Source organism: Microbulbifer regidiadema (SeqCode), assembly GCF_052467605.1.
In genome coordinates this window covers 342,864-573,549 of sequence record NZ_CP174316.1, presented here as the reverse complement: position 1 = coordinate 573,549, position 230,686 = coordinate 342,864, and the positions used below count along the sequence as shown (strand labels likewise).

Below are 230,686 nucleotides of genomic sequence, written 5' to 3'. Positions count from 1 at the left end.
GAACAATTCCTACCGCTGCGCCTGCAAAATGGCCTCTATATTCAGCGACTGGCCCCCATGTTGCGCATCGCCGTTCCCTACGGCCTGCTCAACAGCGTCCAGTTACGCCGTCTCGCGCGCGTTAGCCGCGACTACGATAAAGGTTACGCCCACTTCACTACGCGCCAGAACCTCCAGTTCAACTGGCCGCAGCTGGAAGATGTACCCGCCATTCTCGATGAATTGGCGGAAGTGGAGATGCACGCTGTACAGACCAGCGGCAACTGTATCCGAAACACCACCTCGGACCCCTACGCCGGCATCGCCCTCGACGAGATTGCCGACCCGCGCCCCTACTGCGAGCTGATTCGCCAGTGGTCTACCTTCCACCCGGAATTCGCCTTCCTGCCGCGCAAATTCAAAATTGCCGTCAGTGGCTCGGTACAGGATCGCGCAGCAATTCGCGTACACGATATCGGCGTACAAATCGTTAAGCGCGGTGAAGAGATCGGTTTTCAGGTATTAGTGGGCGGTGGCCAGGGCCGTACGCCGGTCATTGCCGAGACCATTCGCGACTTCCTGCCGGAAGAAGACCTGCTCTCCTACCTTGAGGCGATTGTTCGCGTCTACAACCAGCTGGGCCGCCGCGACAACAAGTACAAGGCGCGCATTAAAATTTTGGTGAAAGCTCTCGGCCCGGAAGAGTTTGGCCGCCGCGTGGAAGAAGAGTGGCAGCACATCAAAGATGGCGCTGAGAAACTGACCCAGGAAGCACTCAACTGGGCCAAGTCCTTCTTCACCGCCCCGGAATACCGCGAGTTTGACGGAGCGGCTAGCGAAGCTTCCCTGCAACAACAAGCCGACAGCGAAAAGGCCTTTGCCCGCTGGCTTGAGCGCAACACCTACCCCCATCGGGTACCCGGTTATCGCGCGATCAAGCTGTCCACCAAACCCACTGGTGTACCGCCAGGTGATGTCACTGATGCCCAACTGGAGGCCATCGCCAATCTCGCCGACACCTTTAGCTTTGGTGAAGCCCGTGTAACTCACGACCAAAACGTGGTGCTCGCCGACGTCGAACAGGACAAACTGTTCGAACTCTGGCAACAGGCCCGCAAGCACGGCTTCGCCACTCCCAATATCGGCACCCTCACCGATATGATCTGCTGCCCCGGCGGCGACTACTGCTCCCTGGCCAATGCCAAATCTATTCCCGTAGCGGAAGCCATCCAGCGCCGCTTCGACGATATGGACTACCTCTACGACCTGGGCGACCTCAACCTGAATATTTCCGGCTGTATGAATGCCTGTGGCCACCACCATGTGGGGCATATCGGTATTCTCGGGGTCGACAAAAAAGGCGAAGAGTTCTACCAGATCCAGCTCGGTGGCAGTGCATCTAACGACGCCAGCCTGGCCAAAGTATTGGGCCCCAGCTTCTCCCGCGCCGAAGTGCCGGAAGTAATCGGCAAAATCCTCGACCTCTATGTCGAGCAACGCCAAACGGAAGAGCCCTTTATCGACACCTACAATCGCATCGGCCTTCAGCCCTTCAAGGAGAGAGTTTATGCCAAAGCCAGCTAAACTGGGCCCGCAGCCGGGCAACCCCGCAGAACTGATTATCGATGGCGAAGTAAAGACCAATGAGTGGCAGCTGCTGCCCCAACTGGAAGCGGGAGAAGAGCTGGACCTCAGCACCCTGCCCTCCGGCAAAATTATCCTGCCGCTACGCCAGTGGCAGGCGCATCGCGATGCGCTGGCATCCCGCAGTGGCGAAATCGGTGTGTGGCTGGACAGCGAAGAAGGCGCAGAGCTGATTGCCGAAGAGGCCCCCAAGTTGCCAGTAATCGCTGTGCACTTCCCCGCGTTTGCCGATGGCCGAGGCTTTACCGCCGGCCGCATGCTGCGCGAGCGCTACAGCTTTACCGGTGAGCTGCGTGCAGTAGGCGGATTTATGCGCGACCAGCTGACCTATCTACAGCGCTGCGGCTTTAACGCCTACGCGTTTGAAGGCGAGCAGCCTTTGGCAAGCCTGAAAGACTCGATGAGCGATTTTGGTGACAGCTACCAAGCAGGGGTGGACCAACCGCTACCCATGTTCCGTCGACGCTTCTAAAGCTCAATTTAGACCTCTGAATACTCAGGGGTCTAAATTTCTACTTCCATCACGACTCCAACCCCAATCCATCGAGCGCAAACTCCAAAGAGGGTTCCACCTCCTTGAGTTCTCGCCCAGATCGCAATACCGATGCCGTGCCATGCAACAAGGTAATCAGGTACATAGCGCACTCCTCGGCACGCCGATCCAGCCCTAAAGCCTGGGACTCTTTATCAAAATGAAACAAATCAACCAGTTGCTTTACCGCCTCTGCGTCAGCAGCTTTTAAAGCGTCAATGGCATCAGAAGGCAAAGCGTCACCGGCAGTTTCCGATAGTCCAAACGCCAGGTAACAGCCCCTCGGGGTCCCCTCCCCGGCCTGCCCTTGAACGGTAGCCAGCAAATAACCATGCAATCGCTGCCGCAACGGCACTCCCTCTTCCGTCAGGAAGCGCATACGGTCTTTGGCATATCTATCCAGGTATTGCCCCAACGAAAGAACAAACAGTTTCTCCTTATTGCCAAAGGAAGAGTACAGACTTGGCTTATTAATCCCCATAGCCTTGGTCAGGTCCGCCATTGAGGCGCCCACATAGCCTTTTTTCCAAAAGACTTTCGTTGCTGATTCCAGCGCATGCGCCTTGTCAAACTCCGGCTTGCGTCCCGCCATTGGCAATCTCCCAAAAATTGTTTTGACAATATTGTACCGATCGGTAAGACTTAGCTCAAACCATACCGATCGGTACAATATTGACCCAACCCTTCACAGGAGAATGGAATTGAGCATTTCAATCGAAGGAAAAACCGCTCTTGTAACTGGAGCGAATCGCGGAATTGGCAAGGCAATTGTCGAGCGCTTTCTCGACGGTGGCGCAAAAAAAGTCTATCTGGCCGTGCGCAACCCAGAGGCAACGTCCGAACTGACAGAAAAATATGGCGACAAAGTGATCACATTGGAACTCGATGTGACAAAAGTCCAAAGTGTAGGAGCGGCGGCAAAGGCAATTCAGGAATTGGATATTCTGGTGAACAATGCCGGGGTACTTGCGCCCGCAGACCCGCTTAGCGACCATGTAGAGGACTCACTTAAGCAGGAACTGGAAGTGAATACCTTTGGGCTTGTCCGTGTAGCCAAGGCATTCGCCCCCCATTTGGAAAAGAGCAAAGGCGCCCTGGTACAAATGAATTCGGTCGCATCCTTGCGCACCTTCCCACACATTAGCACCTATTCCGCATCCAAAGCTGCCAGCTACGCAATTACCCAAGCACTTCGAGAAACCCTTCAGGAGCGAGGCGTACAAGTTTTGAGTGTTCACCCCGGCCCCATCAAAACAGATATGGCCAAACAGGCTGGGCTGGAGGACGGGGAATCCCCCAGCGCAGTGGCTGAGGAAATTGTTGCCGCGCTAGGAAACGGGGATTTCCACCTCTTCCCAGATGCCATGTCGCAGACTTTTGAAGCCGCTTACCAGAGCTTTTCTGATTCGGTGATCACCGCAGACCTTAGCGAATAACGTGGTCGAAGGTTGCCTGAGCAAGAAGTAACACAAGTATCGGAAGAACCCAATCTAGGGTTCTTTCAGTAAGCTGGAGAATTCCTCTGAAGCCATAACGGGGACAAACTCGGTAATCGTAAATGTCGACGCCCCATGTTTTGTGAAAGGGTCTTCTTCCAGGACCTTTCTCAGAACCTCCTCGGAGGGGTGGCGTGAAATAATTATCGCGCCAGTTCTAGGTTCTTTCGCTCCCCCAAAAAGCAGGTCTCCCGACTTATAGTGTCCTTCCAGGTAGCTCACATGCTCCGCCATTAACTCTGGGGTCAGCTTTTCTAGATCCGGGAAGTTCAAGTTCACTAAAAACATAACATCTCTCCCCTCCTTAGGGGCCATATATCAGCTGTTTACACCACTTTAAGCTTGCAGAAATAGCCTCCACCAATCTAATAGATAGCTACTCTTCCCACCTTGGCGGTAGAGGATAATCCCCAAGCAGTAGTTTAAATGGAAATCATCGGAGATTGGTGATCGGGCATCATTTAATTTAATGGTGCCATCACGTACCTTTCTTCAGGCAATAGTGCTAAATAGACGATACTTCAGATTGATCAAGTTACATGTGGCCTGGAGAGCTTCATCTGTCCTCCAGGCTATGGTATCCCCTTCAAAACGGTTGGGGATTAATGCGATGGCACTCCCTCTTTGAGCTTACTCTTAAGACTGTTAATGCGAACTCATCTTTAGAAGGTGTAAAAACTGTTCAGAGGCCATAACAGGCTCAAATTCGATTAGCGAATAAACTGCCACTCCACTTTTTATAAAGGGGTCCTCATCAAGTACTCTCCGCAAGGCTTCTTCACTGTTGTGACGAGAAACAATAACCCCACCAGTCCTGGGATTTTTCCTTCCCCCAAAGAGTAAACTTCCAGACTTGTACTCCTCTTCCAGATAAAGCCTATGCTCCGCAGTCAACTCTGGGGTTAGCTTTTCCATATCCTTAAAATGCATATCCACTAGAAACACAGCCATTCCCTCTTCTCTAAAAACACCATAAGATTGCTACTGATTTCGTAGCAACTGTAACGCTACTAATTTAGAAGCGCAAGAACCATGACAACTCCCCTACCCAAAAAAAATGTCAGAGGCTCGACTAGCGGTATAGCCATCATGGCTGTATTCGATCTGCTCGGGCGAAAATGGAATATGAGAATACTGTGGGAACTGAGGAACGCACCCCGGAGCTTCAGGGAACTCCAAGCCCAGTGTGATGCCATGTCCCCATCGGTACTAAATACAAGAATCAAACAGTTGAGCGAAGCTAAATTGATCAATAAGTGTACGAATGGATATCAACTGACAGATCTAGGGGTTTCGCTAATGGGGACCCTTGATCCGCTGAGAGAGTGGGCCAGCCTCTGGGAGGAATCCCTCAGCACCAGGGAAACCCGGTGCCGGCAAAGAGCCAAGGCAGATTAGCTCAGGTCACTCTTGGTAAGTCAGACCCAAGCCTGCCACCAAAGGCCTAATGACCATAATCTGGCTGCCGGACACAGCCAGATTATCGCGAACAGCGCTACTACTGCGACAAAACGGACTGAACAGCTGTAGCAACCTCATCATCGCTGGCATCCTGCGCCAATGAGAACGAATAATATTGATCGCCACGCAGACCGAACCTGCGATCAATCTCTGCCAAACAATGCACCTGATTGCCATCAACAATAAAGGAAAGCTCAATCTCTTTAGAGCTCAGCAGACCACTATTCTTAAACTCAATCTCCTGATAGCAGCCGGACTGGGAGGCGAAATTACCGCCGCGCAGATGCCCCTTCTCCACATCCGCTTTGACCATTGTAAAGCCGCTATCCTCAATCATGGAAAGGACCCTCTCCACAACCGGCAAAGGTCTTATCTGCAAGGGGTCCCGATCTTTGGGGTCTAGTGCAAAATCAATATCCAGCGAGGTTTCCAGCCACACATAGCACTTATTCTTACGCGTATTTAACACCGTTACCGGTGTCTCTTGGTGTAATGCCAGCTCGAAAGGCACCTCCTGGTTCTCACCAGCACCGATAGTAAAGGGCTCTTGCACCTGCAACTCGCCCAGCACAAAACGCTCATAGCTTACTCCCTCATCGGTTTCCACCTTCATTTCTGTGCACAACTTCAAGCAAATAGCATCAATCTGCTGGTCAATATCACCACCAGAGATATGGATAGCCCCTTTGATAACATCGCCCTGAACCAGCTCAGGATTTTGCACAACAGTGTCAACTTTAGCCGCACCAATACCTATCGATGCTTTTAATTTTTGGAACATAGACATAATCAAAAAACTACTTCAGCAAATAATATGGACCTTAATAACATAGAACCCAACTTACTTCACCGCCTTAGTCGACAGAAGCAACCCCCGGAGCCTCCGATCACAGCCCTCAGCACAGCGTACGCAGTCTGCGCCAGCCAATAGCACCCCAAAGAACTGAAACAAGCCTTACCGGCTTGTTAGCACGCTTATATCACCGGTTAATATAGAGGTAATTGCCATTAATCTCGTGGCCGGGCGAGTACATACTCTCCACCCAAGATTTCTGCGACTTTCCGCTATACGACCACACCCACTCTTCCCGCTGCCATTCTGACACATCAGTATCGTGACATTTAATGTAGCCCGATTTTTTGATTTTGTTATCAACCCTCATTTCTGGACCAAAGTTAGCGCAATGGAAATAACCCCATCCCCACCACCTATCAGGCATGATAACTTTTCCCTGCTCTATCGGAACCATATATGAATAGATTGAGCCATCCCAGTCTTTGATGATTAATACGCTTTCATCCCATGCACTAGCTCGATCAAAGCCCTCAAAAATAAAGTCTCCAGCCTCTAACCTTGAAATGTCGTGCTGCGATCGCCCCGCCTTCGCTTTTGCAGATGGTTTCATTGAATAAATGAAAGGTGAAGATGCCAGGCCTATCCCCCCAAATAACATTAATATCGTACAAGTTAAAATAATCTTCTTTTTCATCACCCATACTCCCTAGCATTCCAAATATCTCAACGACTATCAACTGTAGCTAAAAAAACTAACACGCAACAAGCCTGGTGCAGTCCAAAATTTTACAACTGGATAGAGATCGCATTTAAGCGGCCCATTAAATACTTTGCCTGAGTGCATCGATCGCCTCTTTATTACCAAGTAAACATGCAAGCTCTAACGGTGTGTCACCAGCATCATCTTGAACAATCGCAGCTCCCAACCTGCGCAGCAGAAGAATAGCATCCGCTTTATTTTGCTCTGCCGCACAGTGTAAAGGCGTAAATCCAGACTCTCCAACTGCATCTATATTAGCGCCGGCATTGACTAAAATTGATATAGCCTCACAATCACCCCAATTGGCAACAACATGCAAAGGCATATCTCCATATCCATTTGTGTAGGTTGCAGAATCAATATTGTGTCCGATAAAATCCGCTATACTCTCTACTTCTCTGAAGATCGTCTCAACATTTCTCATGGCACTAAATCGAGGTGGCGAAGTATCTCATTATCCCCCTACAGTGTAGGGCACACAAACTGCACACTACAACGATTCACCTCCTCATATATCATCACATTACCAATAATGGCAATCACAAGGTTACAAACTAGCCCTTCGGCAACGTCCTGTAAAGGCCGTTCTTTCGATATTGTGGGTCGACCTTTGTTATAGGCTCCAATCATTCAACCTCATAAAAATAAGTCTTTATGCCAAATGCTCTTTATAATAGGCTGAATTCTTTGGAAAACCTTAGGGAATTTCTTTTCGCTTAATGCACACTCATCAATACAAGCTACACCATTGTCCACATTGGTACTTTGAGCTAATAAGGGCTTCCATTTTTTGTTTTTATTACTTCCGACAGAGCCTTCCTCGTCCCATATTCTTTTTGCAGTCTGGTCTGAAACAGGGTCGCACGCTGAAATAGCTGTCATCCTGTTAACTTCTCCTGTTGCTATGTAAAACCCAATAAGGTTTGACACTAAATCTTCCTGACTATAACCGCTGTCAGTAATCCCCAACCAACCAGCAACCTTCTGAAGATTTTCAAACTTCATCGTCACTTCCATTAAAATACTAAGAGCCACCCGCTTTTTCTGCTCAACATTTAGCCCCTTTTTTACTAGATATCGACCTTCGCTGCCAGGCTTTCCTGGAATCCCCCCGTGATCTTGTCGGTAGTAGACTTGAAATCCAGCAGAACCATCAGAAAACTTGTCACTACAATTTCCATTATCCGTAGAACGGATGCCTCTTCGGGTTTGGACATGACAGTGAGATAAATTTGCACCCTCATTTTTAATGGTACGCCATAAATTTGCAGCACCAATTTCTTGTCTGGAGTTATTAGGATTTAAATGCCCCAAATCTAGCCAGCCAGCATTACAAGTATACATAAGTCCATAGTTCTTCATCCAGTTGCCCTGTATTCTTCCATCCAGTATATCTTCTCGCTTGCTCACTAATACTCTCCTATGATGTAAACCGTTACCTCGGTTCCTGCTTTTATTTTCTTAAAATTTATTTCATACCGCTCACTATACTCTCCATCTTTAAAGCAGATCACATTTTTTTCTGCCGGACCGGTACAGTTAAAATTGAGTTTTTTCACCTGTGAAATAAGACTGGGAAAATCTAAAGAACTTGTGTAGTAGACTTTTACCATACCCGGCTTTTCACCATCAGCTATTCTCAGGTCATACAGTGGCATTCCCTGTTCACCCCAAGTTGGGTAGTTTTTTACAATTTTTGGGATTTTTAACTGGTAAACAAATGAACCTCGCTCAACTCCGGATGGTTCCCAGAAGATATATTTGATAAATGCATAGCAGCACGCCATGAAGATTAATGCTCCTGAAATAGTAAACACCTTCGATCTGGGGATTCTCACCAGTTCTACTCCTATATGAATTGAGGAAATATACGCCCTTCTTGTCCTGTTCTAGTGGTAGTGTGCCGCCAGCGAACCCTCTGCGCAATCGACCAACCTGATTCTAAAACGGGATACCGAGGTATAACGCTAAGATAACCTGCACTGCAAGCGGTAAAAAAATGACTTGGCATTGAATGTAGGCCGAACCAAAGAGGCCCATTCCTGCAGTGCCTGGTTCATCGCCATGTTGTACATTCCCGTCGGCACTATTTGGCCGAGCCGCCCCCTTTATAAAGGAAATTCCTTTTTTTGCCTTAGACCACACTCTACCACCCAACTTTATAGATTCATGGCGCTGCCCACACTCTACTACCAGATTTTGGATTTGCAATCCTGCTGGGAGTGATTGATCTTTCATTAAACCCTCTTGGTTACTACATAGATCGTGCTTTTTCTCATTGTACCCAGCATATAATCCATAACTCCGTACAATGTGTTTACCTATCGGAGGTATGATCTGCAAGACACGCCTTAAGAACTCTTCAGGTTTTGATCGTAGTCGCTGGTCACGATGGTCACGATGGTCACGATGGTCAAAATAACGAAATCCGAGCCCCTTATGATCTACATTTAATATTTGCTTTGGCTTCAGCGGGCCACCTTTGATATATCGTGAAAAATATAGAAGCACTCCTTGTCCATGCTCATATCGATCTTGAGTACGAACTGACCATTCTTTGCTATAGCAAACTTTAAAGAGAATGTCAAACTGGCCAATTGACCAACTGGGAGACAGCTTAAGTAACCCAGCACGATACTGCTCTAGTAACAGCGCTTGAAACTTTCCCCTATAAAGACTCTTAACCACTCGCACAGGTAATAAATACTTACCTGTTTCTTTCCACTTCTCCCTTAAAGTCAAACCGCCAGTAGTTATCAAACAGTGTATATGAGGATGTAAAGTTAACTGTCTTCCCCAGGTATGCAGAGCCATAAGCATCCCGGGAGTTACTCCGTGATAGTCTTCACTCGCCATTAATTCAAGCAGAGTTTCTTTGCTCGACAAAAAGAGTATATCTGTAAGCTTCTCTTCGTTGTATTGCCATAATGACAGGTACTCATGAGGTACAGTAAAGACCACATAAAAATGTTCTGTATCAAATAATTTACGACGCTGCTGATCAACCCACTGGAGCTGTTTTCTATCTAAGCATAGGGGGCAACTTCTATACCCACAAGAATGATGCTATTCAGTGACATAATTGTGCTTACAAAGATAATGACTACTTCCCATCGCTTTTGTACGGCATTCTTGTATCGAGGAAATAGTCTTTAATTTTTTTAGCGGCTGCGCAGTTTTAGACAAACAACCACTATACGCAGAAAATATATTTTGTAATACCTCAACACTTCGGACAGTTTTAGCCCAGTAACCCTGCGGCTTACAGCCATACAGCTCAGTTATCGGCAACTCTAGAGCACCTTAGACCTTTGATAAAGTAGCCCTCGGTAAGCTATCCGAAGTGTTGACAAAAAATTGCCAACCTTGTTGGCGTCCATTTTGAAACCGTTGGAAAATGGTATCGAGCATATCTTGCTCATGGCACCCAAGGAATTTCAGCCAAAATGCTGGAGCGAAAGCCTGGGACCGACCGTCTACTCTCAGAAGAGCAAGAGAAAACCATCAAGCAATTGATTGTCAATAAACGCCCGGATCAAATGAAGCTGGCCTATACACTCTGGACGAGACAAGCTGTTCAGCTGCTGATCAAGCAAAAATTTATTAACCCGGCGGAAATATAGATTGGCCCACTACACCGCATAATTGATTTCTATGCTTAAAAAATACCGGTACGATTGCCCTGGCACCTAATAAGAGGACTTTTACCTCTCTAGCCAAATGCCATACCTAACATACACGCTTGATTCAGGTGCACCATAGGCGTCACCTAAACCACCTGTTAAAGCCTTGCTATGGGCTTGCACAATTGAGAAAATAAATTGAAAGAACTTGTCGTATTCCTCCGTGGCTGGATCAATTATTTGGTATAGCGCAAGGCTATCAAAAATGTATCGATCTTGACTGCTGGATATGACGAAGACTGAGAATGAGCTACTGGAAAAACTGGCGTAAAGTGAGAACGAAAGTCCGAAACTTACTACGCATGGGTATGAGTGAATCACTGGCTGTCACTTGTGGATCGTCCGGTAAGAGTTACTGGCAAAATGCAAAACCCGAAGGTATTCACATTGCAATCAACAATGATTTTTTTCAAAAGATAGGCTTAATTTCATTACGTAATCGCTGGGTAGAGATTCATTACGGATAGGGAACCGTCCATTGCGGACCCGCACGATGGGTGGTGTGGGGACCGGCAGTTAGAAACTACCGGCCACCCGATTTATAACCTGTTTACTTCAGGATTTTTTCTAGAGGTAGTCCTACCTCTGCTTCGACTTCCTTATATTCTTCTTTTAAAACCTCTAGGAGCTGGGATAATTGCAATACATACTCTTCATAATCAGTTTTATCCTTTATTGTCTCGCTCTTAAGAAACCCTTCCTGATAAATTATTGCATCTTGAACAGCAGACAATAATAAAGGGGCAAATGTATTTGAAATCTTCATTTATACAGCCTTTTCAAATAGTTCAGCAGCAAATGCAGCTAAAGCAGTTTTAAATTGTCTTAAAGACATATCATAGGCCGGAGCTATTGTATAGTGGATTGCGTCAAACTTTTTATTGTATCCATCACGTACGATAGCTAAACCATCAGGGATTATTGTTCCTGCCGGGATTTTATAATATTCCCAGCCTTTACCAGGAGGCACTCCTTCTTTATCAAAAGTGCTTACACCTCTTGGCCTATTTTCTACAGAAACCCACTTCTCACCATTTGAATGCTTATAGACTTTAATGTCAGCTATCCTAGAGCGGCCATTGGATAAAATTGTAGGCTCCTAAAAAAAATAAAAAATAGCTTGATTTGATTTTTTCTTTAAGGCTCTCCATAAATTAACTGGAACCTTCTCATCAAAATAGCAATCAACTTTTCCTTTTTGAATAAGAATGTCTTTTAATGCTTTTACTGTCATTACACGATCCTTATGACTATGTTGATGTGGGGGTAGTAGTGGTAGGGCAGCCGATTACCCGACTGCCCCCACGCAGATCCGGACGTGCGGAATTACCGCATCCGGCTCCTCAGTTATATTATTTACCGCGCAGCTAAATCCTATCAAAGCTATTCACTCCACCCATCTTCGCCTTTTCACCCAATGACTGAAGTGTATAGACTCAGATTCAACTGAATGTAATGCTTGCACTTTTGTTTTCATACAATATCCAGCCCTACATGTCCGGTGTATGTATCGACTGCAAGCTCAATATAACTGCCAGCCCCTTCGCCCTGTAGACGGCTTTCCCGCCCTCCGACTACTATGAGCTGGTCCGACTCCCAAGACACCATCGTTCGTCTCGCTTATTCAGCTACACTGCCCTACCCATTCCTTTGGGAGTTACCTTGGGTCTCACAAGTTCTCATTACATCTCTGTATGCATGCCACGGCTTAAGAACTCCGCTAGGTCTCCATAATCTTGCCATTCAGGTAGCGAAAAAAATTCACTCCTGAGTCGATTGCTTTGTATGGACTTCGACCACGTTACAAGCCTCGTCACCTAGAATTTGCTTTTCGAAGCGACACCAGCACTTCAGGAGCGCGCACTCCCTATGGCCTACATATTTCTCTGCCTACGCTTCACGTTGATTGTTCGCTCGTGCATCCTGCCTCTCAAATACTCCTAATTTAAAGCTCCGCACAACGCAGACCCGATACTGGTGAGTGGCTAACTCTTACCAGGCTGGGACTTTCACCCAGCAAGATACAACAAGCTTCGCTTGTCGCACTAACGCCGCCCACAGCGGCCGGAGGTCCGTTGCTGGCCCTTGGTACGCCCAGCATGGGCGTGAACTAATGGGGTGAAAGTCCCCTGTAGGAGGATCACCATTTAATGGTCTCCATTAAATGCTAACTACTAGCAAATGGCAACTGCAAGACCGTGAGGTCTTGTGGGGAGGAAGCCGCTAGCAAAGCTACGAGCTGACGAACAGAAACATCATATAAGGCTTAGCCTGGAGGCGAGGTAGCCAAGGATACCGAAGCCATGTGGTCTAACGGGTAGAGTAAATGATGCAGTTGTGTAGTAAAAGTTCACGCTCTTATCTGGGGAGATCTGTTCAACCTGCTGCTGTAAAGCTGTCAGCGTGGCCGCTGACTCATAAGTAGGCCCAGCCCGCTAGCCACCATCGCGGGGGGTAAACAAAATTGGTGGAACACAGCGAGCGGCGCCTCGGCCAGTAATGGCCAAGGTGATTGAACAGAAGTCAGCCGACGGCATAGTAGCCTAATGCCAAGATTAATACCTTGGATACGGTGAAGGCCTGAACCCAAAATCCACGAGTTAAAAGACAGGGCTAGCCTACCGATGTGTTGCCAGCCGGATATAAAATTGACGTAGCGCACTGCCATGACACTCAATTCAAATGAAAATCTGCTTGAAACCATCCTCAGCAAAGAAAATCTTAATGCTGCATGGAAACACGTGCGAAGCAACAAAGGTGCCGCAGGCATTGACGGGATTACTGTCGATAATTTTGTGCAGCACTTCAAGGCAGTTGGCGACGACCTCATCGAGACTATTCGACAGGGTCATTACCAGCCGCTTCCCGTCAGGCGCGTCTACATTCGCAAGCCAGATGGTGGCCAGCGTGGGCTCGGGATACCTACGATCTTTGATCGTGTTATTCAGCAGGCTATCGCCCAAATCATCGGTCCCAGTTTCGATAAAACCTTTTCGGAGTTCAGCTATGGATTCCGCCCAAAGCGATCACAGCATCATGCGGTGAAAAAACTACAGAAGTATATCGAAGGCGGGAAGCGAATAGCCGTAGATGTCGATTTACCTAAGTTCTTCGACCGGGTCAACCATGACTTCCTCATGAGTTTACTTGGCCAAAGAATCAGCGATAAGCGTTTACTCAAGTTCATCGCAAGTTACTTGCGTGCAGGAAGTGTAGAAGATGGATGCTGGAAAGCCTGTCATGAGGGGGTGCCACAAGGGGGCCCTTTATCGCCGCTGCTCTCCAACATTGTACTCGACCTGCTCGATAAAGAGCTGGAAAAACGCCGACATGATTCTGTTCGCTATGCGGATGATTTTGTGATTGTTGTTGCTTCTAAGCGCGCGGGTGAACGGGTTATGGCGAGTATTAAACGCCTTGTTGAGCGCAAGCTTAAGCTCAAAGTTAACGATACTAAAAGCCAAGTAGTTCCTGTCAGCCGCTGTAAGTTTTTGGGATTCTCTTTTCGCGGTGCAAGGCTCGTCTGGCATGATAAGTCCCTGCTCCAATTTAAATACCGCATCCGCCAGATTACAGGGCGATCCCGTGGTATTTCTATGGAAAAGAAACTGAAAGAACTTACCGTGTTCCTCCGTGGTTGGATCAATTATTTTGGTATAGCGCAAGGCTATCAAAAATGTATCGATCTTGACTGCTGGATACGACGAAGATTGAGAATGAGCTACTGGAAAACTGGCGTAAAGTGAGAACGAAAGCCCGAAACTTACTACGCATGGGTGTGAGTGAATCACTGGCTGTCACTTGTGGATCGTCCGGTAAGAGTTACTGGCGAAATGCAAAGACCGAAGGTATTCATATTGCACTCAACAATGAGCTTTTCCAAAAGATGGGCTTGATTTCGTTACGTGACCGCTGGGTAGAGATTCATTACGGATAGGGAACCGCCCATTGCGGACCCGCACGATGGGTGGTGTGGGGGCCGGTAGCTAGAAACTACCGCTACCGGCTACCGGCTACCGGCTACCGGCTACCGGCTACCCGATTTATAAATTTTCGTTACTCCAATTGTCAGCGACATTAGCGTAGATTAACTCTCTAATACTAATAATTAGTGTTGCTATACCCAAGGCCAGCGCAACCATGCCCAGCCTAAATGTGTAATCACACAAAGAGCTTGATATTTCAGCTAATCGAAAGCAATTTGACTCCATGCTTAGCACAGCTTCGTTCTGTGACACGGCGAATATCTCTGTGCAGAAACCCTTAATATCAAAATGAGCGCATGAAGGTACAGCACCAAGCGAGTACCACGCAACAAACCCAGATAATATGCCGAGCAACAGGAAGACCAATTGCCGTTTACTCACTTTCAATTACTGCCTCCATTCATAACGCCGCCTTAAGCGGTGAGTAATTGTTGGCTAAAATATGAAGCGAAGCGGAACCGAGCCAACTGTTACGAATCCGACTTTAAGGCTTTGTTAGCCACTTTATCTTTCAACACTTTGTTTTGAGCAACAATTTCACTAAGAAACAACGAGCTATTTCTTTTTGCGAGAAACAATGCCTTTTCAGATGCATCAACTGCTTTTTTAAACTCATTATTAAGTGAATATGCTGTCGCCAAACTATCCCAAAGAATTTCCGATGCTTCAAAGATCTTTACTCCTCGCTCCAATATCGCTACTCCCCAATTAACTTTACCCTCATAGACTGCTTTTAATCCGTATACATTAAATTGGTGAGCAGACATAGGAAATGTGTAGCCATACTCAGTTGATTTAGCTAAATAAAAATCTTCCAATTTCATTAGTGGCATCACGTCTACCTCTGGCACAGCATTCCACCCATCAAAAATAGATTTAAGTGCTTGGCTGTTACCTATCAAGGGTGTACTGTCATGAGTCTCATTCGGGAAAGTGGAATGAGCCCAAATTACATTATTTGGCGATTCTTTGCTGAGTGATTCTATCATTGCTTTAAATGCACCTTTCATTTCATCATGTGGTTCATTTGCTAAGCTCAAGAACCACTTTATAGGTTTTTTCCTCTTAAACTGTTGATATTTTGAGTACTCACTTATAAGAGTAGCCTCGTCCCACCACAAACTCGGACTTATTGAAATTGCAGCATTAAATTCCGAACCTTCACTTAAAGCTAAGTAACTAGTAAATAAGCCCGATAATGAGTGTCCAGAAATGATTTGATATGGTGCTAAACGATACTGTTTTCGTATCTTATTTAACAGTTCACCTTGTAAAAATTCCTTGTATAACTCAGCTTGCCCAGAACGGTTTCTATACTCTTCAGGCTCTGTGTGAGTATAGAACTTTAGTCGTTTATAAGGAGTGTTTACGCCAACAACAATCATCTCTGGAATGATTGCATAAGTACTTAAGAATCTCGCACTTGCCGCGACATGTTCAAATTGAGTCGAACCATCCAAAACTACCAATACTGGATATTTGAAAGTATCGGAATGTTTGTATGTGTCTGGCAAAGATACTTGAACTGTTATTTCTTCATTAATTGTCTCTGAAAAAAACATAAAGCTATTCGTACTCCCAAAAGAATACGAAGAAATAAATAGAAGCGTTAAATAAATTAGTCTCATACATTCCTCGGTGGCTAACGCCTTTGTAACGGGCAGTCTTGTGGCGAAGCCACGCTTAAAGCTGTCCAGCCCGAAGGGCGATCGTTGACAAACTTGTTATGTGTTTTTAGCACGAGTCCTCCCTAGATTTTTGTGAAGTGCTACTGCTGACAAGATCAACAAAAAAGCCAACGCCATGCCCCATGGAAACCAGAAAGCAACGTACTGGAAGCCATGATCATTAGCATACAAGTCTGGTGATGGGTTTTCAGTTAGGACTTCCATCATTTTTGTAGCGTAAAACTCGCCAAGGAGGTGAATAAAACAAGCCCCCAGCCCGAGATATGCCACTACTACAATAAGCTGTGATCTTCTTCATATCGATCTCAAACTACACATAACGCCGCGCCTGTGTTTTATACACATATTTGAATCCTATTCAAAGCCCATTGAACGAAGCCGCTTCGCGGCAGAATAAACGCCTCACAAGCTAAGCTCTTTTCAGTCCAATTCGGACTGAAGATTAAAGGAGCTTATCATGACACCTAAAGAGCAGCGCCGTTTCAACAGCCTTTATCAGCGCCATCTACGCACCCTAAAACTGCAAGGGCTCAGCCAGAGAACTATTGACGCTTACGCGCGAGCTGTGCGGCGCTTGTCTGGGCATTTTAATGCCTGCCCCGATAAAATCTCAACCGATAAACTCGAACAATATTTTTCTGAGCTGGTGGACTCCCATTCTTGGAGTACCGTTAAGGTTGATCGCAATGGCCTACAGTTCTTCTGGAAGCATATCCTCAAGCGCGAGTGTAGTGGCATAGTAAATTTGGCCACCTGAATTTGAGTGATATTATCACTTTCAATGAAGGTCAGGTGGATAGATGGCTAGCTCAAAAAGAAAATTCAACCCAGAGTTCAAGCTGGAAGCAGCGCGCGGAGAGGGTAGGCAAGACGCCAACTGGCAGCGCCTTAACGCCGGAGCAGCGGCGCATACAGGAGCTGGAGCGGAAACTGCGGTTAGTTGAGGAGGAGAAGGAAATCCTAAAAAAGGCTACAGCTCTCTTGATGTCGGACTCGCTGAAAAATTCTCGATAGTCCAGCGGTTGCAGGAGAGCCACCCTGTTCAACGCCTTTGCCTGGTATTTGATATTCATCGCAGTAGCTATCGGGCTTGGCGTAACAGGCCTACAGAGCCGGCCCCAGAGGAACTGAAGCTCCAGGCACTGGTTAAGGCTGCACATAAGGCTAGTAACGGCTCTGCCGGCGCTCGTTCTATCGCAAAAATAGTGACACAAACTGGAGTTCCACTAAGTCGCTACAGGGCTGGCCGGCGAATAAAATTGCTGGGTTTGGAAAGCTCCCAGCCCCCTTCGCATAGGTACAGGAAGGCGGAACAAGCGCATCTTGATATTCCAAATCGGCTGAATCGGAAGTTTGACGTCGAGAAACCAGATGCAGCTTGGGCTGGTGATATCACATATATTTGGGTGGGGACTTGCTGGGCCTATCTAGCGGTAGTGCTGGATTTGTTTGCACGAAAACCCGTAGGCTGGGCATTATCGCTGTCTCCAGATACGAGCCTGGTAAAGAAGGCGTTAACAATGGCCTATGAGTCTCGAGGTGCGCCGGAAGGAGTAATGTTCCACTCAGACCAGGGTTGTCAGTACACAAGCCAGAGTTTCCAGCAGCTGCTGTGGCGCTACCACATGAAGCAGAGCCTGAGCCGTCGTGGCAACTGCTGGGATAACGCACCAACTGAACGCTTTTTCAGGAGCTTAAAGGGGGAGTAGGTGCCGGAAGTAGGCTATTCAAGTTTGCCTGCGGCAAAACAGTCAATCAACGATTACATTATTGGCTACTACAGCCAAGTGCGGCCACATCAACATAACGACGGCTTGCCGCCAAATGTGGCAGAAGAAAAATTTCGATATACTCAAAAGAGGGTGACCAAAAATACTTGACCACTACAGTCCAACAACTGGATAAGATCGCGGCTACGCGCGTTCTGTCCTTATTCGTTAGGCTTCACGCCTGATACGCCATTTCTTGAGGCCACATACCACTCTTTGCCTGACGTAAAATCATAATGCAAGCCCGCTGGCAAAAAGTATCGTTAGAATCCCATTCCTGCCCTGATAACTGCGTAAATTTTTCCGTTTTCTTATCAAAGCTAATGCGACCGACCTGCCGGCTAGCAAGCTTCATTCTTTCTTTCGTGAACGCTGGCTTAGAGTAATCAGTTTCCCATTTCTCACGATAGTATTCGTAAATCACATGATCGGGATGATCTTCGATTAATGACATTGGGATATTAAATGCCATATATGCTTCCTTATAGCCGTAGTGGTAGGACAGCCGGTTACCCGATTTAGCTTTTTCCTGGCCAATAGAGTAACCAACTGTCTGGAACAATAAGTCTTTTACCACACCTTTTATGCCGATCACCTGACCAAACATTAGGGTCAGTGACTTTAAAGCGAAAATTGCATTTTGGGCATTTTGTCTTACCGTCTTCACTTACCTCAAGTGCTAAAGGTGCATCATCACCTTCATATTTTTTCTCTTTGAAACTGCCTTTTCCTTTGCAAAAGTCACACGGCTCTTTATACCAGCTATCTCCATCCCTGAAATAGATATAACCGTCCAGCTTACACTTGGAGCACATTTTCGTAACAACTGGGCTGAAGCCGTTTTCTTCAGCAGGCTGCTCATCGGAGAATTCAGGACGCCAATTGATTTCTCCAATATAACAATCGTTCATGCAGGTAATCATTGCACCTTTCAAATGCACAGGCGTATTGCACTTTTGGCATAGCTTCAAGCGGTTTCCAAACTTGTCTGTAATTACTTTTTCCGGAATTTCGTCCAAGACTCTCTCCATGAATCTAACGCCCGGCTCAACTGCCAGAAGCTGCTGGCGCCTTTTTTCGGTTCTTTGCAAAAAAATTGACAGTAGCCGGAGGTCAGATTGCAGCCGCTTGTTAAGGCTTGCCTGATATTTTAACCGTGTTGAATCCATTGCAACGCTTTGAAATCTAATTGATACGTTTCAAAAGGAATCCATGTTACACGATAAAATAACATTGGCCTTCCTTCATTTATTGAATAGTAAAGACCAATTTTCTTGTAACTATCAATCTCTAACGTTGTAACTGAAAGGCTATCTGGATATTTATCATTCTGATTGTAGAATTGAACAACTTCATTCTTTGCTCGATCAGCTATGGCTCTCGCATTATTATGTAGGTAAGCATGGTGGGCCAATATAAGAAACACCGATGCGAACCATATAGACATTCTCGTACATCGAAGCTTTATGCTCTTCGGATCTTTATAGATGTAAAATATATTTTGTAAAACTAAAGGAATAATGAAAAAGAAGGCAATTATTAAGACGACTGCTCCGTGCCGAGGCAACCCAATCATTAGGAGGATTGCACACGCGATCATGGTCTCTTTGTAATCTTTGAGTAAATGCACGATATTCATCCTATGCCTTAACGCCCAGCGTTGGCTATCGCTCTGCCACTGATTGTTATGGTTTGCGCACATAGCCGCGTTTGTCCCAGAACCTTATGTGCTGCTCCGCAATACTGTGCCCCATACCGAACTCACTCAAATCTAACGTGTATTCCCCTAATGCAGCCTCATTTACAAAGCAATACGGCAGAGCTGCAACGATTGCACCTTTAGACTTACTGGATGTCGTTGAGTCAGTTAGCAACTCCAAAAGAAATTTGCCGGACTCTCTTTTTCCAAGCATGGCAATTGCAACGATAAGCTGTGGGGAGACAAAACTTCCCCTAGATAGAGCGGCCTTAAACTGGTCGAGACCATTATTTCCATTTCTAGCTAGAGCAAAAGTATACGCAACAAGTTGTGGACGCCAATTTCTATCACTTAGCAGTGCATAGATGTCTCGAACCGGAAAGGCCTCACCAAGCGAGCAGTACAAATCTAGATCCACCCCATCCAAGCAATTTAAACTCTTGAGGTAGTAGGTATTATCACCACTTTTATCGGAAATATATTTAAAAATTTCTTCCATATTTCATGGACCCATAACGCCCTGCGCAGGTGTAGCCAGCGCGGAGCGCTTCTTGTGTTAATGTTTGAGCGCCAGCGAGTAACACAAAAAGTGCGTAGCGTTGGCTGTCGCTCTGCCGCTGTTTGTTAGATGTTCCCCCGCACAAATGCCAGGAACTCGCTATGTACATCGCCATTGGTGCCATGGCCTAGCCCCTTGAAAGTGCGAAAAGTTACGTTAGCTCCATACTTTTTGTAGATTTTTTGAGAATTATTCCAGCGCTCAGGATGAATTGATTTACCTGTAGTTTTGTAGATTACCGACCGCTCTTCTTCAGAATAGGCATCATCATATGCCACGGCATCATTAGTATCATTTTCACCCATGAATAAGAACTGCTTAATATTCAACCACTCATCCAGATCAAAATTTCTGCCAGTTATCTGACTGAAATCATTTATGCCTAAGGGATACTTTAAGCCATGACTATCAAGCGAGGCCGTAGGTAACATCAATGTACCGTTCAACCCTCCAGCAACAACTATTTCAATGATTTCAGGATGTAAAAGAGAAAAACGATTCGCAAATGTACCGGACGCAGAAAAGCCAGCTAGTATGACTCTATCTTCAGGCTCTAACGAGCGTTCACGCAATACATCCTGGGCATTTTCAATCATTGCCTTAAGCTGTAGATCCAGCCTTTCGAATGGGAGAGATTTCGCAAGTATGGAATCTCTATCAAGTGCGTGGGTGTAAATTTGCCATTCCGACTTAGGACGAGGAAAAACCGGCATTAATATTGGGTAGGACAATTTCTTAGACAACCACGGTCCAACAGCATTGCCCACTATTGCATTTTTGGCAGCTTCAAGATGAACATCATAATCATCAGAAACCTTTCCTGTGTTATTGGTTTCGACAATTAAAAAGGTTTTATCCTGCTTGGACACCATTTCTGGTAATTTGAGCAAATAAGGATAATTGAACCCTTTGTCTGGATTTGCAGGAATTTGTAGTAATTCAGCAGAATGACTTACGCCAGCGATAACAGTAAGAAAAATTCCAAATACTATTATTTTCAATTTTATTCCTCTCAGCATGCTCTTACATCTAACGCCTCAAACACCGGCTTGGTGAAGATGGCGGCTTTTTGGGGGCAAAAAAGGTGACAGCTTTACCAAGCCCGAGTGCTTTGACTTATTACGTGTTGACCGCACCAACTCCGATTGTTGAAAAATATAGACCTTCTTCATCGTTAGTATCATTTGACTGCCGCCAAAGCCACAAGCCGAGACCTGGAATCTCAAAGGTATAACCTTCATCTTCTGTTTTTGGCTTGAGACCAATTGCACTCTCTATTTTTAAAAGCACTTCAGAAACCGATAGATCAAGGATATTCTCGCCGGATAACGTGGCTTCGAAGCCGCAACCGCGAGATAGCTCGATACTCTCTACCTTTGGAGTTTCGCCCTCATAGAATATTTGAAAGCCTGCCTCATAAAATGAATCAGTTGGATGCTGACTCATTGGGGTTTTCATAAAGCTATCCGGCTCTAAGCCCATGCTTGCAATAGCAGAAGTACGATCCATACCTAGTTTAACTGGGCCAATTCCTATTTCTGGCTGTACTTCAAACTTTGGATTCATCTAAATTTCTCACTCTAACTCGATGACACGTAACGCCTCAAACACCGGCTTGGTGAAGTTGGCGGCTTTTTTTGCGTAAACAAAAAAGGTGACAGCTTTACCAAGTCCGCGTGCTTTGACTTGTTATGCCTATTCAGGATTTATAATTTTTTAGTAACTCGTATGCTTTAGGACTTATATTCCTAATGTCTCTAGAGCCGTTAGTGATATCTGTAAAATATTTTCCGCAATACTGTCTTTTAATTTCGGCTGTCATCGGCAAAAACATTGCGGCTATGCTTTTATCCTCGGCAACATCCAACTTTGCGAAGACTTCCGGCAATTCCATACGAGCCTTAGCCATCAATCCCTCAGCAACGGATATAACGTCTATATTCCTACCTCTCCAATCGGATTGCGCAGTAAGAATTTTCGTTTCACCCTCTGGAATAAACTCTATGCACCTTTCAACCATTTTATTCAAATGGCTCGACAGCTGGGAAGTAAGTCCAGCTGCTCCCATTGCTGTATCCGGTTCATTTGAGCTTACCGCACTTGAGTTCAGTATCAAGACACCCAAAATTGCAATTCTTAATTTCATAAACTACTCCTACTTAATTCTTATTAGTGGCATAACACTGTATTCAAAAGCAGCTACATTATATCACCTGTCAACATATCTCAGGAACAGGAACTCAAAAAACATATATAAATCAAAAAGTTAACCGACTTTAGCATAAAAATACCCAGGTGGATATATTGCACATGCATCATATCTTGTTATTTTGCTGCTTTTGATCACAGGCATAAATCATTCAAAATCAATAAGTTAGCACTCATATTAGCGTGGATATGTGCAGCTGCTTTTGATCTTCGATATTGACAACACAGAAAAAGAAACTGTCATGGATGGCATTCCCCCTAAGCTGCTGCCTAAACCAGAACATTTTCTGGATATTTTACGTCAGCACACTCGCAAACAGACACTATCGTACCGAATGAAGTAAACTTACATCCATTGGATAAAGGGATTTATTCACTTCCAAAAGGTAAGTCAGGTTTGGGAATAAGAGAGTGGATCCGCTCAGAGTGTGGGGCTGAGCACCACCTCGATATAAACGCGGCTAAAAATATTCTTACGGCGGAGCATCGCCGTCTAGCGGTAGGAATCTCCGCCCTTTAGGGCGAGGAGGATTTGTAGCTCAGAGTGCTGGATATCGATTTCACCGGTCAATACTTAATCGTGCGGGAATCCAAGGGGAAGAAGTGGCGAAGGACGCTACTGCCTAAATCTCTGCTTAAGCCACTCAAAATACAGATAACCCACTCTCTTTCTGTGTATCAAGCAGATCTGGCGGAAGACGATGGACAGGTTTACCTGCCTTTCGCACGCAAGATCCCCGCAGCAATAGGGTACGGAGATACCATATTGGCGAGCAACAAGTAAGGCGGGCAGTTTCAAAAGCGGTCTCGGCTCTCAATATTCGCATGTAGTGGTCAAGTATTTTTCGCCACTCTTTTGCGACTAGCCTTCTGCGTACAGGCATTGATATACGCAATATCCAGGAGCTACTTGGCCATAGCGATATCAGTACTGCCAAGATCTACACCCACGTTATTGGCATACATAAACGCAGTGTTTATAGCTCACTTAACTAATAGATTGTGGTCAACTACACCCGCCTAACCCTCACTAATACCCACCGCAGTGACTCTTTAGTTACTGCCACTTGCCCCATTCTCCAGTTGTTTTTGTATTTTCTCCAAATTAAAAGAACCGGGTACCTGGCTGGGGGGATACTCTTGCATAGTTTGCAAAAACTTAGCGGCGAGCTGCTGCATCGGAACTAGAACAAATGCCCGATCTATAAACCAGTCGCTATAAGTGTTAGAGCTGTGCTGGGCTTTCTCAAAAGGGTCTCGTCTTAAATTGAACAGTAGTGGCACTCTTAATTCGGTAAAGGGTTCTCGCCATACAGCAAAACCTTGCCCTCGATTCTCCAGAAAAATCGCTTTCCAGGGATCGTAGCGCATGGCCACAATTTGGCCGTCATCATTTACATAGATAAACTCCTTTCGCGGCGAGAGTTTTGTTTTTCCGCTGAAGTAATCCAGCATATTGTAGCCATCGACATAATTTCGATACTCACGCCCATTTAGCTCCACACCTTGTTTGAGCTGCTCCTTTATATTCGGATTTCCTCCAATAGCGGCGAGGGTCGGCAACCAGTCTTCGTGGGCAACAATCCCCGTCAGCGTGGTGCCCGCTGGGAATTTGCCCGGCCAGCGTACAAAGGCGGGCACCCGGTAGGCCCCTTCCCAGTTGGAATTTTTTTCACTGCGAAATGGTGTGGTTGCGGCATCTGGCCAGGTATTGAAGTGGGGGCCATTGTCGGTGGAGTAAAACACGATGGTGTTGTCGGTGATACCCAAACGATCAAGCGTATTTAACAACTTCCCCACCAAGATGTCATGCTCAACCATAGCATCCATATATTTATTGCTGTTCGGGCCGGCCAGATTGGTGTGCTCCTCTCGGACATGAGTGCGGAAGTGCATCCGGGTGGCATTCCACCAGACAAAGAAGGGAGTTTTCGCAGCGTGGGCACGCTCGATAAAGTCAATGGCCGCTGCCAGTGTTTCATCATCAATCGTTTCCATGCGCTTCTTGGTGAGGGGGCCGGTATCTTCAATGGGACCGCCGGCCTTGGCTTTAATCACCCCCCTGGGGCCAAACTTCTTGCGGAATTCAGGGTCTTTGGGGTAATCCCGGTTTTCCGGTTCTTCCTCAGCATTTAAGTGGTAGAGGTTGCCGAAAAACTCATCAAAGCCATGGTTGATCGGCAGATGCTCATCCCTATCCCCCTGGTGATTTTTACCAAATTGGCCGGTGACATAGCCCAGGCTTTTCATCACCGTGGCGATGGTGACATCACTCTTCTGCCAACCTTCCTCGGCGCCAGGCAGGCCCACTTTAGTCATACCGGTGCGCACGGGAACATTACCCGCTAAAAATGCCGCGCGGCCGGCGGTACATGACTGCTGACCATAGTAATCCGTAAAGGAGAGGCCCTCTACGGCCAAACGGTCGATGTTAGGTGTGGTGTAGCCCATCATGCCGCGATTGTTGACGCTGATATTCCAGATACCAATGTCATCCCCCCAGATCACCAAAATATTGGGTTTACTCTGGGCGAAGAGACTGCCGGGAGAGAGGGCTATAATCATCAGTCCGACTAAAAGGAACAGGCGCTGAAACGCAAGGGAAAGTGGGGGCATTACACACCTCGATATTGGCAGGCTCAATACAGCGCTTTAAGACTAGTCCCGATAGGCGGGGGCTTGAGGAATTACAGGTCCTTTACTCGATAACTTCTTGAGCTCTGGCGGAAATACCTGCTGCCAGTCCTTCGCCATATCGACCACCAACCAGCCATTTGCCTTTGCCGCTTGCAGTGCTTTGTCCAGCCGCCCTACTGCCGAATCCTTATCGTATGCCCACTCCCTCTTGGCATCCGTATGGTGAATAAGCATGGCCAAACGCGCTCCCTTGGCGCCAGTTGTCCATTCCAACATTTGTAAATCACCATCGGAATTGCCGACGGCAAATACTGGTCGGCGGCCAATAAAGTCATTGATCGCTATGGGCTTTCCCTGTTTATCGGTGAGAAAGGCCAGTTCATCTAATTTCACAATACGGGGATTCCCACCCCCATTCTCATAGCGCGACTTTAGGCGGCTGCCGATAACCTGCTCCGGGGGAATACCATACAACTCCCAGGAAAACACACGGATAAAATCGGTGCCGCCACCAGAAACAATATAAGTTTTAAAGCCTTTTGAGCGTAGGTAGGCCAGCAGCTCCAACATGGGCAGGAACACCATTGCGCGGTAGTGCTGTCCGGTTAGCGGATTCTTCGCGGTTTTGATCCATTGGGCAACAGAACTCTGGAAAGCCTCTGTACTCAACCCCGTATGGGTCGCCGTGAGCATGACCTCCAAACCCTCCCGCCCCTGCCCCAGCAGATCGGATAAGCTGTCCTTTAGAATCGAGGCGAAGGGTTCCTGTGTTTTCCACTCCGGATGTTGCGGCGCCAGCCTTTTAACCTCATCTGCGGCATAGAGCAGCTGGAAGTACGCTGGTTTCTCAGACCAGAGGGTGCCGTCATTATCAAATACCGCTATACGCTCATTGACGGGGATAAAGTCGGCGCTGCCTCTCTGGGTAACCCTGTCGACAAAGGCCACTATCCGAGCTTTAGCACCATGGTCCCGCCAGGATGGCAGGGGAGAGCTGAAGGCTGGCAAACTAATCGCCAGTACCAGTAATAGACAACATCTACCCAACACGATCCGATAAGTCCAATCCCACATTCTGGAAATCCTCGCAAAATGACATTTACGGCAGATGAACTAATATTTTGTCCTAGGGCGCCTCTAAATAACCCCGCAATGCCTCTGCGGGGCTTTCGATAATTATTCAGAGGCCCCCAGGATAAAAACTCAGCGCACAAAATAGGCCGTGATAAATATAGCTGGCATTAGCCGCCTTCAAATCGTTCTTATATGTCTCGCACTGATGGCCTGTAACGAGCAAAAGCCCGTTGATGCCCAGTCACAGGGGAGGCAAAGCGAGACTCCCCCTGTAAAAGCCGCCTATGTCGGCTCAGTACAATGCGCTGCATGCCATAAAGGCCAAGCCGATGCCTGGCAAGGCTCCCACCACCAGTTGGCGATGCAAGTCGCCGATAGCAACAGCGTTCTCGGTGATTTCTCCGGCGTCACATTTGAGCATCGGGGGCAGAAGTCTCTCTTCTATCGAAAGAACGGTAACTATTACGTGCGCACTGACGGGCCCGCCGGGCACCTCCGCGATTACCGGATCACCTATACATTTGGGCTCCACCCTTTACAGCAATACCTAATTGAGCTGGAGGGCGGGCGCCTGCAGGCATTGAGTATCGCCTGGGACAGCCGGGAGAACTCTGCCGGTGGCCAGCGCTGGTTCCACCTCTATGCCGACCAGACCATAGACCATCAACACCCTCTGCACTGGAGCGGGATCAACCAGAATTGGAACTTTATGTGTGCCGACTGCCATTCCAGCAATCTGCAAAAAGCCTATGACCTGAAAACCGATAGCTATCGGACATCCTGGTCAGAGATCAGTGTCGGCTGCGAGTCCTGTCACGGCCCCGGATCGAGGCACCTTCAGTGGGCCGCGACACAAGATAAGAAACTGCACAACAAGGGGCTCAATCTCCTTCTGACTGATCCAGCCCAGCAGGGCTGGGAAATGAATTTACAAACGGGCATTGCCCAGCTTGCACCGTCGGCAAACACCCAGCGGGAAATCCCCACTTGCGCCCAATGCCATTCTCGCCGGAGTACACATTTAGCCGGGGCGCAGGCTGACAGCGAATTGCTGGACCACTTCAATCTCACACTTCTGCAAGCGCCGCTCTACCATGCGGATGGCCAGGCCGATGGAGAGGTATTCGTGTATGGCTCTTTCCTGCAAAGCAAAATGTACGCGGCGGGTGTTACCTGTAGTCACTGCCACAACCCCCACAGCCTACAGATGAGAGCTTCCGGCGATGCAGTTTGTACCCAGTGCCATATGCCGGAGCGATTTGCCCGCACTGACCACCATCTGCACCCACCCCAGAGCCCCGGCGCTCGCTGTATCAATTGCCATATGCCGGAGAAAGATTTTATGCAGGTGGATGGGCGCCGAGATCACAGTTTCCGCATTCCCCGCCCCGATCTTTCCGAAGCGTTGAGCAGCCCCAATAGCTGCAATCACTGCCACCGAGACAAATCGAGCCAGTGGGCGGCAAAGGTACTGGAGGACAAGTACGGCCCCCCTCCCCCTCACTACGGGCAGGTGCTGCACGCCGCTATGCGCGGGGATAGCGAGGCCGGCAAGCAGTTGATGGCGCTTATTCAGGACAGCACGCAGCCAGCCATTGTCCGCGCCAGTGCTGCCCGCCTGTTGCCCCGTTACCTATCGATGGATAGCGCTCAATTGCTACAACAAATTGCCCAGGGCGATGAGCCCTTATTAAATCTAGCCCTGGCGCAATCCCTGGATGAACTACCGGAGCAACTGCGCCTGATGATCGGTGTGCCGCTACTTTTTAGCAAAATGACCGTGACCCGCTCGCTAGCGGCCAATGGCCTGGTCAATACACGCATCGAGACCATGCCTGCGCAGGTGCGGCAGCAGTTCGCAAAAGCCCTTAAGACCTATACCAGCTCAGAATTATTCAACAGTGACCGGCCGGAGTCCCTGGTAAATCTGGGCAACCTCCACTTTCAACGAGGAAATACACAACAGGCGGAAGCCTTTTATCGCCGGGCGATCAGCCAAGTCCCCTATTACACCCCCGCCTATATCAACTTGGCCGACCTGTATCGGGTCGATGGACGTGAAGCCGATGCAGAGTTGCTGCTCAGAGGGGCGCTGACAAAAAGTGAAGATATCGCCACCATCCAGCATGCTCTAGGCCTCGCCCTAGTTCGCCAGAAGCGCCACCGGGAGGCAGTGGGTTTTTTAAAGGCCGCCGCTGACGGTGAACAAGCTCAAGGCCGCTATCTCTATGTGTATGCCATCGCCGTTCACTCGGCAGGCAACAGCGCACTTGCCCTGGATATTCTCGAAGATGGCTATCACCGATTTCCGCAGGACTTGGATATTCTGCGGGCATTAATTGCTATTGGCAGGGAGTCCGGCAACCAGAAAATTGCACAAAAATATGCAGCCCTTTTAGCCAGCAAGCCCTAAAAATCGTAGTAGAGGCTTAATCTAAGGAGCCTTTCCGCAGGTAGCAGGCCAAACTCACAGGATTCACAGCCGCTGAAAAACTGGGCTTGTAATCGTGTACTAAAGTGCTCCGTCCAATTCTGAATCAATTCCAGGTTGTGGTACTGGCTTTTGTCATCAAGATTGTATTGAACACTCTGGCGATATTGGAATTTCTTATCTAGGCGGGTATTGCCCCACATAAAGAATAAATACTCCTGCCGCAACTGCCCGGTCGATAACAGGCTAAGGCTATCGGACAGGAAGGCAATTGCCTCATAGGTCCGCGCGCTGTTCAAACTGTTCTTAGCTTGATCGACCTGCGCCTGAATCCAGCGCCATTCGCCATCATCATAGCCATGCTGGTTATACAGATACTCCGCTGTAATATCCCAGCCCTGATTGAAACTGAGCTGAGTACCCAGCACCAGCTTCAAATAGCCCTCGTCCTCCGCTGGGGTATAGGTGAACTCGCCCGGCTGCGGTAGCTCCCGCTGATGTTCCCATGCCCCTTCCAGCCTGAGTGTGGCACTGTCTCCCGCCAAGGTACTCAGCCCTAGGGCCACATTCGTGGAGCCCCCCTCTAACTGGTGCAGTACCAAACGGCTATCCAAGTCACCTTCACGGTTAACCACCAGTGCGTACTGCCCCCCGCTCTCACTCCCGCCCCCCTCTAAATTGGCCTCAATCTGGGCCATATAAATACCGGCATTCCAGCGCCCATAGCGAACATCAAGGTGAGCCATATCCCAACCCAGTTGCTGGGTAAGTTCATCCGTATCCAGATTGGGACGGTCAAAAGTGGCTTTTAACAGATTGGCGGGGGACCAGTTATAACCGTTGCTCCACTGGGGCTTGATTCGCCCCAGGTTAATACCCAGACGGCGATTAGCGGTGTAAGAAGAAACATAACCCTCTAAGAGGTGAGACTCCGTCTCCTTTGCAGATACGTCGGCCTCATCAAAGCGGTAGTGCTCTATCGCTGCAAACCGGGAGTAGAGCGAGAAATGTGCCCCCAGAGAAAACTGGCTACTGAGGTCCAGTGCAAGCAGGGATTCCCGCTGATCAAAAACAAACAGACCCGGGTCGAAATAGGCATCATCCCGAACTGTATTCTGCTGGTGATACCCAAATAGTGAAGCATCAATATCCCATACAGCTTGAGAGGCGCCCATCTCAGTACCCTCTTCCGCAAAAAGCTCGGCACCGGTCTCGAAAGGGTCTTGGTAGTCCTCAGCGCTGACCACTCTGACAGTAAAAGCGAGGGGAAGAAATAGGAACGAAAAAACTGCTCTGAATCCGATAACCATCACCGACATCCGTTAATTCAACCTGCCCAAGGAGCCTTTTTGGAATATTGCCGGATCTAGGCTTTCGAGACGGTAGTCGTCGAATTTCATCCAGGTATAACTCTCCTCAATAAGCGCATCCACCAAGAGTAATTTGTGCAGTTTCAGTTCGCCTTCAAATTGCTTGAACTCTTTGTAGTGTGCAGTTTTAAGCAGTCGCCCGGAACGGGTATAGAACTCCCCTTTTAAGGGTATATTGCCCTCAGCTTCGGCCATCCATACTTTTACTTTGTCATAAGCAACACCGGAGGCCTTGGCCGACAAACTCAGAACCCAGTAATTGTCCCCGTCAATGGTTTCCTGCCCTTGCAGTTCCGCCGTGTAATCCCGGGAGAAATTTGCCCCTACCACATCGCCGTTACTGGTCTCCCCGATTAAACGCTGGGAGGGCGCAATCCGGATAACCCGACGCGTACCGGGAATATAGAGCCACATATTGGCACTCTCTTTTAGCATTGCCCTGCCCTTTTCCCGAGCCGGTGCTAAAAACTGAATCAGGGATTGATCGTTAAATACTTTGACACTGAGCTTATTGGTGCGGGGTTCCTTGTCCTTCTTATAGCTGATATTGGTAATATCAAAGCTAAAGCCCTGATCCCTGAAGCCGCGAAAGTCATCTAACTTGTTAACCAAAGACTCAGCCGAAACAGATGCATAAGTTGAGTGGCTAAGAAAAAGGCCGGCTAGCGCCAATACCCAGCCATAAAATGGGTTTAATCTATTCATAGGAGTTCCAACCTAAGTTCCATAACGCAAAATCAAGTAAACCTAAGCGCTTTCACCACCGGCAGCCGCGACGCTTTTATGGCAGGGTAAAGGCTGGAGACCAGTGAAATACAAAAGCCCAACAGGAATGTCTTCAGCAGAATAGCCGGTACCACAAATACGCGGATAGGGTAATCCTGAGTGCTACCCGGTGGTCGCGGCATCATCCACTCGGCATAGGTAATTCCCTTGGCTGCCAGGGCACCAATCAGCAATCCCAGCAGACTTCCGATCAAACCGAGAAGAAGTGATTCCAACAAAATCAGGTTTACAACCTGGCGGGGAGTCCCGCCCATAGCCCGAATAGTGCCCAGCTCGCGGGTGCGCTCCATTACGGCCATCAACATAGTATTGGAAATACTCAACGCGACGATAACCAGCACAATGACAGTAATAAAACCAAAAACTCCGTTAAACAGGCCGACTACCTGATGGTAGTAACCGGCCAGTTCTTCCCAGCTTTTTATTTCCAAATCCAGGTTATTCTGGGCAAATACATCGGTCAGAGTCGCAATTGAGCTAGATGTGAGTGCGGTCTCCTCTAATAAAACCACTAACCGGGTAATATCCGAGGTGTAGAGCAGCTCTTGGGCCAGAGGTAAATTCACCCTGAGCAGGCGATCATCCAGTTCCTTAACCCCGGTTGTGATTACCCCCATGACCTGTACATCTACGGCATTGATAGCCCCATCCTGGGTGCTGGCCAACAGGGTCAAGTAATCCCCAACCTGAACATTCAACGCATTGAACAGGCCTTCGCCAAGATGGGCAGCGGAAATATCCTCAGGAAACAGGTCATCCCCCTGAACAATCTGAATTGCGGAGGAAAGCATCACCTCTTTCTCAGCATCGATACCAATACCGGTAATGGCGATCGATTGCTTGCCATCGCTGAGCAGGCCATTGAAATTAAGGCGGGGCGCCACCACCAGTGTATCCGTCTCACTTTCTACCACACGGGAAATTTTCTTCAGATCCCGGTCAGCAATAAGGTATTTTTCCGGTTCCGCCTTGCCAAACTGGTTATAACCCCTGGCATAGATTTGTATATGGCCGAGCTGCGAACGAATCATACTCTCCCGCATCCCCTCGTACATCGACTGAACAAAACCGCCAAAAATAATCAAGCTGGTACAACCGAAAACGATCGCTGCCAAGGTAATCAGACTGCGGCGCCCGTTACGCATAATGTTCAGCAGTGCAACTTTCCACCCCAACCCCATGGCTAAATACTCCCCAGCGCCTGCTTGGCTTTAACGGACCATTCGGTATCCGACTCCGCCGCCACCTTCTCCCAGAGAAGCCTGGCCTTATCGGCTTGTTTATTGCGGTTGTAGGCCTGGGCCAGGTAGAACTCAACGAAACCGAGAAATTCTTTGCCGAACTGGCTGCCAACCTGCTCCCTTACCAGGGCCAAATCTTCGACAGCGTAGCGAGCTCTTTTAAGGAAGGCCGGCATATTGGCACAGTTGATCCCCCGCTGGAGGCGGGCGCCGAGATTGAACGGAGCTTGCTTAACCGCTCGATCCATTATGCGATTGCCCCGCCGGGAGAACAGCGATAGTTTTGCCAGTCGATCCAGATAGAAGCTGGATTTAAATGAAGTTGTCGACCCCAGTGCGGCATTGAGTTCAGGATCATCCGGTAGACTTTCTTGCAGCGACTGCATCAGGGTTTCCAACTCCTCGACCGCCTTCAACTCCGTATCTTCCATCGAAGTCAGACGTGCGAGCTGGGCCAGGTAGGCTTGCTTTTTCTGCTCGCTGCTCATTGCCTCATTAACGGCAGAAAACAGCGCTTCCCTCTCACTATTGGTAAACGGAATCGGCGTTGGGTAAATGTACTCTTCCGCCAGGGCCGCAGCAGAAATTAATAGCAGGACTGAGAAAACCGATAGCACTCTGGCTAACGGGCCCCGGACCAACAGGTTTTTTACCACTGTCTTCATGCAATAGCCTCCTGAATAAGGGCTTGAGCCGTGCCTGTGTCTTCTACCAGGTGGCCATCCCGTACGGTGATTACCCGGGATGCCAAGCTGGTTACATAGTCGTCATGGGTGGCCACGATAAAAGTGACACCCTGCTCCCGGTTGAGCTGCTGCATAAGGCTCATAATGCTCTCCGATGTACGCGAGTCCAGATTGGCTGTGGGTTCGTCAGCGAGTACCAGATCCGGTTTACTGACAATTGCCCGGGCAATCGCCACCCGCTGCATCTGCCCCCCGGAAAGCTGGGTGGGACGCTGATTAACCAGCTTGGCCAGTCCCACTGCCTCCAGCGCTGCCAGCGCTAGTTGCCTGGCGTTGGCGGCACCGCGCAATGTCAGGGGATACATAACGTTCTCTAGTGCTGTCAGCACCGGAATCAGGTTGAAAGACTGAAAGACAATACCAATATGCCGCCCCCGGAACAGGGAGCGCTGATGCTCCCCCAAACTGCCAAGATTGACACCGTCAATATGAACAGACCCGGAATCACACTGATCCAATGCCGATAGCAGATTCAGCAATGTGCTCTTACCGCTACCACTGGGCCCTTTCACTGCGAGAAATTCACCCCGATCAATAGCGAGGTCTATATCTAGCAGTGCATCGACCCAGAGATCACCCAAGCGATAACGCTTGGAAACACGCTTAAGCTCAACCAACATCAATTTTTACCCAAGGTCACGGCCATCTGACTCAACTGCTCACAAGAGGCCTGCATTGTGACGGGACAGGGAGCCATAGCCATGGCTTTTTGGTAATAGCCCATTGCTACGGCCAAATCCTCTCCCTTCTCACCCGCTTTAACCCAATAGGCATTGGCTAAAGACAAGTACACAATTTGTTCTATGGCGGTGGGGAGGCTATCCGGCTCCGAATCTATCAGCTCCATAAACCAAGCTTCATCTTCGAATACCCGCTCAAAATGGCCACTGACTTCCCCCACATAAGAAAAAGTAATCAGGCGTATCAGGCGTACATTGAAATCTGCACCGGCATTGAGACCCGCTTGATCCACCTCGTTCATGGCATGGCGCAAGCGGTAGAGCTTGTAAAGCCCCATGGCGGGATCGAACATCGCACCTGCGCGCTTACCCTCATTGGAGTAGTAGGCCGCACGTATCAGCATATCGTCTGGCTGTTGTTGATGCGCGGCGGCAAGCAAGTGTGCCGCTTTCTCAAGCTCGTTGTGGTAGCTAAATAGCTGTCCAAGCTCCAGCATTAAATCGGGATCAGTTCTATTTTTCGCAATCTCCTCGCGGAGAAATTCTACCTGCTCCCTCTCATCCTCTGAATAGGCAACTTTAGCAAACTCAATGGGAGCAGCACCTGAAAACCAGGCAATAATATTGCCAATAAAAAAACTACTGATAAGAATAGTAAGTACTTTTTTAAACATTGACCGCCCCCAAAGTACGTTAAACTTCTACTGAGTTTTCAAGTAATTGACCATCCATCTCGCTCAAAGTGGTGTGCTCATCGAAAACGAGGTTTTCGGGGCTCATCACTCCGGGGTACAGCTGCTCACAAATCAAGATCACCTCAACAATATTCAGGGAATCAACCCCGAGCTCTGCAATGGGTGTATCTGCATCGACAGCATCAACATTCAGCATAAGAGCTATTTGTTCACAAAGCTCTTGTACCTTGCTCTCTACAACTGCTGTAGACATATTTACTCTCCAGTAAAATTTCCTGTTTTTAGGTGGTTAAATCGCAGCAAGTAGTCCAACGTTAAGGTAAAGACACAGACATGCTGCTCGCTCTCTGAGTATTTCCGCTGCCGTTTTATAGCAGCGGCACTGATCATGGGTGGAATATAGAACCAGACTTTAGCAAGCCATGGGTTCCCATAAAAAAACACCCGCTGAAAAGATTCATAAATATTGCAGATAGGCTTATCGTCAATGGAAAACACAGACGCTGTAACCCCCTCGTCGCCGGCACCATCAACGATTTCTACAACTTTCCCGGCATTCATCGCCAATATATTGAGTAAAAACTGGACAAAGGGCAGATAAAACTCTTGATAGATATACGCTTCTCTATCCAGGCTTGATCCTGAGCCCTGCCATATCTGATCCAGCTCACCTTGAACCCGGGCGGCATACTTTTGCAGGTCGAGACCTTCTACTACCCTACTCTTATGAGCTGTATTGAAAATTTTTGCCCGTTTATCCTGGTAGCCAACGGTTAAAGGCAAGTTCTGCCTACCCACTTTAAGATTCGATTCTTCTATTTCCGCTAAACGATTAGCGATGTGGGCATAAAAGGTGGAGTCAACCGGCGAAAAAAGCTTCGAGGTTACCTTGGGTAAACTATTGAACAGTTTATCCGTAGTTTGCTCTGGCGTTATCAGTGCGGCATTCAACTTGCCGGCTGGATGGCCGCCAGCGGAGAGCCAAACAAGCTCTTTGCCTGACACAATAATATCATCCCCGGGAAAGAGCATTTTCACTTCCTGTAGAAGGCTCTTTCTCTCTATAGAAAAGCCAAAATACTCGATTTCTATCAAGTAATGGCAATCTATTGTATCGGCACCAATATGGGGGAAAAATGCTAAGTCCTGCCCAACAAATAAGCTTTCGCCCTTCAGGCAGTAATAAAGGGGAAACTGAAAACTGTTGCCAACCTGTAAATGAAAGTGACTTTCATCAGTCCTTTTAATCGAGCCCAGTGATATCCCGTCTTCACTCAGCACGCTCTTCCAAGCGGCATCTCCCAAAAATGAGTTCAGTGAAATTTCTGCACCAACGGGTAATCGCTGCACCTTCTTCAAAGGCGCTTTATTGCTGCTTGATTTCATACTACAACCCCCTCCGGCTGCCGCATCAATGTTGCCAACCAGCTGGAAATAGGTTTTGCCGAAGCTGAAATAGCCGACATATGGGTAGCTCTGGGCAATTCAGTGAGCCCCGCTTGAATATTCGGGGACAGATACCAGTTCAATACCGTATACAGAACCTGTGTATCCAGTACTTCATCCTTCTCCCCGACAAAAAAATGACAGGGCACCGTTAAGCTGGCAAAGAGTTCGGAGTAACGATCCACGTTATAGGCACTGAGCAGGTTAAACGTACAATCCAATACTCGTCCCTGATTCCCAGCAGCGGACCCCACCGGTGGAAAACTCAATACCGACAGTTTTCTCAATGGGGGAAACAGCAGTGCCAGCCAATATTTCAGTATCTTGATTTTAGGTAGGTTCTGGTCCCCGGCAGACGCCCTGGGGCGCGTATAGTGACGCCGCCTTGAGTAGCGAATGTAATACTCAAAACCAGACACGGGAATATCATATTTCCTGGTTTCCTCGGACTGAGTCAGTGGCGGCGCAATGGCAAAAAAACCGGCGATATCTTCACTGCTATAGAGATGCAGATACTTAAGTGCAACCAGCGACCCGGCACTATGCCCTCCCAGCACGAAAGCCTTTGCACCCCTCTTTTTCAGCTGCTTTATCAGATCGGCAAGATCATCCTGTAATTGATCGGAGTAATCGAGGTCACCCGGAACACCTTCGCTCTTGCCGTGGCCGCGCCAATCTGGTAAACAGACACTAATGCCACTGCGGTGTACCATCCGCCCAAACATTAGATACCACTGACTACTAAACGTACTCCCGTGTAAACAGATAAGTACCAAATCAGATTCATCCGATGGCAACCAGCGAAATGAGAGCTTTTTGCCATCCCGTGCTTGAAAGAACTCCTGGTTCACACAGCCTCCGAATCCACAAGTGCAGAGTCTATTTCCTCAGTCTGCATAGCTTCCCGCTGGTCTACCACCGATTCCATGATGCTATCCGGCTGACTGCGGGCAAAGGCGAGAAATACAGGAACCATACTGGGGATTGCGATATATTCCTGTGTCTGCATCCAAATTGATTTCGCTTTTTTATTAATCTGCGTGAGCTCTTCTTCGGAGTAACTAGCGGAAAAATCCACGATCTCAAGCATATCCGTATGAAAAGAGGCTTCCGATACAACAACACTCACTGGATGATCTATCTCTTCATTCACTAAGTCTGTCAGTTTGGAAGAGGTTTTCTCAAGCAACCAACTGAGGTCATCCCCATTCATATTTGGCCGTTGCAGTAAATCGGCAAAAGTAATCGCCTGCTGAACAACCATGCGATTTGCCAGTTTGGGGAGGTCGAGTCGCGCCTGCACAACACTCAAGAAAATCTCAGTCCAGAGTTTAACCCGCAAGTCAATGCGCCAACCATCTCGGCCCTGGGTTCCCATCAGGTACACAAAATACTTGTAGTGATCGGCACCCGATTCAAAGAACCCCTCATCATTTCTACGGAAATATCGATTCTGGGCCTTGAGCTCTTTTGCGGTCTCAATCAATAGGCGCTGCAAAATTAACTCTAAGGCCATATATCCACGACGCAGGTAGCTCTTGCGCAGCCAATACTCCTGGTCCAGATAATTCCCGGACATATAATCCCAGGCGCTCTCAAGAAAATAGGCTGCGGTATTGTAAGCCAGCAGTGAGGAGCACAATTCCGCAGAATCAATCACCGGGTACACATTCGCCACGTGGGCATAGAGCCCCTGGTAAAACTCTTTGACGACCTGATTGGCGATAGGTAATTGGTCCGCAAGGCGCTGTTGCGCTTGCTTGCGATCACTATCTGCAATATCGGCAATAATATATTTACAAATATGATCATTGAACAGTGCGATCATATCCCCACCGCCACTAAACAGTGGGTCAAGAAACATGGAGGAAAATCCAGAGGTCGCCCAGCGGTCGGCAAAGATAAACTCATCAGCCCTGTAGGCGAGCTGCCCCCAGGCCTCAAAATCCACAAGTTCAGCGCCATCTAACAGCTCTGAAATTGCTCTGTAGGCCATTAAAAACTCGAGAAAATCCTGTTGTTTTGTTGGCGGCTTATCAAATTTACTATTCTCACCAACAATCCCCACACTGGTATAACCACCACTTAACGGGATAAACCAAACCCAGTAGCCATCCCCAGAAAAATGATTGGTGGAAAGGAAGCGTCCAAACGCCTTCTTGCGCCAACTCTCATCTCCCATGGAGTCAATATCCCGGATGTTCTTGAATCGCCCCCAGGCAGAGAAGTGCTTCGGCACATTCTCTATGCGCGTGAGCTTCTTATGCTTTTTGGCAATGCGGTTTCGGCCACTGCAATCTACCAGCCAGCGGGTATTGACAAGGGTACTGGCACCGCTGTCAATAAGCTCGACAGAGTGAAGCTCATCCCCGGGTAGTATGCTAAGATTTTTCGCTTTTATACCCTGAACAACCTGTATGCCATTGTCCCGATTCATATCGACAAGGTCACACTCCAATCGCGCCCGGTCAATTTGAAAAGCGGGATGGGGCGGAATACTGGTGGTTCCATGCTCACTCATCTCAGTCAATGACAGTGTGTGCTCTGGATTGTCATAGAAAAAGCGAAGACCATTTTTCGGCAGGTGATTTCGATATAGGTAATTCACCAAACCCAGTTGCTTGATAAAGTAATGGCCAGTCATCTCCACTGTCGCTTCGCCGACTTTGGCCTTGAACTCGGTATTCGCCTCAACAACCAGGATGGTTAAATCATCTTTATTGAGCTTAAGCTGGCGGGCCAGTGTCAGACCGGCCCAGCCACCACCAATAATCACAACATCGTAATCGGACTGTAGCTGATCAAGCTTACTCATGAAACAGTCTCCATGTTTGACAACAATGAATTCCAAGCAGAAGCGTCCATTTCACAGAAGGAGTCATTATCCTGAAGAATGTCTAGAACAAGCTTGGTGCGGGGTAACTCGTTGCGAATAAAAAATTGGGCACTGGTGACTTTTGAGCGATAAAATGCTTTATCGGTCTCTTCTAATTCCTGACTCAACTTATCGGATGCAGCGCACGCAGCCTCCAGCAGCAGCCAAGCCAGAGTGATATCACCGAGCATATGCAGCATGCGCGTACTATAGGCCGGGATCTTAAACATCTCTTTGTTTTTTACCCAGCTATGCACCAACTTCAGCGCCGTTTCGAAATGCGTAAAAGAATCCTGTAAGCGCTCGAACTCGGCCTTAAACTGCGGGTAGTCCCCGGCCCGATTGAAGAAACTCTCTATTTCCGCCTGATAAAATTGGAATAACTTGCTGGAATTACCCAACCCCAACTTATCCCTGATCAAGTCCTGACTCTGGATATAGTTAGTTCCCTCCCAGATTGCCAGGACTTTAATGTCTCGCGCGTACTGTTCGATACCCAGATCTTGAAGATACCCCTGTCCACCACAGGTTTGGATGGCGAGCTCACAGATACGCCAAGCCTGATCACTGATATAGGCTTTAACTACCGGAGTTAACAGGTTCATTAAGCCCTGATAGTGGGCAATACGATCCTTTTTGTTGTCCTGCCCCTGGTAGATCTTCACCAAACTTTCTGACAGGGTCAGCTTAGCAATCAGCGCTCGACAGCCCTCCACCTTGGATTTCATTTCAAGCAGCATCCGCTGAACATCCGTGTGTTCAACGATATTGACCCGGCTTGCCGTAGAGCTAAAGCTCTCGTGAAATTTTTTGCCCTGTAGGCGCTTGGTCGCATAGGAAAGCGCATTGTAGTAGGCCGAAGAGGCCATACCCAGGGCGTAGACACCGGTGCTAATACGGGCTTGATTCATCAGGGTGAGGAACTGCAATAAACCTACATTCTCGCGATCCCCCAGTAAGTACGCCCTACACGGACCATTGTCACCAAAGCGTAGGTGAGTGTTTGCACACCCCTTAAAGCCCATTTTTTCCGCTAGGGAAACACATTCAATGTTATTAAACTCACCGAGACTGCCATCTTCTTCAACCCAGTACTTAGGCACTATAAAGCAGGATAAACCGTAGGTGCCCGACCCGCTTTTCTCTCCGCGCCCCATAACGAAGTAAACAGTATTTTCGGTTAGATCGTGCATACCGGCACTGATCAAATATTTTTCACCGGTTAACAGGTAAGTGCCATCCTCCTGGCGAACGGCACTGGTCTCGACAAGAGATACATCACTTCCCGCCTGGGGTTCGGTTAAACAAAGACAAGAGGTCCATTCCGAGGTGGCTAATTTATCCCTAAATAGGGATTTCTGCACATCGCTGCCGTATTTCTCCACCAGAGTGGAGGATGGCAGACAAAACCCACCATATGTCATAAAGCTTGGGTTTGCTCCCATAAACATTTCCAGGAGCATCTGCATTACCAAGGGGGGGATAGTGGTATTTTCCCCGTTTTGAAATGAGGAGATATCTCCCCAGTCACGCTTAAACTGCTGCCACATCTGCGGGAATGCGCTCGGAAGCTTTACTTCTCCGCCCTCTAAACGGCAACCCTCTCGATCTGAAGCCTGATACCCCGGGCCGAGAACTTCATAGGAGAACTTTTTTGCCCTAAGTAAAATTTCATCGAGAACCTCTGGCGAACACCCGCTAAACATTGGATCATTAAACAGGACTTTCGCTTCATGGAACTGCGCTTCAATAAGAAATTTAAACTCTCTTATGTCCGTTTTATAAATATTATTATCCATGCTTTGCTCCTTGATACTTCAACAGTGTGCGCCAACTACTTGCATTTAGTGCCCAATCAAATATCTGATTGTGTCTCCCCCGGTAAATCCGCTTTGGATACCTTAAGGCCTCGCGAATGAGTAGTAGGTGATCCTGCTCGACAGTCTCACCCATATGCTGGGCCGCATTAAAATCGATATAGGCATCTTCCAACACCAGCGTTTCAACATTAATCAACCTGGAAAGAAGCCCTTGAAATTTTGCCGAGGGGACATCTATTTTTAGACAACCGACCCTGCCACCACCTCCCAACGTAAGCAGCCATAGATCAGTCATTTTTTGCTCAACGTAGTAGCGAATCAGTTCGGCTAGAGGTTTAATACTCAGATAGTGCCAGCCATCTTCTTCAATACTGGGTAGCCAGGTAGATCTTTCCGTATCCGCGAAGCCTTTAAGCAAGCCCTTGGCCCATCTAGAGCGAATATCAAAAGAAACCACCTGCGTATCGCAGTTTGAGTTGGTAGCAATGATCTGCTTAATACTCTTTATCAGCTCTGGCCCGCCACTTAACGACGGCGCCTGTGAGAGGATGTCACAACTGGATATTTGGCAGAGGTGAGAGTCACAATACTCGCGACACACCCAGGTAGCAGATACTCCCACAAGAACATTAAGACCATCCTGATCGGGCCCGACACCAATCCCCAGGGAGTCCAGGCACTCTTGCTGCCTCTCTTTCCCCAGCTCAAGATTCAAAATCAAAGCGTCGCGCTCACTACACTTGGAGTAACTCAACACTGCCGCATGAAAGCTGGTACAAGCACTGCCAACAAAGCAGATCTTATGTCCATCGTCTTCAAGGTCTGCTATAAACTCAACAACCCGCTTATCCTGTAGAACATTCGCCTCCCCAGCAGAGACCACATAGATAAGCTCAGGCAAAAGATCAAACTTATCCAGGTGACACCTTAAGGCTTGGAGCAACTGATCGACCGCTCCATCACTTTCAACCCATAGGCTTTTGATAAACATCTCTATGCTGTCCCGTCTATGGTGTTTCTTGTTATATCACCGAAACCGCACTGGATAAGTAGCTTGGAAAGCTCCTCAATGAAAAAATTCTGACAATCACTCCTCATTGCCAGCCTGATTTTTAGCTGGTTGGTTCCCGCTTCAAAGGGGTGACGGACCAAGCTATCTTCGATTGCGATATAGGGCTTTCCCTCGCTAACCAATATTGCTTCTTCTCCGATGAGATCATGAAGCATTAGGACTGTATCCTTTAATAGTGCAGCTGGCATCCGCCCTCCGGCGGGCATCTGCATTCTGACCAGGACTATATCGATATCTAAATCCACAGATTCAAGGTGCTGTAGAATATCCAGTAGTAACTGGTAGTGCTCCGCATGATTAAGCAAAACGGGACTGGTATTAACCGGAAGATTAGATAAAGCGAGAAAGTCTCGCTCATTCCGCAATGGCAGCATTTGTGCTACACAGGGCTTCAATGAATCGGGATACGGATTGCGCTCAAGAGTGGCTGACAGTTCAAGAGTATTCATCACACCGCCTCCATAAGACAAAACTGGCTTTGCTGATCGACTGTAACCTCTACAGTGCAGTAATAACCATTAAGTGCGATTGAACAGGCCAGAAACTTCTCTGGTTCCTGAAATCCCTTTTCCACTCCCTGGCAGATAATGTTTAGCCAGGGGTCACTGCCAAAACAATGCCCCCAGCGATCGTGTAAGTCTGGCAATTTGACATTGGCCGCCAGTAATTTTGTGAAAATTTGCCGAATATTCTCCGGAAAGAAAGGCAAAGATAGGGTCAAGTCATTTCGCCCCATAACCATTTTGCGGATGACTGTGGCAAATTCCGGGGTTGTATTGTAAGTCAGCGTACAGGATGCATTAAGCTCTACATTGCCAGCATCTCTCACTTCGAACAACAATGTGCAGAGACCAAAACCACTATCTCCCCAGTTATCATTCTCTCGCCAAAAACTCAAATCCAGAACATTGGCATCGAGGATACTCACAAGTAAATAGCGAGCTTTAGGGCTTTGCTTTAAATAGTGCCGCAAGCTATAACCCCAAGAGGCGCACTCATAGGTATTAATAAAGCTGGTAATCGGTGCCCTTGCATCATCTCCATAATTGAAGTCCTGCTCACTAACCGCCGCAGAACTCAAAGGGAGTTCAATCATAGTTGAACATAAAAAGTGGCGATCTATTTGTGTATCTTTTACTTCCGGTGCGGCATCCAAAACACTATCGGTCTGCCTGCGGATAACCTTGGCAATATCAGCAAAGGCCGTAGACACATCACCACTGGTTAAAAATGTGATTCCTTCAATAGGAGTAAAAGCCGCAGAGCGCAGATACAAACTCATACCCGCAGCCCCTTAAATTTGCTGTATATCTCAAAGAAACAGCGATATGAACTGCCTTCCATTTTTGTAAATGCCAATAGATCGCGCTGGCGGTTCAGGGATTTGATTTTTCCTGACAAAACCAAATTCAATAAAATCTCATTACTGGTAAATTTTGTTGCCAGAACACGGTTTACACTGTGCATAGAGAAAGTAGTTGCAGCCACTTGCTCGTTACACAAGTGGATAAGGTATTCTATATGGGCCTGATCATCACTGCTCAACTGAGCTTCTTTGCAGTCGTGCAACCACAACACAAAGTGCATCAGTGATTTGACAAAGCGCGGGCGAACCAGTGTTAAAAATCGGTTTACACTGCCCAAGCCCCCTTTGCTTAGCAGCATATCCTTGGTAATTGGCACTTTACCTTTACAATTACCCAACTGTAATGCGCCATTTAAAAACGGCTCTCCCGCAGCACTCTGCCGCAGTTGGCCACAGAGTTCTGGCGGCAACATCACGGTCAGGGGGAAGGGCCTTCCCGGCTGCTTGGTAACCACCATGGCGAAACCTAGCTGCTGTGCCTCGATACCGTGGATCTTGTCGACGTTCAGGAACATCTCACCATCGGCTTCAACCAGCTCAGTTTTCCACCCCATAAGACTTGGACCGCCTGGATCTGTCATCAGGAAGTGGCCAAAGATCCCCTGCTCTACCCACTTATTGACTTGAGCCAGCTGATCTTCTGTGGCAGTTAGACTCAGCATAATTGAGCCAAACAAGCCGATCATATTGTGAAAGTGGTTATCCAAACCTTCATCACGTACAGAGTCAATTATCTGATCGATAACAAAAGTCTGCTCAAATTGTTCCAATGGCTGCTGCACCGAGGCCTCTCTAAGCGGTGCGAGTTCCGCCAGGGAGTCTTCAATAATCATTGAAGCATCGAATAGCCGAGTACAAGAGTTTTCTAGCAGTGATTTTAGCGTGCTGGGCACTGGCGAAATACTGGACAATTGGTTAACAATAAAGCTACCTAGCACCGATTGCATTTCCATGATTTACTCCACCAGATAAGAAGTTGGGGCCGGCAATTTAAGGAAGGGGGCAACGGTATAACTCGCATTGTAGGCACCGCAACCATCAAATAGGGCTAAATCCCCTACTTGAAGATCAATATTATTGACCTCTCCAATCACATCCTCCTTATTACACGAAGTACCCACAAGAAGGACTTTCTGGCCATCCCCACTCTCGTCGAGAGGGATAGCATTGCGCAATATCAGTGGTTGCTGGAATCGTTTAAAGGTACTTTCAGTTTTAGCCAATAGAAAGTTTTGCGCCATTCCGCCATCGCATACGGCATACTTATCACCATCAATGCTCTTTATATAGCGAACTTCAGTTACAAAATAACCCGCCGACCCCATAATTGCCCGGCCACTTTCGTGAACAATGCTGATATGCGCAGGAAATTCAGACATCAAATTTCTGTATTGCTCAAAATCAAAGCCCTGTTCCCGCCAATTGGGGTCAAATCCGCCACCTAAATTAACCAGTGACAGGGGGTATCCCAATTGTTCCTCAAACTCACCAACGACCTGTAAGGCTACTCTGGCAGTATCAAAAGCACCTTTAGTAAAGGAGTACGACCCCCTGAACAAGTGAAAGCCTGAAACCGGGATGTCATGCTTCTTGCAAAACGCCAAAGCTTCTAGGCACCCCTCCCAATCCAAACCGAAATGATCTTTCCTCAGCCCCTTTAATTGGCTATCAAAGTGAGCCAAGATCGTAGGGTTAAGCCGCAAAACAACAGGATTGACCGCACGCCTCGCCTTAACTTCCTCAATAAGCGGCAATTGGCTTAAGTTATCGATAATTAAATGACACTTACTGGCAATAGCCGCACGAATAAAACTTTTATCGGCCGATGGGTTATTGATAAACCGAGGGCTCTCTCCCTTAGGCAGTAGGTTTAATTCACCAATAGAGGCTATTTCAATACCGTCCGCAAAGATATGTCCACAACGGAGAATTAAATCAAGACAGCTATTGGCTTTCAGAGAGTATATCAGCCCCGTACCCAGCGCTTCCTTGAGATCCCTATAATTATCCTGAACAGCCTTAACGGAATAGATATAACACGGTGTAGATAACTGTTTCGATTTTTCACCCAACTGTCGAATCAGCGCATCTGACAGAGCACTCATAACTCCCCCAAGAGTCAAACATAGAGTTTTTTATTTTTAATAGATTAAATGTCTTATATTTCAGACAGCATCTCGTTTAAGCAAACCCAATCCACTAGGGGTGAACTTGTAAAGCTTGCTCAATATGCTTTCTATCGACCTTGCTATTCGCTGTTAGCTGAATACTATCAACGAACTTAATATCTCTCGGCATATAGTCAGCATCTATATTCGCCTTCAGCCAAGTACGAAATTGCTGCTGATTATCAGCTGTATTGTCATGTAGCTGCACTACGCAGGTAGCCACCTCATTTTCCAACTTATCTTTGGTGCCAACGACTGCATTGAGATGCACTAATGGACACAAGTCGATATGGTTTTCCAGCTCCTTTGGAAATAGGCAAAACCCGCCCTGTTTGATCAGGTCTTTTGAGCGCCCTTTAAAATAGAAGAATCCATCTTTATCACGGTTAAACAGGTCTCCCGTCGCCAGCCAGTTATCATCCCGGTATTGACCGGGGACCATTTCTGCGCCGCCTTGAGCTGCTTGATTAAAGTAGCCCTGCATCACTGCCGCACCCCTGACATAGAGCTCGCCCACTTCAGAAGCCTCAGCCTCTCTAAGCTTTGTGGCGTCTGAAGCAGGGACAAAGATACGAGCATCCAAGCCCGGGATCGGTTTTCCAACCGAGCCCATTTTTTCCTCCCAAAGCTCAGGCTCCAAGTACAGAGCTCGCTTGCATTCAGTCAAGCCGTACATGGAAAAAACATTGAGATCTGGGCAATACTCCTTCCAGGAGCGAATCATATACTCAGACAGGTGTCCGCCAGTATTGGTAATACTGCGCAAATCACTCAGGTTCGGCTTAACCAAGTTCACTAATTTCACCAGAGCCGCGCCCATTGCCGGTACAATTGGCAGAACAGATATACGCTGATCTGCAATCGCTTTTAGGGCCTGAATGGGATTAAACGGCTTGTCGTAGAGAATGGTGGTGCAATTAGCATATAGCGCAAATAGAACCTGGTAGAGACCATAGTCAAACGATAGGGGTGATAAACACAAAACTCTGTCTTGTACTTGTAGATCTAGATATTGACAAATTGATGCCAGGGAAACTAAGACATTTTGGTGGGTAAGCATAATTCCTTTCGGCTTACCCGTACTTCCAGAAGTATAAATAATCAGCGCCAGGTCAATCCCCGTAACCACTGGTGCCGTAGATATCTCAAATTGCCTCTGTTCCGCTTGAAAACTCTGTAAAAGTTCAACATTCCCAGCACGCCATAGTGCTTTGGCATTGCAATCGCGAGCGATCATTTCAATGGTGGAGGGTCCCAAATCCCCTTTTACAGGAACGACCACTAACCCCAACTGCCACGCGGCCAACATGATGGCAACCGCTTCTATTTCAGACTGGGTACAAACAACAATTCGATCACCTGCACGGAAACCAATTTCGCCACCACTAAGGGACAGCAAGGCATCCCTACAGTGAGTCGAGGTCAAAACTTCACCACTCAAACTTTCCAGGCGGCCTTGCCAACGATTTGCTACAACTCTTTCGAATAAGTCAGCAAGAGAAAACATTTTTAATCCATTTATTATTCTAAATTTTTCAATCTATCCCGGACAGAACGAAAAAAAACCATTCATATCGGCTACATGGGACGATCATTTTATAAAACGGATGACCCAATAATGACAAGCTTTTTTTGAAAATGCTCACGCCACACTGCCAACCTACTGAAAAAATATTCCACAAAAGCCAACTTCGATAGAAATTTCTCAACCTGTCTAAACATTACAAACATGACAAGCGTTAAATAATTAAAAAGATACACAAGCAGCCAATCAAACCTTCAACAAAAAACAAAAAGAGATCAAACAACAACTATCCCGCTAAAACAGCAACAACTGTCATATTTTCTTGGCGTGAAAATGATTTTATTGCAGCACTAAAAAAGGGAAGCCGCAGCCGCAAAGCCTATTTTTCAGGCCGCTATACCTACAAAAAATAAACACCCCAAATTTATTCACTTACCCCTAAAGCGAGGTTATAGAACGGGACAGAAAGCCTTTTCTCCAGCGAGAGGGTCACTTCCGGTGAGAGCCAGGTAAATATTTAGATTTACTAATGCAATAAATTTGAAAGTTGGGAACAGCTCCTACATAAGTGATCACTGCCCCCCAGACTAGCCAACTGGGCAAAATATCAACAAATCCTGCTTTAGCACACAAACCAGAGACTCCCAAGGCAAAGCAAAGAAACTGAAGTGAGTAGCAACTATGTCAGCTTATTTCCAATATAAAAATTGGCACGATATAACGCTAAGGGAGGAGGCAATACCACACACTTATCTATAACCAGCATCTTTTGTATCGGGGTCGCTATGTTGATTCGCTTGCTTCAATACGTATTTGGGCCGGCAAGCATCCTATTGCTTCTCATTTACACCCAGCCTATTTGCGCCGAGGTAAGTCCAGAAACCCTGAAATCTATCAGTACGCCAAATAAGGTTGAAAGCAGTCTCGGTGTTCTTGAGTTCCGCGATGGCGCCCCCTCCCCCCAAACCGCTGAGAAGCTGTATGACTATTTGGACCAAATGCGCGGAGTAGATAGCTTTCTCAAGGGAATTCAAGGCGCATCGGTACACGCGCTAATGAAAGGGGGCAGAGAACTTGGCGCCAAATCGGCCAATGAGGTTCTTATTTTCGATCGGCGGATCGACTCCGAACCTCTTCTTCTCACCGGCAGCACTTCAACAATTTATACCCTCGCATTTTTAGACTTAAAGCGGGATGGGCCAACCGTACTTCACTCACCGCCGGGGGTTATGGGCGCATTTAATGACGCCTGGTTCCGCTTTGTAGAGGGGATTGGTCCCTCGGGGCCGGATAAAGGACAGGGCGGGAAGTTCTTGGTACTGCCACCGGACTACAAGGGCAATATTCCATTTGGTCACTTCCCCCTCCACCCTCGCTCCTATCGCTTATGGGTGTTTATGCGCTCACCGGCCAACCAGCCGCTACAGGAGGCGGTGCAAAATATCAAGGATAACTTGAGAATCTACCCGCTCTCGCAACAGGGTAATGCTCCAAGAATGGTCTTTATCAGCGCTTCCGGGAAGGCATTCAACACTATCCACCCCAATGACTATAAATTCTATCAACACCTCAACGAGGTTATTCAGTACGAGTGGATTGGTATGCTCAATCCGGAAACGCGAGGCCTCTTCGCCTCTATAGGTATAGAGAAAGGAAAAGCCTTCAGTCCCGACAAAAGAATGACCAAAATTCTGACAGACGCAGTAGCGATCGGTAATGGTATTGCCCGCTCGATTGTCTGGTACCCACGGACAGACAAATCCCTTTCCGATATAAAAATCTACCCGGGCACAGATAGTGCCTGGGTGATGGCCTTTCCCGGTAAGAATATTTTCTTTAATGGCCCGGACGGCAAAACCATCAATAACGACGCAAGAGTCAGCTACTTTTACCCCTACTCCGGGGTCAGTCCCGCCATGGCGGCTATCGAGCCCGGCAAGGGGTCCGATTACGCCATTGCCTTTGTCGATGAGAATAAAGAGCCTTTTGACGGCGCAAAAAAATACAAGCTGCACCTGCCCCCCGAGGTGCCGGTCAATGCCTTTTGGGCCGTCAATATCTATGACAGCCAAACCCGCTCCCTGCTAAAGACCAGCCAGCCCTTCCCCGCAGTAAGCAGTCAATCAAAGGGGATTCAGCAAAATTCAGACGGCTCCTATGACATCTATTTCGGCCCCAAGGCTCCCAAGGGCTTCGAGAAGAATTGGCTGGAGACCCTCCCGCAGAAAGGCTTCTTTGTGATCCTGAGGTTGTATGGCCCCCTCAGCCCCTGGCTGGAAAAAACCTGGCGCCCCGGGGAAGTAAAGCCCACCGAATACTGAGGGAGCCTATCGGGCAGGATGACCGACCTTTACTGTGATCCCGAGCGCGCCCCGGATATAGCGCCGGTTAGACGCCTGCGATAATTTCTAGGGGTATCGGCAAACCAGCGGCGGCAGGCACGCTGGAATGTACTCTGCTCAGAGTACCCCAACAGGCCTGTAATCTGCCCTAAAGCCAAACTGGCATCAGACAAGTATCGAGTCGCGAGCTCCCTCCGCACAGCATCCAGCAACTCCTCAAACCTCAACCCCTCCGCAGCGAGACGACGCTGCAATGTCCTCGGGTGAAGCCTCAGAGACTCAGCCACTACACCCAGTTGTGATCGACCACTAGGCAATATTTCACTGAGCAGCTGCCGGATCTCTATAGCAAGGGCAACAGGCAGTGTCGCGCTCTCCTGCTCCAAGTGGTGAGCGGCCAGTCGCTCAACTACTGGATCGGCCGAAGGTAGTGACATATCCAGCAACCCAGCAGAGAAATCTATCGCGCAGTAACCCGAGCTAAACAGGACCTCACAGCCAAAGTAATTGCAGTAGTCTTCCCCCGCCATTTGCGGGCCATGGGGCAACAATACCTTCTGTGGACAACACTCAGACTCCACCAACATCCGTATCATTGTCAGTGTATTCCCCAAGACTTGCTCCTGAATCTGGCGGTAACGACCAAGCGCCGGGTCCAGCCAATCAAAGGCTATACGCAAAACCTTTCCAGCGCCAAGTGGCTGGAGATGCAAGCTCAGAGATGAACTGTGCAGAGAGAGAAAGCGCCTAACTGAGAGCAGCGCTTGTCGGGGAGTAGCAGCATTGCATGCCACAACCCCTATCCCACCCAGGCGATCTACCCCCTGCTGTAAAGCGAGGCGCAGCCCCAAGTCAGGACAACACAATCGAGCGGCGGAAATTTCCAGCAAGCGCGCAACGTCGACAAATGATAGAAAGCGACTATCTGCTGGGCCGATATCACAAGGCATACCGAATTCAGCCAGGTAAACCTCCCCTCTACCCCCAAGCTGCTCCAAGAGTTCACAGTAGCCAGACAGAATACTGGCCCGCACAAAGCTACTCACAACTTCCTCCCCATCCCTGCGGCGTGGAAAGACAATGATTTGTCGCAATCTAACAATAATTTATTGGCACATCTACCCAGTCTATAGAGCATGAAACCAGGCGAGGGAAAGGCATTGTGAAATCGACTCATTTCGATGTATTGATTATCGGCGCGGGACTATCTGGAGTGGGCATGGCCTGTCATTTAAATCGCGAATGCCCTGGGCGCAGCTTTGCCATTATTGAGCGCCGAGCACAGATGGGGGGCACCTGGGACCTATTTAAATACCCCGGCATTCGATCCGATTCGGATATGTACAGTTTCGGCTATGATTTCCGCCCCTGGTCTGGAGAAAAGATACTCGCAGACGGCCCAGCCATCCAAAAGTATATTGAGACCACTGCGGAGCAATTCGACGTTAAAAAGCGGATTCACTTTGGAGTCAATTTAACTGCGGCGAATTGGTGCAACCGCGAGCGCATATGGATACTGAAAGGCCATAAAACCGTATCCGGCACCCCACTGCGATACAGCTGCAACTTTTTGATTGCCTGCACTGGATACTACGATCACAAAGAGGGCTACTTACCCCAATACCCCGGCGTGGAGCGCTATCGAGGGGAATTGATACATCCTCAGCACTGGCCAGAAAAACTGGACTATTGCGATAAGCGCATTGCTGTGATCGGCAGCGGAGCTACCGCAATCACTCTAGTCCCCTCCCTCGCCACCACTGCCCAACATGTCACCATGTTGCAACGCTCTCCAAGTTATATCATTTCGATTCCATCAATCGACAAGATTTCACGCGCACTATCAAAATTACTCCCAGAGTCCTGGGTTCACAGACTCGGTCGCTGGCGCAATATCAAGCTGCAACGCTGGATATTTAAAGCCGCCAAGCGCTGGCCTAATTTTATTAGAAAATTACTATTGAAAGATGTGAAAAAAAGTCTCCCGGACAATTTTGACCTTAGTCACTTTGAACCCAGTTACAAACCCTGGGATCAACGCCTGTGCGCAGTTCCCGATGGAGACCTATTCTCTTCAATCTGCTCTGGAAAAGTCTCTGTTGTCACCGATGAAATACAAACCTTCACCCAACAAGGTATCCAGCTTAAGTCCGGGCAGCAATTAGATGCGGACATTATCATCAGTGCCACCGGCCTAAAATTACAAGTACTGGGTGGTATCAAGCTCTTTATTGATGGTAACCCCATAGCGGTCAACGAAAAACTCACCTACAAGGCCATACTTATGGAGGGAGTACCGAACATCTCATGGGTGTTCGGCTACACCAATGCCCCCTGGACACTCAAAGCGGACATTAGCGCCCGTTACATTTGCAGGCTGCTCAAACATATGGACACGCACAGCTACCAGGTGTGTACCGCCGTAGATAGTGAGGGCTGTGCCGAACAAGACTCCGTGATGAGCAGCCTCAATTCCGGCTATGTAAAGCGAGCTAATGGAGAGCTTCCCCGACAGGGAACACGCTACCCATGGCGCCTGTTAAATAACTATGAGGAAGACTGCAAGATCCTCCTTGACTCAGCCATTGAAGACGAATTTTTAACCTTTACCCCCAGCAATAAGAGCGATCTGACTTCTGGGGAAGTTGGCAGCGAAGTCACCGCAGCAGAAAGTGGCGTTTAATATTTTCACAAACAGTAAAATATCAAGGATACCGGCCTGCCTGCATTTCACCCGGCAGGCAGGCCGGTAAACTGAATATAAAGCCTTCCTACTTCGCAGCACTATACTGCCAACTTGAGAGCTACCTCAACATCCCACTGAGCAAACCCACCATTCAGGTACGAGAGTACTCTCTTCATATAGGCTAACAAGGACGTTTCTATCCGATGAATAGACTAGAGCGAATGTAGTGGGGTTACTTTCTTTGCGGTACGCTTAAATACGACAGTGTAGTGACACACTAAATTTTGGGGAATTGGGCTATTTCTCTTTATAAGGCTTTGAATAGGATTAAAAATGTGTGTATAACATATCGCCCTACAGCGGACTCCCTACGTATTACTTCCGCATCCATTTATAGCGACATCCGTTGGTTTGGGAAAATTAAGGAGTGGAGTTAGTTTGGAAGACAGGATAATCAGATCATTAGTGGGGCTTGTTTGTGGTGATGCAGCAGGTAATACCTTTGAGTTTACTTCGAATCGAAAACTTGACAAGACTCCAAAAATAGAACCACCCTTCCTACTCCCAGCAGGTCAGCAATTCAATTATAAAGCCCCATTACTTTACACTACATAAGTTGGCAAAAAATAGACAACACTTTAATCAAGCTGATGCCTAGTAGCGCAGCCCATTAGGCTACCATATAAACTTAGGAGATTAAGAAAATGTGCATTTTTACTGGTGAAGTTGAGTCGGTAGAAAACACGAGAATATTCTCTCGACAAGACGGTTCACGACAGCTGATTATTTATGATATGTACCTCTCCGCAAAAGATGAAACTGCGATGGTATTACCTATTCCAGTCTCTAATTTTACAAGTGGCGCCCCCGTAGAGTTTATCGATCTTTCCAGTTATTCGAATATTTTCGATGACATTGAGAGTTTATTTCTCCAATGGCCGGCAGTATACCTTCAGGACTGTTTAAGCGCAGACAGCCCAATAGAGGTACATGAAGTAGGAGCCTATGAAGCCTCTTTCGTACCAACCCCCAATGATTTTAGGCGTTTAGATTCCAGATTCAGCTTAAGTGATACTTTTTTTGAGCAAGCGCCAGAATATTCAAATTATGGGTTTGTAGTTTTCAAACTAAAAGCTGGGAAAGCAAAGGTACACCCCATGGCTTTTTGGTTTAGGAAAGATGATGATGGGCAATTATTTTTCCCAACAAAACATATGCACAAAGGAATTGTAAATAAAAATGATACATACCACCATACACTGTATGCACAAGGGAATTTTGAAAACAATCAAGGCCTGACATCGGTTAATCTTGAGGAGAAAGTGAACAACCTCAACAATATTGAAAAAAGATCACTAGGATTAGTATCCAATAAGGAAAACATTCATAAAAAATCAATATACGGCGAACATGAAAACAAAGATATCTGGATATCAATCAAGTAATGTATAGAAAAAAGTCAATCGGGCCCTGCTAAGCGGAGCCCTCTTCGCCCGCTATTGTAGCCCAGCATTCCTATGAATCATTAGACTACTACAGCTGCCGAGAAAGTTTCAGTGAGTACACCGCTAACTTTATCATAAAGCTCAAGAAATTTCAGACTTCAACCAGTCTAGCTGAGTAAATTTTACACACTCAAAAGGAGGCTGGACTATTTATCTATGCGGGACTTTGAATAGGATTCAAAGGCGTGTATAAAGCACAGAACAAACACTATATGGATAAAATAATTAGATGAACGATAAATTTAATAAGTTACGCAAGAAGCAGATTATAGGGAGTATTATCTTTACTCCTGCTCTCATTGGTATTTTTGCTTCACTTGAAGCAATGGAAGGTGGAGTCGAGACCTTTGGCGGCTTACCTATAGTATTCTGGATGGCCGGATGCTCCTTAGCTGTGGCCCTGTATTTAATTTTTTCTAAATTTAATTGGCGATGCCCAGGGTGTGAAAACTATCTAGGCAAAGGCTTAAGTCCTAAGTTTTGCAAGAGCTGCGGTTTTGAATTGAGCTGATCCACATAACAAACTGCAGCATGACCGCCATCAAAAAATCAGACCGAGCAGTCGACACCATATTTCGGCTACCAATGCACTAAACATCAAGCATAAATTCACTCTAGATCAAAGGTCTTCATATTTTCTCAATGGCGCTTTCTACTCAGACAACACTAAGCTATCACCATGCAAAGCATCTACTTGAGGAGAGATATTTTGAGCTTAGCTGTGTCTACCTTGGTTAAGTTTGACCTTCTAGGCTTGGCGACAATAGAGCGGTCATAAACAAAGTAAATAGCCCCGACAAAGTCAAGACCCCTCTTGAGCTAGAACTTCTAGCAAAACATGACTAAAGACAATAAACTCAATCACAGAAGTAAGATTTTCTCTTAAATCGACCTTATACCACATAAAATAAAAATATTCAGGGAGCTTACAAATGAAAAGGAAAGGTGTAGCGATACTTTTAGGGGTGTTAGCGATTACCCTATTGACATATGTGATAACTCCAACCTCAACGTTATTTAAATTCATGATTAGTGCAGAACGCAGTATCGCCGGACTTGAATTGAAGCAACTTGAAGTGGGAGACCTTCATATTGAGTATCTACATGGCGGAAGTGGGACACCATTAGTTTTACTTCATGGGTTTGGTGCTGATAAAGATAACTGGAATAGAGTCGCCGGGCATTTAAGTAAAAATTTCGAAATTATTGCAATTGACCTGCCAGGTTTTGGAAACAGCACGAGCAATATTGAACTTGATTATGATGTGTTTTCACAAGTAGCCAGAGTTGACAAGATATTAAAAGCACTCAAAATCGAAAAAGTTGACTTAGTGGGTAGTTCAATGGGAGGTTACATTGCGGGAAACTATGCAGCACAATTTCCGGAGAAAGTCGACAATTTGTGGCTAATCAGTCCCTTTGGCGTTGCAGGGACCGAAAGAAGTGAAATGTTTTCTTCCATTATAAACGGCCAGCACCCTGTAGTTTTACCTCGAACAGAGTCAGAATTTCTCCAACTGTTTGATTTCTTGTTTGTTGAGCCGCCTTTTGTACCTAAGCCAATTATACAGCATTTGGCGTCAAAGGCCGAAGCCAGAGTTGCGCTAAACACCAAAATCTTCGGGCAAATACATAGAATGAAAAATGGAGTTCCACAGCCAGACTCACCGCTTGAACAAACATTGAGCGCTTATAAAGGCTCAGTCCTTGTCACATGGGGTAACAAAGACAGAGTTTTGCATGTTTCAGGGGCCAATACCCTTAAGCAAGCTATTTCACATGCGGAAGTTGATCTGATGAATAACATTGGTCATTTACCAATGATAGAAAGCCCTAAAAAAACTGCTGAAGCCTTTCTATCTTTTTCAGCAGCGCCATAGCTCATCCCGCTGCTACACCGCTCCACTGGACACACCTAGCAGCGCAGCATTTATTTTAATGTTAAACTCCTCAAGGTAAATTTAAATGAATTCAATAATGATAATCCATCCGTATAAGGTAGAGGGAATATGGGTATTTGATGACCCCAATGTAGGTCTAGTGCGAGAGCCATTTATAGACGATGCTAATGGCCTGATTGACATCATGACAAAGGAAATCTCCGATGCAGAGAATGGGTTTAATTTGCTATTTTCTGGCGCCAAGTTCCCAGGCTACCAATTAGAGCTCACATGGGATCGAGAGGAATTTGGCGGCAATTGGTATTATTCCAAAGCCCTGGACAAAGAGGCCTGGCTTTGCCCTGCATTATTCAAATACTTTGACGAGACACCCCAAGAGCTATACGGGCAATTTAAGTCAAAATAAACACAGGAGGATGACTACTTAAGGAAAATATAAAATAGCATTTATTTTTGGGAGAACTTCCTGCACCGCGCTTCTCTCACCTGTGCAACCCATACTAAATTTTTAAACACGCAAGGAAGCGTAATGTTTAATAACTCAAGCGCAAACATCTTTACAGACTTCATATTATTTATATTGATCTGTGCTTGCTGACGGACTGCCTGAGCGCTCTAACCTTGAATTAGTTAAGCTCAATATAATTCAAAGATAGACTTGAGGCCCTGTTCACTTTCAACTCATAGAGAAATTTCAGGCGGTGGTTTAATGGCTTATACCGCCAGCCATTCTGACCCTCTTTTCCAATAAATTATTAACTCGAGAAGACAACATGTAAAAAATAAAAGCACCTAACATAAAAACAGTCACTTCAATATCATTTCCTTCAGGTGCTTTAGGCGTTAATTCCAAGTGAAAAATCAAGTACTACAATAGCTCTTGCCCAGCAGATCCTGAGGGGGGCGAAACGACTCACCTAACAGCGATCACTACACTTAACTTCCACATTGGCTTTCAGAGAATCTGCTTATTTCAGTCACACACAAATCCTACTGACTCTATCAGGCGCTCCGTAAAAAATAATAACCTCTTTGAGCCTTGAGGACGGAATTTAAAAGTACGAAAGTACTAAAAGTCACCCATCAGTACTATCGACTTTATTTGTGATCATCTTAACAGTCGATATAGAGCCCGATATGATAGTGATTACTCATCATTGTATAAGCTAAAAGCTCTAGGGAACCTCCAAATAGCCTTAAAGACTCGCTTTTTGGAACTTTCAGGGGCGCTACAAAATTATTCAGAAACGTTCTAGTATAAAGATGCCAACCATTTTTTGTACCCCAGTCTCAATCTACTGGTACCGGCGCTTATAACTCCCCAAAAGTCAAAGACCATTTCGCAAAAGAGTGCCTTATGCATACGGTGACGGTAAGGTGTCGATCAAGAGGTATTTGTGAACGGCTAGACTATATTGCAAGATAGAGATTCAATAATTTCAATATCCAGTGTTTTATTGTGGTCTCAGTATTGTATCCATGGGCATGACACCTTAAACTTTTTCTTTGCTGGGTATCCAAAATAGTTTTAAAGTATATAGAAGCTGCTTTACCCTCCCCCTCTATTTAAGCACCTGTACCAATTTGGGGGGCGTTGATTGCTCGACCTTATTAGGAGCTTCAGTTGAGCAGACCCTCGAAGTATAAACAGGCGTGATAAATAGATACCATTTTTGAAGAAAAATATCAGACGCAATGGAGTAAGACTAATGAACGGGTTACAAAAAATTCTCATAGTATTAACTGTACCGATGGGCTTGCTAAATCTTTTCGGTGGATTTATATCCGGCATTTGGCTTGCCATACTGGGAGAGTGGGCGCTAATTGGGTATGGGGCACTTGTCTTACTCCTTTCAGGAATCGGGTTATACTTAGCATTAATCCCTGGAGATATTTTCGGCGAAATTGGAAAGGGCTCTTTGGGGAAATATAAGAATTTTCCACTCTATATATTAAGCATCTTATCCGTACTATATATTTTCTTTATACTAAGCGCCTGGTGTATTACTGTACTTGCTTTTTGTATGGAGCAGACCAACCATTCCAGTATAATTCCTGCATTGATATGGTCGTATTCCGTATCTACAGGCCCAATAAAAAGGTGGTCTGATAAGAGTGCCGAATCTGGAAATCCTCTTCCAGCAATCATATGTTTTTTTATACAGATTGCATATATATCGTGCATAATTGGGGTAACTGTTTGGGGCGCCGAAATCACACAAATACTTACAACATTCATTTCCGTGATGTTTGTTGGCTTTTTTAGCCTTTATTATATTACATATCGATCAGTTAAATTAGTTGCAAATAAGGCCTAGCAAATACATGGTCGGGACGTCCTCGACGTCCCGCTCAGAGAGCTTCCTCTACAGGACAGGTGCTTACTTATTAAGAGAGGCAAGAAAATATTAAATCATAAATAGTCTATCGAGCACGCAGAGGCACTCGATTTTAGATCTCACCAAGCCGGCCTAGATAGATAGTTTTTTACGGCCGGCCATTTCCAGGTAGTAAGTTAAATTTTACCTACACTCTTGCTAACACTACTCCGTACCTGTATTGACCCAGTGTTTATTAACTAGGCGGACCTATAGCTCCGTATAATATCCAAATGAATATTATTGATATAAGAAAGTCAACCGCTTCCGCTCAGGAAGAAATCAGGGTCTATAGTAGAGTTAGCTCAGCATTTCTGATAAGCTTTTCTGTACTGATAATTATCGGTGCCACTCAAAATCTCATGCTAACAGAAATTGGCAAGCCTGCTTGGCTCTGGCTATCGTAGGTACAATTATTTGGGTTATGGCAACCTTCTTTATCATAACCAATCACTACAGGAGATGTCCTGCTCTGTACACCTTTCACGCAAAATTCGCCCACAGCAAAACACTTCTGAGCACGATGTTAAGCAGAAATCACAAGGCAGTGAAATGATAATAATTTTAAGGGTTTTGCGTGGGATTGTCGGTTTCATAGGTGCCAGCAACGCAGTTAACACACTCCTTTCAATCTTACCATCACCTGAAGGTACAGAAATGGAGGCTAGTTCAGAGGCAATCCTTATAAAACTATTGATATCAGCGGTGTGCTTATCAGTATTTCTATATTCGAGGCATTTTATCAATCAGCGTTATCTGCTACAAAACGATAGTGACAAATTATATATCACGTCCCCGTGGAGCCTGTAGTACTTAACAACACCAAGAACTATCACCAGAAAAACTGACTGGACCTATATTCCGCAGCTTCGCTGCTCCATATCGGACCGTATTGCCGGCATTCTGCATCAAGATGAATATTGAAGAACTTTACGAAAAACTAAAATGAGATGAAGGTGAGCCGGGAGACTTCGGAAAATGCACCGAAACATTGGGCTGTGAAATTTCAGAAGTATTTAACTCTGTGCCATAACTTTTCACAAAGAGGCTCGAAACTGACGAGGTATCATACGTCGATGCTGATGCAGCAATGAATAGTGTATAGCCAGCAATGCTCGACTTTGTTATAGAGAATAATCTAGAAATTATAGAACCCTGCTATTCAGCATATTGCGCATTTGATGAAAGCGAGCACGATCACAAAGATGGTAGTGACCCTGCGGAGAAGCACACAGTGCCAGCCATCAGGGAGCTGCTGAAAAATTGATAAACTGGGTGACCGGTAGTTTCTAGCTACCACCCCATAATGAATTCCTACCCAGCGGTCACGCAACGAAATCAAGTCCGCCCTTTGGGAAAGTTATTTTTAAATGCAGTATGAATACCCTCAACTTTTGCGTTTCGCCAGTAATTTTTACCGGGTGATCCGCAGGTGACAGTCAGTGATTCACTCGCATCCATACGTAGTAAGTTTCGGGCTTTCATACTAACTTTTTCAGTAGCTCAACTTTGATTTGTAATTGACAATGGTGTTAAATAGCAGGGCATGAATAGAGAAAATCTCAATAAACAATATGGCCACCTAAAAGCAAGCCTGAATTACCGTATTGCAAAGCCATTCAGAGACTATGACTATAACCCCTATGACGAGGGTGAAGTCATAAAATTTTATAGTTGCAGTTTCTTGCCGTATGAAAACGGTTTAACTTTGTTCTGTCTTCGCAAAGGCCAGGAAACACAAATAAGGCTTCAGATTCACCCTGAAGAGCAGCAAGAAATCGCTCATAATCTAGAGCACTATTTTGAGGAAACTTAACAAATCGCACAAGCAAGGCAAAGTGCTATACGCTTCGCCCCTATCTATTACAGGCTAGCTCAGATACATTAATAACAAGAGATACTGGGCTTACCGTAACACTCTAGGGATTTCAAGTTTGTAGGCGGCCTCACCGGGTGAATTTTTGCCCCCTTTGATGCCCCCCCCGCATAAACCACAGCCTCAGCGCTATAAAAATCAACATCGTATTTTGGTTGAAATGAAGATTGTAAAAATTGAAGACAAACCTTTTCATGACATTATGTATCGATCTTCGGGAAGAGGTGGAGAGGTTCGTTCATTAACCCTGCCTTTTTATAGGGTGCAAGTTGATGCCTTGCCCAAGGGTTACTCTGCAATTGTGGCCGTTTCGGATTTACAAGGGAGGGAAGCTGACATTAAGAGTAACCGGTTAGTCGGTGAAGCTGTAGCCGAAGAACTTCTGCTATTAATGGAGTTAGGTGAAATCCCAGAAGTTAATTTAGTGTTACTGGCAGGAGACCTGTATGACTATCCTGACAGTAAAAAGTTGGGCGGAACTGGTGATGTTACAGCTGTTTGGAATGCTTTTTCTGAAATAACAGAAAATGTTGTTGGAGTTCACGGGAACCATGATACAGTTCAAGAGGAAATTCTTGCGGCAAATGTGAGAGTTTTAGATGGCGAAATTCAGGCTATCAACGGATTAAATATAGGCGGCGTATCGGGGATAATTGGCCGCAGCGGTAGGAATCAAAGAAAATCAAGCACTGAGTTTAATAAGGCTTTACGTAAAGCGGTAAATAACAAGACAGAGATTACACTCTTACATCAGGGCCCTGATGATCCGCTTAACAGTCAAATTGGTGAGCCACTGGTTCGGGATTATTTAGAATCACAAGGTTCTTCCCTGGTGCTTTTTGGGCACTGTCATTGGGAAATACCGTATATTGATATAGGTAAGCATCAGGTATTAAACGTCGACAATCGTCTTTATGTATTTACGGATAGCTAGACTTTATAACAAGATAAGGCTATCGAGAGCTTAACGTATATTCAGCAAAGAGAGATCTTCAAGCATACCCCGAGCCAATCTCGTTATGACGATGTGGGCAGTAGAAAAAGAAAGAGCTACTAAGCAGACCGATATTTATACCTGTATCAGAGGTACAGCCACTAGATTTACAGGAAGAAAGAAATAAAAAGCCGGCTTACTTCGCCGGCTCAGGTCAATAAAGCTATCTCACATCCAGCAAGTGCCTGGCAATAATCAGGCGTTGGATCTCACTAGTGCCTTCGTAGATTGTGGTAATTCTCACATCCCGACTCATACGCTCAAGCGGATACTCACGGGTATAGCCCACACCACCGTGCATTTGCAGAGCTAAATAGCAGGCTTCATTCGCTTTCTCACTGGCAAATAACTTACCCATTGAGGCGGCGGGGCCAAAGGCCATACCCGCATCTTTCTGCCAGGCGGCTTGCAATAATAGCAGTCGCGCACCTTCCAACTCTGTATATTTATCAGCCAGCTGCCACTGCAACCCCTGGAACTCCGCCAGCTTTTTACCGAATTGCTCCCGCTCATGCAGGTAGGCCCGGGCACAGTCTAAAGCTTCAAGGCCGATACCCAGCGCCAGGGAACCAATGCCGATTCTACCGCCGGCAAGCTCGCCTGCTGCGATACGGAAGCCTCGATTCTCGTCACCCAGCAGGTGGGAGGCAGGAATACGGCAGTTGTCGAAGGAAACCTCATTGGTAACAGAGGCTTTCTGCCCCATTTTTTCTTCGGCCTTACCGATCACCAAACCGGGTGTACCAGCTTCGACCAAGAAGCAGGAAATGCCTTTGCCTTTTGGTGCGGCAGGATCTGTTACCGCCCAAACAACAAAAATACCGGCAAATTCTGCACTACTGATAAACAGCTTACTGCCGTTGAGAACGTATTCATCGCCCTGCTTGTCCGCGCGGGTACGCATGGCGGCGGCATCCGATCCAGAGCCCGGTTCGGTAAGGCAGAAAGAACCCGCCGGGTATTCACCGCTACAGATTTTGGGAAGGTATTTTTGGCGCTGCTCCTCTGAGCCCACGGCCTGAATAACTTCAGCCACCATATTGGTGACTGAGGTGGTTGTCGCCACAGAGGCACAGCCTCGCGCCAACTCGGCAATTGCCAGGGAGAATGCTATGGTGCCGGCGCCAGTGCCGCCATAATTGGGATCGATATTGATGCCCATAAAACCTAGCTCAGCCAACTGCTTGAGCCTCTGTAACAAGAGTTTCCTGTCACCAGTTTTATCGAGTTCGGCAGCAATCGGCTTCAGTTCGCTGTCGGCAAATTGCTTTGCCGCATCCTGAATCATCTGCTGTTCTTCGCTCAGTGAAAAATCCATACAGTACCTATTTATAGTTATTACGGACAAATCACACGGCACCCGCCTTGGTACCGCATCGCTATGCCGAGCATAATAAAAACTGCGCCGACAATGGTTGCCAATTCCACCTTTTCAGCTATGAAATCAGCAATCAATCTCTATGATCGTGGCCCGAGATGAGAATTCAGGCCCGCTAGAAACCAACCCTTGGTATCGCTACAGCTTTCCTGCTCCACACAGAATATTTGACGGGGCTCAATTAGCGCCGCGAACCTTTAACACCGGGCTCGGGGTCAGGTACCGCCACAGCAGTATCAGTCTTCACCTCTTCCATCACCACATAAGTGTGGGTTTCACGGACTCCCGGCACCGATGCCAGCTTTTCACCGAGGAAACGGCGATAACCCAGCATATCCTTGATCCGAATTTTCACCAGATAATCAAAACCTCCGGCAACCATATGGCACTCCTGGACCTCTTCCAGGCCAGCCACATGCTCGTTAAAAGCTTCCAGGGCCTCAGTTGCCGTATTGTTCAGGGTCACTTGGATATAGACCACCAACCCCGCATGAACTTTGAGTGGATCGAGCAACGCCACGTAGTCGCGGATAAACTCTTCTCTTTCTAGCCGCTTAACTCGCTCAAGGCAGGGAGTGGGACTAAGGTTAACTCGGCGCGCCAACTCCACGTTTGGCAGGCGGCCGTGACGCTGCAAAATTCGCAGTATTTGGCGATCAATACGATCTAGATCTTCCAACTGTCGAGACATTACAAAATACCCTACTGGTAATCACGCAATTAGGCGTGATATTTAACCACAACTGGCGACATTATGGCGATTAATTCTAAGGATTTTCGCACATAATCCGGTCTTTTATTCTGACCCTAGATATAGAGCTTGGGAGACGATATGTCGACAAACTTCGCCGGAGACCTCCAGAATGCCCGAGACCGGGCCCGTGAGTATTTGCACGCCGACGAAAACCTCTGCGTGAGCGAACTACTGGCCGCGCCACGCCCCAGCGACGAGATGCGCAAGAAGATCCTGAACACCTCGCGCGAACTGGTTCACCACTCGCGACAGCAGCGCAGCAAGCGCGGAACACTGGACGCTTTCCTCCAGCAGTTCGGCCTTTCTAACAAGGAAGGGGTGGCCCTGATGTGCCTGGCAGAGTCCCTGCTCCGGGTACCGGACGCCGATACTGCCGACAAACTTATCGCCGAGAAAGTGCATTCCGGCAACTGGTCCAGCCATCGTGGCCAGTCCGACTCCCTGTTTGTGAACGCCTCAACCTGGGGGCTGATGCTCACTGGCAGCGTGGTCGAGCTGGACCCAGATATTACTGAGCGCCCCTCTCACTGGATGAAACGCCTGGTGAGCCGTATCGGTGAGCCGATGGTGCGCACTTCCATGATGCAGGCCATGAAAATCATGGGCGGTCAATACGTACTCGGCCGCACCATCAAAGAAGCCCTGAAACGCGGTCCCAAGGAAAACCTCCCCGGCACCCGCTTCTCCTTCGATATGCTGGGCGAAGGTGCTCGCACCATGGCCGATGCCCACCGCTACTTCGATGCCTATATGATGGCGATCGAAGCCATCGGCAAGGACAACACCCAGCGGGATGTGGTTGAAGCCAACGGCATTTCGATCAAGCTATCCGCCCTGCACCCCCGCTACAGTGTGCTACAGCGGGATCGCGTAATGAGCGAGTTGCTGCCCCAGGTGAAGCGCCTGTGTGTCGCCGCCGCCCAATACGACATGGGCTTGAATATCGATGCCGAAGAGGCGGACCGCCTGGATATCTCTCTGGATATCTTCGAGGCGCTCGCCCGCGACCCCGAATTAAAAGACTGGCAGGGACTGGGCTTTGTGCTCCAGGCCTATCAAAAGCGCGCCCCCCATGTCGCCGACTGGCTGATTGCCCTGGGCCGCGATACCGGCCGCAAGCTAATGGTGCGCCTGGTAAAAGGCGCCTACTGGGATAGTGAAATCAAACACTCCCAGCAAATGGGCCTGCCGGACTACCCGGTGTACACGCGCAAATGCCACACCGACCTTTCTTACCAGGTTTGCGCGAAGAAACTGCTGGATGCTGGCGATGCGATCTACCCGCAATTTGCCACCCATAACGCCTACACCGTCGGCCTGATTTTGCAGCTGGCCAACGGCCGCACCGATTTTGAATTCCAGCGCCTGCACGGCATGGGCCACCTGCTATACGCGCAGATCGAAGCAGTTCATGGCAAGCGTGTACCCGTGCGCGTCTACGCACCGGTCGGTGCCCACCGCGACCTGCTGCCCTACCTGGTTCGTCGCCTACTGGAAAACGGGGCTAATAGCTCCTTTGTTAACCGCTTTATGGACGAGGATACGCCGGTTGAAGCCCTGGTTCAGGATACCCTGGAGCAAAGCGAAGCCTGCAATCCCTACCGTCACCCACAAATTCCTGTCCCGGAGAATATTTATATGGGCGCAGAAGCCCTGCCACGGAAAAACTCACACGGCATCGAACTGACCGACCCCCTCTCGGTTAACCCGCTGTTGGAAGAACTTGAGCAGCAGCGCGGAAAGCACTTCCTCGGTGGCCCCATTGTCAACGGCGCCATGGGTGAAGCCGAAGAGCCGGTTTACAACCCCGCAACCGGTGAAAAGATTGGCCACACTGCCAATACCGATAAACACCTAATTGAACAGGCCTATGCCGCTGCCACTGAAGCGCAGATCGATTGGGATCGCCAGGGCGGCAACCATCGCGCAGATATTCTCGATAAAGTCGCAGATCTCTACGAAGAAAAAGCCAATGAGCTGGCGGCAATTATTTGTATTGAAGCGGGCCGCACCCTGAACGACGGTATCAGTGAAGTGCGCGAAGCCATCGACTTCTGCCGCTACTACGCCAATGCCGCGCGCCAGCACTTCAGTGAACCCACCGAACTGCCCGGCCCCACTGGCGAGCAAAACCAGCTGTACCTGAGTGGCCGAGGCACCTTTGTGTGTATCAGCCCCTGGAACTTCCCCCTGGCAATCTTTACTGGCCAGGTGGTTGCCGCGCTCGCCGCCGGTAATGCCGTACTAGCCAAGCCCGCCGAGCAGACCCCGATCATCGCTGCACACGCAGTGCGCCTGATGCTCGACGCCGGCATACCGCCCAAGGTATTGCACCTGATCACCGGTACCGGTGCCGCAGTGGGTCAATTGCTGATCGAAGACCCGCGCCTGGGCGGCGTGGCCTTCACCGGCTCCACCGAAACTGCGCGCCTGATCAACCAACAGCTGGCGGCAAAAGAGGGCCCGATTGTACCGCTGATCGCCGAAACCGGCGGCCAGAACGTCATGATCGTAGACTCCACCGCCCTGCCCGAGCAGGTGGTGGACGATGTCATTCAGTCTGCCTTCCTCAGCGCCGGTCAACGCTGTTCCGCACTGCGCATCTTGTGCGTACAGGATGTCATTGCCGACAACCTGCTCAATATGCTGAAAGGGGCCTGTGAAGAGTTGACCCTCGGTGATCCCGGCAAGCTGGACACCGATATCGGCCCGGTTATCGATGAAAAAGCCCTCGGTATGCTGGAAGCGCACCGCGAGCGCATGGAGAAAGAAGCCAAGCCGCTATTTGCTTTCGAGGAAGCGAAAAAGCCCAGCGCAGGCACCTTCTTCGGCCCGCAAGTAGTAGAGATCGAAGACTTCTCCGTACTCAAGCGCGAAGTGTTTGGGCCCTTCCTACATGTAGTCCGCTTCAAGGCCGAGGAACTGGAAGATGTAATCCACCGCATTAACGCCACCGGCTACGGCCTCACCTTCGGGCTGCACTCCCGCATCGAAGGCCGCGCCCATGCCGTATTCAAGCGTATCAACGTCGGCAACTGCTACGTGAACCGCGATATGGTCGGTGCTGTCGTAGGCGTTAACCCCTTCGGCGGCCACGGCCTGTCCGGTACCGGCCCCAAAGCCGGCGGCCCGCACTACCTGTTCCGCTTTGCCAGTGAAAAAACCAAAACCATCAATACAGTTGCCACTGGCGGCAACACACAGCTGTTTACATTGGGGCAATAAGCTTCAGTAAAACAAAAAGAGCGGGCTTTTAGCCCGCTCTTTTTTTGCCGTATCTTTTCCCGCACCACCGACTACCTGGCAACTTATACGTCCCCCTGCCCCCTCAAGTTTTCCAGCTGTATCAGAGATATACAACCCAGTATTTTCAGTATTAATACTATAGTCCCTTGTAGCAATAAGGCTTTGACTTCTTTTGATACCCTCATTTAGGCTACAGTTACTCACTCTTTATAATGGATACAATTAGAAGGGAGCCAATGAAAAATATAATAGCTGGGATAATGATCGGTTTAGTCACTGGATACTTGGGCACTTTAATTATCGGGTATTCTGCCGCTATCGCCATGCCCAATTTTTTCAAAACGCTCCCCTCTGGAAGTTCACCTATCCTTTGGGATATTTTGGTTATTCAATCACTGAACTATGGATTGCTTATTTTTACATTTAGTTTTTTGGCATATAAACTAGTGAACCTTCACCCCTGGGCAACCTCAGCAATAGCTATTATTGCCTGCGAAGCCACTTTATATTTTTTTCACCCTAGCGAATATACTCTTTACGCCCCTCATATTTTAGCTCTGGTACTTTTTTCGCCTTTAAGCGCACTATTTTCCAAGAAAAACACAAGCACACCGCATGCCACTTAGTTAAGCAGCTTTATTTTAAAGCGAATAAACTGTGAAAAACCATTGAACGATAGTGACTAAAGCCTCCAAAAGGAGCTCGACTTCAATACTTGCGCTTAAAAAATAAAATCAACCTATCCCGGCAAGTATATATCACGATAAAACACCATAAATTTATCAAACACAAAAAATCAGCGAGCAAAAGAGGTAACCGTGGATCGGCGGAACTCTTCTTTTTGCTGGAGAAACGCAGACTCTTCACCTTATACATAGCGCCAGCAATCTTGGCGATATTGGTAGAAAATACAAAGCTCGGTGGAAAAATAGAACAGTCCATAGATTATGCTTGGACATGCCCTATACAGAAAGACTTTTGCGCCGCCAAACGGCGAGCTCCTGTCTTGACGCGCCACCACAGGTAAGAGAAGCTAGGCTCACTCTGGGTAAAGACAAACCTACTCCAGTATAAAAATGAAGTTTCATGTAAACCGATTTTGGGGAGTCTCGATGCGCTCGCTGATACTCATGTGGTTGTTGTCCTTCTTTTTAATTGCCTGTAGTAGTGAGCCAAAAACTCATACAGAACGCCTCAATACCGAGATCAAACCCGCCTCCAGGGCGACTATATCCCACAATAGATCCCTGGCCGAACAACTTCCCTTTAGTGATGAAACCGACTTCCAGCTAGCGAAGCGGGGCTTTATTGAGTCTATTCCCGGCGCACAGATAACAAATGCCCAGGGTCGGGAGGTCTACGGCCTATCCCAGATGCAATTTTTACAGGGCGATCCTCCCGATACCGTTAACCCTAGTCTCTGGCGCCAGGCCCAGCTCAATGTCCTGAATAACGGCCTGTTCAAAGTGGTAGACGGTATCTACCAAGTGCGCTCCCTGGACCTAGCCAATATGACTCTGATACAGGGGGAGAGCGGCTGGATTGTGATCGACCCGCTCACTTCCGCAGAGACCGCCGCTGCGGCTCTCGCCCTGGCCAATAAGGCCCTGGGAGAGCAACCGGTAAGCGCGGTGATCTTTACCCATAGCCACGCAGATCATTTCGCCGGGATAACTGGCGTTCTGTCCAAAGAGCAGCTCGCCAACGGCTCTATCGATATCATTGCTCCCGAGGGCTTCGCCGAGGAAGCGATCAGTGAAAATGTTCGCACTGGCAATGTGATGCAACGCCGTGCGCTATATCAATTTGGCAATTTACTTCCCTCCAGTCCGGAGGGTTTCGTCTCCTCCGGTTTGGGCAACCGGGTATCCGATGGTGAACATGGCATAGCCACGCCAACGATAGAGATCTCTGAGGGCGGTGCCGAGATGAGGGTTGATGGGGTAGACATAACCTTTGTCAGTACTCCCGGGGCCGAAGCCCCCACAGAGATGGTCTTTTTCTTCCCCCAATTTAACGCCCTCTGCATGAGTGAGATCGCCAATCATACACTGCACAATATTTATACCCTACGTGGCGCAAAAACCCGCGATGCCAAAGCCTGGAGTCGCTATATTGAGTACGCTATGGAGAAATTTGGCGACAGGACCGAGGTAGTATTCAGCAGTCACCACTGGCCCACCTGGGGTAAAGAGGCAGCGATGGATTACCTGATAAAACAAAGGGACCTCTATAAATACATTCACGACCAGACCCTACGCTTGGCCAACCACGGCTACGATATGATCGAAGTCGCAGAGCGCCTTGAGCTACCCGAAAACCTCTCCCAGGCTTGGGCCAATCGAGGCTACTACGGTACCGTCAATGTTGGCGCCAAGGCAGTTTACAACCGCTACCTGGGTTATTTTGATGGCAACCCGGCAAATCTCCACCCAATTCCTCAAGAACAAGCTGCGGAACATTACGTTGAGTATATGGGGGGAGAAGAAGCCATCATAGCCCGCGCCCGACAGGATTTCGCCCGGGGTAATTATCGCTGGGTGGCCATGGTATTAAAGCACTTAGTTTTTGCCGAACCGGAGAACGAACAGGCCCGCTATCTTTTGGCTGACAGCTTGGAGCAACTGGGCTACCAGGCAGAGTCGGGCATCTGGCGTAATTTTTACCTATCTGGCGCCAAGGAGTTACGCCACGGCATCGATTACCGCGCCGAAGTACTGCCCGACGAAGATATAGTGGCACGAATCCCCCTACAGTTGCTGTTCGATGCGATGGCAGTACGTCTAAATGGTAAAAAAGCAGCCGATGCAGATATCCACCTGAATATCGATATGACTGATACTGGGGAAAAGTACTTAGTCGTTGTACAAAATGGTGTACTACACGGCTACCCCGGCCGACACAGCAATGAACCCTCCGCCAGCCTCGCACTGAGCAGTGCCGACCTGCGTCTAATGTTTAGTGGTTTGGTCGGCGCCCCGACCCTAATCAAAGATGGCCGTCTCGAAGTGAGCGGCAATCCTCTGGCACTCATAAAATTTGGCAGACTATTTGATAAATTTGATCGCAATTTTAGTCTTGTTACCCCCTAAATAGACAGGGCAGCAGTAGTTAGTGCTCTAGGGAGGCAGCGCAGCGGCCTCCCTAGAGCAAGACTCAAAAGATAAATCCAAAAATAAGTATTCTTTACAGCATCTGGTTTTTTATTGGCAAAAACCCTTGCGGTAAAACCGATAAAAAGTGTGGGGCAAGGGCCAGCTTAGCAACTGTAATTAAAATTGTATAATCAAGCTTTTTAACCCGTTCCACTAGTTAATCCGCAAGCGGCAATAAAGCCCCCATCAAGGGTACGGTCTATCTCTCCTCCCGCCACCCAAAATTTATATTTGGAAACTGCCCCCCAATGATCTTAAATTCACTATGAAGGATTGCCCAAATGTGGCGCTGTAATGCCACTAAAGGGCTATTTAGTAGTGGATAAGTCCACAAAAGTGCCAGTTGACCAGGAGGTCCATCGTGAACACAAATAAGTGCCAGCAAGCGGAAAATCACTCACATACACACAACAGCGAATGTGGCCACACCGCCATACAGCACGGTGATCACGTTTGCTATCTTCACGACGGCCACCTGCATCACCCTCATAAGGACCATTACGACGAGCACGTCTTAGAAGTCAGTGCCAGCAATCCGGAGGGATGTCACCCAATCGCAGGAGGTTGCGATAGTGCTCATACCCACGACGAAAACTGTGGACATGAACAAGTGCCTCACGGAGATCATATTGACTATTTGGTAAATGGCCGCCTTCATCATGTCCATGGCGACCACTGTGATGACCACGGGCCAGTTGAGCTGGTAAGGGGGCAGTAGCTGGGTTATCCAGATTTAATCAGCCCTGTGGGTTTGTAAGAGCCTGACTCTCTTAGCTGAAACAGTATTAAGCACCTGCGGAAAAACCAAACTAAAGCGGTAATTTTAACGTCGGGTGCTTTTACTGTTGAACCCCGAATTCAACTCTGAAGTGCATACCTCAACAGTCTCGATCATACAATCGCTCAAATTTGTTAATACCTGTTCGCATAACTGATTTGAAAAACAAGTATAAAGAAGCACCACACAGCCCCCAAAGAAAGGCCTGAAATCAATTTTCTGTACTGATTCAACTGGAAAAATTCCCCTCACTTTAGATCATATTACACTGCCGAGCAGTCGCCGATCTGGAATGGAGCGCTTGATAACGGCGTAACGGCCATCACAAACGCTCAAAGAAAAATATCAGATAGATAATTCTTGGAGATATTTATAGCCATCAGTATCGAAGGTGTAATGAACACCAAAAGTTATCCCATTGCCATACACTACTTTTGTAGTAAGGATTTCAATACCCTTTGACTCCATTAATTTTTTAATCGCTTCTGCCCCATTTCTCAATGCCACTTCATCAGGAGAAAACATTGGCTTAGACATTATAAACACCACCTTCCCCTCTTCACCTCCTGCCACTCTCAAGGGGATACCTTCAATTTCAATTGCCCTTTTGGCTCCTGACATTTGCGAACAGTCTTGATTTAGTAATAGAGTTCCACAACCGGCTGCTGGACCGTAGGTTCCAACCACCTCCCCATTGAAAGACACCTGCTCTGGAGTAGACACACATCCAGACAGCAGTGTTATCATAAAAATTATGCATAATTTTTTCATTATATTCTTCCTTGTTACTGAGTTTATATATCTCACACCTCGACAATCAGCTGCCCCTGAGAGGCTGTAGAACTTTCGCGACAGATCACAGGGCCAGCGTGAAATTTATTACCATGCTAGGTGTTGAGCTGAGAGTATAAATTAAACTGCCGAATATTCTTAGTGCTGTCTACTTGATATACATCGTTACTACCCACGTCCAAAGCTGTAAGCCAGCCAGCACAATCTATACTCCATGCATCACCATACTGTTTTGGATAACCAGATCTTTCCGCAGAATGACCGCAAACGATACGCTTGCCTGAACGATGAGAAATTGGCGCTGCTAATCTATTCCAGAGTAACACCTCTTCGTTCTGCTCCGACATTGGAAAATTATATTCGAGACCCGCATGAACAAATATTTTATCTTCGAGCTCTACATAAGGCTCAAGGTCTCTAAGGAATTGCCAATGCCCTTTGGGTATGCCGTCAGGGTAGCTTTCCAAAGTCTTATCCCCGCCATAACTCATCCATAATCTAAAAACATCCTCATCAAACCTTGAATACAAGGCCATTTCCTCATGATTGCCCTTTATAAATCTGGAGTTTGGGTAAAGCTTTGATATTTCAAGCAATCGCTCAATAACCAAGTTAGACTTAGGGCCCCTATCGATAAAATCCCCAAGGAAAATTAATACATCTGTCTTATCTGGTGAAATCAGCATAAAGAGGTCATTCAGCTCTCTCAGCCTGCCATGTATATCAGAAATTGCAAATACTTTCATATTAACTCCTTAGAGTGCCTCCCAGCATCCAGCAGGGTAAATGTACCGCAACCCTGCCCTTTCAGACCCTGACTAAGAAGCGCCAAACTACCAAGTGAGGGGTAATATGGCAACAAAAAGAATACACCAACAATTTAAGTCAGAATTCAAAGAAGGCGAGCTCAGCAAGATTCGGCACGAGTGGCCACACTGAACTGAATCGATTGCGACATGTAAAAAAGCAATTGTAAATAGCCCCCTAAAGGGCTAACATCTCCTTCACAAAAAAACAAAACCACAATTTCACCAAGGAAAAGAAAACAGACTTTCAGCTAGAATACTCAGCCAACCGAGATAGATAAATAAGGGAAAATATCGAAACTATCACTCCAGCTGTTACAGGCCTCCATACAACTTTCAAATCTAGCTTAAGCATCCTCCCCTCAAATTAAAACCAGATTGAAATATACCCCATACACCCACCAGATATTTTTCAGCTCAATCAACGCCCCACCCCAAAAAAACCCTACCAACTCAAGAAATCTGAAAGAAAAAATAAATATATTTGTAAGAATAATATACAAGCATAGCAATAAAAATATCGACATTCCAGCGAAAGTAATATTGTGCATCACTAAGAACCGGATCGCTTCCGCTCCTGAGCTTTATACGGCTCACCACCCTCATTGACCTCAAATCCAGATCTTGAATATCAATATCTTTTATACGATCCTTACCAGTACTCTCAATAATTTTTTCAGCAATTTTTTTAGCCCCCCAGGATTTGAACAACTTATAAATCATAATTAACAAGGGTACAAACAAGATGAAAGCGTAACGCGAACCAAGTAGCGAATTGTACCTTGAAACACAAAAAAATAACTGCCGGCACAGACAGAGAAAGAAAATAATTAAGCCAAAACCCTCCCTCCCAATACTCCTTAAGGAGTGTAAAAACACCCTCAACGGACGAGAAACAATCACTCCATATCACATCCCAAACATTACGAGCAATGGCACCTGTCAGCATTAACGCACCAAAAACTGAAAAAAATAAAAGAACACCATCAAAAAACGATAAAATATACCCAATTACAATCATAATTTATTTTCATCAATACCACATAAAGCTGCTCTAACAGGGAAAGACGAAGTGCACAAACCCCAGCCCAACCCAACCCAACCCAGGAAGAGCTAGGCGAACCGGGTTATTGGCACACATAAACAACCTACCTGCCTTTTGTCCGCCACTCAGTAATTTTATCTGGGATTACACCCCATCTCCCAACCAATTAATTCCTTTGTTCGCCCACAACAGTGTAACAGATTAATCTTACTTAGCGGCTTGAGGTGAAGATACTTAAGCATCCATTAGTAAATAAACTTCTGATAACGCACCTCCAGCCAGGCAGCTATCTGATACATTGACAAAAATCCAGCAGTCAAAAATTCCGCATTATCGGCACTTGTTATATTTTGAGCACCGAAACTGTACCTGTATGAAATCTCACACTCCGTAGCGCCCCTTCTTATCCAAGTCTAAATATTTCAGCGACAGATCTATTTTACGAAACACCCCATCTTCCTCGATTCTTCGCAGTCTATATCCGCACTACCACAAATAGAAACGAGTATGAGCAAACAACTAGGAAACCCGCAAAAAAATAATTAACCGGAACTTTTAACCTAAACACTAAAAATATAACGAGACAACAAAAGGTCAGCCCGCATTGATTTTTCTTTTTAGGGTTCTCACTTAAAGAACACCATACATTCACTATACTCTCTTGAACCCAGGCCATTTTCCAGAAGAGCGCGATTCTCGCCTATCCACTGCCTCTTTGATTTTTTATTCTTACCTTCGAAACCAAAATACTCAGACAGGTAGTAACACGTAGAGGGAACCACAAAACTCAACTCAGACATAACCTCTATCAATATATTTTTATTGGCGTTAAATATAACTGTTAAATCACTAGAAAACGCCTCAGAAATAGCTGCATCTGAATTAGCCCGAGCTATAAAACCCATAAACAACAGCTTCTTAGCTTCATCTTGATTTAACTGCTTATCTTTTAAGTTATACTTTGACAATTTTATATACAGTGACTCCCACTCCTTATACTCAGCTAGTGAATCGTAGTACTTTTCACCCGAGTCAGTTTCTGAATAATACTTATCAGAATCTATTTGAAGGAGTCTGTTTATCATTAGCTCCACATCAGGAGAGGCTAATACAGGAAGCGACAACATTATAAATGTCAATGCAAGCAGGCTTTTATTTGCTAAGTTGGCGCTCATTGGTCTTTAACCACCACCGTTACATTGCGAGCTTCTTTTGGCTGTATTGAATTCCATATTTTTATAACTTCCTCCTCCTCTATAACTATACACCCATCAGACCAAGCAGGACTGCTACCCATATGTATAAATATGCCCCTTCTCTTAGTTTGCCCATCTGGGATATAAATTGCCTCTCTTTGCTTGCCTCTAGAATTTTTCTTTGTGGCCATTCGCGTAGCAGCACAACCAATATAGGTTTTAGCTGGAATGGGATCAGCTAATTCAAACCAACACTCGGTGCTTACCGACACAGATCCATAATCATACGTAAGCACACCCTTTCCTTTAGTTAACTCTCTAACCACTTCTATTTTATATGCCATAAAGTACCCTCCAAAATCCTAACCGTTAAGTCAAAAGTAGCACTTGTATATCATGATTCCATCCAATTCCAAAGTCCATTTCCCTCAAAAAAAGAAAAATTTAAAAACTTAATGGATTACCCGTATATGGTACCGATGTATAAAAACAGATATAGGTCAGCCAATTTACAATTTCGCACTCTATCGGCTATATATCTTTTGGGGAAGCCTTTACGAATCAATGGGTTAGCTGTTTTCTCGGTAACTTTCAGAGCTCTGTGTGATTTATTCATCACTAAAACCCCCGTACACATATTACCGAAACTCCAAGCTTGGCGTGAATGCACTCCAGAGTTGAATGCAGGAATCAAGGGGAATAGCCGTTACGCCAGCAAGGCTACTTATGCAATCCTTGGCCTCAATATTAAAGGTCAAAGGAACTATTAGGTATCAACCCACCTAGCCAAAAGGCCCTCATTATTGACTAAATTCGCTGGTTAACTTTCACAAACGTGGAGCCAAAGACACCCCAATTGTTTGGGCAAATAGCTTGCAGGGGGCCTCAACTGAAGTCCAGCACTGCATCATTCACTAAGGCAGGAACACTCAATACCGCCGAACATACCTCAGATAAGCTGAGGTGAAGCTGGGTCATTCGATGATGGTTAAATCGTAGTGCAATAAATCAAGGCTCTCATCTTACTTTAAATACCCAGAATATATCTATATGACAAATACCGTGAAGGCCGTACATTTACCCCTCGACCACAGTATAGGCTTGCCACGTCGTCTTATTCGGCTTTAGACCTGAGTAGTGCATACCTTCTAGGCAACTCGCAACTGTAAGTATGTTCCACGTAGTCGCTTTGAAAGCACACGCCTTTTAATATCACCGTTTCTTCTCGAACGTGCACTGAAGCCAAGGAATTTATCGAATAGTAATAATTTGATCCTGGTATAGGGCGAGCTACCACCCTATGAATAATGTCATAATCATTGAATTTTAGAACACCCTCCAGGATTTCAGGATGATCTGACAGCAATCTATCCAGATCGGGATAGCCAGCTCCTTTATAAGCAGCTAACTCAGCAAACTCCTCCACATCATTCTCTTCAATTTCATTGCGACGAAATTCAGCGAAGTACTCATTAACTTGAAAAATAAAGGTGCTCTTATCAACTTCCAGCTCATACTCTAAAGGCACAAAATCACTCCAGCGTTGCATCTGACCGTAATTCATATTTGCTATCTGAAGCAACTGAAACTCTACTTCTTTTTTATTTACGCGTGCTTTCATGTTTGTGCGACTAACGCTGCTAGCAGGATAGAACTGATACTTATTTGCAAAATGGATTGAGTGGCAATTTTGCCATGCCCGATTACTGCCACTGGTTATACGCTCTTATTCAACGATCTCAGTGCCCATACCGGCTACAGACACCTCAAATAGCACACTTCCCAAAACCATGAGAACAATTGAATACCTATAGTCTATAGGGAGCAACCCTACTTGATTAAATATTAGCAATATCAAACCAAGCAAAAACCCTATGATTCCACACACCCTGAAACTTTTAAATTTTTTATCTATCCGAAGCAATACTCCACATTCCGGGCATGGGAAGATAGCTGAGAATATACCGTAGCCCTTTTTTTCTTTAACCACTTCAGCGACTTCAAATTCGTTATCGCAACTATTACAATTCATTGAACTCCTCCATACACACAATGCATTACCTATATTTTATATACACCTTTCAATCCTGCTCAAAGCCTTACACAGAGGAGCAGTTTAATTCTCCAGTGAAAGTGTATAAGTTTCATGCTGACCAAGCTATTTGCAAGCCAGAAACATCTTGAACATTACGATAAGCCTTGTTTTAGCCTACCGCAAGCGGACATGCTTGGACACCCTACTTTCAAGTAGGCGGACTAACACTGCATCCATACGAGCATAATTATCAGGGATATCGAGGCAAACCAACTTCTTGCCTTTTAGGAGATCCTTGAATTTCTTTGAGACTTTATTCCGATGGGATTTCTCCATAACAAAAATAATATCAGCCCACTCAATTAGGTCGCCACTTACAGTTGTTTCGGCATCACTATTTGTGCCAGCGCCGATAGCATTGATACCTTCGTAAGCTGAAAAGACCTCCTCACCTGTAGGACTTCTCAATCTATTCTCACTACATACAAACAGTAAATTCATAACGCTTTCCCTGACACACCGATCGTTTCAATCCAAAAGTGAGAAACTTGCTGTAGTTCTCAAAATATATTATCCCTATAAAAAACTCACCACATTAAAAGAAATAGAAAATGCCATGTCTGGCACACGCACTAAGCCTGCATGCAAACGCGGTGGATATCATACATATCCTATTGTTCGCCGCCTTCTGACCAAGAGCAAAACTCGAAGCCATCTGAACAACACGACTCAGCACAGACCAACATAGAATCATCAGAAAAATAGAAGACTCCCCCATAGTCAAACAAAAAATCAAGCACCTGACCATTTCTTTTCAGAGTTCCATTTACAGTACAACCAACTGTTGAAACATGATCATGGATTTCCATACTTGTTTTATTTACACCTGTTTTCAGGATATGTGTCAGCTTTTCCCTGGATATCAAAGAGCAGCCGCACTGGTTGACATCCTCTAAATTTTCATAACGGATTTCAGTATATTCAAAAGGATAACTGCTACCCCTTATAGAGTCGCTCGAGCACCCTACAATTATGAAAAAAACAGTAAAAAACAACAGCACTCTACCCAATGACATACTATTGAGCCTTTTTCAACAGGTGTGCAGTTAAAGACGCAGTACCTTCTGTCTTTTTGGATCTTTATGGGCAATCTTTCCATGAGCGTAAAGATCTGTAAGTGTGAGACCGTACTTTTCGACAAGATTACCCAACAGCCAAATCAATGATTTTACTTGGGCTTCGCTAGGGGTTTCGTATACATTTTCTTTCGACATTAAACCAACTACCTCAATGCCAATGAAATCATGGTTATGAGGATAGCGAAGTGGATAATCCTTTTTTAGTTCATAATCTGTAACCAATTTAAACCTAGCTCCCCAAGAAGCATTTTTGGTTTTCAGTAGACCTTCAATATGCCTTGCCTCTTCAGCACTGCATGCCTTTAGAGTTCTGCATTTTGAGTACAACCTTCCAACATACCAACACATTGTGGTTAGACTGGCAGTCTGAAATATTTTTCCACTTTCATCTATCAGAAAATGCATTCCTTCCTGCTCTCTCAAGCAGTCAATACTGATTGGCCAATCTTAGTACCTGTTCGATGAAGCACCATGGTACTGACTCTAGACATGACGCCATGATTTATTATTGGGTTCTCAAGCTTTTTAACCTTTGGATCAGAAATCTACCCCCTTGTATCCACATCCAACATTCTTCCCCTCCTTGCTCTAAAGCATATTTCCTTTAAGGTGACTAACACAGAGCAGCAGAGGCCCATGCATTTGTTATGTTAACTCTCAGCAAATATGCAAAAGCACCCAGCACCTAAAAATCGTTAGAAAGGCAGCTTACCACACTTGAAGCCGAACAAGCACTTGCGACAAATTACAACACACTGAAACCCTAGCCCTGCTGGGCAACCGGAATTTGGAACGCATCGAGAGGAGATACCATATTCTGTCAACCTATTAACTCCCTTACCGACACTCTTCAATAATTCAGTGGAGCTTTAGTGCTCACCAACTTAACACAGGACTATCAAAAGAAACCCTGGTACTATTTTGCAGCACTCTCTTTAGTCGCATACTCGGCTAGAGGCTGGCTCTTTAAACATCCACAAGCCATCTGCAAGTTTTCTGACAGCTACATTTGGGTGTCGCAGTGAAGCACAGCATACCGGAAGCCTCAGCCTATAGAGACGAATAGCATACGCTTGTTATGTACTTCTACTTACCTCGTCAAATACAGCACAAAAATCTTGCTCCATTTGTGAGTTGATAATACCAGCTTTATACATAGCCCAAGTAAAATGTGCACCTAGCCAACATACCCTATCCAAGACATCACAATCCGAATCAGACCTGTACTCATAGACGATTTCACTATCAAAATCATTCTCGCAGCCTAGTTCTCCCGGTAGATTTTTAGCATATACATTTAATAGGGTATTAGAAGCTTCAGCTACATAATGAACCAATCATCTGGTTCTAGAATCATGAACATAAAACTGCAAACAAAAGCGAGTATCTCGGCACGAGCTTTCGCCCCACACCACTCCTTCATTTAAGCCAATTAACTCTATCAGTTTTGAGTAGGTAATATCCATTGGGAGACTTATTTATAACATCTCGAAAAACCGCGAGCGCTAGCGGGTCCGGCGGCATCAATCACATACTGCTTTGTTTGGCTATGCGATTTCAGGGTGGTACGCATATTTTTCATAGCGCTCTTTGTAGAAATTTAACGCCATCCATAGCGGAAAACTTGCTTTACTACTGGACTTTGTTATATGCCCCCCCAGGTCGAATAAGGCTCGTTAAGCAGAGATGAATTGAAGTAGCGAACTTGACCGGTAACTTCCTCAACCGCCCAAGCAGGGAGATCCACCGCCTCTGCTTCAGAGGTCAATTCCACCTCAGCGACAATTAACCCTTCATTCTCGCCGTGAAATACATCAACTTCCCACAAATGCTTACCATACTGGATCTCATATCTTGTTTTATCGACGGTATTACCTCGACATAACTCATCAATAATGGATCTAGCATCATCCATCGGGATCTCATACTCAAATTCTGAGCACGTCATCCCTCTACTTTCCCCTTTCAGAGTTAGATACGCCAAATCGCCTTTGACTCTAGCTCTGACAACGGTCTTATCCGCCGTATTGATATAACCCTGTGAGATTCGCACACCATCTGACAACTCGGCAACTATCTGCGGGTCTACCAGGAACTTTCTTTCTACTTCTTTAGCCATATCTATTTTCTTTAAAACGCATAACGTACTCTATCCGGCCTCGATAGCGGCGAGCAACATTGACTTGGCAGGCCCAGGATAGGCGTGAACCAAGGGGGTGCCCCCCTTTAGGAAGACCACCGTTAATGAACTCCATTAAATGCTAACTACTGGCAAATGGCAACTGCAACACCACAAGGTCTTATGGGAAGGAGGCTGCCAGCAAAACTACAATCTAGCAAAATGCAAAAATTGGGGATATTCACATTGCGGACACCGCTCGATGGCTGGTGTGGGGGGATGATAGCTAAAAACTACCGGCAGCCCGCCTTATGTGTGTCACTAGTACTTCGGCGCTTTGATAAGCGCTCCATCGGCCAATGATACCTGAAAATCTAGCCATCCGCCTGGAGGATCAACTTCAGCACTACCATAAATAGTATTCCCGGAAATGTCTTGAACATTCGTGCCATCGACAGCTAAGTGATCTAGCTGCCAAACAATATCAGCATTATCGTCAATTAAAGTTAGACCAGTTCCCGACGTAATTAATAGATGATTTTTCTCAAGTCCTAGCGGGTAATCTTCAGAGGTTAGAAACTCTTGGAAGTAGCCAAAGGAAGTGGCTCCCAGACTTAGTGACTTTATTTTCTTGAAGTCTTTTGAAATGAAATGTGCGTGACCACCACACCCAATCACAATCCAAGAATGCCATAAAGCGTAATTGTTATAAAGGAAATAGTCCTTATCTGTTCCTGCAATCTTTAAAGTTGTTTTGATCGAATTGCATTCTCGAATCGTCACAACAATGCCAGGATGCAGGATATCTTTCTTTGAACCATTCGGATGAATCGAAATGATTGAACTATTTCCATAGCAATCTAAAATTTCACCTCCAAACTCTATATCCACCTCAGAACCTCTCTATTTTTTACCCATGACACCGAAGGCATAGGCCGAGCGAAGCGAAGTGTAGCAGTCAACTCTTTTTGACCGCCTAATCTTGAAAACATCAAAGAGATATCACCTAGATTATCCATTACTTACTCTTGGCCTATAGCACAAAAATCAACAGTGGAAGCCTGTCAGTACCCGGTGCAGCGTATTGTTAATCCTTTTTACCTGAAACATGGTTTTGAATTTGATCGGCAATGTTTGCGTAAACTGACTTTAGCTGATTTGGATCCAGCGTTGATTGAAACTCAACAACCAACCCTTCGAAACCATTTTGTGTTGTGCTAATAACAAGCTCCATTGACGTGTTTTCTTGAAACTGATGCAAATCTATGCCGGCTTTAGCAAGCTCTGAGCTTAATTTTTTTTCATTGATAGAGAAGCCACTCAATTTTTCTTGTAACTCCTGAGCGCTAGAAACTGACAATTCGTTAGCAGGAATTGTGTAATCAAATCCTCGCGTTACAGCCGGCTCTATGATGCCACTCTTTATAGCGACATAGATAAGTAAGATAACGAGTACAGTACCATTAGCGAATTTGGAAAACTTTGATTTTCCAAGTGTGATGAATGCTTTCCTTTCTTGAGCCATTTCTTTCCTCATAGGCTTAACAGTTAATTCAAAAGCAGCATCTATATATCACACCGCTCTATAATTCCAAAGCCCATTCACTCCAATTCACCAGAAAAGTTCCAAGAATCAATACGTCACCCCTATATAGTACAAATGTATAAAAATAGATATAGAGCAGCTGCTCCTGAACTCTATAAAGAGCGAAGCTCAACTATCAAAATCGCCTTACTGTACAGATAGTAAGTAGTAGGTAGCTTAATCACAAAGTATGGGCCCAGCAGCATTCACTGAAGGGCCCGTAGCTTTATCTCTCAAGCCAATTAGCAAATAGTAAGCTCTTCACTAGCCTCAAATTTTTTGAAAACCTTGGAACCCCGCTTAAAGTCAATCATCCGTGCAATACACCAGATAAAAGGCTCCGCCTCGCCACTTAATACACAAGTGCCCGTGCAAATACTGTCAAGTAAAGTTTGTATATCAAATAAACGCAGGGCCGAAACTGTACACCTATTTTTAAGTACCATAGTACATGAAGAAACGCCAGATATTGAGTGGTCACTCAGGCTTACATGGCCGCCGTAGACTAACACTCTGACTGGTTCAAACTGCTCGGAGACACTGATAGACAACAACAAGTTAGGTGTGGGGCCGGGTACACTTTCCAGATAACATCTAAGATGGTTAGAAAAAGTAGTAGCCCACTCCCCAACTTCAGCGCGCGCCTGCCCCAAGTCCATAGGTTTATCATCTGCTGTCGCTAGATGAACATCCACCTCCCGCTCCGCTTCAATCAAAGCTTGCAGAGTTTTATCGACATCTTCTTTGGTATGAGCCGCCGAACAAATCAACCTCAGGCGACCACGCCCACTCTCCACGATTGGGTAGGTGACCGCCGAGGTTTGAATACCCCGCTGATATAAGGCCTGTACAATGGCAAACAGTTTATCTTTATCAGCAAAATGCGGAGTCACAATAGGGCCATCCCCGGTACCCAGGTCATATCCCGCTCGCTCAAACTGCTGGCGCATATACCGGGTCGTATCCCACAGTCGATCCCGGAGCCCATCATCAACCCTAAGCCGGCGCAGGGCTGCCAGGGCAGCAGCAATATCGGCGGGGCTCACTGAGGCCTGAAAAATATAGGCCCGCGCTGAGGACCTGAGCAGGTCCACATACTCTTTCTTTGCGGCAACAACACCCCCCAAGCTGCCGAGCGCCTTACTGAGCGTTGTCATAATAAAGTCGACCTGATCAGTGACACCTTGAGCCGCACAGATTCCCGCACCGCTTTCGCCGTAAAAGCCGAACGAGTGAGCCTCATCAACCAACACCAGGGCATTGTGCTTCTTGGCGATGGCGACAATGTCCGCTACCGGTGCTGCGCCCTCGCCCATACTGTAAACACCTTCAAGTACAACGAGGATAGTACGGTAAGGAGATGCTTCCGACTTTAATACGGCTTCCAAGTCGCTGGCGCTATTGTGCTGGAATGTCCTGATCTTTGCTCCACACAGACGGGCACCATCGACGATGGAGGCGTGACAGAGCTGGTCTATTACTACAACATCCTCTTTGCCCAGAAGGCCGGCAACTACGCCCACATTGGCCGTGTAGCCGGTCGGGAATAAACAGGCTCCCGGCTTTCCTACCAAGTTTGCAAACTCCGCTTCAAACTGGAGATGGAGATCTGTTAAGCCAGAGGCTGCCGCAGAGGTTCCCATTCCGCTGCCAAAACGCTGAACAGCCAATGATGCCTGCTCAATAACCTCCCGATCCCGATTTAGGCCCAGGTATAGGTTAGTTGTCCAAATAATCGCCTCTTGCGCATCATCGCTATAGACATCAGATACGGTGCCGCGAGTGCCACTCCCTGTGCGCAACACCTTGCTATAGGGGTTTCTGCGCTGGCTATTGGTCATGGATATCACCGCCTGGACCCACTTGCTTTTATCGGAAGCAGACCACGATGGGGCTTTTGCAGCCTGGAAGGTTGGGTGGCTGGACTGTAGCTGGAACTGAAGATTGGCGAGAGAATCGATACCTGAAGCAGCGGCCTCCTGTGCAGGCATGCTTTCAACCTGATCCCCCATTAAATGGATAAGGTAGCCCGCTAATAATTTTGGGGTCGGATAATCAACGAGTGCTTGAGCTGGTAAAGTTCGCCCTGCGCGGTGACTCAAGCGGCTGGTAAGCTCCAGTATTGTCAGTGAGTCCAACCCCTGCTTTTCAAATGGCAGCTCTGGCAAAACAATCTCTGGGTCAGGGTGATTGAGCAGCGAGGCCACCTCCTGCTGAATCATGCTAATGGTTGTCACCTCACTATAAGCTGCCGGATGAGTCGATAGCTCTAGCAACTTGCTACTTTGGCTAACCGCACCCCCTTTCATCGCCTGCGGATTGCCCTGCGGGGCAAACGGCATATTTTCCGCGAGAGAAAGCTTACTTCGGTCCAACTTGCCATTGGGCAAGCGCGGCAGGGCTGGCAAGTGCCGGACAAACTGGGGAACCATGTAGTGGGGGAGACGTTCACTCAGGAACTCTTTTACCTGCGCCTCAGTAATTGCTTTATCCGCGTTTGCGATATAGGCAACCAGTATCTTCTGCCCTACCCCGCCATCTATTACGGCAGTGGCCGCAGAATCAATACCTGGCATTGATTCAAGTATCGATTCAATTTCTTCAAGCTCAATGCGAAATCCCCGGATCTTTACCTGTTGATCAATGCGTCCCAGATACTCAATTTCTCCGCTATCTGTCCACCGACACAAATCTCCCGTTTTGTACAAACGCCGATCGGAAATTGTGCTATTAGAGGGGGGCTGAATAAATCGCTCTCGGGTCAAAGGTTCATCATTTAAGTAACCTCGGGCAAGCTTGCTACCGGCCAGATACAACTCCCCTGCCTCTCCGCTCGCAACCGCCTGTAACGAGTGATCTAAAATATATGCGCGAGTGTTGGCTATGGGTCTGCCAATGGTGATTTTATCAACGGCCGGCGTAATCTCTGCACAGGTCGAATAAACTGTATCCTCGGTGGGGCCATAGACATTGACTATGCGCGGGCTCACCGCTCCTGTATAAATTTGCTCAACTAAAGAGCGTTTGAGTACCTCACCGCCAAAAACCAGACAGCGAACCCCCTCAGGCAGTTTTTCCAGTGAAAGAAGTGCTTGAATTGCAGATGGGACAGTAATACAGGTGCGCACTTTATCCGAAGATGGCAGTCTGGGCAGTTCGAGAATATTCTCCGCCAGTATTACAGTCCCGCCGAGTGACAAGGTTCCCATAATTTCCATTACTGAAGGGTCAAAGCAGACCGAGGTCGAGGCAAGTACCCCCTCAATTTCTCTATCACTCAACAACTCGCTCATAGATTCACTGAGGGCAGTAACACTTCGGTGTTCAACCGCAACCCCCTTCGGCTTGCCCGTTGAACCCGATGTATAAATCACATAGGCGAGATCGTTGGCACTTGGCCCCGGTATTTTAACCAGTGAATCCAACTGCGATTCCGGTAGTTCATCGAGCCAGACTAACTCTTCAACACCGAAGCACAGGCCCACCGAATGCTCTCCATCAACTATTGCCGCTACTGCGCGGGAGTGCTCAAGCATATATTGCACTCGCTCTCGCGGGTAAGCTGGATCGAGGGGGACGTATGCGCAACCCGCACGCATCACCCCCAACAGCACAGCAATAAGCTCCCAGGAGCGCTGCATGCAAACGCCCACCAAAGAACCGGGCTTTACGCCGAGATTCCCCAGCTCTGCGGCAATCCCAGTGGCCCGCTGTATCAAGCGCGTGAAGCTTATTTCTGTATTGCCATCAATAATGGCGATCTGATCAGGATTTTTAAGCCTTTGCCTGTCGATTAAATCGCAAATGGTATCTCCTGTTGATACAGCACCCGATTCAACCGGCTCCATACTTTGGGGCTGGGTTTTATGTTTACTAATTGAGCTGCACACTGACACTTTCCTTTTATACTTATTAAAAGTCATAAACTACCGTTCAATTTCTTTCAGGGTCTTTCAAATTTGGGCAAAATTTTCTGTTATTTGAAAGTGGGTAGAATTAACTGACTAATTTCGAAGTATGCCGTGAATTAATTTCATAACCTTGAACTGGCGCAGCATTTTCGCTGCCGCAAAATCAAAACTTAAAATTAAAGCGGCGGGGCTGGTGTTCGAAGAACCCGTAGAGGCCTGGCAGCGAAGCCTGGAACCAGCAAGGAAGGTTTGGTCACAAAAGGCGGGGGTTTGAGAAAAAATGCCGCCGACACAGTTATGTCGGCGGCTGGACTTATTTCTGCTCGGCAGTATTCCCACCCCCAAGGTGGGCAATATTATTTCTCAGCCAAGCAAACAACTGCGGGATATCTCTACCCATCATCAGGTAGAGGCAGGGTACCAATAACAGCGAGATCGCTGTCGCGGCAAGTATTCCGTAGCCCAGTGAGATCGCCATTGGAATCATAAAACGCGCCTGTACCGAGCTTTCAAAGATCATCGGCATTAAACCGCAGAAAGTCGTTACGGTAGTCAACACGATCGGGCGAAAACGCCGCACTGCCGCGCCCTTAATAGCGCTTTCCAGATCGGCGCCGTCATTGCGCAGGCGATTGCTGTACTCAATCATAACCAGAGTATCGTTAATCACTACCCCGGCCAGTGCCACCATGCCCAACAGGCTCACCATACTGAGTCCATAGCCCATCCCCAAGTGGCCGAGCAATGCACCAATCACCCCAAAGGGTATCGCCACCATCACAATCAACGGCTGCATGTAACTCTTTAGGGGAATTGCCAATAGTAAATACAGTACTGCCATTGCCAGGGCAAAGGTCATCCCCAGACTCGCCAAGCCCTCGCGCTCTTCCGCCTGGCGCCCTTCGTAGGAAACGCTGAGACCGGGGAATTCCGCTTTCAGCTGGGGGACCACACTTTCATCTAATTCATTAATCACCAGGGTCGCTTGGTCACTGGGCTCCACATTGGCAGTCACCGTGGTAACCCTACGGCCCGCGCGGCGATTAATGGTGGCGTAGGCGCGCCCTTTATCAATTTTCACCAGATCTGGCAGGGGCATCCAGACGCCATTACTGGCGCGGATCATAATGCTGTTCACATCATTTATATTGGTCCGTTCATCTTCTGGCAGGCGCACCATCACCTTCACCTGATCCCGGCCACGCTGTTGGCGCAGAGCTTCGGCTCCGTATAGCGCCGCCCTCAACTGGCGACCAATCTCCTCGGCAGACATACCGAGGCTCTTGGCAGTTTCCGTCAGCGTGAGATCGAGCTGAGTTTTACCGAGAGAGATACCCGGGTCGATATCGCTGACATTGGGGAATTTCTCCAGTTCATCCCCCAGGCGTATGGCGGCTTGCTCCAGGGTATCCGTATCGGTATGGCGCAATTCCACAGTTAGCGAGGAACCCGCTCCGGGACCACCCCGGTCAGAGGCAGTTGTCGCGCTGAGGGCACCGGCAATGGGCCCGGTCTCCTGGCGCCAGGCGCGGATAAACTCACCAGTGGAAAAGGAGCGCTCGTCGGAGGGCACGAAGTAGGCATCCACCATAATCGCATCATCCCCCATCAAACCGCGAATCCCCAAAAAGACCTTGTCGCGATCGTATTGCTCGAGCACTTTATCAGCAGCAGAAATAATCTGTGAGCGCGCTTTTTCCAGTTGGGACTGGGCCGTGCCGGTGGGAAAGGTCACGGCAAAGCGGCCGGAATCCCGTTCAACTCTGGGCATCAGGGTAAAGCCCATACGGCCACTGGCCGCATAGCCGCCGACCACCAGCAGTGCCGCAACGGCCACGGCAATCGTGGTGTAGCGATGCTCGATACACAAATCCAGGAAGGGCCTAAAACGCTGCTGTATAAAGCGATCGAAACCCCGCGCGAGTATTTTTTGCCGCGCGGCAAAACGGCGCGCCCGACGACTCTTATAGCCGCGACGGGAGTGGGCCAGGTGTCCGGGCAAAATAAACAGGGCTTCCACCCAGGAAATAATGAAGACCGAGCCCACCACAAATGGAATTACACCGAAGACCTTACCCATAAAGCCGGGCAAGGCAATCAGAGGAAGGAAGGCGACAATATTGGTCAGAATCGCAAAGGTGAGCGGTACCGCCACCTGTCGGGCTCCGGCAATCGCCGCCTCCAGATTGCTGTAACCCTGCTGTCGCCACTCATGAATATTCTCACCGGCAATAATCGCATCATCCACCACGATTCCCAGGGCGATGATAAAGGCGAACATACTCACCATGCTGATAGAAATATCGAGCCCGGGCAGGAACAGCAGAGCCCCGAGGAAACTGGTGGGAATGCCCAGTGTTACCCAGAAAGCCAGGCGCAACTCCAGGAAGGCACCGAGCACAACAAACACCAGTAGCAGCCCGATAAAACCATTCTTCAGCAGCAGTGTCAGGCGCGCTTTGAAAATTTCCGAGTCGTCATCGCGAACGGTCAGGGTCACACCCGGGGGTAAACCCGCCCTAACCTCTCCAATCACTTCATGGGCGGCCTCGCTAACGCTCATCGGCGTCTGGTCACCCACCCGGTAGATCTTGATACTGATGGCCGGCTCGCCGTTAAACACCATATTGCGCGCCTCTTCCTCAAGGGCATCGCTGATGTTGGCGATATCTTTTAGGTACACTGCACCGCCACCGCTGCCCTGGGCAACCACAATATCGCCGAACTGGCGGGCCCAATCGCGGCGCTCAGTCACTCGGACCAGTATCTCCCCGGCATCGGACTTAACACTGCCGCTGGGAATGTCCACGGCCGCATTTTCCACAATACCCGCCACCTCCGGCAGGGTGAGCCCATAGCGTCGCAAATCGTCGCGGCGAATTTCAATCGCCACCTGCAAGTCTCGCATGCCCTGCGCTTCCAGCTGGGTGATACCGCTGTGCGCCTCAAGCTTGTCGTAAACCTGCATCGCCAGAGCGCGCAGGTTGTGTTCGCTGAGATCGCCGTGCAGCACCAGATCCAGCACATCCCGCTTGCGCTCGGCCAGACTGACCTGGGGCTGCTCAATATCCGTAGGGAAAGTCGTAACAGAATCGATGGCCTGCTGGATATTTTGGTAAACCAGTGCGGCATCGGCGTCACCTTCCAGCTCCAGGGTCAGAGAAGCGCTGCCTTCATTGGCCCTAGCGGTCATCTCCTTGATTCCCACCAGGCTCTGTACCGCTTGCTCAGCAGCTACCAGCACACCGCGCTCGACCTCCTCAGGACTGGCACCGGGGTAGGAGATGGATACGCTGACGGTATCCAAACTGAATTCCGGAAAGACTTCTTTCTTAACGATTATCGAAAAAATCAAACCGCCAATCAGGAAAACCAACATCAGCAAATTGGCGGTGACATGGTTGCGCGCCATCCAGGCAATGGCGCCAGTTCGGGTATCGACTGCCACTTTGGGGCTATTCTGTTCAGTCATCTGCGCCCCCGGAATTGAGGCCACCGGGACCGCGTCTCGGCGGGCGTTCTGCGGCAGCGGCCGCATCTATCGGTGGGCGCTGCCGGCGATTACTGTCCCCGGCAATGCGAACCGGCATGCCTTCGGTCACTGTCACCAACCGCGTCGTAACCAAGGTTTCGCCGCCACTGAGGCCCTGCTCCAGCACGGCGTAGTCGCCACTCATATAGGCCACATCTACCGGCAGCACGGTGGTGCGGTTATCCCGAACCACCCAGACATTGTTGCCGTCTTGCAAGGCGCTGAGAGGGATGCGCACACGCTCATCCTCACTCTGGGAAACAATCTCGACTCTCGCCAGGTCGTTGAGAAGCAGTTGCGGCTGGGAGGGGTCCAGGACAGAGAGCGGGTCCTCCAGTTCTACCAATACACTGGCGAGACGCCCCTGCTCTTCCAGTACCGGAATAACCCGGACAAACTCACCACGGCGATAAGCCCCTTCGGGCCACTGGCTGCCGTAGATACGAACTTCCACATCGCCGCGCCCAAGCCGATGCAGTTGCGACGCGGGCACCTCAACGGCAATCTGAAAACGATTGGCACTGGCAAGGCGGTAGAGGGTGTCTCCTGGGGACACGCGATCACCCACATCGGCATCGCGCTCTACCACCAGGGCATCAAAGGGGGCACGGACCTCGGTCAGGCGCAGATCGCGCTTGGCCAGGGCTACATCCGCCTCCGCAGATTGCACCGCCGCCTCGGCGGCCGCCCTCTGGGGTTCGCGCAAGACCAGGGCCCGGTCAGCGTCAGAGAGCGATGTCCCCAGAAGCTCATATTCCTCTTGGGCCACCTGCTGTTGCCCGCGCTCCTGCTGCAACTCGGCGCGGCGCTCGGCCAGGGCACTCTGAGCCGTCATCAGGGCCAATTGGTAGGGCTCGCGGTCAACCCGCAGCAGTATTTGCCCCTTCGGCATTACTGCACCGGGGCCCAGATCGTAGTCGAGCCATTGCACCTGTCCCTCTACCTGGGGCTCCAACTCCGCCAGCTCCCGGGCACTCACGGTACCCAGGGCACTCAAGGTCACCGGAAAACGGCCCTGCTCTGCAACGGCTATATCGACAGTCGGCGGCGGCGCCCTGCGCTCGCCGCGACTGACCGACGGTTTTTCCCGCATCATCCCGTTGAAGATCAACAGTGCCAATACCAGCAACACTACCGGTATCAGCAGGCGCCAATTGAGCTTCTGCAACATCAGCTATTTCCCTCCAGGTACAGCTCCAAATCCACGGGCTCGGGGGCTGGAAGATCCGCCTTGGGAATTCCACCGGAAAGCGCGCGGTAAAGTACAACTCGGTTTTCAATCAGTTCCCGTTCGGCGGACAGTATTTGTCTCGCCAGACTCTGTTGTTCATCCGTTGCGGTCAACACATTGAGGAAGTCGATGGTCCCTCGCGCATAGGCGCGGTTTTGACGCAACAGCAAAAGATCCGCAAGGCGCTTGCGCTCGCGCAAGTGGTTGAGCCTCTGCTCAATCAGGCTCTCTTGAATCAGTGCCTGCTCCACTTCAGACAGCGCTTCATTGACCTTACTGCGGTAGAGGGCCCAGCGCTCCTGCAAAACCGCATCCTGCTGATCCTGGGCAGATGCCAGGGCGCCACCATCGAAGATCACCCCTTCGATCGAAGCGGCAATAGCCAAAAGCCAGTTTTCAGTCACATTACTGATCAAACTGGTGCCATTACTGGCCACGGCGGACAGGCTGAATACTGGCAGTCGATCGGCCCAGGCCTCATCTGCCAGATGATACCCCTGCAAAAGGTCCCGCTGCGCCTCCACGACATCTGGGCGGCGCAACAATAACTGTGAGGGCACGCCGGTCTCAGGCAGGGCGGGCAGGATTGGGAGTCCGGACTGTTGATGAATCATGCCATCGAGTTCCGCGACATTGATGCCCAGAAGGGCCGCTAACTGCACCTTTAGGGTGTCGATATCGGCTCCCGCTTCATCTAGCTCCTGCTGTGACTGTTGCACCAGTTGCTTCTGCTGCAAAACATCCGCTGCACCTGAGACGCCGCGACCAAAGCGCAGTTCCAGAACTTTTAAGCTTTTGCGGTTGGTCTCCAGCTGCTGTTGCAGCAAATCCCGCTGGCCCCACTGCTCCCGCAGCGCCAGCCAGGTGGCGGATACCTCACTCGCCAGAGTCAGGGCGGCGGTGTGCAGGTTTTGCTCCTGGGCCAGGTAAGCCGCCTCAGCCGCACTGGCACCGGCGCGGACCCGCCCCCACAAGTCGACTTCATAGCTGGCGGCAATACGGGTACTCCAGCTATTTCCCTCGGCGGAGGAGTCTGTGAACTCACCGGATGAATAGCGCTGTTCGGTATTTTCCGTACTGGCGATAAGGCTCGGCCAGAGACTGGAACGCGCTCCCCGCGCGACAGCCGTCGCCTGCTGCAAGCGCCAATAAGTAGCCTGAAGGTCCGGGTTATCTTTTAGAGCTATTTGTACCAAATTGTCCAACTGCTCATCATTTAGATCTCGCCACCAGCGCAGACTCGGTGCAACAGTACCCGATGCACGAAAAAATTCTGGTAAGCCCATGTTTTTATCGGGCTCGATAGTCTCAATTGGCTGCGAACTACAGCTGGCAAGCAGCGGAACACAAATTGCCAAAATGCGGTAAAAGGACAAGGAATATCACCGAAATTAAACGTTTAATCGTAAAAAATAGAGATTTATTGCGTGCATTATCCGCCGCCCAAAATCGCCCGCAATGCGTTTTACTCTTGTTTACACAGGGTACAAAAAATCAGACAAAAAATTGCTGTCCGCAGGAGTGCCTGTGGCCGGCGACTTCGGTATGATGCGGCACACTAAACTGAACAGTCACCGGGGTTTGACGCGGAGCTTACCCAAAAAGTCTCCCCTATGTGCACGGGTGTGTGGCCTTCTTTAACCCGCCCCTTGGACACTCCGGTGAAATTAATAACGGAAGTAGAAGAGACAAACCATGAGTAAACATCAGCCACTCGCCCACTGGGACGATATTTTGCTGCTGGATCAACAGCTGAGCGACGAAGAGCGCATGGTGCGCGATACGGCACGTGAGTACTGCCAAAGCAAACTGATGCCCAGAGTTCTGGAAGCCAACCGTCACGAAATCTTCGATCGTGAAATCATGAACGAGATGGGTGAATTGGGTCTGCTCGGCTCTACCATCGAAGGCTACGGCTGCGCCGGTCTCAACTACGTTTCCTACGGCCTGGTGGCGCGCGAAGTCGAGCGCGTAGACTCCGGCTACCGCTCCGCCATGAGTGTTCAGTCCAGCCTGGTTATGCACCCGATTTACGCCTACGGCAGCGAAGAGCAGAAGCAAAAATACCTGCCTAAGCTGGCATCCGGTGAGTGGGTCGGCTGTTTCGGCCTGACCGAGCCCGACGCCGGTTCCGATCCCGGCGGCATGAAAACCCGCGCCAAGAAAGTCGATGGCGGCTACCGCATCAGCGGTTCCAAAATGTGGATCACCAACAGCCCGATTGCCGATGTTTTCGTTGTTTGGGCTAAAGATGACGACGATATTATTCGCGGTTTCGTACTGGATAAGGGTATGGAAGGTCTTTCCGCACCGAAAATCGAAGGCAAGTTCTCACTGCGCGCCTCTATTACCGGCGAGATTGTGATGGACAATGTGTTTGTTCCTGAGGAAAACAAGTTCCCCGAAATCGGCGGACTGCGCGGCCCCTTCGGCTGCCTGAACCGCGCCCGTTACGGTATTTCCTGGGGCTCCATGGGCGCCGGTGAATTCTGCTGGCACGCCGCCCGCCAGTACGGCCTGGACCGCACCCAGTTCAACCGTCCGCTGGCCCAAACCCAGCTGTTCCAGAAGAAACTGGCGGATATGCAGACTGAAATCACCCTGGGTCTACAAGCCTCCCTGCGCGTAGGCCGCATCATGGACGAAAACAAGCAGTTCGACCCCACCATGATTTCCCTGGTGAAGCGCAACAACTGCGGCAAAGCGCTGGATATCGCACGTATTGCCCGCGATATGCACGGCGGCAACGGTATTTCCGATGAATTCCACGTTATTCGCCACGTGATGAATCTCGAAGCCGTAAATACCTATGAAGGTACCCACGACGTACACGCTCTAATCCTCGGCCGCGCGCAAACCGGCCTACAGGCATTCGTGTAACGCATCTCCAGGGCGCAGCTGCCGGCAACTGCCGGCGGCGCGCCCGCCTCTGCTTAAATCCCACCGACTAATTTCAAGTCTTGCCCTCAATTGCCTTTACATTGATGACACAGAGTGCGATTCCGGCGAAAACCAATACCGAGGCTCCCCACTCCACCGCATCCATGGATTCATCCAAGAGCACCCGCGAACCCAGCAGGCCAAAAACCGGCACCAGTAATCCAAACGGCGCCACATAGGCGGAAGAGTAGCGCCGAATCAGGTCTCCCCAGCAGATAAAAGCAAGCAGAGTAATTAAAAAGCTCTGATAAAAAATGGCCACCCATGCCATAGGTGAAGCCCCCAGTAAAATCGCTATCGGCTTCTGCGTTTCCATATAGTAAGACATCACAAATAAAGGAATCGGCGGTACCAGTGAAGCCCAAACCATCAAGTGGAGCAGATTGACTCCCTTCATGGTCTTCAGCACCATATTACCGATTGCCCAACTCATCCCCGAGCCCACCAGAAGCACAAAGCCTTTTACGGTTGTCGCCCCATCTTCATCCGCATGAATAAAAAATAAAACAAACCCGCCAATAGCGATCAGCAAACCGATTAACTGCTGGCGACTCACCTTATCGGCAAAAAAACAGACGCTAAATATCAGCGTGAAAATGACTTGGCACTGCATTAAAAGGCTGGCGACACCCGCCTGCGCATCAGCGCGCAGTGCAAAGTACGCCAAACCAGTGGTTAAAAACTGAAGAAAAATGCCGATCAGCAGGACACTGAGAGCAGACGTTTTGGGAAAGGGAAAAAAAAATACCAGCGGCAGCCCCACCAAACTAAATCGAACCGCAGTTAACAGCAGCGGCGGAACATCCCCAAGCGCCAATTTGATAATCGGGTAAGCCATACCAATTATCAGGGCGCAAGCGAGCGCTTGTAGAACTCTAAGCAATGGCATAACTAAAATTACCCACCCCTATCGCTCCCCGGCTTCGACACTCGTTTCAGCCGGGCTTCGACCACCAAACTTCACCACACACAGTGCAACACCCAGCAGGACCAGTAAAGAGGCGAACCACTCAGCATAAGTAAGACTCTCATTGAGTATCACTGACGAACCGAGCATCCCAACAACAGGCACCAGTAATGCAAATGGCGCGACAAGGGCTGAGGGGTAGCGGCGTATTAATCCTCCCCACAAAACATAACCGATCAAAGTCACAAGAAATGCCTGGTAAAAAATAGAAAACCAAGTGATACCTTTTAAATGGGTGAAAAACACCCAGGGGGTGTGGCTCTCATAAACCAGCGACAGCAGTAACATAGGTATTGGCGGCACCAGTGAAGCCCAGACCAGTAAGTGTAATAAATTCACATCGGGCTTTATTCTGCGGAATAAAATATTCGCCACCGCCCAGGAAAGACCCGCTGCCAATACCAAGAAAAGCCCCTTTGCCGTTGTCGAGCCTCCCTTATCGGCGTAGTAAAAGAAAATAGCGAACCCCGCAATGGCAATCAGTAAACCCAAAAATTGCTGGCGGTTTAATCGGTCGTGAAAGAGCAACGCACACAGCAACAGAGTAAATAGCACCTGCGACTGCACTAAGAGCGAGGCCACACCGGACTGAATATCGGACTTTAAAGCGTAATACACAAATCCCAGTGCCAGAAACTCTTGAAAAAAACCAATCCCTATCACATTGGCAATCGATGTCTTCGGGAATGGGCAAAAAAAGACCAAAGAAACCGAAACCAGTGTAAAACGAACCGCAGCCAATAACAGTGGAGGTAAATCAGCCAAGGCCATCTTGGTCACAGGAAAGCTCAGCCCAATAATAGTGACCGCAAACAAAGCCAAAAGGACGCTCTTGAGGGGCATACTCCAGTCACCAGGGGTAGAAGGTGATAAATAAGAGTAGCAATAATCTACACCGGCCCCGCTACAAGGGGAGATCCCCTCCCCTGTGGCCCGTCGCTCAAGCGCCCCGGCCCGATTGCGGCAGCTCACACTTCTCGACCCGACTCGCGGTCCAATTCCCCTTATATTGACAGAAGTGCTATTCTCCCCTGCCCGCCAATCACTAGATGTAACAATGATATGGATGAGCTGCTGTATTGGTCTGAATTAATCGGTATCGCGGTCTTTGCCTTTAGTGGCGTACTCGCCGCCGGCCACAAGCAGATGGATCTATTTGGTGCGGTAGTACTCGCCTGTGTCACCGCCATTGGTGGCGGTACTGCCAGGGATATTATCCTCAATATCCCCGTATTCTGGCTTGATCACACCTATTACCTGTGGATCGCCTCAATTACCGGCGTAGTGAGCTTTTACCTGATACGCTATCTGAGGGTCCCTATGCGCCTGCTTATGGTTGCAGATGCCATTGGACTCGCCGTATTTGTGGTACTCGGCACCCAGAAAGTACTCGAGCTGGGCTACTCCGCCACCATCGCAATCGTGCTCGGTGTTATGACCGGCACCTTTGGCGGCCTCATTCGAGATGTACTGTCCGGTGATATTCCGCTGTTACTCCGGCGTGAAATCTATGCTACTGCCGCACTGACTGGTACAGCCATATTCGTTGCACTGGACCACCTCGGCTGGCCATCCCATGAACTGGTATTAGCCATCGCCGTTTTTGTAACACTGGCAATCCGCCTGGCGGCTCTGCGCTGGAATATCTCCGCGCCGGTAGCACGCTTTGGCAAGCAGTGACCCAGGCCCACAACCCCCTATTAGCAAATTACAGGAATCATCTAAGTGCGAAAAACCCGATTGCGCATCCTTCTTATCACGCTCTTTTCTGTAGTGATTGGAGCCTGTGAACGCGCAACCAACTCTGCTCAAACCGATCCAGCACCGCAAAAGCAATACGCTCGCCTGGTCGCGAAACCCTGCTGGTTTAAAATCGATGACTCCTGGCCCTTCACCCAGTGCTTTATGATGGAAGTACCGGAGAACTATGCCCACCCAGAAAAGCGCAAGATCCGCTTCCCGGTCGTGCGCTTTCGCGCTACAGATCCCGATCCAGAAAAAATCCCCCTCCTTCACCTGGGTGCCGGTGGCCCGGGCGCCAGCATGGGGCTGGAGCCAGAGAATGCCAGTGACTGGCTGTGGCTGAACTATGCGGCCATGACCGTAGAAGATGGCCGGGACCTGTTTGTTATTGACCCTCGCGGCACCGGCATGGCCCAACCGCGTCTCACCTGTAGCGAATTTATCGAAGATGCCGATACCGCCTTCCAGCGCAACCTGTCTCCCGAGGAGGAGTCCCGGGTTTTCTCCTTTAGCATGGAGCGCTGCTACAGCCGCCTGAGCAAGGACACCGATCTGGCCCAATACAACAGCTCGGTTATTGCCCGGGATGTAGACGAGCTAAGAAAGGCACTCAAACTGGAAAAGTTTGACCTCTACGGGGTGTCCTACTCCTCCCGCTACGCTCTCACCGTGGCTCGCGACTACCCCGAGTCGGTGCGCACCCTGGTACTTAACAGCGCCGTCTTTCCCAATATCGTCTACACTCAGCAACTGCCACAGGACTCCCTGGCCGCCTATGAACGCGGTCTCCAGCACTGCATCCAAGACGAAAAGTGCAATAGCCGCTACCCCAATCTGCGCCGCAGACTGGAAAATCTGGTGCAGACCCTGGATGAAGAGCCGCGCACTATCCCAATCAAGCACCGCTACGCCAGACAGAGCTATCCCTTTGTACTCACCGGACAGCGCTTGCTGAGGGTTCTGTTCCAGGCGCTATACGACGAGAATTTCTACAATAAACTGCCCAAGATGATCGAGGGGCTGGAAAGTGAAGGGGATGAAGGATTAGAGCCGGCTCAAGAGGCCATCGCGAGCTTTATGGAAATTGTGCTGGACCCCTACTTTGGCGATGCCGCCGGTGTCAGCCACTTCTGCTATGAAGAGGCCCCTTTTGTCGATTTCGATCAGGCCAGAGCCAACGCCGCCGACACCGGCATACTCGGCGGCGCTGTGCGTTCAGATTTGAACCTGTTACAGATACAGTGCCGTATCTGGGCAATCCCCTCTGCGCCACTGACCGAGTCAGAAGCGATCTCCACACCGGTTCCCGCGATAGTATTGCACGGCGGCCTGGACCCGGTGCTCGCAGCAGACGATGTGGATATCGCCCGCAGGGAACTGCCCAACCACCAGTGGCTGCTATTTCCCCAGCTGTCCCACGATATTATCTCCGCCAGCAACTGTGCAGAGCGGGCTGTCGCACGCTTTCTCGACAACCCCGCCGAAGATCAAACCGAGATCGCCATGACCTGCCGCAAGGCAGAATTAGCAGATCAGATCTCCACTGAGCAGACGTCGGAGTTACAACAGGAAGCCGAGCAACCGGCCATTGAGCCCCAAGCAGCGGAAGCCCCCGGCCCGGAGAGTACACCCTAGTCACTGACCCTGCGGGGAGCAAACCGCACAAATTTTGCCACAAGGATTGAGAGAAGGCCCATGGACAATAACCGCAGCCGCGCCCTGATCGAAGTGGCGGATTTGGTCGAACTTAAAAATACCGGCGCAGCGGTGATACTGGACTGTCGCTACAGTCTCGCGGACCGCGACAGCGGTGCGCGGGACTACCGGGCCGGCCATATTCCCGGCGCCTACTACGCCTGCCTACACCGGGATCTCTCTGCTCCCCTACAGCGCTACGGCGGCCGCCACCCGATGCCCACTGCCACGCAGTTCCAGGCATTCGCCCGCAAACTGGGAATCAATAGTGACACACCGGTCATCGCCTACGATGATAACCGCCTGGGCTTTGCCGCCCGCGCCTGGTTCCTATTTTTCTTCTTCGGCCACAAGAAAATCAGCATTCTGAATGGCGGCCTAAAGGCTTGGCTCGATGTTGGGGAGGCATTAGACACAAGCGAACCTATTCTATCCAGGCAGGGAAACTTCAGCGCACAAGCAAAAGAAAATCTTTTGGTTCATTACGAGACCATCAAGCAAAACCTGGGTAAAGCACCTTGGCAGCTCGTAGACGCCCGGGACAGTCAACGCTTTGAAGGGCTTGAGGAGCCCATCGACCCGATTGCCGGGCATATACCCACCGCCATCAACCGGCCCTGGCAAAATATTACTGACAAAAACAATGGGAAAGTGAAATCTATTGCCGAACTCAAAGCACAATTCGATAACTTAACCGACGGTAAACCACTTCTCAACTACTGCGGCTCAGGAGTTACTGCCTGCGTCAATTTCTATGCACAATACTTGGCTGGCCGCCACGACTCACTACTCTATCCTGGGAGCTGGAGTGACTGGTGCGCACATCAGTAACAGATAACAGTTAATCTTTACTATCGAGAGTCACTCTGCGAAATTAGAACACTTGACAAAGATATTGTATCAGGCAAGTGCCCTTAGGTTCATAGCTACATTTATATATAAAGAGCTATTAAAGCGGTCAAATAGGCATCTACCAATACCAACTTACTCCACACCATTTTTAACAGTGGCTGCTTCAAGAAAGTCTATCATTCTGTACCTTATCAATTATAAACATAAGTCCGCCATCCACTTGAAAGGCCGAGGGAACCAAATCCACTCGACAAAATTTTCCGCCGGTAATACTCACGAAAGAAATTAAGAAAATCCTGTTTTGTATTAAAGCTGTACTCCCCATGATTAGGGTCAAAAAATATGCATCGCTGAGCCGTCCCGGCGGGCCCAATATAGAGAGAAATTGCATGGGCTGCGCGAAAGCAACCGAAGGCTGTACCTGACACAACAATTATTGCGTAATTATCATTTAACTGCTCTAATGATGCCACCAAGAAATCAGTCATTGACAAAAGCTGAGCTCCAGGAACAGCTATTTGCATGTTGGAATCCTCGCCAAGCCCAGGCACTGCATGCACCCCACGCCCCCTCAGCCACCCTTCCAGATTTTTCATATATGAATTATTTTTATCGTGTGCCCAACCCCACTGAGATTTAGCAACTTTTCTCAATTCACCAATATTTAAAGAGCGAAGCCGAGTAAATGTAAATGGACTTGTTCCAATCTTCCATCTTTCATACAAACCCAATTTACTTGATAGAGATGCCCCCTCAGAAACCCTGCAATGTATCCAGTGCGCAGTCAAGGCCCCACAAATACCGAACTTACTGAATCCAGCATAGTGCACCCAAACTCTTAGTGAGCCCTGGGAAAAGCCCCAGACTTTTTGCCCGCGATGACGTCCAGCAATTGTACTAACGCGCATTTTTACAACCCTCCCAACAGATAATTACAACCAAAAATATACTTCCTGAATTAAACCAAACGAAAACCCACAACTAAAAAATGGCTAGGAATTTCAGAAACCCCTCCTCACGTTTGGCACCAAATTGATACTGACAGCCGAATTAGCCATATTTCGACTTACTGTAAACTAAAGCAAATCAGACCTTAGATCTTTAGGATTTGGTCGTATAATTTTAGATTCCAGAGAATAAGGCAGATTTTTTATTCTTAAGATAACCGCCTCCAACTCAAAGGTATATTTCAGCCAATTTAATGGTAACCCTGAGCGTCAATTACTCCCACCAAAGCAAGTCATCAAGACGTTGCTGCACTTTTAGAAAGATAAAGTAATTGGGAACTCTAGCAACGCAGCCAATTGCAGCATTAGTGTACTTGAGCAACGACACTTTTAACCATCGCCGGGTCCAAAAGCACAACCCACATGAGCTGAAGATCATGATCGATTCGCCTTAGGAAATGATTGCCATCGACAAGAAGGGAGGGACAATTCACTTCGTCGATCCAGACACCTTTGTGATACGAAGTACTCTGAGCGACTTTCCACCTGTACCCCATGAATTAACAATCTCACCAACCGTAAAGAGGCATATGTTCCAATCTATGGCTCTGGGATCTTTGGGAGTAATCCAAATCCCGGCCACTTGATCGCGCTCATCGACTTAGTGGCACGGCAACATCGCGGATACATCGACATCAATCCTTACCGAGGCCCCCATACAATGAAACTTGGGCCAAATGGTCTACTCTACTCGTGCGCGGAAGCGAGCGGCGTAGTCATGATAATCGATGTACGCTCCCGCGAAGTCATCAGCACGATTGATGCCCGTAGCGTAGGCTGTCAACACCCAATGGCGCAACTGGAATTGACCTCTCCCCTGGTGGGGAGCTATTGGTCATCACCGATGGCAAAGTACCTGGTTTGGTAATTTTTGATGCCATCGAATGCACTCAGATAACCCGCATTAGTTTGAATGGTCATCAGTGCCCTGCGCAGATTGTGCGGTTTAGTCCTGACGGCAAGTGGCTGATTGCCACAAATATGGATGGAAATGTTGCGACGATCATCGAGAACCCTCCCTATGGACGCAGCACCTAGTTCCAACAGGAAAGAGTCGATGGACATGGCCTTCCCCCCAAATGGCCAGACAGTTGTTATTGGAAGTCAAGAGGGTGGTACACTGTCCGTCATTAACTTACCTTCAAAACAAGAGAGCAAGCGGTCGAAAGTGGGGGGAGATGTGGAAGCCCTCGGTTTTTTCTAGCATGAAAAGCAGGCAATGGACGTTCTGCTATTTGAAATTAGGCTCCCTGGAGCACATTCATCGGTACACGGGGTCAACCTTCTTTTAAGCTTTCGCTCCTGTCAATAGACGGGTACCACTGCAAAGCCGCGAAGCCAAGCGTTTTCAAATGGAAAATCACTCTTCGCGGCCCGGTGATTGCGGTCGATAAAGATTGCCCCTAAAAATTATCGTTTGTTTCTTGGTTTACCCTGTACCGCTTTAAAACGAGGGTTTGATTTACAAATGACATAAACACGCCCTCTGCGCTTAACCACCTGGCAATCCGGATGCCGTGATTTAGCACTTTTTATAGAGCTGACCACTTGCATTCTTATTTACCCTTGCGATTGAAGCGCTTATTAAATTTGGCGATTCGACCATCGCTTTTAGAAACGTGCTGTTTCCCGGTGTAGAAAGGATGTGTAGCACTAGAAACATCTAAAGACATATAGGGGTATGTTTTACCCTCATATTCAGAAGTTTTTGTGGTCTTCACAGTGGAACCAACGACAAAATAAATATCTGCTGCTATATCGTGAAACAGTACATCGCGATATTCAGGGTGAATGCCCGGCTTCATATGATTCTCTCTTCAGTTAACACTAAGGTTATGATACATCACATCATCCTGTATGGCAATGACTATCATTAAGCCTGTATTTAGATGAGGTTTCAGTGCTTCTGTAAAAGTCTTTTATTGAAATAATGATCCAATAAATGATGTTTATTTGCACATGGTTCGCGCCATTTACGGGTCTGTAAGTCCGTTATTGCAAATGATTCAGTCATATCAGCTAAGATTGTTGCCTGAAATTTACCCCGGCTGCGATAGGTTCCACTCTCCAGTCAGGGCAGCATGCCTATCAGGATGCAAGCAGTTACAGCCCCAGATACCCAGAGAAAGGGGGCACACTATGCCTTTATAGGCGACGCTATGTATTAACATGGGTAGAGAAATGATTTCAGATACCACATTGAGAACAAACGATTTAGATAGGGCCGTGAAGTTCTTTGATGAATTTCTGCCTCTGCTAAATGTAAGGAGTTGATGAACACCGATCGTGTTATTTTTTATTCTTTTGAAGGGAGTAGCTCAAAACTGGCAATATTAAACCATTTGACCAGCAGCCTGCTTCACAAGGCAATGGCACCATGGTCGCCTTATCAGCTCCAAGCATTAACAGAGTAAAAGGACTCCATACAAAAGCAATTTCACTGGGTACCAAAAATGAGGGGGAGCCCGGTGAAAGATATAATGGCCTTTATTATGGTGCCTATTTTAGAGATCTGGATGGAAATAAATTTTCAATTTTTTGTTTATTGCGCACCCCAGCACATAGCAACTACTGTTGTTCAACAAGCTGCAAAGCTGAAGCGGTATATACTATTTTTTGGCTACACCTAAACAACGCATTATATAGTCTCACTTGATGCAGATTAAACTTACACCCCTGTCATATTCGCTTTTGCGAAGACAAGAATAATACCTTCACAGTTTGAGCAATGCGGCCTACCCTCTTAGGGCGCTTTATCGTATTACTATTGACGCCATCGAAGCAGCCACGCCCTGATCGAAGTAGCGGATTTGGTAGAACTTAAAAATACCGGCGCAGCGGTGCGCAGGACTACCTGGCCGGCCATATTCCCGGTGCCTACTACGCTTGCCTACACCGGGATCTCTCTGCTCCCCTACAGCGCTACGGCGGCCGCCACCCGATGCCCACTGCCCACTGCCCACTGCCCACTGCCCACTGCCCACTGCCCACTGCCACGCAGTTTCAGGCATTCGCCCTCAACCTGGGAATCAATAGCGACACACCGGTCATTGTCTACGGTGATAACCGCCTGAGCTTTGCCACCCGCGCCTGGTTCCTATTTTTCTTCTTCGGCCACCCATCTATCAGCGTGCTCAACGGCGACTTAAAAGCCTGGCTCAGCGCGAGAAAAGCACTGAGCACTCGCCCACCAGTGCCCTCGGGAAGAGGCAATTTCAGTGCAAAGCCACAAAAGAATCTTCTGGTGGATTACCAGGGCGTCAAAGAGAATCTCGGTAAAGCCCCCTGGCAGCTAGTAGATGCCCGGCTTTGCAGGGCTTCAGGAGCCCATCGACCCGATTGCCGGGCGTATACCCACTGCCATCAACCAGCCCTGGCAAAATGTGACGGATAAAAACAGTGAGAATGTGAAGTCCACTGCCGAACTCAAAGCACAGTTCGACACCCTGGGCAACGGCAAACCGCTGCTCAATTACTGCGGCTCCGGCGTTACCGCCTGCGTAAACTTCTACGGACAATATTTGGTAGGGCGCCGCGATGCTCCACTCTACCCCGGCAGCTGGAGTGACTGGTGTGCGCACCAGTAAGCAGAGGGGGTGCCAATCACTCACTGGCAATAAAAAATTCCGTGAATAGCACTTTATGTATCCAATCCATTAGCAAAAAGCGCTGAGACCACCCCTTTTCCCTCGCCATATTTTTTACCGCAATGCCAGGCAGCTCTATCTGTAGAGCTGCCTGGCCTATATGGTACGATCGCACAAATTAAAACTCTAAAATAAATCAGCAGCTAATTTTATCTCGGCTAGCACTAAGCTAAACATCAGAACGCAGGAACTGATATCACCTTTTATGCGGAATTAGTCGGCTACTTTACTTACACAAGCCGCCTATCGAATCGATGGAAAAACAGCCTACCTGGTACAAATTATTCATTTGAATAAATGTGGATAATAGAGTCCAGCTCAGCCGGCAACTTAAAAGCCCTGAGCACAAAATAACAATTCGCAGCCAAGCCTAAAATCAGTGATCAAATTCGAGAAGGGCCCAAGAACACTCCCAATAAAATAAAAAATGACTATCGCCACCAAACTATCACGGTATAATAGGATAATTGGACTAACTTTGGACTCCATACCGTCCCCCTTGAACAGCTTGAGCCATATTTTTAGGAAGTTTTTTCCGGGCAGCCCAGTCTCAGCAATTGGTTAAAGCTCCGTGGATAGATGAGATAAAAAATCAGGAAGTACACACATGAACCCAACTAAACATTGCCAAATTTCAGTGCGAAGATGGGGAGGACAGGAAGAGGATTACTTAGAAATCCACTCATTTATTGATCACACTAAATTTATTTGCTCCGATATGAGACATCGGATACTGCACAATATGTGGGCAGTCCACCATCTTGTCGTACCCATTTTCGGCCACACGATTACAAACTCCGACGGGAAGGAAGTTGACGTCAAGGACCTATGCGAAAGAGACCACCTGCTGGTTGACTACCACAATAAATTTATCCCGAGCCTGTCAGATTTTGTTGAAACTATTGATGAAAGTCAGCTGCCAAATAATTTTCGGAAAGATATTGAGGAGTTACACAGCCGACTTTCTAGCAACGAGGAAGTTTCCAGACTGCTTCTATCGCCTCTATCCGCATCAGGGAGATTTAAGTCCCTACTGATTACGCATAACAGCTGGTTTATCAATCATATACTACCGATGATTTTTGATACGAACCCTGTACTTGATGATTTTTCGATCAACCCTTCCACTTTTTTTAATGCAATGCAACCTGAGCTATGGATGGACAATGGGATATCTTATCCCCCCAGCTTCAAGAACCTAAGTAAGAAAATTATTTAAGGAGTTATATTTATGAGTAAATTTGTAATTCGCGGATATCATTGGGGCTACAATGACGAGACATTTTACCCCTGTGGCAGCTATATAAAAACAGTCTTTGACAGTGAAGATGCCGCGCGAGCAGAAAAGATAAAACTTGAACGAGCGCACTGGGCAGAAGTTAACCTGGGCGAGACCTATCAGTTTTTTGACGGTGATGAAGAATTAATTGACAAAGTCAATGGATTCGTAAAAGAAAAACTTGGTTTTGAACTTTTTACAGACGATGACTATCGAGACATCTTCGTGCCGAGCGCCCTTAATGACGATGATTTCGCAGAGTTTTTACAAATAGCCGATCTGACAGCTTACAAACTGACAAAGTTTGAAGATGAAGCCAGATTCTACGCTATCTGGTTTAACGAAGCTAACGAATATTTGATGGAGTATGACGAATGTTCAGAATCTCTGGTTTTTGGTGCATCCTTAGATGAGCTTAAAAAAGAATCAGAAAAGATGCTGAGTTATTATTTCGATGAACACCCGGAGATTCTTAAGGGAGACATCAACGAAATAACAGATTCTCCCAGTATCCTGAAAGAACTTTTAGACAAGTCAGCTGGCCTGACATACGACACTCAAGAAAAGTGCATCTCCATTAATACAAGCAGAGAAAGCGACCTGTTCGCCCTTAATGAACTGCTCAAAAAACCTGCTTTCACAGTAAAAGCGATGTCGGTAGAAGAACTGATAAAAATTCAAGATGAACTCATGCAAGAATATTATTAATCAGGCAAGCTAATAATCAAGCCTCGATGAGATAATATCTGGGCAGGCCATATACAGCCTGCCCTTGACAGAATTTTTCTCACTCTAAACTGCTGCGCACCTCTGGCGCCACAAAAAAACAAATCTCAAAATCAATATTTCAGGAGAAAGAAATTGTATATAGTTTCTCTTACTTACACCGCACATCTAGATAAAATAGAAAAACACCTGAATGAGCATATCCTATATTTAGACAATCAATACAAGCTGGGGAATTTTATAATTTCCGGAAGAAAAGTGCCGCGAACTGGCGGGGTGATAATAGCAACAGTTACGTCAAGAAGTGAACTAGACAAAATTTTAAGCCTAGACCCCTTCTATCGGGAGAACTTAGCAGAGTACGATATAACCCAAATAGTACCAACCAAGGCATCAGCAGAGCTTGAACATCTACTGGACACTTGACCATCACAATAAAGTTAAAAAAGTGCAACTGATCAACGATATGTCAGCTGGTCTACACACGTCTTCTCTGAGCATGCCCACTTTTAGAAACAGAAAAATTACAAACAAATAACCGAAAGACTCCTATGAGCAAAGACCTAAATAAAATTTCAAAGTACTTTAGCTACCTGCTGCGACACAAACCACAGGCTATTGGCCTCGAATTAGATGAAAATGGATGGACATCCATCGAAGAGCTGATCAAAAAAACCACAGACTTCACACTCAACCGGGATTTAGTTGAAGTGATTGTTGAAACCAACGATAAGAAGCGCTTCAGTATCAGCGAGGATGGGTTATTTATCAGGGCAAACCAGGGACATTCTATTGAGATAGACTTAGACCTTCAACCTCAAGAACCCCCAACTGTTCTAGTTCATGGAACAGCCGGTAAATTTCTCAACGCTATTCGAGAGGAGGGGTTAAAAAGGATGAAACGACATCACGTCCACCTCACTGAGTCACAGGCAGTTGCTCAAAATGTTGGTTCCAGATATGGGCAACCAATACTTTTATCTATAGCCACACAGAAAATGTATACGGATGGATTCAAATTTTTTAAATCGGCAAATAATGTTTGGCTGGTTGAGAGTGTACCTGCAAAGTATATCGAGGAAATATAGGCAAGCCCACTCAGGGGTGCCTCTAGGCTGCCTAGCATAAACCACCCATACACGATAGTGAGCCAAAAGATGGTTGAACAATATATCTACAGTGGCCGCCCCTCTAAAGTGCAAGATGCCGCTGGAGTTTCGGGAGTCATCATTAAATCGTTTGACGGCACTTTTCTCTTTCGTGTCTACAACGAAGATAAATCCTCCCACATAGATTACAGGCTAAATCATGATGATCTCGCGGTGACAATACAAGCAGATGAACTGGCGTCATTCTACTCGTATGGCGAGGACCACGCTCTAGATTACAGTCCCAAGGTACTCGGACTTAAAAAGCCGGTTGAATAGCCTGCACATTTATATATATGCGCAGCAAATTAAGTAACTTCAGCTCAATTAGCACACGGATATCTCAGGGCACCCACACTGCGTGTGGCACAACCGATCATCAAGAGGCATTAACCAGTGAAACTTGTACTGCTACCCGGAATGGATGGAACCGGAATGCTATTTGAAGCGATACTCACAGAGCTTCAAGCCGTGGATAGCATAGTTTTGCCCCTACCCCAAAGAGGGGAGCAGGACTATCTAACCCTATCTCAATATATCTACAAAAGACTCCCAAATGAGGATTTTATTTTAATAGCGGAGTCTTTTTCCGGAGGTATTGCCGCACAGTTGTCCGGCCAGCAGATCCCAAATTTAAAAGGAATCATTTTTGTTGCCTCATTTCTCTCATCACCTAAGCGGCTGCTCGCCAGCATAATGACACGACTACCAATCCATAAAATGGCAAGATTACCGGTGGCCAGTATTGTATATCGACTGTTCTGTTTGGGCTGGAGAGCTAGCCGCAGCACGCTAAATCAGTTCAAACTAGCGATCGAAGCAACGCCCAGCGGAGCGCTAAGATCTAGACTTAGGGTAATAGCCACCTCTAAATACCAAAATTTTAGCTCAACAGTACCAGCCGTATATATCCGCGCATTACAGGACACTCTCGTCCCAGAGAAAAAATCTAAAGAATTTAAAGTGGCATATTCAGATATCGTGTTTATCGAACTTGAAGGACCTCATTTTATCCTTCAATCTAAACCTCAAGCCGCAGCCCGTGCAATCACTCAGGCTGTAGATATTCTAACCGGCAAAGACACCGAGCAGATTGAGGTCCGCTCAGCGCCTTAGAAATCCAGCTGCAAACGATCACCAAACTTTGCGGGTATAGGCATCCACTGTCCAATCATTTGTAAACCGAATAAACCAACCGGACATGTAGGCATGGCGGTAATAGGCCTCAAAAAAGTTAAAGAAATCATTTCTATTCCAGAATAGGTACTCACCGTAATTGGGGTCAAAAAATAGAGCTCCAACGTCAGACTGCACCCGATCATCTGCTATCCAAACACCTACTGCATGCCCTGCTCTGCGACCTGAAAAAGTGATATAACCATAGGCATCTCTAAGTTGTCGCAATGCATTCACTAAGCGAACATTAATTGGTGGTGTAGGCGGTCTCGGTGGAGCAGCTTGTCCTGGCCGTAGCACCACCATGTTATTAAGATCCTCATCAATCTGGCTAGTGCTCCAGCGATCTTCTTGATGTAAACCTTGCTGTATAAGCCAATTTTCAATATTAGGCCCCTGCCCGCCACCACCATAAGTCCAGGTGTGAAAATCACGTGCCACCCTGATTAGCTGGTTAACATTCAAAGATCGGTAGCTACGGAAGCCAAATCGGCCCGCATTTGCTGTAGTTGGCGTTAGCCCAAGCTTGTCCGGAAGCCCCGTTTCATCTACGGCTCCGCATTTAATCCAGTGGGCAGCTAAAGCTGCACAAATACCAAATTTGCTAAACCTAAAATAATGAATATAAGTGCGTGGGGAGGATTGTGAAAACCCCCATGTTTTCACACCATTGTGATCCGCCGCAATGCGATTGACTCCCATAGCCTTCTCCTCCTTTCTATTTAAACTTCCTATTCTTTACAACTTAATCCTAAGCCACCTGCACACTACTAACTTTAGGTATTGGGCAAATATTTTTAGGTTTTAGGCGATTTCAGATATGGGACAACCTAAAGCTGAGGGGCCTGGAATCCAAGAGGCTTCAATAACCGAGGAGACCTTTAAACAATTTCGTAATATCTCTGCGCGCCGTGATGGCAATTAACGAACTTACAGCAGAGGCCACCCTGGCATCCAAGTTAACTTCTATAAACAACAGCGGGCAAGTTGCCATGCCCGCCTATCCCGACAGCTGGATCGGCCATTGTGCGCATCAGTGAAGCCACCTCCAACAAGCCGCGATTAGATCTGATTCATTTCAGACATTTTATCACCTGAAGTTCAACACCACTTACTCAAACTCCAAAACCATTACCAAGCGCTTACTTTATAAGCATTAATATTCCATCGGCCCGAATAATTTTGCCAACCAGATAAATAGGCATAGCGATAAAAAGCATCAAAAAAATTAAGAAAATCATTTTTTGACGGGAAGCGGAATTCACCATAGTTTGGATCAAAGAATAGAGCACCAACTTCAGAGGGAATACGCTCATCCGCGATCCAAACAGCGATCGCATGCCCGGAACGCCGTGAACTAATAGAAATATATCCATAGGTTTCACGAAAGCGGCTAAATGCATTCACAAGACATCTATTAACAGGTGGAATGGGGTTCGCAGGTGGCGGCGGGTTTCCCGGCACTATTGGTGCAAGGTTTTGTACGGCTAGATCTGCCCAACTGGTGCAATACTCATTCGCCTTAGTAAGACCGTTGTAAATTAACCAATTATCGATATTATCCCTCTGCCTGCCTCCCCCGTTAGTCCAAAAATGAAAATCCTTTGCCACCTTGACTAACTCACCGGTATTAAGTGATCGGTAAGTGGGATATCTTATTGGACCGAGAGTTATAGAACACGGTGTCAATCCAAGCTTGTTCGGCAGGCTTTTATCATCTACCGCATGAGTCTTAATCCAGTGTGCACTGAGTGCGGCACATATTCCACGTGGACCATACTTGGCATAGTGTACCCAACTCCGGAGTGAACTTTGCGAAAACCCCCAGGTTTTAACCCCATTATGTGCTCTCGCAATTCTATTTACACCCATTAATCCACCTTAAAGCTGCTATAGCATTTCATTATTCTGTCTCTTTGCCTAAATACGCGGCTAGAGTGAAACCTGTAACCGGTTCCTATTTTTAAGCCCCCGCCACATCAAGTAATGAGGTGCTCCAGGGTGCTCTCTACAGCAACCTAGAGGTGAGACTTTACGCGCCAGGGCCGCAGCAAACTTTAGCTTACGGGCTTAATTTTTTAGATTTTGGCCATAACTTGTCTGTATCCAAATACAGGAAAGCTAACTTGGTGAAGGTAGGTGGGGAAGGGAAAATGACGGGAGAGTAATTGTAGCCAGTGCCACAAAAACAGGCGGTACTCCCTGCACCGCCCGCTTCTGCTAACAGATAACGTCTAGTCGTACATGGGGTTGCGAAGAATCGGGCAAATCGCCTCTTGGTTCTTCGCCATATACTGCTGGTGGTACTCCTCGGCGTAGTAGAACGGTTGAACCATACTGATTTCGGTGGTGATTACCCCGCGATCTTTCCCATCCAGGGCCTCCTGCACCGCCGCTTTACTCGCTTCCGCCTCCTGTTTCTGCTCTTCGTTCAGGCAGAAGACACACGAGCGATACTGGGAACCGATATCGTTACCCTGGCGCATGCCCTGGGTTGGGTCGTGGTGATCCCAGAAAACACGCAACAACTCTGCATAGCTGACTTTGGCCGGATCAAATATAACCTTGACCACTTCGGCATGTCCGGTGCGTCCAGTACAGACTTCATCGTAGTTGGGGTTTTCAGTGGCGCCATCGGTGTAGCCAACCGCCGTGGCATAGACACCATTCAGCTCCCAAAACACGCGCTCTGCGCCCCAGAAGCAGCCCATACCAAAAATGGCAACGTCCAGATTGTCGGGGAATGGCTCTTTTATCGTGTTGCCATTTACAAAGTGTGTGCCACTAATCTCCATTGGCTGGGGCCGACCGGGCAGTACCTGATCCGCGTCGGGTATTTGAAATTTATCGTATTGCATACTGTCTTCTCGAGTACAGGAATTTTCTTTTGTCAGGATAGCGCTAAGGCGCTTATCCTCCCATATCATCTGCGAATCAAATAGTTATGATACGCAAAACCAACATCGGCAGTTCAACACTACAAGGAGTTGTCATTGGCGCGCTTAATCTTGCTGATTTTAATCGCCATCGCCGCCTGGTATCTCTGGCAAAAAATCAAATCTAGCTCACCGCAGAACCGACGCAAGCAAATTTTTATCGCCTGTATCGCCGGCGTCGCCGCGATTGTGGTTGCACTGACCCTAACCGGGCGCCTGCACTGGGTGGGGGCAGCCCTGGTATTAGTACTCCCCCTGCTGGGGCGTTTACTCAACCAAGTCATCCGCTTTTTACCCTGGCTGATGCCGCTGTTTGAAAAACATTCAAACCGGCGCTCAAATCCACAGGGTACGCAGAGCCCTCCTCCACATAATAGTGAGGGCCCGTCACTCTCCGAGCACGAGGCGCGCCAAATCCTTGGTGTCGGAACCGATGCCGATAGAGAGGAAATCATTAGTGCGCACCGCAAGTTAATCCAGAAACTCCATCCGGATCGGGGTGGCAACGATTACCTGGCATCGCGTATCAATGCCGCCAAACAGTTGTTGCTAAGGGGCCTATAAATAATTTCCGGTTAAACCTTACAAAGCAGGTGGATATACCTGGCCAACTGCCGATAGGGGTCCACCTGGGAGTATTCAAGCTCTTTTGCCACAATCGCCGATGCCGGCAACTTTTCCCGAATTGAGGGCGTCATAAAATCGTGAAAGCAGCGGATGCCGCTGTGACAAACCACAGAAAAACCCGCCTCAGTCAACCATTCGTCTACCCACTCCGGTAAAAGTGGGTTCTGCGGGGTCAAACTACCTGGGTGCCCTCCCCAGTAATCTCCGTCAATATTGCGCTCCAATTGGCGAAAGCTACCGCGCTGCAACAGGCGAAACTCCAGTGCGCGGCGGTTGTAGAAGGTCAGCGACAGGTGGCCACCGGGCTTTAGCAGCGCGCGCAGCTGTTGCAATGCCTGCTGTGGCTGCTCCAACCACTCCAGTACCGCGTGGCAAATAACCAAATCGGCATCGCGCAGCGCCTCCACCTGCGGCAGCTCTTGCAAAGGCTTGTGCAGCAGGGTCATCTGCTTGTGCAAATGGCGCTGGTGAATTTCCGCAGCGGCGTGCTCAAGCATTTGTGCGGAGATATCGGCGAGGAAAACCTCGTGCCCCGCCTCAGCCAAATCCATGGCAAAGTGCCCCTGACCACCCCCAGCATCAACGATTTTTAGGCTGCGCTGTTCGCTCTCCAACAAAGGGGCCAAGTCCCGGTTGAGGACCGCCAGGCGAATATCCCCCTTGAGGCCACCGTAGATACGCTTGCGAAAACGGTGGGCGAGATCATCAAAGTTGCGATCTTGATACGGACTGTCAGCCATTGGAATCCTCGCCTTGCAAAGCCTCTGCACAACGGCGGCGGTTCTCGGCAAATTTACGCTGCAACGCTACATCCATATCGACCCCGAGTACTGCGGCCAACTTGCTCAGGTACATCTGGATATCCGCCAGCTCGGCGGCGATCTGAGCGGCCTTATCGCCGGCCATCAAATCACAGATTTCCGTATCACTGCACCACTGAAAGTGTCGCCCCAGCTCAGCCACTTCCACTGATAGCGCCATAGTCAGATTTTTGGGTGTGTGCAGTGACTGCCAACTGCGAGCCTCAGCAACCCCATCAAAAGCCGCCAGGATTTCACGATGTTCCATCGGATTTCTTCCTCTGCTGGCGCTCCAAGTCCCCACCACGGGCGGCCAAAATTGAATTCAGTGCGCGGGACAAAAACTCCCGCCGGTATAAAACACAGACAACAAACAGGTAACCGGCAATAAACAGCAGTGGATGGATAAACCAACCCAACACTGACATTGAGAAGTAATAGGAGCGCAGGCCGTAGTTGTAGCTGTGGCCCGCATGGTCGATCACTTTGGCGGTGCTGATGGCAAAACGGCGCCGCTCCTCTTCCGATATCCCCTCAGCCTCCGGCGGTGGCGCGGCCCCAATCAGGACATTGGCGAAGGAGTACTGGCGCAACGACCAGGTAAAATTGAAAAAGGCAAAGATGAAAATCAGGACCAGTAACATCACCTTGAGTTCAAACTGCTCAACGGTGGTGGGCTCCGCAAAAGGCAAGCTGGTGAGTACTTCAATGGCGGCCTTGTTCGCCGTCAAAGCCGTTACCAGACCCGCCAGGATTAGAATGCTCGTGGAGGCGAAAAAACCAATCACCCGCTCCAGGTTGCTGAGAATAGCTGTGTCAGCCATGCGCATATCTCTATCGAGCATACGCATCATCCACTCAACTCGGTACCACTGAAGTGATGATGTTAGACACCAGGTTTCTTTGGCTTTTTTTCGCGCAAATACGGTGTAACCCACCCAGGTGATAAAAAAACCAGTAACACTGGCAATATCCAACCAGGACAACCTCTAAAATCTCCGTGTTCGTCTACATTTATGCCGTAGGTTCGGCAAGCGGAGTCTTCGCCCTACTGGCATCCTTGTCAACACTGTCTTTCCGGTGTGTGCAAGCGGTAGAATAGCGCCCTTTCGCCGGCAGCAGTGGCCGGCCAGAAAATTCATATAACTCCAGGGAGCTGTCTTTTGAGCAACTCACATCCTGCATTTGAACTGGTTACCAGCGCAGATATTGATTCTCTCGGCGTGCGCGTCGAGGAATACCGACACATTACTACCGGTGCCCAGCACCTGCACATCGCCGCAGACAACTCGGAAAATGTTTTCCTTGTCGCCCTGCGCACCGTGCCCGAAGACTCCACCGGTGTCGCCCATATTCTTGAACACACCGCCCTGTGTGGCAGTGACAAGTACCCGGTGCGCGACCCCTTCTTTATGATGATCCGGCGCTCACTCAACACCTTTATGAACGCCTTCACCAGTTCAGATTGGACTGCCTATCCGTTTGCCAGCCAGAATCGCAAGGATTTCGACAATCTGCTCGACGTCTACCTGGATGCGGTATTTTTTGCGCGCCTGGACCCGCTGGACTTTGCCCAGGAAGGCCATCGCCTGGAATTCGCCGAAGCGGATAATGTGAGCAGCGAACTCGTCTACAAAGGCGTAGTGTTCAACGAAATGAAGGGGGCCATGAGCTCTGTCACCTCACAATTGTGGCACACCCTGAGCAAGTACCTGTTCCCCACCACCACCTATCACTACAACTCCGGTGGCGAGCCCAGCGATATTCCCAAGCTGAGTTACGAGCAGTTGGTGGCCTTCTACCGCAGCCACTACCACCCCAGCAACGCCACCTTTATGACCTTCGGTGATATCCCCGCCGCAGAACACCAAGCCGCGTTTGAAGAAAAAGCGCTGCACAAGTTCGAGAAACTGGATAAAACCATTTCCGTCGGGCGCGAAGATCGCTACCAGGCACCGCTGAAAGTCGAAGAGCACTACCCGTTAAATGGCGAGCCCCTGAAGGCCAAGACCCATATCGTATTGAGCTGGCTGCTGGGTGATGTCACCGATCTTGAAGAAGCCCTGACCGCACACCTGCTCGCCGGCGTACTGCTGGACAACAGCGCCTCACCGCTGATGAAGCTGCTCGAAACCACCGACCTGGGCACCTCCCCCTCGCCGCTGGTGGGCCTGGACGATTCCCAGCGCGAGCTGGTGTTTGTCTGCGGTATTGAGGGCAGCGAGCGCGAGAGTGCCGACGAACTGGAACAGCAGGTTCTCGCTGTACTGAAGGACGTGGCAGAAAACGGCATCCCCTACGAGCAGGTGGAAGCCAGCTTGCACCAACTGGAATTACAGCAGCGGGAAATCGGTGGCGACGGTTACCCGTTCGGCTTACAGCTGATTCTCACCGCGCTGACCGGTGCCACCCACCGTGGCGATGCCATCGGCCTGCTGAATATCGATGCCACCCTGGAGCGCCTGCGCGAGCAGATCAAAGATCCAAAATTTATCGCCAACAAGGCCCGCGAACTCCTGCTGGAAAACCAGCACCGCGTGCGCCTGGTACTGAGCCCCGATGAGCAGCTGGCCGCACGCCGCGAGCAGGCGGAGAAAGACCAGCTGGCAGAAATCAAAGCTGCTCTCAGCGACAAAGAAAAAGCGCAAATTGTCGAAACCGCCAAAGCCCTGACCGACCGACAAAACCGCGAGGACGACGCCTCAATCCTGCCCAAAGTCGGCGTGGAAGATATTCCCGCAGAACTGCCGGATACCGAAGGCGAAGCAGTAGAGTTGGGCCCACAGAAGTTGACCCGCTACAGCGCGGGCACCAACGGCCTGGTCTACCAGCAAATGGTCTGCGCACTGCCGGAATTCAGCGAAACCGAAAAGCAACTGCTGCCCTACTACTGCCAGGTGCTGAGTGAAGTCGGCCTGGGTGAAAAAGACTACCTGGAAGTCCAGCAGTGGCAGACCAGCGTGGTGGGCGCCCTGCACGGCTTCACCAGCAGCCGCACTGCTATCGACAACCTGGATCACTTGTCCGGCCACTTTATCCTGTCTGGTAAAGCACTGGCTCGCAATCAGGGCGGCCTCACCGAACTGATGCAAGCCACCATGGAGCAGGTGCGTTTTGACGAACACGCCCGCATCAAGGAACTGCTCCTGCAAACCCTTGCCCGCCGCGAACAGGGCGTTGTCGGCAACGGCCACGCCCTCGCTATGGCTGCTGCCAGTGCCGGCTACAACCGCGCGGCCTGGGAGAGCCATGCCAGCGGTGGCCTGCTGGGTTTACGCAACCTACGCGCCCTGGTGGCCGGGCTGGAAAAAGAGGACGGCCTGCAAGACCTGTCCAACCACTTCCAGGCTATCCACCAGAAAATCCTCGCCGCACCGCGCCAGTTCCTGCTGATAGGTGAAGAGGAGAAAATTGGCGATTTCAGCCAGACACTGCTGCCGCTGACCTCCACTCCCAGCACTGCCCCTGCCGATCCCGCCGCGCCCTTCGAACGCAAGCAGATCGAGGAACTCTGGGTTGCCAACAGCCAGGTAAACTTCTGTGCCAAAGCCTATGCCACTGTGCCTATGTCCCACCCGGACGCGGCACCGCTATCGGTTTTGAGTGGTTTCCTGCGCAACGGCTTCCTGCATCGCACCATCCGAGAACAGGGCGGCGCCTACGGCGGCGGCGCTGGCCACGACAGCAATATCGGCGTATTCCGCTTCTACTCCTACCGCGATCCGCGTATGGGTGAAACCCTGGAAGACTTCGATGCATCCCTGAAGTGGCTGGCCGAAGAGAAGCACAAGGAAGAGCAAGTGGAAGAGGCAATTCTCGGTGTCGTCGGCGGCCTGGATAAGCCCGGCTCCCCCGCTGGTGAAGCCAAGAAGAACTTCCACTCGGGCCTGTACGGACGCACCCACGCGGCGCGCCAGCAATTCCGCAAACAGGTCACCGAAGTTACCCTGGCAGATCTGCAACGGGTGGGCGCCACCTACCTGGACCCGAGCAAGGCCAGCACCGCCATTGTTACCGGCCCCCAAGGTAGCGAAGCGGCAGCCAAACTCAACTTGAAGGAAGAAAAGCTCTAACCCGGGCCCATCTATTCCCCGGCAGTAACTCTTCCGGGGAAACTCTGCGGCGCCGGACAAAAACCGGCGCCGCTGTATCGCCGTTATCCTCTAGCGAAGTTCCAATGAGTAAACACGACAATATTTATGCAAACCCACTGGGCCAGGTAGCCGGCTTCGAGTTCGATCGCCAAGTGGTGCAAGTTTTCCCCGATATGATCAAGCGCTCAGTGCCCGGCTACACCACGATTGTGGCCATGATCGGCACCCTGGCAGAGCGCTACGCCCAAGCTGGAAGCCGCTGCTATGACCTGGGCAGTTCCCTGTGCGCGGCAACCCTGGCCATGCGCCATCGCATCCCCGCCGCCGACTGTGAGATCGTCGCCGTAGACAATTCGAAGGCCATGGTCGACCAGGCACGCACAGTGCTCGAAGCCGATAGCGGTGAAGTTCCCGTACAACTTATCTGCGACAACCTGCAAAACGTCACCATTGAAAACGCCTCGGTCGTGGTACTCAACTTCACCCTGCAATTTATTCCGGTGGAAGAGCGCGAGGAAATCCTACAGAAAATCCACGATGGCCTGCGTCCCGGCGGCATTCTGATTATTTCTGAAAAAGTGGACTTCGCCGATAAAGCCCACAACGAGCTGATGATCGAACTGCACCACTCCTTTAAAGCCGCCAACGGCTATAGCGCACTGGAAATCGCCCAGAAGCGTTCCGCGCTGGAAAATGTATTAATTCCGGAAACCCTGGATACCCACCGCGCACGGCTGAAAAACGTCGGCTTTACCAGTGTCGATGTCTGGTTCCAGTGTTTTAATTTTGCCTCTTTAATCGCCATCAAAGGCGCGCCGGAAAAGTAAGTACCCGTGATCGACTACACCCAACTCTACCAGGGCCTACAACACGTGCCCGCCCTGCGCACCTGGCTGGCCCAGTTGCCGACACAAGTCGCTGAAAACCTGAGTCCGCATCGCTGGGGCGATCTGCCCGACTGGCGCGCGGCAGTGGAAGCCCTACCGGAAATCACCCCCTCCTCTGTCGAATTTGCCAGCAAAGTTTGTGCGGGCAGTCCGGCCGACGCCAGCCCGGAACAACTTGAAGCCCTGGAACGGGAGCTGCGCAAGTTACACCCCTGGCGCAAAGGCCCCTGGGAGCTGTTCGGGCTGCATATCGACACCGAGTGGCGCTCCGACTGGAAGTGGGACAGGGTATTGCCGCACTTGGCGCCACTGGAAAATCGACTGGTGCTGGATGTGGGTTGTGGCAATGGCTACCACTGCTGGCGATCTTACGGCGCCGGCGCGCGCCGGGTCATCGGCATAGATCCCTCGGTCAAATTTGTCGCACAGTTTTACGCCCTGAAAAAATACCTGGGCCAGGAGGCGCCGGTAGACCTGCTGCCCCTGGGTATTGAAGCGCTGCCGGCCAACCTGCGCGCTTTCGACACCACTTTCTCCATGGGAGTCCTCTATCACCGCCGCTCGCCCATGGATCACCTGCGCGAACTACGCGAAACCCTGCGCCCCGGCGGCCAGCTGGTGCTGGAGACCCTGGTTATCGACGGCGGACTGGGCGACTGCCTGGTACCCGAAGACCGCTATGCAAAAATGCGCAATGTATGGTTCTTCCCCAGCTGTGCCACCCTGGAGAGCTGGCTGCGCAAATGCGGTTTCCGCAACCCCAGAACCGTAGACCTAAATGCCACCAATCTGGGGGAGCAGCGCCGTACCGACTGGATGCATTTCGAATCCCTGGCGGATTTTCTCGACCCAGAGTCGCCGGATAAAACCGTAGAGGGTCACCCTGCGCCCAAAAGGGCGGTTTTGGTCGCGGAAGCGCCGTAACTTCTCTTACACTTCTTGCCTGGGACCTCATAAATTCCGCAAAATTGATCTGCGATAGAATTTTGTACGGAATGGGGGCCACCATCTTGATTGTTGGGACTCATGAGGCAAAGTGCGCCCCTAAATAGTGCAACTATATCCTTTAGGGAGGGCTGCCGCAGGATGCAGCCCAGCGCAGAGAATATTTATGAGTATTAGCGTATTCGAGCTCTTCAAGATCGGGGTCGGCCCCTCCAGTTCCCACACTGTCGGCCCCATGGTCGCTGCCCGTCAATTCGTGCGGGATTTATTGGGCCGAGATCAACTTTCCCGCACAGATCGCGTACAGGTCCACCTGTACGGTTCACTGGCGCTAACCGGAGTCGGCCACGGCACCGATATGGCGGTACTGATGGGACTGCTAGGTCACTCCCCTGACACGATCGATGTGGATGCTATCGAAGAGAAAATGGCGCATATCCACAGCGCGCGTACCCTACTGTTGAGCGGTGACCACAACATAGAGTTTATTCGCGAGCGCGACCTGATTTTCCATATGGAAGAGTTCCTTCCCCAGCACTCCAACGGCATGACCTGCCAGGCCTATTCCGGCGAGGAATTGCTATTTGAACGCAGCTACTTCTCCATCGGCGGCGGCTTTGTGCTCTCCGAGGAGGACTTTGCCCACAAAGAGGAGATCGCCACCCTACTGCCGTATGACTTCAGCAACGGGGAACAGCTGATGCAGATCTGTGATCAGCACGATTGGAGCATCGCCGAGCTGGCCATGGAAAATGAAAAAGCTTTCCGCAGTGAGCAGGAAGTCAAAGACCGCCTGTGGAATATCTGGAAAGTGATGGACGCCTCCATTGAGCGGGGCTGCCAGCAGCACGGCATTTTACCCGGTGGCTTGAATGTGCGCCGCCGCGCCGCAGAACTCTACCGGGAGTTGAGCAAGCAGAGCCCGGAGGAGCGCAACCACGGCCTCGCGATTCTCGACTGGGTCAGCCTTTTTGCCCTGGCGGTAAATGAAGAAAATGCCGCGCGCGGGCGCATCGTCACCGCGCCTACCAACGGTGCTGCCGGGGTCATTCCCGCCGTTATCGCCTACTACGTAGAGTTTGTACACGACAGCAAAATCCACGGTGAACTGAAAGATCAGGTAGTGAAATTCCTGCTCACCGCCGGCGCTATCGGTATGCTGTTTAAAAAGAACGCCTCTATTTCTGCGGCTGAAGTGGGCTGCCAGGGAGAGATTGGCGTAGCCTGTTCCATGGCCTCCGCCGGTTTGGCAGCCGTAGAGGGGGGCACCAATCAGCAGATCGAAAACGCTGCGGAGATTGGTATGGAGCACAACCTCGGCCTAACCTGCGATCCCATCGGCGGACTGGTGCAGGTCCCCTGTATCGAGCGCAACACCATGGGTGCGGTAAAAGCCATTAACGGCGCGCGCCTGGCCCTGCGCGGTGATGGCGCCCATATCGTACCGCTGGACAGCGTGATCGAAACCATGCGCCAAACCGGTATCGATATGCAGAGCAAATACAAAGAGACCTCTCTCGGCGGACTGGCCGTAAACGCAGTGAACTGCTGATTGATTCGGCAGGAGCCAATGGTGCTCCTGCCACTTTAGCGGATCAGAGGAGAGGCGGTACTCGCTCAATACACCTCCGCAAGCTCGAATAGACCCCATGCCTTATAGGGCCAGGCACAATGGCATCGATGATATTGCACCAATTATTAAACCGTCAGCGCTTCGATATCAGCGAGCGATGAGCCCCAACCCCGGCCATGGCACCGGATACAATAGCTAAAGCCTCATCTTGCACCGAATTGGAGATATCGCCGGCTGCGAATACCCCCTTTACCGAGGTTTCCTTAAAACCATTAACTTTAACGACCTGCCCGTGGAATGACGCCTCCAACTCCAGCCCCAGCTGGCTGACAAAGGACTGTGCCAACCCCGCTTTAGGACTTACGTAGAGCCCCTCAAGTGTTAGCTTGCGGCCGTCATCTAAAATAACCCCTCCCAAACTATCCCCCTCGCCTTGCAAATAGGCAATCGGGGTTTCTTCCAGCCTCACCCCCCGAGCCAGCAAGTGATTGAGCACCTCTTCCTCCGGGCGAAACTGCCCCTGGGTAAATAAGGTCGTGGCCCCCCACTCTGGGATCATTACCGCTTGCTGGAAAGACAGATCACTGGTCGCCAACACCCCTAAAGGGTGCCCTTTCAACTCATAACCATGGCTATCGGGATAGAAAATCACACTCCTGCCCCAACGCTCCTTTATCCCGGGAATATCCGGCAGCCGGTCGGCAATATCGGTTGCAAGAATCAGCTTTTTTGCCATAAAAGTGGTATCACTCTGTGCACTGATAACCGCAAATCCCTCTTCCAGGACCTCAACACTATTGGCAACATCTTCAACGAGCTGAAAACTTGAATAAGAGTTCAGTTGGGATAACGCTGTTGTGTGGATCTCTTGCGGCGTATCCCCCCCCAAACCCAACACCCCATGGGACACTTGCGCAAAGCCATGCGAAGCTTTATTCGTCTCCAGCATAACAACCTTGCGGCACCCACAAACGAGCTGCATCGCCGCAGATAAACCGGCAAAGCTACCACCAATGATCAATACATCCGCATCCATAATCACCTCTCCGATATTGTGTAACTTTAATGGCTGTACAAAATACGAAGCCGGGCGCTCCATGCCCTGTTCCATTGAAATATGACCGATAGACCCGGGGGCCTCGGCAATAATGGCCGCGCTGCTCCCCTGCGATCACCCGCAGAGTCACGGCGCCATTAAGCACATACAGGCTAACAAAAGGCACAATGGTAGCCGGCCTTTAATGACATTTATGCTACTGGATATCCATAGAATCCCGGGAGATGACCCAGTTTTTACCACAGGTCTAACAGGCAAGTACACTCATGTATTGTTAAGCAAACAGTCACAGCCTACTCAAGGAGTAATAAATAGGATTAAAGTGTTTTGTTTGCACGATTTGGGGAGATTACTCTGGATCAAGGTGCCTCTAAAACCCCGCAGAGCGAGCCTCGAAGGCTACAGATATATTGTGCTAAGTGGGTACACTGACACTCCCCTCACCATTGATAGAAATAACTGACATTTATCGGCCAGGTAATTCATACTTCTAGTGCTGGGCATATAGGAAAAATTGCTGAGCGCTATTGATGGCCTCCTACCAGCAACTTTTAAACTATCAATATTTAAATATCAGCGAGCGATGGGCTCCAACTCCAGCCATAGTGCCGGATGCAATGGCAAAGGTTGCGCTTTGCAGCGGATTGGAAATATCCCCCGCAGCAAATACCCCCTTAACAGAGGTTTCCTTAAAGTCATCGACCTTCACAATCCGCCCGCTAAATGACTCTTCCAACTCAAGCCCCAACTGACTGACAAAAGGGGCCGTCAACTCCACTTTGGGGCTCACGTAGAGTCCCTCAAGTACTACCTTGCGCCCACTTTCCAGAACAACGCTCTCCAAACTATCCCCCTCCCCTTGCAAATAGGCAATTGGGGTTTCCTCCAGCACCACGCCTCGAGCCAGCAAGTGATCGAGCACCTCCCCTTCAGGATTAAATTGCCCCTGAGTAAATAAGGTGGTAGCGCCCCAGTCGGGGATCATCGCCGCTTGATGGAAAGACAGCTCACTAGTCGCCAACACCCCTAAAGGGCGATCACTCAGTTCATAGCCGTGGCAATAGGGACAGTGAATCACACTCCTACCCCAGCGCTCCTTCACCCCGGGAATATCTGGCAGCCGGTCGGCAATACCGGTTGCAAGAATCAGCTTTTTTGCCACAAAAGGGGTTTTGCTTTGCGCACTGATAACCGCAAATCCCTCTTCCAGGACCTCCACGCTATCGGCAGTATCTTCAACCAGCTGAAAACTCGAATAAGAATTTAGCTGGGATAACGCCGTTGTACGGATCTCTTCCGGCGTCTTCCCATCCAGACAGAACACGCCATGCGAAGTTTGCGCAAAGCGATTTCGAGGTTTATTCCCGTCCAGCACAACAACCTTACGGTGCCCGCGAACAAGTTGCATAGCGGCAGATAAACCGGCAAAGCTACCACCGATGATCAGTACATCCGTATCCATAGTCACCCCTCCGATATCATGTAACTATGATTGTTACATAAGGGTTTAAGGCTGCACAACCCACGTAACAGAAAAAATTTCATGATATGCTACATAATCAGAGACTAGGTGAATTATGCGTAAAGACAGCCGACTATCCCGGGCGCTTCATGTCCTTATCCACTTGAATATGAGCGACAGGCCAGTTACCTCAGAAAAAATGGCCACGATGCTACTCACCAATCCCGTGGTCGCTCGCAGAACTATGGCCCTACTGCGGGATCAGGGATACGTGCGATCCAGCAAAGGACATAATGGTGGCTGGTCTCTCGCAAAGCCCTTAAGTGCAATTACACTACTGGATATCCATAAAGCCCTGGGAGATAGCTCTGTTTTCACCATAGGCCTAACCGATGAGCACGCCAACTGCGTGATTGAGCGGGCCGTCAACCGCACCCTAAAAGATGCAATGAATCAGGCTGAAAGTATTTTGCTTGCGCGATTTGGGGAAATTACCCTGGACCAGCTCAGCGAGGACTTCACGCCCCCAGAGAATTCATAATAATCCTCCCGCGAGGCAAACTTAACTCTCTATACCAAGCTTCCAAACACCCAGTGCTATTTCACGATGGGACGCTACACTGGCATTATTCGCTCCGCTTATAGAAATGACTAATCTTTAGCGGCTTGGCGTGATTTTTCTGCACTGGGCGGCAAGCTAATATGAGGATTTCCAGCACGCTTGCGCGCCGCTTTTAGTGCTGCCTCTACGAAGCTATTACCCTCAGCCAGGGGAGGGCCACTCTTTGGGGGGCGGCATATGGGCAAAGTTCAGGATGCCTCTATTTCAGTACAAATATACAGATGAATAACTTCATTGCTGATTAAAAAGCGCCCTTCTCGCACTCCCTCTGACCATAAGCCGCCAACCCCAATCATTTTTCTTTAACGACAAAATCAAAACTCACAGAGAAAAATCTGCCTAATGACCATAATTAATCGTTGATTCGGTTTTCTTCAAAAGCTTTACCCCACATACCTCATCAATAGCCAGTTCGTATCTCAATATATCTTCCCTCCCCTCCTGAGCAATAGACACTTCATAGGTGTTTGTGAGCACTTCTTTTATAGAGGTTATACCGCCACCACCACTATCGGGATACTTGGCAACTAAGTCATTCAGTATAAAATTTATTAGAAGTTTAGATGTAACAATACTATTAGACTTGCAATTTTCATTTTGACTACTCACGACTGATGCCTCCCTCTTGTTCTCACGGATAATTTCCTGCTGCCCTAGCGCGTAGGAGAATGATGTCTGGAAAAAACAAAAGACGAAGAAAAAATTATTAACATATGGAATTATAATTTTCCTCATGGTAAATCTATCCACACTACGTCCTTGCAGGTTTCTGGGTAATATATCTTCTATCTCTCGTCTCTGTAAGAGTTCTGGGATAATGGCACTGCTACTTTTCCGCCCAGAGGAAGTTGGTATGTCCCCCTTATTCAATATACGAAGTATTGCATAAAAAATTTGGACTGCTCACAGTAAAGCCCACCCAATATCTGCTGATATTAGGTGGAATTTCCTCACCGCAAACCAAAATCTTCCAAGCACCTAACATTGCTCTGCGTCTGCAAAAATCACACTATATCTTGGCCAAGTATTCAGGGTGAATCCGGGACATCAATAATATATCCGTATAACGGCCCGCTTTGAAGGTGCTAAGCCGCTTAGTCCCCTCCACCTGAAAACCGGACTGCTCATAAAGAGCTATCGCCGAACTGTTGTCAACTTGAACTTCCAGCTCCAGGCGGATTAAATTTAACCAGTTGTCCGCCTGATTCAGTACTTCTTGCATTAGCCGCCGACCTACCCCCTTCCTATGAAACTCAGGATGCACAGAAATCGCCAGTACAGCGCTATGCCTATCCCTGACTTTTTGGCTTAGGAAAAGAGTGACATATCCAACGACCTTAGCATCCAGTTCTGCAACCAGGGTATAGTTTTTGGGGTCAGAAAAGAAGCCGGCCACTTTGCTCGGGCTTAGAAAGGGTAATTGCGAGGTATTCTCGTTAACAGAGGTAAAACTGTGTATCTCAAACAAATCCTTATGATCAGTTTCATCCTGGTGCCTGATTTTTATACTCAATGTACTACCTTACCAATCTATCGTGAAATATATTCTTGCTCCTATTCATCCATAATTTTCTGAAAAATTCAACTCTATGAATACTAAACTGCAACGATATAAATTCTTACCCGGATCATTACAGCTACACCCAACTTTGCCGGATTAACTTTGAGCCACTCAACACCAAGCGAGATAAATACTTTTAAATTTTACAACTTCCTGAGGCTCACTCATCCGGTAAAGCCCCTCTTGAGGAGGTTAATAAACACCCCCTGAAAATAGAGTCCCGCTTTAATTCCGCTAAGAGCAAAAATAAAGTGTGCAATCCATATATACGGCAAACCCAAGAGCAACCCGTACTATTTTGAAATAAAGCGACCTATCGGCACAGATAGACCATCAAGAACTATATAAGGCATCTTTCAAATCAAGCTGTGGAAGACAGAGAGGTAAAGATACGGAGAGCAAAGATAGAGCATCCATTCTGCTATGAGAAACTCCCTATCGAGACGTAAAGAAAACCAGCATTTACACCTACTACCCGATTTTAGCAACCTACTCAGCGGAAAAATATCTGCTGATCCAGGGTCAAGGTGTCTGAAATCTGTAACATGTGAGGATCAAATAGTGACAGTAGAGATAAAAACACATGAAAACCCGAGTCCCACTTGAAAAGCACTGTTTTTTGCTGTACGGCAGATCTAGGCACTCATTTATCGGAAACTTCTTAGCTATCCTCGCGAACCCCTGCCTATTGTGAATGATTCTAAAAGCTCGGCCACATGAAGTTTTTCACGGGCACTTTTCAAGCCCCATCCTGGTGCAGGATCAAAAAACCCTCTTAGCCCTACAACTCAAGGCTATTGTAAGCCTAACTATTTGATCTAATCTTTAAGATTGACTATGAGAATAAATAGCCGTGTGGCTAGCAAGTACTCACCCGCCTGCCAAACCTGTAAGTACAAATACAGTGCAGCACTGTAACCATAACTAACAACATTTCACGACGCCCCCTGCCAAAACAGTGATGGACTTCACTTTTTGGGTAGCAATGCCAAGTTATCGTCGTACCCAATCAAGCATTTTCATAGCTTGCTGCACTGACTAACACCCAAGGGCCGCAAGCCTATACATTTGCCAGGGTGATACCTTCACGGATCACTATTACGTCATAACTATCAAGTGACCATTGATAGGTGCCCCTTTGGCAACAGCATAATAAGTGTCTGCGAAAGCTTGACCTTTCTCAGGCCATAAAATTGACATCGCTGATTTAGCACTTTAGCAGTAGGGGGCTTATGACTGGAGGGGGCGCCACCTCCACCAACCAGCCTATTTTGTCTATTACACTTATTCTTGGAAATCAAGGCTGAGGAATACCTGGAACTTAAGGTTTTCAACCTCAGCAGAAAGATTTTCCAAAATCAGCCCGTCAAAAGTAACACACTTTGGCCTTAACGGCACATTCGTGAATTTTCTACACAACGAGTCACCTGAAATTTCCCACCGTACTTTTTAAGAAATTAAAATATTGCCCAAACCCTCGTTCTATTTATATGATTAAGTAACTGAAGTTGATTGAGACTCTTAGAATAAAAATTAGATTAGTCGACACTGAGAACAACAGCGATCCACCCTAGGAGAGCCCATAAATTTCACACCTATGTTTGAGCTGATGACTGTGAGAAGGAGATCAACATGCCTGGGAAAGAGCTCTATATCACCTACGAAGAACTTTTAAAGCTTGACAGCTTTAGAAATCCAAATTCAACCGTGAAAAGGCTACAGGACATTGATACCACCCACCTCGATGATAAACAGATAATCATAGCAAATGGAAAAGGGATTCAGGCCCTTGACAGAGAGGCTATTAACGAACTTCCCCTGACTGGCTGGGTATGTAGATTTTCTGCACATATTCGCCCGCCAAATGGCTTGAAGCTTGTCCAGGTGAGTGAGCACCTATTCAATATTGCTCCAGCAAGAAATATGCCAGTGACAAAATTTGAAGCTTTAGTCAAAGAACTTACGATTAGCGCGATTACTATATTTAAAAAACAAGGGCGAGCCGTTTAATTGACAGCCACAATAACGCCCAGCAAGACAATAGGCGATCTAGCCTGTCGCTTTGCCGGGCCTATACTTATCTTTCACTTTTTAGCCGATTGATTTTTGAAAATCAATCAACTTTCTGATATAGGCCCGCATCTGCGGGGTATCAAACTGTCCTTGGTAGCGCCTTGGATCATTAATCGACCTTCCTTGAATACCTGGACAACCCCCAAATCGAATTAATGTAGAAAAAGCAGCCATTGATTGCAACTCCTCCACCGCAGTCTTGAGCTTTAAATCCAAATGATCTGAATATTCTTTGACATATCGGGTAAGCATGCCCATACCCGATAAAGTCTGCGAGCAAACCATATTTCCTACAGTCCCAAATTTGGGAAAACGATGCACTGCTTCAAAATCCACCTCATCAAAGCTTGTTAGCAAATTTTTTTTCAATACCAACTGTGCAAATTCTACATGCTCACCCTTTTTAGGCTTTACTCCCGTCACTTGATAGTGGAGCGCTTCAAACGGAACAAACAGATTGCTCCAGCCTCTCTCTATTTTTGACAGGGCATACGTCTTATAGGCGGCCTTTTCTTGATACTTATCGACCGTCTGGAAGATAGACAGCGCAAGACCGACAACCGCTACACCGGCCGCTACCCCTCCTACCCTGGTTATTCTTCTCAGCCCCACCTGACTCTCATCCCACGTATTGCCATGTATTGCTAAAAGTGCTGCGATCGCAGTTAACGCGTGCCCCAAAATAGAAATTGTCAAATCCATAACCGCCTCCCTGTCAGCCACACCTCTAGGAAAAATCACTCACAGTGATCAATTAAAATCGGGCTCCAGCCTGCTCCCATCCGGTAAAATCCAGACTTTCTCGGCGCCTCCATGACTCGAAGCCAGACCTGTTAGCGAAAAGAAGATTCTGCCGGCAAGAAAATCAACCCAATAAACCTAAAAAATAAAAGAAAAATTGGCAAAGAATAATTTAACACCCAAAGAGATCTACAGCTCAAGCAACCTCAAATTATTTAAGCCAATGCGGGAAATGTCGCAGTGTTATTTTTCCAAAGCCCTAAAATTTATCAGGCACTCATACAAACCCACAAATCAAATTTTATTGTTTATTGGGTTAAGGCTAAGAAATGCAATTCGGCGACAGTTATACTGGAAAATAGTTTAACTTTTACCTAACCAACAATTAATCACTCCGTAAAATTATTATATCCCCTCTTGAAACTTCAAAAAGTTTCAAGGTCTTAAGAGGGGTTATTCGAATTTTTTCGTTATTTTTGCAAGCCGCACCCCAGCTGAAATTTTTTGCAGGTCAATAAAAAGTGCAGCGTATTGCCAAGGCGAGTTAGGTGGCGGGCGTTAGTGCCGCCGCAGCCCTTTGTAGAAAGGGCTTGGCGAAGCGTAAACACTCAGAGAAAGCTAAGATCAGCCCGGAACCCCGTGCTTGGTGTAGATATCGAAGCGGCCGGACTTGCCCTCCAGTGAAAGGTGGGGTTTCTTATCCGCCAGATAGGGGGCGAGCTTAGGGCGTTTTACCACTGTGCGGTAGTAGCAGGCAGCAAAGGCTGGTGCCAGCAGACTATCTGCATCCTCATCGGTGCCAACCAGGTGATGGAAGGCAACCATCTCTTTCTTAACCTTGGCAGCCTTTCCCCGAGCGGGAAACATTGGGTCCAGATACACAACGGGGATGGACGCCTCCGCTTGCTGGGCCAGCCAGTCCGAAGCCGCTGTACAACAATCCACCAAACTCATTCGCTCTGAAATCGCAGCCAGCTCAGCATCTCCCAAAGATGCCTGTTGCAGTCGGCGTATTCCATCTTGCAGCAACTGAAAAACAACCGGATTGCGCTCCAGCATCTGCACCTCGCATCCCAGTGCTGCCAGCACAAAAGCATCTCTTCCCAAGCCGGCAGTAGCATCGAGAACCCTTGGGTGAAAGCCTGAACGCAATCCAACCGCTTTCGCTACCGGCTGGGCTTTACCACCCCCATATTTGCGCCGGTGGGCGAGCGCCCCACTGACAAAATCGACCCATACCGGACCCGCAGCCTTGCGCCCGGTTGCACATAACTGTAACTGCTCCCCCAAACACAGCACCTGGGGATAATCGGTGACTTCAGCGGGAGAAATCGCTCCCAGGAAAGGGAAATCTAGCTGAACGGATAGTTCTTCCGCTGCGGAAATATATTCTGGTGCCGCAGCGACAATGGCCAACGATGGAATCACCTGTCCTCCAGGTACGCATAAAATAGGAAGGCGATGCTAACTCGGTTTTTGCAACCATTCCAGGGCTTGGCGGGACTCTTCTGCGGGAAAAGGGCGCACCTCGGCGCTGATAAAGTGACAGGCGAGGCTGGGCATAAAACGCAAAATAGGGTTATCAGAGACGACCGCAATTCGCCGGATATGCCGCTGATGATCGCGGATAAAGCGAAAATGAGAGATCATCGCGACGAAATTCTTCCAGCCAGCAAAGTCCCCCGCCTCCACCAGCAAGCCATCCACCCTCCCCTGCTCGCTAATCACAGGGTCAATTTGCGCGGCCAATAACTGGAAGTCCTCAACCGCCAGCTTTCCAATAGGTTTGATCTCCAGTATTCGCTCTTCTTGATACCAGACATGCTCGATCATACTTTAAGGAGCCTCTGAATAATTCCGTAATGCCTCTGGCTTTCAGAGCGGTTCTCATTTGCAGGACACTCAAGAAGTCACAAGGCAGAGTGCAGATCGCCCTGAAAGCCCCACAGGGCGGACCTTGAAGACCACAGCTGCTGCATTGCGGCACTTGTAAAGGACTGCGGCCATTCGCGGTGAGCTTGCGCCTAATATCTGCGGAATTATGCAGAGGCTCCTTAAGAATAAGATAAGGCCGCACCTCTGTGCGGCCTTAATTTTCTCTTTGCCCGCTCTCGCTGAATCATTGCTGCTGGTCGGTATTACTTTCCATACCCTCATCGGTACCGGTGTCAATCTCACCAGAGGTAGAAGCGTCGGGAGAATCACCAGCAGCCTCTGGGGCTGCTGGTTCCTGGGGCATTGGTACATCGGAGCTGCCCGTACCGTCAGTCGCACTATCGGAGGGAACCATTGAATCACTGCGGCCCTCCCCACCGGGAGGAGTAGAAGAATCCTTCATCTGCTCACCACTCTGCTCCTGCTCCATAGAGTTGTAAGCTTCCTGGGCTTTGCGCTCACCGCTGCGGGACATAAAGTAACCGATAATCAGCAGTAAAATGATCAGGGGGATAAGTAATCTCTTCATATTTGGACCTCTCGACCCCAGGCAAAATCAAAAGAAGGCATTCATCGCCAAGCCGACCCGGTTACACTGCACAGGCCAATGCGCTCTTGTCGATAATGATCCCAAACCCTGACACTCCAGCCTGTTTACAACGCTGCGCGGCTCAAAAACCCGCAGCGTAAGTAAAGGAAGGTCGCGCCAACATTGATAAGAATAACCCGCCTTCTGGGTTCTTCAAGGAAGAGTGCCGACTTATAGCAGTTTGGATTGCTGTAAAGAAAAGAGCGGTTAAAACCGAAAGTTCTAATACATAGGGTTAAAAGAGGCCTCTCCTTCAGCCCTGTTTTATAAATTCACTGAGTTGGGCGAGTATCGCAGAGGCATCGGACTCGGCAATAACCGCTTCACAGCTCCTCAGATGTAGTCTCCCGTAACTATCCAAACTGGCAAAGATCAGATAGTTTTCACCTTGCTCCAATTTTATATCACAGGACTCAAACCCCAGGCGGAAGGTAATCTCTCCTCCCACAGGCCCCTTCCACACCTGACTGGGAACCGCAGAATAGACATAGCCGGATACCGCCGTAATCCCCGCTTCAGATAATGCGCTATCTACGTCCCGATACACATTTGTCACCTCCACCTGCGCGACAACCTCAGCCTCGGCAAAGCGCAGCTCCAAATGGGCATTGGAACTCTCAGCCACCTCCTCGGTCGCACTCGCGAAGCTACTCACAAGAAGGAATAAAATACAGCGCACTATGCGGAGAAACATTTCACTAGAAATTATTTGTGCCACCGCCAGCTCCTTATTTATGCTCTTTCTGCAATAGACATAGCACAAGCCCCCGGGGGCAGCTTCTTCTTTTAAGGAAACAGCAACAGGAAACCTATCGGTGGCGCCCAAATTGATAGATTAGCTGTAACGATAGAGTGCCTGAGCCCCCTGACAGAAATTTACTTCTGCAGGGACGAGATAAAAGACTTTGCAATGCCTACTACCAGACCAGAAAGAAAGCCTGCTCTGCACTAGAGATACACTGTGAATACATTCCTACAGGCGCGCAAGCGGTATCCATACCTCGTCAGTACTTTCCCTGTCTAGCAACAACACAGGCTGCGCAAATGGCAGCCCGGACTCATTAGGAATGATCGATCAAAAGCCACTGTAGCTTAAACGGTAGATCTTATGGGCGAAGTCATCGGAAACCAGTATGCTGCCATCGGGCATTTCGAGAAAGGCCACGGGACGGCCGTAGGTGGTTTCATTCTGCATAAAACCTGTAATCAACGGCTGGTAATCAGTAATTTCATTATCTTCAACCGTTGCCAGCATCACCCGGTAACCAGATTTTTTACTTCGATTCCAGGAGCCGTGCTCGGCAACCAAAAGATTCTGCTGGTAATCCTTGGGAAATTGTTCACCGCGATAAAAATGTATTCCTAGAGGTGCAACATGAGCACCAAGATTTAACCTTGGCTTGGAATAGTCAGCGGCTTTCTTGCCCCGGCCAAATTCCGGGTCGGCAATATCATCTCCGTGAAAATAGGGATAGCCAAAATGCTCCCCGGCATAACTCACCTTATTGATTTCACAAGGGGGAATATCATCGCCCATCATGTCGCGACCATTGTCCGTAAACCACAGTTCATGGGTTTGTGGGTGGAAATCAAAGCCCACTGAATTTCTCACTCCGCTGGCAATAACCTTGGTCTCTTTGGCAGACAAATCCAGGGAAAATATTTTTGAGTAATTTTCATCGGCATCGCAGATATTACACGGGGCTCCGACGGGAACAATCAGCCGCCCCTCTTTATCAAAACGGAGAAATTTCCAACCGTGATGCCTGTCAGTCGGAAACTGATCGTAGACAATCTCAGATTTGGGTTTATCCAAATTTTTATCAATCTCGGGAAAACGAATAATTTTATCGACATCTGCGACATATAAGTCACCATTTCGATACGCGATACCCGTGGGTGCCTGTAGGTTTTCCATCAACAGCCAGCGCTTATCCGCTTTACCGTCCCCATCAGTATCTTTGAGGGCGTAGACTTTTTTCGCACTGAAAGAACCGGAAAAAACAGTTCCCCGCTCAGAGCGCGCCAACTGGCGGGCGGTCTCAACATTTTCAGCAAAATAGCTCAACTCAAAGCCCGCAGGCACTTTAAGTTGATCTAGGGTGATCTCCGCTTGAACAGCAGTACTGAAGAGCCAAATGGCGAGCAGTCTCTTTTTCATGGTTGTCAGCCGGCAGGTAAACACCCATGTTAACCCTACCCAACCACCTTGACTAATTTCGTGCAGGCAATAAGCGTTAAAAGACTGTCTGGAAGCGATAAATAGCTTGGTAGCACCCGCTCGGGCAGTATAGAGAGGCCTAAATTTAGACCGCTGAAGTTGACCCAGGGCAAAGACCCTGGGCCCTGTCGCTCACAGCTCAGAGGCTGTGTCGCCAGTGATTACATCGGCAGCAGTTCCAGCTCAACGCGGCGATTGGCCTGGCGTCCAGCTTCGGAGTCGTTGCTGGCAATAGGATAGCGCTCGCCATAGCCCACAGCCTGAACACGGCCGGCGGAAACCCCTTGACCGCTAAAGAAGCTGGCAACAGAGTTCGCGCGCTGCTCACTCAGCCCCTGGTTGTAAACATCGGAACCGGTGCTGTCGGTGTGGCCGCTAACTCGAATTGCCGTTTGGTCAAACTCCTGCAACACAACGATAACCGACTCCAGGGTGCTATAGAAATCGGTGCGAATATCGGTGCGATTGGAACCGAAAGTAATATTGCCAGGCATAATCAAGCGGATATTGTCACCCTCGCGCTCGACACGCACACCGGTGCCTTCCAGGCGCTGACGCAACAGCATTTCCTGTCGATCCATATAGTAGCCAACACCGCCACCGATCGCCGCACCACCCAGGGCACCTGTCAGGGCGCCTTTACTCCGGTCTTTCTTGCTGGCAGTCGCGACGCCAATGATCGCTCCAGTGACAGCGCCAATTCCAGCCCCCTTGGCGGCATTGCTGGTTTTACTTTCACCGGTGTAGGGGTCTAGGGTGGTACAACCAACCATTGAACCCAGTGCCAGGGCTGCTACCCAATATTTCATTACTGCCTCTCTATATAACGCATTTTTAAGTAATGGGCTTTGAGCTGCACAGGTGCTGTGCAATCTCGGCATTATTCAGCACGCTAGATGACTGGCGACTGAACCGACCCAATGAATTTTTCTTAAGATTAAGTCGAATTAATTATTCGTTCTACTGACTAGTCCCCATTACCTGGCACTCATCGACAAATAAGCGCTGACATTGAGCAGGCTGTCGAGCAAGAAACATCCAAGCCCCCAGTCTTCCACAACTTCTGTGGATAAAACTGTGTATTAATATGCAAGGCTCCGCGCCAGACGGCGTAAACTCTTACTTACAGCGTTTTGCACATTTTTTAAACTCTTCCGTTTTTTATTAAAAATCAATAAGTTGCAAATTGGCACGGATGTCATAGCGCAGTGGACAGCGCTTTCATTAGGGACAACTTTGAGTAACTACGCATGTGGAAAAGTTTGTCAATAGTACTTTCCCGCTTGAGGCAATTTTTTTAGATACTTTTGTTTCTAAAACTGTCCTCAAGTGACAACAACCAGCCGCAGGGCCTATTGGTGCGCCAGCGGCTGTGGACATCTACAGAAATCCCCATGGGGCTCCAGCGCTAGTAGTGCGGTGGTTTTTCATCCAGTTGCTTAGCCCCCCCCTGCATCTCAAAGGCAATGGTGCGATACTTTTCCCCCAGCTCACGCATATGCGCGAGCAGGGTGCGAATATCCGTATCCTGGCGAGCAATCACATCATTCAACTGGCTTATGGTGTCTTCCTGAAAGGCCAAACGGCTCTCCAGCTCATCAATCCGCTCTACCAGAGCCTGCATTTCTTCAGCCATTACAACAACCCATAAAGAACATCGACCAAACCGACTGCGCGGCGATCCATAAACAAGCTCTGCCCCAACCGAGTTGTGACATACCCCAGCCCCAAGCCTTTCTCCGGGTCGGCAAAGCCAACGCTACCACCCGCTCCCGGATGCCCGAAGCCCCGGCTGCCGCCAAAACGCAAATCTGCGGCAGTGCTGCTGCGAATAAAGCCACAACCAAAGCTGACCTCTGCCTGCAAGACTTTATCGCGGCCGCAACTCTGCTCCTTTGTCGCCTCATCGATCCAGGGCTTGGATAAAATAGTGGGCTCGTCACAGGAGAGATCGCCGTAAACGGCGGCCAGGTCTCTCGCACTAAAGTGGCCATTGGCAGCAGGAATCAAAGCGCCGCGCCACTCGGGGCTATTGGTCCCCATCATCAGGCTCACCGGGTTGCTAAATGCCATCGCCACAGGCCCTTTGCGATCTTCTTTAATCGCTCGGCCAATGGCATTTTCACGCAGTTCCGGCAGGGGCTGTTTCAGCGGGCTCACATCGGCAATTCTCTGTGAGCGGTGGCCGTTTGCTCCAAATCCCCCGTCAAGGTTGAGGGGTTTGGCTAACAATTCCCGATAAAGTTCCAATAGTGGTTTTTCCGCCACCCGCTCAATTAATCCCCCCAGGCTCCAGCCGTATAAAAATGGGGCATAGCCCTGGGCACTACCGGGCGCCCACCAGGGTTCACTGCCGGCAACCTGATCGCAGGCCCCCTGCCAGTCGTAAATCAAACTGTCTTTGACCCGCTCGCGGAAAGCGACGAGCCCACTGCGGTGACACAATAATTGGCGTGCAGTGACAACATCTTTGCCCGGAGCAAATTCAGGCCAGTAATCAGCCACCGGGCGATCCAAATCCAGTTTGCCCGCCGCGACCTGCTGCATCGCCAATACTGCGAGAACCCCTTTCGAGGAGGAGAATACGTTGGCCAAGGTGTCTTCGGTAAATGGCCTCTCTGCCCCCCGATCTGCACTTCCAGCCCATAAAGAACAGATTAATTCTCCGTGCTGGCGCACGGCAAAGGCCGCTCCTGTATCGCCGCACTCGCGAAAATTTCTGGCGAAAGCATCGTAAAGAGCCTCAAAACCAGGGGCACAAAAGCCGTATATTTCCATGTATTTACGTCCAGATAATTCGGGTAATTCTGTTGCAAGCCCGCAAGGGTAGTTTCTTCCACTCCACGGCGCAAATCGGTAGTATGGCGCGCTTATAACGAGGGATAAATATGACTCAGGAAAGCGCAATTCAAGATCAGATCCAGGGCAACCACTGCTTTGGTTGCGGCCCGGACAACGACCAGGGTCTGCGTATTAAAAGCTACTGGACCGAGAAGGATCAAACCCGCTGCGAGTTCCTTCCCAGCCGCCACCACAATGCCGGGCCTGCACAATATTTAAACGGCGGTATTATCGCAACCGTGATCGACTGCCATACGGTGTGTACCGCCATTGCCGACGGCTATCTACAGGCCGGGCGCGCTGTCGGCACCGGCGATAAGGTCTGGTACGCCACGGGCAAACTGGATATCAGCTACCTGGCGCCGGCCGCTATCGATAAACCGGTCATTCTCGAAGCAACCATCGTACAGCGATCCGCCAAAAAAACCGTTCTGCACTGCAATCTCACCAGCGATGGGCGCCTGTGTGCCAAAGCGGAGGTCATTGCTGTGCGCGTCCCAGATGAGTGGTAAGGTCAAGCTGAGGAAAAACTGCCGGATCAAGGAAGCTCTGCAAACCCCGCAGGGCGAGCCCTGAAAGCTACAGAGCTACTGCGAAATTATGCGGAGACGCCTTAACTTTGGCCGACAGCGACAGACTCCAACCTAGGACAGCTCGGACTTTTCGAGGTCCTCCAGACGGTGCCCACAGAACTTGCAGTATTCTGCATCCGGGTCATGGGCACTGCGGCTACAGTTATCGCAGCGCCGCTGTAGGCGCTCCCGGTTTATCTCCCCCGCCAACTCGGCAGTCAGAATGCCGGTAGGTACCGCAATAATCGAGTAACCAATCAACATTGTCATAGCGGCAATCCCCTGCCCCAGAGGGGTTTGCGGAGAAATATCGCCGTAACCGACAGTCGTGATCGTCACAATGGCCCAATACACACTGGTGGGAATACTGGTAAAACCATGGTCCGGCCCCTCCACCACAAACATCAGCGAGCCGAAAATGATACACATCACCAAAACACCGGAGTAAAACACCAGAATCTTGCGCCGGGCCAAGCCGAGGGAGCGCAACAGTACATTGGCATCACGCAAATAGCGCACCAACTTGAGAATTCGGAAGATCCGCAGCACCCGCAACAGGCGAATCACCAGCAGATAGGTGGCACCGGTATAGAGAAGAGCCAGATAGCTGGGCAGAATGGCGAGAAGGTCCACAATCCCATAGAAGCTGAAAATATATTTGCGGCGATTTACCGTGCAGTATATCCGCGCGATATATTCGATGGTGAAGAGGCCGGTGAATATCCACTCCAGGCCAATCAACACATGTTCATAGCGATCGCGCACTGAACCAATGGAGGCCACAAGCACCAGGACCACACTGATCAGGATCGCCCAGATCAAAAAAACGTCAAAATTCCGCCCCGCCCGGGTCTCAGTTCCGAAAATTACTTCATTGAGCAGTTTTCGACGCCCTGTCAACGCCATCTATATCACCTCGACTACGCTGCTGTTTTATCTTGCGACAAAATTCTAACCTCTCAGGCAGCAGGGGTCGCCCCATTTTCAATATCCCGAAGCGCAGCTTTGACATCCTGCGTACCTCGGGCACAATCGCCGGCAATTTCCACTAAACATCAACGGAGTACCCCAGCCATGGCCAAGGACCATCGTCTCGTCTATTCAACCGATCGCGGTCGCATCAAAGAAGAGCCCAAGGCCGAGCAGCGCCGCGAGGGCGATGGCATCGTTCGCATCCAGAGAGAAACCAAGGGGCGCAAAGGGAAAGGCGTAACCTGTGTTCGCGGGCTGCCCGGTACCGACAGCGAACTCAAACTGCTTCTGGCAGAACTGAAGAAACGCTGCGGCTGTGGTGGCGCCCTCAAAGAGGGGGTGATTGAGATTCAGGGCGACAAGCGCACAGAGATCAAAGCCTTCCTGGAATCACGTAATCACACCGTAAAGCTGGCCGGTGGTTAGCCGGCCTTAAGCAGTCGCAGTGGATTTAACTGCAACTGCTCTTCCCTCTCCAGGCACGGCCCAAGCAGGGCTGCAAGTTGGAGCTGGTAGTGCTCGAGAATCGCTGCGCGAACATGTTTGCAGTGGGACTCCATGATTTGCACGGCGTTCAATACCTCTTGGCGCCCGTGCGGCAGCTGCTTGAAAGCCCCGCGCTGAACCTTCAAATTCAGCACTGCGCCCAGCCCCTGCTCTTGCAGTAGCGGTGAAGCCTCCACCGCCGCAACAATGGCATCCATCTCCCGCGCAGACAGCGCCATATATTTCTGCAGCAGCTCTCTCTCATTCAACTCAAGGGATAAATGCTGGGCCAACATGGCCAGCGAGTGGCTGTAGCCAGCGAGCCGCTCCAGGTGCGCAGCCAAGCTATCGTAAGCGGCCAAATGGCGCAGTTGATTTCTGGCCCTCTTGCGCTGCTCAACCGGCATAGTCACCAGTGCCAGGCACAGGCGCTGATAGAAAACGCTATAAATCTGCTGTAGCTGCTGCTGAGCCTCCTCCAGCCCGGCGCGTTCAGTCGCAATCCGCTCTTGCGCAGTGGCGAGGCTGGGGCCCTTCAAGTAAAAATCATCGGCATTAAAGCGGACTTTTCCGCGTATCATGGCCGCGCCCAGCTGCATGGCAAAAATCCGGGTTTGCAAATCCTCCCGGCGCCCGCGCAGATCGCGCAACTCCACCAGCTTACTGCGCAGCCAGTCGATAGTGCCCTGTAGGTCCATTGCCTGCATTTCCGCAGAGGATGGCCTGCGCAATGGCATCAGCGCAGGGGGCGGCAAGCGGTTGAAATACCCTTCAAGCATCTCCGCAGATGCCTCTAACTCCTTGCTCACGCTGAGTAACAGGCGATTCTCGACCACCTCACAGCCCTGCTCGACTCTTCCAGCGGTAACAGAGATAGCCAAACTGTCAAAGTCGGCGAACAGAGGCTGCAAAGGCACTGCTGATCCAATCTGGGCAGTAAACGCCCGCTCAATCAAGACGGCGGCACACTCACTATCGATAGCCTGCTGGATATCCCAGGGGTCTCTCGCCTGCGCCATGGCGGCATCAACCGCATCACTGGTATCCCCATCCAGGTTCTCCTGCATCCAGCGCACCGCATCGGGGATATTGATACAGCTGCGCCCCAGGGCTTGAGCCTCCCGGTTAACCTCTGTCACCAAAAGGTCTGCATGCACAAGCCGGTGCCACTTTCTGGCAAAGTCTGCCAGAGCGTCGCTGCCGATCACCTGCGCGGCGACGCTATCGGCCCTCTCCTGTAGCAATACGGCACTGCCCGCCGTCAGCCGGCAATGCAGCGCCTCCAAGCGCTGGAGAATCGGCAGTAAAATATAACCGCTGGCCACAAATATGCGGTGAAACGGCTTTAGCAAACTCTCAGGGGCATTATCCGGGCTGACAGCACTGCGTTCATTTTCAAATGCCCACTGCATCAGTTCCAGTCGCTGCATAGCGCCGTAAGTCAACCAGCCGAGCGTGCCCTGCAAGCGGCCGCGATAAAAAGCGAGCCCTCTAGCCACCAGCGCCAAAACCTCTCTGCCCTCCATTGAGGCAACGCTGGCAAGCCCCAGCGTTAGTGGTAAACGCTGTCTAAGTACCGATAAAAAACCCGGCTGTGACACGATTTGGGCATCGGCACCGACAAAGACCTGGCTGATCTTGGGCAATCCCAATTTATCTGCCATTAACTCAATCAGTTGCCGCACATCCTCGCCCTCAGCGGGCAGTAATTGCCGAGGTGGCAATGGATCTCGCAGGCGGGGGGAAAAGCAGAAAAATGGCCAGGCCAGTAACAGGCCAACAAACAGGGCGGAAAGCACGGATAAAAAACTCAGCGCCAGCCCCACGCCCGTCAGGGTCCCCTGCCATACGGCCAAAGGGATTTGCCAGAGGCCATAACCTGCGAAAAAAATACAAGCGCACAGCGTCGACAAAAATAGCGACGGGACAACTGCCGCCTTGATCACTCCCCAGGCAACCCTGCCCTGACTGCTGGCACTCTCGATCTGTAGGGGACTGGCCGCCGATAAATACTGATGCAGCGAATGAGAGGGGGTCTCTAGCTTATCCGCAGATAAATCCGTGACTGGGCCTATTTCCCCGGATCTGCCCACGGCAGAGGGGGGCTGCTCGGCGGCCACAAAGGGATCTGTGCCGATACGGGATTTTTCAGTGACGGCTGCCGAAGTCGCATTCACCTGGGCCTTGCGCCGCTGAGCGACCTTAATTTTGGCAATCAGCTCGCGATTATCAAATCGTCCTGCCGGGCAGACTTCCACCCGCAAACCCATTTTCTGCAAACGGGTACGGAACTCCAGCGCCTGATCAGAAGCCAGCTGGTCTTTAATCACCCAGCCTTTCAGTAGCAGTCTGCGCGCCTGAGGCTCCGAGATAGAGAACAATTTCGCCACATCCCGAACCACCGGACCCGGCTCCTTGGCGTGCAGTGTCCTTCCTGTGGAAACCACCTGGTACAAATCCTGGCCAGCCATCTCCCCTCCTGTCACCAAGTGACATAAATTGTCACATTTATTGCATCTTGCGCGGAGAGTAAAAGATCCAGAAAAATTCAGTTGCGCACCAGTTCTCACACAGCCGGTTAAAGTACAAAATTGGCAGGAAAGCAGGCAAAGTTCACAGTTTTACTGGCACGCTTTGCCAATTTAGACGACATTTATGGGGTAAATATCGTCAGAATACGCGCCGCCAAGTCAGAAATGGATAGGCCCTTATCTCTCGGCTTAAACCAACTGTATGTGTGACTCAATGCACCTACCAGCAAGCGTCTTACCAGGGCCGGATCACCACCGGGGCACTGGGCCGCTTCAATAGCATCCCGCCATATCTGCTCGTACTCTTCCCGCAAGCGCAAAACTTCCTGCTGACTGTCCTCGGAAAGGCTGCGCCATTCAACCACCAGAATCGAAAAACCCGGTACTGCCAAACCGTGAATTGCCTCCAGTTCACACTGGATACAAGCCCTTAAGCGCTCTTGGGGTGAGCGGCTTCGCTCTGCGGCAGTGCGCATTCGCGCACCGGCAAAAATGGTCACCTCCCGCATAACCTCACAGAGGATCTGCTCCTTGCTGGAAAAGTGGTGAAAAATACTACCGGACAAAATGCCCACTTCAGCGGCCAGATCCCGCACCGTCGTACGCGCAAACCCTTTCTGCTCGAACAGGCGCGCAGCGGCATTGAGCAAACGCCCACGGGCCGAATCGGGATCGGTCAGCACACCCTCCGCCACCAGAGCGCTAATCAGTTCCTGCGGCGTTAACTCTTCGGCGACTCTCGCCAATACCAGCCCACTCTCAGCCACAAAACACTCCCCTATTCATCAATTTGAATCCAACATCTTAGCGGCCCAGGGAATTTTTAATCAAATAGGCGCCAAGTATTGAATACCAAGCGCTTGCTTGGTAGCGTTAAGCCATTCTGCGTTTTCCCACACGCAGGCGCAAGCGCCAACGAAAAGAATAAAGAACAGGCCTCACGAGCCCAGGAAAAGGAAACTTTCATGCGCTACCAAAGCCAGCTGCGTCCCGGCAGCTTTAGTGAACAAACCCATATTGTGACCGGTGGTGGCAGTGGTATCGGCCGCTGTATCGCCCACGAGTTAAGTAGCCTCGGCGCCCATGTGGTCTTGATTGGGCGCAAAACAGAGCGGCTGGAGAGAGTTGCCGGCGAGATTCATAGCGACGGGGGCGAGTGCAGCCTGTTCAGTCTGGATATTCGCGATGAAGCGGCGGTACAGGAAACCGTTGCGCAAATTATTCAGGCTCAGGGCCAAGTTCACGGATTGGTAAATAACGCCGGCGGCCAATTTCCCTCGCCTCTGGAGCAAATCAATGCCAAAGGCTTCTCTGCCGTCGTGCGCAGCAATCTGCTGGGTGGTTTCTTAATGTCCCGCGAGGTCTTTGTGCAGTCGATGAAGCAGCACGGCGGCAGCATCGTGAATATCACCGCAGATAATGCCGGCGGTATGCCGATGATGGGGCACTCCGGTGCCGCCCGCGCAGGTATGGAAAATATTAGCGAAACCGCCGCATTGGAGTGGGCGCCTTTTGGCGTTCGAGTAAACGCTGTAGCGCCCGGCTATATCCTCTCCAGCGGTTTCGACACCTACGATCCCGAATTCCTGCGCGAGCTGCTGCCGGGCTTCCGCGACAGTATCCCCCTCTATCGGCTCGGTGAAGAAGCCGAAATCAGTGGCGCCGTGTGCTTCCTTCTGTCCGATGTGGCCAGCTATATCACCGGGCAGACCCTGCGGATCGACGGTGGCTCCAGCCTCAAGCATCACTCGCCCCTGTGGCAACCACAGGTCGCCCGCAACACCAGACGCTTTAACGGATTCCACCGCAAACGCCGCCCCCAGGTGGTGGAAGAACTGGAAGCGGAGGGCAAGCTCTGATGCAGCCGATTGATTCCCAGCTCGACAACCGCTCGGCAGAATTCAATGACAACAAAGCTGCTATGTTGGAGCAGATCAACCAATTTCGCGCGGCCGAGCAGTGTCCGCTACAGGCGGAGAAAAGTAAGACCACCCGCTACCGTAAACGGGGCTGGCTGCTGCCACGGGAGCGCCTCAATTTACTCCTCGATCCCGGCGCCCCTTTTATCGAGTTGTGCGCCCTCGCCGGCTATAAACTTTTTGACGACCAGGATGGTAGCGGCGCCGGTGGCGGTGGTATTTGTGGTATCGGCCAGATCAGCGGGCGGCGCTGTATGGTGCGAGTGGATAACTATGCCGTGAAAGGCGGAACCATCTCTCCCGCCGGCATGGATAAGGCCCTGCGTATGCAGCAGATCGCGCTGGAAAACAACCTGCCGGTAGTGGCCCTGGCACAGAGTGGCGGCGCCAATCTGATGTATGCCAGCGATACTTTCGCCCCCGGCGGGCGCGGTTTTGCCAACCAGGCGCGCATGTCTGCCGCCGGTATTCCACAGATTACCGTGGTACATGGCGGCGCTACCGCCGGCGGCGCCTATCAGCCGGGCCTGTCGGATTATGTGGTTATGGTGCGCGGGCAAACCGGTATGTACCTGGCCGGTCCTCCCTTGCTAAAAGCGGCCACCGGTGAAGTTGCCGATGAAGAGAGCCTCGGCGGAGCAACCATGCACTGCGCCGAGTCCGGCAGTGGCGATTATCTGGCGGAGAACGATGCCGACGGTATTCGCATAGCAAGAGAGATTGTCGCCGCCCTGCCCTCCCCCATAAAAAGCACGGTAAAAGAAGATTACCAGGACCCGCTACACCCGATTAGCGACCTGCTCGGCCTAATACCCGCAGACAGTAAAAAGCCTTACGACGTGCGCGAAATTCTCGCGCGTATTGCCGACGGCTCCGCCATGCTGGACTTCAAACCGGAATTCGACCGGCAAACCGTGTGCGGCCATATCCGTATAGAAGGCTTCCCCCTGGGCATTATCGGCAATAACGGCCCCATCACCCCCAAGGGCGCCAACAAGGCCGCACAATTTATCCAGCTGTGCGAACAGAGTGGCACGCCCCTATTGTTTTTACACAACACCACCGGGTTTATGGTGGGCACCGAGGTAGAGCGCAGCGGCATTATCAAACACGGGGCCAAAATGATTCAGGCCGTGGCCAACGCCAGCGTGCCAAAACTCAGTATTGTTGTGGGCGGTTCCTACGGCGCCGGCAACTACGCCATGTGTGGGCGCGGATTCGACCCCCGTTTTATTTTTGCCTGGCCCAATTCCCGCACCGCAGTTATGGGCGCAGCCCAGGCCGGCAAAGTTATGCGCATCGTCACCGAACAAAAAATGCAGCGCAGCGGCAGTGTCGATGAAGCGGTACTAGACAAGTTGGAAAACGATACCAGCGCCTTTATGCAGGGCAGTTCCGACGCTCTCGCTTGCAGTGCCCGTCTGTGGGATGACGGCATTATTGATCCCCGCGACACACGCAAACTCTTGGGTATGCTGCTGGAAATTTGCAGCGAGGCAGAGCAGAGAAAATTGAACAAAAACACCTTCGGCGTAGCGAGGTTTTAGAGCAAAAGCCTGGGTAGCAAGGAGGTGCGGCTGCCCATTTGCACAATCACCGGGTCCACAATTTACGGTAGGGAAGATAATAATGATTTTGAGTGATCAACACCGGGAGTTGCAGCGCACCGTACAAAACTTTGTACAGCAGGAAATTAACCCCAATGTGGCAGAATGGGAAAAGGCCGGCCGTTTTCCTACCCGCGAAATATTCCAACAACTGGCTGGTCTCGGCCTACTCGGCATCAGTAAGTCCACAGATTTCGGCGGTCTCGGCCTCGACTTTAGTTATGAAGCGATTTTCCTTGAGGAGTTGGGCGCTGCCCACTGCGGCGGTGTGCCCCTGTCGATCTCAGTGCAAACTTCTATGTGCACCCCTGCCCTAGCCAATTTCGGCAGCCAGGATCTCAAACAGCAGTTTCTGATTCCCGCCGTCAGCGGAGAGATGATCGGTGCGATTGCCGTATCGGAACCGGGCGCCGGCTCCGATGTCGCTTCAATTAAGACCACGGCCAAAAGCGACGGCGATGACTATGTGATCAACGGCAGCAAAATGTGGATCACCAACGCCCCCAGCGCAGACTTTTTCTGCACTCTGGTTAATACCAGCGAGGGCAAATCCCACAGCAACAAATCCCTGGTAATTATTCCGGCAAAAACCCCCGGGCTGCGCATCGGTGAAAAGCTCGACAAGATGGGCATGCGCTCATCGGAAACCGCTCCCATCTTTTTTGACGATGTACGGGTGCCAAAACATTTCCGCATCGGCGACGAAGGTGCCGGCTTCCTATTACAGATGCTGCAATTCCAGGAGGAGCGCCTCGCCGGTGCCGCACTGAACCTGAAAGGCCTGGAAAACTGTGTAAGCAGCACCATCGACTATGTGCGCGAGCGCCACGCCTTTAAAGCGCCGCTGCTCGACAACCAAACTATCCATTTTGCCCTCGCGGAAATGCAGACCGAAGTGGAATGCCTGCGCTCATTAACTTGGCGTGCAGTGGAGGCCTATGTGGCCGGTGAAGATGTCACCACCCTCGCCTCTATGGCCAAACTCAAGGCCGGCCGCCTGTCCCGCTCTATTCCAGACCAGTGCCTACAGTTCTGGGGGGGCATGGGCTATATCGAGGAAACCGTAATCAACCGCGCCTACCGCGACAGTCGTCTCACCGCGATCGGCGGCGGTGCAGATGAAGTGATGCTCGGCATTATCTGCAAGCTGATGGGCATACTGCCCAGCAAACGCAAGCCCAAGGCGTGAGGTCAGGCCATGCAGATAATTATTGATAAGACCATCGGCATTGCCCGCCACCTCACCTTAAATCGCCCCCAGCAGCGCAACGCCATCAGTCTGCAAATGGTAGATGAACTTCTACAAAAACTCGCGGAAGCGGAGCAGGACCCACAGGTGCGAGCGCTCGTGCTGCGCGGCGCAGAACACAACTTCTGCGCCGGTGGCGATATTGCCGATATGCTCAGCGCGCAGCAGAGCGCGGGCGATGGCAACAGCGATGCATTCTTTCACCTCAACCGCCGTTTTGGCGAATTAATGCAGCGATTTAATCGCACCCCGCTCATCGTTATCGCCGTACTGGAAGGCGCGGTAATGGGCGGCGGTTTCGGACTCGCCTGTAGCGCCGATATCGCCATCGCCGATCACAGCTGTCGCTTTGCCCTACCGGAAACCCGCCTGGGTTTGCCCCCGGCACAAATTGCCCCCTTTGTCGTGGCGCGGGTCGGCCTCTCCCAGGCCCGGCGCCTCGCGCTCAGTGGCGCCAAGGTCAATGCGCAACAGGCCCTGGAACTCGGCTTGATCCACCAATTGCTCGATGGCCCCGAAGCCCTCGACGGCGCACTCCAGGAGCACCTGGGCGCGATCAATGCCTGTGCCCCCGGCGCCCTCGCCATCACAAAACAAATCCTGTTGGATGCGGCGCGAGTCGCGGACGAAACGGCCCTGGACCAACTGCTGGACGGTGCTGCACAGCAGTTTTCCCGCGCCATTCAGGGGCATGAGGGGCGCGAAGGCGCTCGGGCATTTTTGGAAAAACGATCACCGGAGTGGCAGCACTGATGTCGACAACAGAGACCCTGCTTATCGCCAACCGCAGCGAAATTGCACTGCGAATTATGCGCACCGCCCAGGCAGAGGGCTACCGCACCGTCGCCGTCTACAGTGAGGCAGACCGCGATGCACTACACGCGCAGAGCGCCGATATCGCCGTGGCCATTGGCGGACAAACTTCGGCGGAGTCCTATCTGGATATCCAAAAAATTCTCGACGCAGCTAAGCAATCTGTAGCCACCGCCGTTCATCCCGGTTACGGTTTCCTCGCAGAGAACGCCCAGTTCGCCAGCGCTTGCGAAGAGAGCGGATTGCGTTTTATCGGCCCCAGCGCAGAAGTCATAGAGCTGATGGGTAACAAACGCAAAGCCAAGGAATTTGTCGCCGCCGCCGGTGTAGCCTGTATTCCCGGCTTTCAGGGCGCCCAGGACGACGACACCCTGATCGCCGCAGCACAGCGCATCGGCTTTCCCCTGATGATCAAAGCTGCCGCCGGCGGTGGTGGGCGCGGTATGCGCCTGGCTCACGGAGATGCCGAGCTGACCTCCCAGTTGCGCGCTGCACGCAGTGAATCCATGAGCGCTTTCGGCAGTGACGAATTAATTCTGGAAAAAGCGCTGGTCAACGCCCGCCATATCGAAATTCAGGTCTTTGCAGATAGCCACGGCAACTGTATTCACTTGGGTGAGCGGGATTGCTCCGTGCAGAGACGCCACCAAAAAGTGGTCGAAGAGTGTCCATCGCCCGCAGTAGACGCTCAACTGCGGGAGGAGATGGGCCAAGCCGCCGTCACGGTGGCCCGCGCCTGCGGTTATCAGGGCGCGGGCACGGTAGAGTTCCTGCTCTGTCCCAGCGGTGAATTCTATTTCCTGGAAATGAATACCCGATTGCAGGTAGAACACCCGGTAACCGAAATGGTAAGCGGGTTTGACCTGGTTGCCTGGCAGCTGGCCGTCGCCCGTGGCGAAGCCCTTCCCGTCTCCCAAGCGCAGGTCACTCAGCAGGGGCACGCCATAGAAGTCCGCCTGTACGCCGAAGACCCGGAGCAACAGTTTCTACCCCAGGCTGGAAAAGTGCTTCACTGGAGCGCGCCAAAGGGGCAGGGAGTGCGCATTGACCACGCCCTAAAAAGTGGGGGCGAAATTACCCCGTTTTACGACCCCATGCTCGGAAAATTAATTACCTGGGGGCAGGATCGCGAAGAGGCTAGACGCAAGCTCGCCAGAGCCCTGACACAGCTCGAATTTATCGGCCCGAAAAATAATATCCATTTTCTGCAAGAGATCCTCGCCGAACCCCAGTTTATCGCCGGCGCTGCCGACACCAGTTTTCTCGACCAAAACCGCCTGCCGACTTCAGCACAATTGGTTCCAGCTGAGATCGCCGCGCAAGCACTACTGCTCTATCACCTGTACCAAATCCCCTCCCGGGATCAGCGCAATGGCCGCAGTGACTGGCGCAGTGGAGATAACAGCGTTGCACTTCATTACCGGCTGGATATTTCCGGGCAAACGCTGGACTGCGCACTGCTGGCGTTAGGGGAGAATCGCTATCAAATCAGTGTGGACAAACGGCAGTTCCAAATTCAGTGGCGCAATTTCAAAAAACCACAAGAGGCAGGCGAGCTCTGTAGCGCTGAACTCTTAATAGATGGCGTTAGACAAAAGAGAACCTTCCTGGCTGACAGGAACAATTTGCACCTCCTGTTAAGCGGCAGGCAGTTCCATTTTGTGGACATCACCCATGCCCCAGCCAAATCGAGCCTCAGTCAAGGTAGTGGCCGGATTACCGCTCCGATGGATGGCTGTCTGGTGCAGGTATTGGTAGAGCCCAGGCAGGAGGTGCAACGGGGCGATACTATCGCCTTAATGGAGGCCATGAAAATGGAGCACGCCCTGCGTGCAGACCGCGATGGCACCGTGATTAAACTGGGCGCCTGCGAAGGCGATCAGGTGCGCGGCGGCCAGTTACTGGTACAAATTGAAGCTGCCCCCGGTGAAACGGTCAAAATCCCCAGTGGCGCTATTTCCTAAAGGAGTTCAGCATGTACGATATTGATGCCTCCCGCATGGCAAGCCCCTATTACGACGCAGGCCATCAGGAGTGGCGCAGCCAGCTGCGCCGCTTTGTCGAGCGCGAAATTACCCCCCATATCACCCAGTGGGACGAGGCGGGCCAACTGCCCGCAGAGCTGTGGAAAAAAGCAGCAGAAGTCGGTCTTTTACAGATGAGCTACCCGGAAAACTACGGCGGCATCGAAACCGACGTTTTCCATATGATTGTGGCCGCAGAGGAGTTAGCTCGCCCCGGCGCCGGTGGCCTCTACGCCAGCCTGATGGTCCACGGCATTGCCCTGCCCCCTCTGTTGCACTATGGCAGTGAGGCGCTTAAGGATCGGGTGATTCCCGCCGTACTGCGCGGCGACAAACATATCTCCCTGGCAGTTACCGAGCCAGGCGCAGGCTCCGATGTCGCCAATATTCAATGCCGCGCAGTGCGCGATGGGGACGAATATATCGTCAGCGGCGAAAAGACCTATATCACCGGCGGTATGCGTGCCAACTGGTTTACCACTGCGGTACGCACTGGCGATGAGGGCTTCGGCGGTATCTCCCTACTCCTAATTCCTGCGGATGCCGAAGGAGTCAACCGGCAGCTACTCGATAAAAAACAGGGCTGGTGGTGCTCTGATACGGCCAGTATCTTTTTTGATCAAGTGCGCGTGCCCGCGAGTAATCTGATCGGCGGTGAGAACCAAGGTTTCTTGCCCATAGTGCACAACTTCAATCGCGAGCGCCTGGGCATTGCCGCTTCCTGTGTAGAATTCAGCCGGGCCTGTTTGCAGGATGCCATTGAGTGGGCTCAGGAGCGCCAAACTTTCGGCAAGCGTCTGGCCAATCACCAAGTGATCCGGCATAAGTTTGCCCAGATGCTTCAACGCATCAATGCCACCCAGGCCTATCTGGACCTCTGTGCCTGGGCAGAGCAACAACATCAGCTCAAAGTAGCCGATATCGCCCTACTCAAAGTGCAAGCCACAGAAACCCTTGAGTTCTGCGCTCGGGAGGCTATGCAGGTGTTGGGTGGCGCAGGCTATATGCGCGGCAGCCGGGTTGAGCGTATATATCGTGAAGTGCGGGTGAATGCGATTGGTGGCGGATCTGAAGAAATTATGCGGGATTTAGCTTCCAGGCAAATGGGGATTTAGTATCGGCTTATGGTTCAAGGTAAAAGTCTTTATAAAAGAGAGGGGCCTCTATTACTCAGTCCCGTATAAATACGGGACTGAGTAAGTAAAGATCTGGAGGCCTAACTTAAATTAACCCCGCTTTTTTTCTTCGATAAACTCCCTTACCTGCTCGCTCAAAATGGCCATAGGCACATTGCCATTTCTCAGAATGATTTCATGGAAGTCCTTGATGTCGAAGTCCTCGCCCAGTTCACTTTGCATTAGCTCGCGCAAGGCAAAAATTTCCAAAGCGCCGGAGTCATAAGAAGTCAGCTGGGCAGGCATAACCGCCATTCGGTCCATCAACGTCCTCGGGCCTTTGGCGAATGAAGCTCCTGAATCCTGTAAAAATTCCGCAACTTTTTCATCACTCCAACCGAGTATATGCATTGCGGTGTCCGCGACCATACCTCGCGCAGGCCATGCTCTCCTTAGGATCTTGGTTGACCCATAGTCATACATTCCCGCCTCTTCCGCTAGATGTTCAGAGTACCTGCCCCAACCTTCAGCAAAAGCAGAGTTAGACAAAGCATCTTCTATTTTGTGAAACTTTTCCTGCTCCTGTACGAGAGCAATTTGCATATGATGGCCCGGGTACCCTTCATGGATAGTAACCTTCTCTGCAGAAGCGTAAGACTCATCCTGGTAGGTTATCGGATCATATCCAAACCTTGCCTTGCGCTCCTTGGTACCCGGAATATAGTGTGCACTGCGACCTGAGCCCTGTTCATGCTCAGGGATGGCTTTTACTTCCATTTCGATCAAAGGCATTTCATGGAAGAAGTCAACGGTTAAATCCCTGGATTTATCTACCAAGCGCTCATAAAACTGATGCATTTCATCAGCGCTATTAAATTTCTGAGTTTTATCCTCACTGGCCTTTGCCACCGCCTCAGAATAGGAATCGACCTGGTAAAGTTCCTTACCTAAACGAACCACTTCACTCTTATTAGCGTTTACAGTGCTTAAGCCAAGTTCAAAGACCTCTTCTGGTGTTCTCTGCAATGTCGTATAAGAACGATACTGGGCCATATAACACTCGCGACCATTGGGTAACGCATGGATACCCAGCTCGCTTCTCGCTCCAGGTAAATAGGTCGATTGGAGAAAATTCCTATAATTCTCCATTGAGGGGATAACATGATCCGAAAGCACCTGTTTAAATGCAGCCTCGAATTCTGGATCTTCGGCCTTTTTCGCCAGGCCCAGGAAAGGGTGCTCATCAATGGGTACCTGGGTCAGGCCTTCAACTTGCTGAATGACTCGCTTCACCACACTTTGAGGTGCAGAGTAACCCTGCTCAAGGCCCCGGCTCAGATTAGCTATTTCCTGCTCATAGTAACGAGCCGCATCCAACCAGCGCTCAATCGCATCGGCTTTGTCTTGGTCAGTTTCAACAGGCTGAACCTCAGTTAAAAACCCGAGTATGATATGGGGACCGAACATATGGTCAACTGACCACAGCTCACTCTTGCAGATTCGCAAACCAACATTCGACTCCAACCTCTCTTTCAGCTTGAAGTAAAATACCTTTTCTTGGTCGTTTTTTAATCCGTTAAGGTCTATTTCAGCCAGTTTTTTGAGTATTTTGTCCTCAGATGCCGCTAAAAAAGCAGAACTCCCCGGGGTATTATTTAAGAAAAGATTGTGCCTCTCCAACTGCATATCTGAGAAGTAAGCATACGGCTGAAAGTTGTCTAAATAAGCCTCAGCATATTGATCTGCTAACTGCTGGAGCAATGCAGAATCATCAACTGCTGCCCCGCTAGCCATATCCGTTCTATTCTCGGTAACAGAGCACCCCATTAGAACGGATGAAACTACCAATATCCCTAAACCCACTCTCTTTACATTAATCATTCTGGTAAGACCGCAACATAAAACTCTCTAAATTGACCTTTATGAAAAATCAATTTGCTAGCCTACAGTAAGCCCCGTGAGAGAAAAGATTACAACCCAGCAAACACAAAGTATCGATAAAGCGAAAGTATTTATAGATAAGCTCCAGAACTACATTCAACGCCAGGGTACCCCTCTATTACAATAGTTAGATTACACCGGCACAAGGCACCCCCTAAACAAGCAGCAAATATTGCAAAAAAATAAACTTCCCTTACCTTGGCAAGGTTAGTTTTTGATCGGCTTTAGTGAATTCAATCCCCCTCGCAAAATAAGACCGTCGCGGAAATTTAGCAGCATTAAACCAAGATTTGTAGCGCCAATTAATAATTCCAGCCCTTGCACCAGGTAAAACTTAAAGTCAAAAAATCCAGCAGAACTCCAATATTCAAGTATAAAGGCGCAGGGAATTAAAAATATAAGGCCATTAATCGCAACTATGCGCATCCTTTTACTTTTAAGTGAAACCTGATCGCCTACCCGTCCTCTACTTAACAAGGAACCGGTAGCTCCAGTGATCGCTATCGCCGGCACCAGAACAATAAGCCCCGGCCACAAAATCATCTTTTTGACTAAAAGAATCGATTCTATTGAGCCTATGAACTCACTAACAACGGTTGCTGCAAGAAAAGATGTGATCAAAAGCATCGCTATCGTGGCAAAAACCCGATGGAAAATGGATAGCGTCCTCATCCTATCCTCCTTTGATTTAGATTGGTAACATGCTGTCATTATTATCCGCAACACCAGGATTGTCAACATGCTGTCATTATGTTTTAGGTGCTACTATGAATGAGTCACAGAAAGGCCCAATATTCACAGATATCGTTTTAGAGGTTTTCAAGGTTGGGGGGCTGCTCGTTAGCGAAGGAGATGAAATGGGCTCCGAATTTGGTATTACAAGTGCCCGATGGAAAGTACTTGGCGCCATCTTCCTGGCTGGAGAGGCGCAAACCGTCTCACAAATAGCTAGAAGTATGGGGTTAACACGCCAAGCTGTTCAGCGGCTAGTTGATACCATGCACAAAGACAACCTGGTACTCTTTCGCTCAAATCCTGAGCACAAACGCGCAAAGCTGGTGGAGCTTTCAGATCATGGCAAAGCCATATATTCAAAACTTGATCAAAAACAAACAGAGTGGGCAACTTACAATTCGAACGATATCGGCCACAAAGACCTCAAAGTAGCCCTATCTGTCCTAAAACGTATAGCAGAAAAGTTGGAGTCCTAAATCCATCCCAAGCAGGAAGTATTAGCTCTCTAACTACAGCAGCTTCAGCAAAACTCCCGTCAGTATTGCAGAGATTCATTGAGCTTGCGGCGGGAGTTCTGAACAACCACGTAATACCCTGTCTTACAGTGCCGTCGCAATTTGGATAATTTCGTAATGCCCCTGCGGATTTTAAAGGCCCAGGGGCTTTCAGAGATCGCCTAGAGAAAAATAAGATGGAAGATAAAAGCACTCTACCACACAGATTAATAAGGTTATCTTCCACCCCATTTACCTTCGCTAGTTGCCCTCTACTTTTGAGAGATAGAATTGATAGGCACGCTGTGCAACTTGATGACCTATTGCCCGGCCTGCCGGTACTGAAGGTTCAAAATGTACACCGCCCCAAACGCGACTATTGCCACAGTCCTCCTCAAATGCAGTCCAAGTAGGGAAAGTCAAAGACAAATCAACTTGCGGTGTTATACCCGGCTCAATCTGAGAGCTTCCTGCCGGCGCGAGTACGGTATATCCTAAAGCATCCTCTTGGGGCAAAAATAAACGGCTTGTTTCTGCATGTGCCGCACAAAAGCTGGCAGATGCCGACGGATACTCTGGATGATCAGCAACCGGTAAGTAGCTAGTCCATTGACTAGCCGGTAAATCATCCACCGTCCCCATTCCAACGCCCCCCCAAGCAGTAACAGGGTTATCCTTATAGATATAGCGAACCGCAGAGAAAGGCCTTACGGAATTATGGCGACGCTTTTCCTTCCAAATTGCAATGGCGGTATCAAAGGCAGCCATATTAGTAAGGAAGTCATAGTGAATGAACTCCATCAGCGACAAACCCTGAGATTCCGAAGCAAATACCGCAGCAAAGCCTAAGCTGAATATCTTCATATCAAACAGCTCGGCTTTCATTTTTTGCTCATCGGTCAAATTAGCGGATGTAGCCAGCACATCATTGACTTGCGCCACATAATTTGGGTAATTCCAAATCTGAGATTTTATCGGTATTGGCGAGGTAAATTCTTCTGGAGACTCATAACTGTATGGGGTGGTCAGCGCGATTTGCGGTGTAACGAATTGCTGGACTCGAAATACACCAGGGCGCTCCATTAAGATAGCTGGCTGCCACAGGGAGGGAAATAGTAATTTATACGCGGTATTGGCAGGCTTGAAGTCAGTATAGTCCGCATAAGGTAAACGATGATAGAGCTGATCACCCTCATTCCCCAGTTGATTCATGCCATCGTTAGCCCGCCCTTCCAGTACCTTTCTACCGGCATAGTTTCCTACACCAACCGGGGTACTGGTATCCTCCGAAAGGTTGTTAGGGTCTAAACCTAATTCAACTAATAGATTATCCCACTCCGGCACTAAGTGTGGAAACAATCCACTTAACACCTTATGAGAGGCATAAGAAAGTGCAATATTTAATTCGATGTTGTCGACTGGCTGTGGCAGCCTTGCAATATCCGAGTAAACTCCTTTCGCGGTAGGGTGATATGGCGCTGTTGCATCATACCAAGAATTTGTGATTAAAGTCGTAAAACGTAGGACTAGCGTTGCATCATTAGCCGCAGGAGATACTTCAAAAATTGCACATGCTGCGGCTGGAATTATGTTTTGCGCCGCGACATTACAGCTTTCCAGTTCCTCAGAGCCACACTTTGGCGGCAGTGAAACATCCTCCAATTGTGGGCACGTGAGAGCTTGCACCTGCCAACTCACCAAAACCCAAAATATACCAATAACACCCCTTAAAGCCTGCCTATAGATTATTTTTTCCAACATTAATCCTTCCTTTCTATTGAATCTGTACAATCAGAAAACTTACTAACTCACTAAACATCCCTCACAACTAAACTTTACCAATATTAAAAAAACTGATTCAGCACTATATACCCACCCCCTTCCACCTATTGAAAACAGCCACAATCGCCTACCCCACAGCCCCCACAGACATAACTCAAAAACAGAAAGACATGAATGATAAAAAAAAGGATTTATAAATATTTTATAAAGGAAACATCCACGCAAAGAGCGACATCACAACCCGCCCACTACCAATTAAAATATTCAGCCCTTGAGAAGCTCAAAAATCGTCTATCCAACAGATAAGTAAACGGGAGCATCAGAAGACAGACACTTAATAAAATTCAATCCACTTTAGAGCTAGCACAGTCTACACTTATCAAAACCTAATAGCAGATTAAATCACAGAAACAGCTAACAAACGCAAGAGCTTATTAGGTATAATTCGAACAGCTATAGGCCCCGCACCCGGATTGCAAGACCGAAATAGCTTATAGTATAAAACATCAGTAGATCAACACCCAAGCATTCAATAGCAGTGCCCAATCTTTCAAGCAAACGAATATCAGCTCATTTATCTCTACTATTAGACAAATGGTAATTTGACATCACAGAAAAGAAATAATCATCCCACACATTGCCACGAAACCCGAATTCTGGCAATTACCCCCTAAACTCTCCTCAGAGTTTTCTACAAGAAAAATACATCTAGCCTAAAAAAGGGACATACCAATATATCTTAAAAAAAACCAACAATCTATTTTCGGCATCGATATAGTAACAACAAAGATCAAAATTAAGCTCAATTTTCTAACCGATCAAGCTTCTCTCTTTTTTAACAGCATAATTTTTGCAAAGCTGCGCACACATATAGTCTCAATCAAATAAAAGGGGCTCTGGCTGAATAACTGACTCCATTCTCTCGCCGTTCGCTCCCGCCCTCGAGTCCCCATCAGCATCTGCATATCCATGGCGGCCAAATTTAGATCAGCGCCCATCTCCGGCAATACAGCATCAACTATAGCCAGCGCCGCATTACAATGCCCCATCGCAGAGTATATATTTTCAAGGAGTATTTTTGCCTTACAATCACTCAACACATGGAAAACAGCTATGCATAAATAAATATCCTTATCATTAACAGCTACTGGAAGATCATCTCTAATAATATCTGCGGGAAAGAAGCCCAAACGCCGCTTAACGGAGGCGTTCGGTAACTCCCCCCAGTACTCTCTTGCCGCCTCCTCCACATTACTCCTGTCAACTACGAGCGCTGTCATATGCTCATATAAAGATAGAACACTTGCACTCTTACTGCCTTTCGCCCCACCCAGATCAATAATCCTGTCAAAGCTTTCCCAATCAAAATCTTGTAGATATTTTAACCCCGTGAGGTTATCGACAGTATCCATAGCATCCGAAAACAAGGTACTAACAGCTTGATTATCATTCATATAATCGAACATTTCTTGAGCATAAATGCTTTCAAAAGGTACGCTACCTTCTTTAATACAATCTTCAAAATCGTTAAACCAAGGTTGACTAAACTCTGGGGAATTATGCATAAGCACCATATTTTTCACACTATCATTGGCATCACTACGCAGCACCTTAGAATTTCGATTATGTGAAAAACACCTGGGTCTCACCTCTTTAAAAATTCCCATTGCACAAAGCATTCTCATCAATCGATACAGATATTCTTGATTTGCATTACAATCATCCGCCAACTTTTCTATAGGAACGACGCCATCATCAATATAGTCAGCCACGCTTAACCGCACCACCGCATATAAGCATCGAGACTGCCAAAACAACGATCCAACTTGCATTATTCGAAATGGCGGAGGTATAAGAGCGTTAGGGATATTACAAATACGATAAATCACACTTGAAACACCCCGGAAAATCCAATTTGAAACTCTATTCCTCTGCATAGATTGGGACATAAAGGCTCCTCAGAAAAGCATCTGATTAAATATAAGTAAGAGGCAACCCCAGATTAGTGGGGTTTCAACAATTACAGATTCTGTAAACCTGACTTTAGAATTTGGCCATTAAACTCTGCAAGCTGCCTTAGAAAGGCTGGACCCATAACCTGACCCATTTGCTCTTCGAAGACAGGCTTGGCCAACATAGGAAACATTGCCAAGCTGACAAAGGCAATTCTGAGCAGGTCATATTTGGGGTCGTCAGGTTGTATGTTTTCACCTTGAATTTCTGCCAATCGGTAAGATCCCCGCTGACGCCCCCGCTCTAACAGCTGACGAATCACATTTTTTCCCGGTCCCTCATTAAGTGCCATTACCTTCAGAACCAGGGCTGGAAACTTAGGATTTCTTTGCATCGCGGCATAATAAAGCTCAAAGAAATCCCCAAAGTCCCAATCACCATTGAGACTGAGTTGATCTACAGCATCTATTAATGGTAGAAGAGTCTGACGAATCATATCTTCATAAAGGCCATCTTTACTACCAAAGTAATATCGAATCATCGATACCGCTACTCCGGCCTTAGCGGCAATCTGACGAGTTGTAACCCGATGGTAATCATCGTTCAAAAAACACTCTCGCGCCGCATCAATCAGCCGATTGGCCACATCCGACTCCGACATAGGCTACTCCTTTCTATCTACCATGTAAGGGAGGCTAGCAGGCTACTGCAATAGCCTCCAGGCTATTTGTTGTTCAATTTGGGCGGTTTGTACGATTAGCTTAACCCTCACGGCAAATACTGACAGAGGGTAATTGAGTCGATTTTTTACCAACAAACTACAAGAATCAAAATATTTATTAACTTGAAAAAATATGAATACCCACCTGGCACTATCGATCCAAGCAGCAATATGTAAAAGTAATATCTAACATCCATAATATTGGTATTGCGTATGACAACAAAATAAACATTTAAAAATTACGTTCATCCTATCTCAAATTCCCATATAGCCTTCAAGACCCACAGAGGTGTTACGAAGTTGTTCAGAGACTCCTTAAATCATCTATCGACCTAAAATCTAAACACCAGTATCCTCCCTCACCGCAGTATACCTATCCAGACTTGACTTTTTGCCAAAGTAAGTCAGATATACTGCTTTCCAACTATTTATGGATGAAAATTTGGCAGAAAACTCAAAAACATTTTCAAAGCAGGAATATGAAAATGAAACTATTTACCAGTAGAGCACTGGGAATATCAGCATCTTTAGCTTTAACCTTTCCCGCAGCAATAGCATATAGCCAAGCGCTAGATACAACGATACCAAGGTACACCACTGCTGAGTTTGCTCAATTGGAGGAGCAACCTACAGCGAGCCAAGTGATCATTGATGGCAAGCTATACCAGCTGACCGGGGATATGCTGGAGTTACCCCATGACGACTCAGGGCAAGTGAGCATAATGTCGGCTGTTGAAATTTCAGCCAACAAGTGGCCAGATGGAATTGTATATTACGATTTTTATGAAGATGTCAGCGAAGAAAATCAGCAGCACTTTATTGATGCTACCAAGGTTTGGGAAGAAGTTGCGGACTTGCAATTCTTAAAGCGCACCGACCAGTCTGATTATGTTTATGTAAGAAATGGAACTGAAAATCGATCCATGGTTGGAAAAACGGGGGGTGGACAGTTCTTTAGCATGAATAACTGGGACACCAAGTATATTATTGTCCACGAATTGGGCCATGTTATTGGCATGAGACATGAACATCAGCGCTCAGATCGTGATGAATATGTCGATATCTTTGAAGATAACATCAAGCCTGAATATATCCACAACTTTAATATCCGAGAGACTCACAACTACAGTAGCTATGATTTTTTGTCAGTAATGCACTACCCATCCCATGCATTTTCAGTTAACGGCGAAGCGACAATTGTCCCCAAGTCGGGCTATGAACTATTTACTAATATAATGGCGCAGCGTATTGACCTGGGAGGCGGAGATCAGGTTGGAGCAGCGTCTCACTACGGTAGTGTCAGTATCAACATCCCCGACCCTGCATTTAAATCCTATTTGGTTTCCTCTTTCGATACAAATCATGATGGTGAGATTGACAGCCTGGAAGCCGCCTACGTTGAAGAGATTCTCACTCCCGGCAACGGAGAGATCCAGTCACTGGAAGGGATTCACCTATTCCGATATTTGAAGTACTTAACCGCAGCAAATGAAAATCTAACAAAACTACCCGAACTGCCCAAACGCTTAGAAAGCTTGAATATTTCCGGAAACTATGTGGGCACTATAGAATTTGAGTCGGTAATAGATCGGCATTTTTTGACCGATATTGATATTACCGACAACATTCTGGATGTCTACTCCTGCGAAGAACTTGAATTAATTGATACCTTTCTTGACCAAGGAAGTCTTCATTTTAGCCCAATGAAAGGCGGCAATTCTTTGGTTTGTGATGAAGAGGCAAAACTCACTCTTATCTCATCAAAAACTCGAGAAAACTTAAGTAGCAAAAGTGAAAAAATATTCCATATCGACGTATCAGAAAACGCGCAGAGTCTAACCGTTATTTCTGAAGATGCAGAAGATCCACTGGGCGGCGAAATGAATATATATGTCGCATATAACCGTCAACCCACCTCAACCGACTTTGATTTCAGCTCTGAAAATAGCGGCAACCTTGAAAGCATTGAAATATTTTCTCCAGAGGCTGGTCGTTGGTACATATTGCTATCCCCCGTTGAACGCTCTTTTGAAGGCGTCGATTTAACAGCAACAGTAATCTTGGAGGATGAGTCCGACGATAGACTTGTTAACCAGGAACCCATCAGTGAATTAAATGCCAGCGCCGGTGAATCACTGTACTACACCATCACAGTACCAGAGAATGCCAGTGACCTTACTTTTGAGACCACAGGTGGTAGTGGAGATGCCGATCTTTATATTCGCTTCGGTAACAAACCAACCCTGTCGGTCTATGATTACCGCCCCTATTTAAGCGGCAATGAAGAGGCTGTTACCATTGCAAATCCAGCCTCTGGAATCTGGCATGTAATGCTGTACGGCTATACCGACTTTGAGCAGGTCTCTCTGCTCGGCTCTTTTACTGAGCTCTCTTCTAATGAGTTTTTGATACCCGGTGAAGTCATCTCTGACCTGAATGGCGGCGCAGGTGAACAATTACAGTTTAAGATCGAAGTTCCAGAAGGGGCCGCCCAGCTTTCCGTATTAACGGGTGCCGATTTCCTTAACTCAATTGGAGATGCTGATCTCTACATTAAGCTCGGCGAACCCGCCACTGAGTCAAACGCTGATTACTCCTCAGAAAACTGGGGCAACTATGAATCTATTGATTTGAATGCTCCACAAGCGGGCACTTGGTATATTACCCTCTATGGTTACACCGATTTTGAAAATGTTTGGCTGAGTGCTGATTATTAAGATATCAATAACTTACTAATCTTTGGGCGGTAGAGTTACTCAAACGGGGAAAACTCTACCGCCCTTATTATAAAAAAGGCATTGCAGAGGGTTTTACTAACGACTTAACCATCTGTAATATTGTAATACGTATTTAGAGGTTAAGTAATGACAGCCCCAACACGGCAAATCCGCGCTAGTTTTGACCAGCACACCATTCGCGTCTATCAAGCATACAATGTAGCAATTGCAAATTCCGCCCTACAAAATGGTACTTTTGCATCTCCCCCCTTCAAAATGGAGCGCATGACCTGGATCAAGCCCTCTTTTCTGTGGATGATGTACCGTGCAGGCTGGGGAGAAAAGGACAGCGGCCAAAGCCGCATTTTAGCCATAGATATCACCAGAGAGGGATTCGAGTGGGCCTTACAGAATAGCCTACTCAGCCATCAAACTGATCGATATGCGTCAAAAGAGGCTTGGCTGGAGGCAAAGAAAGCTACCCCAGTCCGTATTCAATGGGACCCCGAGCGGAATTTAAACTTAGAACCCCTCGCTCACAGAGCTATTCAGATAGGGCTATCAAACGAAGCCGTGGCACTTTATGTCAACGAATGGATTCAGAACATTACTGATATAACTGAGCAAGCTCACAGCATTCATCAGCTGGTCAAATCGGGAGATACTCAACAGGCGAGAAAACTTCTTCCCTTGGAAAATGAATACCCCGTAAGCGATCTGCTAAAAGAAAGGCTACAAATGTGAAATCAACTAAAAAAATCCCACCTGAAATTTATACACATCAGTAAGCACCCACACTGCGGGGTGATAAGAGAAGCCCCCCCCAGAGGGGCTGCCCGTATAGTTTATCTTCTATACCTAAAGCTAAATATTTTCAGAGCTCTAACAGCGCTGCTGATTATTATGAATAATTGGCGTTGGTCAACAATTTTTCCACACAGAGAGTTTATCCCTGTGAAGATCATTTATCAGTTCAACATTAATTATAAGGGATATACTACAACAAGCTTTCTTGGCACTTACAATACAGCGATAGAATCCCAAGGAGGTAAGCAACCATTCACAACCTTGTTAAATTCTGAATATAAGCCTGCCTTACAACTGGAAATGTTGCGATAAGCTTTGCCAGGGTGCGCACACATCCCTTACTGATCGATGAATTAGAAGTTATAATTCGCCGGGCAACCTCCGTCTTTCGGATAGTTGCCGCACCTATTTTATGTCTTTCGGTCGAATAGCTATCGACTCTTCCTGTAACAATTGTTTCAACCGCTGCTATCGCATCAGCAATACCCAGGTTCATACCTTTGCCACCTACCGGCGAATGGCAGTGAGCCGCATCTCCAGCTAAAAGAACACGCCGGAAGCGATAGCTTTCCGCTTGACGAATTGAGATTTGAAAACTACCAGAACGGCGAATTTCCCTGACTTTTAATGGTTGCCCCAAGGCCTCCAACGCGTCAGGTTGAGGGGCAACCACCCTTACACGCTGTCTACCTATGGGTAACACAATCGTAAATTGATTGCCGGGCCTCTGAATATCCACACTGATCAAATCAGAATCACAGCCCTCATCTATATCAATATCCGCAACCCCCCAGGGTTGCGGCAAATCTTCACCGGGAAATGGTATACCGAGCTGCTCACGAACGGTGGAATGAACGCCATCGGCAGCAATAAGCCAGTCGAAGTCTTCGACGCTACCGTCAGATAATACAACCGTCACCCCTCGCTCACCGGGGTCTACTTCAACAGCGGCAACACCATATTCAACTGAAACACCTTGCTCAAGCAAAAATCCCCGCAGAATCTCTTCAGTGCGATTTTGCGGCAATCCAAACCCCACATATTCTTTGTAAGCATCGCCCCGGTTATCCAAAAATAATAGCGGCCTACCCGCCTGAAGGTATTCAACCTTACAAAGCTTCATCGCCTCAGATGTCAAAATATCTGGAACACCAACTTTAAGCAGGCGCCTGATAGTACAGGGAAAAATTCCAACCGCCCGAGAAAGCTCACACGGCTTGGTACGGCGCTCAACTATTCGGCAGTGGATTCCATAAAAAGACAGAGCACAAGCTGCCGCCAAGCCCGTTGGGCCCGCACCCACAACCAGTACCTGATTTATATGTCTCACTTGTACCTGCACACACTCTCAAAGGGCTTATTTCTATTGTAGAAGCAGTGCGCCGGCTATGATAAAATCCCAATTTCAAGGCAAGCCCCCTATGATCGACCTCAGCATCTTACCCGCCTTCTTAATCGCAGCAACTGTTCTAGCAGCCTCCCCTGGACCAGACCTACTGTTAATATCTACTTACTCCTCAGCGCGTGGTTTGACTGCTGGAATAATGATATCAGTGGGTATTTTTGTTGCAGGCATGATACAAACCGTACTAGTTGCGCTCGGGCTCGGTCACATCATGCAGACAATGCCTCTGGTCGCACTGATGATAAAGGTGGTAGGCGCCCTATATTTAGCCTGGCTTGGCGTATCACTCCTACGCAGCTGGCGCTCAGGTAAAACGACACAAAATAGTCAACCACATACTCTAGCGCTGTCCGCAAGACAATTGATGACGCGGGGCTTACTCAACAATTTGATGAACCCTAAAGCCTTACTTTTCTTTAGCCTCTTCCTACCCCAATTTACCGTGTCGAATCAAGCAATCACACCCCAGATCCTGATTTTAGGTTCACTCTTAAGTATTACAGCACTGACTTTTAACACCCTAGTATCTCTATCGTTTAGCAAGCTGGGGAAATCCCTTGCGACACAACCCCATGTTCAGAGACACTTAGACGGTTTCCTCGGAGTCATTTTTCTCAGCTTAGCCGCGCGCCTGGCAACTGATCGCTAACTTTTACGAAAACAGTAGAAGGCATAAATACGGTGTACAGAGATGTATTCAGAGCGCGCCTTCTGTGTAGTGTACTCTTTATCCCCGACCCGGTAATATTTAGCAAATAGATGGGCGCCTAGGGAGACAAACCATTCAGTTGCCCAGTAGTGGAGGCCTCCATGCGAATAGCGATACTCTCAGATATCCACAGCAATATTTATGCTCTCGACGCCATTATTGATGATCTAAAAAGAGAGGCGCCGATCTAACGGTGAACCTGGGTGATATCCTATATGGCCCTATTGCACCGCAGCTCACCTATGAACGCTTAATGGAGCAGAATTATACGACTATCTGCGGCAATCAAGATCGGCAAATATATGAAGCCAGTACAAGTGAAATAAAGGACAACCCGACCCTGCAATTTATTTTGCGAGACTTAAGTGCCGAAGCACTACAATGGATGAAAGAGTTGCCGCCCAGCTTACAAGTCACCGATGATGTATTTCTCTGCCATGGAACACCCAATAGTGATCTTGTTTACCTGCTGGAAGATATCAGCAGTGGGCGCCCCCAGCTACGTCCTGAGCATGAAATCCTGAATCTACTTGCAAAGATACGCTCAAAGGTCATTCTATGCGGACATACCCATCAACCCCGCAGCATCTCTCTCAGTAGTGGTCAGCTAGTCGTTAATCCTGGTAGTGTTGGGCTACCGGCTTATGCCGACAGTGAACCACAACCCCATATTATGGAAACCTTCAGCCCCCATGCGAGTTACGCTTTAGTGGAAAAAGGCAAAGGCGGGGCCTGGGATGTAACGTTTTTCAAGGTAAGTTACGATACGGAAAATGCTGTCCGAGCCGCTATTGCACAAGGGCGAGAGGACTGGGGCTTCTATCTATCAACGGGACGAGCCGGCTAGCTAAAATAGCCTACACAAACGATTAAATAAAAGGAAAACTGCAAATGGAAGATTATCGCCCCTGGGATATGGAAACAAATACTTTTCTAATGCTACTCCACTTAAGCCAGCTAGCCTGGGTTGTTATCCCCGGCGCCGGCTTTGTTTTACCCATTATTATGTGGGCAACAACCAAGGATCGCTCTCAAGAAATTGATAAGCACGGCAAGATGATATTTAACTGGATGTTGAGCCTGCTGATCTACTCTATTATTTCCGTTATCCTTATTATTATTGGCATCGGCATACTCGGACTGATTGCACTGGCATTAATTAATGTAATATTTATTGTAGTGGGTGCAATTCGGGCCAATGAGGGCCAATTCTGGCGCTATCCGCTAAGCATTCGATTTTTTGGTTAAAAAAATTATTACTCCGGCTTTCGACACAGGAAAGCTGGAGATCCACTTCTGGAACTGGGACCCCGGGTCTTTAGGGCGGCCCACGATTAAAGCAAGCCGCAGCCAAAATCAACCGCAGCAATACATAACACTTAAACAGAAAATAGCGTTATTTACTGCTTTCTATTATTCACGCCTCAGAATACCCATCGGGCAGTGGAATAACCTTGTTAAACCAGTCAAAAAGGTGATTATTGAACAATCTCAGTCTGACAAACTTCCCCTGTACTTCATTAATCCAATTGTCACATTGAAAACAAAGTGAAGTTTTGAAATAGAGTAGATCACCACTATATAACTCTATCGCATACGGAGGGTAGTGACCACAGAGCATCCAATCTACATCCAGGAACAAATCCGTTTTTGCAATTTTTTTAAATTGATTTACCTGCTCACTATTGATTGCTTGCTTAGTAATAATTCGGTGAAGCTGATTACTCCAACCAACATTGTAATACCCCTCCTTTTCTCGAAGCTTAGTTTCTACCTCTTTTGACTCAGTCGGCCATAAGTTGAGATTGGAAAAATCTAGCTTTTCCTCTATGAAAGGCTTATCCAGGAGATACACTATACCCTTTTCATTACCAAAACCTATCATGCTCCACCTAAATCTATATTATGTATATTGACTGCTACAACCCGAACTTGCCTAACACTTCCAGACACTTCACCAAGACAGTAAAACTAGCAAGTGAGGAGAAGTATGACAACAAAAAGTACATATCGGAATTTAATAATAATACAACCTCAAGCAAAAAACCCCATACTAGATGGGGTTTTTACTCCTTCATAAATAAGGAGCATATAGAGCAATCGGCTACTCTAAATGGAAAGCTGAAAGGGTTCCTCTCAGCTTCCCACAGCCAGCAATCCCTACAATTACTCTAGCAGTTTAGCTGCCGATTAATAGTAACCAGAGAGGTCATCGGTAATAGGACCGAGAGCGCGATAAGCGTTAGATACATCTTCGCCGTTGGAGCGCTCACCACAGGCCAAACCGCCACACTCGTACCAATCTGGATCGGAGAACCAATCATACTGGGTGACGTTTTCGCCGTATTTCCAGGGGTAAGCCATAATGGTAGAGAACGCATCATCTACACCGTGGCCCATACCGTAGGTGTAAACACCGCCGGAGGTATCGCCCTGCTTGGTTGAGTGAACCAGCCCCATATTGTGGCCCAGCTCGTGCACGAAGGTGTTATAACCACAGTCAACGCCCGTTACACTGTAAGCGCGCTCTTGAGCACTGGAATACATGGTGCCATTGCTGCCCTGACCAACCCAGGCAATACCACAGGTAATATAAGTGCTGCCATCGATTACCGTCTCTTCGGCCTTACCCAGGAATACCACCATATCCGCCTTTTCAGAGGCGCGCCAGCTGTTCACTGTACTGTGGAAGGTGATCAGGTCCAGGGTGTCTTCGTTTACACGGTAGTCGGAGCTGGAGGCGTGCCAGCTATCCACCAGATTCAACTGAATATCAATACCATTTCTTGAGAAAGAATTATTGGCATAGCTGATATAGTTGTCGATCTTAGCCGAGATATCACCGGTGTATTCCGCCGCTTGAGTGGTATACATAATTGCAATATCGACGGTATCCGCACTAGCAGCGCCGGAAACAGTCAGCGCTGCAATAGCAGCAGCCAGGCTTTTTTTCAGGTTCATTGTAAGTCTCCTTTATTATGATAAGTAGTGCACACTCCTCCCTCAGCAATTAATTAAAATGCCGCCCAAAAGAGTTAACAATACACTTTTAATACCCTGACTCGATTAAAAGACCATCCCTAGCCTTTTAACCGCCTGAGGAGACAAGCCCCCGGTATTCGCAGGATTTACTTGGGCCTTCCCTTGCCTGACTATTAATTCAAAGCGCAATCACTTCAAATTAATTTCTTCTTATTTGAAGTCATTTAGCGGAACATCATCATCTGACCAGGTTTTTTCACGAGGCGCATCCGAGGACATATCTTTATCGTGCTTTTCTACGTGATTTTGAATTAGTGCACCATTAGGTGCTATCCACGCATAATTACCTTGAGCTTCCAGCGTATACGATCCGGATGGTAGGTTTAACTGCGCATAAACGGAGTTTTCTCCCAGTGTAAAAGTCGCACCGTGTAGGCGAGTCATGCCTGGGAAATTCAATTGTAAGCTTTTATTGCCGCTGGTATGCTGTTCAATACTAGCCACTTGCGCATCGTAATCCCCCTCAATACCCGGCAAGTCTATATCGACGTAATCGCCCACAGTGAGATTCCGCAGCATCTCAACGTCCAACTCAAGATAGGTTTCTCCATTGAGATCTACCGGCAGACGACCATTTTCATGCAGTACTTTTCTGGCCAGATCAGACTCTAGCCAAAGCGGTTTTTCTTCACTATTTTCAAGAGATTCCTCTTCAAAAACGTGAGCGTCCCCGGGTTGAAACGTCTCTACTTTTGGGGCCGCCTTGCTAATAGTCAGCTTGGATTTCCCCTGTTCGACAACTGGCTTCTCAGCTTCAGATTGGCTTTTAGCCCAGACAAAATAACCTACAGCCACAGTGATGGCGACGAGAGGAATTATTTTTTTCACAAGCGATTTCTCTCAAATATTGTGCTAAATGCAATGGAAAAGCACACCCTAGCGATAGCTTCACCAATCCTACCCTTTGTCAACACCCTTACAGTTCTTAACATTCGGTATGCTAGTTGAGACGATCGATCATAACTATCACTCAATTTTTTTTGGGGAATTTTTCACATAACCTTCATCAAAACTGCACAAACCCCAAACTCTCCGCAAAAAATGCGGAAAACTTCAAAATAAAAGCAGGCATATTTCACAAAACCCTCATTTGCACCAAAAGAGATCACTGCACCAACCCACAGAAAAAGTCACCAAAAGACAGAAAGCAATCACCTGGAAATAAAAATAAAGTTTCACAAGAAACCGTTTTGGCAGTTTTTTAAGCAGATTGAATAATTTAGACTCACAGGAAATAAAGTAAAAAGACAAGTGACGGCTTGTTACCCTGGGCAGCCCCCAACTCTACCATTGGCTAAACTTAAATATAGGGCAAGATAGCATTAAACGGGTGATTGGGATTATTTACACAGAAAAATTAGAAGAAAATAAAGCGGATACAACGGCTTATATATACAGTTACCAATTGTCGAAAGGCAATAAGATTGTTTAATACGGCAGCACAATAGGAGCAAGTTATCGGGCGCTATATTAGTTGACCAAAAAATCAAGCACTGCCACCATAAGGCTGCGCTCGAAAATTTATATATGCCCTTTTATTCCCCACACTTCTCTGTTGCTCCGTATACACCGCTGCATAAGGCCAGGATAGATAGCGACTATCAACTTGCCATTGATATATAACTCAAAATAAGTGAGCTGCAAAATATAACCGGTGACCATTGCACCATTTTTATCGATATTAACCACCGCCACCTTTGCAAGGCCGATATCTAAGATTTCTGAACTTGGTAAATTATTTCACCTCCGGGCAGAATTCTTTTGACGGTTCCTTTACCGGATACTCGCCCAATACAATACAAATGTGCTGTTGAGGGACGATCAAATCTCCATTGCCTGCCATAAGTAAATTGGGCCCATTGCCGTAAAAAACCGCAGCTTCCCACTTTTTTCCGCCGAAGGACGTACTTCCCCTACCCACATAGAGCCTGTTCGGGGCATTGCTCGTACCTTCAAAGTAGATTGGGTCATCTGAAGCAGAACTCTCATTATCTACCTTGAAGAGGAAGTCGGCATGGCTGGATGGGGCATCGGCACCCACCGGCTTGAAGTCTGTGGTAAAAACGTGAACTGAGTGGTGACAGTTGTATTCTCCAGCTTTAATGGAGAAGGACGTAAACCCATGGCCGTTAACATGGATCCATGCAGTACCCAGCCCCCTTCTGTCACGGTTTTGGTAAATGAAAGACGCTTTATGACCGGTACTATTGACCATGCACAGGGGAATTCTGTAGTCGGAGTTGCTCGGGCCATCACTCACGGTGTCGTTATTTTCTTGCGGGGTGGCAACTGCAAGGACACTGGAAAGAAGAAGTGCTGCACCAAAGGTAAGAGATCGCGTAAAAAAATTAGAAGGTGGTTGATTATAGATCATTCTAGTCATCCTTTTCTAAAGTAATATTGATCTGCTGTTTGATGCCTATGTAATTGCCTTTCACAGCGGGAATAAAATATGGATAGCGGCCAAACTCAGTTGTTACTTTGTAGTTCCCGAGTCTTTGGGTGGAGAAGGTGGTTTCAGCTCTACCGACTTTGATACCGGCGTAATATTCACCAGTTTTAAAGTAGATTGGGTCATGGCTAAACTTTGATTCATTTTTTATGGCAAAAGTGAAGTCTGCGTGGCCGCTTGGTGGATCATAGACATGAATACTGTGCTCACAGTTAGATGTATTCGGCGGAATTGTAAAACGTGTATTCCCTCTTCCATACACGTGGACCCAGCCGTAATAACTCTCTTCGCGGCCTTTATTTTTGAAATCGAAATAGGCCGTTTCATTCGTTTTATTTTGCATGCAAAGCTGAATTCTAAAATTCTTATAGGACGCATGGGCGGGTTCGAACAATGCGACGAACAGTGCTGCTACGCAACACAAAGAACTGACTTTGTAGCTCATAGATTCCCCTCCTATTCTTATTAGCTATTTAAGAATCGATCCGTAGTATAGGGAGATTTATTTACCGATCTCTTCAGTGCTAATTATATAATATTCCATGAGTGTCATTTTGCACTGGGCCGTAACAGACCCCAGTTTTGAGGTTAATCAACGTCGCGGTTCTTTTTCAATCAACCTATATAGAGTTAAAAAAGGACTAGCGCTTAAGAAATCTGATGATCTATTGTTTTTATTGGTTTTTTAAAATGGCCGCGCCCCAAGTGTCAATAAAAAGGCTTTAACGCCAATTGATCAGTAGTGATGGAAAGCCCCCCTCTATCGGCTCTTCTACTGTAACAAGTGCCAAAAATCGCGGGTAGCGAGTATGGAAAACCCCATCTGCACCGATCTTATTATGAAGATCCTCTACCGAGGAAGGTATAACCCTGAGCATTGGTTATACCGATCGGAGGTAAAGTATTGCCTGTGATAGTTCACCTCCGCCGGAAGCCCATACTCTTTAGCCCCCCACTGGTGACACCCGGGAGCGACCCACAGCACAGGAAAACCGTTTCTCCGTTACCACTTTGGCAGCCCCCTCAGCCACGGCCCCAGTACCCGAGTAGTGATTATTCAGAGACCAGGTATTTACCGTAATCGAAATAAGGCCCAGAAAGGCCGCTTAATATCCTTCTCCCATCTTTCCAGCCCCTTTCGGAAGAAAGCCCTATAGAAATGCTACAGGCCCAATGCACCGCGCAAACAATGAATACCGTGCACACTTCGGATTACAGCTAGAAAACCAGCATAGTAAGGCAATACTGAGCGACAACTCCCAACCCGGCGGCAAGATTATTTGTGCGCAGCGAAGGAAGGAGAGCAAGTGCTGGCCCCCGCCCCGAAATAGAGCGGGAGCCATTGAGGAGAGGTTAGGCGGGCTGGGTTCGCACCCACTTGTGATCAAAGAAACCACTGACAAAGCCTGCCAGCACAATAGCCATCAACAATAGCCATATCAGCTTTTCGGATTTATCGCTGGGTGTGGGCTCTGCCACCTGCTCCAGCTTCTGGCCGCTGACCTGCTGCGCAGCATTGACACTGCTGGCCTGTGGATTATCCAACGCCTGGGTGTTAGCCAGGGCTGCAAGGCCAAATCCCAGCGCCTGCTGATTGACGAATTCCTTGAACTTGTCATTGTCGGTAGCCACATCAAACTGATTTGCCAGCTCGGTGTAGGTCTCTACCATTTTCTCCAGGGTTTCAGGCTGCGCATCCCAATATCCCTTGCGCACCGCTTCCAGCATGCGCTCCAGCATCTGGGCCAGGGCCTCCGCATTGTGCTCCTCGAAGAACTCACGCATATCCATGTCATATTTGTCGTCTACATAGACTTCAAACATTTCCTGCCACTGGTCATCGCGAATGGTTTCCGGGGTCATCACCTCCCAGCCCCACATATTGTTAACGCGATCTAAGATAGCGGTAGCGCCCGCATAGCCGGAATCCTGCATCGCCTCGATCCAGCGGGGGTGGAAGTAACGGCTGCGCATTTCCTGGTTAACGAACTCCGCAAGGGTTTGCGCTTTTACGTTGTCTTTGCGGCGCAAATTGGATACATACATTTCCGGCGTTGCACCATCCAGGTTGCGCACAGCCAGTCCGATACCGCCAAAATACTGGAAGGGATCGTCATTGGTCATCATGGCGTAGAGATTGGTGGAGCGAGAAAAAATCACCCCGTCAGTGCCAGACAGCACCTTGCCGTACAGCTCGACGCTGCGCTGATCTTCGCTCCAGCGGGATTCATCTTTGCCGTAGGCAAAACCCATACGGCGCATATAGAGGTCGGCGAGCTTGTCATCGCTCTCCCAGCTATCTGAGGCCAAGCTGGCGGCAGCCAAGCCGGTGCCATAGTTGCCGCTTTCGTTAGAGAAAATACGCACCGACGACAGGTAGCGGGCATCCTCTTCGCTATTGCCCTCTTCCAGCAGCTGCTGTTGCAACACCTGGCTGTGACGGTAGACAAAATTATTATCTTCCTTCATCTGCGCCACTTTATCGATGGCCTCTGCCAGCCACAGCATCACGTTGGGGAAAGCATCCCGATAAAGGCCGGTCGCAGAGATTACGACATCAATACGCGGGCGCTTTAATTCCCCATAGGGAATAACTTCTGTGCCGGTAACATTGCCCTGCGGGTTCCATTTGGGTTTGAGGCCCAGCGCATGCAGAATCTGCGCTTCCAGGGCGCCCTGATGGCGCATGGTTTCAAGGGACCAGAGGGAGAAAGCCAACTTGTCCGGGAAGCGGCCGTGCTTTGCATGGTAATCAGCAATGGTCTGGTCCATCAGCTGTACACCGGCCTCATAGGCTTCCTTCGACGGCACCTTGGCCGGGTTAAAGCCAATCAGGTTGCGGCCGGTAGGCACCGCTTGCGGATTGCGAATCGGGTCACCCCCATGGCTCACGGGGATATAATTGCCATCGAGAGCCGACATCAGGTTTTCCAGCTCGGCTATTTTGGCGAAGTTATCAGAGTATTCCCGCGCCTGATCCAACTGCGCTTGCAGGGATTCCGGCAGCTGCTCCAGCTCGCCGCCCTCAAGGAAGGTATCCAGTAACTGGAAGCCCGCCTGTGCCTCCAGAGCAACCACATTGCGCTCATCCCGGCTTTGTTCTTCCGGCAGACGCAAGCCCTGCTCCGCCTCATACTCGCCCGCTACGCTAATAAACCCTTCACCCAACATTTGCAGCATGGTGCTGGTGAGGTGTTCAGTTTTTGGCAGCTGGCCAAAACGGTGGATGCCCAGTGGCTGGCTCATTTCTGCCAGTTGTCCCAAGTGATCCTGCAAGCGGCTCAGCTGGCCATTAAAATCCGCATTCAGGGCCTCGGCACTGATTTCCAAATCCTTGAGCATATTGAGCTCTTCGGCCAAACCGACAATACGCTCTTGAGTATTGGCCCGGGTCTGCCCTTCAGCCAACATCAGGTAATTGCCGATCAACTCTGACAGCTCAGCCACTTCCGCATACAGACCCGCTTTGGCAAAACCGGGGGTCAGGTGGCTGATCATGGTGGCGCGGCCGCGACGCTTGGCCTGCATGGCCTCTCCCACATTGTCGATAATGTAGGGATAAAACACCGGGATATTTCCCAGGGCCAGACTGGGTGCATCGTAAACCGACAGGCCCCGCTCTTTGCCACTGAGCCACTCCTGGGAGCCATGCGTCCCCAGGTGAATATAGGCATCGGCCCCGAAAGTTTCGCGCGCATAGAGGTAAACCGCCAGGTAGGCGTGATTCACCGGAGTTTTCATATCGTGGTAGAGGGCCGAGTGATCCTTGGCGTTATCTGCGCGAACACCTTGCGGCAACACAATTAAATTGCCCAGGGTCATGCGGGGAATAACAAAAGCAGGTGCGCCGTTGTGCTCCGCCAACATGGCATTGTCCTCCGGCTTACCCCAGCGTTCTACAATAGGATCGCGCACAGACGCAGGGAGCTGGTTAAACCAGTCCTGATAGGTGGACAACGGCATCCAGTCGGCCAGCCCTTTATCGATCAGAGCGGTGCTGTCTTCGCGGCGATAGTAGGGACGCAGTAACTGCCCAGCCCAGTCAATCAGGGTTTTTGAATCCCGGAGATGGACCTCATAACCTCTCTCGCGCATGGCCTGGGCAATGGATTCAATCGAGCTGGGTACATCCAAGAAAGCCGCACCGATATTCTTTTCCCCCGGCGGGTAGTTCCAAATAAAGGTTGCTACCTTTTTATTGGTGTTGCTCTGATAGGCGAGAGAGGCGTGATTCCAGGCTCGCTCAATCAAGGCCTGCATCTGCACATCCATCACCACTTTATTGCCGTCTTTATTCGCCGCAATAATCAACGGGTCGACACTGCCGGTGTCTTCAGGCAAGACCAGGAAGAAGGGGGTCAGGGAGGGAGATACACCGCTGTTATCGGCAAAGTACTCTTCTTCACTGCCCTCGGTATAATTGAGTGCGTGAATCACCGGAACACCCAGCTTCTCAAACTCAGCCCGGCGCTTGCTGACATAGTGCAGGGAGCGATAATTAATCATCAAATCGATGCGGGTATCGCCGCTGTCGGTTTGCAGCAAGTCGGGATAGGAAAGCGGCAGGTCTTCCCCTTCAAAGAAGAAGGCAAAAGCTTTGGCGCCTTTGTTTTCCAGACCGTTTAGCAGGGTGTCGACAACCTGCTGTTGCTCGTAATCCACCACGGAGCGATGAATCGCCACGGCGATTACCGGCTGCTGTTTGGCGGGCTTTAACCACTGGAAGAAAAACTCTTCGCTATCCGTTACCACCTGCTCCAGGCGGGGGTGATAAAACCCCACCTTGGGCACGATCACAGGTTCCGGCACTGCCCCGCTGGAGAGATCGAACACCTCTGCCGACAAAAACTGCATCATATGGCGATAGTTTTTGCGACCCGCATTATTAAAGTAAGCGGCGATCGCCCGCTGCTCAGACTCAGGCAACCCCTGGTTCATGGATGAATTATCCGCATCCCCCAGGGAGATCACCGGTACTTGCGGATACTTGGCCAGCATGGGCTGAAATTTGCCAAACATAAAGGCTGATAGCGCCGGGTTAATACCATCCAGCATGATCAGGGCAGCGGAAGACCAAGCCCGCTCAATATCCTCATCGCTCTTGCCTTTGCTGTTAAAAATTTCCAGTGCAAAAGGTTGGTCCGCCGCGAGATCGGTCAGTAAAGTGCCCTTCGCCTTGGCCGTGTGGCTCGACATCATCAGGAGCACTTTGGGCTTATCGCTGGCCTGGGCAAAGCTTGTCAATATCAGGCTGATCAGCAGGCACACACAACCTGTCCATAGTTTATTGCGCACTACTAGTTCCCCCCGAAGCTTTTTCACCGGCGGACGCATCTTTACCTTCCCCTTCCGGTACATAAACCAGGCTGCCATCGGCCATCTGGTAAGCCACTCCCGCACGAGTGCCCTCCCCTGAACCAATTTCCCCGGTGGATTTATATTGTTTGATTTCCTTACCGTCCTTGACGATCACTTCCATATTGGGTTCGCCGGCGTTTTTTATCACCGTGACCTTTTCATTGGCAAAGACATTTAAGGGGTTTTGTGCAATGGCAATCAGCAGTGCGGCTATAATAACCAAGAATACATCGATCAGATTCACCGCACTCAGAATAGGGTTCAACTCTTCGTCTTCATCGAGGAAGCGCATCAGGACGCCTCCTTCAGCTTGCGGATATTGATCAGCTCAGAGGCAAACCAGCGCTTCTTAACTGAAGCCGGCCAAAAGGTAATAGTGGAGATTACCAGGCCCCAAATCACTGCGGCAAAAGCAATAATCAGATTTTCACTGATGCCCTGGATATTGCCATCGGCCAGGGCGCGAAGTGCCGGGCCCATGGGTATCATGGTGGCAATCAAACCCAGCATCGGCGCGATACGGGTCGCCATACGCAACAGCTCCAGTTTTCTCAGCGCAAAAACTTCCAGTTCGTCGTCACATGCCAAAGGGTTGTTCACGTAATAGTTGTGCACCTGGTAGCCCGGCAGGGGCTCAAGCCGACCCTGCTTCAATGCCACCCGGTAGGCCCCGGCATTTTTACGGCGCAGTATCCACAGCGAAATAAAGCGCCCGGCGGCATACAGCGAATAGATAAAAAGGACCAGGATCGCCAGTAATACTGGGGCCATAAACAGGTCGGCCACATCCGCCATTAAGGTCTCAACTGATTGAATATTCACCGCAAGCCTCCTAAGCCAGGAAATTGATGCTGTTCACAAATTTGAGCGGAAAGTACCCAAAGAAACTTATTAGGTCAAATTTAATCTAATTGATATTGATTCGCATTTAGCTTTACATTTCGGTAAGTATCCATATAATCTCGCTCCGAGCTGGTCGACAAGGCCAAGCGAAAGGGCAGTACAGAGACCCTGAACGAGCAGACCGAATCAACGACACCAAGGAATTCACCATGAAACGTCGCCCACTAGCAGCGGCCATATTGGGCTTAGCCACCGCCTCAAGCCTGTACGCAGAGACCCCGACCTCTCCGTCCAGCAATGAACTCGAACTGATCGTCGTCAGCGGGCGCGCGGAAAAGCCTTTGAAAGACGTTGCGGGCAGCGTTTCCGTGGTGACCGATGAAGAAATTGAGCAGCTTCAGCTCAATGATATGAACCAGCTGTTCCAATACGAGCCCGGCGTTGAAGTAACTGGCGAAGTGGGCGGTGCACAGAATATCCTAGTGCGCGGCATGGGTGGCGACCGCGTACTGATTATTAAAGACGGAATGCGGGTGAACGAAGGCTATGGCGCCAACGGCCAAAACGACGTTATTGGTCGCGGCTTTATTGAAGTGGATACCCTAAAGCAGGTAGAAGTTGCCAAGGGCGCCGCCTCCTCCCTGTACGGTTCCGATGCGCTGGCTGGTATTGTGGTATTCACCACCAAAGATGCTTCCGACTACCTGGAAGATGGCGAACAATTTGGCGGCTCTATCAAGACCGGCTACAACGGCATCAGCAACCAGAAACACGTTTCCCCTACCCTGGCCCTTCGCACCGGCAACTTTGAACAGCTGCTGCACACCACTTTCCGCGACGGTGAAGAACAGCAGAACTACGACGAAACCCAGGACCCCTTTGAGATCGAATCCCAGAGTATCCTGTACAAGGCCAAGTACAACCTGGGTGGTGAAGACTTTATCAGCTTCAGTATCGACCACTGGAACCAGGAAACCGTCGGTGACAGTGCCGATGGCCTGCTGTATTACTTCCGTGGACTGGCCGACTATGGCTACAACATCGTCGCTGAACAATCTGTTTCCGACAAAGAGACTCTCGCCTATCAGCTCCGCTACCACAGCGAGACCCCAACGGCGATCTACGACCAGGTCAATATCAGCCTGTACAACAACAAGTCTGAACAGGAAGACGAGCAGTACGGGCAACTGGATATCAACGCACCTATGTTCGGTGTGATCGAGATCCGCGATATGTGGGAAACTGGCCTCTACCGCCAGGACACTGTCGGCCTGCTGTCCAACGCCAGTAAAACCCTCAATGACACCCACACTCTGGGTTACGGCCTGGATCTGGAGAAAACCGAGAGCGAGCGCACCGTTCACCAGTACCGTGAGGTGGAAGGCACCTCTACCCTAGACGCCACCACCGAGAAGTTTCCGGAAAACGAAGTGGCGCGCGCCGGCCTGTTTATCAATGACGAAATGTCCTTCGCCAATGGCCAGCTGACCGTTACCCCAGGCCTGCGCTACGACTGGTACGAAATGGACCCGAATGGCGCCCTGAAAACTGACGGCACCCCGTTTGCCTCCATTGAAGAAAGCAATGTTTCCTTCAACCTGGGCGCGCTGTACCGAATCAATCCGAAACTGTCCGCCTTTGCCCAATACGGACAGGGCTTTAAAGTGCCAGCCTACGATTTAGCCTATATCGAGCACTACCTGCAACCTACTTCCGAATACATCTACGAGGTTCTGCCCGCCGACGATCTGTCACCAGAAACCAGTGACACCTTCGAACTCGGCCTGCGCGGGCACCTGGGCCCGGTAGCTTTCAGTACTGCAGCGTTTTATACCGAATACGATGATTTCCTGGAAACCACTTTAATTCACCAAGAGTTTGTAAATGGTGCTGATGGCAGTTTCTCCCATGTATTTGAACAGTACCAGTACCAAAATATCGAATCTGTGACCATCAAAGGTATTGAGGCAAGCGCCAACTGGTATCTATCCCCGTCGATCGAACTGTTTGCCAATGCCAGCTACCAGCGCGGTGAAAACGACACTACCGGCGAGTATCTCACCAGCATCAGCCCACTCTCCGGTGTAGTTGGCGCTAGCTACAACGGCGCCAAGCTCTCCAGCCAGGTATTGCTGCGCTGGGCCGAGCGTATGGAAAAAGTGAACGACGGCGCTACTGAAACAGCCGGCTACGGCACCGTGGACTGGACCCTCGGTTATCAAGTCATGGACTCTATGTCCGTAAATCTGGCAGTAAACAACCTGCTGGACAAATACTACGTGCCCTACCTGAATGTTGCAGGTTGGGATGAAGGCAGCGACCTGTCTGTCAATGCGGCGCCGGGGCGTACCTTCTCCGCGTCAATAAGATACGATTTCTAGTTAAAAAGGTTTTTTCTCTCCTATCTCGCAAATAAGTCCCTTGATGGCCGTACTCCCATGCGGCCTTTTTTTATTTTGCCTCCTCAAAAAACTACAGTTAATTCATATAGATTTTCTCCATCATCTCTTTGACCTCCGCCTGATACAGGCGCAACGCTTTTAGTAGTTCCAGTCGAAACAGCGGCATATAGAGTAGATAGACCAACAGATAAAAGGGGTTAGTAGAGTGCATTTTAAAATAACAGCACCTCTCCCAACGGCTGGCTCCCCCTGCCTCCTCGGTGATGGTGTAACTAAAATGGCCGCTGACATAGCGGGTAATCGGTAAACACAAGAGCACCAGTGCCCCGCCATAAATAATCCTTCCCTCCCAGGCAATCTTGTTGGGCCGCTCATAATTCACCAATTGATGTTTCATAACGTGATAACCGGTAATACCCCAGTATTTTTCGATGGCCACACTCCCTACAGTGGCTTTATTTCCACCCATATTGTATTCGGCAAATAACGTGTTGGGATATTTACTCTCCCAGTTGCGCAGATCTACCACAAAATCAAACAGATCTTCTGAGGACACCTGAATAGTGACAGCGTTTTGATAGGAGTAGGACTTATCTTTAACGTAGAGCAGCAGGCATAGCAGTACATACAAAATCACTGCCGCGCATATGACGTCTAGTATCATCTACGGCCTCCACCAAAAAAATCAAATTTCAGCACTGAGAAAATGGATAAAATGGAGAACCGCCGAATCATAGCGCGATACCCAATTATGCAACGGCTCCCGGTGAGTCATACGCCTAATTATAGAGGAATTAAAAAATGCCACGGGCGCTATCACTGCGCCCGCAATAACTAAAGCGGCAAACGGGTCCCCTCCCGGTCACGGAGCCTCTGCGGTAAACCTTATGGCCAAGCGGTCTGCAAATGCCGCCACCCGGCGCGGCTGGGCCCGGCTCGGGGGAAACAACATTTGTAGCGGCGCCGGCGGTGGGGTGTACGCCTCTAACAGACGCACCAATCTGCCCGCCCGGATATCCCGCGCTACATCCAATTCCGATTTTAAAATAATGCCAGCGCCCTTCAGGCACCACTGGCGAGCCAGTTCCCCATCATTGGTCACCCGATCCCCCCGCACCACGACGGTCTGCTCGCGCTCCCTCACCCCATCGCAGTCATCGAGAAAACGCCAGTGGTTATCCAGGTTCTCACCGAAACGCATTATCAAGCAGTTGTGACTCTTCAGGTCCTCAGGTTTTCCCGGCACACCGCGTTTTTGCAAGTAACTGGGGGAAGCGCAGAGGATGCGCTGCTTTTGACTCAGGGTTCTAACCCGCAGCGAGCTGTCGGTAATAGCTCCGAAGCGCAAGGCGATATCAATGCCCTGCCCGACAATATCCACATAGCCGTCTGACAATAGCAATTCGATGGAAATCGCCGGGTGATCCAGCAAAAAGTGGTCAATTTCCGGGGCCACAATCGCCCGTCCCAAATCACAGGGGGCGCTGACCCGGATAGCCCCGGAGAGAGTCTGGGCCCCCGATCGAATACGGCCTTCCAGGTCCTCAACCTCATCGAGAAGCTGTCTGGCCCCCTCAACCAGGGCGCGCCCCTCCTCCGTCAGGCTGATTGCCCGGGTCGTGCGATTCAGCAAAACCACACCAAAGTGTGCCTCCAGTGCCGCAAGGCGCTCGGAGACTCGACTGGAAGATAAGCCCGAATCCCGCGCAGCGGCGACCAGACTACCTTTATCAACAATTTGTAAGAACAGCTTCAGATTGTCTATCAGCATTACTCGGTTTTACCGGATATTGATTTCTATACAAGGAAGTTTATCCGGCAAATCAGAGTAGCCACAATACCCCTATCAGCAACTAGCACAACACCACTAGACACCGACAGCAGGGCGTTTCACATGGATAACAGTATTCGCATCGGACATATCGCACTCTCCTTCCACGAGGCCAGTGCGCGAGAAGTCGCCAGGGTTCTTGAGGCCCACGGCCACCAAACCCACTTAAAATCTGCCCCCCACGAAGCGGCCTTCGAACTGCTCAAGAACGGTGAAATCGACCTGTTAACCTCTGCCTGGCTACCCTCCAGCCACGGGGTCTACCTAAAACCACTGCTCGATCAGGTAGAGAAAGTCTCCGTGCTGTACGAACCCTACTGTATCTGGGGAGTGCCGGATTATGTGCCCGTAGACGCCGTAGCCAGTGTCGACGACCTCCTCAAAGAGCCGGCACTCAGCCGTATGGATCGCCTGATCCAGGGAATCAACCCCGGTGCCGGCATCAGCCGTTTCTCCGCTGAGATGATCCACGCCTACAGTCTCGACCAAGCCGACTATAAATTCCGCCCGGGGACAGAGGAGGACTGCTTTAACCGTTTTGAAGCTGCCGTAGCTGAGAAGCGCTGGGTAGTCATTCCCCTGTGGCACCCGCAGTTTCTGCACAACCGCTATAACATTCGCGCACTCACTGAACCCAAGGGGCTTCTCGGCACACAGGATGAGGCCACCCTCATTGTGCGCAAAGCGGCCAAAGCCAAAATCGGCAGCGCCGCCTTGGCCGAACTGTCCCAGCTTTATATCGGCAATAAAAAACTCAGCGCTTTAGAAGATGCACTGCGTCAGCAAAGCAAAAACTAATACACCGGAAAATTGAAGGAAATCACAATGCAGTTTCCCAAAGTACTACTGGCCGCACTAGCCCTCGCAGGCGCGAGCAGCCTAACCGCCACGGCCACCTATGCCGCCAGCGCAGACTCCCTGCAAACCGTCACTGAGTTTAGTGAATCCCGCGCCGCCGGTGTCACCGTGACTCCCAATGGCCGGGTGCTGGTCAGTATGCACCCCCTGGACGCTCCCAAGCTAAAAGTCGTGGAGGTCATGGCCAACGGCTCCAAACAACCCTTCCCCAATCTCGATTGGGCGGACGGGCCCGAGCACGGTAAAGTGGGTTTTGCCTCGGTTATTGGTATCCACTCCGACAGCAAAGGCATTGTCTGGATCTTGGATATGGGGGATGAAAATACTCCCACCCAAATTGTGGCCTGGGACAGCGTTAAACATAAGTTGCACCAGAAAATTGAAATCCCCAAGTCCGCACTGCTTAAAAATTCATTCCCGCAGGATTTTGCCCTGGATGAAAAACGCCAAAAAATGTATATCGCCGATATGTCTTTCGGCAATTTTAACGGCGCGACCAAACCGGCCATTATTGTCGTCGATCTGAAGAGCGGGCGCGCCCGGCGCGTACTGGAGGGAGCTGAGGCACTTATGCCCCCGCAGCAAGATCTCGTGATTGGTGGCGTTTTACTCTCGGCAAAAACCGAAGGCGGCAAGAGTAAAAGCCTGCACTTTGGCTTGAATCCTATCGCTCTGGATGACAAGGGGCAGTGGCTCTACTTCGGCAGCCTCAGCGGTAATAAGATCTTCCGCCTACCTGCCGCACAACTGGCAGACCCCGCCATCTCGGAGAAGAAACTCGCCGCACAAATTGAAGTGTTTGGCCCCAAAAACCCCAGCGATGGTATTGCCATGGCCCCCGGCGGCGGTGTACTGGTTACCGACCTAAAAAATAACGCCGTTGGCCTGACCACACAGGGAAATTACCAGATACTGATACAAGACAAGCAACTGTCCTGGCCCGACAGTCTCGCCGTGAGCGATGGCTGGGTATATGTCACCCAGGATCAACTGCACCAGCATCCCGCTTTCAGTTCAGGGCGCGGCAATGCACAGCCACCCTATAAACTGATGCGCTTCCGTTACATTCCCTAATCTCTCGTACCGCCAGGTCTCCCCGGTCCTGGCGGTTCTTAACTATCGAAATCCATTCATATCGATTTAGGATTCATCCTTTTTCACGCCGACCATTTCCAGCGCATAGCGGTAACTTTCTCTCACATCGTCCTTTAGCGAATTGACACCAATACTGCTCAATATTTCCTGGTAACTCGTATCGGATGGATTTTGCAACCACTTTAGCATAACGTGATTTTTTAACATGATATTACTGAGCCGCTCATCCCGCAGCGAATCAGATTTACCCTGTAAGATATGAATCCCCTGCAGCTCAACTGCATTTCTGACTATTTGCTTGGAAATATTGGTGATATCAGGTTTATATACCGGTTCAGTTTGATCACTCATTTTCCTCTCCTTGTTCTTCTCCATCGCCGCTCGGTTCAAAACCAGTGCTCGATATATCTGAGAAAGATTTACTCAATGCATCGTTGATCTCACGGCAGGTGTCCAAAATCGATTTTTGCAGCGCCTTACCCAGTTCAGCATCCGTGCCCTGACTTTCGACCAACTTATCCAGTTGCTCCTGAAAATCCGGAGGAAGATAACTATCACCTAGGGGTTTGCTGTTAGACATGAGTCAGTGTCCTTAGCGCATAAACATTGAAAGCAACACCATCAAGAAGCCCTGGATCACAGCCACAATCAACTGTATATGTGCAACAATAATAATCAGTAGAAAGATGAGATTGAATGGTTGTGCCAGCCATTTTTCAAAAGCCTTACCCGCAACAGAAGAGGTTTGTAAAGCCGTATCTCTTACATGATCGGCCGCATTCTGGACCAAAAAAGAGGAAGACATCCGCTTCCCTTCTTTCGCAGCCCCCCCCTCGTCTTTCATAAAGATTACAAATCGACAATCTTATTCAACTGCTTAGTCATCAATAGCATACGCTGGTTTCGCGCATTCACTTGATCCTGCAGTGTGGTTTCCACAGCGCTATTGATAGAGCGCTGTAAGTAAGCACTCGACATTACGTCAATGAGCCTTCCTTTTCCTCCGGCAAGCTCCCGAAGTGTCGGTGTATCATCTTCCTTCTCCATCTATACATTCTCCCAGGCAGTAATTTACAGAGTTGCTTTAAGCGTACGAGCACTAACGGCGGACATTTGCAGGATAGAATTTGCCGTTGCCTGCATTTGTGTTGCACTGGTGTGAGTAAACTCACGTACCTGAAGTTTGGATAGCGCAGACAAGTCCCGCAGACCATCCAAATTGAGGGCCAGTGCAGAAGAAGTAGCCCGTTGATCAGCCACTTTAGTCGCGAGGCGATCCCGAAAAAAATCAGTCATAGCTTGCTCCTCTTTAACTAGGGGCAGCAATAAATCGCCGCCCCTTTAAGGTCAACGACCTTACTTACCACCATCCATAATATAATTCACAGCTTTAGCACCTGCCGCCGCCATTTGGGTCATGGCATTGGAAGTAGCTTGCATCTGTGTTGCACCGGTGTGGGTGAACTCGCGAACCTGCAACTTGGAAAGCGCTGACAGGTCACGCAGACCATCCAGATTCAGGCTTTGCGCCGAAGAGCTGGTAGTCTGGTCAGCCACTTTGGGGTCAACACGATCGCGATATGGAGAGGGTTCGATACCGTCGGTTGAGCTAGTGCTAGTACTAGTGCTAGTGTCATCAGCCATAGTCTTGTCCTATTAATCAGTTAGTTAAGTAACCCAGTGATTGGGTTCTGTTACTCTAGAGTGAATCCCACTCCCTAATAAGCGGGAAGGTTTTCACCAACACAAAATTTATAGCGGCAAATTATCTTGCTGCCCCTCCCCTTGACTGCTTTCCCCAAACACAGCATTTACCGCAGTGGCCCCTGCCGCTGCCATTTGGGTCATGGCATTGGACGTGGCCTGCATCTGGGTGGCGCTGGTATGGGTGAATTCCCGCACCTGTAATTTAGAAAGTGCGGATAGATCTCGCAGGCCATCAAGGTTTATGCTGGCCGCTGAACTTGAGGTTTTTTGATCAGAGACTTTGGGATCGAGCCGGTCGCGATATGGCGCGGGCTCGATCCCACCAGGTGTGCTATCAGTTTCGTTAGACATATTGTTTCCTTCTCTTAAAATGTTGCTAGGTTTGTAGCCCAATCACTCTAAACAGCAACTTGAGAAAGGTTAATCGGGAAATGTTTCCCACTTCCCTTATAGACGGGTATCAATAAGCTCCTGGGTTCGAGAAAAATTGAGGAGCGATCATGAACCCGTTGAGGAAAAATTGGCTTTTCTTTCTCTCTACAATCGCTCTGATTGGATTGATTATTGACACCTACAAGATACCCAAAAAGCGCCTGCACAGCTTGCGGGAATCCGGCACCTTAACGGTGGCCACGCGAATGAACGGGGTGGGTTGCTATTATCATCGTGATCAACCTGCCGGCTTGGAGTGTGATTTATTACAAGCTTTCGCAGAACATTTAAATGTAGCGATTACATTCAAGACCACCGCCTCAATTAATGAAACTTTAACCCTGCTAACCACCGGGGAGGCGGATATCGCCGCTTCAGACTTAACCCATACCCCCAATCGAGCGCAGCAAGTCACCTTTAGCAGGGCCCTGTTTGAAACCCGTGAAGTACTGGTACAACGTAAAAAAAATGCCTTAACACGGTTTGCCGGACTCAAGGGAAAAACACTCACCATTCACACCGACAGCACCTACCGGGAAGAAATTGAGGCTAAAGCCGCATCACAAAAAATCCCCCTGATCTCACCTGGCAGCGGCAAGAATCAATCCGCGATTACCATTGCCCCAGCGAAGGAAAAAATATCCATCCTTGAGCTGATTGATGCTGTCAGTTTGGGGGAAATCGACTTTACTATCGCTGACGAACATATAGTGAAGGGAGGTAACGGCTACAATAAAAATCTGGATACCTCACTGGTATTCGGCGAACAGCGCAGGATTGCTTTTGCTCTCAGCAAAGATGGCGATGACTCCCTTGTCAACTCCCTAAATCGCTGGCTGGCAAGTGAAGAGGCCCAGGCAATTATTCATCTATTCCTCGCTCGGCTAACAGAGCAGAGAGCAGACCGCCCGCAAAATAATGCCCCGCCCAAAGACACACTGAGCCCCTGGGATAAACTCTTTAAGCGCTACGCCTCCGAGCCCTTCGACTGGGTTTGGCTTGCGGCACAGACCTCAGCAGAGTCCAGCTTTAGGCCCGATGCGGTATCCCACGCGGGGGCCCAGGGCCTAATGCAGCTTATGCCGGAAACCGCCAGGGAGGTGGGGGTAACAGACAGCTTCAACCCGGCACAAAATATCCAGGGCGGGGTGAAATACAACTCAAAGCAATACCAGCGCTGGAAACATTTACCCCAGCGTACCGCCATAGCGTTTACCTTCGCATCTTATAATGCCGGCGCCGGACATGTACTGGATGCCCGGCGGCTAGCGCTACAAGATGGTAGCAACCCCGATCAATGGTTTTCGACAAATAGCCGAAAAGGTGTTGAAGATTATATTGTTTTATTGCGCAAGGCGGAATTTTACAATAATCCAGTGGTGAAATACGGCTACTGTCGCGGCAGCGAAACCCGCCAGTATGTGCGCAAAATATTTCAACAGGAGGCCAGCTACCGGCTTCTGCTAAAAGCAACTCAGGCCAACGGGGAAGCCATTCGCGCTGATAGTGCTACCGCCTCAATTACACCATACCGGTTCTAACTATCAGCAGAGGAAAACCCCATGAGGGATCAAACTTACCTGGATTTTTACTTTAACCCTGAGGGCACAGTAACACGGCAGCAGTTCTGGCTTTTATTCATCCTACCCCTACTCCTCATCCAAACTATCATTCTTTTTATCTTCCAATATGGCAACTTCAATTTTACCGACGGCCTATGGAAAGGCGGAGAGATACTGATGACGGTATTTGGCATACCACTGCAACTGGGATTCATCTGGGTTGTACTGGTCGTCTGCTGTAAACGCCTCTATAGTTCAGGCCTTCCCCGGCGCATGCTAATTGTCGCCCTGCCGGGCATCGGCATCCTATGGTTGTGCGCAGAATTACTTTTTGCCGGCAATAAAGAAAAAAACCTCAACCAGGATACCCCCCCAAAACCAGAAGACACACTATACAAGCACTCCGACATGCAATAAAAGTAGGCGTCCGGCCCAACAGTCGGGCGTTCTACCCGCAATACCAACCTATCCTTGAATTTAAGCCCGCAAAAACCATCAACTCTCAGTGCACGTCCTCTGCCCCTTTGTACAACCTACAGCTCCAATATAGACCACCTCTCTGTGAGACCCACTATCCCGACCGACCCTGCCACTGGTGATCAAAAAAATCTCAAAGAGCTTCGACCTATAGAGTCAGAATCTCCGCTACCAATACCTGAAGGAAACCTATCCCCATTAAAACCAACTTGGCTTATAGGGCAAAATCATTACTCACCCAAAAAAGGAGCTCTAAGCATGCCCGCCATTTATCCAGCAAAAGAAACAGATCCGGAGTCAGAAAAGATAAACAACGAAGAGAACACCATAAAAGCCGATCTAATTATAACAAGTGCCATACTGGGATTTGCCTTAACACGCCACTACCAGGGACAACCCTGTCAATTTGACTACGAACACCCTGAGGAGAGAAAATTTAACGAATGGTCAGAAATCCTCTCCAACAAAGAGGCAGCTGACAACATTGAACTATTTCATGAAATATTAGAGAAATATAAAGGCCCACAAAGTAAAATAGAAGATATCGAAATTTTACTCCCCTTCATGAACATGATGGCCGACAGTGAAAAAAGAAACATTCTAAAAAGCAGCCTCAACGACAAACAAAAAAATCTGGTGGAAAACCTCTCTAAAGATGAATTCAGGAATAAATTGAAGTCTCAAATGGGGTTATACCTAGAGTACCTCAAAGAAATCAAAGATCAGCAAAATTTCTGCCACATAATAAGCACTATATCTCACATAATTGACCACCATGAGCCAGATGCAAGTGACTCCATTCTTGACGGACAATCCCCTCAAGGCAAAGAGGGCGAGCTGATTACCGGAAGGAAAGGCTCGGAAACGAGCCAGGCCAAATTCAGACCCACCCCTATGAGCCTGAGTAAGGCTGCCATGCTGGAAAATGCTCTCGGGGAAAAAGATACAATTTATAGAGGGAGAGGCGCATACACCGGGGTGATAGATGATCCATCATGTGACCATACCAAGGTATACCCCACCGAGCGCATCGTCTACCCCTGCGAAAACGGACCAAAACTTCTAACCAAACCAACTTCCAGGACCCCACAAATTGACGACTCCGACCTGGAAGAACCCCCGCAGGGACTTCAGCTGGATAGTGCAGGACAACAGACCTTTAAAGGCAAACCACTTAACCCTACGCTGGAGGGTGGACTCTGGGGAGTTATCGCTTATCCCGCAACCCTAAATAATGACAACGAAAAAGGTATGGGTCCCATTAATTTGAGTATCCAGCAACTTGATGACTTTGGCACGCAGCACCTAAGAGTCGGTTATGTGCATGGCATGTGCAGCGCTATTGTTCAGTGCAAGCACCTCGGCCCATGGGCGACCCCCTACGAGATGGCCACCGGCACACAAACCACTAAAATGGCATCTTGCTTTGCCTGCACCACCTATATGTACGCGAATGGTTATCCCCCCTCCTCTATTCACCTGGGAAGAGGGGAGTCATGGGTACCACCAAAAGCGGATTATATCCGTATAGAAAAAGACCACAAAGATTCACAGTGTGAAGGCTACCTTTATAGCGGCACCTGCCTGAGTGAGTGGCAAAGAGAAATAGCCAGCTACATTCGCCTGGGAATTAAATGCATGGGAAATAGCAGTGTGGCGGAGCATATAGATAAAAATTACAAGGGTCTTCTCATCGAAGTCATACAGCAAATAAAAACTCTCACCCCATCAAATGGGGTTGACAAGGATACGGAAAATCATAAAGAAATAAGCGAACTATTCCTCGAAGCCCTAACAATGCATAAAAAGGATAGCGATAGAATCGTGGCCGTTTTCAAACCGCTATACGAAAAATATGTTTGCCAGGCAGAATACATGATTTAGTTTATAGTGATTCAGGTTTGATCTGGCAACTGCCCACCTTTAGCAAATATTTCTTAGCAAGCATTCTGCCAGATCCGGCCTGATCAGCTCCGCCAGTGAGGTTTACTCAATCATATCTTGAAATTTTCAGAACATAGAAAACTAGAGGCTAAATGCCCCAGTTACAAAACAAACACCAGACCCCTATGCTCCCCACTTAGGATTTCATCATTTTCACTGGCAAAATCTTGCAAAATCTTGCAAAATACAAGCCTGCGCGGTCCCTTTCAGTAGCTCAACTAAAATTACCACTACCACCCAATAATCGGCCGGTAAATTATTAGTATACGCAGCTATACCCACTTGCACCTTAGTATTAAAGCAAAACTCCAGAAGATAAACCAAATTATTCGATCATTGCCTATCCCCCTCACTTAACAAGCGGTAGCCTGCATAGCTAGGCTTTGCTCCTCTCGCCAAAAACAAGCCATGCTATTTACACCACCAGATACTGCCAGCTATCTGGTCATATTTGCAAGCCACTTCCGATGCATTATTTCCCCTGCCGTGTCAAGGAGATTTTTTTCACCATTGCTTTTCACCTCAAACAAAAAAATTAACAACACAGGCCTCTCACTTTACACACGGGGAAACGTTTCACTCTACGCCAAAAGAGAGAGTTAATCGTACTCTCGTTGCATGTCTTATCTGACAGGGACGACGATATGCAGCAAGAGAACCAAGACCGCTTTCAAAATGCGGATATTGACCACAAGAAGCTACCGGATCTGATGCAGGAACTTATCGATCTGATTGGCTATGCCGATATGTACCTTTTAATTTCCTCATTTGGGGGGCAGGATATTTACATTCCCAAATATCCAAGCAGAAGCAAGCTGGCTGATATGCTCCCCCTTGAGTCTCTACAAATCCTCAGCAACACCTACGGCGGGACTTATCTCACCCTGCCAACCTCACGGCAAATCGATATCCAGGCGCGCAACCATGAGATTTTACGAGCGTTGCAGAATGGGGAGTCTCGATCAGCGGTGGCCAAACGGTTTGGACTGGGCGTCAGGCAGGTAGCGAATATCAAGGCAACAGGCAAAAATAGCGATCACCACTAGAAAATCGCTATTAAAAGCTCTTGCCACGAATAAAGTACGCCAAAACAATGGGATGCCGCGTTATACGGGCTTCAATTTCAGCTGTTTTGTCACCCGGATAAATTGCAAAACTCTCCCACAGGCATGGAGCACCGCTGCCACTGGCCGTGATGCACCGCAGCTGCCGCCGTTAAGGTATACCCGGAGATTTCTGTAAGTAGGATAAAACTGCCCGAATACAACATAAGCACAAATGGCAGCCCCAACCTGACAAAAATGACTAGCGGGTGAAATAAACCCTATTGAAGGGGGGACAAATTAAGCAGCGCCCCAAGTAAAACATTATTTAATCGTCACCACCCTATCGTCAGCAAATTATTGTCACTACCTTTTGAGCTCCCTCTGTTCCACCCCTCGCCGATTTACAACACTCCCGAAATACAAATATTGATATCGATGCCCCTTGGCAACGGGCGGAAAGCCACCATAAAATGAGTTGCGACAAAAACAACAAGGCACTCCACTATGCGGCTAGCCCAGATTCTGGCGGCGACACTGCTCACCGCTACCTCGATTACCACCCAAGCGGTAACACTGATTCACAACTTCTCCGGTTACCAGACCACAGATAAGACCCTACTCCAGTTCAACGCTATGGCCTTTGACCAGGGCAGAGTTTTGGAAACCGGCCCTATGGCGGAACTAGATAAGAAGTACCCGGATGCCGAACGGCTGGATGCCCAAGGGCGAACCCTACTGCCCGGCCTGATTGATGCCCACGGGCATATGTTGGGGCTGGGGCAGCTCAACGGGGCATTGGATCTGCGCGACCAGCCCCTCGGAGCAGTCCTAGCGGCGATTAAACAGCGCGCAGAAGGGTTGGAACCCGGCCAGTGGCTTCTGGGTTGGGGCTGGAACCAGGTAATCTGGCCCGGCAAGCAGTTCCCCACCCGAGCGCAACTGGATGCCCTTGAGGTCGATCATCCCATCTGGCTGCGGCGGGTGGATGGCCACGCAGGCTGGGCCAACTCCAAGGCTCTGCGTCTCGCCGGTATCGACCGGCACACCCAGGCCCCCGAGGGCGGCGAAATTCTGCGAGATAGCGAGGGAGAGCCCTCTGGAGTCCTAATTGACAACGCCATGGGGCTACTACAGCGGGCGATCCCCCCCACCACCCTGACCCAGGAGAAAAAGTCCCTGCAAAACGCCTTTAGCACAGTACTCGCTCTGGGGCTGACCAGCGTGCACGATGCCGGCATCAACGAGCAGACCCTCAAGGCCTATCGGGAGCTGGCACAGGAGAATGCCATCCCCTTACGGATTTACCCCATGCTATCGGTGGACAGTCACAACTATGCCCAGTGGCTGGCGGCGGGCCCCATTGGCACCCCCGAAGCGCGCCTGTATATGCGCAGCATTAAGCTCTCCGCCGATGGCGCCCTGGGCAGCCGTGGTGCGGCCCTACTGGAACCCTATCACGACCGCCCTAGGGAGAAGGGGCTACTGCTCTATCCAGAGAGCAAAATGCTGGCGCTACTGGAGCTGGCCACCGAACATAATTTCCAGGTGAACGTGCATGCAATTGGCGATAGAGCCAACCATATCGTACTCAATCACCTCGAAACCCTGAATAAAAAGGAGAGTCAGAAAGGGCACCGCCACCGGGTCGAGCATGCGCAGGTAATCGGGGTAGAGGATATCCCCCGCTTTGCCCGCCTCAACCTAATCGCCTCTATGCAGCCTACTCACGCCACCAGCGATAAAAATATGGCCGGGGATCGCCTGGGAGAAAAGCGCCTGATCGGCGCCTACGCCTGGCAAACCCTGCTGGAGCAAGGTACCCCCATTGCCGCAGGCTCTGATTTCCCGGTAGAGCCCGCCAATCCCCTCTTCGGCCTACACGCCGCCGTCACCCGCCGCGACCGCCAGGGCAATCCCAGCGCAGGCTGGCGCACTGAAGAGGCCATGACCCTGGAGCAGGCCCTGCGCGCCTTTACCCTGGATGCCGCCTACGCCAGCCACCAGGAAAAAGTGATCGGCAACCTGGAGGCGGGAAAATTCGCCGATTTTATTTTGCTGGATCGGGATATTTTTCAGATAGACCCTCAGGAAATCTGGAAAGCGCAGGTGCTGGAGACCTGGGTTGAAGGCGAACAGGTTTATCGCAAACCCCTGTAGCGACATACCGACTTTAAGATTTATCGCAATCTCAAACCTGCGGATACCGACAAAAAACGGTATCCGCATAAAGCTCAACCGCTGAAACATTCAATATCCCCATAAAATAAGACGTCCATGAAATTGGGATCTCCATCTTTGAAAAAAGCTTCTCACAGCAAATCAAATCATACGGCACTTATCTCTTATATTTCACCTTAACAAAGGTGATTTAGCACACAATTTACCCCAGTCTTGATAGATATGATCAAACTGACCCGCAATTACTCAGGGATTTCCGGCTGAGAAAATCACCGCAAAAGGCCAAGCTCCTACCCGAAAAGTCAAGGACTGATAACGCAATGAAATCAAAGTGGATAATAACAACCTGTATTGCTTCTTTCCTAGGAACTATATTTTTAGCATTTCAACTCAAGTCCAAAGAGATCATCGTAAGTGCGCACTACGAAATGCAGGCCTGTGAGAACTGCGACCATATGACAATTGAGAAAGCAGTAATCCAGACTTTCCAGGAAAGACAATAGTTCCTATAGCAAATGATTTTGATATCGAAAAGGCGATCAATACTACCGACTTAAAAAATCAGAAATTCTGCCTGAGAGGGAGGGCACATATATTCAATTACAACCTATTCAAAATTAGCCCAGACGGAATACGATTCAGCATAACCGCTCAAGAACCCGAGAAGACTTGCGAAGCCATACGCAATTAAAATTATCGATATTTTGCCAGCACCAGCGTATAAAACCCAAGAAGAACCGAATATAAACGCTAAATATTGCATCTCTAAGACAGTTAAACCTTAGTTATCAGCAAACACCTAATACAAGTGTAAAGCAGCCTAAATAAATCAGACAAAAATAATTCCACCTCGACCAAACGACTTAATTAAAAAATAAACAAACCTATATACCCTCTACAACTTATTGGCAACCCAGCCATTCCGAATACCAAGCACTTCAACCACTTTTCCAATTAACCCCACCTACCCCCTCGACAAGCAAAACCCAGAAGGTATTTTGCAGCGCCTGATCATATACCCCAGCACGCATCTCAGTTATACTGAAAAAATAGAAACCCTGATTAGAGATATTTCAGTTGAAAATAAGAAGTAAAGAGGCGTTAGTCGCCCACACAAATCACGAAAACTCAGTAAAGTACCTGTTTTTCTGGGGGCACCAGAAATCTACCCGCGGGATCAGCAAGGGCTGTTTTAGCCAGTGGTATGACTCTCCCTACGAATGTAGCGGCCATCGCTTCATGACGGCCGAACACCATATGATGTACCAAAAAGCCATCTTATTTTCTGATAACGAAGCTGCAACAAAACTTCTCTCCGCAAGCAACCCTGGAGAAGCTAAAGCAATTGGCAGACAAGTGCGCGGGTTTGATCAAGCAAAATGGGACCAATTCAAAGTTGAAATTGTAGTTAGTGCAAATCTAGCCAAATTTGGCAGCAATCCTGAACTGAAGGAGTTCTTACTTAGCACAGGCGAACAGGTTCTTGTTGAGGCCAGCCCTGTAGACAGAATATGGGGTATCGGCCTAGCTGAAGATAATCCCGCCTGTAAAAACCCAAACCTATGGAAGGGCGAAAACCTGCTAGGTTTTGCATTAATGGAGGTGCGCGATCAGCTGGCCCAATAGGCCAGCTGTAATAAAGCCCTTTCAATAACTAGCGTATAACTTGCCAGCAACCTACTGTAGCAACTCTACGATTACAAATAGCGGTGGATGGGTCCAACCCCGTGCTTCTCTATAACAATATTTCGGACACTTTTATGCTGCAATTGCCCTGCAATCACTGTAGCGACCATAAACACAGCTGACTTTTTCACATTTTCGGTTCAGACCTGAGCCCCTAAAAACTCTACCCATCTGATGCTGATTAAACTTTCGGCGTTTCCGGCTGGTAATTGGGATAACTGTAGGTGCACTCTCCTGTGCCTCCTTGCGATCTTAAATTTTCAGTAAGTTTAGTGCTGTCAGTGAATCATTATCACAAAGATTGACAGATTTCTTTCGCACAGATTGACAGGGAGTTAGACCTTTGTGCTGCCTTGCATCTCTAAATAGAAATTCTATTTGAAATATTGACCTATAATACTAGACCATCTTTATAGTATCTAACTCTGTATCCGTAGAATACAGTTGTGCATTTCCTTTTTTATCATCACAGCACTTCGGACAGCTTGAGGGGAAAGCTGTCCGAAGTATAGTTGTTATAAGGCTTATAGCTTAATAGTACTAAAGCCATTTTCTACATACTTGTCTATTACTGCGTAAAGTAAAATTGAACCTACCGTGAGTGCCACCACTGACGGCTTACTATAGATGCCGTAGTTACAGTGACCCGCCATAAAATAGATAATGGCTAGCCCACCAATTAATATTGTTAACCATAACCCTAAAGGAAGTAACCAGTACCAAATTGGACGCTTAAGTTTGAACTTTGTATTACAAGCTGAACAACGAAACCGGCTAAATGGTGATGCAAAGTACCTATACCAGGTAAGAATATTTTCTTTATGGCATTCTGGACACCTCATACGGCCCTCCTTGACTTATACACCCACAGCAGAGGTGACTGAAGCGTAGCGTAGGCCGCCCCGTAGAACCCCGAAGGGGAGGAGCAACCTGCCTGTTTTTGTTAAGCATTTTGTGCAAGCTCTTTGATGTGGTCTAGCTTTACCAGAAAGAACCCGTAAATAGTAATGTCAGCTTCGTATTCTAGTTGATTTTCTGAGATAAACTCTAGTGTAGACATGAGATCACTCAAAATTGGCTTTATAAAATTTGGTTTGTCCATAAGCATTTGCTCCACAAGGTTAATAAAGCTGCTTACCGCATCTGGAGCATCAAACTGATTGAAATCACCTTTCTCAATAAATTGTTTAAAACCAAGCATATAGTATTGAAATGGCTTGATTGGCATAAACCTAAGCTCTGAGGCCCGCTCAATAACACACCGGCGAAAATCCAATTGAACTTGGTCGTTCGTTTTTCCAGCAAAGATTCTGTGCGCATATTCAGAATCGAGGTCATCCCGGTAATTTTCCCAATCACTTTCTGATGGTATATTCATAGTTCTGATACTTCACGTCAAACTCAGCGATACATACTACGGAGAGCGTTTTGCATAAAAACGGAGCGAAGCAGTATGTGTCCGCGTAGATCTTTTGTTAGGAATTTGCATCAGGTTCCACCAAATTTTTTATAACCCATTCCGCCACACACTCTTCTTTAGGAAGCTCAAATTCACAGATCGAACGTCTCCCCAAAAGTATTCTTCAACATTCAAAACATCATTACCTGATATTTCCAAGCCCCAGAATTCATCAAAAGCAGATTCAGATATTATTCCATTTTTAAATATATAGCTTAAAAATTCTGCCCCTTCCCATTGATTCTTAAATTCGGCTTGATGAGAATATTTCACTGCAATTGAATTACGCTTTCGGTGAACCTCTCTGTGATGAGCATGACATGAAGATTTGTAGACTGTTGCTATGGATAATTCGCCTTTCAAATAATCATCGTTTAATAGGTCAATCAATGCTGACTTTGACCGCACTATGTACAACTCACATACCCTAAAAGACATAGCTAACTCTCTTGATGCTTAACACTCAAAGCAGCGACACTCTTAGCGCTCGCTGTCTTTACTTATTAGGGCTCAAAGTTTCTCCGAAGCCCTTTTCCCTAACAACTTGCCAGGAATCATTCATTAGAACCCTCTATACCGCTTCAGTAATTTTACCATTGTATGCCAGTGCGTTCCTTACGGACTAACCTTCATCTTTTGTCAGTTGCGACATAAGCAATTTTGGAATTTTCTTTTTACGAGCAATCATATCTAGGAATTTTTGATCATTGTATACCGCTAGATTTTCTAGTATTTCGACTGGTATAGTTTTGTTCTGCGCTACCCAGAATTTCAGTTCTGGATATTTCTCGATAACATCCTCCCATATTTTTGTGGGAGGCTGGGCGACCTCGCCTAGCCTAGTTATAGCTGGCGTGTACTGAACGACCTACTTGCGCCCTGCCGGCCAACTTTGACTGGCGACTGGCGACTGGCGACTGGCCAATAAATTTAAGAGAAATATCATAGCTTCCCACCAATTAACCGCCTGACTGGCAATCCACAATGGTTCAACTGGCTTTCAGGGATTGCCGACTCAAAACGAAGGAACTTGAACGAAGCAACCATACCAATTCCCTGAAAACCCTCGGGAAAAGTCTGCTCAGATAGAAATTAATGCTTACCTAAACTATAAATCATCTAAAACTTGACCGCCACAATGACACCCTCAGCAAGCGGATGCTTTTTATTTCGCTTTGACTATGCTTATTAAGTGACAGCCACTCGACACAATCAGTTTTCTCACTTTAATTGACCTATCGAATATTTTGGACCTGAAAGTAATTCTTTTGCTTTATCGTTTTGCAAATATTCTTTTATTAACTCCCTAAATGACTCTCCACGTTCATTTATAAAATGATCAAAAGCTGTAAAAATCATATCATATTGCTCAGCGGCAGCATGAAAATCTAAAAAATCAGCCATTGCAGGAGCTAAAATTTCATTTCTTAATGAAGAGATGTAGGGGTATGTCACCCAACATACAGGGTCATTTGGGAAGCACGACCACGATATCAATTCAGGCAGAAAATCTGCATTCTCAGGGTAACCAATTATGACAATATGTTCCGCACTACCAGTATCAAACTTATCCTTTATCTTTGGCAAATCCATTTCTTTATCTTCATTCATACCTTGCTCACTTAACGCCTTACTCCCCGCAGTATGTGTCTGAGTGCGGCAATTTATTAGCTGCGTTTAGACTTAATCCATGCTTTAACAGGCTCAACCCAGTCAGGAAGAGGCCGATAAAACGCTCCGTGTTCTAGTCCAGTGTTAATCTCTAACTCAGAGAATGACTTTAACCCTTGGCTTTTCTTTTCAAGAGACTGACACGAACTTGCTTGATCAGACTTCTCATAAATTGAAAGTACATCGCCATACACTTTAATATCTGTATGGCTTTTAGATACTAAACGACCACAGCCAGCCAAGATAATAGTATCAATAGCCAAGTCTGAAAGCTTATCTGAAGTAAGGCCAGTAATAAAAGCCCCTCTCGAAAAGCCCATAATCACTATATTATTTGGTGAAACCCCATGCTCAACCAACTTTCTAACTTGGCTATTTAACTCATTAGCATATTTATAGGGGTCTGTATTTTTGGGCCTGTGATATGCAACCAAATGGTAGCTTTCATCTGATAGTGATTCTTTAATTTCCGGAAAATCATACAAACCCCAGCCAAACCTATCATTAATAGGTTTAGGATTGTCGCCCTCTACGATATAACCATGAGAATAAAACACATATGTCTCATTAGGATCAATTTTTTCTGGCAACTGGTTATAGATTTCACCTCCTGAGCAGCTCACCGAGATGGCCAGCCCAAGAATTGAAATTATTATAGATTTAATCATATTTACCTTAATCATTAGAGAACTAACGTTCGCAGAGGCCCAACGGGCCGGAGTAAACTGCCTGCATTTATTATTAGCCCAGAGGGCCAACACTTCTTTATATTGCACATTTAATTGACTCGCGCTAAAAATAGGAAGCTACGCGCGCAGGCTATATTCTATAGTATTCTCATGTGAGAAAGTACTTTATTTTTAACTCCTCCTTGGATCGTACTGGAATACCACTATGTACGCCCCTTAAGGTCTCAATTTAAATATTCACCCGGGTTCAATTCAGGTGTATCAACACTTCGGACACTTTTATGCCGCAATTGCCCCGTAATCGCTGTAGCGATCATAAATATAGCTGAATTTTTCACAGCTTCGGTCCAGGCCTAAGCTGCTAAAAACCCTATTCATCAGATACTGGTTGAACTTGCGGCGCTTCCAGCTGGCGATTGAGATAACTGTAGGTGCATCTGTCTGCGTCTCTCTGCGATCTTCAAATTTCAGCAAATTCAGCGCTGTCAGCGATGCATTAACATGAAGGTTTATGGCTTCCTTTCGTACGGATTGGCAGTGAGTTAATCCGGTGTATTGCTTCGCATCCCTGAATAAGAACTCTATTTGAAATCTTGATTTGTAGTACGAGACTAATTTCACTGCATCTAAATTCGTGTCTGTAGAATACAGTAGCGCACTTCCTTTTTTATCGTCATCGATAGGCTTGAGCAGCACCACACGTATGGCGCGCTTTAAAAATTTGGCGTGCACCACCTTCGTGTAAACTTTAACTTGAGCATCAAAAATTCTAGCAAAATCAAAACGGCATAAATCTTCAAGGTCAACTTTTCCGTCAAACCTTTTAGGGCATCCCTGACCGTTGTATTCCCCCTCGTATAGCCACTGCAAATTAGCATCAATCCGTAACTTTCCAACGATATGCATTCCTTCCTGAAGAACTGGGTTAACAAATGCCTTTTTGCTATAAAATGCGTCTGCTGCAAGGTATTTAATCCCAAGATTAAGCAACTTCGGTAGAACTTTGAGAGCATGGCTCACATATTGTTCAACCCTCGATTTTCCTTCTTCATCGATCGTTTGCTGGGAATCTATGGCATAGGCAGTATTTGTCTTCAAGTCGGTGACACTAATCGTAGAGACCTCAAGGCCGCGTTGTGATTCTCCAGCACTGCCGTTATAAAACCACCCTGGGCCATCAGTCTTTTTGCCGGATTTACTGATGAAACTGGCATTAGTAGCGGCAACACATTCACGATTTTCTTGGAATTCGCTGGCAAATAATGTGGTGTTAAACTGGATGAAGTCAAAGTATCTATGTGACCAGCGTCGATAACGCTTCTCACTTGAGGTGCTGAATCTGGCCATATTCAGATAGGTCGCCTTGCCTCGAAAGACCATCAGCACCGACAATAGAGTCATCATAAATTTCTGCTGGGGCTTACCAACACTGGACATTTTGGCAAAAACTGTTTTAATTGTATCTTCCATGGGCGGTTACTGCGTTAATCAGATTTCGTAAACCTTATTCTCGCAGTCTCCGCCCATGGATTCCAGCACCACGCCCCCAATTTGCCCCTCAAAAGTGTCCGAAGTGTTGTTTCATCAAACAGCTCAGAAAAGTGTGTCTCCACTCGCTCGTAGGGGATCAGCTGAAATATCGACATGTAAACCGCATTAGCTTTGACTCTGGCGCCATACTGCGTTGAACGCGTGACCTTTTGGGGAAAGTCTGCCACAAATCTTCGGCCGCTTTCATCAATTAAAACCTGCGCCCGATATTCTGTAACGCTTCGTGATATTCGAATATCAAATACCTGACGAGATTCATAACCGCCATCTGTGTAGGTGCCTTTCGGCAAAGTCCAGCGATCAAGCTTGATGAGGCAGGCTTTATCAGGATCTTCCACAGGTTCGAGATTTTTACCTGGATGTCCAGGCTGGCCACCACGAGGTTTATTGCTTTTTGTCTGTGGCTTTTTCTCTCGATTGGGATCGCTAGCGGGCGGTTTGTTACTATTGAGGCTATTTAAACCCAAACGATCCGAGAGCATCTTGACAACAATCAGCAGCATTTTTACAGACGCTTTTAGTGCGGGGGAAGCGCTGGCATCATTCGCTAGCAATTCCTCAGCTTCTTTTACGGCCTGATTAATGTCAACTGAATTTGTCATGGGCAACAGCATACCTTGGTAATATGGCAGTATTATCGCACAATTCATCTTTGCTGTATGACCTGTAGCTGTTTTTTTCTTGCCGGGCTAGGCGGGAGATTTCCTGAGGCGTGCTGGTTTATGGCAGAATTGCTCAGCTTGTTTGGCGGTGGCTGGCGGGGGAGTTGTGCTAATTTTCCCGAAAAGCTCGCTGAATAGTTACAAAAAATCAATCTCCGCCACAAGATTGTTAATCGAATGCAGTGGGGAGTAAAGCACCCCAAGACGGATGAGTTAGAAGATGATTGGGATCATGTTGCTGTTGTGATGCACCATTCTGGAAATAGGGGGGAGAAAGATCCAAAAAAGATCGAGTCGAGACACATGATAAGTAACTCATGGAGTGATGTTGGCTACCATTATCTGATACATCCGGATGGTAAAATTTATGAAGGAAGAAAAATATATCATAAGGGTGCACATGTTGCGGGAGCCAATACCGGAAAAATTGGCATTCTCCTTATGGGTGACTACAATGAGCAAATATGGGACCTTTTTGATGACAGCTTATCGGGAAAACATATTTCAGTCGCCAATGACTTGATAAAAACCTTGATATGTAACTTTCCTTGCATTAGAACATTGGGAGGTCATAAAGAATTTCTTCCAGGTAAAGGGTATTCATGTCCTGGTAATCTTATAATGGGAGAACTGGATACCATGAGGAAAAAGCATGGCCTCACTAAACCCTAGAATCGCCATATCTGTTATAGTTATTTCCATCCTTTTGTTATTAATAAAGCTCTTTACGACTGTTATAATTCTAGCTGACGACCCTACAAGCTTTCTGGTCCTTAGATTTGAACCATCTCTAGAAAGTAAGATACTACTCTCATCAATAGATACAGATGAGTATGTAGTCCTGCTCTCAGATGAAAATGGTTTTATTGGGCAGAACATTTACACCATTGTCACAAGCTATCTGTGGTGGATAGCCCTGATACTTTCAACTATATATGCTTTTTCCTGTATAAAATCACTAAAAAATCAGGTAAGCAGGGCGCCGTGACCGGCGCCTCTTTTTGCACGAGCATCAGGCATGACTCTTATTAACTCAGCGGACGAGCAGCTCTGCTATACTGCGTGCTCGGTTGACTCGCATCGGAATTAAATTGCTATGCGGGCGGGATTTTTTTGTAGTACTCTCACATGAGAAAGTGCTTTGTTTTTTAGATCCTCCTTTGGTCGGACTGGTATACCACTGCACCCATTTTTAAATGGTCATAATTCAAATACTCATCTGGCTTTAACTCAGATAAATATGGTGGTAAATAATATCTTTTTGTCTCATTTTCATGCTTTGCCAGTCAATTTTTAACGATTCGTGCATGATGCACCCTAAGATTACTCAGGATGAGGTAAGCTTTACAGCCCACTGTCTTGATCGGACTATCAGCGCTCTACCTCCTTCGCAATTTTGAAAGCACACTATTCCTTGATTGATAATCTCAGATATCCTGCATTCAACTCTGAAGTGCATCACTCTTTAGGCTGCTGCGGCAGCCGTATATTCTCCCATGACTTGTTTCGAGGCCTTATAGCCCGGCACCTTTCTCGGGCGATTATTTAAACGCTCAATAACTGCTTCGACATCTGCTTGGCCCACAAGCTTGAAATCAGTCTATTTCGGAAAGTGCTGACACAGTAGGCCATTAGTATTCTCATTTAGCCCCCCCCAAGATGAGTACGGATATGCAAAATAGGCCTTCGCATCCAGAGCCTCACTAATCTTCTCGTGCAGTGCAAACTCTTTGTCGTTATCGGCGGTAATCGTGTGTACGAAATCCCTGTATGGCTCAAGTAATGCAATGGTAGCTTGAGTAACCAACTCTGCTGTCTTACGTTTAACCTGCTGAGAGAGGGTAAATTTACTCTTACGATCTACAATGGTGACCAGAGCACTGCTATGGCCTTTACCTATAACGGTATCAACTTCCCAGTCTCCTATGCGCAATTTATCATCGACAACCTGTGGGCGCTCTTTGATACTGATGGCGTTCTTGATGTGTCCTCGAGTTGACTTTCCATTGGCCCGCTTGTTGTAGGGCCTATCCCGACGCCGTAAATTCTCGTAAAGGGTCCCTCCACGCTGCTTATCTGCCCAGATATACAAGTAGATAGTTTCATAGCTAATGGACTGGCCTTCTTCCCGGTCTAGCCAGCCGGAAATTTGCTCTGGGCCCCACTGTAGTTTCAGTTTTCTCTCTATCAGAGCAATAGCCTTGGGTAGTATCTTTGTTGATCTTCCTGCCTGCCTACGCCGCTCTTCAGTCGTCTGCTGAGCTTGCTTATAGAGGTAGCCTTTTCCGCCTCGATTACGAGCGAGCTCTCTGCTGATTGTAGGCCGGCTAACACCAACCTCCCTGGCAATTGCCCTCTGACTCCAATCACTTTTCTTTAGCGTCCAAATCTGACATCGTTGCTCTTCGGTCAGCTGTCGGTAACGTTTTGTCATCACTTAATCTCTTGACGGAGAAGAAGCGGCAGATGTTACCTTCAGCTGACCGTTCTTTTCCAGATGATTAACTGATGCACTTCAGAGTTGAATGCAGGTTATTATAAAAACCCCAAAATTAATCCATATGCCCAGGCCCCACGATGAAAAAGATTAAACTGATGCTTGCTGCTCTATCCCTCACAGGCTGTGCCCAGGGTCATATCGACATTCTAAAGCAAGATGGTGAAGTAATTGGGTCTTGCTCAGCAGAATTCTACCTTCACTGGCACGGCGCTCAAGATTCTGTGAATTATATCCTCAACCTTTGCGCACAAGAGGCCATGGCAAGGGGATTGAAGATTTCTGATGAATCAATCCTTGCAAATGATTACACCCTGCCAGAGTCACCTCAAGGTTACAACTGGAGTAAGAAACTAGCCAAAGAATATTTCTCCAACAGACAAATTACAGAAGAGAAGCTTGGATATATTTTAGCGGCTATTGAGCTCGACTATCAGGCAAAATTGGACTCCGCTCAAGAACGCAAATCGCGCTCGGAGATTACCCAAATCGAGTACGAAAAGCTTATAAGCGAAGCCAAACAGACATTTGAAGGTGAATAAGTATAGCGATACCCCTTGCCGAACAACTCCCTATTGTGCGGCAAAATACTTACTAAGGAGCCTCTGAACAACTCCGTGATGCCTCTGGCTTACAGAGCGGTTCACGCACAATCAAGGCGCTGGATAATCCTCCAACAATCCAGACAAAACCGCCTGCAAGGGCTTTAATTCAGTTTCAAAGCACTTCCACTGCTCTGTACCATTACGGTAAATAGGCTGGCGCACCTGCTCTGCACTAGGGGTGCGTACGGCACGTCCTGTGCGGTGAAATTGCAGGCACTCCTCTGCAAAAGGAAGACCGCAGTAATCCAGTAAGCGGCGCACCTGTCCCTCCAGGTCCTCTACTACCGATTCGTAGTGTACCCGCAGCACTTTACCGGGCAACACTTCATCCCAGTGAGCCATCAAGCGGACATAATCCCGATAGTACTCACCAATCGACTCCAGGCCATAGCTAAACTCCTGCCCCTCGGCAAACAGCTGCTTGAAACCACTAAAACAGCAGGCTACAGGATGGCGGCGAGCATCAATAATTTTTGCATTGGGAAGAGCCAGCTGGATTAAACCAATATGACGAAAATTGTTCGGCATTTTGTCAATAAAAAATGCCGCTTTACCACGATGTATTGCCGTCTCTTCAATATAACGCCGCCCCATTTGTTTCAACTGCTCGCCACTGAGATCTTGCAGTATCGCCGGGTAGCGGGGCTCGTCGTCAGTTCGACGGCGACCATCCAGGCGGCGCGCAGAGGCCATAATATTGTGCAGCTCAAAAGTACCATCTACTTGCGGGTGAGAGGCGAGAATCTGCTCCAGCAGTGTGGAACCCGCACGAGGCATCCCCACAATAAAAATGGGGTCCGGCGCATCAAAACCGGAGCCTCGGCTTTCAGCAAACAACTCTTTAGGGCAGTGGGCGATCTGTAGATCGATATCTCTTCGATTTTCCTCAATAGCGTAGCGACATTCCTGCTGCTTTAGCTCGTTACCTTTCTTATACCAAGAAAACGATTCCGCATACTGGGCGCGATCCTCAAATGCCTTACCCAAAGCAAAACAAAGGTGATAACGATCCTCCCGCGCAGTGGAGGTCAAGCCTTGCAATTCTTGCATTCGCTCAATTTCGGCATCACCAAAGCAGTAAGTTTTCATATTCGCCAGGCTCCAGTAGGCATCGCCAAAATCCGGTTTGACCCGGTAGGCCGTCCGGTAGGCCTCAATCGCCTCAGCGGGCTCACCGATGGTTTTTAGCGCGTGCCCCCGTTGCAACTGCACACCGTACAAATCCGCCGACTCAGCCAAAACCTGGTTATAAATCTGCAAAGCAGTCCGATAGTCTCCAACCATAGCGCTTTGGGTGGCGAAGAGAATATCGCTCTGCTGTCCGCCCTGCCCACTCCGCAGCAATCGAGCCTGCTCCAGGGCAGCAGCAAACTTCTGGCGCCGGCGCAATACGCCAATATAATCAAAGCGAGCCCGATGAAAATCGGGGTTCATCTCCAGACAACTCTCCAGCAGGAAGTCCGCATCATCGAGCACCCCCAACTCTGCACCGATCAGCGCCAACAGGCGCATGGCTTCCGGGTGATGCTTATTTTTTTGTAAGAAATTCCGACAGAGCTGCTCGGCCTTATGCAGCTTCTTCTCATACAATAGACTTGCCGCACTCAGCAGTACCGGAGGTAAATTTTGCAGGTGCTGGAATTGGCGCAGGGCCTGCTCGGCATCAGACGCCCTGCCCTGCGCACGCAGCCCCAAGGCCAACCCTCTCCAGCTAGCATGCAAGGCCGGGTTTAGCTCCAGCGCACGCCGATACGCCCCAACCTGCTCCGGCAGCTTTTTCTGCTGAGCGAAATTGTGCCCCTGCTCCTGATAAGCCCGGGCATAAGAGCTGTCCAGCTCAAGCAGCTTTTGAATTGCCTCTTGAGCGGCATCGACACATCCCAAATATCTGAGACTTACTGCCAACAAGTAAAAGCTCTCAACATCTTCTGGAAAATGCTCCAGCCGCTGCTTCGCCAACTCGACAGCACTGGAAAAATCCCGCCCCTTTAATGAGGCGCGCACTTTCTGCGTGAGGTCTGCCTGAAGTATTTCAGATGGGGAGTTGTTGGGCTTCACTGACAAGGGAAAACTCTCATTAACCGATAGATTACGACAGGGGCGCACTGGCGCCCCACTCAAACTGCCCCCTTCACCACTACATGATCAAGGGGGGCTACCCGTCAGAAATCGTAAGATACGCGCACCCCCACGGTGCGGGGGCGGTTGGTGGTAATTCGCTTTGAATTATCCAGAGTATTAATAAACAACTCCGCGCGCTCATCGGTGAGGTTTTCCACATAGAGCTCTGCGCCCCAGTGGGTTTCACTCAGACCAAAAGAGGCATCCGCTGTAGTGTAAGCACTCTGCTTGTAGCGATCATTTGGATCGATCACGATAGAGCTCCAAGCCTCATCACTATAGGCAATGCCCGCCTGCCAGTAAGCATCAAACCCAGCCAGCGCCCACTCGTAGCGAGCGCGCAGGTTAAATTGTAAAGGCGGAGACAGGGCCAGCTCACTGCCTTCCGGGGCCACATTGGCCGCGCTATCAGGAACCCTGGTGATTTCAGTATCGTTGTAAGACACAGCACCAATCAACTGCAAGTTGTCCGTCGGCAGCCAGGTAACATCCGCTTCAATACCGCGAATTTCCGCATCCAGGGCATTATCCAGGTAAAACAGGAAATAGACATCGGGGTCGAACACTGCGGTCTGGATATCACTCCACTCTACATAGTAAATACTGCCGTTAAATTGCAGGCTGTGGTCCAGCAGTGTAGTTTTCCAGCCCGCTTCGTAATTATCGACGGTATCTGTAGTAATCGTGTAGGGCACCGTAGTTACTTCATTACCGTTGCCACCGCCGCGATTGTAAGCGGGCGGACGGAAGCCCTCTGAATAGGTGGCATACAACAACATATCATCGGTGGGTATATAGCTCAGGGTAAACTTGCCAATAACACCGCTTTCATTCATCGGCACATCAATGCCCGCCTCTTCCCACTTGGAGTCGAGGTTATCGCCATACTTATCGACGTCGACTCCAGCAGCATTGCCAAATGAGGAATTGGCAGAGCCCAGCAATTTCACGTCGATATCATAATGACGCAGGCCGACAGTGGCGCTGAGCTGCTCGCTGATGTCATAAGTCAGCTCGCCAAAAAAGGCCAGCTGCTCTTCCCGACGGGTAATATCATTGAAAAATGCCACGCCCGCCGGGCGTGCGCTGGTATCGATCGCAGTAGATTTAACCGGATCAGTTGTATCTGGTGACCAGCCGCGCGGGTAGTTTTCCGGGAACCCCAAATCAATAATGGAGTTGTAGACGAAGTTACCCCGGTCAAGGATTTCAATATCTTCGTAGAAAACACCCGCAGTCAGGCGCAATGGATTTTCCTGGGGCGTGGAGAGGCGCAACTCGTGGCTAGTGCGGGTATTTTCTACCGTACCTACATAGCCTTTGGTGGGGTCGTAGCAGGTATCCACATAATTACAGGTGTAGTAGGCCACATAATTACCGACATCGTTATAACCGGTGTAATCCATAGACTGCTCTACCTCGCGATCGAGATAAGCACCGGTATAAACCACATCCAAAGCCGCAATACGCCCCTCCAGAGTCCAGCTTGTCAGGTCGAAGCTATCTTCCAGGGAGTCTTCGAAATAGCGGTGTACCTCCAGGTCCCCCACTTCATCGGGGTCGTGATCGAATACACCATCAGCCTCCAGGTCCTGATGGGTGTGCTGCACCAACAGTGACCAGTCATCGCTAATTACGTAGTTGATACCAAAGCGAACGCCTCTATAGCTGGAATCATTAAAATCTTCCTCCAGTAAATCTTCGTTGCTGGCACTCACAACCGGTAGGTCTTGCCACGCCGGGTTAACAGAAGCATCCGGGGTATAAGTGCCGGGCACATTATCGATATAGCCCCCCTCATTGGACTGATAGGCGGCCATACGCACGGCCAACTTATCCTCAATCAAAGGCAGATTGATCATAGCTTCCAGGCTGTCAGACAACTCACCACCTTTGGTGGTCGCCAGTCCCGCCTCAATACTGAGGTCAAACTGATCCAACTGCGGCTTGTTGGTGATCAGTCGCACAGTGCCCGCCTGGGAGCTTGCACCAAACAAAGTGCCCTGGGGACCTTTCAAGACTTCAACCCGCTCAATATCGGTCACATAAACATCCAGGTTTCTGCCACCGATACTCACCGGCGATTCATCCAGATAGAGGGCAACATTGGGGGCAGTGCCATTGGCTTGGGACAGCTGGGTAGCAATAGTTTCAGTGGCCATACCGCGAATATAAATGGAAGACTGCCCGGGGCCCCGCCCCCCGGCGGTCACATTGGGCATAAAGCGGATATAGTCATCAAAGTTGGAAACATTGAGATTCTCCAGACTCTCTTCGCCCAGAGCTTGAACTGCCACCGGAATATCCTGTGCACTCTCCGCACGCTTGGTGGCTGTAACCGTTACCTCCTCGATTTGCCTCGGCTCGGCAAATGTCGGCTGGCTACCCAATACGACTGCACCTGTGGCTACTATGGCGCTGTGCAACTTACTTTTATCAAACACAGAATTCTCCTTGTGTTCATTTTGATTCTGATTCCATCCGATGCCCCGGGGCTCTGGGCCCCTGCAGCAAACCACCCATTTACTTAGTGCTGTAATTATTTACCAGAGTCTATGACGCTTAAAAAACGCCAAAATAAACGGGGCTATCCAACTCAGAAGGGTAAAATCGCAGAAAAGTAAGCTGCTCGGTACAAATTTTGGACGGAATTCTATACAAAACTTATAGAAAGTAAAAGGTTGTGCACTTTTCCGTCAAAAAATATGCGAACTCATAGACGAAAAATATTGAGCCTAACTGGTTTATTAGAAGTGTAATGTTTTGAGATCAAAAAAATTATCTATAGAGAGGCTGGGACTCCTAGCCGGGAGCAAGCATTGAGGTAGACAGGCCAGCCAGACAAAAAAGGGGCAGAGAATTACGAGGTAGGCGCTTTTAGGAGAGCAATAAAAAAGGCCGCACCATTAGGTGCGGCCTTTTGGAAAAACTCGCGATGTTAACCGGTTAGTTTTTCACAGCGACAGTGGCCTTTTCCTTTTTCGGAATCGGGAAGCCGCGATCGCGCATCAGCGCCTCAATATTGGCATCGCGACCGCGGAAAGAGCGGTAAGCATCTGCCGGGTCCAAAGCGTTGCGCGGAGCAAACAGGTATTTCACCAGTCTCGCAGCCACTTCCTTATCGTAGAAGCCGCCTTTGGATTCAGCGAATGCCTCAGCCGCGTCCGAAGTCAGTACATCGGCCCACATATAGCCGTAGTAGCTGGCAGCGTAGCCTTCACCGGAGAAGATATGGCCGAAGTGCGGGGAACGGTGACGCATCACCAGCTCATCGGGCATACCCAGCTTCTTCAGGGTTTCGCGCTCAAACTTGTCCGGATCGATGCCTTCCGGGTCCGCAGTGTGGAACTTCATATCCACCAGCGCCGATGCCAGGTACTCGGTCGTGGCAAAGCCCGAGTTAAACTTGGCCGCCTTCTTGATCTTCTTCACCAAATCAGCGGGAATCGGCTCACCGGTCTTATAGTGCACCAGGTAGTTGTCGATCACTGCATCGGTAGACAGCCAGCGCTCCAGCAACTGGGACTGAAACTCGGTGTAGTCGCGCACACCGCCGTTCAGGCTCGGGTAGGTCACATTGGATGCGAGGAAGTGCAGCGCGTGGCCAAACTCGTGGAAGAAGGTCTCCGCATCATCCCAGCTTACCAGCACGGGCTCACCTGGGGCGCCTTTGATAAAGTTGGAGTTGTTGGAAGAGAGAACGTTCTTCTTGCCATCAAAAGTGGAGTGATCGCGATACATGGTGGCCCAGGCGCCGGAGCGCTTGCCCTCGCGAGCATAGGGGTCCAGGTACCAGAGACCGATGTGATCGCCGCTGGTTTTATCGGTCACTTCCCAGACTTTAACGTCTTCGTGGAAGACCGGCACGGAACCTTCTTTCACCGGGGAGAATTTGAAGTTAAACAGTTCGCCCGCCACGTAGAACATGGCTTCACGCAGGTTATCCAGCTGTAGGTACTGCTTAACTTCATCGGAGTTCAGGTCATACTTGGCCTTGCGAACTTTTTCTGCGTAGTAGCGATAGTCCCAGGGCTCAATGGTGATATTGGCTTTCTCGGCATCCGCCACCGCCTGCATATCGGCCACTTCTTCCTTAACGCGAGCTACCGCTGCCGGCCACACCGCCTCCATCAGCTCCATAGCGCGCTCTGGGGACTTGGCCATGCGGTCGCGCAGGCGCCACTGGGCGTAGTTATCAAAGCCCAGTAGGCCGACGCGCTCATCGCGCAGCTTCAGGATTTCAGCGATGATGGCGTTGTTATCGCGCTCATCACCGTTGTCGCCACGGCTGTAGTAGTTGGTCCACACCTGCTCGCGCAACTCGCGATTGTCCGAGTATGTCAGGAAGGGGTCCATAGAGGAGCGAGTGTTAACAATCGCATACTTCCCTTTTTCACCCTTCTGCTCCGCCAGTGCTGCGGCTGCGGCAACAAAGGAATCCGGCAGGCCATCCAGCTGATCTTTACTCAGGAAGATATCGTAACCTTCCTCATCTGCCAGGACGTTATTGGAGAAGCGGGTGTAGAGCTCAGCCAAGCGCTTGTTGATTTTTGCATAGCGCGCCTTCTTTTCCCCTTCCAGGGTCGCGCCATTGGTTGCAAACAGGATATAGACCAACTCGACTACGCGCTTCTGTTCAGTGTCCAGATCCATCGATTCACGCTGATCATAAATAGACTGGATACGCTTAAAGAGTGCCTTATTTTGGTAAATCCTGGACTCGTAGTCAGCCCATAGCGGTGCCAGTTCGCGCTGGATCTTGCGGAATTCTTGGGAGGACATATTGCCGGCCCAGATTCCGTAATAGGTCGATGCGCGGCTCAACGCTGCGCCACTGCGTTCCATCGCGGCAAAGGTGTTGGCAAAAGTGGGCTCAGCGGGGTCTGCAGCAATGGCTTCCAGCTCCACCAAGTTTAATTCAATCCCCTTTTCAATCGCGGGCTTGAGATCTTCCAGGCTCATCTTGTCAAACGCAGGAACACCACCAAAGGGGCCTGTCCACTCCGCCAGAAGCATATTGCTGGCGTGCTCGGGGCTAACGGCCATGGACTCCTCGGCTTTCACGGTATCTTTAGCCACTTCAGCCTGCTGTGCTTTTTCACCACAACCGCCCACTACCGCAAGCGCTGCGGCCACGGATAGTGCGATCATTGTTTGACGCATCGGTATCTCCTCTAGGATAGAGCTTTGTAATCATTTTAAGAGCGCGAGTTTAACCCCAGTTGGCCCGTGCCTGCCAACACTACCGCAATTCAAAGTCACCACTGCGGTAGAATGAGAGAAATACACGACAATCCCCACATTTCTGACTAAAAAGTCTACTGGGTTCATTTAAGAGCATGACCTACCGCGAACAGGAGAATATCGACTTGGGGACTGCACCCAGTAAAGCCCAACGCAACTGAGTAGCAACACCACACCCCCGCTCAAAGCTAACCCGCAAAACTACACGCTCGCTGGCGGTCACTACACCCCTGCCCCTTCTAATACATATCAACAATCAGAAGACAAATACCAAAGACTTCCGCCAGCAATTATGCTGGCCGTTCAATGAATTATGCGATGCCGCTAACGATCAAAACCATTCGCAATTAAGGCCTGATTCCCACAAATAGCTAGGCCTTTCAAGTAGTTGCAACACGACTCTGCGCGCCTCGCCGAGCGGATCGCAACATAATACGGCGCTAGTTAGAGACCCTTTATTCAACTTTTTATAATTATTCCCATTAAAAATTACTAGCAACACTTCAAAACGATATTTATCCGGCTGATACAAATTGGTCAATATTTAAACAAAAAAGCGGCCCCCTTTTGTAGGCGCAAATCTGACTTATTAACGTATTCAACATTCGATCCTCAGATTAAAAGTTAGGGATAGACTCATGCAAAAAAAATCCATTTTTCCTCTGAGCGCGGCGATCGCACTCTTATCAATGGGTATTGCCACAGGCTCACAAGCGCAGACCGTTAGCTGTGGTGACGTTATTACTACACCAACCACTCTCGATGGCGATTTAGTGTGCACTATCGCCGACCCAGATGATGTCGCTATTACTATTGAAGGCCCCGCCGGCAGCCTATCCATGGGAGAGCACAGCTTAACCTGCTCCACCAATGAGTATGGCCTTGGCATCCTTTTGGAGGAAAGCGGCGCGCGGCTTTCAGGGGGTGAAGTTATCGGTTGCCACGATGCCGTTACTTTGGCGGGAAACGGCTCCCATACGGTAGCAGATGTCAACGTCAGCGACTTTGGTGATGATGCGGTCACTGTCAAAAGTGACAACAACCTTGTCAGCGATATGGAAGTTATCGGCGATGCCTCAGACTCTGATAACGGCATTGTTATCCGTGGGGACTTTAATGTTATTTATAGCAATACGGTTGAGGCTGCCGGTGACGAAGGCATCCTGATTAACGGCTCGTTTAATTCAGTCATTGCCAACGAAACAGTATATTCCAAGTATGATGGCATTGAAGTCAATGGCACCTTTAGCAATGTGCACGGCAATATCTCGGCCTTCAATGGTGGTAGCGGTATCGAAATAGATGATGACCTCAACACCATCTCGGGAAATACTATTGTAGGTAATGGTAACGGTGGTATTGATCTGGACCGGGGGGATGGCAACTCTATCAATGGTAATTATGTAATTAGCAACGGCACTTATGGGATATTTATTCTAGACTCCAAGCCCACCAACAATACCATCTCGGGCAATACCGCAACCGGCCAGACCTACGATCTCTATGATGCCGTCGACCCAGATTGCACCGGCAGTAATATCTGGGAAAATAATATTGCCACTACTGCCTCTCCATCCTGTCTAAATTTAATTTTAAATTAAACTCCTGAGGCCAACAGCGCACAGCGCTGTGAAGCGCCCCAGTCTTAGAGCGGGCCTGAAAGGCCCGCAAGGATTTTTCAGAGGCTTACTAAATAGGTCAAGCCATGTTGTACTCCACCTCCTAAAACTTTATCTGCAACTCTATTAACTTTAGGAACCTCCCTGCCGCAGAGTATTAATGCGCTAGAATACGGCGATATCATTACCGAATTCACCACACTGACAGAAGACCTTACCTGCGAGAACAGCAACTCACTCCCATGATATAGCCCTCACAGGCTAAGCCGCTGGGTTATCTGCCGGAACAATCAATGGCTGTCACGATGCGGTACTGCTTATAGAAGCGGGACTCCACATTATTGATAATCTCCACATCCCTCTCCCGCAGGACAATGCCATTGTGGTAAACAGCGGCAACACAGTCACCGACAATTACACTCTCGGTGATGGAGCCAGCTAGGATGACGATATGGGTATTAATGATAATTACAACTTTATTTGCGAAAATATTGTGAATATTCCGGTAATGAGGGCATAGAACTAAATGGTATTGCTAATATCCTGATAGGAAACACCATCATCCACTCAAACGACGTTGGGACTGAAATGGATGGCAATTTCTCTATTTTTATTTCAAAAACACCCCAAGGCAACGACAATAGCAGCATAGAAATAGGTGGGAGCTTTAATATCATTTTGAACAATAAAGCAACAGAGAGTGGGCCCTCCGCTATTTATCTTTCCGGCTTTGGATCTACCAACAACAATATTGCCTCAAGAAATCAAATTTTAGATCTTTTCGATCTATTCGAAAGTGAAGATTGTAGTATCAATAGTAATTTCTGCTCAGGCAATGCCTTCGCGAACGCAGCCCCAAGCTGCCAGGAATAGCCCCCGAACAACTTCGGAGTATTAATTGGGGACCTCTATATTGCTTGCGCCTATTCCCGGCCTGATTTGTCTCACCCTGTGCGCCGCCAATACCGGAGAGCTTGCTGAGAATTAACTTTGCTCAGGGACTCTATAAGCCCACCTGGTGAATAACCGAGCTATTATCTGCCACTTTATTTCTGTCCAGTTCCAAGCGGGCACGCCTCATATTGGCATAACTGGTGGTCTGGGCCGAACTCAAAGCGCTGTTTAATACTCAATAAATAGTCCAGCAGTGCCGAAACCCTCTTTGGTTTACTGGCGCCGGGTCGATAAACCAGATAAATAGGCATATAAATCGCGTGCCAATCGGGAAATATCCGGATCAGCTCCAGCCTCTCCAGCTCACAGATCATACTGTTAACCGGAATTTGGGCGATGCCCACCCCTGCCGCCGCAGCCCTTTTAGCGGTTTCCGGATTGTCGCAATGGAAATTACTTCGTACCTCAACAGATTCGGTTCGCTCCTCGGAAACCAGAGTCCAAAAAGCGGCTTCCTGGCCTGTGCCGGCAGTAATGCAATTATGCTGGCTGAGATCCTCTGGTGATTCAGGTACGCCATGCTCTCTTAAATAATCCGGGCTGGCGACCAGCACCTGGGTTGTATAGCCAATCTCTCTCGCCACCAGGCGCTCGTCTGCGACCCTCCCGACACGAACTGCCAGGTCGATCCCCCGAACAAAGAGATCATCAAATACATTGGAAAGCTCCAGAGAGACCTGGGCTTTGGGCCACTGCTGTAGAAATGGAGGGAGGATATATTGGGCCAGGTAACTCCCCATCGCCGGAGGGGCCGATATCCGCAGCAGGCCCTGTACTTGCTGCTCTATATCCCGCACATCCTCGCGCAGGGACTTAAACTCCTCCACCAGCAGAGAGACCCGGCGCAGGGCGACCTTGCCCGCATCGGTAATCTCGATTTTCCGTGTGGAGCGCTCCAGCAGCTTGGCTTGCAGCTGCTCTTCCAGCTTGGAAATGGCCTTGCTCACTGTGGACTTAGGTAACCCCAGCTCATCGGCACACTGGGTTAGGCTCATCAACCGGCAAGTCGTTACAAAGATCGCCAAAGTTCGAAAGTCAATAGTTTCTAAATTACGAACAATCAATTTCAAAAGCCCCTATTGTTTCAATTTCGGCACAAGCATAGTCTGTACAGCATTGATGAACAACAGCATTTTGCCACCCTATTTAAGGTATACTAAGATGACTCCAATACAGGATTTGTTTTCAAGCATTCAACTAGGGGATGTGAAGCTCGCTAACCGCGCGGTAATGGCCCCTCTTACTCGCTCAAGGGCTAAAGATCACGTACCCACCCCTTTAATGGCGGAATATTACGCACAGCGGGCAGGCGCCGGCCTGATTATTGCCGAGGCCACCATGGTCGCCGAAGGCACCTCCGCGTTTATTTCCGAACCCGGTATCTATTCCCAAGAGCAAATTGAAGGCTGGCGGCAGGTGACCGACGCCGTTCACGCAAAGGGCGGCAAGATATTCCTGCAACTGTGGCATGGTGGACGAGCCAGTCATCCCGACTTGAACGGCGGTACAACCGCAGTAGCGGCCAGCCCAATCGCTATTGACGATACCGTTCACACACCGGATGGAAAAAAGCCCTACACCACCCCAAGATCTCTTGAAACCGAGGAGATTCCGGGGATTGTTGCCGCTTTCAGACAGGGCGCAATCCATGCGAAAGAGGCCGGCTTTGATGGCGTTGAGGTTCACGGTGCCAACGGTTATCTCTTGGACAGCTTTCTACGGGATGGCTCAAACCTGCGAACTGACCAGTATGGCGGGTCTTTAGAGAATCGCGCACGCCTGCTCTTTGAAGTCCTGGAGGCCGTTATCGAGGTCTGGGGTTCGGGCAGGGTCGGACTCAGAACATCCCCATTAAATGGGTTCAACAGTATGCGTGACAGCGACCCCGAGGGGCACACCCGCTGGCTCGCCACTGAGCTGAATGCTTACAACCTGGCCTACTGGCACCTGATGCGAGCAGACTTCCTGGGCGAGCAGCTAGGCGATGTACTCACCCCGGCGAGGGAAGAGTACAAGGGCAACCTGATAGGCAATATGGGCTATGGACGGGATGAGGCCAACGAGGCCATCGGCCAGCAGCAGGTGGACGCGGTAGCCTTCGGCGTTCCATACCTGGCAAATCCGGACCTACTCGAACGCTTTAAAGCAAATGCCCATTTGAATGAAGCAGACCCAACTACTTTCTACACCGGTGGGGCAAACGGCTATACCGATTACCCCACTATGTCCTAACATCGCAGAAGCGCGCAGGTCACTCGCCTTAAGCGGGCGGCCTGCGCCGCTCACGGAATCAGCTGTTCTCGCGGAGTGGATTTTTACATTATTGGTCGATGAGACCAATGCAGAACTCAACAACCCCAAACCCATATGGCACTTACAACCCCATTTTATGTGGCTTAAATTATTTGCCTACAAGTAAAGGCCTTAGCAGCACTCTGGTCACCATTGTAGATCGTAAGAGCAAAATTCATCTTGGGAGAGGGGCCTAAGTGAGAATACTAATGATCTACTGCGTCAGTACTTTCCTAAACAAACTAATTTCAAGCTTGTGGACCAAGCAGATGTCGAAGCAGCTATTGAGCGTTTAAATAATCGTCCGAGAAAGATGTTGGGCTATAAAACCCCGAAACAAGTCATGGGAGAATATACGACCTGTCGCAGCAGCCTAAAGAGTGATACACTTCAGAGTTGAATGCAGGTTTCATATTTCCCCCTAATTTATATATATTAACCTGGACACCCCTCATCCCAGCTCACCAAGCATATGGGGCCACGCACTATGATCACTCAATCCTTTCCCACTCTCTATTTCCAGGCTTAGAATATATCTGTATTTTCACATCACTGATCTTGCCGTATAAACCGGCCACAGGTGTAAAGCCCAGAAAAAATAAACCAACTGTCCGAAGTCTTGTTAGATGTGAGCGAAAGTTAAAGTGAGCATTTAAATGCTCACTTTTTACTTTACTGTAAAATAAGGCTGATTACGGGCACCAGCCAAGCATAATTTTCCTGCTCAGCAGAAACTCTGAAATTGGCTACTGTCAGAGAACGCTCATTAAGAACTCGAGCATTATCCTCAAGATCTACGGACCCTGTAACATCTCCATTTATAGAAACATCTGGATTAGACCAGTACTGAATTCTGTCACCACCAGAATCGGATGAGCAGCCATAGGCCATTACAGTTCTCCAGGTTCCCGGTGTTGTATTGCAGTAGCCATGGCCGTAGGGGAAGGGTTCTGTGCTAGGGTCGGTAGACACAATATGCCTCGCGCCCATCAAATGCCCAATTTCATGACCAAAACTGAAATAACCTGCTGCACACGCCTCTTTCGCAGCGGCTAGAGCGTTAGACTCTACGGCACTAATCACTGTGGCCTGCCCACAGCCACCGTAATCATTCCCCGTTAATATCATCATGATGTCCGCATTATACAGCTCTCTTAACTGTAATAGCTCAGCCGTTTCTGCATTGCTGGAATTAGAAAAGAAGCTCAGATCATCCGAAAAGCTGCCGCTATCCTCATAGCTGGTCTTGTAAGCATGGACTATTTTGACGGAAGTATTTATCTGGCTATTTGCATAAGACGTATTTGTCTCCTCCTCCAAAAGATCCATATAGGCCGAAACATCACCAGCATCCGCTTCAAATGCACTGGTATAGGCAACGAGAACTGTGATTTCACTGCCAGAATCTAAAGCACTTTCGGCTGACAAAGGGGGCGACACCTCTGAATTTAGGGAGCCATCAAAACTCTCATAATAGTTGCGGTCGTGATCTATAAAATTTGAAGTTGAGACCTCTGTAATTACAATCTCATTATCCAGGCCTGGTCTCACCTTATATAGCTTACCCTGCACCTGAATAGACCCTACAACTTTACCATTATTCTCCGCCATAGTGATAAAATCAGCAGCTCCAGCCCCAAACCCAGAGAAGGACAATTTTCCCTTACCCTTACGTACGCTGCGTATATTGAAGTGAAGCTTCTTTCCATTTAGAGATAGCTCAATACCATCTCCCTTTTTTACCCCTTTAAGCTCATCATTAAAGCGCCCCCGAGTAGCTGAAACGCCTTTAATTCGATCTATCTCTTCAAACTTTTCGATTAGCAGATTATATTTACTACCCTCTTCCGCAGAAGAAAGAGAGGCAATTATAGCCAGCAAACAGAAGGTTAATACTCGATATATCTTCATTAATATAACTCCCATTATTAGACCAATCTATCAATTGGCTAAGCAGTGATTTTAGGAGTGGATAGAAGTCTCACGAACATTAACGGAGACTACCACACCCATAAATAGTCAAAGTATAACTGACTTCACTTTGTATTATACGTCTTTAAATCCGGATTGGCTGGATGCCTTACTCACATAAATAGCGGCAGATATTTCCGCACAGCATGCAAATCACACCCAGCCAAGCAAATCAAAATTCACCTAAAATCATCGAATATAAACGGCGACAATCTTAGGCCTTCCCCCCAATGAACACTGACTTTCACTAATCACAACACTCACCTCCCTTTCCGCCAAGTGAGCACTTAACGCCATTGATAACATTTGGTCAAAATTTTCTGAAGTATCATCGGCCTGGGCCAGCTTACTATTACTATAATTACATCCAGCCGGATCAGGTGAATCGATAGAGCTCAGCACTAAATTAATTCGCTTATCAGACCAGCCACCCGTTAAGTAATCTATTTTTGTCCATCCACTGACCACTTCAGCTGCAGACTGACCCGAAAGAAAAAGTAACGTAGTAAAGAGCAATATTTTCTTCATAGTAATATCCATATTTCACTATCAATTGAGGGACCGCTGAAATAAGCCCGCACCCTAAAATAGGATTGAATAACAATCAACCGCAAGGAAAATAACGCAACACAAACCATATATCAAGCCAGCTCGTCAGAACAGAAGCTGAATGCAAAAGCAGGCGCCATAAAATTCATAAAGAGGATTTTATTTAGAAAACAGGTCTATCAACTCCCTAACTTCACCACCGGCTTAAGGCATACCCACTTGCTCATCAGCTCTAATTATCAGCGCACCCAACCCCAAAACAGAGAGAAAACTCATGGTCCAGATACACATCAGACCAAAACGGTGGGCAATGATACTTTGATATGAAAATGAATATTGGTACTGATGATGCAACAGGAATTGCACATAGCGCGGGGTAATTCTGGGCAGATCGGAGCGGGAAAAATAAAGGCACAGGTTAGAGCCAAGGCCGAGCACCCCTTCCGCCACATAAAAGGCTGGCGAAAACACTGAACACCTGTACTAACAGGCTTTACGAACTTATTAACAAGGAGAAAATATCTACCCACCTAACGGCTGTACGCTTAAAGCCCATTTTTTAAACCACTCAATCTAACTTCGGGAGAAGATCTGGCTCATCAGAGCCCCCACTTCGTCATTACTCTGTAAGCTCAAAAAATCTCAACTGCAAGCTTTCTTTACATAACAAATTTAATGTTACTAAAGGCGCATACTTTTATACCCCACCTCACAGCTTGACTTTACATTATTTAGCGATTACACGATGCAACTTGTAAGATTTAATACCTCCAATATCCAATTCCTCATTGTAGCAATGTACGGTGGCCGATTTCCCCGACATATACAACGAGATAATTAACGAGGTGAACTCTTTCTCCTCATAGGAAACGTGGCACCTAATAAATGCACCGCCATCCTGCTCAAATTTAGCGATTGAATAATCCCTATCGATCCCTGTGTTGAACTGAACAAACTCAGTAATCTTGGCATCCTCAACGCTTTCCCATGCGAAAACATTGAGGGATAAAGACAACAAAATAGGCGTCAGGGGACTTATTTTTAGCATATTCATTTTGTAATTAACTCCTTATGTATAAAGAGGATATCCCTCCCCCATCTCAACAATCAAGAAGAGACATGTAAATACATTGCCAGCAAATATAGGCTAGTCAAACACATCCACCCTCAAAACTTTCGGAGCCCAACCCCCAACTGGCAAGCACTCCTTATCACTATATTCAAATTTAACTTTTTTATTTGACATGAAAGCCAATAGCGTTACAGATAACACACTTCTTCCTGCCTCACCAGATGTATCAATCGCCACAACGGAAGTAGTTGCACATTCACTCTCAAACGAATCCCCCCAACTTGTCTCAGCCCAAACCACCGAAACTGAGGATGTCGATGAAGATATGCGCTTAATTTCATCTATTTCAGTTTCTAAAGCCCAAATATTAACTGAATAAACCAGCAATAATACCACTATTATTATTTTCACCCTTATTCCACCTTCAAATTATTAAATGATATTCCGCTAATTTTACTGCAACCCTGCTAGAGGGTACATTAAGACCTAGATTATCAATAACTCAACCCACCACTCAAATATTATTAAAAAATAAAATTGACATTCAAGACTGAACTAACACCTCCCCCCATCAACACTTAGCCCTGACTACTATCGGGCAGTGCTATGACTAGAGACTCCGGTGGAGTGCTATCCATTATCAAGCAGTGATTCAGTCTCCACATTTCTTCGTTTTATCTCGACACACAGGACATGCAGAACCACTCTGCCATAGCTCCATAATGGCTACCTTCTTATTATTTGTCGGGTTAAGCAGAAGGTTTACTATGAAACTTCCAGCATAGTCAAGCTGCTCGAATCTCTCAAATTGTCAATACGTCTCGTTCTATATGCCATGACCCGATAACCCCCGCCGATCCGCCGCGACCTCACCAATGCGGTTGCTTTACCTGAACTTCGATGGCCTTACGCATCTCGCAACCGGAACTCATTTTATTACCGGAGCGATGCCAGTACTTCAGGGCCACTATAATCCCTATGGTCCATAGTATTCTCTATGTACGCTTCACATAACTTATTCGCAGAGAAAAAATGATTTTTCTACTCCGCTCTAAACCCAACACTCGATATAGATGGCTGGTTAGATCTAATCCGACAAGGATTTTCACCTAGCAAGAAACACCAAGCTTTGCTTGGTGCACTAACGCCTCAAACAGCTGTCGCCATGAGCGAAGCGATATTTTTGACGGCCTAATCACGAAACGGCGTCGCTATTTTGGTTAGCCGGGCCTTTCACCATGCTGGGTAAATATTACGAATTAACACACCATTACCCATACATGTATCAGCGCTAGTTCCCTGAATTTTTACTGGTTTATTTGCCATTAACAATGCAAGAAGAGTGGAGTAAGATGCCTTATCAGCATCTGTATTCAGATAGCCCGTCCATTGATCCGCACCGCAATTATTTTCAGATATAGTAGCACCTGAAATTTTTAAAATAAAACGCTGAGCAGAGTCATCAGATCCATTAGGGTCTTGATGAATTTGCAGTGAGCCGATATCCCCTTGCTCTTCAGGCAATGCAAATGCTAAAGAGGAAGCAACTAGAGATAGCCCAATCATTACTTTTTTCAACCTTCAACTCCTTATTAACGTTTAATACTTTAACAATAGACTGGAAAAAGTTACACCGAGATCCTGTCCAAATTTTTAACAGAAAAACTGATTAATTCTTTATACTTCACCCAACTTTTCACTTCAATTCTTCCCACCAATGGGCGACCATCTCTGACACTACAATCAGAGTCAGAGTAAAAAATGTAAATTTATTTGTCATAACTACTGAAAAAGCTGTTGAATACAGGTTTTCAGGGCCACCATTAATAACAAAAAATGCCTAACTCTCATCATCTACCGCACGACCTAGGGCAGCAGAAAAATCATCTACTAGCTGAATTGATCCATATATAACACCACCATCTTTCATGATACCGACTTGCCCCCCAACGGGTTCAACGGTAGGGTACACATTAGATGTATGAGTTAAGATTGCAAGAAGACTTGCAAAACTCAAACATTTTTCATTACCATATCCATCACGATTTAAAAATCTATTGCCACCAACAAGAAGGTCTGGCGGTTCAGGCAGCGTCTTATCTGACGACTACGCTTGGTTTTGTTAGAGATTTATGGGCCAGCTCGAATACTTGAAATCATTTTAATATTGACGATATTACAAGAATCAGACTCATCGACCGCTATATCTTTTTTCCATTAGTGTTGCTAAATTTACGCTATATTGAGCATCATTAATTATTGTAAACCGGTTATATTGCTCCTACAACACTTCCGGGAGTTCTAGCCTAGCAGCCCCGGGGGTTTGTAGCTCTGTAAGTCGACTATAGATAGCTCTGGGCCACTCTAGACTTTCGATAAAGCAGGCCTCACTAAGCACTCCCTCCATCACTTTAAGGCTCCAGATTTTTAAAACCGCCCGAAGTATTGAGCATGGTAAAGCTACGCGAATCGCTTCCGCAAAGCTCTGGACTTAACCTCACCCAACTCTAAACTTTATTATTAAGCTAAAACTTATAGCTTAATTACACCAATACAAGGAATCACCTTAATACCCCAAAAGAAATATGTTCAATAGTCAGGAATATCAACAAAGCGATAATTAAAACCTTACAAATAAAATAAATCAAAAATGCGTCAACCATCAAAATATACGGCAACAATCAAGGGCCTATCCAGCTCGCAACCACCGCTATAAATAACTAAACTTATTGGTTTATCGGCAATATAGGAACTAAGCAGCATTGATTTCGTCATTTCAGGTGCGTTAGATGACAAAATATACTTATCAGTAGTCGAACATTTAGCGGGATTTGTTTTTTCAGGCTCATCTGTATTTACGAATATACTTCCCGAACTCCAACTTTCCAACTTATTTATAGAAACATTTTCCGTACTGGAGTTTGCCAAAACTTCAACCCCTACCACCAACAAAAACAGGGTTATGAATAGCTTGTAGCGCATGATTTCCCCTTAAAAATATTAGAAAAAAATAGAATACACCCTCACTAAAGACCTAATGATAAAACATAGCTAGATCCTTAACCCACCAAAAGCGCCTTTTTTTCGTATAGCCAATGCATACGAAACCTTCAAGTCAAAACTATCACTTTAAACCCATAGAATTCAACCCTGTATTTGGTTCCAAAGTGCACCCATTAATTATCTCAAAAAAAGAACGACCAACTAGAAGCAACCTCTAACCCTTCTTCTCCCCCAAGAGGTTAAGTAAGGATAAAACATTACCAAAATCTGACCGAAGAACAGCGATGCCAGATTTTGATACTAAAAAAATAGATTGGTGTTACCCAGCCAACAATCGGTAGAGAACTCATTCATAATCGTGGTGAAAAAGACTATCGCTATAATCAAGCTCAACGGGCAACGACAGACCAGAAGGGAAGCCTATCAATTAACCGTAAGGCTATTTACCTGAATGCCTGACTCGACAAGCAATGTAGCGGAGGATTTACATCGAAAAATATCAACAATTTACCGATAAAAATCTTTTTCGCACAGAAATATTAGTGAGACTTGAACACAAAGATCTATTTTGCACATTTGTATTCACCTTGGGAGAGGGGCCTGAACGAGAAGACTAATAGACCGCTGCGCCAGTACGCTCCGAGAACAAGCTGGAGCATAAAATTCCCAGACAGATAATGGGAAAATATACGGCTGCCACAGCGGCCTAAAGGGTGATACCAGCAAGACTCTTAATTCATATAAATATCTTTAATCACGGGCCAAGTTCCACCCCAATAAATACCTGATGTGCAACCATCAATCCAGAAAGAAATTGTCTTTTGAGCCGTATATGCAGCCAAAATAGATGACATGAATCGGCTGCTGCCAGGAGTATCGTCAAGCTCGACCATATAACCTCCATCATTGTCACAACCACTAGGATTTTGTATATCTCTACTGAAATATAACCTAATAAGATTACCAGACTTAGGGATGTACAACTGGGTAATCTCACCTGCTCCCGATCCCACACCTGCACCATTTACGTTGCCAGCCAAAACAAACAATAACAAAAATAAATATTTCACTTTCTTCTCCTTATCAATATCAATATCAAATATTTAAAATTTCGCACTATTAGCCCCACCAAACAGAAATCATTGCGCTAGTAACGAAGCCCGCATTCGACTCTGAACCTTAAGCTTTATAAACCCAGCCGCACTATAAGCAACAAGCCTCAAGGCAATAATTAACAAATATGGAGGTCATATTTTTACTCTACATACCGGAATGTCCTATCAAGCCTCACCAGTAAGAGAGGCGGCAATTTACCTACACATCCATTAACTCATAGATAGACGGCCCTTACGCAATACCATTCTTGACTATCATAGAAATTAATTATATTCAATGATATAAATTATGATCAGCCTGTATTTTCACCACTAAAAACACCTTCATTGGTGAATTCAGTTTCAGTTAGAAAGAAAAGCGAACCCAACCCACGGTCGAACGATTACCTTCGCAAACCTCTAAATCATGAAAATCAATTTTCTTACCAGTTGTGTATGCGGTTAAAACTATTGAAAATTTACGACTTTCTATAGACTCTGTTGGGTTTTTTACGCGATACCATGTACCACCACAACTATTACCTCCAGACACCTTAAATTCAAACTGGGTCTCATCATCCAGCTTATAAACCGTATCCAGCTCTTGATCAAATATATCTTGCCCAGCCAAACAAAACTAAGAAATAAGCAAGCCTACTACTACAACAATTATACCCATATTGAAACCCTCTAAGTTATCAGGCAATTAATTAACTGGTGTATAGTATGTTCTGCGAGATTAGCAGTTCACTGCCAGAGCCAAATTAAGTTCAATAAAGAAGTATGCTCGAATCAAAAACCCCAAAATAGCGTATATTATTAACGCTACGAGAATCAATGTCATACTGATATAAATGGCAGAATAATCCTTAAATTTACGATCCACTCACTGATTATTTAGTCATCTATGAAAGCAGGCACTCATCTCCAGCACAAAATGATGAAGACTTGCAAGCCGACCCACACTAAATTTTGTCACCTGACCCTGAATGGTGTTATCAAATTAAAAACCAGCTGTAATTTACTTAATTTTTTCGAAAAAGCCGAATATCACGCACAACCGGCCGGTGCAGATCTAATCCTTACGAAGAGATCTCCGCCTTTATTTACAAGCCTGGTATCTGTTAAATTAAAGACTAACGACAAATGGCTAACGCCACTTATGTAAAGAATGGAACAATCTTCTTGCAGCTATGGCAAAGTAGGCGAGCCAGTCATTCTGACCTGAACGACAGGAAAGCAACGGCAGCAACTGGCCCTATCATTATTGATGATGCGGTTCACACACCGGTGGGGCAAACGGCTATACCGATTACCCCGCCATGTCCTAACGGCGTAGAAGCGCACAGGTCGCTCGCCTTAAGCCGGCGACCTGCGCCGCTCCTGCACATCCCCATCACTCACGGAATCAGCAGTTCTCGCGGAATGGATTTTCACATTATTGATCAGTGAGACCAGCACAAAACTCAGCAGCATCAGCAGGTACCATGAACTGAGCTTTGCCAGTGAAACCATTTCCCACTGGTGGGACTGGTTAGGATAAACCCATATATTGGCAAAAGTGGCAATATTTTCCGCAAACCAAATAAACAGCGCCACCAGTAACCAGCCCAAGAGTAATGGCATATAGCGGTGTTTTTCAACGACCTTAAAATAAATATTGGTTCGATAAAACATCAGGATTGTCCCCGCCAGTAAAGCCCAGCGAAAATCCCAAATATAATGATGCGTAAAGAAGTTAATATAGATCAGCACCACCAGAACGACAGTCAGCGTTTTTGATGGGTAGTGAGAGTACTCAAACTCAAAGATTCGCCAAACCCTGGCGATATAACTGCCCACGGCACTATACATAAATCCGGTAAACAGGGGGACATTGCCAATACCAAAAATGTACTCTTCCGGATAACTCCAGGAACCAATGGCATCAGAGGTTTTAAATACCTCCATAACCGTGGCAACGAAGTGGAATACCACAATAACAATCGACTCTCTGAAAGTCTCCAACTTGGTCGCCAACAGGAAAAGCTGAAAGGCAATCGCGGCAAGAAAGATAAAGTCGTACCGGTGTATCGATTCCAGCGGGTACCAGTAGCTGGTTACAATCATAATACCCAGCAGAAAACCGCCGAACATACAAGCGTAAGCCTGCCTTAAACCAAACAACCAAAACTCATAGATATATCGCTTCACATCTACACTTGATAACACTGCAAACAACACCTAATCAGAAGAGAGAACCCTGTATTAGAAAACTGCTACAGGATACCACCAGCCTTTGAATGGCCGCCCCAACGGGAAGGCGACCGACGGCCAAACACTATATTCTTAAGCCCAACAAGCTAGCGGATCAGAACATTTTTGAAGCCAAACTCTTTGCTCCCAGACCTAAAGCCGAGATTCAAAACCTCCGTATACTGCTCGGGCACATCAAAAAATACGACTTCCAACTCGGCTTCTGCCCCCCGGGGCAGCTCCAGGTACACTATACCCCGCACTGCCTGCCCGCCTCTAAAGGCCTCATACTCCTTAAAAACTGCGCCGTCTTTCATAACCAAGCGCCAGGAAGAAAAGCGGATTTTTTGGGCGCTTCTGCGGTTAGTCACCGTCATACGACACTGCACGGTCCCCCCCTGGCGAGCGCAATGATCATGCTGAATTTCCACCCCTTGCAGATATACAACACCTCCCTCAGACGTTGTTTTCGGCAGCCCCGCAACAAAATCCGGGCTGTGGTACTCCTTACCCAGAAGAAAAAACGAGAAGCAAGAGATCGAATAAGCCAGAACTACCACTACAGCAAATAGATAGCGGTTTTTCAGATAACTCCAAATACAGAGAGATAAAGAGGTACACACAATGACAATTGCCATAAAGGCGACAAAATACTCAGGGCGCCATATACCGGAGAGATAGATCATGGGATCGGGAAACAAATACTGAATAAGCGCCCACAACAGCGCAATCAGTGCCGATAACACCCCCAGTATTTTTGCAGCCAATAGCCGCCTACGGCTTGCCGAGTAATAATCATCTACCCTATCTATCATTTTTCTCTGTCCCTATACATCCAGGTTTCAGCAGCTCTAATCAGCAGTACCGGCAGCAGCTTCAAACCCATATAAAATGGTACATGATACAGAATTAAAGGCTGAAATCGATTACACGCAATTGCTCTGCGGTAACTTGGTTGCCCCCCTACCACCCTAATACATGATTAGAAGCTCAAATAGACAAGCTAATCACCACCACAGGAGGAACCACTATCTGATCCGCTATCGAACCAGTCATCACTCCTGCCGCTACGCGATGAGCCGGACCATCCCGCCATGAAACCGACACCAAATACAATCAGCATTATCGCGTAAATATCCAGTTCTACAGCAATAGCCTGGTAGGCCCCCAGCCCGACAAGACACAACCCCAGTAAAAAACTCAGAACACGCCTCATATTACATTTCCTATATCAAAACTTATTCCACCACCAAAGATTTAAATATACCTTCGTTCGAGCAGTTTTAAAAACCGCCAAGCACTCAAGTATAAGGAAGTACAATTAGTAAAACCTAAAATATATTATAAATAAGTTGACTAATAGGGCTGCGAATAATTTATCAGGTGGGCCGCTCAAAAAATCAGCTACTCACAAGCGGGTGGCATAAAAAAACCCCTTACCAAGCAACACGCTTGCAGTAAGAGGTTTTTCTTCTTGCTGTACGGAGATAATCTTAGCTAAGCAATTCGTCCCGCACGCAACCACTCAGAAACACAAAACGCCAGCTCCAAAACTTGGTCAGCATTCAAACGCGGATCGCATTGGGTGCGGTAGCAGCTGGCGAGATCAGCTTCAGAAATCTTCCAGGCCCCGCCTGTACATTCCGTCACATGCTCACCGGTCATCTCCAGGTGAATACCACCCGGATGACTCCCCTCGGCCCAGTGTACCGAGAAGAAATCGCGAATTTCCCGCAGAATCTTATCAAAATCCCGGGTTTTATAGCCTGTTCCCGCTTTGACGGTATTGCCGTGCATGGGATCGGTACTCCACACCACTGAGCGCCCCTCGGCCTGTACCGCGCGCACCAGCGCCGGCAGCTTTTCTCCCAGGGTATCGGCCCCCATACGGGTGATCAGAGTAAGGCGCCCCGCGTCATTCTGCGGGTTAAGCTTGTCGATTAAACGCAGTAGCTCATCCGGCTGCATATTGGGGCCAACTTTCACTCCGATCGGGTTGCAGACACCGGAGAGAAATTCAACGTGGGCACCATCTAATTGGCGGGTACGCTCGCCAATCCACAGCATATGTGCCGAACAGTCATACCATTTTCCGGTCAGGCTATCGGTACGGGTCAGGGCCTGTTCGTATTCGAGCAAAAGTGCTTCGTGAGATGTGTAGAGCATCGTTTCACGAATAACCGGCGTATTATCTGAGGTAACACCACAGACCGCCATAAATTCCAGGGCCTCCTGGAGGCGCTCCGCCAATTGAGCGTACTTCTCCCGCTGCGGATTGTTTTTCAGGAAACTGAGATTCCACTTATGTACCTGGTGCAGATCCGCCAAACCACCTTGGGCAAAGGCCCGCAATAGGTTTAGAGTCGCGGCAGATTGGTTATAGGCGGTTACCATCCGCTGCGGGTCCGGTGTCCGCGCCTCAGCCGTAAAATCGATACCGTTAACAATATCGCCACGGTAGCTAGGTAATTCAACGCCACTCACCGTCTCGGTATTGGCCGAACGGGGCTTGGCGTACTGGCCCGCCATTCTCGCTACCTTCACTACCGGCAGATTACCGGCAAAGGTGAGCACCACGGCCATTTGCAGCAACACCTTGAAAGTATCGCGAATACGATTTGCATGGAAATCGGCAAAGGACTCCGCACAATCACCGCCCTGCAAGAGGAAAGCCTTACCCTCGGCAACTTGGGCCAACTGGCGGCGCAGTTCACGGGCCTCTGCGGCAAAGACTAGCGGTGGATGCCCGGCAAGCTGTTGCGCGACCCGGGTAACCTCTTCGCCAGAGGTGTATTGGGGCTGCTGATGTGCGGTGAAGTTTCGCCAGCTCTGGGGGGTCCAAATTTGGGATGGGGATTCGGGCGCAGGGGGATCTAGCTCAACTTCCATTTTCCACTCTTATCGGCTAACAAATAAATTTAAGGGTAAGCGTATCGCTCACCCTTAAATGTGCCGAATTTACAGCACGCTGGCAACAGCCTTGCAGAAGTATTCCATATTATTGGAGCTTAAACCGGCAATACTGATGCGGCTCGAGTCCACCATATAAATGGAATAGTCTTTTTGTAACTGCTGTACCTGTTCCGGATTAATACCCAGGAATGAGAACATGCCTTTCTGCTGGCGAATAAAGCCAAACTCACCTGCAGCACCAGCGGCAACCAGCCCCTCTACCAGGCCAGCACGCAAACTGTTGATGCGTTCACGCATCTCGGTAAGCTCTGCTTCCCAATTCGCCTTCAGCCCCGCATCCCCAAGAATAGATTCTACGATAGCGGCACCGTGGGAAGGCGGCATGGAGTAATTACCGCGAATGGCGCTCAGCATCTGGCTGTGACCTTTATCGGCAGCCTCGCCATTTGCATAAATCACCATCGCCAAGCCGACACGCTCGCGGTAAAGGCCAAAATTTTTCGAACAGGAAGCGGCAACCAGCATTTCCGGTACCGATTCGGCCATCAGGCGCAGACCGTAGGCGTCCTCTTCCAGGCTCTCTCCAAATCCCTGATAAGCCATATCAATAAACGGGGTAAAGCCCTGCTTTTGCGCCATCTCCGCCAACACCTTCCACTGCTCGCGGGACAGGTCCGCGCCACAGGGGTTGTGACAGCAGGCGTGGAACAACACTACATCGCCCTCACCCACATCTTTCAGGGTCTCGACCATCTTGTCGAATTGCAGGCTGCTGGTAGCGCGATCGTAATAGGGGTAGCTCTTGATTTGCAGGCCCGCATTGCCCAGCAGGGGTACGTGGTTGGCCCAAGTGGGATCACTCACCCACACGGTCGCTCCGGCTTTGGCCCGATTAATCAGCTCCGCCAACACCCTCAATGCACCACAGCCACCGGGGGTTTGTGCCGAGCGCACGCGCCCACCCACAAGCGCCGGGTGGCCAGCCCCCAGAACCAGCTCCTGCATCGCGGCATTAAAGCCCGGCGTACCCGCTGGACCGATATAGGCTTTGGTTTCCTCGCTCTGCAACAAGCGAGTCTCCGCTTCCTTTACCGCTTGCAGAACGGCGGTGTGCCCGGCTTCATCCTTGTAGACACCAACACCGAGGTCAATTTTGCTGGGGTTTTCATCCGCGCGGTAACTGGCCAAAAGGCCCAGGATCGGATCTGGCGGAAGACTGTTTAAATGCTCAAACATCTGAAAACTCCTCTTAGTTATGTCATTTATTCATTAACGAGGCCGCGCTCAGTCCACTCCTTTGCGCGCACCATCAACTTATCAATAATGCCGTCTAACTGCCCCCGCTCCTCATCGGACAGGGAGGCCATTAGGTCATTCTCGTACTGGTGAGCCAGCGGCACTATGCGAGCGTAAATATCGCGCCCCAACTCCGACAGGTTCAACACCTGGCGGCGCCTGTCCCCGGGATCTTCACTGCGGGTAATGTAATCATTCTTTAACAGGGAGGAGACAGCGCGGCTGATAGCCACTTTATCCATCGCAGTCTGCTCAACCAGCTCAGCGGCGGATAGGTCGGGAAAGCGACCCAAAATCGCCATCACCCGCCACGCGGGAATGGTGAGGTGGAAGCGCGCACCATAAGCTTGCGCAATAGCATTACTCACCCGGTTAGAGAGTACCGAAAGGCGATATGGTAAGAATTTCTCCAGGCGCAGCTCGTCGTTTTCAACAACAGTGGGTCGCGTGTTTTGATCAATATTCATGGCTGCCCTCAAACCTACCTGCTCGGGAATCCCGGTTGTACCTGATGTCCAATTTAACTAACATTGGTTTCAATTGTAACCACTTTTGGCACAAATACTTCTCTGACAGTGACCGGCCCCGATGAAAAAATGGCCGGACAGTATAGGTTTTTTTGCGCCATTTTTGCGAGCTAATTGGCTCTATAGCGCAAGAAATTTGCGTGTAGGGGCCATTGAGATGTGCAACTTTTCACCACCCTTGCAAAGCAGTTGCCCCAAAGCGAGGCCACACAATGAAACAGTGGATCAGCTTTCCCCGCACGGAAGGAAATACCAGCCGCCAAGCCCACGCGGATTTCCCGGCAAACAGCTATGAGCGAGAGATGGGCAAAGAGGGGTTCTTCGGCCCCTGCACCCATTTTTATCACCGCAACCCGCCGACGGGCTGGAGCCAGTTTGAAGGCCCACTGCGCCCCCACGCTTTCGATAGCACCCAAATGCAACACAGCGGCCAGAGCCCCTGGGACCAAAAACCCATTCTGCGCAATCAGGATAGTCAGGTTGCCCTCTGGTGCTGCCGGACCCCGATGGATCACCTAGTCCGCAATGCCGATGGCGACCAGTTGCTATTTGTACACAACGGCAGCGGGGCGCTGTTTTGCGATTTTGGCCACCTCTCCATTCGCGACGGCGACTATATACTACTGCCCCGAGGCACCCTGTGGCGCCTGACTCCCACCGAGGATGAGCCCCTGGAGCTATTGATGGTGGAGGCACTAGGTAGCCATTTCCAGCTCCCGGAAAAAGGGATTGTCGGGCCCAACGCAATTTTTGACCCGGCAATATTAGATGTGCCCCGTATGGATGCGGCGTTTCGCGATCAACAGGGTGAAGATGAGTGGCGAGTGGTGGTCAAGGCCCGGCAGCAGCTATCGATCATCACCTACCCCTTCAACCCATTGGATGCCTGTGGCTGGACCGGGGATAACCTGGCCGTACGCGTCAACTGGCGCGATATACGCCCACTGATGAGCCACCGCTACCATCTGCCGCCCTCAGCTCACACCACCTTTGTGGCACAGGGCTTTGTCGTGGCCACTTTTGTGCCGCGCCCGATTGAGAGTGACCCCGGCGCATTAAAGGTTCCCTTCTTCCACAACAATGATGACTTCGACGAACTTATCTTCTATCACCGGGGTAACTTTTTTAGCCGCGACAATATCCACCCCGGCATGCTCACCCTACACCCCATGGGATTTACCCACGGTCCCCACCCCAAGGCATTTGCCACCGGTGCCCGCCACGCGCGCAAGGAAACCGACGAGGTGGCCGTAATGATCGACAGCCGCACCCCTTGGGATATTCTCCCAGACGCCCATGCCGTGGAACTGGCAGATTATGTAAACTCCTGGAAACCCAAGTGAACAAGTCGTATCCAGACGGCAACTAAAGGCTGGCAAGCCAGCCCAACATTAAAACAAAGAAAAGGAAAAGCAATGGACCTTTACGGATACTTCCGCTCATCCGCCAGCTATCGGGTGCGCATCGCCCTTAACCTGAAGGGCCTGGAATATGAGTATCACCCGGTAAACCTGCTCAAGGGGGATCAACACGGTGAAAGCTATCGCGCGCTAAATCCCCAGGGACTGCTGCCAACGCTGAATGACGGTGACATCAGCCTCACCCAGTCCCTCGCCATTTTGGAGTGGCTGGATGAAACCCACCCCGAGCCGGCACTCCTGCCGAAGTCTCCTGAGGCCCGCGCACATATCCGCGCACTCGCACACAACATCGCCAGCGATATCCAGCCCATACAGAATCTCAGGGTTCTAAAGTATCTCCAAGCCGAACTCAAAGTGAGCGATGAACAAAAAATACAGTGGATTCAACACTGGATACACCTGGGTTTCTCCGCACTGGAGACACAGCTTAAACCGACCCCCTTCGCCGCTGGCGATACACCCGGTCTATTCGAATGCTGCCTGCTACCGCAGATATACAGTGCGGAGCGCTTTGGCCTGGATATGACCCAATATCCCAAAATCCAGGAAATTGCCGCAGCCTGTAGTGAACTGCCCGCCTTTATCGAGGCCCACCCCTCGAAACAACCAGACTGTATTGTATAACCTCACCTGCGGATGCCCGCTCCCACCGGGTATCCGCCCTATTCCCGCTTGCCACACTCCACCGCCTGTGGTTAATATCGCCCCTGGATTGAAACAATAATTTAAATAAAAAAGCTGGCTCCACTGCTGTGCCACTCAACCAAGGGGATCACTATGAATTCTCAAGATCAAACCTCCGATAAAGAGAGGGCCGTCATTGAGCATGTCAAAAAGCTCAAGAGTTTCTACCAGCACCTAATCACCTACCTGCTGGTTATTTCCGGGCTCGTCATAGTCAATTTAATATTCTCTCCCGAATACCTATGGTCACTATGGGCAGCTTTCGGCTGGGGTATCGGCCTCGCCTCCCACGCTATTGGCACTTTCAATCTCTTTGACTTCTTTGGCGAAGACTGGGAGAAAAAGCAGGTAGAAAAAAGAATGGGAAAAAAATAAAGGCTGGCTCAGCTACGATTAAACGCAGTCAGCACAAGCTTTACTACAGCTGCCTATTTTGGCTACGGGGGCGCATCTCACCCACGCGCTCTCTCACAAATCGACCCAGCACTGCGGCAGTGTTCAACTTTTTAACAAAAATACCCCTTAAATATCTGTACCTGAAAAATATCTGAGTGTCTTCCCCCCCAGCAAAGGACACAAACCCCAGCATAAAATCTCAGTAACAAATTATTAACACGCTTTTTATATAACAAACCACAACTACAGTACTCAACCCGACAACAGGAACCCTAATGCCCTCCCATAAAATCTCTGCCGGTATCTTATGCTTATCGATCCTTACCCCTCTGGCCACCAACAGTAATGCCAACTCACTTCACTGGCCCGATTATCGAGCAGAAACCATCAGCGAAGAGCATCGTATCGATGAAATTTATTATTTACAGCCCCATAACAGCTATGAGCGGCTAGAGAGTGGGGAAACCTTGACAGACTGGTTAGACAAAGGCTTCCGATCACTGGAGATTGATATTGTAGATCACGATTCCTGGCAGGGAAGCAGTCTCGGCCCCTATGTCTCCCACGGCCAATCAGATATTGGCAACCATATGTGCAACAGTAACGGGGATGATGACCGCCTGAAACACTGCCTAGACGATATTAAATCCTGGCTGTCCAGCAATACCATCGAAGCACCACTAATGCTATATATCGATATGAAAACCAATTTGGATTGGTTTAATGCTTGGTATGCCGATGAGATTTATTTACTAGACCAGTATATCCAACAAGAATTGGGAGATCTCCAGTATAGCTACCAGGATATGTTGACACACTTGCAGCAAAGCTCCCCCTCAACAAACTATCGCAACACACTAAAAAATATTGGCTGGCCCAGTGTTGACAGCTTGCTAAGCAACAATAAGAAAGTGATTGTTGTTTTCACCGGTGGGCAAACAGGCAATGTCAATGACCGAATGGAATCCACCCTGGACAGCTATGACATACATGCGTTCTTGTGCCCAGACATAGATACCGCAGATCCAGAGGAATTTTCTGGCAACATCGACTCAATAGACAGCGATAGCTCACAAAAAATATTCTGTGGTAATGTTCAAGCCGGTGACCACTACCAGATTACTGCCAATGCCGCTTCCGAGAGCAAACAACTGATGCACCTGTGGGATAGCTCTGGCGATTTTAGTAATACCGATTACGGCTATATATTTATCGCAATCGCACAGGGTGCGACTGCAATCGGTATGGACCCAGACACAGTAGCCACCACTCCAGACTATGCCGGCACGACAATTCCTTTTGTCGGGGTAAGAAGAAGCCTACCCGGATATATGCAACTTCGCTCCGCCTCAAACACTGATTTGTGCATGACTGTTTCCCAAGGTTATAGCAATGGCTCCAACCTAAATATGAACCGCTGTGATTCCAGTGATAAGCAGCAATTTGTTTACACTGCCGAGGGCCAGCTCCGCCCCAAGGGCAACAACAAGTACTGTGTTGACTACAATACCGGCTCCGCCGACAACGGCGATAAAATGCACCTGTGGGATTGCGATGGTGGCAACTCAGAGAAGTGGCAAATTCAGGAAAATGGCACTATTCAGAACCGTGATGAAGACTGGTCCTACTGCATAGATGCGCCGGGCAGTTCAACCGAGGAGGGGGAGCGTCTTCAGGTTTACAAGTGTGACGAAAATGATAAGAGTCAACAGTTTGTGTTAGAAGCAGTCGACGACTGGGAGCAAGATAGCTTTTAGAATTTTTAGGCCATATCCTACAGAACTTGCCCCCAAGCAAAGGGGGGGTAGCCTCTCGACATAAAAAGCCTATTCGACCGAATGGGCTTTTTATGAAAAAACGACACTTAAAAATAACAAGTATCAAGTTCTGAGCTTGAGAAACATACATATAGCGGTGTTCCTTCCAGTATTTCTAAATCACCAACTCACTGTTTATTGATCATCGACCATTTCCTTACTTCAAGCGCTTGAGCGCAATGACTTGAGCCATCTTGAAGCAAGTACCCCTGCCTGCACCTTGAGCGGCGGAGAGGCTATGCGTGTTGCACTATTAGGTGCAGGGCTCTCAGATGCAAATTCCCTGATTCTTGATGAGCCGAGTAGTTAACTACGTCTAATTCTGGGAATACCGCCATATGAGCCGTAGAGATAATCTTTTCTTATATCTTTGTCATATCTAGGATTAAAGTCTCTTTGCAGCGACTTAAGCTTAGATGACCCATCCCCTTTATCTATAAACCATATTTCATCTCTTCTTAATAAATCTACGTCTAACAATACAGAGTTGTGTGTAGAAATTACTATTTGGGCCATGTGGTCTTTTCGATGTCGCAAGAAAATATCCAGTAACCGTCTAGTCAACAAGGGGTGTAAACTTCTATCAAGCTCGTCTATAAATGCGACTACCACCTCTTCTGACCTCAATAGCTCAAAAAATAACGGAGCAAGTTCAATAAGCCTTCTTGTACCATCTGATTCTTCTTCTAAATCAAATGTGATCTTTTCTCCAGTATCTATACTTTCATGTTGCGTAAAAATCTTAAGCAGCTTCAATCCCCCATCCTTTTTCAAAACCACAGATCGGTTACCTTTGACAACATCAGCAACAAATACTGCTACACCGTTGTCTAGTTCATCCCCTAGATCTTCAAACAATCTAGGTGGAAAATCTAAAGCGGTTTCAGCGTCAACTAACTGAGACTCGATTCCTACAACTGATGGGTCAAATTCAGATAGCACTTCGGCCAGGAACTCTTTAAACTCCTCATCATTGCCCAGCCTAAACTCTACTCCATGACCAATACTCTGTGGTGTAAAGACTCTAATGTACTTGCTAAACCAGTCATACACTGGTTTAAAGAAGTCTAGATTCCTTTCTATACTCTCAGTTAAAAACAATTGATTCTTCCGTGTTCCTTCACCAACAAAATTTAACTTTTGTTTGCCTTCTTTGCTCAGTTTTTCTGCGAATCCACCAAACTCAAATTTATTCTCCTCGTTATTAAATGATCTTGAGAAAAGCAGCTTAGTCTTTGTCTTAGTAAGCTCACTAAGTGTTTCAGATATTACGGCTTCATTGGTAATTGAGAACTCATAAGAAAACATCTTGCTTTCCATTTGAATTTCGAAATAGAAGCAAGAAGGACGGCCCTTACAATCTTGATCTAATTTAAATGCACTAGTCCCAATCGCCCTTTGAGGCCTGACTCCCTTAGTTATAAATTTCTCGGCGAAAGAAAACGCCTTGATAAAGTTACTCTTACCAGAAGCATTGGCTCCATATATGACAGCTGCTCTAAGAAGATCACGCTCCTTCACTGAATGTGACTTGTATAGATGTAGGTCGCGATGAGCTTTTTCCCGTGTTGGAATCATCGAAAATTCAACGGGTTCACGAAAAGAGCTGAAATTGCCTACACGAAATTTAATTAGCATGTTTTTTTAACCAGTTAAGGAGAATCTCCCTCCAAGAACATATCCTTTCAGTCTATTTTGGCATATTTTGCGCGCCTAATGAGAAAAAATCTCTTAAATGGGTTGCACTGAAAATAATTGGTGATAATATAACCTACGACTTAAGGAGAAAAAATCTCTTAAAATGACCAAGAGTGGCATGAATACGATAAAAAGCCTCCAGGTATAGAGAAATAACGTTGATAACGTGGCATATGGAGGCTTGGTAAGTGAGTAATCTAGTAAAAATACAGTCCATTCATGGAATCTGCAGAGATATTCCGCAGTGTACAACAGCATTGATCAATCGCTTCTCCCCCTCCCTGTTCAGTAAACACAGCTTGTACAGAGATGGTTCTGCCATCTTGAGTGGTTACATACCCAGTTTGCTTGTTCATCCAGGTTGATTGTTTAAGGCACTAACTTTATGAATCCATTGGCAATTGTGGCCCTAGGAGCACTAGGGATTACAGCAGCGTACAAACTCTTAAGTAGAAGCGAGC

The 230,686-nt window shown here is 48.5% G+C and carries 211 protein-coding genes and 4 pseudogenes (1 of these 215 running past the window's edge); 79 read left to right on the top strand and 136 right to left on the bottom strand.

The window, feature by feature from the left end; genetic code table 11:
* Both ACJJIF_RS03375 and ACJJIF_RS03370 read left to right on the top strand, forming a co-directional pair.
* On the top strand, nt 1-1,563 hold the 3' portion of the coding sequence (locus ACJJIF_RS03375) for a nitrite/sulfite reductase (RefSeq protein ID WP_444930835.1). 99 nt of this gene lie to the left of the window's left edge; 1,563 of the gene's 1,662 nt are visible here — the last part of the coding sequence; its start codon lies beyond the left edge, outside the window; its stop codon occupies nt 1,561-1,563.
* Nucleotides 1,547-2,095 carry a DUF934 domain-containing protein gene (locus tag ACJJIF_RS03370; protein ID WP_444930834.1) on the top strand — a complete coding sequence of 183 codons (549 nt, stop codon included), beginning with the start codon at nt 1,547-1,549 and terminating at the stop codon, nt 2,093-2,095. Before ACJJIF_RS03375 ends, ACJJIF_RS03370 begins: the two co-directional genes overlap by 17 nt.
* A gap of 49 nt (nt 2,096-2,144) precedes the next feature.
* Here the strand turns inward: ACJJIF_RS03370 and ACJJIF_RS03365 are convergent, their stop codons facing one another.
* Nucleotides 2,145-2,747, bottom strand: a complete 603-nt coding sequence (locus tag ACJJIF_RS03365) for a TetR/AcrR family transcriptional regulator (RefSeq protein ID WP_444930833.1) — start codon at nt 2,745-2,747, stop codon at nt 2,145-2,147.
* A 109-nt stretch (nt 2,748-2,856) separates the two neighbouring features.
* On the opposite strand from ACJJIF_RS03365, the gene ACJJIF_RS03360 reads away from it, so the two are divergent.
* Entirely contained in the window at nt 2,857-3,591 is a 735-nt protein-coding gene (locus tag ACJJIF_RS03360) for an SDR family oxidoreductase (protein ID WP_444930832.1), read from the top strand.
* Nucleotides 3,592-3,645: 54 nt separating this feature from the next.
* Here ACJJIF_RS03360 and ACJJIF_RS03355 read toward each other — a convergent pair whose 3' ends face one another.
* Both ACJJIF_RS03355 and ACJJIF_RS03350 read right to left on the bottom strand, forming a co-directional pair.
* The gene (locus tag ACJJIF_RS03355) at nt 3,646-3,939 is read right to left on the bottom strand and encodes a YciI family protein (protein WP_444930831.1); all 294 of its coding nucleotides are present in this window, start codon (nt 3,937-3,939) and stop codon (nt 3,646-3,648) included.
* A 357-nt stretch (nt 3,940-4,296) separates the two neighbouring features.
* Nucleotides 4,297-4,602 (bottom strand): YciI family protein, encoded by a 306-nt coding sequence (locus ACJJIF_RS03350; protein WP_444930830.1) that lies wholly within the window; start codon nt 4,600-4,602, stop codon nt 4,297-4,299.
* Between the two features lie 81 nt (nt 4,603-4,683).
* On the opposite strand from ACJJIF_RS03350, the gene ACJJIF_RS03345 reads away from it, so the two are divergent.
* Nucleotides 4,684-5,049 carry a winged helix-turn-helix transcriptional regulator gene (locus ACJJIF_RS03345; protein WP_444930829.1) on the top strand — a complete coding sequence of 122 codons (366 nt, stop codon included), beginning with the start codon at nt 4,684-4,686 and terminating at the stop codon, nt 5,047-5,049.
* A 100-nt stretch (nt 5,050-5,149) separates the two neighbouring features.
* Here the strand turns inward: ACJJIF_RS03345 and ACJJIF_RS03340 are convergent, their stop codons facing one another.
* The 6 genes and pseudogenes from ACJJIF_RS03340 to ACJJIF_RS03315 form a co-directional block, all read right to left on the bottom strand.
* Complete coding sequence (locus ACJJIF_RS03340; protein WP_444930828.1) at nt 5,150-5,899, bottom strand: sporulation protein; 750 nt, start codon at nt 5,897-5,899, stop codon at nt 5,150-5,152.
* A 193-nt stretch (nt 5,900-6,092) separates the two neighbouring features.
* Nucleotides 6,093-6,602, bottom strand: a complete 510-nt coding sequence (locus ACJJIF_RS03335; RefSeq protein ID WP_444930827.1) for a hypothetical protein — start codon at nt 6,600-6,602, stop codon at nt 6,093-6,095.
* A 127-nt stretch (nt 6,603-6,729) separates the two neighbouring features.
* Complete coding sequence (locus tag ACJJIF_RS03330) at nt 6,730-7,092, bottom strand: ankyrin repeat domain-containing protein (RefSeq protein WP_444930826.1); 363 nt, start codon at nt 7,090-7,092, stop codon at nt 6,730-6,732.
* A gap of 212 nt (nt 7,093-7,304) precedes the next feature.
* A complete protein-coding gene (locus ACJJIF_RS03325; RefSeq protein ID WP_444930825.1) occupies nt 7,305-8,078 on the bottom strand; it encodes a hypothetical protein in 774 nt (257 codons plus the stop codon).
* A complete protein-coding gene (locus ACJJIF_RS03320; RefSeq protein WP_444930824.1) occupies nt 8,078-8,506 on the bottom strand; it encodes a hypothetical protein in 429 nt (142 codons plus the stop codon). The genes ACJJIF_RS03325 and ACJJIF_RS03320 overlap by 1 nt, the downstream gene beginning before the upstream one ends.
* A 103-nt stretch (nt 8,507-8,609) precedes the next feature.
* Nucleotides 8,610-9,722, bottom strand: a pseudogene (locus ACJJIF_RS03315) (IS91 family transposase); the annotation flags it as partial.
* 392 nt (nt 9,723-10,114) lie between these two features.
* Here ACJJIF_RS03315 and ACJJIF_RS03310 point away from each other — a divergent pair.
* On the top strand, nt 10,115-10,291 hold the full coding sequence (locus ACJJIF_RS03310; protein WP_444930823.1) for a hypothetical protein: 177 nt from the start codon (nt 10,115-10,117) through the stop codon (nt 10,289-10,291).
* A 305-nt stretch (nt 10,292-10,596) separates the two neighbouring features.
* Complete coding sequence (locus ACJJIF_RS03305) at nt 10,597-10,818, top strand: hypothetical protein (protein WP_444930822.1); 222 nt, start codon at nt 10,597-10,599, stop codon at nt 10,816-10,818.
* Nucleotides 10,819-10,901: 83 nt separating this feature from the next.
* Here ACJJIF_RS03305 and ACJJIF_RS03300 read toward each other — a convergent pair whose 3' ends face one another.
* The 3 genes from ACJJIF_RS03300 to ACJJIF_RS03290 are packed head-to-tail and all read right to left on the bottom strand — an operon-like array spanning nt 10,902 to nt 11,585.
* Nucleotides 10,902-11,117: a hypothetical protein gene (locus ACJJIF_RS03300; protein ID WP_444930821.1), complete on the bottom strand. Its 216-nt coding sequence runs from the start codon at nt 11,115-11,117 to the stop codon at nt 10,902-10,904.
* Nucleotides 11,118-11,441: a Tse2 family ADP-ribosyltransferase toxin gene (locus tag ACJJIF_RS03295; protein ID WP_444932311.1), complete on the bottom strand. Its 324-nt coding sequence runs from the start codon at nt 11,439-11,441 to the stop codon at nt 11,118-11,120.
* Nucleotides 11,442-11,450: 9 nt separating this feature from the next.
* Nucleotides 11,451-11,585: a hypothetical protein gene (locus ACJJIF_RS03290; RefSeq protein WP_444930820.1), complete on the bottom strand. Its 135-nt coding sequence runs from the start codon at nt 11,583-11,585 to the stop codon at nt 11,451-11,453.
* A gap of 1,432 nt (nt 11,586-13,017) precedes the next feature.
* On the opposite strand from ACJJIF_RS03290, the gene ltrA reads away from it, so the two are divergent.
* Nucleotides 13,018-14,097, top strand: coding sequence for a group II intron reverse transcriptase/maturase (ltrA, locus tag ACJJIF_RS03285; RefSeq protein ID WP_444930819.1), 1,080 nt, complete (start codon nt 13,018-13,020; stop codon nt 14,095-14,097).
* Nucleotides 14,098-14,807: 710 nt separating this feature from the next.
* Here ltrA and ACJJIF_RS03280 read toward each other — a convergent pair.
* Entirely contained in the window at nt 14,808-15,899 is a 1,092-nt protein-coding gene (locus ACJJIF_RS03280; RefSeq protein ID WP_444930818.1) for an alpha/beta hydrolase, read from the bottom strand.
* Between the two features lie 583 nt (nt 15,900-16,482).
* Between ACJJIF_RS03280 and ACJJIF_RS03275 the strand changes: the two genes are divergently transcribed.
* Nucleotides 16,483-16,782, top strand: a complete 300-nt coding sequence (locus ACJJIF_RS03275) for a site-specific integrase (protein ID WP_444930817.1) — start codon at nt 16,483-16,485, stop codon at nt 16,780-16,782.
* A pseudogene (locus ACJJIF_RS03270) lies at nt 16,779-17,905 on the top strand (IS3 family transposase). The gene ACJJIF_RS03275 and the pseudogene ACJJIF_RS03270 overlap by 4 nt, the downstream one beginning before the upstream one ends.
* A gap of 64 nt (nt 17,906-17,969) precedes the next feature.
* Here ACJJIF_RS03270 and ACJJIF_RS03265 read toward each other — a convergent pair.
* From ACJJIF_RS03265 to ACJJIF_RS03240, 6 genes are all read right to left on the bottom strand, one after another.
* Nucleotides 17,970-18,266 (bottom strand): hypothetical protein, encoded by a 297-nt coding sequence (locus ACJJIF_RS03265; protein WP_444930816.1) that lies wholly within the window; start codon nt 18,264-18,266, stop codon nt 17,970-17,972.
* 46 nt (nt 18,267-18,312) lie between these two features.
* Nucleotides 18,313-18,813, bottom strand: coding sequence for a hypothetical protein (locus ACJJIF_RS03260; RefSeq protein ID WP_444930815.1), 501 nt, complete (start codon nt 18,811-18,813; stop codon nt 18,313-18,315).
* 666 nt (nt 18,814-19,479) lie between these two features.
* Complete coding sequence (locus tag ACJJIF_RS03255; protein ID WP_444930814.1) at nt 19,480-19,992, bottom strand: hypothetical protein; 513 nt, start codon at nt 19,990-19,992, stop codon at nt 19,480-19,482.
* A 125-nt stretch (nt 19,993-20,117) separates the two neighbouring features.
* Nucleotides 20,118-21,053 carry an alpha/beta hydrolase gene (locus tag ACJJIF_RS03250; protein ID WP_444930813.1) on the bottom strand — a complete coding sequence of 312 codons (936 nt, stop codon included), beginning with the start codon at nt 21,051-21,053 and terminating at the stop codon, nt 20,118-20,120.
* Nucleotides 21,054-21,171: 118 nt separating this feature from the next.
* Entirely contained in the window at nt 21,172-21,618 is a 447-nt protein-coding gene (locus ACJJIF_RS03245; protein ID WP_444930812.1) for a hypothetical protein, read from the bottom strand.
* A gap of 133 nt (nt 21,619-21,751) precedes the next feature.
* A complete protein-coding gene (locus tag ACJJIF_RS03240) occupies nt 21,752-22,198 on the bottom strand; it encodes a hypothetical protein (RefSeq protein WP_444930811.1) in 447 nt (148 codons plus the stop codon).
* A gap of 606 nt (nt 22,199-22,804) precedes the next feature.
* Here ACJJIF_RS03240 and ACJJIF_RS03235 point away from each other — a divergent pair.
* Both ACJJIF_RS03235 and ACJJIF_RS03230 read left to right on the top strand, forming a co-directional pair.
* Nucleotides 22,805-23,044: a hypothetical protein gene (locus ACJJIF_RS03235; protein ID WP_444930810.1), complete on the top strand. Its 240-nt coding sequence runs from the start codon at nt 22,805-22,807 to the stop codon at nt 23,042-23,044.
* A 56-nt stretch (nt 23,045-23,100) separates the two neighbouring features.
* Nucleotides 23,101-23,256, top strand: a complete 156-nt coding sequence (locus ACJJIF_RS03230; RefSeq protein ID WP_444932310.1) for a tyrosine-type recombinase/integrase — start codon at nt 23,101-23,103, stop codon at nt 23,254-23,256.
* A 57-nt stretch (nt 23,257-23,313) separates the two neighbouring features.
* Here the strand turns inward: ACJJIF_RS03230 and ACJJIF_RS03225 are convergent, their stop codons facing one another.
* Nucleotides 23,314-24,876 carry an arylsulfatase gene (locus tag ACJJIF_RS03225; RefSeq protein ID WP_444930809.1) on the bottom strand — a complete coding sequence of 521 codons (1,563 nt, stop codon included), beginning with the start codon at nt 24,874-24,876 and terminating at the stop codon, nt 23,314-23,316.
* Nucleotides 24,877-24,918: 42 nt separating this feature from the next.
* Complete coding sequence (locus tag ACJJIF_RS03220) at nt 24,919-25,971, bottom strand: HAD family hydrolase (protein WP_444930808.1); 1,053 nt, start codon at nt 25,969-25,971, stop codon at nt 24,919-24,921.
* Between the two features lie 148 nt (nt 25,972-26,119).
* On the opposite strand from ACJJIF_RS03220, the gene ACJJIF_RS03215 reads away from it, so the two are divergent.
* Nucleotides 26,120-28,384, top strand: coding sequence for a multiheme c-type cytochrome (locus tag ACJJIF_RS03215; RefSeq protein WP_444930807.1), 2,265 nt, complete (start codon nt 26,120-26,122; stop codon nt 28,382-28,384).
* Here ACJJIF_RS03215 and ACJJIF_RS03210 read toward each other — a convergent pair.
* The 17 genes from ACJJIF_RS03210 to ACJJIF_RS03130 all read right to left on the bottom strand — a co-directional run bounded on the left by ACJJIF_RS03210 (nt 28,381) and on the right by ACJJIF_RS03130 (nt 46,174).
* Nucleotides 28,381-29,712, bottom strand: coding sequence for a hypothetical protein (locus ACJJIF_RS03210; protein WP_444930806.1), 1,332 nt, complete (start codon nt 29,710-29,712; stop codon nt 28,381-28,383). The genes ACJJIF_RS03215 and ACJJIF_RS03210 overlap by 4 nt on opposite strands.
* 12 nt (nt 29,713-29,724) lie before the next feature.
* Nucleotides 29,725-30,477: an outer membrane lipoprotein-sorting protein gene (locus ACJJIF_RS03205; protein WP_444930805.1), complete on the bottom strand. Its 753-nt coding sequence runs from the start codon at nt 30,475-30,477 to the stop codon at nt 29,725-29,727.
* Nucleotides 30,478-30,509: 32 nt separating this feature from the next.
* Nucleotides 30,510-31,739: an ABC transporter permease gene (locus ACJJIF_RS03200; protein ID WP_444930804.1), complete on the bottom strand. Its 1,230-nt coding sequence runs from the start codon at nt 31,737-31,739 to the stop codon at nt 30,510-30,512.
* A 2-nt stretch (nt 31,740-31,741) separates the two neighbouring features.
* Nucleotides 31,742-32,464, bottom strand: coding sequence for a hypothetical protein (locus tag ACJJIF_RS03195; protein WP_444930803.1), 723 nt, complete (start codon nt 32,462-32,464; stop codon nt 31,742-31,744).
* Nucleotides 32,461-33,165, bottom strand: a complete 705-nt coding sequence (locus ACJJIF_RS03190; RefSeq protein ID WP_444930802.1) for an ABC transporter ATP-binding protein — start codon at nt 33,163-33,165, stop codon at nt 32,461-32,463. The genes ACJJIF_RS03195 and ACJJIF_RS03190 overlap by 4 nt, the downstream gene beginning before the upstream one ends.
* Complete coding sequence (locus tag ACJJIF_RS03185; RefSeq protein WP_444930801.1) at nt 33,165-33,899, bottom strand: hypothetical protein; 735 nt, start codon at nt 33,897-33,899, stop codon at nt 33,165-33,167. The genes ACJJIF_RS03190 and ACJJIF_RS03185 overlap by 1 nt, the downstream gene beginning before the upstream one ends.
* A 19-nt stretch (nt 33,900-33,918) precedes the next feature.
* Nucleotides 33,919-34,173, bottom strand: a complete 255-nt coding sequence (locus tag ACJJIF_RS03180) for an acyl carrier protein (protein WP_444930800.1) — start codon at nt 34,171-34,173, stop codon at nt 33,919-33,921.
* A 2-nt stretch (nt 34,174-34,175) separates the two neighbouring features.
* Nucleotides 34,176-35,306: a hypothetical protein gene (locus tag ACJJIF_RS03175; RefSeq protein ID WP_444930799.1), complete on the bottom strand. Its 1,131-nt coding sequence runs from the start codon at nt 35,304-35,306 to the stop codon at nt 34,176-34,178.
* Nucleotides 35,303-36,217: an alpha/beta fold hydrolase gene (locus tag ACJJIF_RS03170; RefSeq protein ID WP_444930798.1), complete on the bottom strand. Its 915-nt coding sequence runs from the start codon at nt 36,215-36,217 to the stop codon at nt 35,303-35,305. The genes ACJJIF_RS03175 and ACJJIF_RS03170 overlap by 4 nt, the downstream gene beginning before the upstream one ends.
* Nucleotides 36,214-38,181 (bottom strand): NAD(P)/FAD-dependent oxidoreductase, encoded by a 1,968-nt coding sequence (locus tag ACJJIF_RS03165; RefSeq protein ID WP_444930797.1) that lies wholly within the window; start codon nt 38,179-38,181, stop codon nt 36,214-36,216. Before ACJJIF_RS03165 ends, ACJJIF_RS03170 begins: the two co-directional genes overlap by 4 nt.
* Nucleotides 38,178-40,040, bottom strand: a complete 1,863-nt coding sequence (locus ACJJIF_RS03160; RefSeq protein ID WP_444930796.1) for an acyl-CoA dehydrogenase family protein — start codon at nt 40,038-40,040, stop codon at nt 38,178-38,180. The genes ACJJIF_RS03165 and ACJJIF_RS03160 overlap by 4 nt, the downstream gene beginning before the upstream one ends.
* Nucleotides 40,033-41,052: a hypothetical protein gene (locus ACJJIF_RS03155; RefSeq protein WP_444930795.1), complete on the bottom strand. Its 1,020-nt coding sequence runs from the start codon at nt 41,050-41,052 to the stop codon at nt 40,033-40,035. The genes ACJJIF_RS03160 and ACJJIF_RS03155 overlap by 8 nt, the downstream gene beginning before the upstream one ends.
* A 2-nt stretch (nt 41,053-41,054) precedes the next feature.
* Nucleotides 41,055-41,582, bottom strand: a complete 528-nt coding sequence (locus ACJJIF_RS03150; RefSeq protein WP_444930794.1) for a hypothetical protein — start codon at nt 41,580-41,582, stop codon at nt 41,055-41,057.
* The gene (locus ACJJIF_RS03145; RefSeq protein ID WP_444930793.1) at nt 41,582-42,415 is read right to left on the bottom strand and encodes a hypothetical protein; all 834 of its coding nucleotides are present in this window, start codon (nt 42,413-42,415) and stop codon (nt 41,582-41,584) included. Before ACJJIF_RS03145 ends, ACJJIF_RS03150 begins: the two co-directional genes overlap by 1 nt.
* A complete protein-coding gene (locus ACJJIF_RS03140) occupies nt 42,412-43,452 on the bottom strand; it encodes a hypothetical protein (RefSeq protein WP_444930792.1) in 1,041 nt (346 codons plus the stop codon). Before ACJJIF_RS03140 ends, ACJJIF_RS03145 begins: the two co-directional genes overlap by 4 nt.
* A gap of 3 nt (nt 43,453-43,455) precedes the next feature.
* The gene (locus ACJJIF_RS03135) at nt 43,456-44,604 is read right to left on the bottom strand and encodes a type III PLP-dependent enzyme domain-containing protein (RefSeq protein WP_444930791.1); all 1,149 of its coding nucleotides are present in this window, start codon (nt 44,602-44,604) and stop codon (nt 43,456-43,458) included.
* A gap of 94 nt (nt 44,605-44,698) precedes the next feature.
* Nucleotides 44,699-46,174: a class I adenylate-forming enzyme family protein gene (locus tag ACJJIF_RS03130; protein WP_444930790.1), complete on the bottom strand. Its 1,476-nt coding sequence runs from the start codon at nt 46,172-46,174 to the stop codon at nt 44,699-44,701.
* An 803-nt stretch (nt 46,175-46,977) separates the two neighbouring features.
* Between ACJJIF_RS03130 and ACJJIF_RS03125 the strand changes: the two genes are divergently transcribed.
* Nucleotides 46,978-48,513 carry a DUF1254 domain-containing protein gene (locus tag ACJJIF_RS03125; protein ID WP_444930789.1) on the top strand — a complete coding sequence of 512 codons (1,536 nt, stop codon included), beginning with the start codon at nt 46,978-46,980 and terminating at the stop codon, nt 48,511-48,513.
* 29 nt (nt 48,514-48,542) lie between these two features.
* Here the strand turns inward: ACJJIF_RS03125 and ACJJIF_RS03120 are convergent, their stop codons facing one another.
* A complete protein-coding gene (locus ACJJIF_RS03120; RefSeq protein ID WP_444930788.1) occupies nt 48,543-49,580 on the bottom strand; it encodes a helix-turn-helix domain-containing protein in 1,038 nt (345 codons plus the stop codon).
* Nucleotides 49,581-49,696: 116 nt separating this feature from the next.
* Between ACJJIF_RS03120 and ACJJIF_RS03115 the strand changes: the two genes are divergently transcribed.
* From ACJJIF_RS03115 to ACJJIF_RS03080, 8 genes are all read left to right on the top strand, one after another.
* Nucleotides 49,697-51,217: a flavin-containing monooxygenase gene (locus tag ACJJIF_RS03115; RefSeq protein WP_444930787.1), complete on the top strand. Its 1,521-nt coding sequence runs from the start codon at nt 49,697-49,699 to the stop codon at nt 51,215-51,217.
* A 707-nt stretch (nt 51,218-51,924) separates the two neighbouring features.
* Nucleotides 51,925-52,665 (top strand): hypothetical protein, encoded by a 741-nt coding sequence (locus ACJJIF_RS03110; RefSeq protein ID WP_444930786.1) that lies wholly within the window; start codon nt 51,925-51,927, stop codon nt 52,663-52,665.
* Nucleotides 52,666-52,954: 289 nt separating this feature from the next.
* Complete coding sequence (locus ACJJIF_RS03105; RefSeq protein ID WP_444930785.1) at nt 52,955-53,236, top strand: hypothetical protein; 282 nt, start codon at nt 52,955-52,957, stop codon at nt 53,234-53,236.
* A gap of 421 nt (nt 53,237-53,657) precedes the next feature.
* On the top strand, nt 53,658-54,605 hold the full coding sequence (locus ACJJIF_RS03100; protein WP_444930784.1) for an alpha/beta fold hydrolase: 948 nt from the start codon (nt 53,658-53,660) through the stop codon (nt 54,603-54,605).
* Nucleotides 54,606-54,690: 85 nt separating this feature from the next.
* Nucleotides 54,691-55,032 carry a DUF6717 family protein gene (locus tag ACJJIF_RS03095; RefSeq protein WP_444930783.1) on the top strand — a complete coding sequence of 114 codons (342 nt, stop codon included), beginning with the start codon at nt 54,691-54,693 and terminating at the stop codon, nt 55,030-55,032.
* Nucleotides 55,033-56,335: 1,303 nt separating this feature from the next.
* Nucleotides 56,336-56,944 carry a hypothetical protein gene (locus ACJJIF_RS03090; RefSeq protein ID WP_444930782.1) on the top strand — a complete coding sequence of 203 codons (609 nt, stop codon included), beginning with the start codon at nt 56,336-56,338 and terminating at the stop codon, nt 56,942-56,944.
* A gap of 1,606 nt (nt 56,945-58,550) precedes the next feature.
* Complete coding sequence (locus ACJJIF_RS03085; protein ID WP_444930781.1) at nt 58,551-58,820, top strand: DUF3601 domain-containing protein; 270 nt, start codon at nt 58,551-58,553, stop codon at nt 58,818-58,820.
* Nucleotides 58,821-58,965: 145 nt separating this feature from the next.
* The gene (locus ACJJIF_RS03080) at nt 58,966-59,814 is read left to right on the top strand and encodes a metallophosphoesterase family protein (RefSeq protein ID WP_444930780.1); all 849 of its coding nucleotides are present in this window, start codon (nt 58,966-58,968) and stop codon (nt 59,812-59,814) included.
* Between the two features lie 223 nt (nt 59,815-60,037).
* Here ACJJIF_RS03080 and ACJJIF_RS03075 read toward each other — a convergent pair whose 3' ends face one another.
* Together ACJJIF_RS03075 and ACJJIF_RS03070 are read right to left on the bottom strand one after the other, a co-directional pair.
* Nucleotides 60,038-61,192, bottom strand: coding sequence for an acyl-CoA dehydrogenase family protein (locus ACJJIF_RS03075; protein ID WP_444930779.1), 1,155 nt, complete (start codon nt 61,190-61,192; stop codon nt 60,038-60,040).
* Nucleotides 61,193-61,433: 241 nt separating this feature from the next.
* Nucleotides 61,434-61,943, bottom strand: a complete 510-nt coding sequence (locus tag ACJJIF_RS03070) for an Lrp/AsnC ligand binding domain-containing protein (RefSeq protein ID WP_444930778.1) — start codon at nt 61,941-61,943, stop codon at nt 61,434-61,436.
* A gap of 141 nt (nt 61,944-62,084) precedes the next feature.
* Here ACJJIF_RS03070 and putA point away from each other — a divergent pair, with 141 nt between their 5' ends.
* The 3 genes from putA (at nt 62,085) to ACJJIF_RS03055 (ending at nt 68,344) form a co-directional block, all read left to right on the top strand.
* The gene (gene putA, locus ACJJIF_RS03065; protein ID WP_444930777.1) at nt 62,085-65,231 is read left to right on the top strand and encodes a bifunctional proline dehydrogenase/L-glutamate gamma-semialdehyde dehydrogenase PutA; all 3,147 of its coding nucleotides are present in this window, start codon (nt 62,085-62,087) and stop codon (nt 65,229-65,231) included.
* Nucleotides 65,232-65,488: 257 nt separating this feature from the next.
* A complete protein-coding gene (locus tag ACJJIF_RS03060; protein WP_444930776.1) occupies nt 65,489-65,878 on the top strand; it encodes a hypothetical protein in 390 nt (129 codons plus the stop codon).
* A gap of 486 nt (nt 65,879-66,364) precedes the next feature.
* Nucleotides 66,365-68,344: an alkyl/aryl-sulfatase gene (locus tag ACJJIF_RS03055; RefSeq protein ID WP_444930775.1), complete on the top strand. Its 1,980-nt coding sequence runs from the start codon at nt 66,365-66,367 to the stop codon at nt 68,342-68,344.
* Nucleotides 68,345-68,438: 94 nt separating this feature from the next.
* On the opposite strand, the gene ACJJIF_RS03050 is transcribed toward ACJJIF_RS03055, so the two are convergent.
* Nucleotides 68,439-68,561, bottom strand: coding sequence for a hypothetical protein (locus tag ACJJIF_RS03050; protein WP_444930774.1), 123 nt, complete (start codon nt 68,559-68,561; stop codon nt 68,439-68,441).
* Nucleotides 68,562-68,768: 207 nt separating this feature from the next.
* On the opposite strand from ACJJIF_RS03050, the gene ACJJIF_RS03045 reads away from it, so the two are divergent.
* Nucleotides 68,769-69,125 carry a hypothetical protein gene (locus ACJJIF_RS03045; RefSeq protein ID WP_444930773.1) on the top strand — a complete coding sequence of 119 codons (357 nt, stop codon included), beginning with the start codon at nt 68,769-68,771 and terminating at the stop codon, nt 69,123-69,125.
* A gap of 405 nt (nt 69,126-69,530) precedes the next feature.
* On the opposite strand, the gene ACJJIF_RS03040 is transcribed toward ACJJIF_RS03045, so the two are convergent.
* The 17 genes from ACJJIF_RS03040 to ACJJIF_RS02960 form a co-directional block, all read right to left on the bottom strand.
* Nucleotides 69,531-69,956, bottom strand: coding sequence for a hypothetical protein (locus ACJJIF_RS03040; RefSeq protein ID WP_444930772.1), 426 nt, complete (start codon nt 69,954-69,956; stop codon nt 69,531-69,533).
* A gap of 116 nt (nt 69,957-70,072) precedes the next feature.
* Nucleotides 70,073-70,723: a metallophosphoesterase family protein gene (locus tag ACJJIF_RS03035; RefSeq protein ID WP_444930771.1), complete on the bottom strand. Its 651-nt coding sequence runs from the start codon at nt 70,721-70,723 to the stop codon at nt 70,073-70,075.
* A gap of 1,731 nt (nt 70,724-72,454) precedes the next feature.
* Nucleotides 72,455-73,003, bottom strand: a complete 549-nt coding sequence (locus ACJJIF_RS03030; protein WP_444930770.1) for a hypothetical protein — start codon at nt 73,001-73,003, stop codon at nt 72,455-72,457.
* On the bottom strand, nt 73,000-73,368 hold the full coding sequence (locus ACJJIF_RS03025; protein WP_444930769.1) for a L,D-transpeptidase family protein: 369 nt from the start codon (nt 73,366-73,368) through the stop codon (nt 73,000-73,002). The genes ACJJIF_RS03030 and ACJJIF_RS03025 overlap by 4 nt, the downstream gene beginning before the upstream one ends.
* A 770-nt stretch (nt 73,369-74,138) precedes the next feature.
* Complete coding sequence (locus ACJJIF_RS03020) at nt 74,139-74,645, bottom strand: hypothetical protein (RefSeq protein WP_444930768.1); 507 nt, start codon at nt 74,643-74,645, stop codon at nt 74,139-74,141.
* A gap of 105 nt (nt 74,646-74,750) precedes the next feature.
* Nucleotides 74,751-75,056, bottom strand: a complete 306-nt coding sequence (locus tag ACJJIF_RS03015; RefSeq protein WP_444930767.1) for a hypothetical protein — start codon at nt 75,054-75,056, stop codon at nt 74,751-74,753.
* A 177-nt stretch (nt 75,057-75,233) separates the two neighbouring features.
* Nucleotides 75,234-75,560 carry a low molecular weight protein tyrosine phosphatase family protein gene (locus tag ACJJIF_RS03010; RefSeq protein WP_444930766.1) on the bottom strand — a complete coding sequence of 109 codons (327 nt, stop codon included), beginning with the start codon at nt 75,558-75,560 and terminating at the stop codon, nt 75,234-75,236.
* Nucleotides 75,561-75,730: 170 nt separating this feature from the next.
* On the bottom strand, nt 75,731-76,114 hold the full coding sequence (locus tag ACJJIF_RS03005) for a hypothetical protein (protein ID WP_444930765.1): 384 nt from the start codon (nt 76,112-76,114) through the stop codon (nt 75,731-75,733).
* Nucleotides 76,115-76,165: 51 nt separating this feature from the next.
* Complete coding sequence (locus tag ACJJIF_RS03000) at nt 76,166-76,603, bottom strand: peptidoglycan recognition protein family protein (RefSeq protein WP_444930764.1); 438 nt, start codon at nt 76,601-76,603, stop codon at nt 76,166-76,168.
* A gap of 671 nt (nt 76,604-77,274) precedes the next feature.
* Nucleotides 77,275-77,535: a hypothetical protein gene (locus tag ACJJIF_RS02995; protein WP_444930763.1), complete on the bottom strand. Its 261-nt coding sequence runs from the start codon at nt 77,533-77,535 to the stop codon at nt 77,275-77,277.
* Nucleotides 77,536-77,843: 308 nt separating this feature from the next.
* Nucleotides 77,844-78,317: a CYTH domain-containing protein gene (locus tag ACJJIF_RS02990; protein ID WP_444930762.1), complete on the bottom strand. Its 474-nt coding sequence runs from the start codon at nt 78,315-78,317 to the stop codon at nt 77,844-77,846.
* A 321-nt stretch (nt 78,318-78,638) separates the two neighbouring features.
* On the bottom strand, nt 78,639-79,208 hold the full coding sequence (locus ACJJIF_RS02985) for a hypothetical protein (protein WP_444930761.1): 570 nt from the start codon (nt 79,206-79,208) through the stop codon (nt 78,639-78,641).
* A 196-nt stretch (nt 79,209-79,404) separates the two neighbouring features.
* Nucleotides 79,405-79,842, bottom strand: coding sequence for a hypothetical protein (locus tag ACJJIF_RS02980; RefSeq protein ID WP_444930760.1), 438 nt, complete (start codon nt 79,840-79,842; stop codon nt 79,405-79,407).
* Nucleotides 79,843-80,144: 302 nt separating this feature from the next.
* On the bottom strand, nt 80,145-83,792 hold the full coding sequence (locus ACJJIF_RS02975; RefSeq protein WP_444930759.1) for an amino acid adenylation domain-containing protein: 3,648 nt from the start codon (nt 83,790-83,792) through the stop codon (nt 80,145-80,147).
* Between the two features lie 334 nt (nt 83,793-84,126).
* A complete protein-coding gene (locus ACJJIF_RS02970) occupies nt 84,127-87,285 on the bottom strand; it encodes an efflux RND transporter permease subunit (RefSeq protein ID WP_444930758.1) in 3,159 nt (1,052 codons plus the stop codon).
* Nucleotides 87,278-88,516 (bottom strand): efflux RND transporter periplasmic adaptor subunit, encoded by a 1,239-nt coding sequence (locus ACJJIF_RS02965; RefSeq protein ID WP_444930757.1) that lies wholly within the window; start codon nt 88,514-88,516, stop codon nt 87,278-87,280. The genes ACJJIF_RS02970 and ACJJIF_RS02965 overlap by 8 nt, the downstream gene beginning before the upstream one ends.
* Nucleotides 88,516-89,952 carry an efflux transporter outer membrane subunit gene (locus ACJJIF_RS02960; protein ID WP_444930756.1) on the bottom strand — a complete coding sequence of 479 codons (1,437 nt, stop codon included), beginning with the start codon at nt 89,950-89,952 and terminating at the stop codon, nt 88,516-88,518. Before ACJJIF_RS02960 ends, ACJJIF_RS02965 begins: the two co-directional genes overlap by 1 nt.
* 319 nt (nt 89,953-90,271) lie before the next feature.
* On the opposite strand from ACJJIF_RS02960, the gene ACJJIF_RS02955 reads away from it, so the two are divergent.
* On the top strand, nt 90,272-91,456 hold the full coding sequence (locus tag ACJJIF_RS02955) for an acyl-CoA dehydrogenase (RefSeq protein WP_444930755.1): 1,185 nt from the start codon (nt 90,272-90,274) through the stop codon (nt 91,454-91,456).
* 73 nt (nt 91,457-91,529) lie between these two features.
* Here the strand turns inward: ACJJIF_RS02955 and ACJJIF_RS02950 are convergent, their stop codons facing one another.
* Both ACJJIF_RS02950 and ACJJIF_RS02945 read right to left on the bottom strand, forming a co-directional pair.
* The gene (locus ACJJIF_RS02950) at nt 91,530-92,405 is read right to left on the bottom strand and encodes an EamA family transporter (RefSeq protein ID WP_444930754.1); all 876 of its coding nucleotides are present in this window, start codon (nt 92,403-92,405) and stop codon (nt 91,530-91,532) included.
* 18 nt (nt 92,406-92,423) lie between these two features.
* Nucleotides 92,424-93,326 carry an EamA family transporter gene (locus ACJJIF_RS02945; protein WP_444930753.1) on the bottom strand — a complete coding sequence of 301 codons (903 nt, stop codon included), beginning with the start codon at nt 93,324-93,326 and terminating at the stop codon, nt 92,424-92,426.
* Nucleotides 93,327-93,545: 219 nt separating this feature from the next.
* Between ACJJIF_RS02945 and ACJJIF_RS02940 the strand changes: the two genes are divergently transcribed.
* From ACJJIF_RS02940 to ACJJIF_RS02930, 3 genes are read left to right on the top strand one after another with little or no spacing between them, the layout of a single operon-like run.
* Entirely contained in the window at nt 93,546-94,163 is a 618-nt protein-coding gene (locus ACJJIF_RS02940; protein WP_444930752.1) for a trimeric intracellular cation channel family protein, read from the top strand.
* A gap of 45 nt (nt 94,164-94,208) precedes the next feature.
* Nucleotides 94,209-95,861 (top strand): alpha/beta fold hydrolase, encoded by a 1,653-nt coding sequence (locus ACJJIF_RS02935; RefSeq protein ID WP_444930751.1) that lies wholly within the window; start codon nt 94,209-94,211, stop codon nt 95,859-95,861.
* Between the two features lie 60 nt (nt 95,862-95,921).
* Complete coding sequence (locus tag ACJJIF_RS02930) at nt 95,922-96,752, top strand: sulfurtransferase (RefSeq protein WP_444930750.1); 831 nt, start codon at nt 95,922-95,924, stop codon at nt 96,750-96,752.
* Between the two features lie 212 nt (nt 96,753-96,964).
* Here the strand turns inward: ACJJIF_RS02930 and ACJJIF_RS02925 are convergent, their stop codons facing one another.
* The 4 genes from ACJJIF_RS02925 to ACJJIF_RS02910 all read right to left on the bottom strand — a co-directional run bounded on the left by ACJJIF_RS02925 (nt 96,965) and on the right by ACJJIF_RS02910 (nt 99,585).
* On the bottom strand, nt 96,965-97,681 hold the full coding sequence (locus ACJJIF_RS02925) for a YopT-type cysteine protease domain-containing protein (protein ID WP_444930749.1): 717 nt from the start codon (nt 97,679-97,681) through the stop codon (nt 96,965-96,967).
* Nucleotides 97,682-98,608: 927 nt separating this feature from the next.
* A complete protein-coding gene (locus tag ACJJIF_RS02920; RefSeq protein ID WP_444930748.1) occupies nt 98,609-98,845 on the bottom strand; it encodes a hypothetical protein in 237 nt (78 codons plus the stop codon).
* Between the two features lie 345 nt (nt 98,846-99,190).
* Nucleotides 99,191-99,334 carry a type B 50S ribosomal protein L36 gene (gene ykgO, locus ACJJIF_RS02915; protein WP_444930747.1) on the bottom strand — a complete coding sequence of 48 codons (144 nt, stop codon included), beginning with the start codon at nt 99,332-99,334 and terminating at the stop codon, nt 99,191-99,193.
* Between the two features lie 2 nt (nt 99,335-99,336).
* Nucleotides 99,337-99,585 (bottom strand): type B 50S ribosomal protein L31, encoded by a 249-nt coding sequence (locus ACJJIF_RS02910; RefSeq protein WP_444930746.1) that lies wholly within the window; start codon nt 99,583-99,585, stop codon nt 99,337-99,339.
* A gap of 1,049 nt (nt 99,586-100,634) precedes the next feature.
* Here ACJJIF_RS02910 and ACJJIF_RS02905 point away from each other — a divergent pair.
* The 8 genes from ACJJIF_RS02905 to ACJJIF_RS02870 all read left to right on the top strand — a co-directional run bounded on the left by ACJJIF_RS02905 (nt 100,635) and on the right by ACJJIF_RS02870 (nt 105,696).
* Nucleotides 100,635-101,174, top strand: coding sequence for a sulfurtransferase (locus ACJJIF_RS02905; protein WP_444932309.1), 540 nt, complete (start codon nt 100,635-100,637; stop codon nt 101,172-101,174).
* Nucleotides 101,080-101,367, top strand: coding sequence for a sulfurtransferase (locus ACJJIF_RS02900; RefSeq protein WP_444930745.1), 288 nt, complete (start codon nt 101,080-101,082; stop codon nt 101,365-101,367). Before ACJJIF_RS02905 ends, ACJJIF_RS02900 begins: the two co-directional genes overlap by 95 nt.
* A 667-nt stretch (nt 101,368-102,034) precedes the next feature.
* Nucleotides 102,035-102,646, top strand: coding sequence for a DUF6915 family protein (locus ACJJIF_RS02895; RefSeq protein ID WP_444930744.1), 612 nt, complete (start codon nt 102,035-102,037; stop codon nt 102,644-102,646).
* Nucleotides 102,647-102,658: 12 nt separating this feature from the next.
* Nucleotides 102,659-103,414, top strand: a complete 756-nt coding sequence (locus ACJJIF_RS02890) for a hypothetical protein (protein WP_444930743.1) — start codon at nt 102,659-102,661, stop codon at nt 103,412-103,414.
* A gap of 153 nt (nt 103,415-103,567) precedes the next feature.
* Nucleotides 103,568-103,858 carry a YciI family protein gene (locus ACJJIF_RS02885; RefSeq protein WP_444930742.1) on the top strand — a complete coding sequence of 97 codons (291 nt, stop codon included), beginning with the start codon at nt 103,568-103,570 and terminating at the stop codon, nt 103,856-103,858.
* A gap of 125 nt (nt 103,859-103,983) precedes the next feature.
* Complete coding sequence (locus ACJJIF_RS02880) at nt 103,984-104,520, top strand: RNA 2'-phosphotransferase (RefSeq protein WP_444930741.1); 537 nt, start codon at nt 103,984-103,986, stop codon at nt 104,518-104,520.
* 69 nt (nt 104,521-104,589) lie between these two features.
* The gene (locus ACJJIF_RS02875; protein ID WP_444930740.1) at nt 104,590-104,859 is read left to right on the top strand and encodes a hypothetical protein; all 270 of its coding nucleotides are present in this window, start codon (nt 104,590-104,592) and stop codon (nt 104,857-104,859) included.
* 156 nt (nt 104,860-105,015) lie between these two features.
* Entirely contained in the window at nt 105,016-105,696 is a 681-nt protein-coding gene (locus tag ACJJIF_RS02870) for an alpha/beta fold hydrolase (RefSeq protein ID WP_444930739.1), read from the top strand.
* Nucleotides 105,697-105,714: 18 nt separating this feature from the next.
* Here the strand turns inward: ACJJIF_RS02870 and ACJJIF_RS02865 are convergent, their stop codons facing one another.
* The 3 genes from ACJJIF_RS02865 to msrA all read right to left on the bottom strand — a co-directional run bounded on the left by ACJJIF_RS02865 (nt 105,715) and on the right by msrA (nt 108,614).
* On the bottom strand, nt 105,715-106,458 hold the full coding sequence (locus ACJJIF_RS02865; RefSeq protein ID WP_444930738.1) for a hypothetical protein: 744 nt from the start codon (nt 106,456-106,458) through the stop codon (nt 105,715-105,717).
* A gap of 429 nt (nt 106,459-106,887) precedes the next feature.
* Nucleotides 106,888-107,367 (bottom strand): YopT-type cysteine protease domain-containing protein, encoded by a 480-nt coding sequence (locus tag ACJJIF_RS02860; protein ID WP_444930737.1) that lies wholly within the window; start codon nt 107,365-107,367, stop codon nt 106,888-106,890.
* A gap of 623 nt (nt 107,368-107,990) precedes the next feature.
* Complete coding sequence (msrA, locus tag ACJJIF_RS02855; protein WP_444930736.1) at nt 107,991-108,614, bottom strand: peptide-methionine (S)-S-oxide reductase MsrA; 624 nt, start codon at nt 108,612-108,614, stop codon at nt 107,991-107,993.
* Nucleotides 108,615-108,749: 135 nt separating this feature from the next.
* Between msrA and ACJJIF_RS02850 the strand changes: the two genes are divergently transcribed.
* Nucleotides 108,750-109,256, top strand: a complete 507-nt coding sequence (locus ACJJIF_RS02850) for a J domain-containing protein (protein ID WP_444930735.1) — start codon at nt 108,750-108,752, stop codon at nt 109,254-109,256.
* An 11-nt stretch (nt 109,257-109,267) separates the two neighbouring features.
* Here ACJJIF_RS02850 and ACJJIF_RS02845 read toward each other — a convergent pair whose 3' ends face one another.
* The 3 genes from ACJJIF_RS02845 to ACJJIF_RS02835 are packed head-to-tail and all read right to left on the bottom strand — an operon-like array spanning nt 109,268 to nt 111,105.
* Nucleotides 109,268-110,059 (bottom strand): methyltransferase, encoded by a 792-nt coding sequence (locus tag ACJJIF_RS02845; RefSeq protein WP_444930734.1) that lies wholly within the window; start codon nt 110,057-110,059, stop codon nt 109,268-109,270.
* The gene (locus tag ACJJIF_RS02840) at nt 110,052-110,387 is read right to left on the bottom strand and encodes a nucleotide pyrophosphohydrolase (RefSeq protein WP_444930733.1); all 336 of its coding nucleotides are present in this window, start codon (nt 110,385-110,387) and stop codon (nt 110,052-110,054) included. Before ACJJIF_RS02840 ends, ACJJIF_RS02845 begins: the two co-directional genes overlap by 8 nt.
* On the bottom strand, nt 110,374-111,105 hold the full coding sequence (locus tag ACJJIF_RS02835; RefSeq protein WP_444930732.1) for a DUF599 domain-containing protein: 732 nt from the start codon (nt 111,103-111,105) through the stop codon (nt 110,374-110,376). The genes ACJJIF_RS02840 and ACJJIF_RS02835 overlap by 14 nt, the downstream gene beginning before the upstream one ends.
* Before the next feature lie 177 nt (nt 111,106-111,282).
* Between ACJJIF_RS02835 and ACJJIF_RS02830 the strand changes: the two genes are divergently transcribed.
* The 4 genes from ACJJIF_RS02830 (at nt 111,283) to ACJJIF_RS02815 (ending at nt 117,597) form a co-directional block, all read left to right on the top strand.
* The gene (locus ACJJIF_RS02830; RefSeq protein ID WP_444930731.1) at nt 111,283-114,192 is read left to right on the top strand and encodes an insulinase family protein; all 2,910 of its coding nucleotides are present in this window, start codon (nt 111,283-111,285) and stop codon (nt 114,190-114,192) included.
* A 104-nt stretch (nt 114,193-114,296) separates the two neighbouring features.
* A complete protein-coding gene (cmoA, locus tag ACJJIF_RS02825) occupies nt 114,297-115,040 on the top strand; it encodes a carboxy-S-adenosyl-L-methionine synthase CmoA (RefSeq protein ID WP_444930730.1) in 744 nt (247 codons plus the stop codon).
* Nucleotides 115,041-115,046: 6 nt separating this feature from the next.
* A complete protein-coding gene (gene cmoB / locus ACJJIF_RS02820) occupies nt 115,047-116,024 on the top strand; it encodes a tRNA 5-methoxyuridine(34)/uridine 5-oxyacetic acid(34) synthase CmoB (protein WP_444930729.1) in 978 nt (325 codons plus the stop codon).
* 187 nt (nt 116,025-116,211) lie between these two features.
* Nucleotides 116,212-117,597, top strand: coding sequence for an L-serine ammonia-lyase (locus ACJJIF_RS02815; protein WP_444930728.1), 1,386 nt, complete (start codon nt 116,212-116,214; stop codon nt 117,595-117,597).
* Nucleotides 117,598-117,751: 154 nt separating this feature from the next.
* On the opposite strand, the gene ACJJIF_RS02810 is transcribed toward ACJJIF_RS02815, so the two are convergent.
* Nucleotides 117,752-118,717 (bottom strand): NAD(P)/FAD-dependent oxidoreductase, encoded by a 966-nt coding sequence (locus ACJJIF_RS02810; protein WP_444930727.1) that lies wholly within the window; start codon nt 118,715-118,717, stop codon nt 117,752-117,754.
* A 517-nt stretch (nt 118,718-119,234) separates the two neighbouring features.
* Nucleotides 119,235-120,137: an NAD(P)/FAD-dependent oxidoreductase gene (locus tag ACJJIF_RS02805; protein WP_444930726.1), complete on the bottom strand. Its 903-nt coding sequence runs from the start codon at nt 120,135-120,137 to the stop codon at nt 119,235-119,237.
* A 115-nt stretch (nt 120,138-120,252) separates the two neighbouring features.
* On the opposite strand from ACJJIF_RS02805, the gene ACJJIF_RS02800 reads away from it, so the two are divergent.
* Complete coding sequence (locus tag ACJJIF_RS02800; protein WP_444930725.1) at nt 120,253-120,678, top strand: Rrf2 family transcriptional regulator; 426 nt, start codon at nt 120,253-120,255, stop codon at nt 120,676-120,678.
* Between the two features lie 420 nt (nt 120,679-121,098).
* On the opposite strand, the gene ACJJIF_RS02795 is transcribed toward ACJJIF_RS02800, so the two are convergent.
* Complete coding sequence (locus ACJJIF_RS02795; protein WP_444930724.1) at nt 121,099-121,509, bottom strand: hypothetical protein; 411 nt, start codon at nt 121,507-121,509, stop codon at nt 121,099-121,101.
* Between the two features lie 259 nt (nt 121,510-121,768).
* The gene (locus ACJJIF_RS02790; protein WP_444930723.1) at nt 121,769-122,272 is read right to left on the bottom strand and encodes a GNAT family N-acetyltransferase; all 504 of its coding nucleotides are present in this window, start codon (nt 122,270-122,272) and stop codon (nt 121,769-121,771) included.
* Between the two features lie 1,680 nt (nt 122,273-123,952).
* On the opposite strand from ACJJIF_RS02790, the gene ACJJIF_RS02785 reads away from it, so the two are divergent.
* The gene (locus tag ACJJIF_RS02785; RefSeq protein ID WP_444930722.1) at nt 123,953-124,330 is read left to right on the top strand and encodes a hypothetical protein; all 378 of its coding nucleotides are present in this window, start codon (nt 123,953-123,955) and stop codon (nt 124,328-124,330) included.
* 81 nt (nt 124,331-124,411) lie between these two features.
* Here ACJJIF_RS02785 and ACJJIF_RS02780 read toward each other — a convergent pair whose 3' ends face one another.
* From ACJJIF_RS02780 to ACJJIF_RS02740, 9 genes are all read right to left on the bottom strand, one after another.
* Entirely contained in the window at nt 124,412-125,095 is a 684-nt protein-coding gene (locus ACJJIF_RS02780) for a hypothetical protein (RefSeq protein WP_444930721.1), read from the bottom strand.
* A 663-nt stretch (nt 125,096-125,758) separates the two neighbouring features.
* Nucleotides 125,759-126,562: a class I SAM-dependent methyltransferase gene (locus tag ACJJIF_RS02775; RefSeq protein WP_444930720.1), complete on the bottom strand. Its 804-nt coding sequence runs from the start codon at nt 126,560-126,562 to the stop codon at nt 125,759-125,761.
* 36 nt (nt 126,563-126,598) lie between these two features.
* Nucleotides 126,599-126,967, bottom strand: coding sequence for a SpoIIAA family protein (locus ACJJIF_RS02770; RefSeq protein ID WP_444930719.1), 369 nt, complete (start codon nt 126,965-126,967; stop codon nt 126,599-126,601).
* Between the two features lie 286 nt (nt 126,968-127,253).
* Nucleotides 127,254-127,598 (bottom strand): hypothetical protein, encoded by a 345-nt coding sequence (locus ACJJIF_RS02765; protein WP_444930718.1) that lies wholly within the window; start codon nt 127,596-127,598, stop codon nt 127,254-127,256.
* 313 nt (nt 127,599-127,911) lie between these two features.
* Nucleotides 127,912-128,376, bottom strand: coding sequence for a netrin-like domain-containing protein (locus ACJJIF_RS02760; RefSeq protein ID WP_444930717.1), 465 nt, complete (start codon nt 128,374-128,376; stop codon nt 127,912-127,914).
* A 357-nt stretch (nt 128,377-128,733) separates the two neighbouring features.
* Nucleotides 128,734-129,819 (bottom strand): PQQ-dependent sugar dehydrogenase, encoded by a 1,086-nt coding sequence (locus ACJJIF_RS02755; protein ID WP_444930716.1) that lies wholly within the window; start codon nt 129,817-129,819, stop codon nt 128,734-128,736.
* A 221-nt stretch (nt 129,820-130,040) separates the two neighbouring features.
* Nucleotides 130,041-130,688 carry a YiaD family glycine zipper/OmpA-like lipoprotein gene (locus tag ACJJIF_RS02750; protein ID WP_444930715.1) on the bottom strand — a complete coding sequence of 216 codons (648 nt, stop codon included), beginning with the start codon at nt 130,686-130,688 and terminating at the stop codon, nt 130,041-130,043.
* 599 nt (nt 130,689-131,287) lie between these two features.
* Entirely contained in the window at nt 131,288-131,515 is a 228-nt protein-coding gene (locus ACJJIF_RS02745; protein ID WP_444930714.1) for a SlyX family protein, read from the bottom strand.
* Nucleotides 131,515-132,657 (bottom strand): serine hydrolase domain-containing protein, encoded by a 1,143-nt coding sequence (locus ACJJIF_RS02740; RefSeq protein WP_444930713.1) that lies wholly within the window; start codon nt 132,655-132,657, stop codon nt 131,515-131,517. Before ACJJIF_RS02740 ends, ACJJIF_RS02745 begins: the two co-directional genes overlap by 1 nt.
* 110 nt (nt 132,658-132,767) lie before the next feature.
* Here ACJJIF_RS02740 and ACJJIF_RS02735 point away from each other — a divergent pair, with 110 nt between their 5' ends.
* Entirely contained in the window at nt 132,768-133,232 is a 465-nt protein-coding gene (locus tag ACJJIF_RS02735) for a PaaI family thioesterase (RefSeq protein WP_444930712.1), read from the top strand.
* A 132-nt stretch (nt 133,233-133,364) separates the two neighbouring features.
* Here the strand turns inward: ACJJIF_RS02735 and ACJJIF_RS02730 are convergent, their stop codons facing one another.
* The gene (locus ACJJIF_RS02730; RefSeq protein WP_444930711.1) at nt 133,365-134,198 is read right to left on the bottom strand and encodes an ion transporter; all 834 of its coding nucleotides are present in this window, start codon (nt 134,196-134,198) and stop codon (nt 133,365-133,367) included.
* Nucleotides 134,199-134,366: 168 nt separating this feature from the next.
* On the opposite strand from ACJJIF_RS02730, the gene yciH reads away from it, so the two are divergent.
* Complete coding sequence (yciH, locus tag ACJJIF_RS02725; RefSeq protein WP_444930710.1) at nt 134,367-134,690, top strand: stress response translation initiation inhibitor YciH; 324 nt, start codon at nt 134,367-134,369, stop codon at nt 134,688-134,690.
* On the opposite strand, the gene ACJJIF_RS02720 is transcribed toward yciH, so the two are convergent.
* Both ACJJIF_RS02720 and ACJJIF_RS02715 read right to left on the bottom strand, forming a co-directional pair.
* Nucleotides 134,687-137,221 (bottom strand): hypothetical protein, encoded by a 2,535-nt coding sequence (locus tag ACJJIF_RS02720; protein WP_444930709.1) that lies wholly within the window; start codon nt 137,219-137,221, stop codon nt 134,687-134,689. The genes yciH and ACJJIF_RS02720 overlap by 4 nt on opposite strands.
* Nucleotides 137,222-137,403: 182 nt before the next feature.
* Complete coding sequence (locus ACJJIF_RS02715; RefSeq protein WP_444930708.1) at nt 137,404-138,048, bottom strand: TetR/AcrR family transcriptional regulator; 645 nt, start codon at nt 138,046-138,048, stop codon at nt 137,404-137,406.
* A 198-nt stretch (nt 138,049-138,246) separates the two neighbouring features.
* Between ACJJIF_RS02715 and ACJJIF_RS02710 the strand changes: the two genes are divergently transcribed.
* From ACJJIF_RS02710 to ACJJIF_RS02685, 6 genes are all read left to right on the top strand, one after another.
* Nucleotides 138,247-139,140: an SDR family oxidoreductase gene (locus ACJJIF_RS02710; protein ID WP_444930707.1), complete on the top strand. Its 894-nt coding sequence runs from the start codon at nt 138,247-138,249 to the stop codon at nt 139,138-139,140.
* Complete coding sequence (locus tag ACJJIF_RS02705) at nt 139,140-140,747, top strand: acyl-CoA carboxylase subunit beta (protein WP_444930706.1); 1,608 nt, start codon at nt 139,140-139,142, stop codon at nt 140,745-140,747. The genes ACJJIF_RS02710 and ACJJIF_RS02705 overlap by 1 nt, the downstream gene beginning before the upstream one ends.
* Before the next feature lie 82 nt (nt 140,748-140,829).
* Nucleotides 140,830-141,996 carry an acyl-CoA dehydrogenase family protein gene (locus tag ACJJIF_RS02700; RefSeq protein WP_444930705.1) on the top strand — a complete coding sequence of 389 codons (1,167 nt, stop codon included), beginning with the start codon at nt 140,830-140,832 and terminating at the stop codon, nt 141,994-141,996.
* 9 nt (nt 141,997-142,005) lie between these two features.
* The gene (locus ACJJIF_RS02695; RefSeq protein ID WP_444930704.1) at nt 142,006-142,809 is read left to right on the top strand and encodes an enoyl-CoA hydratase/isomerase family protein; all 804 of its coding nucleotides are present in this window, start codon (nt 142,006-142,008) and stop codon (nt 142,807-142,809) included.
* Nucleotides 142,809-144,833 carry an acetyl/propionyl/methylcrotonyl-CoA carboxylase subunit alpha gene (locus ACJJIF_RS02690; protein ID WP_444930703.1) on the top strand — a complete coding sequence of 675 codons (2,025 nt, stop codon included), beginning with the start codon at nt 142,809-142,811 and terminating at the stop codon, nt 144,831-144,833. Before ACJJIF_RS02695 ends, ACJJIF_RS02690 begins: the two co-directional genes overlap by 1 nt.
* Nucleotides 144,834-144,844: 11 nt before the next feature.
* On the top strand, nt 144,845-146,008 hold the full coding sequence (locus tag ACJJIF_RS02685) for an acyl-CoA dehydrogenase family protein (RefSeq protein WP_444930702.1): 1,164 nt from the start codon (nt 144,845-144,847) through the stop codon (nt 146,006-146,008).
* A 111-nt stretch (nt 146,009-146,119) separates the two neighbouring features.
* Here ACJJIF_RS02685 and ACJJIF_RS02680 read toward each other — a convergent pair whose 3' ends face one another.
* Nucleotides 146,120-147,889: a DUF885 domain-containing protein gene (locus tag ACJJIF_RS02680; protein WP_444930701.1), complete on the bottom strand. Its 1,770-nt coding sequence runs from the start codon at nt 147,887-147,889 to the stop codon at nt 146,120-146,122.
* 267 nt (nt 147,890-148,156) lie between these two features.
* Complete coding sequence (locus ACJJIF_RS02675) at nt 148,157-148,621, bottom strand: hypothetical protein (protein ID WP_444930700.1); 465 nt, start codon at nt 148,619-148,621, stop codon at nt 148,157-148,159.
* Nucleotides 148,622-148,716: 95 nt separating this feature from the next.
* Between ACJJIF_RS02675 and ACJJIF_RS02670 the strand changes: the two genes are divergently transcribed.
* A complete protein-coding gene (locus tag ACJJIF_RS02670) occupies nt 148,717-149,160 on the top strand; it encodes a MarR family winged helix-turn-helix transcriptional regulator (RefSeq protein WP_444930699.1) in 444 nt (147 codons plus the stop codon).
* A gap of 279 nt (nt 149,161-149,439) precedes the next feature.
* On the opposite strand, the gene ACJJIF_RS02665 is transcribed toward ACJJIF_RS02670, so the two are convergent.
* The 3 genes from ACJJIF_RS02665 to ACJJIF_RS02655 all read right to left on the bottom strand — a co-directional run bounded on the left by ACJJIF_RS02665 (nt 149,440) and on the right by ACJJIF_RS02655 (nt 153,574).
* Entirely contained in the window at nt 149,440-150,939 is a 1,500-nt protein-coding gene (locus ACJJIF_RS02665) for a vanadium-dependent haloperoxidase (RefSeq protein WP_444930698.1), read from the bottom strand.
* Nucleotides 150,940-151,778: 839 nt separating this feature from the next.
* Entirely contained in the window at nt 151,779-152,792 is a 1,014-nt protein-coding gene (locus tag ACJJIF_RS02660) for a methyltransferase (RefSeq protein WP_444932308.1), read from the bottom strand.
* Nucleotides 152,793-152,980: 188 nt separating this feature from the next.
* Nucleotides 152,981-153,574 carry a TetR/AcrR family transcriptional regulator gene (locus ACJJIF_RS02655; protein ID WP_444930697.1) on the bottom strand — a complete coding sequence of 198 codons (594 nt, stop codon included), beginning with the start codon at nt 153,572-153,574 and terminating at the stop codon, nt 152,981-152,983.
* Nucleotides 153,575-154,119: 545 nt separating this feature from the next.
* On the opposite strand from ACJJIF_RS02655, the gene ACJJIF_RS02650 reads away from it, so the two are divergent.
* Entirely contained in the window at nt 154,120-156,351 is a 2,232-nt protein-coding gene (locus tag ACJJIF_RS02650; protein WP_444930696.1) for a M12 family metallopeptidase, read from the top strand.
* A gap of 147 nt (nt 156,352-156,498) precedes the next feature.
* On the top strand, nt 156,499-157,095 hold the full coding sequence (locus tag ACJJIF_RS02645) for a DUF4291 domain-containing protein (RefSeq protein ID WP_444930695.1): 597 nt from the start codon (nt 156,499-156,501) through the stop codon (nt 157,093-157,095).
* A 316-nt stretch (nt 157,096-157,411) separates the two neighbouring features.
* On the opposite strand, the gene ACJJIF_RS02640 is transcribed toward ACJJIF_RS02645, so the two are convergent.
* Nucleotides 157,412-158,461: an FAD-dependent oxidoreductase gene (locus ACJJIF_RS02640; protein WP_444932307.1), complete on the bottom strand. Its 1,050-nt coding sequence runs from the start codon at nt 158,459-158,461 to the stop codon at nt 157,412-157,414.
* A gap of 118 nt (nt 158,462-158,579) precedes the next feature.
* Here ACJJIF_RS02640 and ACJJIF_RS02635 point away from each other — a divergent pair, with 118 nt between their 5' ends.
* The 3 genes from ACJJIF_RS02635 to ACJJIF_RS02625 all read left to right on the top strand — a co-directional run bounded on the left by ACJJIF_RS02635 (nt 158,580) and on the right by ACJJIF_RS02625 (nt 160,520).
* On the top strand, nt 158,580-159,212 hold the full coding sequence (locus tag ACJJIF_RS02635; RefSeq protein WP_444930694.1) for a LysE family translocator: 633 nt from the start codon (nt 158,580-158,582) through the stop codon (nt 159,210-159,212).
* A gap of 253 nt (nt 159,213-159,465) precedes the next feature.
* Nucleotides 159,466-160,119, top strand: a complete 654-nt coding sequence (locus ACJJIF_RS02630) for a metallophosphoesterase family protein (protein ID WP_444930693.1) — start codon at nt 159,466-159,468, stop codon at nt 160,117-160,119.
* A gap of 44 nt (nt 160,120-160,163) precedes the next feature.
* Nucleotides 160,164-160,520 (top strand): DUF4870 domain-containing protein, encoded by a 357-nt coding sequence (locus ACJJIF_RS02625; RefSeq protein WP_444930692.1) that lies wholly within the window; start codon nt 160,164-160,166, stop codon nt 160,518-160,520.
* Between the two features lie 169 nt (nt 160,521-160,689).
* Here the strand turns inward: ACJJIF_RS02625 and ACJJIF_RS02620 are convergent, their stop codons facing one another.
* From ACJJIF_RS02620 to ACJJIF_RS02585, 8 genes are all read right to left on the bottom strand, one after another.
* The gene (locus ACJJIF_RS02620) at nt 160,690-161,157 is read right to left on the bottom strand and encodes a hypothetical protein (protein WP_444930691.1); all 468 of its coding nucleotides are present in this window, start codon (nt 161,155-161,157) and stop codon (nt 160,690-160,692) included.
* Nucleotides 161,158-161,462: 305 nt separating this feature from the next.
* Nucleotides 161,463-162,233: a zinc-dependent metalloprotease family protein gene (locus ACJJIF_RS02615; protein WP_444930690.1), complete on the bottom strand. Its 771-nt coding sequence runs from the start codon at nt 162,231-162,233 to the stop codon at nt 161,463-161,465.
* A 231-nt stretch (nt 162,234-162,464) separates the two neighbouring features.
* A complete protein-coding gene (locus ACJJIF_RS02610) occupies nt 162,465-163,142 on the bottom strand; it encodes a protease inhibitor BamI-like protein (RefSeq protein ID WP_444930689.1) in 678 nt (225 codons plus the stop codon).
* Between the two features lie 907 nt (nt 163,143-164,049).
* Nucleotides 164,050-164,688: a hypothetical protein gene (locus tag ACJJIF_RS02605; protein ID WP_444930688.1), complete on the bottom strand. Its 639-nt coding sequence runs from the start codon at nt 164,686-164,688 to the stop codon at nt 164,050-164,052.
* Between the two features lies 1 nt (nt 164,689).
* Nucleotides 164,690-165,211: a hypothetical protein gene (locus tag ACJJIF_RS02600; RefSeq protein WP_444930687.1), complete on the bottom strand. Its 522-nt coding sequence runs from the start codon at nt 165,209-165,211 to the stop codon at nt 164,690-164,692.
* A 908-nt stretch (nt 165,212-166,119) separates the two neighbouring features.
* Nucleotides 166,120-170,061, bottom strand: a complete 3,942-nt coding sequence (cobN, locus tag ACJJIF_RS02595) for a cobaltochelatase subunit CobN (protein ID WP_444930686.1) — start codon at nt 170,059-170,061, stop codon at nt 166,120-166,122.
* Nucleotides 170,051-170,416: a DUF2149 domain-containing protein gene (locus tag ACJJIF_RS02590; protein ID WP_444930685.1), complete on the bottom strand. Its 366-nt coding sequence runs from the start codon at nt 170,414-170,416 to the stop codon at nt 170,051-170,053. The genes cobN and ACJJIF_RS02590 overlap by 11 nt, the downstream gene beginning before the upstream one ends.
* Nucleotides 170,416-170,946 carry a MotA/TolQ/ExbB proton channel family protein gene (locus ACJJIF_RS02585; protein ID WP_444930684.1) on the bottom strand — a complete coding sequence of 177 codons (531 nt, stop codon included), beginning with the start codon at nt 170,944-170,946 and terminating at the stop codon, nt 170,416-170,418. Before ACJJIF_RS02585 ends, ACJJIF_RS02590 begins: the two co-directional genes overlap by 1 nt.
* Before the next feature lie 230 nt (nt 170,947-171,176).
* Here ACJJIF_RS02585 and ACJJIF_RS02580 point away from each other — a divergent pair, with 230 nt between their 5' ends.
* A complete protein-coding gene (locus ACJJIF_RS02580) occupies nt 171,177-173,348 on the top strand; it encodes a TonB-dependent hemoglobin/transferrin/lactoferrin family receptor (protein ID WP_444930683.1) in 2,172 nt (723 codons plus the stop codon).
* Between the two features lie 97 nt (nt 173,349-173,445).
* Here the strand turns inward: ACJJIF_RS02580 and ACJJIF_RS02575 are convergent, their stop codons facing one another.
* Nucleotides 173,446-174,033, bottom strand: coding sequence for an SRPBCC family protein (locus tag ACJJIF_RS02575; protein WP_444930682.1), 588 nt, complete (start codon nt 174,031-174,033; stop codon nt 173,446-173,448).
* 198 nt (nt 174,034-174,231) lie between these two features.
* The gene (locus ACJJIF_RS02570; RefSeq protein ID WP_444930681.1) at nt 174,232-175,140 is read right to left on the bottom strand and encodes a LysR family transcriptional regulator; all 909 of its coding nucleotides are present in this window, start codon (nt 175,138-175,140) and stop codon (nt 174,232-174,234) included.
* 123 nt (nt 175,141-175,263) lie between these two features.
* Here ACJJIF_RS02570 and ACJJIF_RS02565 point away from each other — a divergent pair, with 123 nt between their 5' ends.
* Both ACJJIF_RS02565 and ACJJIF_RS02560 read left to right on the top strand, forming a co-directional pair.
* On the top strand, nt 175,264-175,998 hold the full coding sequence (locus ACJJIF_RS02565; RefSeq protein ID WP_444930680.1) for a glycine betaine ABC transporter substrate-binding protein: 735 nt from the start codon (nt 175,264-175,266) through the stop codon (nt 175,996-175,998).
* Nucleotides 175,999-176,025: 27 nt separating this feature from the next.
* Nucleotides 176,026-177,132: an L-dopachrome tautomerase-related protein gene (locus ACJJIF_RS02560; RefSeq protein WP_444930679.1), complete on the top strand. Its 1,107-nt coding sequence runs from the start codon at nt 176,026-176,028 to the stop codon at nt 177,130-177,132.
* A gap of 66 nt (nt 177,133-177,198) precedes the next feature.
* Here the strand turns inward: ACJJIF_RS02560 and ACJJIF_RS02555 are convergent, their stop codons facing one another.
* The 7 genes from ACJJIF_RS02555 to ACJJIF_RS02525 form a co-directional block, all read right to left on the bottom strand.
* Nucleotides 177,199-177,504 (bottom strand): hypothetical protein, encoded by a 306-nt coding sequence (locus ACJJIF_RS02555; RefSeq protein ID WP_444930678.1) that lies wholly within the window; start codon nt 177,502-177,504, stop codon nt 177,199-177,201.
* On the bottom strand, nt 177,497-177,733 hold the full coding sequence (locus tag ACJJIF_RS02550; RefSeq protein WP_444930677.1) for a hypothetical protein: 237 nt from the start codon (nt 177,731-177,733) through the stop codon (nt 177,497-177,499). Before ACJJIF_RS02550 ends, ACJJIF_RS02555 begins: the two co-directional genes overlap by 8 nt.
* Nucleotides 177,734-177,745: 12 nt before the next feature.
* Nucleotides 177,746-177,997 (bottom strand): hypothetical protein, encoded by a 252-nt coding sequence (locus ACJJIF_RS02545; RefSeq protein ID WP_444930676.1) that lies wholly within the window; start codon nt 177,995-177,997, stop codon nt 177,746-177,748.
* A 5-nt stretch (nt 177,998-178,002) separates the two neighbouring features.
* Complete coding sequence (locus ACJJIF_RS02540; RefSeq protein WP_444930675.1) at nt 178,003-178,200, bottom strand: hypothetical protein; 198 nt, start codon at nt 178,198-178,200, stop codon at nt 178,003-178,005.
* 24 nt (nt 178,201-178,224) lie between these two features.
* Entirely contained in the window at nt 178,225-178,449 is a 225-nt protein-coding gene (locus tag ACJJIF_RS02535; protein WP_444930674.1) for a hypothetical protein, read from the bottom strand.
* A 60-nt stretch (nt 178,450-178,509) separates the two neighbouring features.
* Nucleotides 178,510-178,797, bottom strand: a complete 288-nt coding sequence (locus ACJJIF_RS02530) for a hypothetical protein (RefSeq protein ID WP_444930673.1) — start codon at nt 178,795-178,797, stop codon at nt 178,510-178,512.
* A gap of 108 nt (nt 178,798-178,905) precedes the next feature.
* A complete protein-coding gene (locus ACJJIF_RS02525; protein ID WP_444930672.1) occupies nt 178,906-179,211 on the bottom strand; it encodes a hypothetical protein in 306 nt (101 codons plus the stop codon).
* 149 nt (nt 179,212-179,360) lie between these two features.
* On the opposite strand from ACJJIF_RS02525, the gene ACJJIF_RS02520 reads away from it, so the two are divergent.
* From ACJJIF_RS02520 to ybiA, 6 genes are all read left to right on the top strand, one after another.
* On the top strand, nt 179,361-180,833 hold the full coding sequence (locus ACJJIF_RS02520; protein ID WP_444930671.1) for an MltF family protein: 1,473 nt from the start codon (nt 179,361-179,363) through the stop codon (nt 180,831-180,833).
* 21 nt (nt 180,834-180,854) lie between these two features.
* On the top strand, nt 180,855-181,271 hold the full coding sequence (locus ACJJIF_RS02515) for a DUF805 domain-containing protein (RefSeq protein WP_444930670.1): 417 nt from the start codon (nt 180,855-180,857) through the stop codon (nt 181,269-181,271).
* A gap of 318 nt (nt 181,272-181,589) precedes the next feature.
* The gene (locus ACJJIF_RS02510) at nt 181,590-183,215 is read left to right on the top strand and encodes a hypothetical protein (protein ID WP_444930669.1); all 1,626 of its coding nucleotides are present in this window, start codon (nt 181,590-181,592) and stop codon (nt 183,213-183,215) included.
* 704 nt (nt 183,216-183,919) lie between these two features.
* Nucleotides 183,920-184,321 carry a helix-turn-helix domain-containing protein gene (locus tag ACJJIF_RS02505; RefSeq protein ID WP_444930668.1) on the top strand — a complete coding sequence of 134 codons (402 nt, stop codon included), beginning with the start codon at nt 183,920-183,922 and terminating at the stop codon, nt 184,319-184,321.
* A gap of 504 nt (nt 184,322-184,825) precedes the next feature.
* Nucleotides 184,826-186,478: an amidohydrolase gene (locus ACJJIF_RS02500; protein ID WP_444930667.1), complete on the top strand. Its 1,653-nt coding sequence runs from the start codon at nt 184,826-184,828 to the stop codon at nt 186,476-186,478.
* Nucleotides 186,479-187,576: 1,098 nt separating this feature from the next.
* On the top strand, nt 187,577-188,125 hold the full coding sequence (gene ybiA / locus ACJJIF_RS02495) for a riboflavin biosynthesis intermediates N-glycosidase (RefSeq protein WP_444930666.1): 549 nt from the start codon (nt 187,577-187,579) through the stop codon (nt 188,123-188,125).
* A gap of 1,003 nt (nt 188,126-189,128) precedes the next feature.
* Here the strand turns inward: ybiA and ACJJIF_RS02490 are convergent.
* The 6 genes from ACJJIF_RS02490 to ACJJIF_RS02465 all read right to left on the bottom strand — a co-directional run bounded on the left by ACJJIF_RS02490 (nt 189,129) and on the right by ACJJIF_RS02465 (nt 194,157).
* Nucleotides 189,129-189,563 (bottom strand): hypothetical protein, encoded by a 435-nt coding sequence (locus tag ACJJIF_RS02490; protein WP_444930665.1) that lies wholly within the window; start codon nt 189,561-189,563, stop codon nt 189,129-189,131.
* Nucleotides 189,564-189,692: 129 nt separating this feature from the next.
* A complete protein-coding gene (locus tag ACJJIF_RS02485) occupies nt 189,693-190,082 on the bottom strand; it encodes a hypothetical protein (protein ID WP_444930664.1) in 390 nt (129 codons plus the stop codon).
* Nucleotides 190,083-190,865: 783 nt separating this feature from the next.
* The gene (locus ACJJIF_RS02480) at nt 190,866-191,255 is read right to left on the bottom strand and encodes a hypothetical protein (RefSeq protein ID WP_444930663.1); all 390 of its coding nucleotides are present in this window, start codon (nt 191,253-191,255) and stop codon (nt 190,866-190,868) included.
* 56 nt (nt 191,256-191,311) lie between these two features.
* The gene (locus ACJJIF_RS02475; protein WP_444930662.1) at nt 191,312-192,091 is read right to left on the bottom strand and encodes a hypothetical protein; all 780 of its coding nucleotides are present in this window, start codon (nt 192,089-192,091) and stop codon (nt 191,312-191,314) included.
* Between the two features lie 192 nt (nt 192,092-192,283).
* Nucleotides 192,284-193,474, bottom strand: coding sequence for a transposase (locus tag ACJJIF_RS02470; protein ID WP_444930661.1), 1,191 nt, complete (start codon nt 193,472-193,474; stop codon nt 192,284-192,286).
* Nucleotides 193,475-193,488: 14 nt separating this feature from the next.
* Nucleotides 193,489-194,157, bottom strand: coding sequence for a DUF6444 domain-containing protein (locus tag ACJJIF_RS02465; protein WP_444930660.1), 669 nt, complete (start codon nt 194,155-194,157; stop codon nt 193,489-193,491).
* Nucleotides 194,158-194,394: 237 nt separating this feature from the next.
* Between ACJJIF_RS02465 and ACJJIF_RS02460 the strand changes: the two genes are divergently transcribed.
* Together ACJJIF_RS02460 and ACJJIF_RS02455 are read left to right on the top strand one after the other, a co-directional pair.
* Nucleotides 194,395-194,889, top strand: coding sequence for an N-acetylmuramoyl-L-alanine amidase (locus tag ACJJIF_RS02460; RefSeq protein ID WP_444930659.1), 495 nt, complete (start codon nt 194,395-194,397; stop codon nt 194,887-194,889).
* Nucleotides 194,870-195,205 (top strand): hypothetical protein, encoded by a 336-nt coding sequence (locus ACJJIF_RS02455; RefSeq protein ID WP_444930658.1) that lies wholly within the window; start codon nt 194,870-194,872, stop codon nt 195,203-195,205. The genes ACJJIF_RS02460 and ACJJIF_RS02455 overlap by 20 nt, the downstream gene beginning before the upstream one ends.
* 477 nt (nt 195,206-195,682) lie before the next feature.
* Here the strand turns inward: ACJJIF_RS02455 and ACJJIF_RS02450 are convergent.
* Nucleotides 195,683-196,651: pseudogene (locus ACJJIF_RS02450) on the bottom strand (IS30 family transposase).
* A 143-nt stretch (nt 196,652-196,794) separates the two neighbouring features.
* Between ACJJIF_RS02450 and ACJJIF_RS02445 the strand changes: the two are divergent.
* Nucleotides 196,795-197,256: a hypothetical protein gene (locus ACJJIF_RS02445; protein ID WP_444930657.1), complete on the top strand. Its 462-nt coding sequence runs from the start codon at nt 196,795-196,797 to the stop codon at nt 197,254-197,256.
* A 111-nt stretch (nt 197,257-197,367) separates the two neighbouring features.
* Here ACJJIF_RS02445 and ACJJIF_RS02440 read toward each other — a convergent pair whose 3' ends face one another.
* From ACJJIF_RS02440 to ACJJIF_RS02430, 3 genes are all read right to left on the bottom strand, one after another.
* Nucleotides 197,368-199,377: a tetratricopeptide repeat-containing sulfotransferase family protein gene (locus tag ACJJIF_RS02440; RefSeq protein WP_444932306.1), complete on the bottom strand. Its 2,010-nt coding sequence runs from the start codon at nt 199,375-199,377 to the stop codon at nt 197,368-197,370.
* Between the two features lie 104 nt (nt 199,378-199,481).
* Nucleotides 199,482-201,884, bottom strand: a complete 2,403-nt coding sequence (locus ACJJIF_RS02435; RefSeq protein WP_444930656.1) for a TonB-dependent receptor — start codon at nt 201,882-201,884, stop codon at nt 199,482-199,484.
* Between the two features lie 502 nt (nt 201,885-202,386).
* The gene (locus ACJJIF_RS02430) at nt 202,387-204,603 is read right to left on the bottom strand and encodes a M3 family metallopeptidase (protein ID WP_444930655.1); all 2,217 of its coding nucleotides are present in this window, start codon (nt 204,601-204,603) and stop codon (nt 202,387-202,389) included.
* Nucleotides 204,604-205,322: 719 nt separating this feature from the next.
* Between ACJJIF_RS02430 and ACJJIF_RS02425 the strand changes: the two genes are divergently transcribed.
* A complete protein-coding gene (locus ACJJIF_RS02425; protein ID WP_444930654.1) occupies nt 205,323-206,285 on the top strand; it encodes a right-handed parallel beta-helix repeat-containing protein in 963 nt (320 codons plus the stop codon).
* 606 nt (nt 206,286-206,891) lie between these two features.
* Nucleotides 206,892-207,176: a hypothetical protein gene (locus tag ACJJIF_RS02420; protein WP_444930653.1), complete on the top strand. Its 285-nt coding sequence runs from the start codon at nt 206,892-206,894 to the stop codon at nt 207,174-207,176.
* Between the two features lie 173 nt (nt 207,177-207,349).
* Here the strand turns inward: ACJJIF_RS02420 and ACJJIF_RS02415 are convergent, their stop codons facing one another.
* Nucleotides 207,350-208,321: a LysR family transcriptional regulator gene (locus tag ACJJIF_RS02415; RefSeq protein WP_444930652.1), complete on the bottom strand. Its 972-nt coding sequence runs from the start codon at nt 208,319-208,321 to the stop codon at nt 207,350-207,352.
* Between the two features lie 97 nt (nt 208,322-208,418).
* Here ACJJIF_RS02415 and ACJJIF_RS02410 point away from each other — a divergent pair, with 97 nt between their 5' ends.
* A complete protein-coding gene (locus ACJJIF_RS02410; protein WP_444930651.1) occupies nt 208,419-209,489 on the top strand; it encodes an alkene reductase in 1,071 nt (356 codons plus the stop codon).
* 238 nt (nt 209,490-209,727) lie between these two features.
* A pseudogene (locus tag ACJJIF_RS02405) lies at nt 209,728-209,949 on the top strand (transposase); the annotation flags it as partial.
* A gap of 272 nt (nt 209,950-210,221) precedes the next feature.
* Here the strand turns inward: ACJJIF_RS02405 and ACJJIF_RS02400 are convergent.
* The 14 genes from ACJJIF_RS02400 to ACJJIF_RS02335 form a co-directional block, all read right to left on the bottom strand.
* Nucleotides 210,222-211,460: a M12 family metallo-peptidase gene (locus ACJJIF_RS02400; protein ID WP_444930650.1), complete on the bottom strand. Its 1,239-nt coding sequence runs from the start codon at nt 211,458-211,460 to the stop codon at nt 210,222-210,224.
* Nucleotides 211,461-211,709: 249 nt separating this feature from the next.
* On the bottom strand, nt 211,710-212,048 hold the full coding sequence (locus ACJJIF_RS02395) for a hypothetical protein (RefSeq protein ID WP_444930649.1): 339 nt from the start codon (nt 212,046-212,048) through the stop codon (nt 211,710-211,712).
* A gap of 748 nt (nt 212,049-212,796) precedes the next feature.
* Nucleotides 212,797-213,123 carry a hypothetical protein gene (locus tag ACJJIF_RS02390; RefSeq protein WP_444930648.1) on the bottom strand — a complete coding sequence of 109 codons (327 nt, stop codon included), beginning with the start codon at nt 213,121-213,123 and terminating at the stop codon, nt 212,797-212,799.
* A gap of 93 nt (nt 213,124-213,216) precedes the next feature.
* A complete protein-coding gene (locus ACJJIF_RS02385) occupies nt 213,217-213,552 on the bottom strand; it encodes a hypothetical protein (protein ID WP_444930647.1) in 336 nt (111 codons plus the stop codon).
* 822 nt (nt 213,553-214,374) lie between these two features.
* Nucleotides 214,375-214,719 (bottom strand): hypothetical protein, encoded by a 345-nt coding sequence (locus ACJJIF_RS02380; protein WP_444930646.1) that lies wholly within the window; start codon nt 214,717-214,719, stop codon nt 214,375-214,377.
* Between the two features lie 1,077 nt (nt 214,720-215,796).
* Nucleotides 215,797-216,123 carry a hypothetical protein gene (locus tag ACJJIF_RS02375; protein WP_444930645.1) on the bottom strand — a complete coding sequence of 109 codons (327 nt, stop codon included), beginning with the start codon at nt 216,121-216,123 and terminating at the stop codon, nt 215,797-215,799.
* A gap of 752 nt (nt 216,124-216,875) precedes the next feature.
* Entirely contained in the window at nt 216,876-217,214 is a 339-nt protein-coding gene (locus ACJJIF_RS02370) for a hypothetical protein (RefSeq protein ID WP_444930644.1), read from the bottom strand.
* A 391-nt stretch (nt 217,215-217,605) separates the two neighbouring features.
* Nucleotides 217,606-217,869, bottom strand: coding sequence for a hypothetical protein (locus ACJJIF_RS02365; RefSeq protein ID WP_444930643.1), 264 nt, complete (start codon nt 217,867-217,869; stop codon nt 217,606-217,608).
* A gap of 728 nt (nt 217,870-218,597) precedes the next feature.
* Nucleotides 218,598-219,449 carry a DUF817 domain-containing protein gene (locus ACJJIF_RS02360; RefSeq protein ID WP_444930642.1) on the bottom strand — a complete coding sequence of 284 codons (852 nt, stop codon included), beginning with the start codon at nt 219,447-219,449 and terminating at the stop codon, nt 218,598-218,600.
* 131 nt (nt 219,450-219,580) lie between these two features.
* Entirely contained in the window at nt 219,581-220,288 is a 708-nt protein-coding gene (locus ACJJIF_RS02355) for a hypothetical protein (RefSeq protein ID WP_444930641.1), read from the bottom strand.
* Between the two features lie 188 nt (nt 220,289-220,476).
* Entirely contained in the window at nt 220,477-220,689 is a 213-nt protein-coding gene (locus ACJJIF_RS02350) for a hypothetical protein (RefSeq protein WP_444930640.1), read from the bottom strand.
* Nucleotides 220,690-220,970: 281 nt separating this feature from the next.
* A complete protein-coding gene (locus ACJJIF_RS02345; protein ID WP_444930639.1) occupies nt 220,971-222,362 on the bottom strand; it encodes a class II 3-deoxy-7-phosphoheptulonate synthase in 1,392 nt (463 codons plus the stop codon).
* 69 nt (nt 222,363-222,431) lie between these two features.
* Nucleotides 222,432-223,622 carry an amino acid aminotransferase gene (locus ACJJIF_RS02340; protein ID WP_444930638.1) on the bottom strand — a complete coding sequence of 397 codons (1,191 nt, stop codon included), beginning with the start codon at nt 223,620-223,622 and terminating at the stop codon, nt 222,432-222,434.
* Nucleotides 223,623-223,648: 26 nt separating this feature from the next.
* Nucleotides 223,649-224,149 (bottom strand): MarR family winged helix-turn-helix transcriptional regulator, encoded by a 501-nt coding sequence (locus ACJJIF_RS02335; RefSeq protein WP_444930637.1) that lies wholly within the window; start codon nt 224,147-224,149, stop codon nt 223,649-223,651.
* A 272-nt stretch (nt 224,150-224,421) separates the two neighbouring features.
* On the opposite strand from ACJJIF_RS02335, the gene ACJJIF_RS02330 reads away from it, so the two are divergent.
* From ACJJIF_RS02330 to ACJJIF_RS02310, 5 genes are all read left to right on the top strand, one after another.
* Nucleotides 224,422-225,552, top strand: a complete 1,131-nt coding sequence (locus ACJJIF_RS02330; protein WP_444930636.1) for a homogentisate 1,2-dioxygenase — start codon at nt 224,422-224,424, stop codon at nt 225,550-225,552.
* A 72-nt stretch (nt 225,553-225,624) separates the two neighbouring features.
* On the top strand, nt 225,625-226,254 hold the full coding sequence (gene maiA / locus ACJJIF_RS02325) for a maleylacetoacetate isomerase (RefSeq protein WP_444930635.1): 630 nt from the start codon (nt 225,625-225,627) through the stop codon (nt 226,252-226,254).
* Between the two features lie 153 nt (nt 226,255-226,407).
* Nucleotides 226,408-226,689, top strand: coding sequence for a 2TM domain-containing protein (locus ACJJIF_RS02320; RefSeq protein ID WP_444930634.1), 282 nt, complete (start codon nt 226,408-226,410; stop codon nt 226,687-226,689).
* Between the two features lie 296 nt (nt 226,690-226,985).
* A complete protein-coding gene (locus tag ACJJIF_RS02315) occupies nt 226,986-228,467 on the top strand; it encodes a ricin-type beta-trefoil lectin domain protein (RefSeq protein WP_444930633.1) in 1,482 nt (493 codons plus the stop codon).
* 211 nt (nt 228,468-228,678) lie between these two features.
* The gene (locus tag ACJJIF_RS02310) at nt 228,679-228,837 is read left to right on the top strand and encodes an ATP-binding cassette domain-containing protein (protein WP_444932305.1); all 159 of its coding nucleotides are present in this window, start codon (nt 228,679-228,681) and stop codon (nt 228,835-228,837) included.
* On the opposite strand, the gene ACJJIF_RS02305 is transcribed toward ACJJIF_RS02310, so the two are convergent.
* Entirely contained in the window at nt 228,834-230,048 is a 1,215-nt protein-coding gene (locus tag ACJJIF_RS02305) for an AAA family ATPase (protein ID WP_444930632.1), read from the bottom strand. The two genes, ACJJIF_RS02310 and ACJJIF_RS02305, sit on opposite strands and share 4 nt — an antisense overlap.
* Nucleotides 230,049-230,686: the final 638 nt, after the last annotated feature.

What these genes read in the sequence shown, in the direction of transcription:
- ACJJIF_RS02970 (WP_444930758.1), bottom strand. Translation starts at nt 87,285, where the DNA reads ATGACTGAACAGAATAGCCCCAAAGTGGCAGTCGATACCCGAACTGGC.
- ACJJIF_RS03060 (WP_444930776.1), top strand. Translation starts at nt 65,489, where the DNA reads ATGAAAAATATAATAGCTGGGATAATGATCGGTTTAGTCACTGGATAC.
- ACJJIF_RS03280 (WP_444930818.1), bottom strand. Translation starts at nt 15,899, where the DNA reads ATGTTTTTTTCAGAGACAATTAATGAAGAAATAACAGTTCAAGTATCT.
- ACJJIF_RS03185 (WP_444930801.1), bottom strand. Translation starts at nt 33,899, where the DNA reads ATGTTTAAAAAAGTACTTACTATTCTTATCAGTAGTTTTTTTATTGGC.
- ACJJIF_RS03025 (WP_444930769.1), bottom strand. Translation starts at nt 73,368, where the DNA reads ATGGCATATAAAATAGAAGTGGTTAGAGAGTTAACTAAAGGAAAGGGT.
- ACJJIF_RS02350 (WP_444930640.1), bottom strand. Translation starts at nt 220,689, where the DNA reads ATGAGGCGTGTTCTGAGTTTTTTACTGGGGTTGTGTCTTGTCGGGCTG.
- ACJJIF_RS02525 (WP_444930672.1), bottom strand. Translation starts at nt 179,211, where the DNA reads ATGTCTAACGAAACTGATAGCACACCTGGTGGGATCGAGCCCGCGCCA.
- ACJJIF_RS03335 (WP_444930827.1), bottom strand. Translation starts at nt 6,602, where the DNA reads ATGAAAAAGAAGATTATTTTAACTTGTACGATATTAATGTTATTTGGG.
- ACJJIF_RS02980 (WP_444930760.1), bottom strand. Translation starts at nt 79,842, where the DNA reads ATGGCTCAAGAAAGGAAAGCATTCATCACACTTGGAAAATCAAAGTTT.
- ACJJIF_RS02575 (WP_444930682.1), bottom strand. Translation starts at nt 174,033, where the DNA reads ATGATACTAGACGTCATATGCGCGGCAGTGATTTTGTATGTACTGCTA.
- ACJJIF_RS02660 (WP_444932308.1), bottom strand. Translation starts at nt 152,792, where the DNA reads ATGCAAGTTGGATCGTTGTTTTGGCAGTCTCGATGCTTATATGCGGTG.
- ACJJIF_RS02460 (WP_444930659.1), top strand. Translation starts at nt 194,395, where the DNA reads ATGCAGTGGGGAGTAAAGCACCCCAAGACGGATGAGTTAGAAGATGAT.
- ACJJIF_RS03355 (WP_444930831.1), bottom strand. Translation starts at nt 3,939, where the DNA reads ATGTTTTTAGTGAACTTGAACTTCCCGGATCTAGAAAAGCTGACCCCA.
- ACJJIF_RS02805 (WP_444930726.1), bottom strand. Translation starts at nt 120,137, where the DNA reads ATGGATACGGATGTACTGATCATCGGTGGTAGCTTTGCCGGTTTATCT.
- ACJJIF_RS02320 (WP_444930634.1), top strand. Translation starts at nt 226,408, where the DNA reads ATGAATTCTCAAGATCAAACCTCCGATAAAGAGAGGGCCGTCATTGAG.
- ACJJIF_RS02780 (WP_444930721.1), bottom strand. Translation starts at nt 125,095, where the DNA reads ATGGATTTGACAATTTCTATTTTGGGGCACGCGTTAACTGCGATCGCA.
- ACJJIF_RS02655 (WP_444930697.1), bottom strand. Translation starts at nt 153,574, where the DNA reads ATGTCGGAGTCGGATGTGGCCAATCGGCTGATTGATGCGGCGCGAGAG.
- ACJJIF_RS02340 (WP_444930638.1), bottom strand. Translation starts at nt 223,622, where the DNA reads ATGTTTGAGCATTTAAACAGTCTTCCGCCAGATCCGATCCTGGGCCTT.
- ykgO (WP_444930747.1), bottom strand. Translation starts at nt 99,334, where the DNA reads ATGCAAGTGGTCAGCTCTATAAAAAGTGCTAAATCACGGCATCCGGAT.
- ACJJIF_RS03100 (WP_444930784.1), top strand. Translation starts at nt 53,658, where the DNA reads ATGAAAAGGAAAGGTGTAGCGATACTTTTAGGGGTGTTAGCGATTACC.
- ACJJIF_RS02730 (WP_444930711.1), bottom strand. Translation starts at nt 134,198, where the DNA reads ATGGCGTTGACAGGGCGTCGAAAACTGCTCAATGAAGTAATTTTCGGA.
- ACJJIF_RS02355 (WP_444930641.1), bottom strand. Translation starts at nt 220,288, where the DNA reads ATGATAGATAGGGTAGATGATTATTACTCGGCAAGCCGTAGGCGGCTA.
- ACJJIF_RS02700 (WP_444930705.1), top strand. Translation starts at nt 140,830, where the DNA reads ATGATTTTGAGTGATCAACACCGGGAGTTGCAGCGCACCGTACAAAAC.
- ACJJIF_RS02550 (WP_444930677.1), bottom strand. Translation starts at nt 177,733, where the DNA reads ATGTCTAACAGCAAACCCCTAGGTGATAGTTATCTTCCTCCGGATTTT.
- ACJJIF_RS02810 (WP_444930727.1), bottom strand. Translation starts at nt 118,717, where the DNA reads ATGGAGCGCCCGGCTTCGTATTTTGTACAGCCATTAAAGTTACACAAT.
- ACJJIF_RS02605 (WP_444930688.1), bottom strand. Translation starts at nt 164,688, where the DNA reads ATGATCTATAATCAACCACCTTCTAATTTTTTTACGCGATCTCTTACC.
- maiA (WP_444930635.1), top strand. Translation starts at nt 225,625, where the DNA reads ATGGACCTTTACGGATACTTCCGCTCATCCGCCAGCTATCGGGTGCGC.
- ACJJIF_RS03195 (WP_444930803.1), bottom strand. Translation starts at nt 32,464, where the DNA reads ATGAAGACAGTGGTAAAAAACCTGTTGGTCCGGGGCCCGTTAGCCAGA.
- ACJJIF_RS02345 (WP_444930639.1), bottom strand. Translation starts at nt 222,362, where the DNA reads ATGGAAGTTGAGCTAGATCCCCCTGCGCCCGAATCCCCATCCCAAATT.
- ACJJIF_RS03030 (WP_444930770.1), bottom strand. Translation starts at nt 73,003, where the DNA reads ATGAGCGCCAACTTAGCAAATAAAAGCCTGCTTGCATTGACATTTATA.
- ACJJIF_RS02925 (WP_444930749.1), bottom strand. Translation starts at nt 97,681, where the DNA reads ATGCGCGTTAGTACAATTGCTGGACGTCATCGCGGGCAAAAAGTCTGG.
- ACJJIF_RS02390 (WP_444930648.1), bottom strand. Translation starts at nt 213,123, where the DNA reads ATGAATATGCTAAAAATAAGTCCCCTGACGCCTATTTTGTTGTCTTTA.
- ACJJIF_RS02505 (WP_444930668.1), top strand. Translation starts at nt 183,920, where the DNA reads ATGCAGCAAGAGAACCAAGACCGCTTTCAAAATGCGGATATTGACCAC.
- ACJJIF_RS02745 (WP_444930714.1), bottom strand. Translation starts at nt 131,515, where the DNA reads ATGGCTGAAGAAATGCAGGCTCTGGTAGAGCGGATTGATGAGCTGGAG.
- ACJJIF_RS02740 (WP_444930713.1), bottom strand. Translation starts at nt 132,657, where the DNA reads ATGGAAATATACGGCTTTTGTGCCCCTGGTTTTGAGGCTCTTTACGAT.
- ACJJIF_RS03310 (WP_444930823.1), top strand. Translation starts at nt 10,115, where the DNA reads ATGCTGGAGCGAAAGCCTGGGACCGACCGTCTACTCTCAGAAGAGCAA.
- ACJJIF_RS03340 (WP_444930828.1), bottom strand. Translation starts at nt 5,899, where the DNA reads ATGTCTATGTTCCAAAAATTAAAAGCATCGATAGGTATTGGTGCGGCT.
- ACJJIF_RS02705 (WP_444930706.1), top strand. Translation starts at nt 139,140, where the DNA reads ATGCAGCCGATTGATTCCCAGCTCGACAACCGCTCGGCAGAATTCAAT.
- ltrA (WP_444930819.1), top strand. Translation starts at nt 13,018, where the DNA reads ATGACACTCAATTCAAATGAAAATCTGCTTGAAACCATCCTCAGCAAA.
- ACJJIF_RS02870 (WP_444930739.1), top strand. Translation starts at nt 105,016, where the DNA reads ATGCTATTTGAAGCGATACTCACAGAGCTTCAAGCCGTGGATAGCATA.
- ACJJIF_RS03225 (WP_444930809.1), bottom strand. Translation starts at nt 24,876, where the DNA reads ATGCCCCCACTTTCCCTTGCGTTTCAGCGCCTGTTCCTTTTAGTCGGA.
- ACJJIF_RS02420 (WP_444930653.1), top strand. Translation starts at nt 206,892, where the DNA reads ATGGATGGCAATTTCTCTATTTTTATTTCAAAAACACCCCAAGGCAAC.
- ACJJIF_RS02515 (WP_444930670.1), top strand. Translation starts at nt 180,855, where the DNA reads ATGAGGGATCAAACTTACCTGGATTTTTACTTTAACCCTGAGGGCACA.
- ACJJIF_RS03140 (WP_444930792.1), bottom strand. Translation starts at nt 43,452, where the DNA reads ATGGAAATGCAATCGGTGCTAGGTAGCTTTATTGTTAACCAATTGTCC.
- ACJJIF_RS02675 (WP_444930700.1), bottom strand. Translation starts at nt 148,621, where the DNA reads ATGAGGACGCTATCCATTTTCCATCGGGTTTTTGCCACGATAGCGATG.
- ACJJIF_RS02680 (WP_444930701.1), bottom strand. Translation starts at nt 147,889, where the DNA reads ATGATTAATGTAAAGAGAGTGGGTTTAGGGATATTGGTAGTTTCATCC.
- ACJJIF_RS03240 (WP_444930811.1), bottom strand. Translation starts at nt 22,198, where the DNA reads ATGAAATTAAGAATTGCAATTTTGGGTGTCTTGATACTGAACTCAAGT.
- ACJJIF_RS03020 (WP_444930768.1), bottom strand. Translation starts at nt 74,645, where the DNA reads ATGAAAGCACGCGTAAATAAAAAAGAAGTAGAGTTTCAGTTGCTTCAG.
- ACJJIF_RS03290 (WP_444930820.1), bottom strand. Translation starts at nt 11,585, where the DNA reads ATGACAGTAAAAGCATTAAAAGACATTCTTATTCAAAAAGGAAAAGTT.
- msrA (WP_444930736.1), bottom strand. Translation starts at nt 108,614, where the DNA reads ATGCAATACGATAAATTTCAAATACCCGACGCGGATCAGGTACTGCCC.
- ACJJIF_RS02965 (WP_444930757.1), bottom strand. Translation starts at nt 88,516, where the DNA reads ATGTTGCAGAAGCTCAATTGGCGCCTGCTGATACCGGTAGTGTTGCTG.
- ACJJIF_RS03070 (WP_444930778.1), bottom strand. Translation starts at nt 61,943, where the DNA reads ATGTCTCGACAGTTGGAAGATCTAGATCGTATTGATCGCCAAATACTG.
- ACJJIF_RS03160 (WP_444930796.1), bottom strand. Translation starts at nt 40,040, where the DNA reads ATGGATAATAATATTTATAAAACGGACATAAGAGAGTTTAAATTTCTT.
- ACJJIF_RS03105 (WP_444930785.1), top strand. Translation starts at nt 52,955, where the DNA reads ATGAACGATAAATTTAATAAGTTACGCAAGAAGCAGATTATAGGGAGT.
- ACJJIF_RS03090 (WP_444930782.1), top strand. Translation starts at nt 56,336, where the DNA reads ATGAACGGGTTACAAAAAATTCTCATAGTATTAACTGTACCGATGGGC.
- ACJJIF_RS02315 (WP_444930633.1), top strand. Translation starts at nt 226,986, where the DNA reads ATGCCCTCCCATAAAATCTCTGCCGGTATCTTATGCTTATCGATCCTT.
- putA (WP_444930777.1), top strand. Translation starts at nt 62,085, where the DNA reads ATGTCGACAAACTTCGCCGGAGACCTCCAGAATGCCCGAGACCGGGCC.
- ACJJIF_RS02785 (WP_444930722.1), top strand. Translation starts at nt 123,953, where the DNA reads ATGCCTGGGAAAGAGCTCTATATCACCTACGAAGAACTTTTAAAGCTT.
- ACJJIF_RS03135 (WP_444930791.1), bottom strand. Translation starts at nt 44,604, where the DNA reads ATGAGTGCTCTGTCAGATGCGCTGATTCGACAGTTGGGTGAAAAATCG.
- ACJJIF_RS03015 (WP_444930767.1), bottom strand. Translation starts at nt 75,056, where the DNA reads ATGAATTGTAATAGTTGCGATAACGAATTTGAAGTCGCTGAAGTGGTT.
- ACJJIF_RS03155 (WP_444930795.1), bottom strand. Translation starts at nt 41,052, where the DNA reads ATGTTTATCAAAAGCCTATGGGTTGAAAGTGATGGAGCGGTCGATCAG.
- ACJJIF_RS02425 (WP_444930654.1), top strand. Translation starts at nt 205,323, where the DNA reads ATGCAAAAAAAATCCATTTTTCCTCTGAGCGCGGCGATCGCACTCTTA.
- ACJJIF_RS02735 (WP_444930712.1), top strand. Translation starts at nt 132,768, where the DNA reads ATGACTCAGGAAAGCGCAATTCAAGATCAGATCCAGGGCAACCACTGC.
- ACJJIF_RS03035 (WP_444930771.1), bottom strand. Translation starts at nt 70,723, where the DNA reads ATGAAAGTATTTGCAATTTCTGATATACATGGCAGGCTGAGAGAGCTG.
- ACJJIF_RS02565 (WP_444930680.1), top strand. Translation starts at nt 175,264, where the DNA reads ATGGATAACAGTATTCGCATCGGACATATCGCACTCTCCTTCCACGAG.
- ACJJIF_RS03370 (WP_444930834.1), top strand. Translation starts at nt 1,547, where the DNA reads ATGCCAAAGCCAGCTAAACTGGGCCCGCAGCCGGGCAACCCCGCAGAA.
- ACJJIF_RS02670 (WP_444930699.1), top strand. Translation starts at nt 148,717, where the DNA reads ATGAATGAGTCACAGAAAGGCCCAATATTCACAGATATCGTTTTAGAG.
- ACJJIF_RS03130 (WP_444930790.1), bottom strand. Translation starts at nt 46,174, where the DNA reads ATGTTTTCTCTTGCTGACTTATTCGAAAGAGTTGTAGCAAATCGTTGG.
- ACJJIF_RS02545 (WP_444930676.1), bottom strand. Translation starts at nt 177,997, where the DNA reads ATGAAAGACGAGGGGGGGGCTGCGAAAGAAGGGAAGCGGATGTCTTCC.
- ACJJIF_RS02485 (WP_444930664.1), bottom strand. Translation starts at nt 190,082, where the DNA reads ATGTCTTTTAGGGTATGTGAGTTGTACATAGTGCGGTCAAAGTCAGCA.
- ACJJIF_RS02520 (WP_444930671.1), top strand. Translation starts at nt 179,361, where the DNA reads ATGAACCCGTTGAGGAAAAATTGGCTTTTCTTTCTCTCTACAATCGCT.
- ACJJIF_RS03275 (WP_444930817.1), top strand. Translation starts at nt 16,483, where the DNA reads ATGACACCTAAAGAGCAGCGCCGTTTCAACAGCCTTTATCAGCGCCAT.
- ACJJIF_RS03190 (WP_444930802.1), bottom strand. Translation starts at nt 33,165, where the DNA reads ATGTTGGTTGAGCTTAAGCGTGTTTCCAAGCGTTATCGCTTGGGTGAT.
- ACJJIF_RS02765 (WP_444930718.1), bottom strand. Translation starts at nt 127,598, where the DNA reads ATGAAGAGATTACTTATCCCCCTGATCATTTTACTGCTGATTATCGGT.
- ACJJIF_RS03255 (WP_444930814.1), bottom strand. Translation starts at nt 19,992, where the DNA reads ATGGAAGAAATTTTTAAATATATTTCCGATAAAAGTGGTGATAATACC.
- ACJJIF_RS02600 (WP_444930687.1), bottom strand. Translation starts at nt 165,211, where the DNA reads ATGAGCTACAAAGTCAGTTCTTTGTGTTGCGTAGCAGCACTGTTCGTC.
- ACJJIF_RS02510 (WP_444930669.1), top strand. Translation starts at nt 181,590, where the DNA reads ATGCCCGCCATTTATCCAGCAAAAGAAACAGATCCGGAGTCAGAAAAG.
- ACJJIF_RS02330 (WP_444930636.1), top strand. Translation starts at nt 224,422, where the DNA reads ATGAAACAGTGGATCAGCTTTCCCCGCACGGAAGGAAATACCAGCCGC.
- ACJJIF_RS02590 (WP_444930685.1), bottom strand. Translation starts at nt 170,416, where the DNA reads ATGCGCTTCCTCGATGAAGACGAAGAGTTGAACCCTATTCTGAGTGCG.
- ACJJIF_RS03010 (WP_444930766.1), bottom strand. Translation starts at nt 75,560, where the DNA reads ATGAATTTACTGTTTGTATGTAGTGAGAATAGATTGAGAAGTCCTACA.
- ACJJIF_RS03095 (WP_444930783.1), top strand. Translation starts at nt 54,691, where the DNA reads ATGAATTCAATAATGATAATCCATCCGTATAAGGTAGAGGGAATATGG.
- ACJJIF_RS02480 (WP_444930663.1), bottom strand. Translation starts at nt 191,255, where the DNA reads ATGAATGAAGATAAAGAAATGGATTTGCCAAAGATAAAGGATAAGTTT.
- ACJJIF_RS03125 (WP_444930789.1), top strand. Translation starts at nt 46,978, where the DNA reads ATGTTGATTCGCTTGCTTCAATACGTATTTGGGCCGGCAAGCATCCTA.
- ACJJIF_RS02945 (WP_444930753.1), bottom strand. Translation starts at nt 93,326, where the DNA reads ATGCCCCTCAAGAGCGTCCTTTTGGCTTTGTTTGCGGTCACTATTATT.
- ACJJIF_RS02490 (WP_444930665.1), bottom strand. Translation starts at nt 189,563, where the DNA reads ATGAATATACCATCAGAAAGTGATTGGGAAAATTACCGGGATGACCTC.
- ACJJIF_RS02755 (WP_444930716.1), bottom strand. Translation starts at nt 129,819, where the DNA reads ATGAAAAAGAGACTGCTCGCCATTTGGCTCTTCAGTACTGCTGTTCAA.
- ACJJIF_RS02635 (WP_444930694.1), top strand. Translation starts at nt 158,580, where the DNA reads ATGATCGACCTCAGCATCTTACCCGCCTTCTTAATCGCAGCAACTGTT.
- ACJJIF_RS02910 (WP_444930746.1), bottom strand. Translation starts at nt 99,585, where the DNA reads ATGAAGCCGGGCATTCACCCTGAATATCGCGATGTACTGTTTCACGAT.
- ACJJIF_RS02615 (WP_444930690.1), bottom strand. Translation starts at nt 162,233, where the DNA reads ATGAACCTGAAAAAAAGCCTGGCTGCTGCTATTGCAGCGCTGACTGTT.
- ACJJIF_RS02430 (WP_444930655.1), bottom strand. Translation starts at nt 204,603, where the DNA reads ATGCGTCAAACAATGATCGCACTATCCGTGGCCGCAGCGCTTGCGGTA.
- ACJJIF_RS02560 (WP_444930679.1), top strand. Translation starts at nt 176,026, where the DNA reads ATGCAGTTTCCCAAAGTACTACTGGCCGCACTAGCCCTCGCAGGCGCG.
- ACJJIF_RS03205 (WP_444930805.1), bottom strand. Translation starts at nt 30,477, where the DNA reads ATGAATAGATTAAACCCATTTTATGGCTGGGTATTGGCGCTAGCCGGC.
- ACJJIF_RS02930 (WP_444930750.1), top strand. Translation starts at nt 95,922, where the DNA reads ATGGACAATAACCGCAGCCGCGCCCTGATCGAAGTGGCGGATTTGGTC.
- ACJJIF_RS03330 (WP_444930826.1), bottom strand. Translation starts at nt 7,092, where the DNA reads ATGAGAAATGTTGAGACGATCTTCAGAGAAGTAGAGAGTATAGCGGAT.
- ACJJIF_RS02470 (WP_444930661.1), bottom strand. Translation starts at nt 193,474, where the DNA reads ATGGAAGATACAATTAAAACAGTTTTTGCCAAAATGTCCAGTGTTGGT.
- ACJJIF_RS02845 (WP_444930734.1), bottom strand. Translation starts at nt 110,059, where the DNA reads ATGGCTGACAGTCCGTATCAAGATCGCAACTTTGATGATCTCGCCCAC.
- ACJJIF_RS03075 (WP_444930779.1), bottom strand. Translation starts at nt 61,192, where the DNA reads ATGGATTTTTCACTGAGCGAAGAACAGCAGATGATTCAGGATGCGGCA.
- ACJJIF_RS03210 (WP_444930806.1), bottom strand. Translation starts at nt 29,712, where the DNA reads ATGGTTATCGGATTCAGAGCAGTTTTTTCGTTCCTATTTCTTCCCCTC.
- ACJJIF_RS02540 (WP_444930675.1), bottom strand. Translation starts at nt 178,200, where the DNA reads ATGGAGAAGGAAGATGATACACCGACACTTCGGGAGCTTGCCGGAGGA.
- ACJJIF_RS02395 (WP_444930649.1), bottom strand. Translation starts at nt 212,048, where the DNA reads ATGAAGAAAATATTGCTCTTTACTACGTTACTTTTTCTTTCGGGTCAG.
- ACJJIF_RS03300 (WP_444930821.1), bottom strand. Translation starts at nt 11,117, where the DNA reads ATGAAGATTTCAAATACATTTGCCCCTTTATTATTGTCTGCTGTTCAA.
- ACJJIF_RS02940 (WP_444930752.1), top strand. Translation starts at nt 93,546, where the DNA reads ATGGATGAGCTGCTGTATTGGTCTGAATTAATCGGTATCGCGGTCTTT.
- ACJJIF_RS02665 (WP_444930698.1), bottom strand. Translation starts at nt 150,939, where the DNA reads ATGTTGGAAAAAATAATCTATAGGCAGGCTTTAAGGGGTGTTATTGGT.
- ACJJIF_RS02955 (WP_444930755.1), top strand. Translation starts at nt 90,272, where the DNA reads ATGAGTAAACATCAGCCACTCGCCCACTGGGACGATATTTTGCTGCTG.
- ACJJIF_RS02455 (WP_444930658.1), top strand. Translation starts at nt 194,870, where the DNA reads ATGGCCTCACTAAACCCTAGAATCGCCATATCTGTTATAGTTATTTCC.
- ACJJIF_RS02535 (WP_444930674.1), bottom strand. Translation starts at nt 178,449, where the DNA reads ATGACTGATTTTTTTCGGGATCGCCTCGCGACTAAAGTGGCTGATCAA.
- ACJJIF_RS02375 (WP_444930645.1), bottom strand. Translation starts at nt 216,123, where the DNA reads ATGCGCTACAAGCTATTCATAACCCTGTTTTTGTTGGTGGTAGGGGTT.
- ACJJIF_RS02865 (WP_444930738.1), bottom strand. Translation starts at nt 106,458, where the DNA reads ATGGGAGTCAATCGCATTGCGGCGGATCACAATGGTGTGAAAACATGG.
- ACJJIF_RS02695 (WP_444930704.1), top strand. Translation starts at nt 142,006, where the DNA reads ATGCAGATAATTATTGATAAGACCATCGGCATTGCCCGCCACCTCACC.
- yciH (WP_444930710.1), top strand. Translation starts at nt 134,367, where the DNA reads ATGGCCAAGGACCATCGTCTCGTCTATTCAACCGATCGCGGTCGCATC.
- ACJJIF_RS03055 (WP_444930775.1), top strand. Translation starts at nt 66,365, where the DNA reads ATGCGCTCGCTGATACTCATGTGGTTGTTGTCCTTCTTTTTAATTGCC.
- ACJJIF_RS02950 (WP_444930754.1), bottom strand. Translation starts at nt 92,405, where the DNA reads ATGCCATTGCTTAGAGTTCTACAAGCGCTCGCTTGCGCCCTGATAATT.
- ACJJIF_RS02410 (WP_444930651.1), top strand. Translation starts at nt 208,419, where the DNA reads ATGACTCCAATACAGGATTTGTTTTCAAGCATTCAACTAGGGGATGTG.
- ACJJIF_RS03040 (WP_444930772.1), bottom strand. Translation starts at nt 69,956, where the DNA reads ATGAAAAAATTATGCATAATTTTTATGATAACACTGCTGTCTGGATGT.
- cmoA (WP_444930730.1), top strand. Translation starts at nt 114,297, where the DNA reads ATGAGTAAACACGACAATATTTATGCAAACCCACTGGGCCAGGTAGCC.
- ACJJIF_RS02720 (WP_444930709.1), bottom strand. Translation starts at nt 137,221, where the DNA reads ATGGCTGGCCAGGATTTGTACCAGGTGGTTTCCACAGGAAGGACACTG.
- ACJJIF_RS03220 (WP_444930808.1), bottom strand. Translation starts at nt 25,971, where the DNA reads ATGTGGGATTGGACTTATCGGATCGTGTTGGGTAGATGTTGTCTATTA.
- ACJJIF_RS03175 (WP_444930799.1), bottom strand. Translation starts at nt 35,306, where the DNA reads ATGAAATCAAGCAGCAATAAAGCGCCTTTGAAGAAGGTGCAGCGATTA.
- ACJJIF_RS02840 (WP_444930733.1), bottom strand. Translation starts at nt 110,387, where the DNA reads ATGGAACATCGTGAAATCCTGGCGGCTTTTGATGGGGTTGCTGAGGCT.
- ACJJIF_RS02555 (WP_444930678.1), bottom strand. Translation starts at nt 177,504, where the DNA reads ATGAGTGATCAAACTGAACCGGTATATAAACCTGATATCACCAATATT.
- ACJJIF_RS02920 (WP_444930748.1), bottom strand. Translation starts at nt 98,845, where the DNA reads ATGTCCATCGACTCTTTCCTGTTGGAACTAGGTGCTGCGTCCATAGGG.
- ACJJIF_RS03350 (WP_444930830.1), bottom strand. Translation starts at nt 4,602, where the DNA reads ATGGCTGTGTTTCTAGTGGATATGCATTTTAAGGATATGGAAAAGCTA.
- ACJJIF_RS02900 (WP_444930745.1), top strand. Translation starts at nt 101,080, where the DNA reads ATGCCCGGCTTTGCAGGGCTTCAGGAGCCCATCGACCCGATTGCCGGG.
- ACJJIF_RS02465 (WP_444930660.1), bottom strand. Translation starts at nt 194,157, where the DNA reads ATGACAAATTCAGTTGACATTAATCAGGCCGTAAAAGAAGCTGAGGAA.
- ACJJIF_RS03345 (WP_444930829.1), top strand. Translation starts at nt 4,684, where the DNA reads ATGACAACTCCCCTACCCAAAAAAAATGTCAGAGGCTCGACTAGCGGT.
- ACJJIF_RS02650 (WP_444930696.1), top strand. Translation starts at nt 154,120, where the DNA reads ATGAAACTATTTACCAGTAGAGCACTGGGAATATCAGCATCTTTAGCT.
- ACJJIF_RS02770 (WP_444930719.1), bottom strand. Translation starts at nt 126,967, where the DNA reads ATGATCGAGCATGTCTGGTATCAAGAAGAGCGAATACTGGAGATCAAA.
- ACJJIF_RS02890 (WP_444930743.1), top strand. Translation starts at nt 102,659, where the DNA reads ATGAGTAAATTTGTAATTCGCGGATATCATTGGGGCTACAATGACGAG.
- ACJJIF_RS02645 (WP_444930695.1), top strand. Translation starts at nt 156,499, where the DNA reads ATGACAGCCCCAACACGGCAAATCCGCGCTAGTTTTGACCAGCACACC.
- ACJJIF_RS02335 (WP_444930637.1), bottom strand. Translation starts at nt 224,149, where the DNA reads ATGAATATTGATCAAAACACGCGACCCACTGTTGTTGAAAACGACGAG.
- ACJJIF_RS02580 (WP_444930683.1), top strand. Translation starts at nt 171,177, where the DNA reads ATGAAACGTCGCCCACTAGCAGCGGCCATATTGGGCTTAGCCACCGCC.
- ACJJIF_RS02895 (WP_444930744.1), top strand. Translation starts at nt 102,035, where the DNA reads ATGAACCCAACTAAACATTGCCAAATTTCAGTGCGAAGATGGGGAGGA.
- ACJJIF_RS02530 (WP_444930673.1), bottom strand. Translation starts at nt 178,797, where the DNA reads ATGGCTGATGACACTAGCACTAGTACTAGCACTAGCTCAACCGACGGT.
- ACJJIF_RS03145 (WP_444930793.1), bottom strand. Translation starts at nt 42,415, where the DNA reads ATGAGTTTGTATCTGCGCTCTGCGGCTTTTACTCCTATTGAAGGAATC.
- ACJJIF_RS02880 (WP_444930741.1), top strand. Translation starts at nt 103,984, where the DNA reads ATGAGCAAAGACCTAAATAAAATTTCAAAGTACTTTAGCTACCTGCTG.
- ACJJIF_RS03265 (WP_444930816.1), bottom strand. Translation starts at nt 18,266, where the DNA reads ATGGCATTTAATATCCCAATGTCATTAATCGAAGATCATCCCGATCAT.
- ACJJIF_RS02990 (WP_444930762.1), bottom strand. Translation starts at nt 78,317, where the DNA reads ATGGCTAAAGAAGTAGAAAGAAAGTTCCTGGTAGACCCGCAGATAGTT.
- ACJJIF_RS03180 (WP_444930800.1), bottom strand. Translation starts at nt 34,173, where the DNA reads ATGTCTACAGCAGTTGTAGAGAGCAAGGTACAAGAGCTTTGTGAACAA.
- ACJJIF_RS02875 (WP_444930740.1), top strand. Translation starts at nt 104,590, where the DNA reads ATGGTTGAACAATATATCTACAGTGGCCGCCCCTCTAAAGTGCAAGAT.
- ACJJIF_RS02445 (WP_444930657.1), top strand. Translation starts at nt 196,795, where the DNA reads ATGAAAAAGATTAAACTGATGCTTGCTGCTCTATCCCTCACAGGCTGT.
- ACJJIF_RS02690 (WP_444930703.1), top strand. Translation starts at nt 142,809, where the DNA reads ATGTCGACAACAGAGACCCTGCTTATCGCCAACCGCAGCGAAATTGCA.
- ACJJIF_RS03110 (WP_444930786.1), top strand. Translation starts at nt 51,925, where the DNA reads ATGTGCATTTTTACTGGTGAAGTTGAGTCGGTAGAAAACACGAGAATA.
- ACJJIF_RS02750 (WP_444930715.1), bottom strand. Translation starts at nt 130,688, where the DNA reads ATGAAATATTGGGTAGCAGCCCTGGCACTGGGTTCAATGGTTGGTTGT.
- ACJJIF_RS02710 (WP_444930707.1), top strand. Translation starts at nt 138,247, where the DNA reads ATGCGCTACCAAAGCCAGCTGCGTCCCGGCAGCTTTAGTGAACAAACC.
- ACJJIF_RS02800 (WP_444930725.1), top strand. Translation starts at nt 120,253, where the DNA reads ATGCGTAAAGACAGCCGACTATCCCGGGCGCTTCATGTCCTTATCCAC.
- ACJJIF_RS03085 (WP_444930781.1), top strand. Translation starts at nt 58,551, where the DNA reads ATGAATAGAGAAAATCTCAATAAACAATATGGCCACCTAAAAGCAAGC.
- ACJJIF_RS02815 (WP_444930728.1), top strand. Translation starts at nt 116,212, where the DNA reads ATGAGTATTAGCGTATTCGAGCTCTTCAAGATCGGGGTCGGCCCCTCC.
- ACJJIF_RS02500 (WP_444930667.1), top strand. Translation starts at nt 184,826, where the DNA reads ATGCGGCTAGCCCAGATTCTGGCGGCGACACTGCTCACCGCTACCTCG.
- ACJJIF_RS03165 (WP_444930797.1), bottom strand. Translation starts at nt 38,181, where the DNA reads ATGAGTAAGCTTGATCAGCTACAGTCCGATTACGATGTTGTGATTATT.
- ACJJIF_RS02625 (WP_444930692.1), top strand. Translation starts at nt 160,164, where the DNA reads ATGGAAGATTATCGCCCCTGGGATATGGAAACAAATACTTTTCTAATG.
- ACJJIF_RS03305 (WP_444930822.1), top strand. Translation starts at nt 10,597, where the DNA reads ATGAGCTACTGGAAAAACTGGCGTAAAGTGAGAACGAAAGTCCGAAAC.
- ACJJIF_RS03000 (WP_444930764.1), bottom strand. Translation starts at nt 76,603, where the DNA reads ATGCATTTTCTGATAGATGAAAGTGGAAAAATATTTCAGACTGCCAGT.
- ACJJIF_RS03245 (WP_444930812.1), bottom strand. Translation starts at nt 21,618, where the DNA reads ATGAATCCAAAGTTTGAAGTACAGCCAGAAATAGGAATTGGCCCAGTT.
- ACJJIF_RS03365 (WP_444930833.1), bottom strand. Translation starts at nt 2,747, where the DNA reads ATGGCGGGACGCAAGCCGGAGTTTGACAAGGCGCATGCGCTGGAATCA.
- ACJJIF_RS02570 (WP_444930681.1), bottom strand. Translation starts at nt 175,140, where the DNA reads ATGCTGATAGACAATCTGAAGCTGTTCTTACAAATTGTTGATAAAGGT.
- ACJJIF_RS03200 (WP_444930804.1), bottom strand. Translation starts at nt 31,739, where the DNA reads ATGGGGTTGGGGTGGAAAGTTGCACTGCTGAACATTATGCGTAACGGG.
- ACJJIF_RS02620 (WP_444930691.1), bottom strand. Translation starts at nt 161,157, where the DNA reads ATGATAGGTTTTGGTAATGAAAAGGGTATAGTGTATCTCCTGGATAAG.
- ACJJIF_RS02685 (WP_444930702.1), top strand. Translation starts at nt 144,845, where the DNA reads ATGTACGATATTGATGCCTCCCGCATGGCAAGCCCCTATTACGACGCA.
- ACJJIF_RS02400 (WP_444930650.1), bottom strand. Translation starts at nt 211,460, where the DNA reads ATGAAGATATATCGAGTATTAACCTTCTGTTTGCTGGCTATAATTGCC.
- ACJJIF_RS03150 (WP_444930794.1), bottom strand. Translation starts at nt 41,582, where the DNA reads ATGAATACTCTTGAACTGTCAGCCACTCTTGAGCGCAATCCGTATCCC.